210 protein-coding genes, 5 tRNA genes, 1 other RNA gene and 1 pseudogene (1 of these 217 only partly in view) are annotated in these 224780 nt (G+C 69.9%); 99 read left to right on the top strand and 118 right to left on the bottom strand.

Translation table 11 applies throughout. The features are described 5' to 3' along the window. A protein-coding gene (locus WFI52_RS02285) for an alpha/beta fold hydrolase (RefSeq protein WP_336625204.1) crosses the window boundary here: on the top strand, window positions 1-165 show its end. Its footprint begins 591 nt before the window's first position; the window shows 165 of its 756 coding nt (coding positions 592-756); its start codon lies beyond the left edge, outside the window; the stop codon is at window positions 163-165. 12 nt (window positions 166-177) lie between these two features. Here the strand turns inward: WFI52_RS02285 and WFI52_RS02280 are convergent, their stop codons facing one another. Further along, entirely contained in the window at window positions 178-582 is a 405-nt protein-coding gene (locus WFI52_RS02280; protein ID WP_336625205.1) for a pilus assembly protein CpaE, read from the bottom strand. Between the two features lie 47 nt (window positions 583-629). Between WFI52_RS02280 and WFI52_RS02275 the strand changes: the two genes are divergently transcribed. Further along, window positions 630-1790 carry an acyl-CoA dehydrogenase family protein gene (locus tag WFI52_RS02275; RefSeq protein WP_336625206.1) on the top strand — a complete coding sequence of 387 codons (1161 nt, stop codon included), beginning with the start codon at window positions 630-632 and terminating at the stop codon, window positions 1788-1790. Window positions 1791-1958: 168 nt separating this feature from the next. Here the strand turns inward: WFI52_RS02275 and WFI52_RS02270 are convergent, their stop codons facing one another. Continuing rightward, window positions 1959-2231 carry a metal-sensitive transcriptional regulator gene (locus tag WFI52_RS02270; RefSeq protein WP_336625207.1) on the bottom strand — a complete coding sequence of 91 codons (273 nt, stop codon included), beginning with the start codon at window positions 2229-2231 and terminating at the stop codon, window positions 1959-1961. Window positions 2232-2301: 70 nt separating this feature from the next. On the opposite strand from WFI52_RS02270, the gene WFI52_RS02265 reads away from it, so the two are divergent. Genes WFI52_RS02265 through WFI52_RS02250 form a run of 4 tightly spaced genes read left to right on the top strand, consistent with a single transcriptional unit; the run spans window position 2302 to window position 5343 of the window. Beyond that, entirely contained in the window at window positions 2302-3573 is a 1272-nt protein-coding gene (locus WFI52_RS02265; RefSeq protein ID WP_336625208.1) for a DUF445 domain-containing protein, read from the top strand. Window positions 3574-3611: 38 nt separating this feature from the next. Further along, complete coding sequence (locus tag WFI52_RS02260; protein ID WP_336625209.1) at window positions 3612-3959, top strand: gamma-glutamylcyclotransferase family protein; 348 nt, start codon at window positions 3612-3614, stop codon at window positions 3957-3959. Beyond that, complete coding sequence (locus tag WFI52_RS02255; protein WP_336625210.1) at window positions 3959-4879, top strand: arginase family protein; 921 nt, start codon at window positions 3959-3961, stop codon at window positions 4877-4879. The genes WFI52_RS02260 and WFI52_RS02255 overlap by 1 nt, the downstream gene beginning before the upstream one ends. After that, on the top strand, window positions 4876-5343 hold the full coding sequence (locus tag WFI52_RS02250) for a SixA phosphatase family protein (protein ID WP_336625211.1): 468 nt from the start codon (window positions 4876-4878) through the stop codon (window positions 5341-5343). Before WFI52_RS02255 ends, WFI52_RS02250 begins: the two co-directional genes overlap by 4 nt. A 31-nt stretch (window positions 5344-5374) precedes the next feature. On the opposite strand, the gene hutI is transcribed toward WFI52_RS02250, so the two are convergent. Genes hutI through hutH form a run of 3 tightly spaced genes read right to left on the bottom strand, consistent with a single transcriptional unit; the run spans window position 5375 to window position 9812 of the window. Further along, complete coding sequence (hutI, locus tag WFI52_RS02245) at window positions 5375-6571, bottom strand: imidazolonepropionase (protein WP_336625212.1); 1197 nt, start codon at window positions 6569-6571, stop codon at window positions 5375-5377. Then, a complete protein-coding gene (gene hutU, locus WFI52_RS02240; RefSeq protein ID WP_336625213.1) occupies window positions 6568-8232 on the bottom strand; it encodes a urocanate hydratase in 1665 nt (554 codons plus the stop codon). The genes hutI and hutU overlap by 4 nt, the downstream gene beginning before the upstream one ends. Next, a complete protein-coding gene (hutH, locus tag WFI52_RS02235; protein WP_336625214.1) occupies window positions 8229-9812 on the bottom strand; it encodes a histidine ammonia-lyase in 1584 nt (527 codons plus the stop codon). Before hutH ends, hutU begins: the two co-directional genes overlap by 4 nt. 52 nt (window positions 9813-9864) lie before the next feature. On the opposite strand from hutH, the gene WFI52_RS02230 reads away from it, so the two are divergent. Then, window positions 9865-10638 (top strand): IclR family transcriptional regulator, encoded by a 774-nt coding sequence (locus tag WFI52_RS02230; RefSeq protein ID WP_336625215.1) that lies wholly within the window; start codon window positions 9865-9867, stop codon window positions 10636-10638. A gap of 22 nt (window positions 10639-10660) precedes the next feature. Here WFI52_RS02230 and WFI52_RS02225 read toward each other — a convergent pair whose 3' ends face one another. Next, complete coding sequence (locus WFI52_RS02225; protein ID WP_336625216.1) at window positions 10661-11140, bottom strand: YbaK/EbsC family protein; 480 nt, start codon at window positions 11138-11140, stop codon at window positions 10661-10663. Between the two features lie 78 nt (window positions 11141-11218). Here WFI52_RS02225 and WFI52_RS02220 point away from each other — a divergent pair, with 78 nt between their 5' ends. The 3 genes from WFI52_RS02220 to WFI52_RS02210 all read left to right on the top strand — a co-directional run bounded on the left by WFI52_RS02220 (window position 11219) and on the right by WFI52_RS02210 (window position 16015). Continuing rightward, the gene (locus tag WFI52_RS02220) at window positions 11219-13111 is read left to right on the top strand and encodes a heavy metal translocating P-type ATPase (protein WP_336625217.1); all 1893 of its coding nucleotides are present in this window, start codon (window positions 11219-11221) and stop codon (window positions 13109-13111) included. Window positions 13112-13178: 67 nt separating this feature from the next. Next, complete coding sequence (locus tag WFI52_RS02215) at window positions 13179-14264, top strand: Glu/Leu/Phe/Val dehydrogenase family protein (RefSeq protein WP_336625218.1); 1086 nt, start codon at window positions 13179-13181, stop codon at window positions 14262-14264. A gap of 125 nt (window positions 14265-14389) precedes the next feature. Further along, complete coding sequence (locus WFI52_RS02210; protein WP_336625219.1) at window positions 14390-16015, top strand: AMP-binding protein; 1626 nt, start codon at window positions 14390-14392, stop codon at window positions 16013-16015. 31 nt (window positions 16016-16046) lie between these two features. Here WFI52_RS02210 and WFI52_RS02205 read toward each other — a convergent pair whose 3' ends face one another. The 5 genes from WFI52_RS02205 to galU form a co-directional block, all read right to left on the bottom strand. Continuing rightward, window positions 16047-16613: an NADPH-dependent FMN reductase gene (locus WFI52_RS02205; protein WP_336625220.1), complete on the bottom strand. Its 567-nt coding sequence runs from the start codon at window positions 16611-16613 to the stop codon at window positions 16047-16049. Between the two features lie 101 nt (window positions 16614-16714). Next, window positions 16715-16790, bottom strand: a tRNA-Ala gene (locus tag WFI52_RS02200). A 49-nt stretch (window positions 16791-16839) separates the two neighbouring features. After that, entirely contained in the window at window positions 16840-17760 is a 921-nt protein-coding gene (locus WFI52_RS02195; RefSeq protein WP_336625221.1) for a large exoprotein, read from the bottom strand. Window positions 17761-17844: 84 nt separating this feature from the next. Then, complete coding sequence (locus tag WFI52_RS02190; protein ID WP_336625222.1) at window positions 17845-18474, bottom strand: GNAT family N-acetyltransferase; 630 nt, start codon at window positions 18472-18474, stop codon at window positions 17845-17847. Window positions 18475-18515: 41 nt separating this feature from the next. Further along, window positions 18516-19394: a UTP--glucose-1-phosphate uridylyltransferase GalU gene (gene galU, locus WFI52_RS02185; protein ID WP_336625223.1), complete on the bottom strand. Its 879-nt coding sequence runs from the start codon at window positions 19392-19394 to the stop codon at window positions 18516-18518. Window positions 19395-19467: 73 nt separating this feature from the next. On the opposite strand from galU, the gene WFI52_RS02180 reads away from it, so the two are divergent. Genes WFI52_RS02180 through mscL form a run of 3 tightly spaced genes read left to right on the top strand, consistent with a single transcriptional unit; the run spans window position 19468 to window position 20841 of the window. Next, entirely contained in the window at window positions 19468-20064 is a 597-nt protein-coding gene (locus tag WFI52_RS02180) for a 5-formyltetrahydrofolate cyclo-ligase (RefSeq protein ID WP_336625224.1), read from the top strand. A 26-nt stretch (window positions 20065-20090) separates the two neighbouring features. Beyond that, window positions 20091-20387 carry an FmdB family zinc ribbon protein gene (locus WFI52_RS02175; protein WP_336625225.1) on the top strand — a complete coding sequence of 99 codons (297 nt, stop codon included), beginning with the start codon at window positions 20091-20093 and terminating at the stop codon, window positions 20385-20387. A gap of 34 nt (window positions 20388-20421) precedes the next feature. Then, entirely contained in the window at window positions 20422-20841 is a 420-nt protein-coding gene (mscL, locus tag WFI52_RS02170; RefSeq protein WP_336625226.1) for a large conductance mechanosensitive channel protein MscL, read from the top strand. A 40-nt stretch (window positions 20842-20881) separates the two neighbouring features. Here mscL and WFI52_RS02165 read toward each other — a convergent pair whose 3' ends face one another. Together WFI52_RS02165 and WFI52_RS02160 are read right to left on the bottom strand one after the other, a co-directional pair. Then, window positions 20882-21097 (bottom strand): hypothetical protein, encoded by a 216-nt coding sequence (locus WFI52_RS02165; RefSeq protein WP_336625227.1) that lies wholly within the window; start codon window positions 21095-21097, stop codon window positions 20882-20884. Further along, window positions 21084-24821 carry an AAA family ATPase gene (locus WFI52_RS02160; RefSeq protein ID WP_336625228.1) on the bottom strand — a complete coding sequence of 1246 codons (3738 nt, stop codon included), beginning with the start codon at window positions 24819-24821 and terminating at the stop codon, window positions 21084-21086. The genes WFI52_RS02165 and WFI52_RS02160 overlap by 14 nt, the downstream gene beginning before the upstream one ends. Before the next feature lie 148 nt (window positions 24822-24969). Here WFI52_RS02160 and WFI52_RS02155 point away from each other — a divergent pair, with 148 nt between their 5' ends. The 4 genes from WFI52_RS02155 (at window position 24970) to WFI52_RS02140 (ending at window position 27708) form a co-directional block, all read left to right on the top strand. Next, window positions 24970-25506 carry a methylated-DNA--[protein]-cysteine S-methyltransferase gene (locus WFI52_RS02155; protein ID WP_336625229.1) on the top strand — a complete coding sequence of 179 codons (537 nt, stop codon included), beginning with the start codon at window positions 24970-24972 and terminating at the stop codon, window positions 25504-25506. Window positions 25507-25610: 104 nt separating this feature from the next. Beyond that, window positions 25611-26468 carry a LuxR C-terminal-related transcriptional regulator gene (locus WFI52_RS02150; RefSeq protein WP_336625230.1) on the top strand — a complete coding sequence of 286 codons (858 nt, stop codon included), beginning with the start codon at window positions 25611-25613 and terminating at the stop codon, window positions 26466-26468. A gap of 65 nt (window positions 26469-26533) precedes the next feature. After that, on the top strand, window positions 26534-26893 hold the full coding sequence (locus tag WFI52_RS02145) for a histone-like nucleoid-structuring protein Lsr2 (protein ID WP_336625231.1): 360 nt from the start codon (window positions 26534-26536) through the stop codon (window positions 26891-26893). 98 nt (window positions 26894-26991) lie between these two features. Next, window positions 26992-27708 carry a DsbA family protein gene (locus tag WFI52_RS02140; protein ID WP_336625232.1) on the top strand — a complete coding sequence of 239 codons (717 nt, stop codon included), beginning with the start codon at window positions 26992-26994 and terminating at the stop codon, window positions 27706-27708. Window positions 27709-27726: 18 nt separating this feature from the next. Here WFI52_RS02140 and WFI52_RS02135 read toward each other — a convergent pair whose 3' ends face one another. Next, window positions 27727-28125, bottom strand: a complete 399-nt coding sequence (locus WFI52_RS02135) for a hypothetical protein (protein WP_336625233.1) — start codon at window positions 28123-28125, stop codon at window positions 27727-27729. A gap of 53 nt (window positions 28126-28178) precedes the next feature. Next, entirely contained in the window at window positions 28179-29255 is a 1077-nt protein-coding gene (locus WFI52_RS02130; protein WP_336637394.1) for an anaerobic C4-dicarboxylate transporter family protein, read from the bottom strand. Window positions 29256-29438: 183 nt separating this feature from the next. On the opposite strand from WFI52_RS02130, the gene WFI52_RS02125 reads away from it, so the two are divergent. The 3 genes from WFI52_RS02125 to WFI52_RS02115 are packed head-to-tail and all read left to right on the top strand — an operon-like array spanning window position 29439 to window position 30992. Beyond that, window positions 29439-29723 carry a hypothetical protein gene (locus WFI52_RS02125; RefSeq protein ID WP_336625234.1) on the top strand — a complete coding sequence of 95 codons (285 nt, stop codon included), beginning with the start codon at window positions 29439-29441 and terminating at the stop codon, window positions 29721-29723. A 48-nt stretch (window positions 29724-29771) separates the two neighbouring features. Then, the gene (locus tag WFI52_RS02120; protein WP_336625235.1) at window positions 29772-30224 is read left to right on the top strand and encodes a GIY-YIG nuclease family protein; all 453 of its coding nucleotides are present in this window, start codon (window positions 29772-29774) and stop codon (window positions 30222-30224) included. 51 nt (window positions 30225-30275) lie between these two features. After that, complete coding sequence (locus WFI52_RS02115; RefSeq protein ID WP_336637393.1) at window positions 30276-30992, top strand: TIM-barrel domain-containing protein; 717 nt, start codon at window positions 30276-30278, stop codon at window positions 30990-30992. 287 nt (window positions 30993-31279) lie between these two features. Here the strand turns inward: WFI52_RS02115 and WFI52_RS02110 are convergent, their stop codons facing one another. Next, a complete protein-coding gene (locus tag WFI52_RS02110; RefSeq protein ID WP_336625236.1) occupies window positions 31280-31729 on the bottom strand; it encodes a VOC family protein in 450 nt (149 codons plus the stop codon). Between the two features lie 103 nt (window positions 31730-31832). On the opposite strand from WFI52_RS02110, the gene WFI52_RS02105 reads away from it, so the two are divergent. Next, window positions 31833-32807 carry a helix-turn-helix transcriptional regulator gene (locus WFI52_RS02105; RefSeq protein ID WP_336625237.1) on the top strand — a complete coding sequence of 325 codons (975 nt, stop codon included), beginning with the start codon at window positions 31833-31835 and terminating at the stop codon, window positions 32805-32807. 83 nt (window positions 32808-32890) lie between these two features. Here the strand turns inward: WFI52_RS02105 and WFI52_RS02100 are convergent, their stop codons facing one another. Both WFI52_RS02100 and WFI52_RS02095 read right to left on the bottom strand, forming a co-directional pair. Next, the gene (locus tag WFI52_RS02100; RefSeq protein WP_336625238.1) at window positions 32891-34498 is read right to left on the bottom strand and encodes a sensor histidine kinase; all 1608 of its coding nucleotides are present in this window, start codon (window positions 34496-34498) and stop codon (window positions 32891-32893) included. Next, the gene (locus WFI52_RS02095; RefSeq protein ID WP_199692344.1) at window positions 34495-35139 is read right to left on the bottom strand and encodes a response regulator; all 645 of its coding nucleotides are present in this window, start codon (window positions 35137-35139) and stop codon (window positions 34495-34497) included. The genes WFI52_RS02100 and WFI52_RS02095 overlap by 4 nt, the downstream gene beginning before the upstream one ends. A gap of 178 nt (window positions 35140-35317) precedes the next feature. Between WFI52_RS02095 and WFI52_RS02090 the strand changes: the two genes are divergently transcribed. Continuing rightward, window positions 35318-35716, top strand: a complete 399-nt coding sequence (locus tag WFI52_RS02090; RefSeq protein ID WP_292855886.1) for a hypothetical protein — start codon at window positions 35318-35320, stop codon at window positions 35714-35716. Window positions 35717-35821: 105 nt separating this feature from the next. Here WFI52_RS02090 and WFI52_RS02085 read toward each other — a convergent pair whose 3' ends face one another. After that, complete coding sequence (locus WFI52_RS02085) at window positions 35822-36433, bottom strand: hypothetical protein (RefSeq protein WP_336625239.1); 612 nt, start codon at window positions 36431-36433, stop codon at window positions 35822-35824. Window positions 36434-36548: 115 nt separating this feature from the next. Further along, window positions 36549-37778, bottom strand: a complete 1230-nt coding sequence (locus WFI52_RS02080; protein WP_336625240.1) for a DUF2130 domain-containing protein — start codon at window positions 37776-37778, stop codon at window positions 36549-36551. A 195-nt stretch (window positions 37779-37973) separates the two neighbouring features. Here WFI52_RS02080 and WFI52_RS02075 point away from each other — a divergent pair, with 195 nt between their 5' ends. The 8 genes from WFI52_RS02075 to WFI52_RS02040 all read left to right on the top strand — a co-directional run bounded on the left by WFI52_RS02075 (window position 37974) and on the right by WFI52_RS02040 (window position 51058). After that, window positions 37974-39950, top strand: a complete 1977-nt coding sequence (locus WFI52_RS02075) for a hypothetical protein (RefSeq protein ID WP_336625241.1) — start codon at window positions 37974-37976, stop codon at window positions 39948-39950. A gap of 9 nt (window positions 39951-39959) precedes the next feature. Further along, window positions 39960-41585, top strand: coding sequence for a class I SAM-dependent DNA methyltransferase (locus WFI52_RS02070; RefSeq protein ID WP_336625242.1), 1626 nt, complete (start codon window positions 39960-39962; stop codon window positions 41583-41585). Further along, window positions 41521-42660 carry a restriction endonuclease subunit S gene (locus WFI52_RS02065; protein WP_336637390.1) on the top strand — a complete coding sequence of 380 codons (1140 nt, stop codon included), beginning with the start codon at window positions 41521-41523 and terminating at the stop codon, window positions 42658-42660. Before WFI52_RS02070 ends, WFI52_RS02065 begins: the two co-directional genes overlap by 65 nt. Window positions 42661-42700: 40 nt before the next feature. Next, a complete protein-coding gene (locus WFI52_RS02060) occupies window positions 42701-43339 on the top strand; it encodes a hypothetical protein (RefSeq protein WP_336625243.1) in 639 nt (212 codons plus the stop codon). Beyond that, on the top strand, window positions 43336-44484 hold the full coding sequence (locus WFI52_RS02055; RefSeq protein ID WP_336625244.1) for a GTPase family protein: 1149 nt from the start codon (window positions 43336-43338) through the stop codon (window positions 44482-44484). Before WFI52_RS02060 ends, WFI52_RS02055 begins: the two co-directional genes overlap by 4 nt. A gap of 116 nt (window positions 44485-44600) precedes the next feature. Further along, window positions 44601-47783: a type I restriction endonuclease subunit R gene (locus WFI52_RS02050; protein ID WP_336625245.1), complete on the top strand. Its 3183-nt coding sequence runs from the start codon at window positions 44601-44603 to the stop codon at window positions 47781-47783. Between the two features lie 123 nt (window positions 47784-47906). Then, window positions 47907-49697, top strand: a complete 1791-nt coding sequence (locus WFI52_RS02045; RefSeq protein WP_336625246.1) for a GmrSD restriction endonuclease domain-containing protein — start codon at window positions 47907-47909, stop codon at window positions 49695-49697. A gap of 173 nt (window positions 49698-49870) precedes the next feature. Further along, window positions 49871-51058, top strand: coding sequence for an IS481 family transposase (locus WFI52_RS02040; RefSeq protein WP_336625247.1), 1188 nt, complete (start codon window positions 49871-49873; stop codon window positions 51056-51058). A gap of 170 nt (window positions 51059-51228) precedes the next feature. Here the strand turns inward: WFI52_RS02040 and WFI52_RS02035 are convergent, their stop codons facing one another. The 3 genes from WFI52_RS02035 to poxB all read right to left on the bottom strand — a co-directional run bounded on the left by WFI52_RS02035 (window position 51229) and on the right by poxB (window position 56369). After that, complete coding sequence (locus WFI52_RS02035; RefSeq protein ID WP_336625248.1) at window positions 51229-52038, bottom strand: phosphatase PAP2 family protein; 810 nt, start codon at window positions 52036-52038, stop codon at window positions 51229-51231. Between the two features lie 81 nt (window positions 52039-52119). Further along, window positions 52120-54537 carry an acyltransferase family protein gene (locus tag WFI52_RS02030; RefSeq protein ID WP_336625249.1) on the bottom strand — a complete coding sequence of 806 codons (2418 nt, stop codon included), beginning with the start codon at window positions 54535-54537 and terminating at the stop codon, window positions 52120-52122. Between the two features lie 101 nt (window positions 54538-54638). Beyond that, window positions 54639-56369 carry a ubiquinone-dependent pyruvate dehydrogenase gene (poxB, locus tag WFI52_RS02025; RefSeq protein WP_336625250.1) on the bottom strand — a complete coding sequence of 577 codons (1731 nt, stop codon included), beginning with the start codon at window positions 56367-56369 and terminating at the stop codon, window positions 54639-54641. A 167-nt stretch (window positions 56370-56536) separates the two neighbouring features. Between poxB and WFI52_RS02020 the strand changes: the two genes are divergently transcribed. Further along, window positions 56537-56818, top strand: coding sequence for a HesB/IscA family protein (locus tag WFI52_RS02020; protein WP_336625251.1), 282 nt, complete (start codon window positions 56537-56539; stop codon window positions 56816-56818). A gap of 38 nt (window positions 56819-56856) precedes the next feature. Here the strand turns inward: WFI52_RS02020 and WFI52_RS02015 are convergent, their stop codons facing one another. From WFI52_RS02015 to WFI52_RS01985, 7 genes are all read right to left on the bottom strand, one after another. Further along, a complete protein-coding gene (locus WFI52_RS02015; RefSeq protein WP_336625252.1) occupies window positions 56857-60276 on the bottom strand; it encodes an error-prone DNA polymerase in 3420 nt (1139 codons plus the stop codon). Further along, on the bottom strand, window positions 60276-61940 hold the full coding sequence (locus WFI52_RS02010) for a DNA polymerase Y family protein (protein ID WP_336625253.1): 1665 nt from the start codon (window positions 61938-61940) through the stop codon (window positions 60276-60278). The genes WFI52_RS02015 and WFI52_RS02010 overlap by 1 nt, the downstream gene beginning before the upstream one ends. After that, window positions 61940-62647, bottom strand: a complete 708-nt coding sequence (locus WFI52_RS02005) for a hypothetical protein (RefSeq protein ID WP_336625254.1) — start codon at window positions 62645-62647, stop codon at window positions 61940-61942. The genes WFI52_RS02010 and WFI52_RS02005 overlap by 1 nt, the downstream gene beginning before the upstream one ends. Window positions 62648-62758: 111 nt before the next feature. Next, the gene (locus WFI52_RS02000; protein ID WP_336625255.1) at window positions 62759-63256 is read right to left on the bottom strand and encodes an HNH endonuclease; all 498 of its coding nucleotides are present in this window, start codon (window positions 63254-63256) and stop codon (window positions 62759-62761) included. 99 nt (window positions 63257-63355) lie between these two features. After that, on the bottom strand, window positions 63356-63487 hold the full coding sequence (locus WFI52_RS01995; RefSeq protein WP_336625256.1) for a hypothetical protein: 132 nt from the start codon (window positions 63485-63487) through the stop codon (window positions 63356-63358). A gap of 47 nt (window positions 63488-63534) precedes the next feature. Continuing rightward, the gene (locus WFI52_RS01990; protein ID WP_336625257.1) at window positions 63535-64449 is read right to left on the bottom strand and encodes a peptidoglycan DD-metalloendopeptidase family protein; all 915 of its coding nucleotides are present in this window, start codon (window positions 64447-64449) and stop codon (window positions 63535-63537) included. A 282-nt stretch (window positions 64450-64731) separates the two neighbouring features. Next, entirely contained in the window at window positions 64732-65439 is a 708-nt protein-coding gene (locus tag WFI52_RS01985) for a metal-dependent transcriptional regulator (RefSeq protein ID WP_336625258.1), read from the bottom strand. A 67-nt stretch (window positions 65440-65506) separates the two neighbouring features. On the opposite strand from WFI52_RS01985, the gene serC reads away from it, so the two are divergent. Continuing rightward, a complete protein-coding gene (serC, locus tag WFI52_RS01980; RefSeq protein ID WP_336625259.1) occupies window positions 65507-66625 on the top strand; it encodes a phosphoserine transaminase in 1119 nt (372 codons plus the stop codon). Window positions 66626-66664: 39 nt separating this feature from the next. On the opposite strand, the gene WFI52_RS01975 is transcribed toward serC, so the two are convergent. Next, window positions 66665-67273, bottom strand: a complete 609-nt coding sequence (locus WFI52_RS01975) for a DUF3027 domain-containing protein (RefSeq protein ID WP_336625260.1) — start codon at window positions 67271-67273, stop codon at window positions 66665-66667. Continuing rightward, window positions 67257-67637 (bottom strand): cold-shock protein, encoded by a 381-nt coding sequence (locus tag WFI52_RS01970; RefSeq protein ID WP_336625261.1) that lies wholly within the window; start codon window positions 67635-67637, stop codon window positions 67257-67259. Before WFI52_RS01970 ends, WFI52_RS01975 begins: the two co-directional genes overlap by 17 nt. Window positions 67638-67756: 119 nt before the next feature. On the opposite strand from WFI52_RS01970, the gene WFI52_RS01965 reads away from it, so the two are divergent. Genes WFI52_RS01965 through WFI52_RS01955 form a run of 3 tightly spaced genes read left to right on the top strand, consistent with a single transcriptional unit; the run spans window position 67757 to window position 71445 of the window. Further along, entirely contained in the window at window positions 67757-68038 is a 282-nt protein-coding gene (locus WFI52_RS01965) for a multidrug ABC transporter ATPase (protein ID WP_336625262.1), read from the top strand. Between the two features lie 2 nt (window positions 68039-68040). Continuing rightward, window positions 68041-69765, top strand: coding sequence for a helicase-associated domain-containing protein (locus tag WFI52_RS01960; protein WP_336625263.1), 1725 nt, complete (start codon window positions 68041-68043; stop codon window positions 69763-69765). Window positions 69766-69801: 36 nt separating this feature from the next. Then, the gene (locus WFI52_RS01955) at window positions 69802-71445 is read left to right on the top strand and encodes a DNA repair helicase XPB (RefSeq protein ID WP_336625264.1); all 1644 of its coding nucleotides are present in this window, start codon (window positions 69802-69804) and stop codon (window positions 71443-71445) included. Here the strand turns inward: WFI52_RS01955 and WFI52_RS01950 are convergent. Beyond that, complete coding sequence (locus tag WFI52_RS01950; protein WP_336625265.1) at window positions 71406-72428, bottom strand: CPBP family intramembrane glutamic endopeptidase; 1023 nt, start codon at window positions 72426-72428, stop codon at window positions 71406-71408. The genes WFI52_RS01955 and WFI52_RS01950 overlap by 40 nt on opposite strands. A gap of 79 nt (window positions 72429-72507) precedes the next feature. On the opposite strand from WFI52_RS01950, the gene WFI52_RS01945 reads away from it, so the two are divergent. The 3 genes from WFI52_RS01945 to WFI52_RS01935 all read left to right on the top strand — a co-directional run bounded on the left by WFI52_RS01945 (window position 72508) and on the right by WFI52_RS01935 (window position 75372). Then, window positions 72508-73200, top strand: coding sequence for a response regulator transcription factor (locus WFI52_RS01945; protein ID WP_336625266.1), 693 nt, complete (start codon window positions 72508-72510; stop codon window positions 73198-73200). A 19-nt stretch (window positions 73201-73219) separates the two neighbouring features. After that, window positions 73220-74962 (top strand): sensor histidine kinase, encoded by a 1743-nt coding sequence (locus tag WFI52_RS01940; protein WP_336625267.1) that lies wholly within the window; start codon window positions 73220-73222, stop codon window positions 74960-74962. Between the two features lie 122 nt (window positions 74963-75084). Further along, window positions 75085-75372, top strand: a complete 288-nt coding sequence (locus WFI52_RS01935; RefSeq protein WP_336625268.1) for a WXG100 family type VII secretion target — start codon at window positions 75085-75087, stop codon at window positions 75370-75372. Between the two features lie 65 nt (window positions 75373-75437). Here the strand turns inward: WFI52_RS01935 and groL are convergent, their stop codons facing one another. The 4 genes from groL to WFI52_RS01915 all read right to left on the bottom strand — a co-directional run bounded on the left by groL (window position 75438) and on the right by WFI52_RS01915 (window position 78444). Next, window positions 75438-77057 (bottom strand): chaperonin GroEL, encoded by a 1620-nt coding sequence (gene groL, locus WFI52_RS01930; RefSeq protein ID WP_336625269.1) that lies wholly within the window; start codon window positions 77055-77057, stop codon window positions 75438-75440. A 171-nt stretch (window positions 77058-77228) separates the two neighbouring features. Beyond that, window positions 77229-77441 carry a cold-shock protein gene (locus WFI52_RS01925; RefSeq protein ID WP_336625270.1) on the bottom strand — a complete coding sequence of 71 codons (213 nt, stop codon included), beginning with the start codon at window positions 77439-77441 and terminating at the stop codon, window positions 77229-77231. Between the two features lie 151 nt (window positions 77442-77592). Continuing rightward, complete coding sequence (locus WFI52_RS01920) at window positions 77593-78171, bottom strand: LytR C-terminal domain-containing protein (protein WP_336625271.1); 579 nt, start codon at window positions 78169-78171, stop codon at window positions 77593-77595. A gap of 9 nt (window positions 78172-78180) precedes the next feature. After that, on the bottom strand, window positions 78181-78444 hold the full coding sequence (locus WFI52_RS01915; protein WP_336625272.1) for a DUF3263 domain-containing protein: 264 nt from the start codon (window positions 78442-78444) through the stop codon (window positions 78181-78183). 128 nt (window positions 78445-78572) lie between these two features. Between WFI52_RS01915 and msrB the strand changes: the two genes are divergently transcribed. Then, window positions 78573-78974: a peptide-methionine (R)-S-oxide reductase MsrB gene (msrB, locus tag WFI52_RS01910; protein WP_336625273.1), complete on the top strand. Its 402-nt coding sequence runs from the start codon at window positions 78573-78575 to the stop codon at window positions 78972-78974. A 32-nt stretch (window positions 78975-79006) separates the two neighbouring features. After that, a pseudogene (locus WFI52_RS01905) lies at window positions 79007-79519 on the top strand (nitroreductase family protein); the annotation flags it as partial. Window positions 79520-79792: 273 nt separating this feature from the next. On the opposite strand, the gene WFI52_RS01900 reads toward WFI52_RS01905, so the two are convergent. The 3 genes from WFI52_RS01900 to WFI52_RS01890 form a co-directional block, all read right to left on the bottom strand. Continuing rightward, window positions 79793-80758 (bottom strand): DMT family transporter, encoded by a 966-nt coding sequence (locus WFI52_RS01900; protein ID WP_336625274.1) that lies wholly within the window; start codon window positions 80756-80758, stop codon window positions 79793-79795. Window positions 80759-80978: 220 nt separating this feature from the next. After that, window positions 80979-81051, bottom strand: a tRNA-Thr gene (locus WFI52_RS01895). A 60-nt stretch (window positions 81052-81111) separates the two neighbouring features. Continuing rightward, a complete protein-coding gene (locus WFI52_RS01890; protein WP_336625275.1) occupies window positions 81112-82098 on the bottom strand; it encodes a thioredoxin domain-containing protein in 987 nt (328 codons plus the stop codon). A 287-nt stretch (window positions 82099-82385) separates the two neighbouring features. Here WFI52_RS01890 and WFI52_RS01885 point away from each other — a divergent pair, with 287 nt between their 5' ends. Together WFI52_RS01885 and WFI52_RS01880 are read left to right on the top strand one after the other, a co-directional pair. Beyond that, on the top strand, window positions 82386-83486 hold the full coding sequence (locus tag WFI52_RS01885; protein WP_336625276.1) for an ABC transporter ATP-binding protein: 1101 nt from the start codon (window positions 82386-82388) through the stop codon (window positions 83484-83486). 127 nt (window positions 83487-83613) lie between these two features. Further along, on the top strand, window positions 83614-84915 hold the full coding sequence (locus WFI52_RS01880; RefSeq protein ID WP_336625642.1) for a DUF4032 domain-containing protein: 1302 nt from the start codon (window positions 83614-83616) through the stop codon (window positions 84913-84915). Between the two features lie 30 nt (window positions 84916-84945). Here the strand turns inward: WFI52_RS01880 and WFI52_RS01875 are convergent, their stop codons facing one another. Genes WFI52_RS01875 through cysS form a run of 3 tightly spaced genes read right to left on the bottom strand, consistent with a single transcriptional unit; the run spans window position 84946 to window position 87989 of the window. After that, complete coding sequence (locus tag WFI52_RS01875; protein WP_336625277.1) at window positions 84946-85584, bottom strand: NAD(P)-dependent oxidoreductase; 639 nt, start codon at window positions 85582-85584, stop codon at window positions 84946-84948. A gap of 22 nt (window positions 85585-85606) precedes the next feature. Next, on the bottom strand, window positions 85607-86596 hold the full coding sequence (gene rlmB / locus WFI52_RS01870) for a 23S rRNA (guanosine(2251)-2'-O)-methyltransferase RlmB (RefSeq protein WP_336625278.1): 990 nt from the start codon (window positions 86594-86596) through the stop codon (window positions 85607-85609). Then, window positions 86586-87989: a cysteine--tRNA ligase gene (cysS, locus tag WFI52_RS01865; RefSeq protein WP_336625279.1), complete on the bottom strand. Its 1404-nt coding sequence runs from the start codon at window positions 87987-87989 to the stop codon at window positions 86586-86588. Before cysS ends, rlmB begins: the two co-directional genes overlap by 11 nt. 47 nt (window positions 87990-88036) lie before the next feature. On the opposite strand from cysS, the gene WFI52_RS01860 reads away from it, so the two are divergent. Together WFI52_RS01860 and WFI52_RS01855 are read left to right on the top strand one after the other, a co-directional pair. After that, the gene (locus tag WFI52_RS01860; RefSeq protein ID WP_336625280.1) at window positions 88037-88969 is read left to right on the top strand and encodes a DMT family transporter; all 933 of its coding nucleotides are present in this window, start codon (window positions 88037-88039) and stop codon (window positions 88967-88969) included. A gap of 212 nt (window positions 88970-89181) precedes the next feature. Continuing rightward, complete coding sequence (locus WFI52_RS01855) at window positions 89182-89643, top strand: GNAT family N-acetyltransferase (protein ID WP_336625281.1); 462 nt, start codon at window positions 89182-89184, stop codon at window positions 89641-89643. Between the two features lie 160 nt (window positions 89644-89803). Here WFI52_RS01855 and ispD read toward each other — a convergent pair whose 3' ends face one another. Beyond that, window positions 89804-91027, bottom strand: coding sequence for a 2-C-methyl-D-erythritol 4-phosphate cytidylyltransferase (gene ispD, locus WFI52_RS01850; protein WP_336625282.1), 1224 nt, complete (start codon window positions 91025-91027; stop codon window positions 89804-89806). A 43-nt stretch (window positions 91028-91070) separates the two neighbouring features. Continuing rightward, window positions 91071-91553, bottom strand: a complete 483-nt coding sequence (locus tag WFI52_RS01845; RefSeq protein WP_336625283.1) for a CarD family transcriptional regulator — start codon at window positions 91551-91553, stop codon at window positions 91071-91073. Between the two features lie 166 nt (window positions 91554-91719). On the opposite strand from WFI52_RS01845, the gene WFI52_RS01840 reads away from it, so the two are divergent. Beyond that, the gene (locus WFI52_RS01840) at window positions 91720-92187 is read left to right on the top strand and encodes a DNA modification methylase (RefSeq protein WP_336625284.1); all 468 of its coding nucleotides are present in this window, start codon (window positions 91720-91722) and stop codon (window positions 92185-92187) included. 6 nt (window positions 92188-92193) lie between these two features. Here WFI52_RS01840 and WFI52_RS01835 read toward each other — a convergent pair whose 3' ends face one another. Beyond that, complete coding sequence (locus WFI52_RS01835; protein ID WP_336625285.1) at window positions 92194-92877, bottom strand: response regulator transcription factor; 684 nt, start codon at window positions 92875-92877, stop codon at window positions 92194-92196. Further along, entirely contained in the window at window positions 92874-94148 is a 1275-nt protein-coding gene (locus tag WFI52_RS01830; protein WP_336625286.1) for a sensor histidine kinase, read from the bottom strand. Before WFI52_RS01830 ends, WFI52_RS01835 begins: the two co-directional genes overlap by 4 nt. A 194-nt stretch (window positions 94149-94342) precedes the next feature. On the opposite strand from WFI52_RS01830, the gene phoU reads away from it, so the two are divergent. Then, on the top strand, window positions 94343-95041 hold the full coding sequence (gene phoU, locus WFI52_RS01825; protein WP_336625287.1) for a phosphate signaling complex protein PhoU: 699 nt from the start codon (window positions 94343-94345) through the stop codon (window positions 95039-95041). A 69-nt stretch (window positions 95042-95110) separates the two neighbouring features. On the opposite strand, the gene WFI52_RS01820 is transcribed toward phoU, so the two are convergent. Beyond that, window positions 95111-95860, bottom strand: a complete 750-nt coding sequence (locus tag WFI52_RS01820) for a phosphoglyceromutase (RefSeq protein WP_336625288.1) — start codon at window positions 95858-95860, stop codon at window positions 95111-95113. Between the two features lie 40 nt (window positions 95861-95900). Between WFI52_RS01820 and WFI52_RS01815 the strand changes: the two genes are divergently transcribed. Further along, on the top strand, window positions 95901-96779 hold the full coding sequence (locus WFI52_RS01815; RefSeq protein WP_336625289.1) for a class I SAM-dependent methyltransferase: 879 nt from the start codon (window positions 95901-95903) through the stop codon (window positions 96777-96779). Between the two features lie 16 nt (window positions 96780-96795). On the opposite strand, the gene WFI52_RS01810 is transcribed toward WFI52_RS01815, so the two are convergent. The 4 genes from WFI52_RS01810 to WFI52_RS01795 all read right to left on the bottom strand — a co-directional run bounded on the left by WFI52_RS01810 (window position 96796) and on the right by WFI52_RS01795 (window position 100053). Further along, the gene (locus WFI52_RS01810; RefSeq protein WP_336625290.1) at window positions 96796-97917 is read right to left on the bottom strand and encodes an FUSC family protein; all 1122 of its coding nucleotides are present in this window, start codon (window positions 97915-97917) and stop codon (window positions 96796-96798) included. A gap of 10 nt (window positions 97918-97927) precedes the next feature. Further along, complete coding sequence (ygfZ, locus tag WFI52_RS01805; RefSeq protein WP_336625291.1) at window positions 97928-99013, bottom strand: CAF17-like 4Fe-4S cluster assembly/insertion protein YgfZ; 1086 nt, start codon at window positions 99011-99013, stop codon at window positions 97928-97930. Between the two features lie 10 nt (window positions 99014-99023). Continuing rightward, window positions 99024-99635 (bottom strand): FABP family protein, encoded by a 612-nt coding sequence (locus WFI52_RS01800; protein ID WP_336625292.1) that lies wholly within the window; start codon window positions 99633-99635, stop codon window positions 99024-99026. Window positions 99636-99762: 127 nt separating this feature from the next. Further along, window positions 99763-100053 (bottom strand): hypothetical protein, encoded by a 291-nt coding sequence (locus WFI52_RS01795; protein ID WP_336625293.1) that lies wholly within the window; start codon window positions 100051-100053, stop codon window positions 99763-99765. Window positions 100054-100189: 136 nt separating this feature from the next. Between WFI52_RS01795 and WFI52_RS01790 the strand changes: the two genes are divergently transcribed. The 8 genes from WFI52_RS01790 to WFI52_RS01755 all read left to right on the top strand — a co-directional run bounded on the left by WFI52_RS01790 (window position 100190) and on the right by WFI52_RS01755 (window position 109355). Further along, entirely contained in the window at window positions 100190-100876 is a 687-nt protein-coding gene (locus WFI52_RS01790; RefSeq protein ID WP_336625294.1) for a response regulator transcription factor, read from the top strand. A 34-nt stretch (window positions 100877-100910) separates the two neighbouring features. Then, window positions 100911-103094: an RNA degradosome polyphosphate kinase gene (locus tag WFI52_RS01785; protein ID WP_336625295.1), complete on the top strand. Its 2184-nt coding sequence runs from the start codon at window positions 100911-100913 to the stop codon at window positions 103092-103094. Then, complete coding sequence (locus tag WFI52_RS01780) at window positions 103091-104029, top strand: NUDIX hydrolase (protein WP_336625296.1); 939 nt, start codon at window positions 103091-103093, stop codon at window positions 104027-104029. The genes WFI52_RS01785 and WFI52_RS01780 overlap by 4 nt, the downstream gene beginning before the upstream one ends. Window positions 104030-104184: 155 nt before the next feature. Next, window positions 104185-105291 (top strand): phosphate ABC transporter substrate-binding protein PstS, encoded by a 1107-nt coding sequence (pstS, locus tag WFI52_RS01775; RefSeq protein ID WP_336625297.1) that lies wholly within the window; start codon window positions 104185-104187, stop codon window positions 105289-105291. Between the two features lie 100 nt (window positions 105292-105391). Continuing rightward, entirely contained in the window at window positions 105392-106393 is a 1002-nt protein-coding gene (pstC, locus tag WFI52_RS01770) for a phosphate ABC transporter permease subunit PstC (RefSeq protein ID WP_336625298.1), read from the top strand. Window position 106394: 1 nt separating this feature from the next. After that, window positions 106395-107501 carry a phosphate ABC transporter permease PstA gene (pstA, locus tag WFI52_RS01765; protein ID WP_336625299.1) on the top strand — a complete coding sequence of 369 codons (1107 nt, stop codon included), beginning with the start codon at window positions 106395-106397 and terminating at the stop codon, window positions 107499-107501. A gap of 24 nt (window positions 107502-107525) precedes the next feature. Beyond that, on the top strand, window positions 107526-108305 hold the full coding sequence (pstB, locus tag WFI52_RS01760; RefSeq protein ID WP_336625300.1) for a phosphate ABC transporter ATP-binding protein PstB: 780 nt from the start codon (window positions 107526-107528) through the stop codon (window positions 108303-108305). A gap of 228 nt (window positions 108306-108533) precedes the next feature. Beyond that, window positions 108534-109355 (top strand): type IV toxin-antitoxin system AbiEi family antitoxin domain-containing protein, encoded by an 822-nt coding sequence (locus WFI52_RS01755; protein ID WP_336625301.1) that lies wholly within the window; start codon window positions 108534-108536, stop codon window positions 109353-109355. Between the two features lie 171 nt (window positions 109356-109526). On the opposite strand, the gene WFI52_RS01750 is transcribed toward WFI52_RS01755, so the two are convergent. The 4 genes from WFI52_RS01750 to sigK form a co-directional block, all read right to left on the bottom strand. Next, on the bottom strand, window positions 109527-110411 hold the full coding sequence (locus WFI52_RS01750) for an aminodeoxychorismate lyase (RefSeq protein WP_336625302.1): 885 nt from the start codon (window positions 110409-110411) through the stop codon (window positions 109527-109529). A 176-nt stretch (window positions 110412-110587) separates the two neighbouring features. Next, window positions 110588-111229 carry a DNA-directed RNA polymerase subunit beta gene (locus WFI52_RS01745; RefSeq protein WP_336625303.1) on the bottom strand — a complete coding sequence of 214 codons (642 nt, stop codon included), beginning with the start codon at window positions 111227-111229 and terminating at the stop codon, window positions 110588-110590. 47 nt (window positions 111230-111276) lie between these two features. After that, a complete protein-coding gene (locus tag WFI52_RS01740) occupies window positions 111277-112116 on the bottom strand; it encodes an anti-sigma factor (protein WP_336625304.1) in 840 nt (279 codons plus the stop codon). Beyond that, window positions 112106-112708: an ECF RNA polymerase sigma factor SigK gene (gene sigK, locus WFI52_RS01735; RefSeq protein ID WP_336625305.1), complete on the bottom strand. Its 603-nt coding sequence runs from the start codon at window positions 112706-112708 to the stop codon at window positions 112106-112108. Before sigK ends, WFI52_RS01740 begins: the two co-directional genes overlap by 11 nt. Window positions 112709-112940: 232 nt before the next feature. Between sigK and WFI52_RS01730 the strand changes: the two genes are divergently transcribed. After that, window positions 112941-113603, top strand: coding sequence for a fasciclin domain-containing protein (locus WFI52_RS01730; protein ID WP_336625306.1), 663 nt, complete (start codon window positions 112941-112943; stop codon window positions 113601-113603). 178 nt (window positions 113604-113781) lie between these two features. Here WFI52_RS01730 and WFI52_RS01725 read toward each other — a convergent pair whose 3' ends face one another. After that, complete coding sequence (locus WFI52_RS01725) at window positions 113782-114267, bottom strand: hypothetical protein (RefSeq protein WP_336625307.1); 486 nt, start codon at window positions 114265-114267, stop codon at window positions 113782-113784. A gap of 565 nt (window positions 114268-114832) precedes the next feature. Between WFI52_RS01725 and WFI52_RS01720 the strand changes: the two genes are divergently transcribed. Then, complete coding sequence (locus WFI52_RS01720; RefSeq protein ID WP_336625308.1) at window positions 114833-115123, top strand: DUF6412 domain-containing protein; 291 nt, start codon at window positions 114833-114835, stop codon at window positions 115121-115123. 198 nt (window positions 115124-115321) lie between these two features. Next, window positions 115322-115948, top strand: coding sequence for a YidC/Oxa1 family membrane protein insertase (locus tag WFI52_RS01715; protein ID WP_336625309.1), 627 nt, complete (start codon window positions 115322-115324; stop codon window positions 115946-115948). A gap of 15 nt (window positions 115949-115963) precedes the next feature. On the opposite strand, the gene WFI52_RS01710 is transcribed toward WFI52_RS01715, so the two are convergent. From WFI52_RS01710 to WFI52_RS01690, 5 genes are read right to left on the bottom strand one after another with little or no spacing between them, the layout of a single operon-like run. Then, window positions 115964-116185, bottom strand: coding sequence for a hypothetical protein (locus WFI52_RS01710; RefSeq protein WP_336625310.1), 222 nt, complete (start codon window positions 116183-116185; stop codon window positions 115964-115966). A 50-nt stretch (window positions 116186-116235) separates the two neighbouring features. Beyond that, entirely contained in the window at window positions 116236-116856 is a 621-nt protein-coding gene (locus tag WFI52_RS01705) for a DUF2510 domain-containing protein (RefSeq protein WP_336625311.1), read from the bottom strand. Next, on the bottom strand, window positions 116853-117434 hold the full coding sequence (locus tag WFI52_RS01700) for an isochorismatase family protein (RefSeq protein WP_336625312.1): 582 nt from the start codon (window positions 117432-117434) through the stop codon (window positions 116853-116855). Before WFI52_RS01700 ends, WFI52_RS01705 begins: the two co-directional genes overlap by 4 nt. Then, a complete protein-coding gene (locus tag WFI52_RS01695) occupies window positions 117431-119695 on the bottom strand; it encodes an MMPL family transporter (RefSeq protein ID WP_336625313.1) in 2265 nt (754 codons plus the stop codon). The genes WFI52_RS01700 and WFI52_RS01695 overlap by 4 nt, the downstream gene beginning before the upstream one ends. Before the next feature lie 38 nt (window positions 119696-119733). Next, entirely contained in the window at window positions 119734-120153 is a 420-nt protein-coding gene (locus WFI52_RS01690) for a hypothetical protein (protein WP_336625314.1), read from the bottom strand. A gap of 100 nt (window positions 120154-120253) precedes the next feature. Between WFI52_RS01690 and WFI52_RS01685 the strand changes: the two genes are divergently transcribed. Beyond that, window positions 120254-121375 (top strand): zinc-binding dehydrogenase, encoded by a 1122-nt coding sequence (locus tag WFI52_RS01685; protein ID WP_336625315.1) that lies wholly within the window; start codon window positions 120254-120256, stop codon window positions 121373-121375. Window positions 121376-121456: 81 nt separating this feature from the next. Here WFI52_RS01685 and WFI52_RS01680 read toward each other — a convergent pair. Further along, window positions 121457-121532: transfer RNA gene (locus tag WFI52_RS01680), tRNA-Thr, on the bottom strand. A 255-nt stretch (window positions 121533-121787) separates the two neighbouring features. On the opposite strand from WFI52_RS01680, the gene WFI52_RS01675 reads away from it, so the two are divergent. From WFI52_RS01675 to WFI52_RS01665, 3 genes are all read left to right on the top strand, one after another. Beyond that, window positions 121788-122696 (top strand): MetQ/NlpA family ABC transporter substrate-binding protein, encoded by a 909-nt coding sequence (locus WFI52_RS01675; RefSeq protein WP_336625316.1) that lies wholly within the window; start codon window positions 121788-121790, stop codon window positions 122694-122696. A gap of 67 nt (window positions 122697-122763) precedes the next feature. Then, window positions 122764-123816 (top strand): methionine ABC transporter ATP-binding protein, encoded by a 1053-nt coding sequence (locus tag WFI52_RS01670; RefSeq protein WP_336625317.1) that lies wholly within the window; start codon window positions 122764-122766, stop codon window positions 123814-123816. Then, the gene (locus WFI52_RS01665) at window positions 123809-124468 is read left to right on the top strand and encodes a methionine ABC transporter permease (RefSeq protein ID WP_336625318.1); all 660 of its coding nucleotides are present in this window, start codon (window positions 123809-123811) and stop codon (window positions 124466-124468) included. Before WFI52_RS01670 ends, WFI52_RS01665 begins: the two co-directional genes overlap by 8 nt. Here the strand turns inward: WFI52_RS01665 and WFI52_RS01660 are convergent, their stop codons facing one another. The 9 genes from WFI52_RS01660 to WFI52_RS01620 form a co-directional block, all read right to left on the bottom strand. Next, window positions 124469-126031 carry an alpha/beta hydrolase gene (locus tag WFI52_RS01660; RefSeq protein ID WP_336625319.1) on the bottom strand — a complete coding sequence of 521 codons (1563 nt, stop codon included), beginning with the start codon at window positions 126029-126031 and terminating at the stop codon, window positions 124469-124471. After that, window positions 126028-127182 (bottom strand): DNA polymerase III subunit delta', encoded by a 1155-nt coding sequence (locus WFI52_RS01655; protein ID WP_336625320.1) that lies wholly within the window; start codon window positions 127180-127182, stop codon window positions 126028-126030. The genes WFI52_RS01660 and WFI52_RS01655 overlap by 4 nt, the downstream gene beginning before the upstream one ends. A gap of 72 nt (window positions 127183-127254) precedes the next feature. Then, window positions 127255-127881 (bottom strand): dTMP kinase, encoded by a 627-nt coding sequence (gene tmk / locus WFI52_RS01650; protein WP_336625321.1) that lies wholly within the window; start codon window positions 127879-127881, stop codon window positions 127255-127257. After that, a complete protein-coding gene (gene topA, locus WFI52_RS01645) occupies window positions 127881-130529 on the bottom strand; it encodes a type I DNA topoisomerase (protein WP_442927676.1) in 2649 nt (882 codons plus the stop codon). The genes tmk and topA overlap by 1 nt, the downstream gene beginning before the upstream one ends. 177 nt (window positions 130530-130706) lie before the next feature. After that, entirely contained in the window at window positions 130707-131060 is a 354-nt protein-coding gene (locus WFI52_RS01640; protein WP_336625322.1) for a helicase, read from the bottom strand. Then, window positions 131060-131428, bottom strand: coding sequence for a TadE family type IV pilus minor pilin (locus WFI52_RS01635; RefSeq protein WP_336625323.1), 369 nt, complete (start codon window positions 131426-131428; stop codon window positions 131060-131062). Before WFI52_RS01635 ends, WFI52_RS01640 begins: the two co-directional genes overlap by 1 nt. Next, complete coding sequence (locus tag WFI52_RS01630; RefSeq protein WP_336625644.1) at window positions 131425-131622, bottom strand: DUF4244 domain-containing protein; 198 nt, start codon at window positions 131620-131622, stop codon at window positions 131425-131427. The genes WFI52_RS01635 and WFI52_RS01630 overlap by 4 nt, the downstream gene beginning before the upstream one ends. Window positions 131623-131727: 105 nt before the next feature. After that, entirely contained in the window at window positions 131728-132606 is an 879-nt protein-coding gene (locus WFI52_RS01625) for a type II secretion system F family protein (RefSeq protein ID WP_336625324.1), read from the bottom strand. After that, the gene (locus WFI52_RS01620; protein ID WP_336625325.1) at window positions 132603-133703 is read right to left on the bottom strand and encodes a TadA family conjugal transfer-associated ATPase; all 1101 of its coding nucleotides are present in this window, start codon (window positions 133701-133703) and stop codon (window positions 132603-132605) included. The genes WFI52_RS01625 and WFI52_RS01620 overlap by 4 nt, the downstream gene beginning before the upstream one ends. Window positions 133704-134165: 462 nt before the next feature. Between WFI52_RS01620 and acs the strand changes: the two genes are divergently transcribed. Then, on the top strand, window positions 134166-136130 hold the full coding sequence (acs, locus tag WFI52_RS01615; protein ID WP_336625326.1) for an acetate--CoA ligase: 1965 nt from the start codon (window positions 134166-134168) through the stop codon (window positions 136128-136130). Window positions 136131-136163: 33 nt separating this feature from the next. Here acs and WFI52_RS01610 read toward each other — a convergent pair whose 3' ends face one another. Both WFI52_RS01610 and WFI52_RS01605 read right to left on the bottom strand, forming a co-directional pair. Further along, window positions 136164-136628, bottom strand: a complete 465-nt coding sequence (locus WFI52_RS01610; RefSeq protein WP_336625327.1) for a RidA family protein — start codon at window positions 136626-136628, stop codon at window positions 136164-136166. Beyond that, complete coding sequence (locus WFI52_RS01605; protein WP_336625328.1) at window positions 136625-136849, bottom strand: hypothetical protein; 225 nt, start codon at window positions 136847-136849, stop codon at window positions 136625-136627. Before WFI52_RS01605 ends, WFI52_RS01610 begins: the two co-directional genes overlap by 4 nt. Window positions 136850-136956: 107 nt before the next feature. Here WFI52_RS01605 and WFI52_RS01600 point away from each other — a divergent pair, with 107 nt between their 5' ends. The 4 genes from WFI52_RS01600 (at window position 136957) to WFI52_RS01585 (ending at window position 141492) form a co-directional block, all read left to right on the top strand. Then, window positions 136957-139533, top strand: coding sequence for a transglycosylase domain-containing protein (locus WFI52_RS01600; protein ID WP_336625329.1), 2577 nt, complete (start codon window positions 136957-136959; stop codon window positions 139531-139533). Continuing rightward, window positions 139533-140501 carry a metallophosphoesterase gene (locus WFI52_RS01595; protein ID WP_336625330.1) on the top strand — a complete coding sequence of 323 codons (969 nt, stop codon included), beginning with the start codon at window positions 139533-139535 and terminating at the stop codon, window positions 140499-140501. Before WFI52_RS01600 ends, WFI52_RS01595 begins: the two co-directional genes overlap by 1 nt. A 48-nt stretch (window positions 140502-140549) precedes the next feature. Next, a tRNA-Pro gene (locus WFI52_RS01590) sits at window positions 140550-140623 on the top strand. 104 nt (window positions 140624-140727) lie between these two features. After that, entirely contained in the window at window positions 140728-141492 is a 765-nt protein-coding gene (locus WFI52_RS01585) for an HAD-IIB family hydrolase (protein WP_336625331.1), read from the top strand. Window positions 141493-141499: 7 nt separating this feature from the next. Here WFI52_RS01585 and WFI52_RS01580 read toward each other — a convergent pair whose 3' ends face one another. Further along, complete coding sequence (locus WFI52_RS01580) at window positions 141500-142756, bottom strand: alpha-hydroxy acid oxidase (RefSeq protein ID WP_336625332.1); 1257 nt, start codon at window positions 142754-142756, stop codon at window positions 141500-141502. Between the two features lie 11 nt (window positions 142757-142767). Then, window positions 142768-143520, bottom strand: coding sequence for a FadR/GntR family transcriptional regulator (locus tag WFI52_RS01575; RefSeq protein ID WP_336625333.1), 753 nt, complete (start codon window positions 143518-143520; stop codon window positions 142768-142770). 122 nt (window positions 143521-143642) lie between these two features. Between WFI52_RS01575 and WFI52_RS01570 the strand changes: the two genes are divergently transcribed. Further along, the gene (locus WFI52_RS01570) at window positions 143643-144479 is read left to right on the top strand and encodes a DUF1295 domain-containing protein (protein ID WP_336625334.1); all 837 of its coding nucleotides are present in this window, start codon (window positions 143643-143645) and stop codon (window positions 144477-144479) included. Here the strand turns inward: WFI52_RS01570 and WFI52_RS01565 are convergent. From WFI52_RS01565 to sigJ, 4 genes are all read right to left on the bottom strand, one after another. Beyond that, window positions 144472-145086, bottom strand: coding sequence for a thymidine kinase (locus WFI52_RS01565; RefSeq protein ID WP_336625335.1), 615 nt, complete (start codon window positions 145084-145086; stop codon window positions 144472-144474). The two genes, WFI52_RS01570 and WFI52_RS01565, sit on opposite strands and share 8 nt — an antisense overlap. Before the next feature lie 16 nt (window positions 145087-145102). After that, entirely contained in the window at window positions 145103-146551 is a 1449-nt protein-coding gene (gene mqo / locus WFI52_RS01560; protein ID WP_336625336.1) for a malate dehydrogenase (quinone), read from the bottom strand. 118 nt (window positions 146552-146669) lie between these two features. Further along, on the bottom strand, window positions 146670-147743 hold the full coding sequence (locus tag WFI52_RS01555; protein ID WP_336625337.1) for an aspartate-semialdehyde dehydrogenase: 1074 nt from the start codon (window positions 147741-147743) through the stop codon (window positions 146670-146672). A 121-nt stretch (window positions 147744-147864) separates the two neighbouring features. Next, window positions 147865-148758: an RNA polymerase sigma factor SigJ gene (gene sigJ, locus WFI52_RS01550; protein WP_336625338.1), complete on the bottom strand. Its 894-nt coding sequence runs from the start codon at window positions 148756-148758 to the stop codon at window positions 147865-147867. A gap of 88 nt (window positions 148759-148846) precedes the next feature. Here sigJ and WFI52_RS01545 point away from each other — a divergent pair, with 88 nt between their 5' ends. After that, on the top strand, window positions 148847-149587 hold the full coding sequence (locus WFI52_RS01545) for an SDR family oxidoreductase (RefSeq protein WP_336625339.1): 741 nt from the start codon (window positions 148847-148849) through the stop codon (window positions 149585-149587). A gap of 16 nt (window positions 149588-149603) precedes the next feature. Here the strand turns inward: WFI52_RS01545 and WFI52_RS01540 are convergent, their stop codons facing one another. Then, complete coding sequence (locus tag WFI52_RS01540) at window positions 149604-150905, bottom strand: aspartate kinase (RefSeq protein ID WP_336625340.1); 1302 nt, start codon at window positions 150903-150905, stop codon at window positions 149604-149606. Between the two features lie 151 nt (window positions 150906-151056). Between WFI52_RS01540 and WFI52_RS01535 the strand changes: the two genes are divergently transcribed. Both WFI52_RS01535 and WFI52_RS01530 read left to right on the top strand, forming a co-directional pair. Next, window positions 151057-151545, top strand: a complete 489-nt coding sequence (locus tag WFI52_RS01535; protein WP_336625341.1) for a hypothetical protein — start codon at window positions 151057-151059, stop codon at window positions 151543-151545. 80 nt (window positions 151546-151625) lie between these two features. Continuing rightward, complete coding sequence (locus WFI52_RS01530) at window positions 151626-152972, top strand: threonine/serine ThrE exporter family protein (RefSeq protein ID WP_336625342.1); 1347 nt, start codon at window positions 151626-151628, stop codon at window positions 152970-152972. Here WFI52_RS01530 and WFI52_RS01525 read toward each other — a convergent pair. From WFI52_RS01525 to WFI52_RS01515, 3 genes are all read right to left on the bottom strand, one after another. After that, window positions 152941-153897, bottom strand: coding sequence for a DMT family transporter (locus WFI52_RS01525; RefSeq protein ID WP_336625343.1), 957 nt, complete (start codon window positions 153895-153897; stop codon window positions 152941-152943). The two genes, WFI52_RS01530 and WFI52_RS01525, sit on opposite strands and share 32 nt — an antisense overlap. Next, complete coding sequence (gene recR, locus WFI52_RS01520; protein ID WP_336625344.1) at window positions 153897-154490, bottom strand: recombination mediator RecR; 594 nt, start codon at window positions 154488-154490, stop codon at window positions 153897-153899. Before recR ends, WFI52_RS01525 begins: the two co-directional genes overlap by 1 nt. Window positions 154491-154571: 81 nt before the next feature. Next, complete coding sequence (locus WFI52_RS01515) at window positions 154572-156734, bottom strand: DNA polymerase III subunit gamma and tau (protein ID WP_336625345.1); 2163 nt, start codon at window positions 156732-156734, stop codon at window positions 154572-154574. A 109-nt stretch (window positions 156735-156843) separates the two neighbouring features. Between WFI52_RS01515 and WFI52_RS01510 the strand changes: the two genes are divergently transcribed. Continuing rightward, the gene (locus tag WFI52_RS01510) at window positions 156844-158016 is read left to right on the top strand and encodes an NAD(P)-binding domain-containing protein (RefSeq protein ID WP_336625346.1); all 1173 of its coding nucleotides are present in this window, start codon (window positions 156844-156846) and stop codon (window positions 158014-158016) included. Here the strand turns inward: WFI52_RS01510 and WFI52_RS01505 are convergent. From WFI52_RS01505 to ffs, 6 genes are all read right to left on the bottom strand, one after another. Beyond that, entirely contained in the window at window positions 157959-158477 is a 519-nt protein-coding gene (locus WFI52_RS01505; protein WP_336625347.1) for a hypothetical protein, read from the bottom strand. The two genes, WFI52_RS01510 and WFI52_RS01505, sit on opposite strands and share 58 nt — an antisense overlap. Before the next feature lie 81 nt (window positions 158478-158558). Then, entirely contained in the window at window positions 158559-161108 is a 2550-nt protein-coding gene (locus WFI52_RS01500) for a glycoside hydrolase family 65 protein (protein ID WP_336625645.1), read from the bottom strand. A 44-nt stretch (window positions 161109-161152) separates the two neighbouring features. Next, window positions 161153-161881: an HAD family hydrolase gene (locus WFI52_RS01495; RefSeq protein WP_336625348.1), complete on the bottom strand. Its 729-nt coding sequence runs from the start codon at window positions 161879-161881 to the stop codon at window positions 161153-161155. Between the two features lie 56 nt (window positions 161882-161937). After that, complete coding sequence (locus WFI52_RS01490) at window positions 161938-163131, bottom strand: acetate/propionate family kinase (RefSeq protein WP_336625349.1); 1194 nt, start codon at window positions 163129-163131, stop codon at window positions 161938-161940. Next, a complete protein-coding gene (pta, locus tag WFI52_RS01485; RefSeq protein WP_336625350.1) occupies window positions 163128-165284 on the bottom strand; it encodes a phosphate acetyltransferase in 2157 nt (718 codons plus the stop codon). Before pta ends, WFI52_RS01490 begins: the two co-directional genes overlap by 4 nt. Before the next feature lie 79 nt (window positions 165285-165363). Further along, an RNA gene (gene ffs / locus WFI52_RS01480) (signal recognition particle sRNA small type) lies at window positions 165364-165460 on the bottom strand. Between the two features lie 105 nt (window positions 165461-165565). Between ffs and WFI52_RS01475 the strand changes: the two genes are divergently transcribed. From WFI52_RS01475 to WFI52_RS01465, 3 genes are read left to right on the top strand one after another with little or no spacing between them, the layout of a single operon-like run. After that, complete coding sequence (locus tag WFI52_RS01475; RefSeq protein WP_336625351.1) at window positions 165566-166546, top strand: AAA family ATPase; 981 nt, start codon at window positions 165566-165568, stop codon at window positions 166544-166546. A 9-nt stretch (window positions 166547-166555) separates the two neighbouring features. Continuing rightward, window positions 166556-167821: a DUF58 domain-containing protein gene (locus WFI52_RS01470; RefSeq protein WP_336625352.1), complete on the top strand. Its 1266-nt coding sequence runs from the start codon at window positions 166556-166558 to the stop codon at window positions 167819-167821. After that, window positions 167808-170087 carry a transglutaminase family protein gene (locus WFI52_RS01465; RefSeq protein WP_336625353.1) on the top strand — a complete coding sequence of 760 codons (2280 nt, stop codon included), beginning with the start codon at window positions 167808-167810 and terminating at the stop codon, window positions 170085-170087. Before WFI52_RS01470 ends, WFI52_RS01465 begins: the two co-directional genes overlap by 14 nt. A 36-nt stretch (window positions 170088-170123) precedes the next feature. On the opposite strand, the gene WFI52_RS01460 is transcribed toward WFI52_RS01465, so the two are convergent. The 3 genes from WFI52_RS01460 to WFI52_RS01450 form a co-directional block, all read right to left on the bottom strand. Then, window positions 170124-171584, bottom strand: a complete 1461-nt coding sequence (locus WFI52_RS01460; RefSeq protein WP_336625354.1) for a dicarboxylate/amino acid:cation symporter — start codon at window positions 171582-171584, stop codon at window positions 170124-170126. Window positions 171585-171777: 193 nt separating this feature from the next. Then, a tRNA-Ser gene (locus tag WFI52_RS01455) sits at window positions 171778-171869 on the bottom strand. A gap of 53 nt (window positions 171870-171922) precedes the next feature. Beyond that, a complete protein-coding gene (locus tag WFI52_RS01450) occupies window positions 171923-172597 on the bottom strand; it encodes an NUDIX hydrolase (protein WP_442927658.1) in 675 nt (224 codons plus the stop codon). 86 nt (window positions 172598-172683) lie between these two features. On the opposite strand from WFI52_RS01450, the gene WFI52_RS01445 reads away from it, so the two are divergent. Together WFI52_RS01445 and WFI52_RS01440 are read left to right on the top strand one after the other, a co-directional pair. Then, window positions 172684-173586 carry an ATP-grasp domain-containing protein gene (locus tag WFI52_RS01445; protein ID WP_336625355.1) on the top strand — a complete coding sequence of 301 codons (903 nt, stop codon included), beginning with the start codon at window positions 172684-172686 and terminating at the stop codon, window positions 173584-173586. A 38-nt stretch (window positions 173587-173624) separates the two neighbouring features. After that, window positions 173625-173999, top strand: coding sequence for a nuclear transport factor 2 family protein (locus tag WFI52_RS01440; protein ID WP_336625356.1), 375 nt, complete (start codon window positions 173625-173627; stop codon window positions 173997-173999). Between the two features lie 19 nt (window positions 174000-174018). Here WFI52_RS01440 and WFI52_RS01435 read toward each other — a convergent pair whose 3' ends face one another. The 4 genes from WFI52_RS01435 to WFI52_RS01420 are packed head-to-tail and all read right to left on the bottom strand — an operon-like array spanning window position 174019 to window position 176966. After that, window positions 174019-174849 (bottom strand): SDR family NAD(P)-dependent oxidoreductase, encoded by an 831-nt coding sequence (locus WFI52_RS01435; RefSeq protein WP_336625357.1) that lies wholly within the window; start codon window positions 174847-174849, stop codon window positions 174019-174021. A 41-nt stretch (window positions 174850-174890) separates the two neighbouring features. Further along, the gene (locus tag WFI52_RS01430; protein WP_336625358.1) at window positions 174891-175748 is read right to left on the bottom strand and encodes a hypothetical protein; all 858 of its coding nucleotides are present in this window, start codon (window positions 175746-175748) and stop codon (window positions 174891-174893) included. A gap of 5 nt (window positions 175749-175753) precedes the next feature. Further along, window positions 175754-176311 (bottom strand): NYN domain-containing protein, encoded by a 558-nt coding sequence (locus tag WFI52_RS01425; RefSeq protein WP_336625359.1) that lies wholly within the window; start codon window positions 176309-176311, stop codon window positions 175754-175756. Between the two features lies 1 nt (window position 176312). Beyond that, a complete protein-coding gene (locus WFI52_RS01420) occupies window positions 176313-176966 on the bottom strand; it encodes an SDR family oxidoreductase (protein WP_336625360.1) in 654 nt (217 codons plus the stop codon). 68 nt (window positions 176967-177034) lie between these two features. On the opposite strand from WFI52_RS01420, the gene WFI52_RS01415 reads away from it, so the two are divergent. Then, the gene (locus tag WFI52_RS01415; RefSeq protein WP_336625361.1) at window positions 177035-178084 is read left to right on the top strand and encodes a lactonase family protein; all 1050 of its coding nucleotides are present in this window, start codon (window positions 177035-177037) and stop codon (window positions 178082-178084) included. A 51-nt stretch (window positions 178085-178135) separates the two neighbouring features. On the opposite strand, the gene WFI52_RS01410 is transcribed toward WFI52_RS01415, so the two are convergent. Further along, entirely contained in the window at window positions 178136-179386 is a 1251-nt protein-coding gene (locus WFI52_RS01410) for an MFS transporter (protein ID WP_336625362.1), read from the bottom strand. Between the two features lie 151 nt (window positions 179387-179537). Between WFI52_RS01410 and msrA the strand changes: the two genes are divergently transcribed. Then, window positions 179538-180074: a peptide-methionine (S)-S-oxide reductase MsrA gene (gene msrA / locus WFI52_RS01405; RefSeq protein WP_336625363.1), complete on the top strand. Its 537-nt coding sequence runs from the start codon at window positions 179538-179540 to the stop codon at window positions 180072-180074. Between the two features lie 12 nt (window positions 180075-180086). On the opposite strand, the gene WFI52_RS01400 is transcribed toward msrA, so the two are convergent. Next, window positions 180087-181367 carry a M18 family aminopeptidase gene (locus WFI52_RS01400; RefSeq protein ID WP_336625364.1) on the bottom strand — a complete coding sequence of 427 codons (1281 nt, stop codon included), beginning with the start codon at window positions 181365-181367 and terminating at the stop codon, window positions 180087-180089. A 28-nt stretch (window positions 181368-181395) separates the two neighbouring features. Next, a complete protein-coding gene (locus WFI52_RS01395) occupies window positions 181396-181758 on the bottom strand; it encodes a winged helix-turn-helix transcriptional regulator (protein WP_336625365.1) in 363 nt (120 codons plus the stop codon). 105 nt (window positions 181759-181863) lie between these two features. Here WFI52_RS01395 and WFI52_RS01390 point away from each other — a divergent pair, with 105 nt between their 5' ends. Further along, the gene (locus tag WFI52_RS01390) at window positions 181864-182721 is read left to right on the top strand and encodes an SDR family oxidoreductase (RefSeq protein WP_336625366.1); all 858 of its coding nucleotides are present in this window, start codon (window positions 181864-181866) and stop codon (window positions 182719-182721) included. Window positions 182722-182753: 32 nt separating this feature from the next. Here the strand turns inward: WFI52_RS01390 and WFI52_RS01385 are convergent, their stop codons facing one another. The 3 genes from WFI52_RS01385 to WFI52_RS01375 form a co-directional block, all read right to left on the bottom strand. Then, window positions 182754-184469, bottom strand: coding sequence for an ABC1 kinase family protein (locus WFI52_RS01385; RefSeq protein ID WP_336625367.1), 1716 nt, complete (start codon window positions 184467-184469; stop codon window positions 182754-182756). A 5-nt stretch (window positions 184470-184474) separates the two neighbouring features. Then, the gene (locus WFI52_RS01380) at window positions 184475-185128 is read right to left on the bottom strand and encodes a PadR family transcriptional regulator (RefSeq protein ID WP_442927657.1); all 654 of its coding nucleotides are present in this window, start codon (window positions 185126-185128) and stop codon (window positions 184475-184477) included. 103 nt (window positions 185129-185231) lie between these two features. After that, complete coding sequence (locus WFI52_RS01375) at window positions 185232-186656, bottom strand: dihydrolipoyl dehydrogenase family protein (RefSeq protein ID WP_336625368.1); 1425 nt, start codon at window positions 186654-186656, stop codon at window positions 185232-185234. Window positions 186657-186751: 95 nt separating this feature from the next. Between WFI52_RS01375 and WFI52_RS01370 the strand changes: the two genes are divergently transcribed. From WFI52_RS01370 to WFI52_RS01355, 4 genes are read left to right on the top strand one after another with little or no spacing between them, the layout of a single operon-like run. Then, window positions 186752-187618 (top strand): ABC transporter ATP-binding protein, encoded by an 867-nt coding sequence (locus WFI52_RS01370; RefSeq protein ID WP_336625369.1) that lies wholly within the window; start codon window positions 186752-186754, stop codon window positions 187616-187618. Further along, window positions 187615-188307, top strand: a complete 693-nt coding sequence (locus WFI52_RS01365; protein ID WP_336625370.1) for an ABC transporter permease — start codon at window positions 187615-187617, stop codon at window positions 188305-188307. Before WFI52_RS01370 ends, WFI52_RS01365 begins: the two co-directional genes overlap by 4 nt. Continuing rightward, window positions 188304-189032 (top strand): ABC transporter permease, encoded by a 729-nt coding sequence (locus tag WFI52_RS01360; protein ID WP_336625371.1) that lies wholly within the window; start codon window positions 188304-188306, stop codon window positions 189030-189032. The genes WFI52_RS01365 and WFI52_RS01360 overlap by 4 nt, the downstream gene beginning before the upstream one ends. Window positions 189033-189067: 35 nt before the next feature. Beyond that, window positions 189068-189985, top strand: coding sequence for an ABC transporter substrate-binding protein (locus WFI52_RS01355; protein ID WP_336625372.1), 918 nt, complete (start codon window positions 189068-189070; stop codon window positions 189983-189985). 66 nt (window positions 189986-190051) lie between these two features. Here the strand turns inward: WFI52_RS01355 and WFI52_RS01350 are convergent, their stop codons facing one another. After that, window positions 190052-191380 (bottom strand): LLM class flavin-dependent oxidoreductase, encoded by a 1329-nt coding sequence (locus WFI52_RS01350; protein WP_336625373.1) that lies wholly within the window; start codon window positions 191378-191380, stop codon window positions 190052-190054. Continuing rightward, window positions 191377-192690 (bottom strand): O-acetylhomoserine aminocarboxypropyltransferase/cysteine synthase family protein, encoded by a 1314-nt coding sequence (locus tag WFI52_RS01345; RefSeq protein ID WP_336625374.1) that lies wholly within the window; start codon window positions 192688-192690, stop codon window positions 191377-191379. Before WFI52_RS01345 ends, WFI52_RS01350 begins: the two co-directional genes overlap by 4 nt. Before the next feature lie 131 nt (window positions 192691-192821). On the opposite strand from WFI52_RS01345, the gene WFI52_RS01340 reads away from it, so the two are divergent. Continuing rightward, window positions 192822-193910 (top strand): zinc-binding metallopeptidase family protein, encoded by a 1089-nt coding sequence (locus WFI52_RS01340; protein WP_336625375.1) that lies wholly within the window; start codon window positions 192822-192824, stop codon window positions 193908-193910. On the opposite strand, the gene WFI52_RS01335 is transcribed toward WFI52_RS01340, so the two are convergent. Further along, the gene (locus WFI52_RS01335) at window positions 193907-195031 is read right to left on the bottom strand and encodes a DNA glycosylase AlkZ-like family protein (RefSeq protein ID WP_336625376.1); all 1125 of its coding nucleotides are present in this window, start codon (window positions 195029-195031) and stop codon (window positions 193907-193909) included. The two genes, WFI52_RS01340 and WFI52_RS01335, sit on opposite strands and share 4 nt — an antisense overlap. A 39-nt stretch (window positions 195032-195070) precedes the next feature. After that, window positions 195071-196084 carry an SDR family NAD(P)-dependent oxidoreductase gene (locus WFI52_RS01330; RefSeq protein WP_336625377.1) on the bottom strand — a complete coding sequence of 338 codons (1014 nt, stop codon included), beginning with the start codon at window positions 196082-196084 and terminating at the stop codon, window positions 195071-195073. A gap of 107 nt (window positions 196085-196191) precedes the next feature. Between WFI52_RS01330 and WFI52_RS01325 the strand changes: the two genes are divergently transcribed. Beyond that, complete coding sequence (locus WFI52_RS01325; RefSeq protein ID WP_336625378.1) at window positions 196192-196854, top strand: hypothetical protein; 663 nt, start codon at window positions 196192-196194, stop codon at window positions 196852-196854. A gap of 205 nt (window positions 196855-197059) precedes the next feature. Here the strand turns inward: WFI52_RS01325 and WFI52_RS01320 are convergent, their stop codons facing one another. Together WFI52_RS01320 and WFI52_RS01315 are read right to left on the bottom strand one after the other, a co-directional pair. Then, on the bottom strand, window positions 197060-197860 hold the full coding sequence (locus WFI52_RS01320) for a methyltransferase domain-containing protein (RefSeq protein WP_336625379.1): 801 nt from the start codon (window positions 197858-197860) through the stop codon (window positions 197060-197062). 36 nt (window positions 197861-197896) lie between these two features. Beyond that, complete coding sequence (locus WFI52_RS01315) at window positions 197897-198847, bottom strand: aldo/keto reductase (protein WP_336625380.1); 951 nt, start codon at window positions 198845-198847, stop codon at window positions 197897-197899. Window positions 198848-199100: 253 nt separating this feature from the next. Here WFI52_RS01315 and WFI52_RS01310 point away from each other — a divergent pair, with 253 nt between their 5' ends. The 3 genes from WFI52_RS01310 to WFI52_RS01300 all read left to right on the top strand — a co-directional run bounded on the left by WFI52_RS01310 (window position 199101) and on the right by WFI52_RS01300 (window position 201266). Further along, a complete protein-coding gene (locus WFI52_RS01310; protein WP_336625381.1) occupies window positions 199101-199592 on the top strand; it encodes an FBP domain-containing protein in 492 nt (163 codons plus the stop codon). Window positions 199593-199808: 216 nt separating this feature from the next. Then, the gene (locus tag WFI52_RS01305) at window positions 199809-200837 is read left to right on the top strand and encodes an LLM class flavin-dependent oxidoreductase (RefSeq protein WP_336625382.1); all 1029 of its coding nucleotides are present in this window, start codon (window positions 199809-199811) and stop codon (window positions 200835-200837) included. 120 nt (window positions 200838-200957) lie between these two features. Then, on the top strand, window positions 200958-201266 hold the full coding sequence (locus WFI52_RS01300) for a hypothetical protein (protein WP_239279929.1): 309 nt from the start codon (window positions 200958-200960) through the stop codon (window positions 201264-201266). On the opposite strand, the gene WFI52_RS01295 is transcribed toward WFI52_RS01300, so the two are convergent. Beyond that, the gene (locus tag WFI52_RS01295) at window positions 201220-202515 is read right to left on the bottom strand and encodes an alpha/beta hydrolase (RefSeq protein ID WP_336625383.1); all 1296 of its coding nucleotides are present in this window, start codon (window positions 202513-202515) and stop codon (window positions 201220-201222) included. The two genes, WFI52_RS01300 and WFI52_RS01295, sit on opposite strands and share 47 nt — an antisense overlap. Window positions 202516-202642: 127 nt before the next feature. Between WFI52_RS01295 and WFI52_RS01290 the strand changes: the two genes are divergently transcribed. The 8 genes from WFI52_RS01290 (at window position 202643) to WFI52_RS01255 (ending at window position 211696) form a co-directional block, all read left to right on the top strand. After that, window positions 202643-203266 (top strand): winged helix-turn-helix domain-containing protein, encoded by a 624-nt coding sequence (locus WFI52_RS01290; RefSeq protein ID WP_336625384.1) that lies wholly within the window; start codon window positions 202643-202645, stop codon window positions 203264-203266. A 112-nt stretch (window positions 203267-203378) separates the two neighbouring features. Beyond that, window positions 203379-204824 carry a cytochrome ubiquinol oxidase subunit I gene (locus WFI52_RS01285; protein WP_336625385.1) on the top strand — a complete coding sequence of 482 codons (1446 nt, stop codon included), beginning with the start codon at window positions 203379-203381 and terminating at the stop codon, window positions 204822-204824. Between the two features lie 8 nt (window positions 204825-204832). Beyond that, window positions 204833-205864 carry a cytochrome d ubiquinol oxidase subunit II gene (gene cydB, locus WFI52_RS01280; protein ID WP_336625386.1) on the top strand — a complete coding sequence of 344 codons (1032 nt, stop codon included), beginning with the start codon at window positions 204833-204835 and terminating at the stop codon, window positions 205862-205864. A gap of 83 nt (window positions 205865-205947) precedes the next feature. After that, window positions 205948-207627: a thiol reductant ABC exporter subunit CydD gene (gene cydD / locus WFI52_RS01275; RefSeq protein ID WP_336625387.1), complete on the top strand. Its 1680-nt coding sequence runs from the start codon at window positions 205948-205950 to the stop codon at window positions 207625-207627. Beyond that, a complete protein-coding gene (gene cydC, locus WFI52_RS01270) occupies window positions 207624-209324 on the top strand; it encodes a thiol reductant ABC exporter subunit CydC (RefSeq protein WP_336637389.1) in 1701 nt (566 codons plus the stop codon). Before cydD ends, cydC begins: the two co-directional genes overlap by 4 nt. A 73-nt stretch (window positions 209325-209397) precedes the next feature. Continuing rightward, window positions 209398-210669 carry a molybdopterin molybdotransferase MoeA gene (locus WFI52_RS01265; protein ID WP_336625388.1) on the top strand — a complete coding sequence of 424 codons (1272 nt, stop codon included), beginning with the start codon at window positions 209398-209400 and terminating at the stop codon, window positions 210667-210669. Window positions 210670-210686: 17 nt separating this feature from the next. Next, window positions 210687-211427 carry a molybdenum cofactor guanylyltransferase gene (gene mobA / locus WFI52_RS01260; protein WP_336625389.1) on the top strand — a complete coding sequence of 247 codons (741 nt, stop codon included), beginning with the start codon at window positions 210687-210689 and terminating at the stop codon, window positions 211425-211427. After that, window positions 211424-211696 carry a DUF6457 domain-containing protein gene (locus WFI52_RS01255; RefSeq protein ID WP_336625390.1) on the top strand — a complete coding sequence of 91 codons (273 nt, stop codon included), beginning with the start codon at window positions 211424-211426 and terminating at the stop codon, window positions 211694-211696. The genes mobA and WFI52_RS01255 overlap by 4 nt, the downstream gene beginning before the upstream one ends. Window positions 211697-211714: 18 nt before the next feature. Here WFI52_RS01255 and WFI52_RS01250 read toward each other — a convergent pair whose 3' ends face one another. The 5 genes from WFI52_RS01250 to WFI52_RS01230 form a co-directional block, all read right to left on the bottom strand. Continuing rightward, entirely contained in the window at window positions 211715-212320 is a 606-nt protein-coding gene (locus WFI52_RS01250; RefSeq protein ID WP_336625391.1) for a GNAT family N-acetyltransferase, read from the bottom strand. Window positions 212321-212329: 9 nt separating this feature from the next. Then, the gene (locus WFI52_RS01245; protein ID WP_336625392.1) at window positions 212330-213910 is read right to left on the bottom strand and encodes an SDR family oxidoreductase; all 1581 of its coding nucleotides are present in this window, start codon (window positions 213908-213910) and stop codon (window positions 212330-212332) included. A 75-nt stretch (window positions 213911-213985) separates the two neighbouring features. Beyond that, entirely contained in the window at window positions 213986-215863 is a 1878-nt protein-coding gene (locus tag WFI52_RS01240; RefSeq protein ID WP_336625393.1) for a helicase HerA-like domain-containing protein, read from the bottom strand. Window positions 215864-215872: 9 nt separating this feature from the next. Continuing rightward, window positions 215873-216511 carry a phosphatase PAP2 family protein gene (locus WFI52_RS01235; protein WP_336625394.1) on the bottom strand — a complete coding sequence of 213 codons (639 nt, stop codon included), beginning with the start codon at window positions 216509-216511 and terminating at the stop codon, window positions 215873-215875. 62 nt (window positions 216512-216573) lie between these two features. Further along, complete coding sequence (locus tag WFI52_RS01230; protein WP_336625395.1) at window positions 216574-217848, bottom strand: multidrug effflux MFS transporter; 1275 nt, start codon at window positions 217846-217848, stop codon at window positions 216574-216576. Between the two features lie 184 nt (window positions 217849-218032). Here WFI52_RS01230 and WFI52_RS01225 point away from each other — a divergent pair, with 184 nt between their 5' ends. Together WFI52_RS01225 and WFI52_RS01220 are read left to right on the top strand one after the other, a co-directional pair. Beyond that, window positions 218033-218755, top strand: coding sequence for a DUF3105 domain-containing protein (locus WFI52_RS01225; protein WP_336625396.1), 723 nt, complete (start codon window positions 218033-218035; stop codon window positions 218753-218755). Further along, complete coding sequence (locus WFI52_RS01220; RefSeq protein WP_336625397.1) at window positions 218752-219429, top strand: DUF305 domain-containing protein; 678 nt, start codon at window positions 218752-218754, stop codon at window positions 219427-219429. Before WFI52_RS01225 ends, WFI52_RS01220 begins: the two co-directional genes overlap by 4 nt. A gap of 38 nt (window positions 219430-219467) precedes the next feature. Here WFI52_RS01220 and WFI52_RS01215 read toward each other — a convergent pair whose 3' ends face one another. Genes WFI52_RS01215 through WFI52_RS01205 form a run of 3 tightly spaced genes read right to left on the bottom strand, consistent with a single transcriptional unit; the run spans window position 219468 to window position 224676 of the window. After that, on the bottom strand, window positions 219468-222317 hold the full coding sequence (locus WFI52_RS01215; protein ID WP_336625398.1) for an HAD-IC family P-type ATPase: 2850 nt from the start codon (window positions 222315-222317) through the stop codon (window positions 219468-219470). Window positions 222318-222349: 32 nt separating this feature from the next. Then, entirely contained in the window at window positions 222350-223327 is a 978-nt protein-coding gene (locus WFI52_RS01210; protein WP_336625399.1) for a carbohydrate ABC transporter permease, read from the bottom strand. Beyond that, window positions 223324-224676: a carbohydrate ABC transporter permease gene (locus WFI52_RS01205; protein WP_336625400.1), complete on the bottom strand. Its 1353-nt coding sequence runs from the start codon at window positions 224674-224676 to the stop codon at window positions 223324-223326. Before WFI52_RS01205 ends, WFI52_RS01210 begins: the two co-directional genes overlap by 4 nt. Window positions 224677-224780 lie beyond the last annotated feature (104 nt).

Here is a 224780-nt window from a genome sequence, read left to right as displayed (position 1 = left end):
ATCGCGAGCGACCCGAAGGTCTACTCGATCTTCCAGGGGGCCCTCGCCGACGAGGTGCTGCAGAACCCGGTCGTCTCGATGTCGGTCGTCACCGGTGCCGGGCACTCCCCGCACCGCGACAAGCCCGAGGACACCCTCGCCCACCTCGCCGCAGCGCTCGCCTGACGTCGACGGGGCTCAGGCGCTGCGACGGACGAGCGCGAGCAGCGCCAGCGCGTAGGCGTCGGCCGGTTCCGGGTGCTCGAACGACAGCGGCTCACCCTGGATCACGGCATCCACCCGGTACGCGTCCTCGAGTCGGGTGAGGGAGCGGAAGGTCGCACGCAAGAGCTCCCGCAGCTGGTCCTCGCGCGGGAGCCACAGCGCATCCTCGAGGGCAACCGAATCGAGCGCCCACTCCGTCGTGCCGTTGAAGGCGAGGATCACGCCGGTCGGGTAGTTCCGCGGCTCGATCGTCATCTCGCTCACCGTGTACACGTCGGCCTCGAACTCCGGCTCGTCGAGCTGGAATCGATCGCCGGAGGCGGGATGCCACACGAGCCCTGCGTCACGGAGGGCGAGCGCGAGATCGGTGGAGATCATGCCTCCATCCTGCCCGTCGTCACGTCGGGTAGGGCCAGGATGGAAGGGTGAGTGCTTTCGATCCCGCCGCGTACCTGTCCGATGAGCTGCTGGAGCGCATCCGCTCGCGGGCGGCGACCGTCGACGCCGAGAACCGCTTCCCCGAGGAGGACCTCGCCGACCTGAAGGATGCCGGGTACCTCTCGATCCTCGTCCCCCGTGAGCGAGGCGGCGCGGGGCTCGGTCTCGCCGAGGCGTCCGTCCTCCAGCAGCGGCTGGCGACGGCGGCGCCCGCGACGGCCCTTGCGATCAACATGCACCTCGTGTGGACGGGGGTCGCGAAGGTGTTCTCGGACCGCGGCATCCCCGGCCTCGAGTTCGTGCAGGACGGGGCTGCAGCGGGCGAGGTGTTCGCGTTCGGGATCAGCGAGGCGGGCAACGATCTCGTTCTGTTCGGCAGCGACACCGGGGCCGAACCGCGGCCGGACGGGTCGTACGCCTTCACAGGCACGAAGATCTTCACATCGCTCGCCCCCGCGTGGACCCAGCTCGGCCTGCACGGCCTCGACACCACCTCGCCGGACGGTCCGCAGATGGTCTACGCGTTCGTTCCGCGGACGGATGCCGTGACGACGCGCGACGACTGGGACACGGTCGGCATGCGCGGCACCCAATCTCGCACGACGGAGCTGCACGAAGCGGTGGCGCCCGCGAACCGCGTCGTGCGACGGGTCGCCCCGGGGCCGAACCCCGACCCGATCGTTTTCGGCATCTTCAGCGTGTTCGAGATCCTTCTCGCATCCGTCTACACCGGCGTCGCGCGGCGCGCACTCGACCTCGCCGTCGAGGTTGCGAAGGGTCGCCGCTCGAAGAAGACCGGGCTCGCCTACAGCGACGACCCGGACATCCGCTGGCGTATCGCCGAGATGGCGCTCGCCTACGACGCGCTCCTCCCCCAGATCGCCGCGCTGGCCGCCGACGTCGATGCGCGGGCGGACCATGGTGCGCTGTGGTTCGCGAAGCTGGCGGGTCTCAAGCACCGCGCCGTCGTCGCGGCGAAGCAGGTCGTCGACGAGGCCATGCTGGTCGCGGGCGGGTCGTCGTACTTCACGCGGTCGGAACTGTCGCGCCTCTACCGCGACGTGCTCGCCGGCATGTTCCACCCCTCCGACCCCGAGTCGGCGCACTCGACCGTGGCCGCCGCGTGGCTCGGGCCCGTCGCCGGCTGACGGAAGACAGGGCGCCCGAGTGACGCGGTGCCCAACCGAGCCGCAACTGCAAGGGATCGTGACGGACACGCCGCACCGAACGGCATCCGCTCGGCGTGTCGCCTACGATCCCTTGCAGTTGCGCACGACCCACGGCACCCGCACGGCGCATCCCCCCCGCGCGCGACGTCAGCGGGTGTCGAAGTCGTAGGCCTTCAGGAGCTCCGCGACCGCCTGGTCGCGTTCGGCGCCGCCTTCGGCGAACATGTGCGCGACGTGGGTGCGCAGATGGTTCTCGACGAGGAGCTTGTCGAGGGATGCCAGTGCCTTCTGGATCGCACGGGACTGGGCGATGATGTCCATGCAGTAGTCCTCGTTCTCGATCATCTTCGCGAGCCCCCGCACCTGACCCTCGATGATGGCCGTGCGGTGGCGGGCGCGCTTCTTGATGTCGTCGATCACGCCGCCAGAATACGCCTCGCGCAGCGGACGGATCCCGGCCCGGGCGAAGGGTGCGTGTCAGACTTGCCCCATGCCCCGCACCCCCACAGCGCTCCTCAGCCCCGCCGATCAGGAGCGGCGGCGGTCGCTCCGGGTCATGAAGGGTGTCGCGCTCGGGGCGCTCGTGTTCATGGCGGTGCTGTTCGTCGTCGCATTCGTCACGCAGGAGCGCATCCCCGCGATGGCCTACGTGCGCGCCGCGGCGGAGGGCGGCATGGTGGGTGCCCTCGCCGACTGGTTCGCTGTGACGGCGCTGTTCCGCCACCCCCTCGGCATCCCGATCCCCCACACGGCGATCATCCCGAAGCGCAAGGACGAGATCGGACGAAGCCTCGGCGAGTTCATCGAGACCAACTTCCTCGAGGGCTCCGTCGTGCGCGCGAAGCTCGAATCCACGAAGATCGCCGCGACCGCCGGCGAGTGGCTGCGCGATCCCGAGCACGCCGAGCTGCTCTCCCGCGAGGCGTCGGCGATGGCCACCGGCATCCTGAACGCACTCAGCGACGACGAGGTCCAAGACCTCATCAGCGACCTCGCGCGCGAGCACTTGCTGAGCCCGGAGTGGGCCCCGACGATCGGCGGCTGGATGGAGCGCGTCGTGGAGGCAGGGGCGCATCACGGCGCCGTCGACCTCGGCGTGGACAGTCTCGCGACCTGGCTGCACGCGAACCGTGAGTCGTTCTCGGGACTCGTGTCGCGTCGTCTGCCCTCGTGGGTGCCGTCCGTGGCGATGCGCCTCGTCGACGACACGGTCTATCACGAGGCAGTCAAGTTCGTCGACGCGGTGCAGCGCGACCCGGAGCACCCCGCCCGGCACGCCGTCGACAAGTACCTCACGCGCCTCGCGGGCAACCTGCAGCACGATCCGGCAACGATCGGACGCCTCGAAGACGCCAAGAGCGCGGTCTTCGACAGCCCGCGCGTGCGTGAGCTCGCCGCCGAGGCCTGGAACACGGCGAAGTCCGGGCTCCTGAAGAGCCTCGCCGACCCCGAGAGCGCGTTGCGTCGGCGCGTCACCGCCGCTCTCGTGGAGGTGGGCGACCGGCTCGTCGTCGACCCCGCGCTCCAGGCGCGGGTCGACGCCCGCGTCGCGGATGCCGCCGTATTCCTCGTCGACCGTTACCGCCACGACATCGCGTCGATCATCACCGACACGGTCGAGAAGTGGGACCCCGCCGAGACGACCGAGAAGATCGAGCTCATGGTCGGCCGCGACCTGCAGTACATCCGCCTCAACGGCACGATCGTGGGAGCCCTCGCGGGGCTCGTGATCTTCGCGATCGCGCACGCCGTGCTGGTGTGACCCTCGCTCGCACGCGGGCACCGCGGTAGCGTGGAGACGTGAGCGTGGAACCCTCAGATCAGCTGCTGTTCACATACGGCACGCTGCAGCACGCCGAGGTGCAGCTCGACACGTTCGGCCGCCTCGTCGCGGGCGAACCGGACGCGCTGCCGGGCTACACGATCGACTACGTCGAGATCGAGGATCAGCGCGTCGTCGACGTCTCGGGCCTGTCCGTGCACCCTGTTCTGCGCGCGACGGGCAATCCACTCGACAAGGTGACCGGCGTCGTGCTGCACGTGAGCGCCGCCGAACTCGACGCCGCCGACGCCTACGAGGTCTCGCTCTATCGCCGCATCTCCGTCGCGCTCACGAGCGGCCGCGAGGCCTGGGTGTACGTCGGCTGATGGCCCTCTCCCACGATCCTCTCTGGCCGCGCGCCGGCGACTGGCCCGCGCCCGCCGAAGGTGAGCCCTGGGATGCCGTCGTCCTCGGCGCCCCTGCCTGGCGGACGTCGCTCTCACCGACGGGTGCGCACGCCACCCCCGCCGCGGTCCGCGACGCTCTGCGCCGGTACAGCCCGACGCTCATGGGACCCCCGCCGATCGATCTCGCACATGCGTTGCGGATCGCCGACGCCGGCGACGTCTCCGAGCCGGATGGGCCGAGCGGCGAAAGCGAGCTGCGCGCCCGCGTCGGCACGCTGTCCGCGGCATCCGACCTCGTCGTCGCCCTCGGCGGCGACAACTCGATCACCTACGCGGTAGCGCAGGGGGCGGATGCCGCAGGGCTCATCACCCTCGACGCGCACTTCGACCTGCGTGACGGAGTCTCGAACGGCTCGCCCGTGCGCCGCCTCGTCGAAGACGGACTCGATCCCGCGCGCATCGTGCAGATCGGCATCGCCGATTTCGCCAACTCGGCCGCGTACGCGCGGCGCGCCGCCGACCTCGGCATCCGCGCCATCACGCTCGACGACCTCCGGCGCCGAGGTATCGACGACGTGGTCACTGAAGCTCTGGAGGTGGCGGGAGGCGGCGGAGCGGCCTCCCCCGACGCCCGTCGCGGCATCCATCTCGACGTCGACGTCGACGTCTGCGACCGCGCCGTGGCGCCCGGGTGTCCGGCTTCGGTGCCCGGTGGACTGGCCGCGTGGGAACTGCGCGCGCTCGTGCGCGCTCTCGCGACGGACGCGCGCGTGCGGTCGGCGGACATCGTCGAGGTCGACGCGACCGCGGATGCCGCCGACGGGCGCACCGTGCGCCTCGCCGCGCTGTGCGTGCTCGACCTGCTCGCCGGCGTGCACGCCCGGAAGGAGCACGCATGACCACGCTCGTCCTCGTCCGACACGCGAAGAGCGATTGGGGCAGCCCCGCGCTCGACGATCACGATCGGCCGCTCAATGCGCGCGGCCTGCGCGATGCTCCCGCCCTCGCTCGGCGGCTCGCCGTGTCGGCGGTGCGCCCGCAGGCGCTCCTCTCCTCGACGGCCCTGCGCGCGCGGACCACCGCCGCGTTCTTCGGCGAGGCGCTGGGCCTCGAGCCCGAGCTCGACCCGGAGCTCTACGGCGCCCCGGCGTCGAGGATCTTCGGCGCAGCCGTTGCGCGCGGCGTCGACCGCGTCGCCGTCGTCGCTCACGACCCGGGCATGACGGTGCTCGCGGAGCGGCTCTCCGGCGGCGGCATCGGTCACATGACCACGTGCGCCGTGGCGACCTTCGTGTGGACCAGCGACGACTGGGATGTCGCGGAGGCGATCGACCCCGACAGTTGGACCTTCGACAGTCCCTGACGACCGCCTCCGACGGCCCGCCCCGCTCCGCTCAGCGCACCGGCATCTCGCCGCGGTACACCGCGTGCACGAGCGGCACGCCGGGCCGGTACGCCAGGTGCGTGCGGGAGGGCGCGTCGAGCACGACGAGGTCGGCGCGGGCGCCGACGCCGAGGTGTCCGACGTCGCCCCGACGCAGGGCGCGCGCACCGCCCGCCGTCGCGGCCCAGACGGCCTCGGCGACCGTCATGCCCATTTCGCGGACAGCCAAGGCGACCATGAGCGGCATCGAGCTCGTGAAGCTCGAACCGGGGTTGCAGTCGCTCGCGAGCGCGACGGTCACGCCTGCGTCGATCAAGCGGCGCGCATCGGGATAGGGGTGTCGCGTGGAGAACTCAACGCCGGGCAGCAGCGTCGCGACGACGTCGCCCGCGGCGAGAGCCGCGACGTCCGCGTCGCTGAGGTAGGTGCAGTGGTCGATGGATGCCGCGCCCGCGACGGCGGCGACCCGCGCGCCTGCGCCATAGCCGAGCTGGTTGCCGTGCACGCGCACGCCGAGCCCCGCGTCGCGCCCCGCCCGCAGAATCCGCTCGCTCTCGGCGGGCGTGAACGCGCCGGTCTCGCAGAAGACGTCGACCCACCGGGCGTACGGACGGACCGCGTCGAGCATGGGTCCGCAGACGAGGTCGACGTAGGCGGCGCGATCGCCCTCGTACTCGGCGGGCACGACGTGCGCACCGAGGAAGGTGACCTCGTCGGTGACCTCCGCGGCGAGGCGAGCGAGGCGCGCCTCCCCCGCCACAGTCAGGTCGTACCCCGTCTTCACCTCGAACGTCGTCGTGCCCTGGGCGTGGAGCTCGGCCTCGAACCCGGCCAGCCGCGCGCGCAGGTCGTCGTCGGTCGCCGCCCGAGTCGCGGTGACTGTGCGCCGGATGCCGCCCGCGGCATACGGCACTCCGGCCATGCGCGCCTCGAACTCGTCCGCGCGGTCGCCGCCGAAGACGAGGTGCGTGTGGCTGTCGACGAACCCGGGCACGACGGCCCGCCCTCCGGCATCCACGACCCGCTCGACGCCGCAAGCGTCGGGGGCGGCCTCCGCATCGTTCGCGCGCCCGACCCACGCGACGATGCCGTCCTCGATCCGGATCGCGGCGTCGCGGATGAGGCCGGTCGCGTCGGCGGGGTCGTCGCCGGCGCCGACGACGTTCGTCGTCAGCTCGCCGATCCCCGCGACCAGCAGGGATGTCACGGCGTGTCCAGCATCGGGATCGTCAGACCGCGCTCCCGGGCGACCTCGCGGGCGCGCGGATAGCCGGCATCCACATGCCGCATGACGCCCGTCCCGGGATCGTTCGTGAGAACGCGCTCGATCTTCTCAGCGGCGAGAGCGGTGCCGTCGGCGACGGTGACCTGTCCGGCATGGATCGAGCGGCCGATGCCGACGCCGCCGCCGTGGTGGATCGACACCCACGACGCGCCCGACGCCGTGTTGAGAAGCGCGTTGAGCAGCGGCCAGTCGGCGATCGCGTCGGAACCGTCCGCCATCGCCTCGGTCTCGCGGTACGGCGAGGCGACCGAGCCGGAGTCGAGATGGTCGCGACCGATGACGATCGGACCCGCGAGCTCCCCGGACGCGACCATCTCGTTGAAGCGCAGCCCCGCGAGGTGGCGCTCCTTGTAGCCGAGCCAGCAGATCCGCGCGGGAAGTCCCTCGAAGTGCACGGTCTCGCCCGCGCGCGTGAGCCAGCGATGCAGGCCGGCGTCGTGGGGAAAGAGCTCCATCACGGCACGATCGGTCTTCGCGATGTCCTCCGGCTCGCCTGACAGCGCGACCCAACGGAACGGCCCGCGCCCCTCCTCGAACTGCGGCCTGATGTAGGCCGGAACGAAACCCGGGAACGCGAATGCCCGATCGAAGCCGCCGAGCTCGGCCTCGCGCCGGATCGAGTTGCCGTAGTCGAACACGGCCGCGCCCGCGTCCTGGAAACCGACCATCGCGGCGACGTGCGCCGCCATGGAGGCGCGCGCCCGGTCGGTGAAAGTGGTCGGGTCGGATGCCGCGGCATCCTTCCATTCCGCGACTGGAATGCCGATCGGAAGGTACGCGAGCGGGTCGTGCGCGCTCGTCTGGTCGGTGACGACGTCGATCGCGATCTCACCGAGGCCGTGCCGGCGCAGGAGTTCCGGGAAGACCTCGGCGGCGTTGCCGACGACGCCGACGCTGAGCGCATCGCCGGCGGCTTTCGCGGCGACGACGCGCGCGACGGCGGCATCCAGATCGGTCGTGTACTCGTCGAGGTAGCCGTGCTCGACGCGGCGCCGCAGTCGCGACTCGTCGACGTCGACGATCAGAACGACGCCGTCGTTGAGGGTCACCGCGAGCGGCTGCGCACCGCCCATGCCTCCCGCGCCGGCCGTAAGCGTGAGCGTCCCCGCGAGGCTGTCGCGCCCGAGCGAGCGTGCGACCGCAGCGAACGTCTCGTACGTGCCCTGCAGAATTCCCTGCGTGCCGATGTAGATCCACGATCCGGCCGTCATCTGGCCGTACATCGTGAGGCCGAGGTCTTCGAGCCTGCGGAACTCGGGCCACGTCGCCCAGTCGCCGACGAGGTTCGAGTTCGCGATGAGCACGCGCGGCGCCCACTCATGAGTGCGGAAGACGCCGACGGGTTTTCCGGACTGGACCAGAAGTGTCTCGTCGGGTTCGAGTTCGTCGAGCGTGCGGATGATCGCGTCGTAGGCCTCCCACGAGCGCGCCGCGCGGCCCGTGCCGCCGTAGACGACGAGGTCTTCGGGATGCTCGGCGACCTCGGGGTCGAGATTGTTCATGAGCATGCGCTTCGCGGCTTCGGCGCCCCAGCTCTTCGCGGTGCGCTCCGCACCGCGCGGTGCGCGGATCGGCTCTCTCATAACCGTCCTCCTTCGGTGTCGTCGGTGAGGGATGCTGCGGCGCGTGCGATCTCGCCGGTGAGCACGAGTTCGGTGACGGCTTCGAGATCGGGACTGACGTAGCGATCCGGACCCGGTCCGGCGACGCCCGCGCGTCGTACCGCGTCGCGGACCGCGGCTGTGGCGGGTGCGGGTTCTAGTGGCGCGCGCAGGTCCAGCGCCCGGCACCCCGTGACGATCTCGATCGCGAGGACGCGTGCGAGGCCGTCGATCGCGCGGCGAAGCTTGCGCGCACCCGCCCATCCCATCGAGACGTGGTCCTCCTGCATCGCCGACGAGGGGATCGAGTCGACCGACGCCGGCACCGCGAGACGCTTGAGCTCGGACACGATGCCCGCCGCCGCGTACTGCGCGATCATGAGACCCGAATCCACGCCGACCTCGTCGGCGAGGAACGGCGGCAGGCCGTTGCTGCGCGTGCGGTCGAGGGCGCGGTCGGTGCGGCGCTCGGAGATGGATGCCACGTCGGCGACCGCGATCGCGAGGAAGTCGAGGACGTACGCGACCGGCGCACCGTGGAAGTTGCCGTTGGATTCCACCCGACCGTCCGAGGTCACGACGGGGTTGTCGACGGCCGATGCGAGTTCGCGCGACGCGACGAGCGCGGCGTGGTCCACCGTGTCGCGAGCGGCACCGTGCACCTGCGGAGAGCAGCGCAGCGAATAGGCATCCTGCACACGCGTGCAGAGGGCCGGATCGCGATGGCTCGCCATGATCTCCGATCCCGCGAGAAGCGCGCGCAGGCGCGCCGCCGACGCCGCCTGACCGAGCTGCGGCCGCAGCGCCATGAGGTCGGCCGCGAAGACGGCATCCGTCCCGAGCTGGCTTTCGACCGAGAGCGCCGCCGCGATGTCGGCGGTGTCGACAAGGGTGCCGAGGTCGTCGAGGGCGAGGAGCAGCATGCCGAGCATGCCATCGGTGCCGTTGATGAGGGCGAGCCCCTCCTTCTCCTCGAGCACGAGCGGCGCGATGCCGGCGGCGGCGAGCGCGTCGGCGGCATCCCTTTCCTCGCCTGCGGCGTCGCGCACCTGCCCCTCACCGAGCGCGGCGAGCGCAACGTGCGACAGCGGGGCGAGGTCCCCCGAGCAGCCGAGCGAGCCGTACTCGCGCACGATCGGCGTGATGCCGGCGTCGAGCATCGCCGCGTACGTCTCGACGACCACGGGGCGGACACCGGTGTGGCCGGTGGCGAGGGTCTGCAGACGCAAGAGCATGAGAGCGCGGACGACCTCGCGCTCGACCTCGAGGCCGGTGCCGGCTGCGTGCGAGCGGATGAGCGACGCCTGCAGCTGCCGGCGGCGTTCGGGCGCGATGAAGGTCGTCGCCAGCGCCCCGAATCCGGTCGAGATGCCGTAGTGCGGTTCGGGGTCGTCGGCGAGACGCTCGATGAGGGCGCGGGATGCCGCGACCCGCGCCATCGCGTCGGGCGCGATCTCGACGCGTGCGCCGGATCGAGCGACGGCGACGACCTCGGCGGGGGCGAGCGGGCGGGAGCCGACGACGACGGGGATCGCGGTCGCGGATGCGGGGGCGGGAGACATGCGTCGATTCCATCGCGCTCGACACGCGTTCGACAGAGGATCCTGGCATTCTGTGTCTGTGATCCCAGACAACGTGGTGCCCGCGCCGCAAGTGCCCGCCGCCGACCAGACGCTGCGCATCCTCTCGTTCCTCTCGCGCCAGCGCGGCCCGGTCGCGGCACGCACGATCGCCGAGAATCTCGGCATCCCGCGCTCGAGCGTGTACCACCTGCTCGGCGTCATGGTGCTGCACGGCTTCGTCGTGCACGTCGCCGCCGAAGGGCGGTGGGGCCTCGGCACCGCCGCGTTCGAGCTCGCCGGCGGGTACGCGCGCCAGCAGCCGCTCGCCCGACTCGGCCGCCCGCTCGTGGCGGGGCTGGCCGACCGCACCGGCGAGAGCGCTCACCTCGCCGTGATGACGGGCCGCGATGTGGTCTACATCGTCGAGGAGCGCGCGCCGCGCCGGCCGGCCCTCGTCACCGACGTCGGCGTGCGTCTGCCCGCGCACCTCACGGCCACCGGGCGCGCGATGCTCGCCGCGCTCCCCCGGGAGCAGGTGCGGGCGCTCTACCCGGATGCGACCGCCTTCGCCGATCGGACGGGCCGCGGTCCGGGGCGCCCGGCGGAGCTGCGCGAGGTGCTCCGGGCGGTCCGGGCGGACGGATACGCGACCGAGGACGGGGAGGTGACTCCCGGGCTCCGCTCTGTGGGCGTGGCCGTCCGCGACCACGCCGGGTGGCCGGTCGCCGCCTTCGCCGTCACCTGGGCGGACGACGAACGTGATGCGGCCGCGATCGTGGCGGCGGTGACAACGAGTGCCGCGGAGCTCGCCCGACGGCTGCTGTGACGAAAGAAGAGCGCGTCCCCGTTCAGTCGACCTTCGTAACCGTGCCGCCGGTGAGTCGGACGAGTTCGTCGTAGGTCAGCGGGAAGACGGTGTGGGGCGTGCCACCCGCGGCCCAGATCTCGGGGAAGGCGGCGAGCGCCTCGTCCACGACGGTGGGAAGCGGCGCGGGATGCCCCGTCGGTGCGACGCCCCCGATCGCCTGGCCCGTCGCCTCGCGCACCTGTTCGACCGTCGCCCGGACGATGCTCGTGCGGCCGAGACGCTCGGCGAGCGCCGCGGTGTCGACGCGGTGCGCTCCGCTCGTCATGACGAGCAGGGGTGCACCGTCCGACCAGAACACGAGCGAGTTGGCGATGGCGCCGACCTCGACGCCCAGCGCGGCGGCCGCGAGCGCCGCCGTCGACGCGGCATCCGGCAGCACGACGATCTCGCCCCTGATGCCGGCCGCCCGCAGGGCGTCCTGAACGAGGCGGCTGCGCGGATGGAGGGAGTCGTCGCTCATGCGCTCAGCCTAAGGCTCTCGGGTTACACACGCCGACGGAGCGTGGCGCCGACGCGCTGACGACGGCAGGCTGGAGCCATGACCCGGTTCCTGCGCCTGCTCCGTCGCTATCCCGTCATCGCAGCGACCGTGCTCGCCGGTGCCGTCGTGCTCATCCTCGACATGACCGGTCAGGCCACTGTCGCCCGCGTGCTCGCGACGGCCTACGTGTCCGCCGTGATCGTGTGGACGCTCATCGGAATGATCCGCGACGTTCTGCGCGGCCACGTCGGCCTTGACGTGCTCGCGGTCGTCGCCATGGTGGCCACCCTCGCCGTCGGCGAGTACGTGGCCGCGCTCATCATCGTGCTCATGCTGAGCGGCGGTGAAGCGCTCGAGGACTACGCCGGGCGGCGTGCGAAGCGGGAGCTCACGGCACTTCTGGATCGCGCCCCTCAGACGGCGCACGTCGTCCGCCGCATCGGCGGCGACGAACAGATCCGCGACGTCCCGGCCGACGACGTCGCCGTCGGCGACGAACTGCTCATCCGACCGGCCGAGGTCGTCCCCGTGGACGGCGAACTCCTCAGCGACGAGGGGAGCTTCGACGAATCGTCCATCACGGGCGAGAGCCTTCCGGTGACGAGGACGACGGGCGACGAGGTGCTGTCCGGCGCGGTGAACGGGTCGCGTGCCGTGCGGGTCCGGGCGACCAAGCGCAGCGCCGACAGCCAGTTCCAGCAGATCGTCAACCTGGTGCGCGACGCGCAGGAGTCCCGCGCGCCGGTCGTGCGCCTCGCCGATCGCTTCGCGATCCCCTTCACGGCGGTGTCCCTCGTCATCGCCGGCGCCGCGTGGGGCCTGTCCGGCGACTCGACCCGATTCGCCGAGGTCCTCGTGCTCGCGACCCCGTGCCCTCTGCTCATCGCGGCTCCGGTCGCCTTTCTCGGCGGGCTCTCGCGCGCCGCGAAGGCGGGGATCATCGTCAAGGGCGGCTCGGTCATCGAGCAGCTCGCGCGCGTCGCATCGGCCGCGTTCGACAAGACGGGAACGCTCACGCAGGGTCATCCCGTCCTGGTCGACGTGGTGGTTGCGAACGGTTTCACCGGCGACGACGTGCTCGCCCTCGCCGCGTCGGCCGAGCAGTACTCGTCGCACGTGCTCGCGGACGGCATTCGCCGCGCGGCGCGCGATCGCGGCCTCGACCTCCGCCCGGCGAGCGAGGCACGCGAGGCGGCGACCAACGGTGTCACGGCGCAGATCGACGGACGCACCGTCGTCGTCGGGAAGCCCGCGTACATCGCCGCGCTCGCGCCCGACACCGCGCGCGCGGAGCTGCGCCCCGGGCAGGCCGCCGCCTACGTCGCCATCGACGGACGCTTCGCGGGCGTCCTCGTGCTCGCCGACGATGCGCGCCCCGAGTCTCCCGCGGTCGTCGCCTGGCTCCGCGCGCACGGCGTGGAACGGATCGCGATGCTCACAGGCGACGCGGCGCCCACCGCAGAGGCGATCGCCGCGGAGGTCGGCATCGCCGAGGTTCACGCGGAACTCCTTCCCGCCGAGAAGGTCCATCTCGCCTCGCTCATGCGCCCGCGCCCGCTGCTCATGGTGGGCGACGGCGTCAACGACGCCCCGGTGCTGGCGGCCGCCGACATCGGAGTGGCGCTGGGGGCGAAGGGGTCGACGGCTGCCGGCGATGCCGCCGACGCGGTCATCCTCAAGGACTCGCTGGAGGGTGTCGCTGAGGCCGTCCACATCGGACGGCACACGCTCCGGGTCGCCTTCACCGCGATCTGGATCGGCATCGCGCTCAGCATCGGGCTCATGCTCGTCGCGACGACGGGATTGATCCCCGCCGTGGTCGGCGCCCTCGTCCAGGAACTCGTCGACCTCGCGACGATCCTCTACGCGCTGCGCGCCCTCGGCGGTGAGAGATTCGTCCTGCCCGACGCAGCCTCGGCGCCCGTGGGGGCCGCGCGCACGGCACAATAGGTGTGGATGCCGCAAAGCCGCGGCATCCGCTGAGCACCGCCCACAAGGCACGCCGAAAGAGGACGCGATGACGCACACCCTGCCCCTGCCCGACTTCACCCACGAACGCGTGGAGGTGAGCACGGGTCCGCGCAGCGGCCTCGTCATCACCGTCGCGCTGCATTCGTCCGCGCTCGGCTCCGCCCTCGGCGGCGCCCGTCTGTGGACCTACCCGCACTTCACCGACGCGACATTCGACGCGCTGCGCCTCTCCGCCGCGATGACCCTCAAGAACGCCGCCGCAGGCCTCGACGCGGGCGGCGGCAAGTCCGTCATCTGTCTGCCGCCCGGCACGACGCTCGACGGCGATCGCCGCCGCGCCGCCTTCCTCGACCTCGGCGACGCCGTCGAACGCATGGACGGCCAGTACCGCACCGCCGAGGACGTCGGATCGACGACCGACGACATGCTCACCGTGAGCGAGCGCACGAGCCACGTCGTGGGCCTCCCCGACTCCGCAGGCGGTTCCGGCGAGCCCGCCGGCCCGACGAGCCTCGGCGTCTACGAGGCCATGCGCGCGACGCTCGAGCGCCTGGACGGCATGAGCGCGGCGGATGCCGCTGTCGCGGGCCGGCGCATCACGATCTCCGGCCTCGGCCAGGTCGGCAGCCGCCTCGCCGTGCGCCTCGCCGCAGAGGGCGCCCTCCTCACCGTGACCGACGTCAACCCCGCCCGTCGCGACCTCGCCGCCGAGCTCGGCGCGCACTGGGTCGACCCCGGCACCGAGCACCTCGTGGCGGCGGACGTCTTCGTTCCGGCGGGCATCGGCGGCGTGCTCGACGACGCGGTCATCGACGCGCTGGCGGCTCGCGCCGTGTGCGGCCCCGCGAACAATCCGCTGGCCGAGCGTGCGGGCGCGGACCGCCTCTCCGCCCGCGGCATCCTGTACGCACCCGATTTCGTCGTCAACGCCGGCGGTGTCATCTATCTCGATCTCGAAGCGAAGCACCTCGGCAGTCGCGCCGAGATCATGGACCGCGTCGCCGGAATCGGCGACGTCGTCCGTGCGATCTTCGACGATGCCGAGGAGCACGGGATCACGCCGCTGGATGCCGCGGAGCAGCGCGCCGCCGCGCGTCTGCGCGCCGCCGCGGCGACATCCGCGCTCGTCTGAGGCGAACCCGCATACGAAAGGGCGGACCCGGTGCCACAAAAGGTGGAACCGGGTCCGCCATGGTGCGAGGATGGTGCCACCCGGCACCGCCGCCGGGTGATCCGCGCCGTCGAAGGAGACCGCCCGTGTTCACCAGCCCGTTCCCCGATGTCGAGATCCCGCAGGCGAGCATCTACGACGACCTGTTCGGCGATCTGAGCGCCGACGACGCCGCCCGGATCGCTCTCATCGACCCCGCGACAGGCGCCGAGACGACGTACGGCGCTCTGAAGGCCCAGATCGACGCCTTCGCCGGCGCGCTCGCGGCACGCGGCGTCGGCGTCGACACGGTCGTGGCGCTCCTCTGCCCCAACGTCCCCGCGTTCGCAACGGTCTTCCACGGCGCGCTGCGCGCCGGAGCTACCGTCACGACGCTCAACTCGCTCTACACGCCCGGCGAGATCCAGAAGCAGCTGACGGATGCCGAGGCCACCTGGTTCGTCACCGTGAGCCCGCTCCTCCCCCAGGCCCTCGCCGCTGCGGAGGCCGTCGGCATCCCCGACGACCACCTCATCGTCCTCGACGGCACCGCCGAGACGACACCCGCCCACCCGAACCTGCGCGCGCTGCTCACCGAGGGGCGCACGCCGCCGGAGGTCGCGTTCGATCCGGCCACGCACGTCGCCGTCCTGCCCTACTCGTCGGGGACCACCGGGATCCCCAAGGGCGTCATGCTGAGCCACCGCAATCTCGTGGCGAATGTGGCACAGTGCCGCATCAACATCGACCTGAAGAACTCCGACCGCGTGCTCGCCGTCCTGCCGTTCTTCCACATCTACGGAATGACGGTGCTCCTGAACCTCGCGCTCAAGCAGCGCGCGACCCTCGTGACGATGCCGAAGTTCGACCTCGTCCAGTTCCTCGACAACATCCAGACCTACAAGTGCACGTACCTCTACATCGCGCCGCCGATCGCCGTCGCTCTCGCGAAGCACCCGATCGTCGACCAGTACGACATCTCGACGGTGCACACGATCTTCTCGGGCGCTGCTCCCCTCGACGGCGATACGGCGGAGGCCGCCGGCCGGCGCCTGGGCGCCCGCATGATGCAGGGCTACGGGATGAGCGAACTGAGCCCCGTCTCTCACGCAATGCCCTATACGCGCCACGACATCCCGGTGAGTTCGGTCGGCACGATCCTCCCGAACATCGTCTGCAAGCTCGTCGACACCGAGACGGGCGCGGAGATCACCGAGATCGGTGAGGACGGGCAGACGCGCCCCGGCGAGCTGTGGGTCAAGGGGCCGAACGTCATGCTCGGGTACCTGGGCAAGCCCGACGCGACGGCGGAGACGCTGGATGCCGACGGCTTCCTCCACACCGGCGACGTCGCCGTCTACCACGAGGGTGGCTATTTCTCGATCGTCGAGCGGGTGAAGGAGCTCATCAAGTACCACGGCTACCAGATCGCCCCGGCCGAGCTCGAGGCTCTGCTGCTGAGCCACCCGCAGGTGCTGGATGCCGCCGTCATCGGAGTGCAGGGCGACGACCACGAAGAGATCCCGAAGGCGTTCGTGGTCGCCGCGCCCGACTCCGGGCTCACCGAGGAGGACGTGAAGGCGTTCGTCGCCGAGAACGTCGCTCCATACAAGAAGGTGCGCCGCGTCGAGTTCATCGATCAGATCCCGAAGTCGACCTCCGGCAAGATCCTGCGCAAGGACCTTCGAGCCCGGGAAACGGCGCGGGAGGCCGAGCGCGCCGCCGCGCAGTAGAGCAGCGGCGCGCCGCATCCTCCGCGCGGGGTCAGACCTCCGTGCTCAGGCTCTTCGCGATGTGCGTGTGCACGGCCTTCAGCCACGACAGGAGGAACTCTTCTGTCGAGGCGTCGGTGACGTCGCCGTCGTCGGCGATGAGGCCGTCGCGCATCTGCAGGTAGCCCTCGGGCTGCGCCAGTTCCGGCGAGGCGAGGAACGAGAGGATCGAGCGCAGGTGCTGCTGGGCGACGGCCGTGCCGATCGCGCCCACCGAGGCGCCGATGACGGCCGAGGGCTTTCCGGCGAAGCTGTTCGTGCCCCACGGGCGGCTGGCGGTGTCGAGGGCATTCTTGAGGACGCCGGGCACCGAACGGTTGTACTCCGGGGTGACGATGACGATGCCGTCGGCTGCTTCGATCGCCGCCTTGAACTCCGCCGCTTCGGCCGGGATCGACCCGTCGTTGTCGTACGAGTAGAACGGCAGCGGCGCGATGGGGATCTCGGTGAGGTTCAGGTCGGCCTGAGGGGCGAGCTTCACGAGCGCCGACGCGAGCCGGCGGTTGATGGATGCCGACGCGATGCTGCCGATGATCAGACCCACGTTGTAGACGGTCATGAGAAGTCCTCTCGAGATTTGAATGCGTGTGAATACACTCTACGCGAGCAGTCAGGTGGCCGCGAACGCCAGAAAACCCCCGCCGAGGCGGGGGTTTCTTGTGGTGGACCTAAGGAGATTCGAACTCCTGACCTCCTCGATGCGAACGAGGCGCGCTACCAACTGCGCCATAGGCCCGTGAACCGTCATCTACATTAGCACGCGTCCGATAGGCTCCCGCACACCCCTACTGACCGCTCGCGCGCCGTGCCAGCAGCTGCCGCACGTGCGCTTCGATCGCGTCATCGCCGGCGCCGGGACCGCCCGCGAACTCGTCGTCGCGCCGCGTCCGCGCGACGGCGATCGACGGCGGCCGCTGCGCCTCGGCCCGCGCCCGCACCGCCTCTTCGAGGGCAGCGCGGCGAAGCGCGTCGCGCGCCGCCGCCTCGTCCAGCACCGTCGCCGCGCGCGAGCCCGCTGAGGCCGTGAGCGGCCGCGGCAGCTCGCGCGGCGTCCAACCGACACGATCGGACCCGAGCGCAACGTCCTGCAGGTCGGGGGCGACGCGCACGACGTCAGGGGCCGCGATGCGGACGACGGTCCGGCGCTGCACGACGGACATCCGGCGCAGGGCCACCATCGCCGTGACGCCGAGGGCGCCGCCGATCCACAGCAAGAGGGCCGAGGCGCCCATCGCGAGCTGCACCCCACCCAACGCGGCGAGCACAACGGCGACGACGGCGACCGTCGTCGCGGCGAGCCGCGCGCGGCGCCGTGCGCGCGCACGGCGCAGCTCGGGGCGGGCAGCCGCCGCGCGGGCGGTCGCCGCGGCGCGCTCACGCGCGGCGGCGGCCTCGGCTTTCGCGAGGAGGGTCGTCGCAGCCAGCTCCGCGCGGGCGCGGGCGAGCTCCGCCTCCTCGCGCTCGGTCTGGGCCTGCTTGGCGAGGCGCTGGTGGGCGAGGGCGGTCCGGGCGTTGAGCTCGAGACGCACCTCTTGCGGCGTCTCGCTCGTCTCGGCGAGCACGCGGAGGGCTTGGTTCAGCCGCACGGCGTTGCGCTCGGCGGCGTTGAACTGGTGGCGGCCGTGCCACGACGGAAGGAGGTAGACGAGCCACAGCACGACGGCGACGAGGATGATCACTCCCCCGCCCAGAACTTGACCACCCATGCGCTCAAAGGTAGAGCCGACGAGGCGCGGGGGTCGTGAGCGCGCCCGCGTGTCTGAGGTTCGAGTCGAACCTGAAGCTCGGCGTCAGCCCGGCAGGCGATCCGAGAGCGGCACCGTCGCGGCATCCATCGGCGCCCGCCCCGACACCCAGCGCTCGAGGACGCCGCCGGGGACCTCCTCGCGCACGAGTGCGAACGCGTAGTGATCGCGCCAGTCGCCGGCGATGTGGATGAACCGACGACGGAGCCCCTCGTATCGGAAGCCGAGCTTCTCGACGACGCGCAGACTCGCCTTGTTCTCCGGGCGGATGCAGATCTCCATCCGGTGCAGCCCCAGCTCGCGGAAGCACACGTCGGTCGCGAGAGCGACGCACGTCGGTGTGATGTGCCGCCCCGCGAACCGCTCGCCCACCCAGTACCCGATCGTCGCCGACGACAGCGACCCGCGCGCGATTCCCCACACGTTCAGCTGCCCCGCGATCTCGCCGTCGTACTCCATGACGAAGGGCACGCCCCCGCCGTCACGATACTGCTGGAGCAGGCGTCGGATGCCGAGGCGCATGTCGAACGAGACGGGTCCGTCGGGGCTCGTCGCCTCCCACGGGCGCAGCCACGCCCGATTGTTCAGCAGCTCCGCCTGAAGAGCGCGCGCGTCACGCTGTTTGACGAGCCGGAGCGAGATGCGGCCGTGCTGACGAGGTGCGATCACGTCCATCGGCCCTCCTCACACTGTCGGTCGCACTCTCCGACGTGGCGTCAGAGCTGGGCCGCGAACTCCTGGAGCCACGGGCGCAGCTCCGGCCCGAGGTCATCTCGATCCGCAGCCAGCTGCACGATGGCCTTGATGTAGTCCACCTTATCGCCGGTGTCGTAGCGGCGTCCGCGGAACACGACACCCAGCACACCGTCGGTGACGGCCAGCTCCTGCAGCGCGTCGGTGAGCTGGATCTCGCCGCCCTTGCCGGGCTCGGTGCGCGCGAGGATGTCGAACACCTGCGGCGTGAGCACGTATCGGCCGATGACGGCGTAGTTGGACGGCGCGTCTTCGCGCTTGGGCTTCTCGACGAGGCCCTTCACGCGTACGACGTCGGGGGTATCGGTGGGCTCGACCTCGGCGACGCCGTACAGGTGGATGTGCTCCGGATCGACCTCCATGAGGGCGATGACCGTCAAGCCGGTGCGCTCGTTCTCGGCGATCATCGTCGTGAGCAGCGGGTCGCGCGCGTCGATCAGGTCGTCGCCGAGGAGCACCGCGAACGTCGCGTCGCCGACGTGGTGCTTGGCGCGCAGCACGGCGTGGCCGAGGCCCTTCGGCTCACCCTGGCGCACGAAGTGGATGTCGGCGAGTTCTGTCGACGCCTGCACACGCGCGAGCTTCTCGTGATCGCCCTTGCCCCGCAGCGTGCTCTCGAGCTCGGGGACCGAGTCGAAGTGGTTCGAGATGTTGTTCTTGTTGCGCCCCAGGATGATGAGGATGTCATCGACGCCCGCGCTCACCGCCTCTTCGACGACGTACTGGATCGCGGGCTTGTCGACGACGGGGAGCATCTCCTTCGGCATCGCCTTGGTCGCGGGAAGGAAGCGCGTGCCGAGGCCGGCGGCGGGGATGACGGCTTTGATCCGGGGGGAGGTCATGCGGCTACCCTACCGGGCGCGTGTTTCGCGGCGAGGAACGTCCCGTAACGGACAGCGCGAATACAATCGGACCATGCCCGATGCCATCGCCGACGCGAAGCGGGCGCTCCGCGCCGACCTGCGCGAACGGCGCCAGCAACGCTCCGACGCCGACCGCGCCGCTGACGCCGTGGGCGTCGCAGCTCAACTCGACGCCCTCGTCGAGCGCCTGGGTGCGCACAGCGTGTCGTGCTTCCTGTCGACGCCCACCGAGCCCGGCACGCAGGACTTCATCCGGGGTGCCGTGGCCCGCGGCATCCGCGTTCTCCTGCCCATCACGCGCGAGGACGGCCTCATGGACTGGGCGGTCGCCGACCCCGACGGCGAGATCTCCGAGGGCCTGTACGGCGTGCCGGAACCCGTCGGCGACGTGCTGAGCCCGCTCGCGGTGAACGACGTCGACCTCCTGATCGTGCCCGCCGCCGCCGTCGACCGCACCGGCATGCGCATGGGCTGGGGGCGCGGCTACTTCGACAAGACCATCGGCTCCATGGAGCAGTGCCCGCCGGTCTACGCCGTCGTCTTCGACTCCGAGATCTTGGATGCCGTGCCGCACGACGTGCACGACCAGCCGGTCACCGGCGTCGTCACCCCCACTCAGACCATCGCCCTCGCGCCCGCCCGGCACTGAGGACACCACGCCCCGTCGAGGATCACATGCCCACCTACGCCTACGCCTGCACGCAGTGCGGCCACCGTTTCGATGCCGTCCAGTCCTTCAGCGATGCCGCTCTCACCGAGTGCCCCGAGTGCGGCGGCGTGCTGCGCAAGCAGTACGGCTCAGTCGGAGTGACCTTCAACGGCTCGGGCTTCTACCGCACCGATTCGCGTGCGTCGACGGCCGGTGGCGGCTCGACGAGCAAGAGCTCCGGCGAGAGCAGTGGCGCGAGCACGTCTTCTTCGCCATCATCGAAGTCTGAGGCGAAGGCCTCGCCCGCACCGTCGGGATCGTGAGCCGGCCGGGGCCGGAGACCGTGAGGAGACTCGGATGATCAAAGGCTTCAAAGACTTCATCATGCGCGGCAACGTCATCGACCTCGCGGTCGCTGTCGTCATCGGCGCCGCGTTCACCGCGATTGTCAACACGTTCGTCGAGGGCCTCATCAACCCACTGATCGGTGTGATCTTCCAGGTCGGCGATCTGAGCGCGTGGACGCTCGAGGTTCCGACCCTGTCCGGCGGCACCTCGACGTTCCTCATCGGTTCGATCGTCGGCGCGCTGATCAACTTCGTCGCCGTCGCGGCAATCGTCTACTTCGTGTTCGTGCTGCCGATGAACCACTTCAAGGAGCGCCAGGCCGCCAAGGCGGGCGTCAACGAGGCTCCCGAGGAGAAGCTCCCGACCGAGCAGGAGATCCTCATCCAGATTCGCGACCTGCTCGAGAAGAACGGCACCACGACGCGCTGAGCGCGCCCGATCCAGGGGCCCGGGCTCACTAATCCCGGGTTCAGTAGTGCGGAGGGACGTCCCGCCGCATCCGCTCGTCGTTCGGTCCGCTCGGCTCCCCCGCGGTCGGTGCGGGTGCGTCGCGCGCCACGCTCACCTCGGGGTCGGGGTCCGTCCCGGCAACGGGCGTCAGCTGGGCTCGACGCGCGCCGCGGACGCGCACGACACGCTGGCGCGGGGCGCCCGACTCCGCGGCATCCGGATCAGTCGAGGACATCGATCGGCTGCGTCACCGTGTCGACCGCCCCGCCTTCCGGGGCCACCCCGAGGATCGCGGCGATGCGCTCGGCGACGCCGGCCGGGTCGCTATACAGGTCGAACGCGTGCACGCGGATGTAGTGCCAGCCGAGCCGCCGCAGCACCTGCGGACGCAGGCGCAGCGTCTCGCGGAGGGTGTCGTGCGCCGTGTCGGCGTCACTCTCGGCGACGATCGCCTTGCCCTTGTACTGCGCGACGATCGGAAGCTGGCCGCGGTAGTCCACGTCCACCGCGACGCCGCGGGCACGCAGGTGCCGGGCGAGGCTGAGGGTCAGCGGGTCGGCGAGGTCTTCGAGACGGGCCTCGCGCGCGCGGGCGGCGATTCCTCCGAGGATCGTCATGAGGCGGGACGCGCCCGAGGCGAGCCGCCCCTCGTCGAATGCCGACGGACGGATCGACGAGACGATGACCATCGATCGACGCGCGCGGGTCATGCCGACGCGCAGGAGCCGCTCGCCGTCATCGCCGGACAGGTCGCCGAAGTCGCTGAGGACACGGCCGTGCTTGGTGAGGCCGAACCCGAGCGAGAAGACGACGCGATCGCGGCTCTCGGCGACCGACTCTTCGAGGCCGAGCACGGCGAACGGCTCGGCGGTGTCGCGGCCGACGAAGTCGGCGACGTCGGCCCGCCCGGAGAACGCGGCCGCGACGGCAGCGCGGACGCGTTCGGCGTGCCGCGTCGAGGCGGTGACGACCATGAGCGACTCGGTCGGACGGTTGACGGCGTGCTCGACGACGAGAGTCACGACGCGGGCGACCTCGGCGTCCGGGCTCTCGACCGCGCCGGTCACCGGGTCGGGCGTACCGTGCCCGCCCTCGACGTAATCGACGCTGAGGCTGCCGCGACCGAGATACGAGCCTGCCCAGGGCAGCGAGACCAGACGCCCGTCGTAGAAGGCCGAGTTCACGAGCTCGGCGAGATCCTCTCCTCCCGCGCGGTAGCTGCGCGTGAGGATCTCCTCGGGCACGATCTCGGCGAGCCGTTCGAAGACGCTCACGTCGTCGAACGGGACGTCGTCGTCGGGCTCGTCGGCGAACTGCGGTGCCCCGGCTCCGACCCGGAACGGCGTCGGCTTCTGCGTCACCGGGTCACCGAAGGCGACGACCTGCGCGGCGCGGCGGAGGGCCGGCGCCGCCTCGGCGAGACAGAGCGCCGCGGCATCCGCGATCACGACGACGTCGAACGGCGCCGTCACGGGGATCGTCGGCACCTCGTACGGCGAGGCGAGCCAGACGGGCGCGAGCGTGCGCACGAGCGCGGGCGCGGCACCGACGAGCTCGGCGGGGGTCGTCGCGCCCGATCGCAGCGCGTGCTTGAGGGCGTTCGCCTCGTGCGCTTCGTCGACGACCGCGATCTTCCACTTCGTGGCCAGCTCGGCCGCCAGGAGCGGACCGGCCGACCCTGCGTGAGCCTCGTCGACGAGCCGGAAATCGCGTTCGAGCCGGTCGACGACGGCGGTGTTCGCGCCGAGCAGGGCGCGATCGCTGCGCAGCAGCACCTCGAGCGCCGACTGCCACCAGGCGAAGTCGAATTCGGCGGCGACCTGGTCTTCGGGCACGTGCCGCCGCGAGAGCTCCGTCAGCAATCCATCGAGGCCGAGCTCGGCCAGGCGTCCGCGCAGCGTCGCACGCTCGACGACGTTGTCGAACACGGCCGACTCCGCCGCGAGGCCGGCGAGTGTACGCACGAGCAGCGGGATGGGGAGGGATGCCAGGGGCTGCGATCGCCCGAGCGCCCGATCGAGCGCGGCGAGGTCGGCATCGACGCGCTGCCACGACGCGGCGACGTCGTCGAGCCCGATCGGCACTTCGGGGAGGACTCCGGGTTCGACGAGCTGCTGCCACTGCGCCCGCTGCTGCTGCACGCGCACGAGGGACTCGTGCATGTCGGCGACGTGCATGCCCGGGCGCACGTATTCGCGCGACAGGTTCTTGAGGCGGCGGCGCTGAGCGCCCGACATCTCCGGGGCGTCGCGGCGCGGTGCGTGCGCGTCGATGAGCTCGCCGAGCGGGCGCTCGAAGACCGTCATGCTGAGCCGGTCGAGCGACCCGCGGATGCCCTGCAGCAGCTGGATGTACGCCCCCAGCTCGGACACCGTCGTGAACGGGCGCATGCGCGTCTGCGCGATGAGCTCGTAGCCGCGCTCCAGGATCGCGGGGACGTCGGTGCGGTGCAGGCGCGCCGCGAGCGCGTGCGCATCGGTCGCCTGCTGCGTCGTCTCGAACGCGACGGCGTACCAGGGCGAGTCGTCGGGCCCGAAGCGGAACTCGCCCAGACGGGCTGCGGTCTGCAGCGCGTGGGCTGCCTCGGCGCGGCGCGTCGACAGGTTCTGCAGGGTGCGCAGGTCGAAGCGCGTCTCGGCGGAGGGCTGGGGCTGCTGCTGCGTGATCGTCGTGAGCGTACGCAGAGCCTCGAGCGGCGAGATGCCGAGCTGCGGGTGACGACCGGTCAGCGCCTCGCGGTAGTCGCGCAGCACCGTGCGCAGCCGCACGAGCGCATCGTCGACGTCGGCGACCTTGGGCTGCTCGGCCTTCTCGTTGCGCCCGATCGCGCGGATGAGGTCGCGATGCAGCTGCGTCGGCGAGACGGCGAGCGCGGGCAGCCCGATGCCGGACAGGCGATGACGGATGCCGTCGAGCGTCGATCGCCGCGCACTCACCACGAGCACGCGCTTGCCCGCGCGCACGAGCTCGCCCACCGCGTTGATGACGGTCTGCGTGCCGCCGGTGCCCGGAAGCGTCTGCACCGTGAGCGACTGTCCGGCGAGGATCCGGGCGAGCACGGCCTCCTGCTCGCCGTCGGCGTCGAGGAGGAGGCGATCGGATGCCGGGGGCCGGTCGTCCGCGCCGACGAGAGTCGGGATGCGGCGGAGAGTCGCGAGATCCTCGCGGTCGCCGACGTGACCGCCGAGTGCGTTCAGGATGGGGTGGTCGAGGTCCTCGGCGTCCCGCGCCATGTGCGAGGAGACGTCGGCGAACGTCGAGACGACGAGGCGCGGCAGCACCGTGAACGTGTCGATGTGGGCGGTCAGGGCCCGCAGATGGTCGATGACGGGCTGCGGCTTGAACACGCCGTCGTCGTACGCGAGCGCGGCGAGCGCGCGACCGTCGATCGCGATGCCGAAGTGGGTGCGGGCGACTTCGACGAGCTCGGGGTTGATCGTGAACGACCCGTGCAGACGCAGGTCGAAGTCGAGGTGGTGCCGGCGGATCGCCAGCGGGCGCAGCAGCACGGGCGCCGCGTATGAGACGGCGCCGATGCGCCAGGCGGCGATCGCGACGGCGAGATGGACGGTGTCGAGGCCGCGGGATGTGCGCAGTTCGACGTCTTTCGCGGCGATGCGCTCGGCAGCGCGCTTGGCCGTGAGCAGGGCCACTTCGTCGCGGAAGAGATTGGACAGGAGCGTCGGGCGGCCGGTGATGAATTGCGGGAGGCTGCCCGGGTGGGCCTTCGTGATGTCGATGCCGGCGTCACCGGCATCCGAGTAGTGCAGCAGCGTCGACGTGCCGCCGAGCTGTCCGCTCTCCTCGCGGAGGCGGTCGCGCTCCGCCTGAGCGGCGTGCGTCACCCTGACCCCCGGCTCCGACAGATCGAGGTCGGCCGGGGTCACTGCGCCCACGTGCTCGGCGTCGTTCACGCCTCGCACGGCGCCACCGTCTGCTCGCCACACACTCGACACCATAGGCGCGCGCGGGTGCGGAAACCGGTCAGAACCGCGGGTTTCGTGGGATTGGACCCATCGTCTTCTCCCCAGCGACCGTTTTCGCCGATCCGTCCACAGATCCGTCCCTCGCCCGCGCCCCCGACCGCGCCCACGCCATGATGTGTCCATGAGCACTCCCGCCGCCTTCTCGGTGCATCCGACACCGATCGGCGAGGCCCTGGTCGTCGTCACCGACCAGGGTCTCGCCTTCCTCGATGTCCTCGACGTCGCACTCGGGGCACGCGAGGGGGCGCTCGTCGGGATCACCCGCGCACTGCACGCGGCACCCGAGCCGGATGCCGGGGCGACGGCCGCGGTGACGACGCAACTCGACGAGTACTTCGCGGGCGATCGACGAGGCTTCGACCTCGCCCTCGATCTGCGGACGGTGCACGGCTTCGTCCGCACCGCGCTCGAGCGGATCTGCGAGATCCCGTACGGCGACGTGTGGTCCTACGCCGAGGTCGCGATCGCCGCGGGCTCCCCCGGCGCGAACCGAGCCGTCGGCACGGCCTGCGCGCGCACCCCGATCTCGATCATCGTTCCCGCGCATCGCGTCGTGCGCAGCGACGGTTCGATCGGCGAGTACGGCGGGCACCCCGAGCGCAAGCGCTATCTGATCGATCTGGAGGCGCGCGTGAGCGGAGTCCGCGCGGCCGTGTAGGCCGGCCGCGGGGACTCCGGGCCCCCTCAGGGGGCCCGATGGTATCGTCGAGGGTACGCAATCAGGCAGCAGCGACGTCGCCGCCGGAAGTAGGTAGCCGCGAGATGACACCGGTCGGACTCGCCTCAGACGCCGACCTGCTCGCTCGCGCGGTCGGCGACCTGGCGACGCGCACCGGGCTGCCGGTCGCCTTCGGCGGTTTCGAGCAGGCCGGCGCGATCGACGTGACGACGGTCGTCGGAAACCGCACGAGTCACCTCGCCGGGCTCGTCGTGCACCCGACGCGCGGCCTCGGCGGTCGCGCGTTCGTCGAACGCCGCCCCCGCCTCGCCCTCGACTACGGCACGTCGCGCAACATCACGCACGACTACGACCGCGCGATCCTCGGCGAAGGCATCTCGACGCTCTTCGCGGTGCCGGTGCTCGTCGGCGGCAAGAGCCGCGGGGTGCTCTACTGCGGCTCGTGGACGCAGGCTCCTTTCGGCGAGAACACGGCACGCGCGGCGCTGCAGGTCGCCTCCGACCTCGCCACCGAGCTGCGCGTGCGCGACGAAGTCGCCCGCCAGGTGGCACTCATCCCCGCCGCGGCCGGCGGGGTGGCGGGCATCGACGTCGCCGCGCGCGAGGAGCTGCGCGAGGCCTACGCCGAGCTCCGCCGGATCGGCGCAGAGGTCGCCGACCCCGGCATCCGCCGTCGGCTCGGCGCCGTCGAGGAGCGCCTCGCGAACCTCACGCGCGACCGGAACGCACCGCACGAGCCGATCGACGTGCGCCTCTCGCCGCGCGAGACCGACGTGCTCGCCTGCGCCGCGCTCGGTCAGACCAACGCAGAGATCGCCGCTGAACTGAACCTGCGCGAGGGCACCGTCAAGTCGTACTTGCAGGCGGCGATGGCGAAGCTGGATGCCTCGACACGCCACGCCGCCGTCACGAAGGCGCGCCGCGCGGGCCTCCTCCCCTGACACGGGATGTCACGGCGCGCGCGCCGCTATACCGCGCGGGGCCGTGCGCTCACTAGGCTCGGCCCATGGCCCGCAAAATCGTGCATCAGCTCGTCGACGATCTGGACGGCACCGTCCTCGAGCCCGGAGAGGGCGAAACGGTCCTCTTCTCGCTCGACGGCGCCGCCTACGAGATCGACCTCACCGACGACAATGCGGCTGCTCTGCGCGCCGCGTTCGCTCCCTACCTCTCCGCCGCCCGGTCGGTGTCTTCTCGCTCCGGGCGCGACGGCTCGTCGCGCGGCGGTGCGGGCCGCGTGCAGAAGCGCAGCGGACAGCGCGATTACGCGCCGGTCCGCGAGTGGGCGGCGAAGAACGGCTACACCGTGTCGGACCGCGGGCGCGTGCCGGCTGCCGTCCTCGAGGCCTACGACGCCGCGCACTGATCGATCGGCCTCTCGGCCGAACCGCGGTCCTTCGCGTACACTTGAGTGGTCATACCACACAGCTCCGCCATCGGGAGCTCGCCGCGAAGGAGCCCGCCATGCGCCGCCGTCCCCATCGACTCGTCCTCGCCGCCGCAGCCGTTGCGCTGCTGACGACGGGTTGTGCGGCACAGGCGCCGTCGCCGTCCGATGAGGCCGGAGCCTCGGCATCCACGCCCGCCGTCGTCGCTCCCGCGGGCGCAGACGGCTACGGCCTTCCCGCGGGCACCGGCGCAGTCGAGATTCAGCTCTTCACCGATCTGTCCTGCCCGTATTGCCGCATGCTCGAAGAGGCGACGGGCGATGTGCTCTCCGAGGCCGTCACCGCGGGCACCGCGACCCTGACGATCCACCCGCTCAACTTCGTGAGCGCGAAGCACGGCGATGACACCGCGTGGTCGACGCGCGCCGCGAACGCCCTCGCCGCCGCACTGGATGCCGGGCAGGGCGACCGCATCCCCGCGTTCTACGCGCTTCTCCAAGAGAATCAGACGACCGCCGACGGCACGACGCACCCGAGCGACGCCGACATCCTCGCACTCGCGCAGCAGGCCGGCATCACGGCCGACCTCTCCGACGCCGTCGCGTCGCAGCGGTTCGGCGCATGGGTTCAAGCGTCCAACGACCACTGGCTGGGGTCGACGATCGCCGGTACCGAGAAGGTCGTGTCGGGCGTGCCGGTGCTCGTGATCGGCGGCAAGGTCATCGCGCTCGACGGCGAGGCGACCGACGTCGCACAGCGCGTGGAGGCCGCGATCGCCGACGCGCAAGGCTGAGGCCGTCCGCGCGCTCGGTCAGCCCTGCGTCCCCAGCCGCCTGAGCAGCAGTACCTGAGCGGCGATCATCCGCTCGATCTCGCCCGGGTCGACCGACTCATCGGACGCGTGGATGCGCGCGTGCTCGGTGTCCTGGGCACCCCAGAGCACGACGGATGCCGCGGGCGACGCCTTCAGCAGCGAGGCGACGAGCGGGATCGACCCGCCGGAGCCGATCTGCTCGACCCCGTCGGCACCGACGCCGTAGATCTCGGCGAGCGCCTCTTCGGCGGCGTGGATCGCGGGCGCGGCCGTGTCGGCGCGGAAGTTGCTGCCCGCCTTCACCCGCGCGACCTCGACCCGGCAGTTCCAGGGCGTCTGCGCGCGGAGGTGGGTCATGAGCGCGTCGAGCTGCGCCTCCGGGTCGGAGCCGGGCACGATCCGCAGCGACAGGCGCGCCTTGACGTCATGGGGGGGTCCTTTCAGAGATGTCAGCGGACGACGAGCGACATGAGCAGGCCCACGGCGACCACCGAGACCCACGCGACGAGCATCGGGATGGTGAACGAATGCCAGATCGGCAGTGAGCTCAGCCGGGTCGTGCCGGTGCGGTCGGTCTCGACGGCGGCGATCTGCGAACCGTTCGCGGGAAAGAGCCAGACCCCGACGAGTGAGGGCCACATCGCGGTGACGACGGCGATCGGCATGCCGGCGCTGAGGGCGATCGGCACGATCGTGTTGGTCGTCGCGGACTGACTCGTCGTGAGGCCTGCCATGACGAAGAGGGCGACCGCGAGGAGGATCGGAAAGGCCGTAACGAGGCCGCCGAGCGGGTCGACGATCGTCGTCTTGTTGGCCGAGATGAAGGTGTCGGCCATCCACGCGATGCCGAAGAGCGCGATCGCCGCGACGATGCCCGACGACAGCAGGGGCTGCTTCATGATGTCGGCGGGCGGGACTTTGCGGACGAGGATGATGACGAGCGCCGCCGTGAACATGAACATCTCGATGACGGGCGACATGCCGATCGGCACCAGCTCGCCGTCGGCGTTCGGGAAGGCGGGGCGCAGGCCCGAGAAGAGGCCCATCAGCACGACGGCCACGATCGCGACGACGAAGATCCAGGCCGAGATCGCTCCACCCGGCGGCACCTCGTGGAGGATCTTCTGCGCGTCGGAGGGCACCGCCGCCGAGGCCTTCTTGGCCTGGCGTGCCGCCTTGCCGCGCGAGGCCCCGCCGGCGACGGCCTGCGCGCGCGCCTCCTGCTGGGCGATGAGGACGGCGGGCATCTCGACTTTGCCCTCTTCGACGCGCTTGAGGAACGCCGGGTCGTCGAGCAGCTCCTTGCCGATGCGCTGCTGCACGAACGACGTCGCGAGGCACGCGACGATCGCCGCGGGGATCGTGATCGCGAGGATCTGCACGAGCGAGAACGGTGACGCCAGCACGAGGTACGCCGCCATCGCGGCCGACACCGGGGATGCCGTGATGCCGAGCGCGCTCGTCACTGTCGACGCGGCGAGGGAGCGCTCCGGGCGCTGGCCGTTGCGGTACGCGGTCTCGTAGATGACGGGGATTGAGGGCGACGACCGCGGCCTGCAGGATCACCAGCACGACGTCCATCGCGACTCCCTCGTCGGCTCGCCACCGACCCGGCGCTGTTGCGTGCGAACCTGCCTCGACGCTATTGGGCGCCGGGTGTGCGCGGCAAGGGAGGGACTTCGCGGCCGGGCGACCGATAGCGTGGTGGCATGGGACGCAGAGTCAGCGGAGTAGCCATCGCGACGATTGCCTCGGTCGGGATCGCGCTCGTCGGCGCGATCGTGATGCTGACGGCGGCACCCGCCGCCACGGCGACGTTCGGGTGGTTCGCCTATCAGCCGCTCGCGGACGCCACCTTCGCGCCGGGCGCGTCGGTGGTCATCACGACGGCGGCGCTCGTCGGAGCACTCCTTCTCGCGGCCGGGCTGATCGGCGTGAGCGGCGTGATCGGGTTCGTCTGGGGTCGACGCGTGCAGGTGACGCGCACGCACTGACGCCGACGACGCCGCCGGTGTCGGGGCTCTGCGGTAACGTCCGCGCTCATGGGAACGACGGCCACGGGAGCGAGCGACGCTCGGTCCCGGCGCGATCCGTGCGTGCTGTGCGGAAGCGACGCCCTGCCGGAACACGGCGACCGCGCCTGCCCGATCTGCGGGTGGCGGCTCGGCGAGAGTCCGGATGCCGATCTGCCGCGCCCGCGCGTCGAGGTCGTCTACTACCTGCGCTGGGAGGGCCGCGTGAAGATCGGCACGTCGGCGAACCCGCGGCAACGCCTAGCGGCGATCTGGCATCAGGAGCTGCTGGCGTTCGAGCGGGGTGGCCGCACGCTGGAGCGCTTTCGCCATGAGCAGTTCGCGCACCTGCGCGAGGGCGGCGAGTGGTTCCGTGCGGAGCCGGAGCTGATGGAGCATGCTGCCCGCCTCTGTGCGGGGACGCCGCCCTGGGACAGCTACGCGCGGTGGATGGCCGACGCGCTGCGGTGGAACGTCATCTGAGGTTCGCGTGACCGCAGCTCACGCGACCTCGACGGGCGGCGCGGTGACGATCTGCTGCGCTCGGCCGGCAAGGCGCCGGTGACGTTCAGCCGCGCGGGATTCACCGGGTCGCAGGCGCACGGCGCGTTCTGGGCGGGTGATGAGAACTCGACGTGGGAGGCGTTCCGCTGGTCGATGAACGCGGGGCTCACCGCCGCGGCATCCGGGATCGTGTACTGGGGCTGGGACATCGCTGGGTTCTCGGGCGAGATCCCTTCGGCGGAGCTGTACATCCGCGCGATGCAGGCGTCGGCGTTCGTGCCGATCATGCAGTACCACTCGGAGTTCAACCATCACCGCACGCCGTCGCGCGATCGCACGCCGTGGAACATCGCCGAGCGCACGGGAGACGAGAGGGTGCTGCCGATCTCGCGGCGGTTCACACACCTGCGCGAAGCGCTCCTCCCCTACCTGGAGCGCGCTGCCCGGACCGCGATCGAGACGGATCGCCCCCTCATGCGGCCGCTGTTCTTCGAGTTCCCGAACGACGAGCGCGTGTGGACAGCGCCGCCCGAGTGGATGCTCGGCGACGACATCCTTGTCGCCCCGGTCCTCGAGCCGGGGGTCACGCGGATGCCGGTGTATTTGCCCGAGGGCGAATGGACCGACGTCTGGGACGGCACTCGCCACCCGGGCGACGCCGTCGTGGAGATCGACACGCCGATCGATCGGATCCCCGTCGTCACGCGGGATGCCGCGCTGCGGGAGCTGTTCGCGTCGGAGGGGTGACGCGGAGGGGTGTCGCGTGCGTCGTCTGTTCGCACGTCAGTGTGTTCGCGTGTGGCCGACGTGAGAGTGGTGGTCGTGAAGCGATCCCTTTGCGGGCGCTGCGCGTAAGCGGGACGACGCGGCCCAAGATCGTGCTTCTTCGGGCGCCGCCCGGACCGCGCCTGTGCGCGCGCGTTTGCATGGGCGAGTGATGGGAGGCCGGATGAGACGGTGCCATGGTGTCTCTGGAGCGCTGTGGAGTCGGGCGGTCACCGCGGCACGGCGAGAGCGTGCCGCGGTGGTTACGCCTACGAGACCGAGATGCTCCAGGTGACACCGAAGCGGTCGGTGAGCATGCCGAAGCCGGCGCTCCAGGCGGACGCGGCGAGCGGTTCGACGATCACGGCGTCGACGACGAGGTCGTTCCAGTAGCCCTGAAGTTCCTCGAGGCTGTCCGAGCTGATCGAGATGAACAGTGCCTGCTCGGTCACGGTGGTGTGGTTCTCACGCCGGGTGGTGCCTCCGCCGACGAGGCCTCCTCCTGCGGAGCCGGGAACGTCGTATCCCATGATGCGGAAGCCGTTCTCGGCAGCGACGAGCCCGAATACGATCTTGTCGGCTCCGGGTAGCTCGGCCGGCATGCCGAACGCGGCGTACGTGTTGGCGCTGAGGTGTCCACCGAAGACCGACTGGTAGAACTCGAGCGCCGCTCGGGCGTCGCCGCGGAAGTTCAGGTGGGTGGTCGCCTGGATGGTCATGCTTGCTCCTATTCGTCGAGGTGCGCCCTTCTGGCGCCCACAACATCGACGATTCACCATGTGTAGGTCTGTTTCGGTCCTAGACCTTGGTTAGTGTTCGATCATGTCCACGACCACCCGATTGCTGAATCTGCTGTCGCTGTTGCAGACCCGGCGCGACTGGCCGGGCTCGTTGCTTGCGGAGCGGCTCGAGATCAGCGACCGCACGGTGCGGCGCGACATCGAACGCCTCCGTGAGATGGGATATCGGATCGAGGCCACCATGGGCCCCGATGGCGGGTACCGGCTCGCCGCGGGCGCCGAACTGCCCCCGCTCCTGTTCGATGACGCTCAGGTCGTCGCTGTTGCCATCGCACTGCAGACCGCCACCGTTGTCGGCGCCGACCTCGACGAACCGGCGGCTCGGGCACTGACGACCATCCGGCAGGTCATGCCGTCGCGACTGCGGCACCGGCTCGATGCGCTCGAGATCGTCGCCGTCGTAGGACGGCCAGGCGGACCCGAGCCGACCGCAGTTCCCCTCGAGTTGCTCGTCGCGCTCGCCACCGCGATCCGCGACCGCGTCCTGCTGCGCTTCGACTATGCGCCGCGTCAGCAGACCGCCGATGTGCCCGCTCTCCTACGTCGCGTCGAGCCGCATCACCTCGTCAACGCTCAGGGACGCTGGTACCTCCTCGCCTGGGACATCGAGCGAGATGACTGGCGACTGTTCAGCGTCGAGCGCATCACCCCGCGCACGCATACCGGATCGCACTTCCCACGCCGAGACGTCCCCGGCGGCGACATCGAAGAGTTCGTGTCGGCACGATTCAAAGGCTCTGACGTCAACGAATGGACCTGTCACGGGTCGGTGATCCTCGATCTGCCCATCGATTCCGTCCTCCCGTTCATCGGCGATGGGACCGCCCGGGAAGCGGGGCCAAGCCGGACCATCCTGGAATCCGGATCCTGGTCCTGGGGCTCCCTCGCCGCCTCCTTCGGCCGATTCGAAACACCGATGGAAGTCATCGGCCCGCCCGAGCTACGCGATGCCTTCGCGACCCTCGCAGACCGCTACAAGACGACCGCCACTGCGTGACATCGGATCCCTTTGCGTGCGCACCGAGCGCGGTTCGAAGCATGATGCTGACGTTGGTGGGTGGCGCGGAAGGTGCTGGTGAGTCAGGTCTGATTTGACCTTGCGCCCTTCATCCCGCCTCGGTCGCGCGAGGAGGGCGACGGCTCGGTGTCGATGATCGATGGTGGCAAGTGGACGGATACTCGCCAGAGCCCTTGCCCGTCGGGGCCGATCGTGGCTGAGCCGCCGAGTTCCTCGGCGCGGGCGTGGATCGATGCCGCGCCGATCCCCGGTCGGGCCGGCGCCGATCGGCCGTCATCTGGCGCGCTGGCCTTGTCGCCGCCGTGGGTGTCCTCGGTGATCGGGTTCTGGACGACGATGTGGAGGGCGCCGTCGGGGGTGAGGGTGGCGCAGGCCTGGACGGGCGAGCCGGGTCCGTGGTGGTCGGCGTTGGTCAGGGCCTCACTCACAATGCGATAGACCGCGACTTGTCCGGCAGCGGTGAGAACAGGGGGCGGGTCGGGCACGTCGAGGTCGGCTCCGACGCGGTCGGCGCGGCGTGCCAATGCGCCCCAGAGGCCGCGCTCCTGAAGTTCGATCGGCCGCAGCCCGTCGACCACCCGCCGAACTTCCTCGAGCGCGGTCCGCAGGTCAGCCTGCACGACCTCGAGTTGGGCATCGACCTCGTCGGGGTGCGAGCGCAGCAGGTTACGCGCGGCATCCGCACGGAATGCCGCTCCGGTCAGCAGAGGCCCGAGTCCGTCGTGGAGATCGCGGTGGAGGGCCACGCGCCCCCGCTCGCGTGATTCCACAGTGGCGGCGCGGGCGTCACGGAGCTGCTCCGAAAGGTCGGCCTGACGCGACAGCAACGCGAGCGGTAGCGCGACGAGCTCGAGCGCAGCACGATCATCGGCGTGCAGCGCCTTCTCGCCGGGGCGGAGCGCCACGCGCAGGGCGAGCGACCCGTCGGGGGTGACGGGCACCTCAACCTCCCGGCCGCCGGCCTGTCCGCGCCGCACGGTGGCGACCGACTTGTTGTCGACGATCAGCGTCAGCCCGGGGAGGCGCAGCAGTGCAGCGGTCTCGGCGACGGCTGCGGCAACGCCTGCTTCGGATCCGTCGTGCCGTTGCCGGACGCGGCGTGCGGTGCCGGCCGGATCGTCACGCCCTCCGTACAGGGTGCGACCGACGGTGCGGCGAAGCAGTCCGACGACCGGTTGAAAGAGCAGTGCGATCCCGATCGCCGCGACAGTCTGCACGGTCCGTTCCACGCTCGGCGGCACCAGCAGGGAGACGACGGCAACGGCCCCCGCGTAGATGGCGACGACGATGATGATCGCTGCCGAGTAGACGAGAACGGTCGACTGGTCGACGAGGATGAGCGCGAATGCCGTCACGTTCAGCAGCGACCCGAGAGCAGCGAAGACGACGGCGCCGGCGGGGACGACCTCGGCGGGGGCGAAGAACGCGGGGATGGCGGTCAGGATGCCGACCAGCTGGAGCACGGCGATCGTCAGGCACGCGCGTGAACCTCCGCGCCAAGCCGGGATGAGGAGAACGAGCGTTGTTACGGCGATCCCGATCGACAGAATCGCCGCCGCGATCGGTAGAACGATCGAGCCTGAGGAGTCCGGTGCGATGTCGAGGGCAGGTGCGGTGCCCAGCACGCTCAGGATCGTGGCGAGCACAAGGCCCACGCGGCGGGCGATCATCGGCCGAGCCCACCCTCTCGGGCCATCACGATCGCTTCAGCCCGTGTCGCGATGCCGAGCTTGAGGAAGATCGCAGAAATGTGATTGCCGACGGTCTTCGCCGCGATCCCGAGCCGCTCGCCGATCGCATGATTGGGTGCACCACGTGCGATGAGGTCGAGCACCTCCCGTTCCCGTGCCGTGAGCTGAGGGAACGGATCGGCCGCGGACCGGCGGAGCGACCCGCCCAGCACGCGCGCGGCGACCTCGGGTGAAAGCACGGCGCCGCCTGCAGCCACGGTGCGCACGGCACGATCGATCTCGTCGGGTTGAGCGCCTTTCAGCAAGTACCCCCGCGCTCCGGCCGCGAGAGCATCCGCGATCTCCTCGTCCTCGTCGAACATCGTGAGGATGATCACGGCAACGCCAGGGAGATCAGCCGTCAGGCGTCGCGTGGTCTCCACCCCATCCAGCACCGGCATCCGCAGGTCCACGATCGCGACATCCGGGCGCGTCACCAGCGCCTCCCGGCACGCGGCAGCGCCATCGCCAGCCTCCGCCACCACCTCGACACCCTCGAGCGTGCTCAGCAGCGCAGTCAGCCCACCACGGACGACGGGATGGTCGTCCGCGACCAGGACACGAATCGCGGCGTCTGACATGGACACATTCTGCCGCTGACCGCGCCCCGCATCTGGGGTTCAGCCCCCAGACGTGCCGGGCACGATTTCCCGGACCTTGCCCGCGTCCCGGGGGACGGACCCCGCGCCCAAGGCGACGCGGGGACGAGATCGTGAGTCATAGCCGGACACGCCGGCACCCCATCGAGAGGAGTTCGTCATGACCGCAATCACCGCATCCCCTCCGCTGCGCCGAGCCGTGCCGCTTCGCATCGGCCTCGTGCTCGCCACACTGCTCGCCGTAGCCGGAGCCGTTCCCGCACTGATGATCGGACTCGACGGAAGCGCCTGGGACCCGATCGTCATCATCATCGCCGTGCTCTCAGGTGGCGTCGCCCTCGGAACCCTCGCGCTCGTCGCGTTCGCCTGGAACGGCCGGCGCGGGCCCTGTATCGCGATCATCGCCCTGCAAATCGTGTCCATTCTGCCCGCGCTTCCCGCGTTCCTGCTCCCCGCCGAGGAGACCGGCCCTGGCGCGGTCATCGGTGCGGTGATCGGCATCGCCCTCGCCCTCGCTGCGTGCGCACTCATCATCGTGGGGATGCGCCGCGCCGAATAGCCGACCGGTGGCCGGGTCGCGCGCATAGTTGACCCGGCCACCGCGCGCTCGCGGCGATGCCCCCTACCGCCCCTCATCTGATCGTCCGCCGGATGATGCCGCGCATCAGTAAGCCCACTCCCATCCGACGGGGCTTCCGCCCATGGCCAGCACCACTGCCCCCGTCGGCGAGGCGACGTCCAAGACGATCCAGCCAGAGACGCTCTGCCCAGGTCCGATCTGCGCGGGGAGCTGCTGCGACGAGTCGAGGCACGTCCACGCGTTGCCGACAGGGTCGTTCAGCCGCTTGCCGTCGGCGTCGTACGCCTGCCAGTCGTACTGCGTGAATGACACCCACGGGAACTCCTCTTCGGCGAGCTCAGGGGTCGACTCGACGTTGAGGTGGATGCCGAGGTAGTGGCCGTTCGCAGGGGTCTCGGGGAACCCGCTGTCACAGGTGGGGTCGAGGACCAGATCCGTGACGGCGAAACGCGAAGTGACCACGTCCGAGGTCAGCGACGATGTACCCGCCAACTGTCCGATCGTCTTGACGAGATTGCCGCGGGAATTCTTGACCGCTTCGCCGAACTCCGAGGCAGCTTCGCTCGGAGTAGGCGTCGCGGTCGCTGCAGGCTTGGTGTCGGGCGTCTTGCCCGTGTCCGCAGGCGCCGCCGCCGAACAGGCGGCGAGCGAGAACGCGAGGGCGGCGATCGTCGAGAGAGAGGTGATGGTGCGCATGGTGATTTCCTTTGTCGAGAGGGAGGTGACGAGAGACGGTCTCCCCCGTCAGCGGTTGTGAGCTGCAGGTGTGTTGAGAGTGAGGTTGAGCGATCGGATTCGGGGGCGCCGGCACTCAGGCCGCGTCCGCCTCGTCATCGGCGACGTCCAGTTCAGCGAACTTGGCCGCCATGGTGGGGTTCCCCCGGGTCAGCTTCTTGACCGTGAGTGCCGTCGCCTTGTCGTTCGCGAGGCGGAGGTTGTTCTCGGATCCGAGCAGGTTGTCCTTAACCTTCTGGAGTCGGTCGATCGCGTTGTCGATTTCCTTGATCGCGGTGTCGAACTTGCCCTTGGCGAGCTGGTAGTTGCGGCCGAACGCGGACTTGAAGCCCTCGAGCTCCGACTCGAAGTCGGTGATGTCGATGTTCTGCTTCTTGATCTGTTCGAGTTCGGCCTTGACCACGATGGTGTCCTGCGCGGCGTTGCGCAGCAGGGCGATGATCGCGAGGAAGAACTGGGGACGGACGACGAACATCTTCGGGTACTCATGCGACACGTCCGTGATGCCGGCGTAGAGCTCAGAGTCCTCTTCGAGCATCGAGACGAGCACCGCGTACTCGCAGCCCTTGTCGTTGCGGTCCTTATCGAGCTTGGCGAAGAAGTCGCTGTTCTTCTTCTTCGTGGTGGTTACGTCGGACTCGTTCTTCATCTCGAACATGATCGAGACGTACTCCACGTCCTCGTCGTTGAAGTCCCGGAAGACGTAGTCACCCTTCGTGCCGGCGGATGCGTCGTTGTCCTTCCCGAACGCTGCGTTGGGGAACGCGAGAGAGCGCATGCGGTTGAACTCGATCTCGCAATGCTGCTCGAGGGTCTCTCCGAGGAGCTTGACCGAGAGCTTCGCCTTCATGTCCTTGTACCGGGCGATGAGCTCATCCTTGAGAGCGAGCTCCTTGCTGTGCGACTCCTTGAGCGCGGCGTCCCTGACCTTCTGCTCCGCCGTCTGGAGGTCCAGCTGGCTCTTCGCCTCGTTGAGGTTCTTCTCCGCCGCCGACACTGCCTTCGCGACGGCGAGCTCCTGGTCGGTCGCCGCCGACTTGAGCGCGGACGTGAGCTGCTGGATCTCGGCGTCCTTCGCAGCGCTCACCTTCTGTGCCTGCTGCGCCGCGTTCGCCACGGCGAGAGCGATCTCGATCTCCTTGGCCTTCTCGGCTGCGGCGAGGCGTGCGTGAAGCTCGAGCTCGAACTCGGTCGTACGCACCTGCTGCACGATGTCGGCGTACTGCGCCTCGTCGATGGTGAAGAGGGTGCCGCAGTGCGGGCACTTGATCTCGTTCGCAGCGGTGGTCGGTGTGCCGTGGGTCATGAGTGTCTCCAATAGGGGGCGGGGAGTGGATCCCACAGGCGGGGCGTCCCCCAGTAACGCCCCGCCTGTGACAGCGACGTGATGCCGCCGAACAGATCGTGGACCAGGAATCGACGCGGCTGGCTCAAGATCGCTGATAAGGCTGCTTATCAGTCATCGGGGGCGTGCCGCAGAGTTTGGGAGTACGTTGGCCTCATGTCCGTAGAGCACCCGCTTCTCCTCGACCTGACCGGCGTCGCCCGGTTGGCCGGCGTGCAGCGACCGGTGGCTTCGATGTGGCGTTCGCGATTCGTGTCGACGCCGGATCCCTTTCCGACACCGGTCCCCGATGGGAGTGGCCGGTTGCGCTTCGAAGCGGAGGAGGTCGCCGACTGGCTGGTGCGCACCGGGCATGGGAACAATCCGGAGGCACGCGAGGACGCCGCAGCGGCTGCATCTCCCTCGGACTTCTCCTTCTCCGACGCGAATGCGGTCGCCGAGCTGCAGGCGCTCATCGCCCTGTACTCGCGGACCGCCGACCTCGACGAACTCACGCACTCTGAGATCGAGGAGGCCGCGGCGAACATCGATCCTCTCGACGTCCTGCTCCGACGCGAGGTCGCTGCACACGTGAACCGCGGTGCACCCTGGCTTACCTACGCCGCGCGCCTCGTCGACGCGGCCTACTCGCCGTCGGCCGCGCTGGCGCTCGTCACGCGCCGCCATGTCGCATCGAACAGAGCTGCGGTATCCGCTGGACCGCTTGTCACCGACGCAATGGCCCTGGTCGTCGATGCCACGCTCGCCCTCACCGGAGGCAACACCACCGTGGCGCTGGATGCCTGCGACCCCATGCTCTCCTCGACGCTTGCGGCGAAACTCGGTGACGATGTGACGATCGTCCTGCCGAACGGCGCGGACGCCCGCCAGGTCCGACGACAGCTGCTCGTCGACGAGCATTGGCTCGCCGACGAAGTGGACCCAGCGACTCGCTCGGTCGTGGTTGCTCGCGTCCCGTCTGATCGCAGCGAGGATGTGACCGCGATCTTGCGTGCGGTGGATGACGTCTCCCTGTCGCTGCGGAGCGTGGACGCGGCGGTTGTGATCGGTCCCGCGAGGGCGCTCGTGGACCCGTTGGCACCTGCCGACGAGCAGGCGCGCGCAGACATCCTTCGCTCCGGCCGTGTGCGGGGCATCGCGCGCCTGTCGACCGGTCTCGTCGACAGCGCGGTCCGCGAATCCCTCGCGCTCTGGATTCTCGGAGAACCAACCGCCGAGGTCGCTCCCGCGCAGCGCATCACCGCCGTCGCAGATCTGACTGGAGTACCGCTCACGGCCGCGACGCGCGCCGACTTGATCTCGGACCTGATGGCGGGCATGGGCACTGGCCGGGACCTGCGTGCCCACCATTTCCGGTTCGCGGCATTCGTGCGCACGACCTCACTGCAGGCACGGAGCGGCTCACTGGTGGCAACGGTGACGCGGAGACCTGCGCCCTCGACCGTACAACCGGCGGCACTTCCCGCGCTTCTCGACAACGCAGCCGAGATCGTTCGCTCCGACATCACGCCGATCGAGATCACGCCCGATCCGCACGACGTTCCGCGAGCCACGTCCGTTGCGGAGCTCATCGATGCCGGACACTTGAGGAGGGTTCAGGGCACCCGCCTTGACCCAGAACTACTGGGATCGGAAGGACTCATCGTCGTGACGTCATCAGATCTCGACAACCCTTCGGAAATCGGCAGTACCCGCGTCGACCAACTCGCGTTCGCGACCCGGCACCCATCCGCCCAGCTGACCCGTCCCGGCGACGTGATCTTCCGCACCAGCCCCACCGCCTCTGCGTGGGTCGATACCGACGGCTCGAAAGTCGTTGCCTACCCAGCCCGCGTGCTGCGCATCACCACCGGTGATCCTGGCGGTCTCGTATCCGAGATCGTCGCCGCAGATATCACGGGAGCGCACGCCGGCCCGGGAGCGTGGAAGCGATGGATGTTGCGTCGCGTCGCGCCGCGCACGATCGAGCCGGTACGACAGGCCCTCGCCGACATCGCGACCGCCCGCCGAGATCTCGAAGCCCGCGCCGCGCGCCTCACCGACTATGCCGCCCTGATCGTCGCCGGTGCGACGTCAGGATCGGTGACCATGATCGACATGGACCACGCCGCGGACGCGGCACACACGCAGTAAGGAACATCTATGCCCCGCACGCCGAAAGCCGCCACACAGGCGCCGTCGACCATGAAGGAGCTGAAAGACACGCTCTGGAAGGCCGCGGACAAGCTACGCGGCTCGATGGATGCCTCGCAGTACAAAGACGTCATCCTCGGTCTCGTCTTCCTCAAGTACGTCTCGGACGCGTTCGACGAGCGCCGCGCGGGCATCCGCACCGAGCTCGACGCGGACGGCTACGACGAAGGGCAGATCGCCGAACTCATCGACGACGCCGATGAGTACACCGGGCGCGGCGTCTTCTGGATCCCCGCGCATGCACGGTGGGGCTTTCTCGCCGAGAACGCGAAGGGCGCGTCGGTCGACGGTGTCGAGAAGTCGATCGGTCTGCTGATCGACGAGGCGATGGATGCCGTCATGCAGGCGAACCCGCAGCTGTCGGGCACCCTGCCCCGCATCTTCAACCGCGACAACGTTGACCAGCGGCGGCTCGGCGAACTCATCGACCTGTTCAACTCGGCACGGTTCGCCACGCAGGGGCAGGGCGGTTCGGACGGTCGGCGCGCCCGCGACCTGCTCGGCGAGGTGTACGAGTATTTCCTCGAGAAGTTCGCCGCCGCCGAGGGCAAGCGGGGCGGCGAGTTCTATACGCCCGCGGGCGTCGTACGGGTGCTCGTCGAGCTGCTGCAGCCGACGCATGGGCGCGTGTACGACCCGTGCTGCGGGTCGGGGGGCATGTTCGTACAGGCCGAGAAGTTCATCGACGCCCATCACGGCGAGGGCAGTGACATCTCCGTGTACGGGCAGGAGCTCAACGAGCGCACATGGCGCATGGCGAAGATGAACCTTGCGATCCATGGGCTGTCAGGCAATCTCGGCCCGCGCTGGGGAGACACGTTCGCGCGCGATCTGCACCCCGGGCTCAGCGGCGACCATGGCGCCGATTTCGTGATGGCGAACCCGCCGTTCAACATCAAAGACTGGGCGCGCAGCGAGGACGACCCCCGCTGGCGGTTCGGCGTGCCGCCCGCGGGAAACGCAAACTACGCCTGGATTCAGCACATCCTGTCGAAACTCGCCCCCGGCGGGCAGGCGGGTGTGGTGATGGCGAACGGATCGATGTCGTCGAATTCGGGCGGTGAGGGTCAGATCCGCGCCGAGATCGTCGAGGCCGACCTCGTGTCGTGCATGGTCGCGCTGCCGACGCAGCTATTCCGCTCGACCGCGATTCCCGTGTGCGTCTGGTTCTTCGCGAAGGACAAAGGCAAGCGTGCCGGCGAGGTGCTCTTCATCGACGCACGCGGGTTGGGTCACATGGTCGACCGCGCCGAGCGCGCGCTCTCGGATGACGACATCACTCGGATCGCGGGCACCTTCCATGCCTGGCGTGGAGTCGAATCGGATGCTGCGCCCGATGAGTACGCGGACATTCCGGGATTCTGCTACTCGGCGACGCTCGCCGAGATCAAGGCGGCGGACTACGCACTGACGCCGGGGCGGTACGCCGGAGCTGCTGAGGCGGAGGATGACGGCGAGCCGATCGAGGAGAAGCTCGCGCGGCTGCGGGCGGAGCTCGAGGCGCGGTTCAATGAGTCCGCGCGCCTGGCTGAGGCTGTACGCAAGCAGCTGGATCGCGTCGATGTCATCGACTGAACGGATAAGGTCCCGTCTCGGCGACCTCACGGTAAGTCAGGACTCGCGGCGTCGTCCTGTCAAGAGCACCGAACGGAATCCTGGGCCGTACCCGTACTACGGGGCTTCCGGGATCGTTGACTACGTCGATTCGTTCATCTTCGAGGGACTTCACCTCCTGATCGCCGAGGACGGGGAGAACCTTCGCTCGAGGAACACACCGGTAGCGTTCCTGGCGGATGGACAGTTCTGGGTGAATAACCACGCGCACGTTCTCCAGGGCAACTCGCTTAGCGACACTCGGTACTTGGCATACGCAGTTGAGCAGTTGGACCTGTCGGGGTACCTGACGGGCTCGACCCAACCAAAGCTCACCAAGGGCGCCCTTGATTCCGTGATGCTCGACGTGCCGCCCCTCGCCGAACAGCAGGCGATCGCCGAGGTGCTAGGCGCCCTCGACGACAAGATCGCCGCCAACACCGCCCTCACCTCGACAACGTGGGACCTGATGGAAACCGAGTTCCGCTTAGTCCAAAGCGGCCCGGACCACGCACGAACGACGCTCGGTGCGATCGCCTCGTTCGAGTACGGCAAAGCTCTCCCGGCCTCTGCACGCGAGAGCGGCGACGTGTCCGTCATCGGCAGTGGCGGCCCCAGCGGTTTCCATTCCGCCGCACTCGTGGACCACCCGGGTGTCGTCGTCGGGCGAAAGGGGTCGGCCGGGAGCGTGCACTGGGTCAGCGGCCCCCACTTCCCGATCGACACGACGTTCTACGTGCGCGGCAATCGCGAGGGGATATCGCAGCCGTATCTCTACTTCCTTCTCCGGACTCTCCGCCTCAATGAGATGAACAACGACTCCGCGGTTCCCGGTCTCAATCGTTCCGAGGCGCTTGCGCTCCCCGTCATGCTCCCTGCCGCGGAGCGAATCAACAACTTCACGGGCAAGGCCGAGACGCAGATTGCACTTGTCGAAGTGGTGGCCCGTGAGAACCGCACCCTCGCCGCGACACGCGACTTGCTCCTGCCGCAGCTGATGTCCGGCAAGCTCCGCGTCCGCGAAGCTGAAACCATCGCGTCCGCGGCGGGCGCATGAACACCCGACAGTCCCACCACCAACCGAGACGAGCGAGCACATGAAGTTCCTCAAGAAGCCCGTACCGCTGTGGTCCCACTTCGCAGTTTTCGGCGTGGTCGCCCTCGTCCTGGGGGCACTTGTCGCAGGAGTCGCCGCTGGGGTCTTGACCCCTGCGTGGCTGGTTTCGGCACTTGGCTCTCACAGCGTCCTCAAGAACGAGCAAGTCGTGACGTCGATGGAGAAGAAGGAGCAGACTGTTCTGCTCCAACTCGGCGTCAAGGGTGTCTCTGAGGCGGAAGGAATTCCGCCTGCCATCCTCAAGGACTTTCCCCTGCTCCAGAAGGCCCGTTACATGATCTACGGCGGCAAGGTGAAGCTCGGCGTTGACCATGTCATCGTGAAAGCAACAGGCGATCACGAGTTCACTGTTGAGGTCCCCGAGTTCATCTGGATTGGCGACGACGTTGACGTCGAACAGATCATTAGCTCAGATGGCATTCTGAGCGCATTCACCGCCCAGAAGAGTGAGGCGGAACAGTTCAACAATCTCATCAGCAACGAGGACAAGGCTGACTACGTCGAGCAGAACCTGTCGGCGTTGCGTGATCAGGCGGAGTTCGTCTTCACGAAGTACGCCACGAGCATCGACCCGAACGCGACCCTGACATTCGTTTTCGCGAATGGAGTATCCGAATGACTGACGACATGGATCCCGTGCCCGGCACCGACGCGACGCCGTTCCTCGAGGCGACGGCGCAGGCGAAGTCCCGCTATGGCCGCTTCAACCTCGCCGTGATCGGCAGCTCGGGCGTGGGCAAGTCCTCGCTCGTGAACGCCGTCTTCGGCCGCGACTGGGCGAAGGTCGGCAAGGGGCTGCCCGTCACCCGCGGCGTGCAGTACTACCACGACGACTCGCTCGGTATCTGGGATGTCGAGGGGTTCGAGATCGGGTCTCCTGTGGCGCCGGGTGATCAGCTGAGGGCGCATCTGAACACGATCGCCGCACGCCCCACCGACGAGCAGATCTCGGTGGTCTGGTACTGCGTGAAGGCGAACGATGATCGCCTCACACCTGCTGATATCGCGATGATCCGCGAGCTCGACGCGGCGGGCCTTCCGGTCATCCTGGTGCTCACCAAGGTCGACTGGATCAAGAACCCCATCACCGGCAAGCGCACCGTGGCATCCGACGTCGAGAAGTTCGTCGCCTGGCTGCTCGAACCCGATGACAACGGTGTGCCCATCACCATCCCCTACCAGCGGGTGATCCTGACATCCACGCGAGACAGGCACGGAAAGGGCAAGGGGCATGGCCTCGGTGAGCTCGTGGCGGAGACGCTCGCCCTCTCGCCGGAAGACGAGAAGGATGCCTTTCGCATCGCCCAGCGACTCAACCTCCCCTGGAAGCGCGAGATGGCCCGACCGGTCATCACCGCAGCAGCAACCGCCGCAGCCGGAGCGGCCGCGGTTCCCCTTCCCGTCACAGATGCGGTCACGCTGGCGCCGATCCAGCTCGGAATGATGGGCCGCATCGCTGCCATCTACGACCTCGAGCTGAAGACGATGATGTCGGCGGGAGCCCTGGCCCAGCTCGGCGTGCAGTTCGCGGGGCAGGCGCTCGCCCGCAGCTTCCTCAAGCTGATCCCGGGCGCGGGCAGCATCATCAACGCCGGTGTGGCAGCGGCGCTGACAGCCGCGACCGGCGAGGCGTGGATGCGACTGTGCGAGCAGGTGCACACCGGCAAGATCGATGTCAACGCCGTATCGGACGCGTGGCGCGACTTCGCGCCCTCGTTCCTCGACGTCGTCCGCAAGATGACGGAGCAGCGCCTGACGAAGTAGCCACTGGAGTGGACCGAGTCGCGCGAACACACCGTGACTGATGCCGCCGGCCGTGTGGCCCGTTCGCCCGACTACCCGCCCGCTCACGAGATAGACGAAGAAAAGCAGGCAGACTAATGACAACCCTTCCCGAGTCAGCATGGGAACAGGACGCCCTCGACACCCTCGCCGAGCCCCTCGGCTGGCGCCCGTCCCACGGCGAGCAGATCGGGCCGGGCAGCGGCGAACGCGATACCTGGGACGACCTGCTCATTCGCCCCCGCTTGCTCGAGGCGCTGCGTCGCCTCAATCCGGGAGTGCCCGCCGAGTACCTGCAGCAGGCGGTCGCAGAGATCGCGGCACCGAAATCGCAGGATGCGATCACCGAGAACCACCGCATCCACCAATATCTCGTCGGCGGCTACCCCCTGAGCTACATCGATTCGGACGGCGTCGAACAGAACCCCCGGCTGCGGTTGCTCGGCTCAGACCCCTCAGAGGGTGACTGGCTCGCTGTCAATCAGGTCACGCTGCGTCAGGGCGATCTGCATCGCCGCTTCGATCTTGTGCTCTTCGTCAACGGAATGCCGCTGAGCATCGTGGAACTGAAGCGCGCAGGCTCGGCATCCACCGGTGTCGGCCCTGCGCATGCGCAGCTGCAGACGTATCTGCGCGAGTTCCCGATGGCGTTCCGCTTCTGTGTGTTCACGCTCGCCAGTGACGGCATCGAGGCCAAATACGGCACGCCGTTCACCCCGCTCAACCACTTCGCACCGTGGAACGTCGACGACGACGGGGAACCGCTCGCGCAGCCACGGATCGAAGACGGTGTCTCCGTCGAACCGATCGACGACGCCCTCCACGGACTGTTCAACCAGGAGCGCTTTCTGCAGCTGGTGCGGAACTTCACGGCATTCGACGAGAACGCCGACGGACTGACCAAACGGATCGCCAAGCCACACCAGTACTTCGCCGTGACGAAGGCCGTCGGTTCCACGGTGCAGGCGGTGCAGACCAACGGCAAGGCCGGCGTCGTCTGGCACACCCAGGGGTCGGGCAAGTCGATGGAGATGGAGCTGTATGCGAATCTCGTGTCGCGGCATCCAGCTCTCAAAAATCCCACCGTCGTGGTCGTCACCGACCGCACCGAACTGGACGGCCAGCTGTTCCAGACTTTCAACCAAAGCCTGCTGCTCGCCGAGAAGCCGGTGCAGGTGCGCGAGCGTGCGCAGTTGCGCGACGAGCTGAGCAATCGCGTCACGGGCGGCATCTACTTCACGACGCTGCAGAAGTTCGGGCTGACGGATGCCGAGAAGCAGTCGGGCACGCAGCATCCGCTCCTCACCGACCGCCGCAACGTCATCGTCGTGGTCGACGAGGCCCACCGCAGTCACTACGACGATCTCGACGGCTACGCGCGGCACCTGCGCGACGCGCTGCCGAACGCCACCCTCATCGCCTTCACCGGGACCCCGATCTCGTTCGCCGAGCGCGACACCCGTGCGGTGTTCGGCGACTACATCGACATCTACGACCTCACCCGCGCCGTCGACGATGGCGCAACGGTTCCCGTGTACTTCGAGCCGCGGCTGATCAAGGTCTCATTCGCCGATGGCGCGAGCGAGGAGGACATCGACCGCGCGGCCGACGAGTACACCCTCGGACTCGACGACACGGAGCGGGCCAGGCTCGAGGCATCCGTTGCCGTCGTCAACGCGGTGTACGGCGCTCCGGAGCGCATCGAGACTCTCGCCGCCGACCTCGTGAAGCACTGGGAAGAGCGACGCGAGCGGATGAAGCCGTTCCTCGAATCGCCGGGAAAAGCGCTCATCGTCGGGGGGACACGCGAGATCTGTGCGCGACTCTATGCAGCGATCATCGCGCTGCGCCCGGACTGGCACTCGGATGCCCTGGATTCCGGCCGCATCAAGGTCGTCTACTCGGGATCTGCGTCGGATCAGCCGCCAGTGAGCGATCATGTGCGGCGCGATTCCGAGAACAAGGCGATCAAGGCGCGGTTGAAGGATGCGGACGACGAACTCGAACTCGTGATCGTCAAAGACATGATGCTCACCGGGTTCGATGCGCCGCCGCTGCACACGCTCTACCTCGACCGGCCGCTGAAGGGCGCTCTGCTCATGCAGACCCTCGCGCGCGTGAACCGCACCTACAAGGGCAAGCAGGACGGGCTACTCGTCGCCTACGCGCCGCTTGCCGACAACCTCGCGAAGGCATTGTCCGAGTACACCGTTTCGGATCAGCAGAACAGACCGATCGGGCGCGACGTGGACGAGGCGGTCGCGATCGCCACCGAGTTGGTCGCCCAGATCCGCGAGATGCTCGCGGGCTGCGACTGGCGCGCTGTGGCGCAGAAAGGCGGCTCGCGGGCCTGGCGCACCGCCGCCGCCACCGCGACGAATTACCTCCGTGACGCGATGAATCCGCTCAACGCCGCGGAACTCGGCACCGAGAGGCTCGCGTCGCGCTACCGCACGGCGACAGGGCAACTGGCTCGTGCGTGGGCTCTCGCGTCGGGCCGGGACGGTCTCGCCGAGCTGCACGACGAGATCGCGTTCTACGAAGAGGTCCGCGTCTGGATGGCCAAGTTCGACGCCGCCGAGCGGCAGTCGCGCGACGAGCCGATTCCCGAGGAGATCTCGCGCTTGCTGGGGACGCTCGTCGCCGACTCGATCGCGCCCGGGGACGTTCTCGACATCTACGACGCAGCCGGTCTCGCCCCCCTTACGCTGGATGACCTCGGCCCCGAGTTCCTCGCGAGGGCGCAGACGGCACCGAACGCGCACCTCGCGATCGAGGCGCTGCGCGCGTCTCTGACGGATGCCGGTACGACAGCCACTCGCGGCAACCTCGTGCGTCAGCGTGCGTTCTCGGAGCGGATCGCCGAGATCATGAACCGCTACACCAACCAGCAACTCACGTCGGCCGAGGTCATCGCCGAACTGGTGGAGCTGGCGAAGGATGTCGCTGCCGAGGCATCCCGCGGGGCGACGTTCTCGCCGCCGCTCTCAAGCGACGAACTGGCCTTCTACGACGCGGTCGCGACGAACGACTCGGCGGTCAACATGCAAGGAGAGGACGTCCTCGCGCAGATCGCTCGAGAACTCGTCGCCGTCATGCGGCGCGACGTGCGGACGGACTGGACGGTGCGCGACGACGTGCGCGCGAAGCTGCGATCGTCGATCAAACGGCTGCTCGTGAAATACAAGTACCCGCCGGACAAGCAGCCCGAGGCGATCAAGTTCGTGATGGATCAGATGGAGTCGATGGCGCCGCGTTACTCGGACGAGCGCCGCCCGTGAATCAGCGGTCCGGCTGATCTGCGGCAAGATGATCATTGGCGCACGGTCACTGGGGCGGCTGTGAGGACAGCGCCTTCTCGTACGCGCTGCACCGCGTTGAAAGTGAAGCTCGAAGGAAGCATCTTGTCGAAGTACACCGTCCAGCAACATTCCGTCGAGACCCTGCTGACCTGGGTGAAATCCGGGCAGGTCGCGATACCGGAGATGCAGCGCCCCTTCGTGTGGGACTCCACGAAGGTCCGGGATCTGCTCGACTCTTTGTACAACGGCTTCCCCATCGGATACCTGATCACCTGGCAGAGCGCGGATGTCGGCTTGAAGGACGGGACAAAGTCGTCGTTCAGGCAGATCCTCATCGACGGCCAGCAACGAATCACCGCTATGACTGCTGCACTCGTCGGGCAGCCCGTCGTGGACAAAAGCTACAAGAAAAAGCGCATCAAGATCGCCTTCAACCCCACCACCGAGCAGTTCGCGACGTTGACGCCGTTCATCGAGAAGGACAGCGGCTGGGTCTCCGATGTCGCTGAGTTCGTCAACGCGCCCTCGACGTACTCCGCCACCAAGGCGTACATGGAAGCCAATCCCGAAGTCGACGCCCAGCATGTCGAGCAGTCCCTCCAGCGCCTGTCGGCGATCAAACAGGCACAGGTCGGCATCATCAACCTCGCCGAAGATCTCGATATCGAGACGGTGACGGAGATCTTCATCCGGATCAACTCGAAAGGTGTCCCGCTCAGCAGCGCCGACTTCGCGATGAGCAAGATCTCCAGCCATGGGGAACTCGGTAGCAATCTCCGCAAGCTCATCGACTATTTCTGTCACCTCGCCGTCGCGCCCCACGTCTTCGCAGACATCGCCGCAAACGACATCGGTTTCGCAGAGTCCGGCTACCTTCAGTCGATCTCGTGGTTGAGGAATGACACGTCAGACCTCTACGACCCCACGTACACGGACGTGATCCGCGTCGCGGGAATCAAGGAGTTCTCCCGAGGCAAGGTTGCCGCACTCGTCAGCGTCCTCTCCGGCCGGGACTTCGAGACCCGCACGTTCAGCGAAGAGCTCGCGGTCGAGTCGTTCGACCGCCTCGAGCGGGTGCTGCTCGAGATCGTCAACCAGCACAACTTCCAGCAGTTCACGCTGACCATCAAGTCCGCAGGATTCATCGCTCCGCGTCTGATCAGTTCCAAGAACGCGATGAACTTCGCGTACGCGCTGTACTTGAAGCTGCGCACCGAGAAGAAGCTCAACGAGGGCGAGATCAAGTTCGTCACTCGGCGCTGGTTCGTGATGTCCGTCCTCACTGGGCGATACACCGGCAGCTTCGAGACCGCGTTCGAGGCCGACATCCGCCGGATCAACGACGTCGGTGCGCTTCAAGCGCTCCGCGACATCGAGGCATCTCAACTCGCTGACAATTTCTGGAACGTCGCCCTTCCGATGGAGATGCAGTCGTCGAGCGTGCGCAGCCCTTATTTCCTCGCCTTCCTCGCGGCGCAGGTGCACGCCGGCACCCGCGGGTTCCTCTCGAAGAACGTCACCGTGGCCAGCATGATCGAAGAGGTCGGCGACATTCACCATGTCGTACCGAAGAATTACCTCATCAAGCAGGGCATCAATGACCGCAGCGTCTACAACCAGATCGCGAACTTCGCTCTGACGGAGACGCCGATCAACATCGCCATCAAGGACAAGGAACCGACGGACTACATGTCGGTGGTCGACTCCCAGCTCGCCGACGGTGTTCTGCGACTCGGCGAGATCACGAGCGAGCAGGAGCTGGAGGCCAATCTGCGCGCCAACGCCATACCTTCGAGCTTACGAACAACGACAGCAGACTCGTACCAGGCGTTCCTCAGGGAGCGGCGGTCCTTGATGGCACAGATCATCAGGGAGTACTACCTCGCGCTGTGAGCGCAGCCCTTCACGTCGCACCCTGCATTGAGGTCCGCGTCCGGGTAGCCCAACCGCCGAAGAACTATCTGATCAGAAGCGAAAAAAACGGTGGACCTGAGGGTGTCTGGATTCGCGACATAGGCGACAGGTGATCGGCGACACGTGAGTCGGGTCATAGGCGACACTCGGGCATGTCGTCGAAGCATCGGGTCGTGGTGTTGAAGGTCGTTGCCGGGGAGCTGTCGGTCACCGCGGCCGCCGCCGAGTACGGGGTGTCGCGGCAGTATCTGCACAGGCTCCTCGCCCGATACCGGGACGAGGGCTTGGACGGGTTGGACGCCCGGTCGCGGGCACCGTTGAGCAGCCCGCAAGCCGTCACCGGACGTGTCCGGGACCGGGTGGTCCAGCTGCGCCGTGCACTGACGGCGGCGGGGACGGATGCCGGCCCGGTCACGATCGCCTGGCATCTGCGACAGGAAGGACTTACCTCCCCCTCGACGTCCACGATCCGCCGCATCCTGCACACCGCCGGACTGATCACCCCCGAACCCCGCAAACGCCCGAAGTCCTCGTGCGTTCGGTTCGAAGCCGCGCAGCCGAACGAGACCTGGCAATCCGACTTCACCCACTGGCGCCTCGCCGACGGCACCGACATCGAGATCCTGAACTGGCTCGACGACCACTCCCGCCTCCTGCTCAGCTGCACCGCCCACCGGCCCGTCACCGGCCGCACCGTGGTCGACACCTTCCTCACCACCGTCGACACCTACGGGCCGCCCGCGTCGACCCTCACCGACAACGGCCGCGTCTACACCGCCCGCCACGGCGGCGGACGCAACGAATTCGAATACCTCCTCGCCGCCCTCGGCATCCGGCAGAAGAACGGCGCCCCCAACCACCCGCAAACCCAAGGGAAGATCGAGAGGTTCCACCAGACCCTGAAGCGATGGCTGGCCGCCCGCCCTCGCGCCGCCACAGTCCTCGAGCTGCAAGCTCAGCTCGACACGTTCCGGGAGCACTACAACACCGCCCGCCCGCACCGCGCCCGCGACGGACAGACGCCGGCCACCGCCTACACCACATCACCGAAAACCGCCCCAGCCGGCAGCCGGCCTGATGCCGCCCACTACCGGATCCGATACGACCACGTCGGCAGCAACGGGAAGATCAGCTTCAGAAGAGCCGCCCGCATGCACCACCTCGGCATCGGTGTCGAACACCGCGGGAAACGCTGCATCCTCATCGCCGACGAACACACCGTCACCGTCATCCACCTCGACACCGGCGAAATCGTTGCGACCAACACCATCGACCCCACCAGAACCTACTGGCGAAACAACGAAAAAGAGCCCGGCCGATGGCCGGGCTCCCTCTCATGAATGTCACCTATGACGCGACTCAGATGTCTCCTATGTCGCGACTCATCACACGGTGCCCCTGGAGGGATTCGAACCCCCGACCATTCGCTTAGGACGCGCCTGCTCTTCCACTGAGCTACAGAGGCGGGCCCGTCGAGTCTACCGGCCGGGCCGCGGCTCACAGTCCGTGGTCAGCCGACGCGTCGGAACAGACGGGATGCCAAGACGGCGGTGCCGCCCGTCGCCGCGGCGATCGCCACGAACCCGGCCGCCGTCGCCGCCGCAGAGCCTTCGGTCGAGGCATCCGCCGTCAGATACGCCAGCGTGAGCGCCGCCGTGGCGGCAACCGCAGCGAGCACCAGCAGGGCGACCGTGCCGGCGACACCCGTGCGCGGTCCGGACGGCGCCGCCGGGCGCACCCGCGCGAGCACCGCGCCGCCGAGAAAGACGTAGATCGCGACGACGAGCACCCCGGCGACGATGTCGCTCGGCCGGTGCCACTGGCTCCCGACGAGAAGTGCCCCGACGGCGACGATCGCAAGCGCCCCCACAGCCGCGATCAGCGGACGCAGCCGCGGCGCGCTGACGAGGAACAGCGCGAACACGGCCGACACGATCACGGTGGTATGCCCTGAGGGGAATGAGTTGTGCCACTCCCCCGTCGCCCCGTTGTCGGGACGGGTGAGGAGCTCGTGCTTCAGCAGCTGGGTCGTCAGATTCGCCGCCGCGACAACAACGAGCGCGACGACCGTCGCCGCTCCCTGCCGCCGGATCGCACCGATCACGACGGCGATCAGTACGAGCCCTGCGCTCAGCAACGGCACGGCATCCAGCAGATTCGACGCCTGTGCGACGACGGCGAACTGCGCACCCGTGCGCGCCTGCTCGTCGATCAGCTGCCCCATGTAGCCCTGCACGAAGAACAGGTACGACCCGGCGAGCAGCACGGCGAGCGCGACGGCGGTCGCCACGAAGTGCCAGGCGCGGGGTGCTGCTCTCATGGTGAGATCGTCGCACGCGCGGTTGAGTGCCAGCGCAGAACGCGCCCAGAGCCGCCCGGACAACTCACGCGCGATGACGTCTCAGGGTGCCAGCACACCGTTGGAGGTCAGCCACCACCACAGGTACGGGGCGATGTGCTCGGAGTACTCGACCGTGAGGTGCGTCTGGTCGTAGCGGATCGGCAGCGTCCCCGCGAACGCGGGACAGATCTCATCCCAGCAGGTGAACGGGCGGGAGTCGATGACCCGCTCGCCCTGAGCAATCGCGATCTGCTCGGTCGCCGACTGGATGTCTTTCCACGTCTGGGGGATGCTCGTGGCACACGCGTACGGAGACCCGATCCGCGTGTAGCAGTTGCCCAGCGGAGCACCCTCGGGCGGCGCAGCCACGAAGGTCACTCTGCCGGCCATGCCGTACGTGGCGGCCTCCGCCGCCTCGGCGGCGACGAGGTCGCTCGCCGAAAGGTCTCGCCCGTCGGCACTGCGCGCGAGGGTGTACGCGTTGGACACGAGGACTGCCTCCGGCTGATCGGCAGCGATCATCGCCGCGACGTCCGCCTTTCGCCCGGGGCACGCCTGCATCACCGCGGGGTCGTCGTTCTGCACGAGCACATCCGTGAAGCGGCATCCATACAGGCCTACCGTCGTCACGCGGAGCGCTCCGCCGCTGCTCTCGGCCATCGCGCGCAACGCAGGCGCGTACGCCATCGCGGTCGAATCCCCGACCAGATACACGTGGTGCGGCGCGTCCGATGCGCCCCACGAGCACGCCGCGGCACTCGGCGCGGGGGCGGGCACGAAGCAGTCGTGCGCAGGGTTGGCGCCGGACGACTGCGCCATCACATCGTCGAGCGTCGGATGCAGCTCCGGCCAGCTCGTCGCCCCTGCGGCGGCCGCGAGGTCTGCCTGCAGCGCCCCCGTCGGATCGCCGGGCGCCTCGATCGTCGGCTGCCCTCCAGTCTGAAGAGCAGACGCGTCGACGGGGGCGAGGCTCTGCACGATGAGCACACCGACGAGCCCCGCGACGACCAGCCCCGTCGCGCTCAGTGCCATCTGAGCGCCGAACCGCTGCCGCCACGTCTCGACGGGCGACGCGCTTGCCTCGGGCGCCTCTGGTGGCACCGGGCGCGACGTGATCACCGGCGGCGACGCGACCGAGAGCGCCATTGCCGACGGCGGCGCGGGCGCGCCCGCGACAGGTGCCACCGGCGATGCCACCGAAGGCGCCGCCGCGGATGCCGCGGGCCGCGCCGCGCCGGGGTAGTAGCGCGATCCCGGTTGCCACCCCGCCGGACGCCGCGTCGGGATCGATAGCGCTGGACTCGCCGGCGGCGCGGAGTCCGACGCATCGACGGACGGCGCGACAGCGGCGTCCGGCGAGCCCTCCGCTGAGGTGGGTTCCTCTCGGGGCGCCGAAAGCGGCCGCGCGCCGAGGAAGGGCGCGTAGCGCAGGGGCTGCTCGACGAGCAGGTACGAGACCGATCCCAGCACCGCCACGGCGAGGAGAATCACCGCGAGCGACCAGCCCGACGCCGGGAGGAACGCCGCCGCGAAGACCACGACCGGGAAGTGCCAGAGGTAGAGCGAATACGACGCGTCGCCGATGGCGCCGCTCAGCCGGTTGGTCAGAGGGAACAGCACAACCGGCGGAGTGACCGCACCGCCCAGAATCACGAGCGCGGTCGCTCCCACCGGAACCGCCGCCCACGGGCCCGGAAATCCCGGTGCGGACGGCTCGAGCACGAAGAACGACGCGATGATCCCGATCGTCCCGGCGAGGGCGAGGAGCGCGCCCAGCGCCCCGGGGAGACGTCGCGTCAACGGCGCCGCGGCGGCCAAGAGGGCACCGAGGGCGAACTCCCACGCACGGGTCGCCGTCGAGAAGTACGCCAGGGACGGCTGATGGGCGCTCTGTGCGACCGCGACGCCTAACGACGACGCACACACGGCAGCAGCTGCCACCGCGGTGAGCACCGCCAGGCCCCGCCCCGCTCGCGCCGCACGCGGCAGAAAGAGGATCAGCACGACGAGCAGGCCGGGCCAGACGAGATAGAACTGTTCCTCCACGGACAGCGACCAGAAGTGCTGGAGCGGTGAGACCGAGGTCGTCGCGGCGAAATAGTCCATGCCCTGCGCGGCGAACCACCAGTTCGACGCGAAGAGCATCGAAGCGACGCCGTCGGCGAAGACCTCCTCGGCGCGGATCCGAGGGTACAGCGCGAATCCCACCCCGACGACCGCTGCGATGGTGACGATCGCCGCCGGCATCAACCGACGCGCGCGCCGAGCGTAGAAGCGCGCGAGCGAGATCCGCGCCGCCTCCCGCTGCTCGCGCAGCAGGGAGCCGGTGATCACGAATCCCGAGATGACGAAGAACACATCCACCCCGGCGAAGCCGCCGCGCGGCCACCCGGCGGCGTGCGCGCCGATCACCGCGAGCACAGCGAGAGCGCGCAGCCCTTGGATGTCTCGACGGCGGGTGGGTGAAGGAGTGGTCATCGCGCAGAGGGGGGAACGGCATCCACTCTACGGGAGCGCTCCCAGACCTGGCGCCAGAGGAGCGATCACAGGATCGCCGTCGTCGCTCCCCCGCCTGCTCGTCAGTGGAAGATCCGACGCCACACGTTCGTGTCGGCGAGATCCAGCAGCTCGTCGCCCCGACCCGACAGCACGGTCTTCAGCGCCCACACGGTGAAGCCCTTCATCTGCGCGGCCGTGATCGACGGCGGCATCGACAGTTCCTCACGCGCCGTCACGACGTCGACGAGCACCGGCCCCTCGGTCGCGAGCGCACGCGTCAGCGCATCGCGCAGCTCCGACGCCTTCTCCACCCGGATGCCGGTGACGCCCACCGACTCGGCGACGGCGGCGAACGACGGGTTCTCGAGGCCCGTGCCGAAGTTGACGATGCCGGCCGCCTTCATCTCCAACTCGACGAAGTTCAGCGACGCGTTGTTGAAGACGACGATCTTGACGGGCAGCTCGTTCTGCCGGATCGACAGCAGATCGCCCATCAGCATCGCGAGCCCGCCGTCGCCGGCGAGCGCGATCACCTGACGACCCCGGTCGGATGCCTGGGCGCCGAGCGCCTGCGGCATCGCGTTCGCCATCGACCCGTGCAGGAACGACCCCAGCAGCCGCCGCCGGCCGTTCATCGTCAGGTAGCGCGCCGCCCAGATGACGGGGCTTCCGACGTCGGCCGTGAACACAGCATCCTCACTGGCCAGCTCATCGAGCAGCCGTGCGACGTACTGCGGGTGCACCGGCGCCTTGCCGTCGTCGACGGCAAGCTCGTCGAGCCCCTTCCGGGTCTTGCGGTAGTGCTCGACCGACTCCTTCGCGAAGGCGTCGCTGCGGCCGTCGTCGATGAGCGGCAGCAACGCCTCCACCGTCTCGCGCACGCCCCCGACGAGGCCGACGTCGATCGGTGTGCGCCGGCCCAGCTGCTCCCCGCGAATGTCGACCTGCACGATCTTCGCCTTCTCGGGGAAGAACTGGCGGTACGGGAAGTCGGTGCCGAGCATGAGCAGCACATCGCACTTCTCCATCGCGCGATACCCCGACGCATACCCGAGCAGCCCCGTCATCCCGACGTCGTACGGGTTCTGCCACTCGATGTGCTCCTTGCCCCGCAGCGCGTGCACGACCGGCGCCTGCAGCTTCGCGGCGAGCGCGACGACCTCGTCGTGCGCCCCTGCGACACCGGCGCCCGCGAGGATCGTCACCTTCTTCGCCCCGTTCATCAGCTCGGCGACGGCGTGCATGTCCGCGGCATCCGGCAGCACGCTCGACCGGGTCGGCCGAATCGGCGCGGTCGGCCGGCGGCTCGGAGCATCGGCGAAGAACACATCGCCGGGCACCACGACGACCGCGACACCGCGCTTCTCCACCGCGGTGCGCATCGCGATCTCGAGCACCCACGGCAGCTGCGCGGGGTCGGAGACCAGCTCGGTGTACACGCTGCATTCACGGAACAGCTCCTGCGGATGCGTCTCCTGGAAGTACGTGCTGCCGATCTCGGCCGACGGGATGTGCGATGCGATCGCGAGCACCGGCACCCGGTTGCGGTTCGCGTCGAACAGTCCATTGATGAAGTGCAGATTGCCCGGCCCGCACGATCCCGCGACGACGGCGAGATCACCCGTCAACTCGGCATCCGCCCCGGCCGCGAAGGCCGCAGCCTCTTCGTGACGCATATGCAGCCACCGGATGCCGCCGTCGCGCCTGAGCGCGTCGGTGAAGGCGTTCAGAGAGTCGCCGGGCAGTCCCCACACCCGATCGACGCCGGCCCGCTTGAGAGTCTCGATGAAGAAGTCCGCAACGTTCGCCATGCTCCGACGCTACGCCCGGCGGCGGCTGTGCGGCGAGGGTTGACAGCGGCGAACCTCCGTATCCCGTGTGAGTGCGGACCCAAGGTGTGTCACAGGTTGCGTTCGGCGCGCATTCTCGGAATCGTGGCCGACTCATCCACGGAAGCAATCCACGGAAGGAGAGCACCATGCTCACACTCACCGAGAACGCCACCACCGCCGTCAAGCACCTCGTCCAGAAGCTGCCGACGGACACCGCGGGTCTGCGCATCGCGCAGGCCACGGCCCCGAACGAGGGCTACGCCGTCACTCTGGCCGACGCCCCCGAGCAAGGCGACACCGTTGTCGAGGACGGCGGGGCACGGGTCTTCGTCGACGCCGTCTCGACCGTGCAGCTCGGAGATCGCGTGCTGGATGCGCAGATCGACGACAACGGCGGTGTCGGGTTCGCGCTCGCGCAGAAGCGCTGAGCCCGCCGGCCGCCACGCGCGATTCGGGGCAGCACCGGTCACCGGAAGTCGCGGGACCGGTGCTGCACCCCGATCCGCAGATCCTCGAAGGCATCGGCCACGAGGTTCGTCACCCCCTCCGGCGAGCGCTCCAGCATGCCCCGGGCGATGAGCGCCGGGGCATCCCGCAGCACCCGCCGATACCTGTCCCACACCCCCTTCGAGCAGATCACGTTCATGAGGCCGTGCTCGTCCTCCAGGTTCAGGAACGTGATGCCCGACGCCGTCGCCGGCCGTTGACGGTGCGTCACGAGCCCGGCGACCTCCACACGGCGCCCGACCTCGTGCGTGCGCAGCCCGCGCGCTGTGAGCACACCCCGCGCATCGAGCTGCGACCGGTAGTGCACGAGCGGATGATCGTCGGTCGACAAGCCCGTCGCCCAGAGATCGGCGGCGAGGATGTCGTAGCTCGACTGGTCGGGAAACAGCGGCGGCTGCACCGATACGAGCGTGCCCTCGAGGAACTCGGTGCGATCCTTCGCGGCATCCCCCGCCAGCCACAGCCCCTCGCGCCGTGAGATGCCCATGCCCTCGAACGCCCCCGCGGTGGCGAGCGCCTCGACCTGCGCCTCGGTCGCGTTCGTGCGACGGACGAGGTCGCGCAGGTCGCGGAACGGCCCGTGCGCCTCGCGCGCCGCGACGATCCGCTGCGCGAGGGGCTGACCGATCCCCGTCACCGCGGCGAGGCCGAGCCGCACCGCGAACGCCCCGTCGCGGCGATGCGCGGCGGATTCGTCGGGGGCGGTCGCGTCGAACAGCGGGACGGGCGGTTGACGGCGATCGGTGCAGGCATCCCTGCCGGTCGCCGGCGCACCCCCCTCCCCGAGCGGCTCAAGCGGCTCGAGGGGCTCGAGCGTCGCATCGGCGCCGGAGAGGTGGAGGTCCGGGCGCAGCACCCGCACCCCGTGCCGGCGCGCGTCGGCGGTGAGGGATGCCGGCGAGTAGAACCCCATCGGCTGCGCCCGCAGGAGAGCGGCGAGAAACGCCCCCGGGTAGTGCAGTTTGAGCCACGACGACGCGTAGACCAGCAGCGCGAACGACAGGGAGTGGCTCTCGGCGAACCCGAAGTTCGCGAACGCCTGGATCTTCGCGTAGATGTCGTCGGCGACATCGCCTACCAAGCCGTTGCGCTTCATGCCGGCGTACAGCTTCTCCTTCACCGACTCGATCCGCTCGATGCCGCGCTTGGACCCCATCGCGCGGCGGAGCACATCGGCATCCTCCCCCGTCAGGTCGCCGACGGCCATGCCCATCTGCATGAGCTGCTCCTGGAAGATCGGGATGCCGAGGGTGCGCTCGAGCACCGGCTTCAGTTTCGGATGGGCGTACGTGACGGTCTCGCCCTGCACCTTGCGCCGCACGTACGGGTGCACCGCCCCGCCCTGGATCGGCCCCGGTCGGATGAGCGCGATCTCGATCACGAGATCGTAGAACCGCCGCGGCTGGAGGCGCGGCAGTAGCCCCATCTGCGCACGCGACTCCACCTGGAAGACCCCGATCGAATCCGCCCGGCACAGCATGTCGTAGACCGCGGCCTCCTCCTTCGGGATCGCATCGAGCGACCACTCCTCCCCCGTCGCTGCGCGGATGAGATCGAAGCAGTACTGCAGAGCGGCGAGCATGCCGAGCCCCAGCAGATCGAACTTCACGAGCCCCATCCACGCCGCGTCGTCCTTGTCCCACTGGATGACAGTGCGCTTTTCCATGCGCGCGTGCTCGATCGGCACGACCTCGCCGACGGGGCGCTCGGTGAGCACCATGCCGCCGGAGTGGATGCCGAGGTGGCGCGGCGCCTTCATGAGCGCGCCGGCGTACTCCAGCACCCGGTCGGGGATGTCGTGAGCACCCGGGACGGGGCCCTCCCACCGCTCGACCTGCTTCGACCAGGCATCCTGCTGGCCCGGCGAGTGACCGAGGGCCTTCGCCATGTCGCGGACGGCGTTCTTCGGCCGGTACTGGATGACGTTCGCGACCTGCGCGGCCCGCTCGCGGCCGTACGTGTCGAACACCCACTGGATGATCTCCTCGCGTCGGTCCGAGTCGAAATCGACGTCGATATCGGGCTCCTCCTCGCGCATCGCGGAGAGGAACCGCTCGAACGGCAGGTTGTAGAAGATCGAGTCGACGGCCGTGATGTCGAGCAGGTAGCAGACGGCGCTGTTGGCCGCCGACCCGCGCCCCTGGCACAGGATGCCGCGGCGGCGAGCCTCGGCGACGATCCCGTGCACGATGAGGAAGTACCCCGGAAAGTCCTTCTGCTCGATGACGCCGAGCTCCTTCTCGATGCGGGCGCGGTCGGCGTCCGTGGCATGGGGGTACTTGCGCGGCACGGCATCCCACACGAGCTGTCGCAGCCACGACATCGGCGTGTGCCCCTCCGGAACCGCCGTCTTGGGCAGCGCGGGCTTCGCGCGCCGCAGCGGAAAGGCGAGCTCGTCGGCGAGGCTCACGGTGCGCGAGATCGCGCCGGGGTACCGACGGAAGCGGCGCGCCATCTCGGCGCCCGACCGCAAGTGCGCACTCGCGTGCGACGGGAGCCAGCCGTCGAGGTCGTCGAGGCCCCGGTTCGCCCGCACCGCGGCGACCGCAGCCGCCAGGTGCACCCGTTCGGGCACGGCGTAGTGCACGTTGTTCGTCGCGAGGATCGGCAGCCCGCGCTCCGCGGCGAGCGCGGCGAGCAGATCGTTGTCGCGGGTGTCGGCGGGGCCGCCGTGGTCGATGAGTTCGACGTTCACCGCGTCGCGCCCGAAGCGCTGGACGAGCCGATCGAGCGCATCGGCAGCCGCGGCGGCGCCCCCGGATGCCAGCGCCTGCCGCACGGCGCCCTTGCGGCATCCGGTCAGCACAGCCCAGTGCGCATCCCCGTGCCCGCCGGCCCGCTCAGCGAGATCGTCGAGGTCGTAACGCGGGCGCCCCTTCTCACCCCCGGCGAGCTGAGCGTGCGTGATCGCGGCGGCGAGGCGGTGGTAACCCTCCTCGCCGCGGGCGAGGACGAGCAGGTGCGACCCGCCCGGATCAGCCGGTCCGCCCCGCGCGGGCGCGGCCGAGAACGGATCGTCCGCGAGCGACAGCTCGGCTCCGAACACTGTCTGCACGTGCAGCTGCTCGGCCGCCTCGGCGAAACGCACGATCCCGTAGAACCCGTCGTGATCGGTCACGGCGAGCGCGTGCAGACCCAACCGCTCGGCCTCTTCGGCGAGCTCGGCAGGTGAAGACGCGCCATCGAGGAACGAGTACGACGAGTGCGCGTGCAGCTCGGCATAGGGAACGGGATCGTCGGGGCGCTCGATCGGCGGCGCCTCGTACTTTCCGCGCTTGCGCGAAAACGCCGGACCGTCGCCGCCGTCGGGCTCCTTCGCGCGTCCGCTGAGCAGCCGCTCCATCTCCGACCACGTCACGGAGGGGTTGTTGAATCCCATCAGTCGTACACCCCCTCCGCCTGCCAGGTGCCCTCTTCGCACACGAGCAGCCACGCCGCCTGCGCGCTGTCGATCACCTGGAAACGGTGCGCGGCCCGCGCCCGCACAGGATCCCACCCGCGCTCCGTGACCGGCCACGGACCCGCCCAGTGCCGGATGCCACGCCGCACCCCGTCACCCGCGCTGATCCAGGTGGGGTCGGCGGTGAGGTCACCCCGGGCGTCCACAGCCACCATGTCGCCGTCCTGATCGAGCACGGCGACCGGCAGCGGCGGAGTGAACACCGACGTCGGCAACGGCCCCGGCAGGCTCCCCGGCCACGGCGCCCCCTGCTCCGCCTGCCCTGCCGACTCCCGACGCCCCTCCGCCCGCACATCCCCCCACGGCACGAGATGCTGCCGTTCGGCGAGCCACCGACCGCCGCCGATCTCCGGCGTGAGGACGCCCTGGTGTCCGAGCATCGCCTGCACGCGCGAGAGCGCGTGATGCACGCGCTCCTCGGGGCCCGAACCGAACAGGCGCGCCGTGTGGTGGGCCGCGGCATCCACGCCCTCCGGTTCGATGCGCACGCTCGTCACCGCACTGCGCAGTCCCCCGATGCGCAGTCCCCCGATGCGCGCAGCCGCCGCCGTCGTGGCAGCCGCGCCGGCCGCGCCGTGCCCGATGCGCGCGGCCTGCTCGGCGAGCTGCCAGCGCACCCGGTCGACGATCGCCGCCGCGTCGAACGCCCCCGGGTGCAGCCACACTCGCTCGCTGCGATCGCCGTGCTCGCCCGTGAGCACGACCCGCAGCTCGGTGCAGACGAGCCCCTGTTCCCCCAGGCGCAGAGTGAACTCCTCCGCAGGCATGCGGAGGGCGAACGCGATCTGATCGGCGAGCGCCACGGGCGGCTCGAACGCGATCTCGCGGTGCAGCTCGGGCGGCGGGGTCCGTGCCTGCACGGGCCGAGGATCCCGACCGGATGCCAAGGCATACAGCCGCGCGCCGCGCGCGCCGAAGCGTTCGCTCAGCCGCTCCGGCCCGAGCGCTGCGACGGCCCCGAGCGTCTGCACGCCGAGCCGGCCGAACAGGCTCACGGTGTCATCGTCGAGCACGGCCACGGGCAACGGTGCGAGAAAAGCAGAGGCATCACCCTGCGGCACGATCCGCAACGGATCGGATGCCCGCGTCCCCACCCGCGCGGCCTGTTCCGCCGTGAAAGCGCCGTCGGCCACGGCGACACGCACATCGTCGACCCCCTGCGCGGCGACCGTGCCGGCGAGCACGGTCGCCGCGGCCGCCTCGCCGCCGTAGAAGCGCGCCGGCCCCCTCGCCCGCAGGGCGAGGAGCCCGGGCTGGATCACCTGGACGTCGGGAGCGGCCTCCTCGACGGCGGCCACGACGGGCGCGAATGCCCGATGATCGCGCACCGGATCGTCCAGCACGACCTCGAGCTGCGGGCACCGCGCCTGCGCGTCGCGCCGGCGCTGTCCCCGCCGCACCCCCTCGGCGCGCGCCGCCGCCGAGCAGGCCACCACCGCGCCCTTCGCGAAGATCGCGATGGGCGCGCCCTGCGGGGGCGGGTCGTCGCCGTCACGGGAGAGGGCCACGATCGGCCAGTCCGGCACCCACACGACGAGCGTGCGCGGAGCCACATCTCCCGCGGCATCCGTCGAGGTCGCCATCAGCCCGCCGCCCGCGCCAGGCCCCAGCGCGGCTCCGCGCTGCGCTTCTCGGAGACGGGTGCGCCCGTGATGCCCGAGACCGCACCCTCGGCATCCGGCAGCAGCACCCGGCCCGTCCGCGGCGACGGGAAGCGACGGCTGGTCACCGTGACAGTCAGCTCCCGCCCGTCGAGCAGCCCGTAGCCCTCGCCGAGGCCCGACCAGGACGGGTCGCCGACATCGATCATCGCCTCGGTCTGCGGCCACGGCCCCTGCACGAGAAGCACCGTCTCCCGCTCGCGCATGCGGGCCGCCAAGCGCGCGATGTCGGCATCTTTCGCGCGCGCGGGCGGGCGCACCGCCACGATCGGCAGCACGTCGGCGATCGCCGCCGTCACCGCGAGCCAGCGCTGTCCGGGATCGGGCACCAAGACGAACCGCGACAGATCGACCCCCGCCGCCCGCGCCGCCTCCGCGCCCAGGTGCGGCATGCCGACCGCGGCACACCATGCGCCGCTCTGCGACGGGCGGGCGAGCAGAGCGAACAGCAGTGACGTCGATCGCCCGAGCGCGTACGACGACCCCGGTCGTAGTCCCCCGCCGGGGAGGAGGTCGGCGAGCGCCGGCGGCACCGGCAGCACGGGCACGTCGAGGCGACGCCCCTGCAGGCGCTCCACCTGCGCGCGCAGCGCCTGGATCGCTCCCGCGTCCGCCACGATCGTCCTCATCCCACCAGGTTAGAACTTTTGTTCTAGACATTCAATCCGGTGAGATCGAAGATAATCTCGACCTCCGACATGGTCCCCGCGGAGGCGGACCGGGCGGGCGAAAGGCCCCGATCAGGCCGCGAGCGAGAGGTACGGCTCCCAGGCGGGGTCCGAGCGCTCCGTGCCCCGCACGGTCCACTGCGCCCCGCGGGGCGGCTGCGGCATCCACCGCAGCTCCCACTTCATCTCCTGCGGCGTGCGATCGCCCTTCACGTTGTTGCAGCGCAGACAGCAGGCGACGAGGTTCTCCCACGAATCCGCACCGCCGCGCGAGCGCGGCAGCACATGGTCGATCGTCGTGGCGCCGGCGCCGCAATAGGCGCAGCGATGCGCGTCGCGCCGCAGCACACCGCGTCTCGTGACGGGCACGCGACGCGCCCCCGGAACCCGGACGTATCGGGTGAGCACGATGACGGCGGGTCGGTCCAGCGGACCTCTCAGCCCCCACACGGGGTTTCCGTCGATGTGCTCGATCACGGTGGCCTTCTCGTTCATGACGAGCACGAGGGCCCGTTTGAACGACACGATGGCGAGCGGTTCGTATCCTGCGTTCAGTACCAGTGTGCGCATGCGGCGTCCTCTCGAACGGCCCCTGACGGCTTCAGCGGGCCTCTCGGTCGACGCGCACAGGCCCCGAGGAGGAGCGTGCGGGCACGAAAAAAGGCGCTGTCATCGAGACAGCGCCTTCGTCGCGCGGCGGATGCCGCGGCTCTCGTGCACACGATGCCGCAGGACGTAGCGACCGGAGACACTCCGGCAGAGGGCATCCATGGTGCGGATGCCTGCTCCTGCTTGGTCCATCAGCTTCCCCCTCGGCCTCTGCGAGCGTCGGGATCAGGGTAACGCACTCAGTGGACGTTGGCCTGCAGGAAGTCCTCGGCGTAGATCCACGAGCCGTTGACGTAGATCTCGAGGTGCAGGTGCGTGCCGTACGCGAGCCCGGTGTCGCTCACCTGGCCGATGATCTGACCGGCGCGGACGGTGTCGCCGACGGCGACCCGGCGCGAGCCGTAGAGCATGTGCGCGTACAGCGATGTGACGCTCTGACCGCCGATGTTGTGGGCGATCTTGATGTAGACACCCCAGCCCGGACCGTTCTCGTCGGAGGCGACGACGACGCCGTCGGCGATCGCGTAGATCGGCGTACCGCGGTCGACCATGTAGTCGGTGCCCTTGTGGCCCGCGTACGGCTCGCCGAAGTTGTTGAAGTACGGCAGGGGTCGCACGACCGAGCCGGCCGGCGCGATCGACTCGACGAGGGAGCCCGTGTAGTCGCTCGACGCGGTGGTGGCTGCCGCGGCGATGCGCGCGGCAGCGGCGGCCTTGGCGGCCTCCTCGTCCTTCTTCGCCTGGATCTCCTCGGGCGTGGTGGCGCTGTAGCTGCCGCGCTCGAGAGCCGCGGGCGTCGCCTCCGAAGCGACGACGAGCGACTGGGCGTTGTCGGCGGCGACCTGCTGCAGCGTCGTCACAGCCGCCTCGGCCGGCGTGCTGCCGGTCGCACTCAGCGCTGCCGGCACGGCCACCGTGGCGACGAGCCCGGCAACGGCGGCGACGGTCAGGAAGCTGCGCATCGGATGGGGCTTGCCGGCCGCGCGACGGGCGGCCCGGGTCTGCGGGACGGATGCCGCGCGACGGGGCACGGGCGTCGTCGCGCGCGCGGTCGCGAGAGCACGGACGCGGCCCAGGGCCGTGCGCCGCGTGGGAGCGGGGGTCGTCGCGTCGGATTCGGGGGTCTCTTGCGACGAGTCGAACTGTTCAGCCAATGGTCCTCCGGCGCCTCTGCATGCCCTCCGACATCCGGAGGATTGCTGGTTCGTCGGCACTCGGTGTCGGGCACAGATGTACGGGTGTCACCGTGCGGACGACGAACCCATGAGGCAATCCGAGCGGCGGTCCGTGGCGGGCTTCTCGCCAGGTGGACTTTTCGAGGCTACCCGAAGGTAACGAATATGTCACGCAGGGTTCGCGGTGTGCAGGACTCTCCCACCCGACGTCCAGACTCGCACACGGGCCTGCACGGATCGGTGCGGGCCGGCGCGGCCGGTTCAGACCTGGGGCGCGGCATCCACCAGGAAGATGTGCGACGCGACCTCGACGGGCAGCTCCAGACCGTCGGCCTGCCCGTCCATCTGCACGAGCACGTAGCCCTCGTTGAAGCGGTAGTCGCCGGTCGCGCCGGGGACGACGCCCGCCTCGCGCAGCTGCGTGAGCAGCTCGGGATCGACCTGGACCGGCTCGGCGAGCCGGCGAACGGTGCCCGCGACGGGCCCGTCGGTCTCGTTGAGCAGACGCACGAGCCCGACGACGCCCTCGTCGAACGTGCGCGCGGGAACGTCGCCCAGCTGGTCGAGGCCGGGGATCGGGTTGCCGTACGGCGATTCGGTCGGGTGCCCGAGCAACTCGATGAGACGACGCTCCACCTGCTCGCTCATGACGTGCTCCCAGCGGCACGCCTCTTCGTGGACGAACGCCCAGTCGAGTCCGATGACATCCGAGAGCAGGCGCTCGGCGAGGCGGTGCTTGCGCATCACGTCGACGGCCTTGTGGCGGCCCGACTCGGTGAGCGCGAGCGAGCGGTCGTCGGTCACGACGACGAGGCCGTCACGCTCCATGCGCCCCACCGTCTGCGACACCGTGGGACCCGAGTGCCCGAGGCGCTCGGAGATGCGCGCGCGGAGGGGAACGATCCCCTCCTCCTCGAGCTCGAGGATCGTGCGCAGGTACATCTCGGTGGTATCGATCAGATCGGTCATGGCAGGCCTCGGTGCGCGATGTCGGGGGTGAAGTTCCAGCCTATCCGCTCGCCCTAGAATCGGGGTCATGGCCCACGTGACGCTGCCCCGCGAGATCCTGCCCACCGACGGACGCTTCGGCTGCGGACCGTCGAAGATCCGACCCGAGCAGCTCGCGGCACTCGCGGGCCCCGGCGCCGTCCTCATGGGCACCTCGCACCGCCAGGCGCCCATCAAGAACCTCGTCGGCCAGGTGCGTATGGGCCTGTCCGACATGCTGCGCCTCCCCGAGGGCTACGAGATCATCGTCGGCAACGGCGGGTCGACGGCCTTCTGGGATGCCGCATCGTTCGGTCTCATCGAGAAGCGCGCGCAGAACCTCGTCTTCGGCGAGTTCGGCGGCAAGTTCGCCGCCGCCGCGGGCGCCCCCTGGCTCGAGGCTCCGGACGTGCGCAAGGCCGAACCCGGCACACGTGCCGTCGCCGAAGCCGTCGAGGGCGTCGACGTCTACGCCTGGCCGCACAACGAGACCTCCACCGGCGTCTCGGCGCCCGTCTCCCGCGTCGTCGGTGACGAGGGCGCACTCACCGTGATCGACGCGACAAGCGCCGCGGGCGGCATCAACCTGCGCATCTCCGAGACGGACGTCTACTACTTCGCGCCGCAGAAGAACCTCGGCTCCGACGGCGGCCTGTGGTTCGCCGCGGTCTCGCCTGCGGCGATCGAGCGGATCGAGCGCGTCGCGGCATCCGGGCGCTACATCCCCGAATTTCTGAGCCTCAAGAACGCGCTCGACAACTCGCGGCTGAACCAGACCCTCAACACCCCCGCCGTCGCGACGCTGTTCCTTCTCGACAAGCAGCTCGAGTGGATCAACGGCAACGGCGGCCTCGGCTGGGCGTCGGCCCGCACCGCCGAGTCGTCGCAGGTGCTCTACGACTGGGCCGAGTCGGTCTCGTACGCGACTCCGTTCGTCGCCGACCCCGCCGACCGGTCGCAGGTCGTCGTCACGATCGACTTCGACGACAGCGTGGATGCCGCGGCGGTGGCGTCGAGCCTCCGCTCCAACGACATCGTCGACACCGAGCCTTACCGCAAGCTCGGCCGCAACCAGCTGCGCATCGCGACGTTCGTCTCGATCGAGCCCGACGACGTGCGCCAGCTCGTCAAGTGCATCGAGTACACCGTCGAGCACCAGCGCGACTGACGAGCGACGACGCGGTCGCCCCGTCAGCGGGCGGCCGTGTCAGGACTCGACGTCGGGAGTGTCGCCGTCCGCGCCGTCCTCGTCGTCATCGGACTCGTCGTCTTCGTCGGCCTCCGGAGCGGAGTCGTCGAGCTCGTCGATGTCGACGCCGTCGACGTCGCCCGCGTGGAGGATCGGCGAGCCGTCGTCGTCGAAGTCGGCGGCATCCAGATCGTCCAGGTCGTCGACGTCGTGCTCGTCGTCGCCCTCGAGGTCCTCGGCATCGTCGGCGTCGTCCTCCTCGCCGGCTGCGTCCGCCGCTGCGGCCGCGGCCGCCTGGTACTCGGCGAGACGCACAGCCCAGGGGATCCACTCCGGGGCCAGCAGCGCGCCGTCTCCGGGCAGCAGCTCGGCCTCGAGCACGGTGGGCTCGGCGTCATCCACGACGGCGACGCTCACCGTCCAGAACCAGCCCGGGTAGCCCTCCATCGTGTTCGCGAACCGCAGCGATACGACGCCGCCGTCCTCGAGCGTGTAGCCCGCGGGCTCGCCGATCGTCGCCGCCGGGGTGATCTCCCGCAGAGCCGCGAGTGCGAGATCGTGCGCGCCGAGCAGCCGCTCGTCCGCGAAAGCGGCCACCGAAGCGGCAGGCTCAGGCGTCGAGGTCATCGGCCACCTTGCGCAGGATCGCCGCGACCTTCGTGCCCTGGGCCCCGCTCGGGTAGTGTCCGCGGCGGAGGTCCCCGCCGACCTTGTCGAGCAGCTTCACGACGTCTTCGATGATGATCGCCATATCGTCGGGCTTCGGACGGTTGCGCTTGGCCAGACTCACCGGCGCGTCGAGCACTCGCACCGCGAGGGCCTGCAGGCCGCGCTTGCCGTCGGCGACACCGAACTCGAGTCGCGAGCCGGTCTTCACGACCGATCCCGCAGGAAGGGCCGTGGCGTGCAGGAAGACGTCCTGGCCGTCATCGGTGGTGATGAAGCCGAAACCCTTCTCGTCGTCGTAGAACCTGACCTTGCCGGTGGGCATGTGAACCTCGCTGATGTGCTCGCCGCGTGCGGGCGCTGTGAAAGAGGGGACGGATACCCCTCTCCCAGCCTACGGCACGGCCTGCGCATCGAGCGGCGCGACGCAGTAGGCTGAAGCCGATGTCCTCCTCCGCACCGCGCACTCCGAAGCCGACCGACGATCTGCCCGTCCGCCGGATCGATCGCATCCTCGCGTTCATGTCCCTCGGGCTCGTCGTGCTGTCGATCGTGTGCTTCGCCGCGATCATCATCGGGTCGCGTTCGGGCGCAGACATGGGCACCGGCGTCTGGCCTGCGCTCGGCACGACGGTGTACATCGCCCCGATCGTGGCGTTCCTGCTCCTGTTGACGGTGCTCATCATGACCTTCATCCGGAAGGCGCGGGTCGGCAAGGGTCGCTGATCGTGACCGGGCCCTCCGCGCGCACCCTCGCGCACGAGCTCGCGGCGCGGGATGACCGTTCTCTCGCCGCACTGCTCCTCGCCCGGCACGTCTCCCCCACCGCGCACTGGAACGACGCGTTCGATGCCGCCGAGCACCTGCTCGACCCGGTGTCGATCTCGCGCGCCCTCGTCGACTTGACCGCCGCAGAGGCCGACGCGTTGGACGCGGCCGTGGCCACCGGCGCCCCTCCCGGCGCCGCACGCGACGCCCTCGTCGCCCGCGCCCTACTCGACGCCGACGGGCGCGTCTGGGAGAGCGTCGCCGACACCGTTCGCGCAACGAGCCGCGTCGACGCGGCCACGTGGGAGGCGACGCCGGAGGCTCGCGCTGACGGTCCGGCCGCCGACGCGGCATCGGCCGAACGCGCCTTCACTGCCACGGCTTCACTCGCCGACGTGCTGCACGCGGCGCTCGTCGCACCCCTCGGCCGCATCGGGGCAGGGACCCTGGGCGCCGCCGATCGCCGCCGCCTCGTCGAGACCGGCGCGGTGGAGGATGCCGCAGCCGCCGACGAGCTCGTCGCGATCGGGCAGAGCGCGGGCCTGCTCGTTCCCGAGGGGCGCACGCTCCTCGTCACGCCCGCGGGCATGGAGTGGCTCGGCGGGAGCACCGCCGCCCGCTGGTCCGCCGTCGCGGCACGTCTGATCGCCGACCTGCCGGCGGCTCTGCGCACCGCGCCGGGCGGCTGGCTCCCGCTGCCCGCGTGGCCGAACGCGTACCCGTACGATCCCTCGTGGTCCGCACGCGCCGAGGAGCTCGCGAGCCTCCTGCAGCGCTGGGCGATCGTCGACGGCGCCGGCGAGCCGACCGTGTGGATGGGCCGGGCGGCGGACGGCGCCGCGCCGGACGAGGCTGCTCTCGGCGCCCTCCTGCCCCCCGAGGTCGACCGTGTCTACCTGCAGAACGACCTCACCGCGATCGCACCCGGGTCGCTCGCGCCGCACCTGGACCTGCGACTGCGCGCGATGGCGCGGCGCGAGTCGCGCGCCCAGGCATCCAGCTACCGCTTCACCGCCGAGACGCTCGCCGATGCCCTTACGGCGGGCGAGACCGCCGAGTCCCTGCGGGAGTTCCTGCTCGAGCTCTCGCTCACGGGACTGCCGCAGCCGCTCGCGTACGAGATCGAACGCTCCGCCGCCCGGCACGGCACCCTGCGCGTCGGCCCCGACACGAGCGGCCGCACCCGCGTCGCGAGCGACGACGCCGCGATGCTGCAGACGATCGCGGTCGACCAGGCGCTGCGCCCCCTCGGCCTCGTTCCCGACGGGGACGATCTCGTGACGCGATCGAGTGCCGACACCGCGTTCTGGATGATCGCGGACGCCCGCTACCCGATCATCGCGGTGGATGCCGAGGGCCAGCGCCGCCCGCTCGACCGCCACCGTCTCGCCACGCCGCCGGATCCCGCTCCGGCCCCGGAAGCGGTGTACGCGGATCTTCTCTCGCGACTGCGGGCGGCCCAGTCCGAAGATGCGGACGCCGCGTGGCTCGGACGCAAGCTCGAACAGGCGGTGCGCGCCCGCGCGACGATCACGGTCACGGTGCGCCTTCCCGACGATGCCGAGCGCACCTTCACGATCGAGGCGACGGGCCTCGGCGGCGGGCGCCTGCGCGGCCTCGATCGCACGGTCGACGTCGAGCGCACGCTGCCGGTGTCGAGCATCGTGCGGGTCGGCCCCGCCTGAACCCGGGGCGACCGCGCGCCGGTAGAATTGTCCGTTATGGCTGACGGACCCCTGATCGTGCAAAGCGACCGCACCGTGCTGCTCGAAGTCGCCCACCCCGACGCCGAGAGCGCCCGTCACGAGCTCGCGACGTTCGCCGAGCTCGAGCGCGCACCCGAGCACATCCACACCTACCGCATCACACGGCTGGGCCTGTGGAACGCTCGCGCGGCGGGACATTCCGCCGAAGACATGCTCTCGACGCTCGACCGGTGGTCGCGCTTTCCCGTCCCGGCATCCGTCTCGATCGACATCCGCGAGACCGTGAACCGCTACGGACGGCTCGTCATCGAACGCGACGAGGAAGGCACGCTCATCCTCCGCGCGACGGACACCGCGGTGCTGGCCGAGGTCGCCAAGAACAAGCGCATCCAGCCCCTGCTGACGGGGCATCCCGCGCCGGGTGTCTTCACCGTGGATGCCTGGGCGCGCGGCCACATCAAGCAGGAGCTCCTCAAGGTGGGCTGGCCCGCCGAGGACCACGCCGGGTACACGCCCGGCACCCCGCACGACATCGACCTCGCCGAGGACGGCTGGACGCTGCGCCCGTACCAGCGCAAGGCCGTCGACATCTTCAGCGAGGGCGGCTCGGGCGTCGTCGTGCTCCCCTGCGGCGCCGGCAAAACCCTCGTCGGCGCCGCCGCGATGGCCGACACGAAGACGACCACGCTCATCCTCGTCACCAACACCGTGAGTGCGCGGCAGTGGCGCGACGAACTGCTCAAGCGCACGTCGCTCACCCCCGAGGAGATCGGCGAGTACTCCGGCCAGGTCAAGGAGGTTAAGCCCGTCACGATCGCGACCTACCAGATCCTCACCGCGAAGCGGAAAGGCGAGTACGCGCACCTCGCGCTCCTGGATGCCCTGGACTGGGGCCTCATCGTCTATGACGAGGTCCACCTGCTGCCCGCGCCGGTGTTCAAGCTCACCGCCGACCTGCAGGCCCGGCGACGCCTGGGACTCACCGCGACGCTCGTCCGCGAAGACGGGCGCGAAGGCGACGTGTTCAGCCTCATCGGCCCCAAGCGGTTCGACGCGCCGTGGAAGGAGATCGAGGCTCAGGGTTTCATCTCCCCTGCCGTCTGCTACGAGGTCCGCGTGGACCTCCCGCCGGGCGACCGCATGGAGTACGCGGCCGCGGCCGACGACGAACGCTACCGTCTTGCGGCGACGGCGCACGCCAAGATCGACGTCGTGAAAGACCTCGTCGCGCGGCACGCTGGAGAGCAGATCCTCGTGATCGGCCAGTACCTCGACCAGATCGACATCCTCTCCGAGGCGCTGGGCGCGCCGCAGATCACGGGCGCGACACCCGTCGACGAGCGCGAGGAGCTGTACGGCGCTTTCCGCGAAGGGCGCATCCCTGTGCTGGTGGTCTCGAAAGTCGCGAACTTCTCGATCGATCTGCCCGAAGCATCCGTCGCCATCCAGGTGTCGGGATCATTCGGGTCGCGGCAGGAGGAGGCGCAGCGGCTGGGCCGGCTCCTCCGCCCCAAGCAGAGCGGGCACACGGCGAGCTTCTACACCCTCATCGCCCGCGACACCGTCGACCAGGACTTCGCCCAGAACCGACAGCGGTTCCTCGCCGAGCAGGGTTACAGCTACACGATCCTCGACGCTGACGGGCTCGCCGCTGCGTAGACGGGCAGCGGCGGCGTGAGCACGAGCCGGCGCGGAAGCGGCCTGCCCCGAGCCGCGCGGCGGCGCAGCAGCCACTCGACGATCGCCACGTATCCGGCGATCAGCACGAGCGACGAGACGAAGCTCACCCACCCGGTCTCACTCGCGGTTGGATCGGCGCCGGAGGGGAGCGACAGTAGGAACCCCGATAGGTTGTTCACGACGTGCAGCGCGATCGCCGCCTCGAGTCCGCCCGTGCGCCAGACGAGCCAGCCCGCCGCGACAGCGAAGAGCCCGACGCTGAGCTGACCGAGCACGTCGTACAGGTGTCCGAGGACGAAGAGCGGCACCGGCAGCAGGATCGCGAATGCCGGATGCCGCAGCCACCGTCCGATCGCCTGCGCGAGAAAGCCGCGGAAGACGTACTCCTCCGCCGCCGACTGCAGCGGGACGAGCAGCAGGATGAGCACCAGCGACACTGCCCAGAGCGGCTGCGGGGCGGCGTCGCCCTGGCCGTCGGACGGCAGCAGGAGCGACACGAGAGCCACCACCGCGTACAGGACGACGGCGACGAGGCCGCACTGCAGCATCCATCGCCATCGCAATCGGCCCGCCGCCGAAGAGATGAGACCGAGCCGCGCACCGTTGACGATGAGCGACGCGAGCTGGTAGCACGGCAGCATCAGAATGATCGTGCCGAGGAGGACCACCAGCATGACGGGGTCGCTCGCCCCTACCGTCGGGTTCTGCGAGAGCTCGATCATCCTGTCGAAGAGGGTGTCGTCGCGCGACGCGACGGCGAACATCACCAGCGTCACGCCGACCATCAGCACGATGTAGAACGCAAGGCCCAGCGCGCCGACGGCGAGCGGTGTCCACCAGCCCCGGCGGCGGCGCGCGAACACGAGCCGGTGGTAGGCCAGCCCGGTCGATGTCGCATCGGCGGGCAGGGCAGAGAGCGCGGGCAGAAGGACGGGTGCAGGCACGGGGACGGGGGCAGGCATCACCACTTCATGATGACCGATCGGGGCCACGGTTGCGGATATCCAGCAACCGCATGGATTCCGGTGCCAGTATGGGGTCATGACCGCACCGCGCATCCTCGTCGTGGACGACGAACCGAACATCCGCGATCTGCTCGTCACGAGCCTCCGGTTCGCCGGGTACCAGGTCCGCGCCGTCAGCAATGGCGCGCAGACGATCTCCGCCGTCCTGGAAGAGGAGCCGGACCTCATCATCCTCGACGTCATGCTCCCCGACATGAACGGCTTCAGCGTCACCAAGCGCCTGCGCGGAGCGGGGTACACCGCGCCGATCCTGTTCCTCACGGCCAAAGACGAGACCGAGGACAAGATCGAGGGCCTCAACGCGGGCGGCGACGACTACGTCACGAAGCCCTTCTCGCTCGACGAGATCGTGGCGCGACTGCAGGCGATCCTCCGCCGGACGATGCAGGCCGACGAGGAGTCCACCATCAAGGCAGGGGAACTCACGATGGACCAGGACACGCACGACGTCACCGTCGGCGACGTGTCGATCGATCTCTCCCCTACCGAGTTCAAGCTCCTGCGCTATCTCATGCTCAATCCCAACCGGGTGCTGAGCAAGGCGCAGATCCTCGACCACGTCTGGGAGTACGACTTCAACGGCGACGCCGGCATCGTCGAAAGCTACATCTCCTACCTGCGCCGCAAGATCGATCCGTACTCGTCCGAGCCGCTCATCCAGACCAAACGCGGTTTCGGCTACATGCTGAAGGCCGGCAAGTCGGCCTGAGGCCGCTCCCGCGAGAACCGTGGCTCCTCCGCTCGCCGCGCACGCCCGCCGAGGCGATCGGATCACCGAATGGTGGCGCGGCGTCAGCCTGCGCGCGAAGGTCACCGGCGTCACCGTCGCCGTGCTCGCGATCGGGCTCGTCGCGGTCGGCATCGGCACCGCCGTGTTCCTGCGGAACGCGCAGATCGACGAGCGCGACAAATCCATCACCCAGACGGTCACCCTCGATCAGGCATCCAGCCTGCTGAGCGTCGAGGTCATCGACGGCGTCGCCCAGTTCGGCCCGCCCGCGACGGCACCGCTCACCTCCTTCTACATCGCGGTCTACGGTCCCGACGGCACCCTGCTCCAGACCGGTGGGGCCGTCGGCGGCCCAGCCGGGAGCCAACCGCACTACCCCGAGCCGTTCGGCCTCGACAAGGCGCTGATGAAGGGCACAGCTCCCTTCGACATCCTCTCGGTCGACGGCAAAACGACCTTCCACGCGGCCGTCGACGTACTGCAGCTGCCGGGGTCACAGCAGTCGTACGTGCAGCTGCTCGCACTCCCGTTGACGCCCGTGAATCAGACGGTCGCGAACTTCCTCGGGATCTACACGGCCCTCGCTCTCGTCACGATCCTCGCGGGTGCCATCGCGACGCGCCTGCTCGTGACCCTCGCCTTCCGCGGTCTCGGGCAGGTGGAGTCGACCGCCATGTCGATCGCGGCGGGTGATTTCAGCCAGCGCATGGGCGACATCACGCCGGGCACCGAGGTGGGGCGCCTCAAGATCGCGATCAACACGATGCTCGACCGGATCGACCACGCCCTCGGCCAGCGCGATGCCACAGTGCAGCAGATGCGGCGCTTCATCGGCGACGCGAGCCACGAGCTGCGCACCCCCCTCGTCACCGTGCGCGGCTATGCCGAGCTGTACCGAATGGGCGCGATCGCGGGCGACGAGCAGACCGCGCAGTCCATGGAGCGGATCGAGAAGGAGGCGATCCGCATGGGCGGACTCGTCGAAGACCTGCTCGCCCTCGCCCGCCTCGACGAGCGGCGGGACATCATCGTCGCCGACGTGGACCTGCGTCCGATCGCCCGCGACGCCGCCCTCGACGCGCGCGCCGCATCGCCCGACCGCGAGGTCACCCTCATCGACGATCGTCCGCCGCCGTCACCCCGCACACCCCTGCCGCCCGTGACGTCGACGGTGGATGCCACGGGATCACGCCGCAGCATTGCGGGCGCAACGCGCTCCCTCCTCCGCCGGCGCCCCCGCCAGGGCAGTGCGTCCGCCGACGAAGCCGCGTCCGCGGCGCGTCCGCTCGCCGCCGTGCCGAACCCTGCCGCTCCGATCGTCCTCGGCGACGAGAACCGCATCCGCCAGGTCGTCGCGAACCTGCTCGGGAACGCTCGCCGCTACACACCGGCCGGGTCACCGATCGAACTGTCCACCGGCGTCGACGAGCGGGCCGGCATGGGCTGGATCGCGGTGAGCGATCATGGCGAGGGCATCCCCGAGCAGATCCGCGACAAGATCTTCCAGCGTTTCTGGCGCGCCGACACCTCGCGTGCCCGCGAGACGGGCGGATCGGGGCTGGGCCTGTCGATCGTGGCCTCCGTCGTCGAAGCGCTGCACGGTTCGATCGATGTCTCAGAGACCGCTGGTGGGGGCGCGACGTTCCGGGTCTCGTTCCCCCTCGCGAAGCAACGCGACGCCGCCGAGCACCTCCTCATCGAGACCCAGCCCCTGCCGCGGCTGCGACCCGAGGATCTCTGACTCGCATCGACTCTTCCACAGGCAGTCGTTCCGGCGCGTTGTCCACCGATAGTGCGCTTCGACGTCGGTCCGAGCTGCCCGCGGCCTAGCGTGGCGGCATCCACACAGAAAGGGGTCCGCACATGGCGACCTTCTCCGTCGATTCCGATGCCGTCCTCACCGCCACCGGCGCGATCCGCGCGACCGCGGATCGTCTGCAGGGCGAGACCGCCGCCATGCTCGGCCAGCTGACGCAGCTGCAGGGCTCGTGGACCGGCGCCGCGGCGATCGCGTTCCAGGGAGTGATCGACCGGTGGCGGCTGACGCAGCGCGAACTCGAGGCCGCACTCGGCGACATCGGAACCGCCCTGAGCCACGCGGGCAGCCAGTACGCGCAGACCGAGGCCGCCGCGTCGGGCCTGTTCCGCTGACCGGCTCCGCCGGAACACGAAAGAAGGGCCCCTCCGAGGAGGGGCCCTTCTTTCGTGTCAGCGGATCAGAAGTCCATGCCGCCGGTCGGGTCGCCGGCCGGAGCCGCGACCTTCTCGGGCTTGTCCGCGACGACCGCCTCGGTCGTCAGGAACAGGCCGGCGATGGATGCCGCGTTCTGCAGTGCCGAGCGGGTGACCTTGGCCGGGTCGATGATTCCCGCCGCGAACATGTCCACGTACTCGCCGGTGGCCGCGTTGAGGCCCTGGCCGACGGGAAGCTCCGACACCTTGTTCGCGACGACACCGGGCTCGAGGCCCGCGTTCAGCGCGATCTGCTTGAGCGGAGCCTCGATGGCGACCTTGACGATGTTCGCACCGGTCGCCTCGTCGCCCGAGAGCTCGAGCTTCTCGAACGCGTTCTTGCCGGCCTGGATGAGCGCGACGCCACCACCGGGGACGATGCCCTCCTCGACAGCCGCCTTCGCGTTGCGAACGGCGTCCTCGATGCGGTGCTTGCGCTCCTTGAGCTCGACCTCCGTGGCCGCACCCGCCTTGATGACGGCGACGCCGCCGGCGAGCTTGGCGAGGCGCTCCTGGAGCTTCTCGCGGTCGTAGTCGCTGTCGGTGTTCTCGATCTCGCGCTTGATCTGGGTCACGCGACCCTCGATCTGCGACGACTCGCCCGCGCCCTCGACGATCGTGGTCTCGTCCTTCGTGACGATGACCTTGCGAGCCTTGCCGAGCAGGTCCGTCGTGGCGTTCTCGAGCTTGAGGCCGACCTCTTCGGTGATGACCTGGCCGCCGGTGAGGATCGCGATGTCCTGGAGCTGAGCCTTGCGACGGTCTCCGAAGCCGGGGGCCTTGACGGCGACCGACTTGAAGATGCCGCGGATCTTGTTCAGCACGAGGGTCGCGAGGGCCTCGCCCTCGACGTCCTCCGCGATGATGACGAGCTCCTTACCCTCCTGGATCACCTTGTCGACGATCGGCAGCAGGTCCTTGATGTTGGAGATCTTCTGGTTCGCGATGAGGATGTACGGGTCCTCGAAGACAGCCTCCTGGCGCTCCGGGTCCGTGACGAAGTAGGGGTTGATGTAGCCCTTGTCGAAGCGCATGCCCTCGGTGAGCTCGAGCTCGGTGCCGAAGGTGTTCGACTCCTCGACGGTGACGACACCCTCCTTGCCGACCTTGTCGATCGCCTCGGCGATGAGCTCGCCGATCTCGGGGTCGGCGGCGGAGATGGATGCCGTGGCCGCGATCTCGTCCTTGGTCTCGACCTCCTTGGCGGAGGCGAGCAGCTCGTCGGAGAGAGCCTTGACGGCCTTCTCGATGCCCTTCTTGAGCGAGATGGGGTCAGCGCCGGCCGCGACGTTGCGCAGACCCTCGCGCACGAGCGCCTGGGCGAGGACCGTAGCGGTCGTCGTACCGTCACCGGCGACGTCGTCCGTCTTCTTGGCGACCTCCTTGACGAGCTCCGCGCCGATCTTCTCGTACGGGTCGTCGAGCTCGATCTCCTTGGCGATGGAGACACCGTCGTTCGTGATCGTGGGGGCGCCCCACTTCTTCTCGAGCACGACGTTGCGGCCGCGCGGGCCGAGCGTCACCTTGACGGCGTCAGCCAGGATGTTCAGGCCGCGCTCGAGGCCACGGCGGGCCTCCTCGTCGAAAGCGATGATCTTTGCCATAAGTGTGTCGTCCCTCCCGGACGTGAGGATGAGTCTTTAGCACTCAGCATGACGGAGTGCTAACTCATTCTGGCACTCGGGCATGACGAGTGCAAGCCGATCCGCGGCCCTGTTTACGCAGGACATGTCGCTGGCAGGGCAGCGTGGACGCGGCGGGGAGGAAGGAGACGCTCAGGCGACGACGCGGACCGACTCCGCCTGGGGGCCCTTCGCGCCGGCGCCGACGACGAACTCGACGGCCTGACCCTCTTCGAGCACACGGAAACCGGACATGTCGATGTTCGAGTAGTGCACGAAGACGTCCTGGCCGCCCTCGACGGTGATGAAACCGAAGCCCTTCTCGGCGTTGAACCACTTGACGGTTCCGTGGGTGCTGGCGCTCATGCGAATCTCCTGATGGTGCGGCGGGACTCGGCCATGCTAACCACGCGGGATGCCGCGAAAGCCCGGATCCGGGCACTGTTGACACGGCTGCACCGAAGTGTTCACACGCGCGAAACACGACCCGCGCAGGCGCCGCAGCGCGCGCCGGGACTCAGCCCTCCGAGTCCGGCGCGGGGGTAGCCCCATCGGTGCGGTCGAGCCCGATGACCAGCACGAGCTGCGGGTCGTCGGTGCCCCACATCCCCGCGTAGGCGTCGCTCAGCGCGACGTCGGCTCCCCCGATCGCGGCGGCGAGGCCGCGAGCCGCGGCTTCGTCGGCCGGAGTCGTGTAGAACACCGTCGTCGTGGCGAAGTCCTCCGACCCGGCATCCCCCGCATTGACGTCGTCGGCACTCCAGCCTGCCGCGACGAGGGTGTCGCTCATCGCGCTCGCGAGGCCGCGCTGTGGCGTCGCGTTGAGGATCGTCACCTTGTAGGAGGTGTCCAGACGCGCCTCGGTGCTCGGTGCGACCGACGCCGTGGGGGTCGACGCGGGAGTCAGGGAGATACGACCGGTGGCGAGCATCGTGCCGAAGATCCCGACAGCGACGAGGACGACCGTCGCGATGACGGACCAGAGCAGGACCATCCCACCGCGCAGACGGGGGTTCTCGGCACGGTGGGCACCGATCCGCCCCCGGTCGGCGGGGAGGTCGTCGAAGCGATCCTTCGGCGGCGGAGTCTTGGGCACCAGAGAATGCTACCGGGCCGTTCCTGTGCGCATCGCGGAGGAGCCGTCGACGGCGACGGTCGTGCGGCGCTCGCGCAGACGGCGCAGGCGGTGGACGAGCATGGCGTCGTGCTCCGCGGCATCCGGTACGTCGATGACGCGCTCGAGCAGCTGGTAATAGCGGGCGGGCGTCATCGCGAGGTCGCGGGCGATAGCCTCCTCCTTCGCCGCGCTGTGTCCGTTCCAGCGGGACTCGAAGTCCAGCAGGTCGCGGTCGCGCGGGGAGAGGGGCACGCCCTCGAGGCTAAGCCCACCGAGCCTCCTCGGCCGTGAGCCACCCCGGGGCATCCTGAGAACCCGCGGGACGCGGAACAGACGGGGATTCATTCCGGTTGAATAGGACGGACGAAAGGTGACCACCCATGTCGTACAACGTGCAGAAGACCGATGAGCAGTGGCGCGCGGAGCTGAGCCCCGATCAGTACGCTGTCCTGCGCCAGGCCGGGACGGAGCGGGCGTGGACCGGCGAGCTCCTCGACGAGCACCGAGCCGGCCTGTACACGTGCGCCGCGTGCGGCGCCGAGCTCTTCCAGAGCGGGACGAAGTTCGACTCGCACTGCGGGTGGCCGAGCTTCTACGAGTCCGTGCGTCCCGAGGCCGTCGAGCTCATCGAGGACCGCAGCCACGGAATGGTGCGCACCGAAGTGCGCTGCGCGAACTGCGGGTCGCACCTCGGCCACGTCTTCCCCGACGGGTTCGGCACGCCGACCGGCGACCGATACTGCATGAATTCGCTGTCGCTCTCGTTCTCACCCGAGTCGTGAGCGACGCCGCCTCGCGCCCCGCCTTCGACGCGATGCGTCAGCGTCGGTCCTGGTCGAAGGTGACGGATGCCGCGCCGACGCGTGCCGAACTCGTCACCCTGGTGTCGGCCGCCGGTCGTGTCGCCGATCATTCATCACTGCGCCCGTGGCGCATCATCGAGCTGCGCGGCGATGACCGCCTCGCCCTGGGCGCTGCGATCGCGGCCGCCCAGGGCGACTCGTCCCCGTCGACCAAACCTTTGCGCGCCCCGCTGCTCGTCGGGATCGTCGCGAGCTATCGCAAGAGCGACAAAGTGCCGCGGTGGGAGCAGGAGGCCGTCGCCTCGGGTGTCGCGCACACGCTGAGCCTGCTGCTGGACGAGGCCGGATGGGGCGTCATCTGGCGCACCGGCCACTACACGCGATCCGCCCCCGTCGCGACCGCCCACGGACTGACGAAGGACGAGGAGCTGCTCGGGTGGCTGTACGTGGGCGGCAAGCCCGAGCGATCACGGCCCGAACGCCGCAAAGCCGTCGACGCGCGCGCGCACGTCACACGGATGCCGGGCGTGACGACGACACCGGATGAGTTCGCGCACTGGCGGGCGGAGATGAAACCCGCGAAGAAGGCATCGACGTCCGAGAAGCACAAGGACAAGAAGCCGACCGACTGGGCAGCAAAGGCTCAGAAAGCCGACAAGAAGGCGCGCAAGGCCGCACGTAGAGCCGAGAAGGCTGCCCGCCGGGCCGAGAAGGCACGCGCGAAGGCCGAGGCGCACGCTCCGACCTCCACCGCCGCGCACACTGGGACGGCCGTCGAGATCACGCCGGTCTGACCGTCAGTCTCGCCTGCGTCGGCGGCGCCACGACGATGGCGTGGCCGCGACGACGACGCCGGTACCGGCCACGATGACCATGGCGAGCTCGGCCAGCCAGCCGGGCCCGGCGTCGGCCGGCCACGCGGCATCCAGCAGAAACGCCGTCACGAGCTGTCCGGCGACCGCTCCGAGGCCGAGGAGCAGCACGCCGGTGTGCACCACGAGCGCGGCCGACAGGAAGATGTACGTCACGCCGATGACACCGCCCAGGTAGAGCCAGGGATCGGTCGGCCACACCGCGGGCGCGCCGACGACGGCGACGTGCGCGAGCGCGGCGACGGCCAGGATGGCGGTGCCGCCGATGAAGTTGACGAGCGTGGCCGTCAGCGGGGTGCCGACGCGCTGACGCAGTCGCCCGTTGGTCGCCTGCTGCCACGCGATGCCGATGCCGGCGAGGAACGGAAGCACGAGCATCCACCACGGCACGCGCTCGAGCACTCCGCCCTGCAACGAGATCGCGACCGCGACGAGTGCGAGCGCGCCCCCCACGACGCGCGGGATCGTCACCGCGACGACGCCGGCCGGACCGTAGCCGACACGATCGAGGAGGAGCCCGGAAAGGGTCTGCCCCGCCACGACGCCGACGGTGAACAGCGAGACGCCGATGACGGCGACGGCGAGGCCCTGAGTGGCGACCGTGAGCGCCCCCGCGGCCCCTCCCGCGAGCATCCACCACGGGATCGTCCGATGACGGATGCCGCTGGCGAGGGCGCGCGCGCCACGACGCCCGCTCGGCACCGCCGCCGAGAGGGCGACGAGAGCCACGAGCCCCGAGCCGAATGAGACGACGGCGGCGACGAATCCGTCACCGAGGTGCAGTCCCAGCTGCCCGTTGATGCGCGCCTGCAGAGCTGTCAGCATCCCGACCGCGACCGCGCCGGCGATCGCCACCGCTGCGGGAAGTCGGGCGGGGGCGGCGGCGGTCACGGATGTTCAGCCTAACGGCCGGAGACTCGGATGCCGTCGAGCAGCACCCTGCGCCGATCGCGCCGATCGCGCCGATCGCGGTCAGTCGTACCCGAGAATGCAGATCGCCTCGGTGATCGGCTCGGGTTCGGTCCCAGGGTGCGCGTCGTCCACACCTCGAATCTAGAGCGGTGGTCCGGTCGGCGCGTGGCGCAGCGCCGGGGAAATCCTTCGCACACGGTGCCGGCTACAGGACTCGAACCTGCAACCCCCTGTTTACAAGACAGGTGCGCTACCAATTGCGCCAAGCCGGCGGGGCGGCATCCAGTCTACGGGCGCCGCGCGGCGCGCGTGACCGGGATCGACGCGAACGCTCAGGGCGTGACAGACGGCGACGCGGTGGGCGTGGGCGTCGGCGTCGGCGTCTGGCTCTTCGCCGACTTGCCGCTCGCTGTCGTCAGCACGAACTGCGAGAACTCGGCCGGGTCGGTCATCTCGCCGACGTACTCCTCGCCGTTCACCGTGATCATCGACGTGCCCTTGAGCGCCACACCGTCGCTCGCACCTGTGACCGCGCGCTCGGTGGCGGCCTTGACCCACGACGCGAACGCCTCGGTCTCGATGCACTGGCGCAGCTGCTTCGGATCGTCGCTGCCGTTGGCGAGAGCGACATCGGCGAGTTCCTTGTCGGACAGTCCGTCGGAGTCGACGGCGGGCTGGCGCGCCAGCAGGTCGTCCGTGAAGGCGAAGAGGGATGCCGGTGAGTACGTCGCGACGCAGGCGGCCGCGCTCGCGGCGCGGAGCGAGTACTTCGTCCCGTTCGACTTGGCGGTCAGCATCGACACCGGGTGATACGTCAGCGTCGCAGCGCCGTCCGCGACCCACGACTTCAGCTGGGCGGAATTCGCCAGCTGCCACTCGCGCGCAGAAGGGGCGAGATAGTCCACGTAGACGTGGATGTCGACGGGCGCCGTCGTCGTCCGCGACGGGCTCGGCGAGGGCTGCGCGGCATCCGTCGTCGCCGTCGGGGTCGCGTCGTCGGGCGAGGTCACGGCCGTCCCGGCGGCGATGGCGGAGACGAGGAAGCCGTCCTGATGATCCGCGTCGGGAGAGAGCTGGGGCTTGCTCGCGGACCCACCGACGGCCCAGGCGACGACGACGCCGACAACCGCGACGACGGCCACCGCTCCGGTGATGAGGGCCGTCCGTCGAGCGATCCGCGCGCGCGACTGCTGCACGTGCACCTGCTGCGCCTTCTCGCGCACCGCCTCGCGTCGCCCCTGGACCACCGGGGTGCTCGCCGTCTCGGCGACCTCCGACGAGGCGGCCGGGTCGGGACGGGTGGAGTCGTCGGTGGACATGGGACCTCTCGGTGAAAGCTGTGCGTTCGTCTGCGGCTCCGGTGCATCAGGACAACGCGTGACGACGGGCCGCGACGGGTGTGCCGGCGGGGTGCGGGGACACTCACGATGCTAGATCGCGACCCTGTGAAATGCCCAGACACCGCCTCGGCCTTCGGTGACAGCCGTGTCACCGCCGCACGTGCGATAATAGCCCCGCGCCCGACGACGGGCGTGCGGGGTGGCCCCCGCTCATTCCATCACTACGGATCGTCCGGCACGTACCTGCCGGTGAAGGAGAAGAGAAAATGGCATCTGTCACGTTCGACAACGCCACCCGTCTGTACCCCGGCGGCACCCGCCCCGCGGTCGACAAGCTCAACCTCGAAGTGGGCGATGGCGAGTTCCTCGTCCTCGTCGGCCCGTCCGGTTGCGGCAAGTCGACATCGCTGCGCATGCTCGCCGGCCTCGAAGAGGTCAACTCGGGCCGCATCCTGATCGGCGACCGCGACGTCACCGACATCCCGCCGAAGGACCGCGACATCGCGATGGTCTTCCAGAACTACGCGCTGTACCCGCACATGACAGTCGCCGAGAACATGGGCTTCGCCCTGAAGATCGCCGGTGTCGGCAAGGAAGAGCGCGCTCAGCGCGTGCTGGAGGCGGCCAAGCTCCTCGATCTCGAGCAGTACCTGACCCGCAAGCCGAAGGCGCTTTCGGGCGGTCAGCGTCAGCGTGTCGCGATGGGCCGCGCCATCGTCCGTCAGCCCCAGGTCTTCCTCATGGACGAGCCGCTGTCGAACCTCGACGCGAAGCTGCGTGTGCAGACCCGCACGCAGATCGCCTCGCTGCAGCGCCGCCTCGGCGTCACGACGGTGTACGTCACGCACGACCAGACCGAGGCCCTCACGATGGGTGACCGCATCGCCGTCCTGAAGGACGGTCTGCTGCAGCAGGTCGGCACCCCGCGCGACCTGTACGAGAAGCCCAACAACGTCTTCGTCGCCGGCTTCATCGGCTCGCCCGCGATGAACCTGTTCCCCGTCGACCTCGCGAGCGCCGGAGGCATCCAGTTCGGCACCGCGATCGTCGACGCCGACATCGACCGTCCGACCAGCGGCACGCAGGTCACGGCCGGCGTGCGCCCCGAGGACATCGTCGTCAACCCCGCCGACGGACAGGGGCTCTCGGTGACGGTCGACCTGGTCGAGGAGCTCGGCGCGGACGGCTACCTGTACGGCCACACCGACATCGCCGGCAAGCGCACCGACATCGTGGCGCGCGTCGACGGCCGCAACCACCCGAACGCCGGCGAGACGGTCGTTCTCGCGCCCGTGCCGCACCACGTGCACGCGTTCGACATCGAGTCGGGCGAGCGCCTCACCAAGAAGGCGATCGCGTCGGCCTGATCGATCCTGACCCGGCGCGGGTGGTTCCTCGGTCCTCACCGATGAGCCCCCGCGCCTCGTCATATCCCTGACCGCACGACGATCCTCACCCCTACGATCCGGAGCGCCCGTGGCCGACGCCCGACCCATGACCTCGCTGAGCATCACCGCGAGCAGCATCGACGCGGGACTTCTCGCCCTGCCGTGGTCGACGCCACTGGATGCCTGGAAGAGCGACCACATCGTCTCGCTCCCCAAGGGCCTCTCCCGCCACCTCGTCCGCTTCGCGAACCTCTCCGGCCGCGTCGTCGCGGTCAAGGAGACGACGGGCGAGATGGCCCGCCGCGAGTACGAGATGCTCGGCATGCTCGCACGCCTGGACGTGCCCTGCGTCGAGCGCGTCGCCGTCATCGACGGCCGCCGCACCGCGAAGGGCGAGCCGCTGCCGGCCGCGCTCGTCACCGCGCACCTGAAATTCTCGCTGCCCTACCGTGCGCTGTTCACGCAGACGCTCCGCCCCGACACCGCCGGACGCCTCGTCGACGCCCTGGCGGCTCTCCTCGTGCGCCTGCACACGGTGGGCTTCTTCTGGGGCGACGTGTCGCTGTCGAACACCCTGTTCCGGCGAGATGCCGGGGCCTTCGCCGCCTATCTCGTCGACGCCGAGACGGGCGAGCTCCACGAAGGCGGGCTCACTCGCGGCCAGCGGGAACATGACCTCGACGTGGCGCGCACGAACATCGCCGGCGAGATCATGGACCTCGAAGCCGGGGGTCGCCTCGAGGGCGGCATGGATGCCGTGGCCATCGCCGACGGCATCATGTCGTCGTACCGCTCCCTGTGGGCGACGCTGACCGACCAGGAGACGTTCGCCGCGGGCGAGGCGTGGCACATCACCGAGCGCGTTCAGCGGCTCAACGACCTCGGTTTCGACATCGGAGAGATGTCGATCGAGGCGACCCCTGACGGCACGAAAGTGCGCATCCAGCCGAAGGTCGTCGACGCCGGCCACCACCAGCGGCGCCTCCTGCGCCTCACCGGACTCGACGTCGAGGAGAATCAGGCGCGACGTCTGCTGAACGACATGGACGAGTTCAAAGCCCGTGTCTCGCGCCTCGGCTCGGACGAGGACATGGTCGCGCACGAATGGCTCACGCGCGTTTTCGAGCCCGTCGTCAAGGCGATTCCCTGGGACCTGCGCGCCAAGCTCGAACCCGCCGAGGTCTTCCACCAGGTGCTCGAGCACCGCTGGTACATGTCGCAGGCGCGGGGACAGTCCGTGCCGATCGCGGAGGTGCTCTCCTCTTATGTCGATACCGTGCTGCGGCACCGTCGCGACGAGGCGACGCTCATGGGTCCGCCGACCGAGACGGTGTCGATCCCGATCATCACGGGCGCCGTCGACACACGGGACGAGGACGACGACGTCGACTGGCGCGACCTGGTCTGAGGCCCCGTCGGAACGGCGCGACGGTCGCCGTCAGTATCCGACGGTGAACCGGCCCCGCGAGTGCTTCGGCGATTCGATCTCATCGATGACGGCGACCGCGAAGTCCTCGCCGGAGATGAACGACTCCCCGTTCTCGTCGACGACCAGCACGTCACCGCCGTCGCGGTAGGTTCCGCGACGCTCGCCCGGGTTGAAGCCGCCGAATCCACCGGCGGGGTGGATGAAGAACCAGTCCCGGCCCGTCTGCTCAGCCTGGAGGTCTTCCAGCACGCCGACCATCTCGAGGGCTTCGGCTTTGAACGCCTCGGGGAAGTCGCCGTCGACCAGGCGCGGTCCGTCCGGGGCGACGAGGCTGCCGCCGGCGCCGCCGACGACACCGAGGCGGACACTGTCCGGCAGCGTCGAAGCGAGCGCCTCGATGTTCGGACGTACGAGACCCTCCATCTCGCCGCGAGGCGCCACGGCCACGACGACCGCATCCACGCCCTGCAGTTCCGCCAGGAGGCTCGGCACGTCGAGGAGCGTGCCCTCGATGTAGGTCACGCCCGGGATGCGTTCAGCTGCGACCTTCCGTGCCACGGAGAGGACGTTGTGGCCCCGGTCGGCGGCCTCGGCGACGATGTGGCGGCCGGCGTACCCGGTGCCTCCGATGACGGCGATGTTCGACATGACAGCCCTTCCGTTCAGTGGATCACTCGCTCGCAGCGCGGATCGTCGCGACCTGGTACAGGGCGACGGATGCCGCGATGCCGGCGTTGAGCGATTCGGTGGCCGACGAGATCGGGATCGAGACGATCTGGTCGCACGTCTCCGTGACGAGCCGCGACAGCCCCTTGCCCTCCGACCCGACGACGATGACGACGGGGCGATCGGCGAGCTCGAGCGCAGGCAGTGAGACGTCTCCCCCACCGTCGAGACCGAGCACGAACACGCCCTGCTTCTTGAACTCCTTGAGCGTCGTCGTGAGGTTCGGCGCCATCGCCACGGGGATGCGCGCAGCGGCGCCGGCGCTCGTCTTCCACGCGGCCGAGTTCACCCCCGCCGAGCGGCGCTGCGGGATGATGAGTCCCTGTCCGCCGAACGCGGCTGTGGAGCGGATGATCGCACCGAGGTTCCGGGGGTCGGTCACGCCGTCGAGGGCCACGAGCAGCGGTGTGGTGCCCTTCGCGATGATCTCCTCGAGGAGGTCCTGCGGGTGCGCGTACTCGTACGGCGGCACCTTGAGGGCGACGCCCTGGTGCACACCGTCGAAGCCCGCCATGCGGTCGAGCTCGGGGCGCGTCACTTCGAGGACGGGGATGCCGCGCTGCGTCGCGATCGACAGCATCTCTTTGACCCGGTCGTCCATCTCGACGCGCTGCGCGATGTAGAACGCCGTCGCCGGGATGCGCGCGCGAAGCGCCTCGAGCACCGAGTTGCGACCGGTCACGTTCTCCGTGTCGTCGCCGGCCTTCGCCTTGGGTGCGCGGTTCACGTGCGCCTGCTTCGGCTTGGGCTTTCCGCCCGCGGCGGCATAGCGCTCGGCTGCGGCCTTGCGCTTGCCCGCCGGGTGCCACGCCCGGTCTTCGGCCTTCGGGGTCGGTCCGCGCCCCTCGAGGGAACGCTTGTTCTTCCCGCCGGATCCCTTCGTGGGACCCTTTCCGCCCTTCGCGGCGCCGGGGCGCCCTGGCTTACCGGCCATCGAGACTCCAATGTGTTCCGTGTACTGAATCTTCCAGGACGATGCCCGCCGCAGCGACCGCGTCGCGGATGCGGTCGGCGGCCGCCCAGTCTTTGTCGGCGCGCGCCTGCGCACGCTGCCCGATGAGCTCCTGTACGAGCGCGTCGAGCGCGCGCGTCTGATCGTCATCGGCGATGGAGCGCCACTGCGGATCCTCTGGATTGAGACCGAGAAGTCCCGTCATGCGCCCGACCTCGACGAGAGCGCGCGCCGCGGCGTCCGTGTCGCCGGCATCCAGCGCCGCGTTGCCCGCGCGCACCGTCTCGTGGACGACCGCAAGCGCCCGGGGAACGCCCAGGTCGTCGTCGAGCGCCGCGGCGAACGACTCGGGCAGGTCGGCAGCCACGAGCGGAGTCGCCGTGCCGAGCACACGCGCCGCGCGCTCCTGGAACGTGCGGATGCGTCCGAGGGCCGTCTCCGCTTCGGCGAACGTCGTCGGCGAGATCTCGAGCGACGAGCGGTAGTGCGCAGCGGCGAGCGCGTACCGCACGACGAGTGGATCGTGGCGAGAGAGCACGTCGTGCGCGAGCAGGAAGTTGCCGAGCGACTTCGACATCTTCTGATCGCCGACCGTCACGAGGCCGTTGTGCATCCAGTACCGGGCGAACGCGTCGCCCGCCGCGGTCGACTGCGCGAGCTCGTTCTCGTGGTGCGGAAAGCGCAGGTCGAGACCGCCTCCGTGGATGTCGAACTCGGCGCCGAGATAACGCCGGCTCATGGCCGAGCACTCGATGTGCCACCCCGGTCGGCCGGGGCCCCACGGCGACGCCCAGACGGCATCCGCGGGCTCGCCGGGCTTCGCCGCCTTCCACAGGGCGAAGTCGTGCGGATCGCGCTTGCCCCGCTCGTCGGCGACGGCGGCCGGCTCCATGGCGTCGATGCTCTGGTGCGTCAGCGCGCCGTAGGAGGGCCACGAGCGCACATCGAAATAGACGTCGCCGTCCGCGGCGTACGCGTGGCCGCGGTCGATGAGGCCCGCGATCAGCTCCTGCATCTGCGGGATCGACGCGGTGGCCCGCGGCTCATACGTCGGCGGCAGGATGCCGATGGCGGCATACGCCGCGGAGAACTCTCGTTCCATCCGGTAGGCGAGTGCCCACCAGGGCTCGGTCGACGTCGCGTTCTGGAGCACCTTGTCATCGATGTCGGTGACATTGCGCACGAACGTCACACGGCCGTAGCGCCGCACCAGCCAGCGGCGCCAGAGGTCGAACGCGAGCGCGGCGCGCAGATGATGGATGCCGGGGCCCGACTGCACCGTCGGACCGCAGACGTACATCGTGACGTTCGCCTCGTCGCGCGGGGCGAAGTCGCGAAGCGCCTGCGCCTGAGTGTCGTAAAGCCGGACCGTCACCGCACCAGCCTACCGGCGGCTCCTCGCGGTTGCGGTAGAACGGTGATGTGCTGCACGTGATCGCCGTCCTTCTCGCATCCGTGCTGTTCGGCACGACGGGCACGTCTCAAGCCCTGGGGCCCGACGGCACGACACCTCTCTCGGTCGGAGTCATGCGGATGGTCATCGGCGGTGCCGGCCTCGCCGCACTCGCCTTCGCGCTCGCACGCCGCGAGCGCCGCCGCGCGCCGATGCGCGAACGGCCGCGCCCCGGCATCCGACCGTTCGCCCTCATGACGTTGACGGGAGTGTGTCTCGCGGTCTACCAGCCGCTCTTCTTCCTCGGCACGGCGCGCAACGGCGTCGCCGTGAGCACCGTCATCGCGCTCGGGTCCGCGCCCGTGCTGGCGGGGTTGCTCGAATGGGCGCTCACGCGTCGCCTCCCGAGCGCGACCTGGATCGGCGCGACGGCGCTCGCGACGCTCGGCGTGCTGCTGCTCGGTCTCGGCGGCGCATCGGGATCGGGGGGCACCGACCCGGTCGGCGTCCTGGGCGCGGTCGGCGCGGGAGCGTCCTTCGCCGTCATCGCGAACGTGCAGCGGCGCCTGCTGGATGCCGGGTGGGACGCCTTCACCGTCGTCGGCGGCATGGGGCTGTCCTCTGCCGTGGTCAGCGCCCTCGCGCTGCCGTTCGTCGACGTGTCGTGGCTCGCCGCTCCCCGCGGACTCGCGATGGCGTTGTGGCTCGGGCTCGCGACGATCTCGATCGCCTACGTGCTGTTCACCTGGGGCCTGCAGGGGCTCTCCGCCGCTACGGCGGCGACGCTCACTCTCGGCGAGCCGCTCACGGCCGCGGTCCTCGGGCTCACCGTCCTCGGCGAGCAGCTCTCCGCGCTCGCCGTCGTCGGCCTCGTCGTGCTCGCCGCGGGACTCGCGCTGCTCGCCGGGGGTTCCCGCGCGGCGCGTCATCGCGACCCCGTTCCGTTCGCCGTCGAGGGCTGAGCGCGCCCCGGCATCCATTCTCTTGTCGCCGACCGAACTGCAAGGGATCGCGCGCGACACGCCGAGCACCGCCTCACCCTCGCGGCGTGTCGCCCCGAAAGGCTTGCCGCTGTGCACGCGCAGCGGGCGATGGATGCCGCGTGCCGACCCCCCATCCGGCCCCACGGGCCGGGTGAAACCTCCGGGAAACGACGATCGGCGATGCTGGGAGGGTGAGCCTGCGGATCATCGTCGACGACCTGACCGGTGCTGCCACGCGCGCCCTCATCGCCGCGCACCTCGCGGGCATGCATGAGAACTCGCCACCCGAGAGCGTCCACGCCCTCGATCTCCGCGCACTCACCGCCCCCGGCATCACGGTGTGGTCGGCGTGGCGCGACGACGACCTCGTCGGGATCGGCGCGCTCGCCCAGCTCGACGCCGCACGCGGCGAGCTCAAATCGATGCGCGTCGACGACCGCTTCCGCGGCACGGGAGCCGGGCGCGCGCTGCTGCGACACATCATCGCCGAGGCGCGGGCCCGCGGCATCCAGAGCCTCTGGCTCGAAACGGGATCGGAGGACGCCTTCATCCCCGCCCGCGCGCTCTATGCGAGCGAGGGGTTCACCGTCTGCGGCCCCTTCGAGGGGTACGCCCTCGACCCGCTCTCCACCTTCATGACGCGCGAGCTCTGATCACCCGCCCTATCCCGTCCAGGGGCGCGCCCCGATTGCAAGGGATCGTGCGCGACACGCCGGCCCACGGCCCGCCCGCACGGCGTGTCCAGCCGGGCGCCTTGCCGTTGCGCACCGACGGCGGGCGATGGATGCCGCGACCCTCCGAAACGCGCCTTGATCAGCGCGCTGCGGCCGCCGGCACGACGAGTGCGACCGCGTACGCCGCCACGCCCTCCCCTGCCCCGGTGAAGCCGAGCCCGTCGGTCGTCGTCGCCGAGACGGTAACCGGTGCTCCGAGGGCCTCGGACAGCACCGCCTCGGCCTCGGTTCGGCGCCCTGCGAACCGAGGGCGGTTGGCCTGAACCTGCACGGACACGTTCCCGATCGTGAACCCGGCATCCTCGACGAGCACACGCGTCCTGGCGAGGAAGGTGCGCGCGTGCGCCCCCGCGTACTCGGGCTGGGCGGTACCGAAGTGCGTGCCGATATCGCCGAGACCGGCCGCCGCAAGCACGGCGTCGACGATCGCGTGCGCGACGGCGTCGCCGTCGGAGTGCCCCTGCAGGCCCCGCTCCCCCGGCCATTCGAGCCCGGCGAGCCACAACGTCCCGTCACCTCCGAAGGCGTGCACGTCCGTGCCCATCCCCACTCGCGGCATGATCGCCGCACCAGTGCGGTGCGGGAGAGGGGCCACGGATGCGCCGAGGGCGAGGCGTGCCCGATCGAGGTCCGCGGGGGTCGTGATCTTGAACGCCAGTTCAGACCCCGGCACCGTCGCGACGGTGATGCCCGCCGCCTGGACGAGCGCGGCGTCGTCGGTGTGGTCGGTGGCGGCGTCGGCGTACGCGGCATCCAGCACCGACCGGCGGAAGCCCTGCGGAGTCTGCGCCGCGGCGAGAGTCTCGCGATCGACGGCTTCGACGACGAACGCGCCGTCGACGCGCTTGATGGTGTCGATCACGGGGAGGACCGGCAGAACCGCCGCCGCGCCTCCTTCGAGTGCGTCGAGCACTCGTGTGAACACCGCGGGCGGAGTGAGCGCTCGCGCGGCGTCATGGACGAGGACGTACTCCACGTCGGGCCAGACGGCAGACAAACCCGCGGCGACGGACGCCTGACGCGTCGCACCCCCCGCGACGACCTGGACCATGTCGACGCGCCCACCGGCGGCGGCCCGCGCCTCGGTGAGCGCGTCACCCGCGCGCTCGGCGGGCGCGACGACGATCACCTGCGCGAGCGGACCCGCGAAGACCTGATCGAGTGCGTGCCGCAGGATCGTGTGCGCGTCGAGACCGACGAACGCCTTCGGCGCGCCGGCGCCCAAGCGCTGGCCGGAACCGGCGGCGACCACGATCACGGCCGCCTGTGGCGTCGGCAGAAGGGGGGCGGGCGGTGTCGTCATGGATCCGACACTACCGACCGCGACGTGCCACGCCGCGACGACGTCAGCTGGCGAGGACCTCGTCGAGGACGCCCGAGGCGTGCTCCTCGTCGGCCTTCAGCGCGAGGGCGATCTCGGAGACCAGGATCTGCCGCGCCTTGGCGAGCATGCGCTTCTCACCCGCGGAGAGGCCGCGGTCCTGATCGCGGCGCCACAGGTCGCGGACGACCTCGGAGACCTTGATCACGTCACCGGAGGCGAGCTTCTCGAGGTTCGCCTTGTAGCGACGCGACCAGTTGGTGGGCTCCTCCGTGAACGCGGCGCGCAGAACGTCGAAGACGCGCTCCAGACCGTCCTTGCCGATCACGTCGCGAACGCCGACCAGATCGACGTTGTCAGCCGGGACCTCGATGATGAGGTCTCCCTGCGTGACGTTCAGCTTCAGGTACTTCTTGGTCTCGCCCTTGATAATCCGGTCTTTGACCTCGATGATCGTCGCGGCGCCGTGGTGCGGATAGACGACCGTCTCGCCAACCTCAAAAAGCATGCAGTTATGTCCTTTCGGCAACCTCAAGGATACCACAGGCGACATACGCTAAGGTTCGCCGGTTGATCCCTCAGGCGCGCTGATGGCGGCTGCTGCCACACCCTAGAATGGCAGTGCACCCGCTCGCACGGGCGGATGCCACTTCGTCCCGCCACCTGGAGGATCCGTGAACACGCGCCGTCTCGCGACCGCCGCCCTCGCCGTCGCCCTTCTTGTGGGCATGACGGGATGCAGCATGGTCTCGCCCCAGGCGACGACCATCGGATACTCGGCCGCCGACGGAGTGAACATCCCCGACTCGGGCCCGCTGAAGGTGCGCAATGCGCTGTTCGTCGCCGACGAGTCAGGAAAGAACGCGAACTTCCTCGCGGCGATCGTCAACGACACCGACAGCGCCGCGACGCTCGGCGTGACGGCCGGGGGCACGGAGAAGACGGTCCGCGTGCCCGCACGCAGCACGGTCAGCCTCGGCTTCGACGGCGCAGAACCCTTGCTCTTTGAGGGTCTCGACGCAGCGCCGGGCGTCGACCTCGACGTGACGTTCCGCTCCGGCGACGGCGACACCATCGTCTACTCGGTGCCCGTCCTCGACGGAGCGCTCCGCTACCTCGAGGAATTCGTCCCGGAGAGCTGAGCGGGGCTACGCCTCGAAGCGGTAGCCGAGGCCTCGCACCGTCAGAAGCATGACCGGCTCGGACGGGTTCTTCTCGATGCGTGAGCGGATGCGCTTGATGTGGACATCCAGCGTCTTCGTGTCACCGAAGTAGTCGCTCCCCCACACCCGGTCGATGAGCTGCCCCCGCGTCAGCACGCGGCCCGCGTTGCGCATCAGGACCTCGAGCAGCTCGAACTCCTTGAGGGGCATCGGGATCACCTCGCCGTCCACCGCAACGGTGTGGCGATCGATGTCGATCACGACGCGGCCCCCCTCGACGATCCGCTCGTCGAGCTCGACGTCGGCGGCCGCCGAGCGGCGCAGCACCGCGCGCATGCGCGCGAGCAGCTCACGCGATGAGTAGGGCTTCGTCACGTAGTCGTCGGCACCGAGCTCGAGGCCCACGACGATGTCGACCTCGGAGTCCTTCGCCGTCAGCATGATGATCGGGGTCTTCGACGTCGTCCGGATGATGCGGCAGACCTCGGTGCCCGGCATCCCCGGCAGCATGAGGTCGAGCAGCACGATATCGGCGCCGCGCGCGGCGAACGCCTCGACCGCCGCCGGGCCGTCCTCGGCGATCTCGACGTCGAAGCCTTCCCGGCGCAGCAGGTACGCGAGCGGGTCGGCGAGGTCGGGCTCGTCCTCGACGATCAGAACGCGGGTCATGGCTGCTCTCCCTTCGCCCGGGCGGGAGCCTGGGCATTCTTCTTCTTCGTGTCGGCCTTCTTCGCGTCACCCGTGGCCATGGCACCTCCGGGCGTCTTCGTCTTCCTCGGCTTGGATGCCTTCTTGCCGCGCTTCTTCGAAGACTTCTCCTCCGGCGGCGCCTCGACGGCGGGCAGGCGCACCGTGAACGTCGACCCGCGGCCCGGACGCGACCACAGCTCCACCTCGCCGCCGTGCCGCTGCACGGCATGCTTGACGATCGAGAGGCCGAGTCCCGTACCGCCGGTGCGGCGTGAACGCGCCTGGTCGGCGCGGTAGAACCGTTCGAACACGCGCTGCTGCTCACCCTCGGGAATCCCGATGCCCCGATCGGTGACGGCGATCTCGACGATCGAATCATCGGCGCGCACGCCCACGCCGACCTGTCCTCCGCTGGACGAGTAGGCGACAGCGTTCGCGACGAGGTTGCCGATCGCCTCGGTCAGCACCTGCACGTCGCCGCGGACGTAGGCGCGCCGTGCGCCGCCCCGCACGATCGTGATACCCGCGGCATCCGCGGCGATGGATTGCGATTCGATCGCCGCCGCGACGACTTCGTCGACGGACACGTCGCGGAGCTCGGTCAGATCGTCGGCGGACTGCAGGCGCGAGAGGTTCATGATGCGCGACGTCAGCTGACCGAGGCGGGATGCCTCGGCGCTGAGACGGCGCGCGAAAATGCGCACCTGATCGGGATCCTCCGCGGCCGATTCGACCGCTTCGGCAAGAAGCGTGATCGCCCCGACGGGCGTCTTCAGCTCGTGGCTCGTATTGGAGACGAAGTCGCGCCGCATCTCCTCGACGCGCTCGTGCTCGGTGATGTCGCGCACGACGATGAGGGTGAGTCGCGGAGTGATGACGCTCGCCCGCGCCGTCACGAGGCGCAGCTCGACCCCGCGACGCAACCGCAGCGTGGCCGTCTCGGCGCCATCTGTGCGCCGGGCCGAGCGGACGAGGCCCCGCAGGTCGTCGCCCGGCAGCGAGTACCCCTCGAGCATGCCGAACAGTTCGGCGGGCGAAGAGGCTGCGACGATCTGCAGCGACGCGTCGACCACGACCGCCACCTCGTCCATGCCCTGCAGCACGGCGCGCGTCCCGTCGGGCAGCTCGAGCGACGCCTCGACTCGCGCGCGGTCGCGCGCCCGCAGCGCGACGAGGACGAGGGCAGCCAGGCCGCCGCCGATGAGAGCCCCAACGGCGAGCGCCATGAGCGCCACCTGCGTCGAGTCCATGCACCCAGCGTAGGGTGGGCTCGGGCGGTCGGCCGACCGCGAAGGCACCCACCGGCGACCCGCGCAGCACTGTTCATCGCGAGGGCACCATTCGTTAACCTTCGCGCGGCAGGATCGCACCGGTTCTGCGCCGCACGTCCGAGAGGATGCCGCGGCATCCTGTCCCCCGCCGAATCCCTCCGAGAGGTTTCCTGATGCGCGAAGTGTTCCACCAGTCGCTCGAAGACGTGCAGGCGCGTCTCGTCGAGATCTCCGAACTCGTCACCGTCGCGATCGACAAGGCGACCCGCGCGTTCGGCTCGAGCGACGTGGCGCTCGCCGAAGAGGTCATCGAGGCCGACGCGATCATCGACGAGAAGGCCGTCGAGCTCGACGAGTTGGCGATCCAGATCCTCGCTCGCCAGCAGCCCGTCGCCCGCGACCTGCGCATCGTCGTCGCAGCGCTGCGCGTCAGCGCGTCGCTCGAGCGGATGGGCGACATCGCCGAGCACATCGCGCAGCTGACGCGCATGCGCTTCCCCGAGCGGGCGATCCCGAAGGGGTTGAAGAACACCTTCACGAAGATGGGCGAGCTCGACGTCGAGGTCGCGCGTACCCTCACCGAGCTCCTGCGCACGGAGGACCTCTCCCTCGTCGAGAACCTCCGAAGCCTCGACGATCAGCTCGACGACGGCCACCTCTCCGTCTTCGAGAAGGTCCTGAGCGAAGCGTGGAAGGGCGAAGCCGCCGCGACGGTCGACGCGACCCTCGCGAGCCGCTATCTCGAGCGCTTCGCCGACCACGCCGTATCGGTCGCGAAGAAGGTCGCCTATCTCGCGACGGGCGACTGGCGCCCCGACACCGAGACGATCGCCGTCATCGTCGCGGCGGGCGGCGATGCTCCGGAAGCCTGAGCCTCACCCCGCGAGAACGAGGGAGGGGGATGCCGCGCGGCATCCCCCTCCCTCGTTCTTTCGCTCAGGTCACTTCTTGCCCTGATTCGCGACGGCGGCCGCACCTGCGGCGGCGGCCTCGGGGTCGAGGTACTCGCCGGGGCCGATCGGCTCGAAGTTCTCGTCGAGGCGATAGACCAGCGGGATGCCGGTGGGAATGTTCAGCTCCGCGATGTCGGCGTCGGAGATCTTGTCGAGGTGCTTCACGAGTCCGCGCAGCGAGTTGCCGTGCGCCGTGACGAGTACCGTCTTGCCGGCGGCGAGATCGGGCTTGATGTCCGACTCCCAGTACGGCAGCATCCGGTCGATGACGATCGCGAGCGACTCGGTGCGGGGCACTTCGCCGTCGATGCCGACGTAGCGCGGGTCGCCCACCTGGCTGTACTCGTCGTCGTCCGCGAGCGGCGGCGGCGGAACGTCGAACGAGCGACGCCACAGCATGAACTGCTCGTTGCCGAACTCCTCGAGGGTCTGCGCCTTGTCCTTGCCCTGGAGGGCGCCGTAGTGGCGCTCGTTGAGGCGCCACGTGCGCTTCACGGGGATCCACAGCCGGTCCGCGGTGTCGAGGGCGATGTTCGCCGTCTGGATCGCACGGCTGAGAACGGAGGTGTGCAGGACGTCGGGCAGGATGCCGGATTCCTTGAGCAGTTCGCCGCCCCGGGCGGCCTCGGCGCGACCCTGCTCGGTGAGCCGGACGTCGACCCAGCCCGTGAACTGGTTGGTCTTGTTCCACTCGCTCTGCCCGTGGCGGAGGAGGATCAGCGTATAGGGAGCGGTCATGCTCGTCATCCTACCGATCGCCCGCTGGCATCATGGGGGGATGACGCCGGAGAAACACCCCGCCGTGCGCGGGGCTCTCGGCCGCGGCCACGTCGGGCGGATCACCCGCGGCACCACCAACACGAACCGACTGCGCCGCGTCGACCGCTGGATCGCGCGGCACCCGGTGCTGCGACGCACGCCGGACCCGCTCGTCGTCGACCTCGGCTACGGCGCGAGCGGCGTGACAGCGCTCGAGCTCGAGGCGCGGCTGCGCGGTGCGCGACCGGACGGCGAGGTCGGTGTCGAGGTCGTGGGGCTCGAGATCGACCCCGCGCGCGTTGCGCGCGCGAATGCGCAACTCGACGAGGTGCGTGCGGGACGCACGCCCTTCGCACCAGACGCGCGGGTGTCCTTCGGGCGCGGCGGGTTCGAGGTGCCTCTTCCGGGCGATTTCGGCGCACGGCGTCCGGCGGTGATCCGTGCGTTCAACGTCCTGCGGCAGTACGGCGAGGGCGACGTCGCGGGAGCATGGGCGCTCATGTGCGCCCGGCTGCAGCCGGACGGCATCCTCGTCGAGGGCACGTGCGACGAACTGGGCCGCGTCTGCACGTGGATCGAAGTGGGCGCGGATGCCGCGCCGCGCTCGCTCACGCTGTCGCTCCGGCTCGCGGGGCTCGACTCTCCCGCGATCGCCGCCGAGCGTCTGCCGAAAGCGCTCATCCACCGGAACGTACCCGGCGAGCCGGTGCACGCGTTCCTGCAGGCTCTGGATGCCGAGTGGGTGCGCGCCGTGGCATCCGCCCCCTTCGGCGCCGTGCACCGATGGCGCACCGCGCTCGACGCGCTCGCCGCGGCCGGCTGGCCCGTGCAGGGACGCTCCCGCTGGCGCCTGGGCGAAGTGACCGTTCCGTGGACGGCCGTCGCCCCGCTCGGCTGACGACGCGCGCAGCCGGTCAGGTGCGCGGCAGGGCGGCGCGCGCGTCGGCGGCGGGCATACCCGCCGCCGACATCAGGTCCACGGCCAAGGGGCGCAGCGCGCCGATGAGGTTCTGGTCGAGACTCGACGATCCGGCGGCGAGCGCCGCCGGATCGAGCCGGGAGGCGATGGCACGCACCGCCTCGCGCGCAGCCGGTTCGTAGGAGATGTCCTCGATCGACTCCGCGACGAGCCGGGCGCCCGCGCTGAGCTCCGCCAGGAGGTCGGCGGCGACGGGGCGCGGCACACCGTCGTCGCACAGGTAGACGATCCGGCGGCCGATCACCCGCAGATTGCGGCTCGCGAGGTCGAGCTGGGTGCGGATGCGCTCCTGCCGATCGAACTCGGTGCGTTGACGGCGCAGAAACGGCGAGAGGCGCGCGACGGCGGCCCCCGACTCGATCGCGACGCGCCACTGGTCGATCGGGTCCTGCAGCGCGCGCGCCTTCTCCAACCCGCGTTCCGCCCGTGCACGGTCGCCACGACGAAGCCCCTGCACGAGCGTCGCGACCGCGCGGTCGAAGTCGGCGAAGACTTCGGCGCCCTCGGCTGCGACCGCGCGCAGCGGGCTCCGCGGCACGAGCGCTGTCACGAGCAGCGCGGCCACGCCTCCGACGACGCCGTCGGCGAGGCGCAGGAACGGGACGCTTGCGGGAATCACCATGACGATCGCCGCTTGGATCGCCGCCGCGACGGCGAAGGCGGGCTGGGCCGAGAGGAAGCGCGCGACCAGCAGGCTCGCCGCGAGCGTCAGCCCGAGCTGCCACCACCCGATCCCCGCGACGAGCACGATGAGTTCCGCGATGAGGATGCCGAGGACCATGCCGACGACCGTTTCCGCCACCCGACGCGGACGCGCATCGCGCACGAGTCCGAGGCTCGAGATCGTGACGGTCGCCGCCAGCAGCGGTGCGGGATGGCCCAGCACGTAGTGCGCGAACGCAAAGGCGCCGGTCGCGGCCAGGACGATCTGCGCGATCGCGCCGAGGGAGCCCCGCACACGGTCGAGACCGCGGCGCGGCGAGATCCGCCCGCGCAATCCGGTCGGCACGGCACGCGTGTCCGCGGGAAGCTCCGACGGACGCTCGGGCACGTTCACGGCGTCCCGCTCAGCGCCGGCGCGAGAGCCGCGGGAGGCGCGGCACAGCGGCGGTGCGGCCGGCGTCCGGCGGCACGATCGGCTCCTGCGCGGCGGCGATCTCGCCGTCGCGCGCCCGCACGACGAGATCGGCCTCGACCGGCGTCGTCCGCTTCACATAGGCGAGGGCGATGGGACCCTCCTCGTGGTGGCGAGCGACCGAGGTCACGACCCCGACCGGCTCGTCATCGAGAAGCACCTCAGCGCCCGGCTCGGGCAGCACGGCATCGCTGCCGTCGAGGTGCAGAAAGACGAGGCGTCGCGGCGGATGCCCCAGATTGTGCACCTTCGCGACGGTCTCCTGACCGCGGTAGCAGCCCTTGTCGAGGTGCACCGAGGTGCGCAGCCAGTCGGCCTCGTGCGGGAGGGCGCGCCCGTCGGCTTCGCGCGACGCGCGCGGCCTCCAGGCCGCGACGCGGAGCGCTTCCGCAGCGAGCTCCCCCGCCACCGCCGGCGCAGTCGACGCCTCATCGCCACCCGCGGCGATCCGGGCGTATTCGGCGACACCCACGATCGCCTCCGCCCAATCGCGGTCGACGCCGGGGTGGGGGTCCGTGGCGGCGTATCCCCACCCGCCGACGGTCACGCCGGGCCAGGGGTCGTGCCACACGGCGACGGACGGCAGCGCCGAGACGGCGCTGCCGGTTCCGCCGATGACGCGGTAGGTGTCCGCAGCATCCTCGACCTCGACGCGCAGCCGGAACCGCATGCGGGTGAGCCACGCGGCGAGGTCGCCCGCGCGCGTCCGGTCGACGATCAGCCACGTGCGCTCGCCGTCGTCGACGACGGCGGCCGCGTGTTCGACGTGCCCCTGGGGGTCGAGTACGAGCAACTCGGTGCTCTCTCCCGCGGTGAGCGACGTGAGCGCCTGCGATGTGATCGAGTCGAGCCAGCTGAGCCGATCGGGGCCGGTGACGGTGATGACCGCGCGAGATGCGAGCGGCGCGATCGCCCGCCCGGCGGCGAGTTCGCGCTGCTCGCGCGCCGGCGAACCCAGGTGGCTGAGCACGGCACCGTCGAACACGGCGCCGGGCAGCGCGGCGAACGGATCCGTCATCGCTGCGCGCTCACTCGGCCCGCGCCAGCCGCGCCGACGCGTGCGACGACAACGCGCCGCCGAGAGCAGCGATGTCCCACGCCCAGAGGAGGTGTCCGTCGACGTACCCGTACATTCGGGTCGCCGACGCGTACGGCTTCGCGCTCGCGGGGCGCACGATCGCGTCGGTCTGCAGGTCGATGCGCGGCCCGCGCACCTGACCGAGATACAGCTCGCTGATCCCGTCGGAGTGCACGATCGCGACCTCGAGGTCGAAGCCGTCGTCGGCGTTCCGCAACGCCTCCACGTCGTCTGCTGTGCGGGCGCTCTCGCGCACAGCCGAGGCCGGCAGCAGCGCGGGGCCCGGGTCGGTGTCGTCCGCCGGTCGCGCGAGGCGCCAGTAGCCAGACTCGGCCACGAGGGGGGTGCGGGGGGCGTCTTCGCCGTCGCCGAGCAGCCACGCGCTGGCGGCGTAGTTGACGTAGTCGCCCCCGTCGTGGCTGAAGCTCACGCGATGGGCGAACTCACCGGAGAAATGCGTGCCGGATGCCTCGTGGTCGATGACCCCGGTGCCCTCCCAGACGCCGAGCAGCCAAGAGAGCGGAACGATGTCCGCCGGAAGATCGGTCGGAAGATCGAACACGTGCTCAGCGCTGGCCGCGATAGAGGTTCTTGATCACGACGCCCGACACGAAGACGATCGCGAGCGAGGCGAGCGCGAGGAGCCCCACGAAGAAGAGTTCGAGTGCGACGAGGTCCATGCGAACACTCTACCCGGCGAACAGGCTCGCGAGCCCCAGTCCGACGCCGATGAGCCCCATCACGACGAACGCCCCGATCACGCTCGCCGCGACGCGACGGACGAACCCCTCCGCGTGCCCGACGACGAGCTGGACGACGAACGCGAGCACGAGGCATCCGGCGAGGCCGACCGCCATCCACGCGGCGCGCCACTCGCTGGGGGTCGCGAGCCCGATCACGATCGAAACCACCGCGGCCGCCGCCCACACGGCGACGATGCCGCCGAAGCCGCCACGCGGCGCGAGTCCGGGAACCGTCATGCTCCCATCATGGCGGACGACGTCCCCTCTGCGTGTCACCCCGCCAAACGTCGCGCTCCGCACATCGCGCCCGAGCACCCGTGCGACGCGTCCTAAGATGAAGGCACTGGTGGCGAGACCACCGGGAAGGGACTTCATGGCTCAGCTCCTCGTCTTGAGCTCCGCCCTCGGCGGTGCCCCCGCCCTGCCCGCCCTCGAGCTGCTCAGCCATCGCGTGCGGCAGATCCCGGCCGAGCCGGCGCAGCTCGTCAACGCGCCGAACGCCGACGTCATCTTCGTCGACGCGCGCACCGACCTCGTCGGCGCGAAGTCCCTGTGCAAGATCCTCAACACGACGGGTCTGGACGCGCCGCTCGTCCTCATCGTCACGGAAGGCGGACTGACGGCCGTCTCGACCGACTGGGGCGTCGACGACGTCATCCTGTACACCGCGGGCCCCGCCGAGGTCGACGCGCGCGTCCGGCTCGCGGTCGGACGGCAGAGCGCCGAGCAGACGACGAGCCGCATCCAGACGTCGGGCATCACCATCGACGAGTCGTCCTATTCGGCCAAGGTGCACGGCAAGCCGCTCGATCTCACCTACAAGGAGTTCCAGCTCCTGCACTTCTTCGCCACCCACCCCTCGCGTGTCTTCACGCGGGAGCAGCTGCTCAGCGAAGTGTGGGGTTACGACTACTTCGGTGGCACGCGCACCGTCGATGTGCACGTTCGGCGCCTGCGCGCCAAGCTGGGCGACCTCGAACAGCTGATCGGCACGGTGCGCAACGTCGGGTATCGCTTCAACGTCTACGAGGACGAGCAGGCTTCCACCTCCGCGCGTTAACGCGCCCGTCACCGGTCCCTGCAATGATGAGGGAATGATCGACACCGAGGTTCTGGACTACGGTCTGGGCGAGGCCGACGACGACGACTTCGACGAGACCGTCGAGGTCGACGACGCCCAGCTCCCCGACCACCGCTACATGGACCGCGAGCTCAGCTGGCTCGCGTTCAACCAGCGGGTGCTGGAGCTCGCCGAAGATCCGTCCCTGCCGGTGCTCGAGCGCGCGAACTTCCTCGCGATCTTCGCCTCCAACCTCGACGAGTTCTTCATGGTTCGCGTCGCCGGTCTCAAGCGCCGCATCGTGACGGGCCTCGCGGTGCCGACGAACGTCGGCCGTGCACCGCAGGACGTCCTCGCCGACATCTCCGAGGGCGCGCACACCCTGCAGCTTCGTCACGCGCAGGCCTGGGCCGATCTCGTGCAGCCGGCGCTGGCGGATGCCGGGATCGAGGTCACCCGCTGGGACGAGCTGGGCGAAGATGACCGCAAGAACCTGTACGACTACTTCCAGGCACAGGTGTTCCCCGTCCTCATGCCGCTCGCGGTGGACCCGGCGCACCCCTTCCCCTACATCTCGGGGCTCTCACTCAACCTCGCGATCCGCATCCGCAACGCCAAGACCGGTCGGCAGGAGTTCGCCCGCCTCAAGGTGCCGCCGATGCTGCCGCGGTTCGTCGAGGTCCCGCGGTCGGACGCGTCCGCGGCATCGGGCCGCGCCCGGTACCTGCCCCTCGAGCAGCTCATCGCCAACCATCTCGGCGATCTGTTCCCCGGCATGGAGATCCTCGAGCATCACACGTTCCGCCTGACCCGCAACGAGGATGTCGTCATCGAGGAGGACGAGACCGAGAACCTCATCCAGGCGCTCGAAGCAGAGCTGCTGCGGCGCCGGTTCGGGCCGCCGATCCGCCTCGAAGTGACCGAGGAGATGGACGACGTCACCCTCGACCTCCTCATCAACGAGCTCGAGGTCACGGAGCAGGAGGTCTACCGTCTCCCCGGACCGCTCGATCTGCGGGGCCTGTTCGACCTGTCACGCATCGATCGGCCGGAGTTGCACTACCCCGCCCACGTGCCGGTGACCGCGGCAGCATTCCAGCCCGCCGAGCAGAACGGCCGCGCCGATCTGTTCGCCGCGATCCGCAAGGCCGACGTGCTCGTGCACCACCCTTACGAGTCGTTCACGACGAGTGTCGTCGCCTTCCTCGAGCAGGCGGCGCGCGACCCGCACGTGCTCGCGATCAAGCAGACGCTCTACCGCACGTCGGGCGACAGCCCGATCGTGCAGGCGCTCATCGACGCTGCAGAGCGTGGCAAGCAGGTGCTCGCGCTGGTCGAGGTCAAGGCCCGCTTCGACGAGGCGGCGAACATCGTCTGGGCGCGCAAGCTCGAGAAGGCGGGAGTGCACGTCGTCTACGGCCTGGTGGGCCTCAAGACCCACTGCAAGCTCCTGCACGTCATCCGTGAAGAAGACGGGATGCTGCGCAGCTACAGCCACATCGGCACCGGCAACTACAACCCGAAGACGAGCCGCCTGTACGAGGACTTCGGGCTGTTCACCGCCGATGAGCAGGTCGGCCGCGACCTCACCCGTCTGTTCAACGAGCTGAGCGGCTACGCGATCGAGAAGAAGTTCAAGCGCTTGCTGGTGGCGCCGCTGCACCTGCGCAAGGGGCTGCTGCGGCTCATCGACAAGGAACGCCGCAACGCGCAGGACGGCAAGCCGGCGCACATCCGCATCAAGGTCAACTCGATGGTCGACGAGCAGATCATCGACGCGCTCTACCGCGCGAGCGCCGCGGGCGTGCGCGTCGACGTCTGGGTGCGCGGCATCTGCTCGCTCAAGGTCGGCCTCGACGGCGTCGGCGACAACATCACGGTGCGCTCGATCCTCGGGCGCTACCTCGAGCATTCCCGCATCTTCGCGTTCGCGAACGACGGTGACCCGCAGGTGTACATCGGCAGCGCCGACATGATGCACCGGAACCTCGATCGCCGCGTCGAGGCGCTCGTGCGCGTCGTCGCCCCTGCGCACGTCAAGGAGCTCGTCGACCTCTTCGACGTCGCCATGAGCGACGAGACGAGTTCGTGGCATCTGGAGCCCGCGGGCGATTGGGTGCGCCACCACGTCTCCGAGTCGGGCACGCCGCTCGTCGACCTGCAGGAGCGCACGATGACGCAGATCCAGCGCCGCCGGCGGGCGCGGGCGGTGCGATGACCGAGACGGCCGTCTTCGCCGCAGGCGGGGTCGTGTGGCGCGTCGTCGACGGAAAGCTTCGGATCCTGGTGATCCATCGCACCGCCTACGCCGACGTCACCCTCCCCAAGGGCAAGGTCGACCCCGGAGAGACGCTCGCCGAGACGGCGGTGCGCGAGATCTTCGAAGAGACCGGCATCGCGGTGCACCTCGGCATCCCCGTCGGCGTCTCGCGCTATCGCATGGCCAAGGGACGCCAGAAGATCGTGCACTACTGGGCGGCGGAGGCGACGGACAAGGCCATCCGGGCGTCGGCGTTCGTCCCGAACAAGGAGATCGCCGCGATCGAGTGGGTTTCGCCGCGCAAGGCCCGGGGCTACCTGTCGTATCCCGTCGACGTCGAGATCCTCGACCAGTTCCTGCGGTACGTCGACGACGGCATCCTTTCGACCTTCCCGATCATCGTGCTCCGCCACGCCAAGGCGCTGCCGCGCGAGGAGTGGGACGGTGCGGATGCCGCACGCCCGCTCACCGGGCGCGGCACGCGCCAAGCGCACGCCCTCGTCGGCCCGCTGCGCGCGTTCGGCGTGCGGCGCGTCGTGTCGAGCGATGCCGTGCGCTGCGTCACGACGGTGACCCCCCTCGCCGCGGCGCTCGGACGCACAATCGAGCGGACGCCCCTCATCAGTCAGGATGCCTGGGAGGACGGCAGCTCGGACCTTCGCGCTGTCATCGGCAAGCGCGTGCGTTCGCGGAAGAGCGCCGTGCTGTGCAGTCACGGTCCGGTGCTGCCCGGCATCCTCGCTGAGCTCGCGCTCGCGACGGGCACGCTCCGCGGGTCGTATCTCGGTAGCGCCTCCGCGCTCGAGCCCGGCTCGTTCTCTGTCGTGCACCTCTCGCGGGAACACCCCGGCTCGGGCATCGCCTGCATCGAGACGCACGAGCCGAAGCTCTGATCCCACGCCCCCGTCTTCCGCACCGGGGCGCCGCACCGTTCACCTGTCGTTCACCCGGACAGCGCACTCTCGTAAGAGTCGATGTCTACCGTCTCGGACGTGCCCCGCACCAGGGCAGATCACCCGATCATCTCCGACACAGTGAAGGATTCACAGTGAAGCTCTCCCGCATCGCCCAGCTGGGCGCTGTCGCCGCCGTCGCGGCCCTCACCCTCACCGCCTGCGCGGCCAACGAGGGCGCCACCACCGCCCCGTCCGACACGGCGTCCGCGGGTCCCGCGCTCACCGGCACGCTGGTCGGCCAGGGCGCCTCGTCGCAGCAGGTCGCGATCCAGGCCTGGACCGCGGCGTTCAACCAGACGAACCCCGACGTCGTCCTCAACTACGACCCGGCCGGCTCCGGCACGGGCCGCGAGTCGTTCCTCGCCGGTGCGATCAACTTCGCCGGCTCCGACCGCGCGTTCAAGGTCGACGAGATCGCCGCCGGCGGTTTCGGCGCGTGCGCGGCCGACTCGGGCATCGTCGAGATCCCCGCCTACATCTCGCCCATCGCGATCATCTTCAACGTCCCCGGCGTCGATTCGCTGAACCTCGACGCGAAGACCGTCGCGGGGATCTTCGCGGGCACCATCACGAAGTGGAACGACCCGGCGATCGCCGCGGACAACTCCGGCGCGACCCTCCCCGACCTCGCGATCAACCCCGTGCACCGCTCCGACAAGTCGGGCACGACGGGCAACTTCACCGACTACCTGTCGGCGAACGCGAAGGATGTCTGGACCTGGGGTTCGGTCGAGGAGTGGCCGGCCGGCGTCGTCGGCGAGGCCGCGGAGAAGACCTCCGGCGTCGTCGAGGCCGTCAAGGCGGGCGAGGGCTCGATCGGCTACGCCGACTCGTCGCAGGCCACCGGCATCTCGTCGGTCGCCGTCAAGGTCGGCTCGGAGTTCGTCGAGCACTCCGCCGAAGGCGCGTCGAAGACGCTGGATGCCTCCGCGATCGAGTCCGGCCGCACCGCGGGCGACCTCGCCTTCAAGATCGACCGCACCACGACCGCCGCGGGCGCCTACCCCGTGCTCCTCGTCAGCTACCTGATCGGCTGCGAGCAGTACGAGGACGAGAACGTCGCGGCTCTCACGAAGGCGTTCTTCCAGACCGCCGTCAGCGAGGCCGGTCAGAAGTCGGCCGCCGAGAACGCCGGCAGCGCCCCCATCTCGGACGACCTGCGCACGAAGTCGCTCGCCGCGATCGACCTGATCAAGTGAGCCCCACCGGACGGCCTCCGGCGCATCCGCGCCCGGAGGCCGTCCGGCCGCCCGACCCGACAGAACCCGAAACCTCCTGGCCCCGAACAGAGAGAGTGCGATGACCACCGCAGCACCCGCCGCCTCCGGCTCGCCCGGCCCCGAGGCATCCGGCCCCGCACCGTCCGCGCCCGCCGCAGGGCGGATCGCGGCCAAGCAGCGCCCCGGCGACCTGTGGTTCTCCGGCACGGCCGTGTTCGCCGGGTCGATGATCGTCGTCACCCTCGCCGCCGTCGCGATCTTCCTCATCGTCCAGTCGCTGCCCGCGTTCGGCGCGACGAGCGAGACCGCGTCGCTCCTGTCGTCGAACTTCTGGGACTATGTCGCGCCGCTCCTGTTCGGAACGATCTGGGCCGCCTTCCTCGCCCTCCTCGTCGCGGTGCCGCTCTCCCTCGGCATCGCGCTGTTCATCACGCACTACGCCCCGCGCCGCCTCGCGCAGAGCCTCGGCTACGTGGTCGATCTCCTCGCCGCGGTCCCCTCCGTGGTCTACGGCCTCTGGGGCATCCTCGTCTTCGCACCGTCCGTGGTTCCGACCTACAAGTGGCTCAACGAGAACCTCGGATGGATCCCGCTCTTCTCCGGCCAGGTGCTCAACTCGGGGCGCACGATCCTCACCGCCGCCCTCGTCCTCGCCGTCATGGTCGTTCCGATCATCACGGCCATCTGCCGTGAGATCTTCCTGCAGACCCCGCGGCTGCACGAAGAAGCCGCGCTCGCGCTCGGCGCGACCCGGTGGGAGATGATCCGGATGGCGGTGCTCCCGTTCGGGCGCTCCGGCATCGTCTCGGCATCCATGCTGGGTCTCGGACGCGCGCTCGGCGAGACGATGGCGGTCGCGATGGTGCTCTCGGCGACGAACGTCGTGACGCTGAACCTTCTCACCTCGCAGAACCCGTCGACGATCGCCGCGAACATCGCACTGACCTTCCCCGAGGCGTACGCCCTCAACATCAACGTCCTCATCGCGACGGGCCTGATCCTGTTCGTCGTCACCTTCGCCGTCAACGCCGTGGCCCGCTGGATCGTCAGCCGCCGCAAGGAATTCTCGGGAGCGAACTGACATGACCACCGCTCAGGCCCCCGCGCCCGCTCCGGTCCGTCCCGCGGCATCCGCCCACCTCACGCTCACCTCGGGACACCTGCCCCGCTGGGCGCCCTGGGGGCTCCTTGCGGGCTCCCTCGCCGTCTTCGGCGCGGTGTTCGCCGTCGTCGCCGCAGCGTCGGGGGCCGAGTTCTCGCTCGCCGGCTGGATCGTTCTTTCGGTCGTCACCTATCTGGTGCTCATCTACGTCGTCTCGCGGATCGTCGAAGGCGCGCGACGCGCCTTCGACCGGTTCGTCACGGGCGTCGTCTCGTGCGCGTTCGCGATCGCGATGGTCCCGCTCGTCTCGGTGGCGTTCACCGTCATCTCGAACGGCATCGCCCGCTTCGACGCCACGTTCTTCTCGAGCTCGATGCGCGGCATCCTCGGCGAGGGCGGCGGAGCGGTACACGCCATCTGGGGCACCATCCTCATCACGGGCGCGGCCGCCGTCATCTCGATCCCGATCGGCCTCATGACGGCGATCTACCTCATCGAGTACGGACAGGCCTCGCGCCTCGGCAAGGCCATCACCTTCCTGGTCGACGTCATGACCGGCATCCCGTCGATCGTCGCCGGCCTCTTCGCTTACGCCCTCTTCGCGCTCATCTTCGGGCCCGGCGTGCGGATGGGCTTCGCCGGCGCGATCGCCCTGTCGGTCCTGATGATCCCGGTCGTCGTCCGCTCGAGCGAGGAGATGCTGCGACTCGTGCCGAACGAGCTGCGCGAGGCCTCGTACGCCCTCGGCGTGCCGAAGTGGCTGACGATCGTCAAGGTCGTCCTCCCCACCTCGATCGCGGGCATCACGACGGGCGTCATGCTCGCGATCGCGCGCGTCATCGGCGAGACGGCTCCCCTCCTCATCACGGCGGGCTTCACCGACGCGCTCAACATGAATCTCGCCGACGGGCGCATGCAGACCCTGCCGGTGTACATCTACTCGCAGTACGCCTACAAGGGCATCCCGCCCGAGGCCTACGTCGATCGCGCGTGGGCCGCAGCCCTCACCCTCATCCTCATCGTCATGGCCCTCAACCTCATCGCGCGTCTCGTCGCGAAGGTGTTCGCGCCCAAGACCGGCCGCTGACCCGGCAATCGCAGAAGGAAAATCGTGTCCAAGAGCATCGAAGTCAACGACCTCAACGTCTACTACGGCGATTTCCTCGCCGTCGAGGGTGTTTCCCTCGAAATCCAGCCGCGCAGCGTCACCGCCTTCATCGGTCCGTCGGGCTGCGGCAAGTCGACCTTCCTGCGGACCCTCAACCGCATGCACGAGGTCATCCCGGGCGCCCGTGTGGAGGGCGAAGTACTGCTCGACGGCGACGACCTGTACGGCCAGGGCGTCGACCCCGTACTCGTGCGCCGCCAGGTCGGCATGGTCTTCCAGCGCCCGAACCCCTTCCCCACGATGTCCATCAAGGAGAACGTGCTCGCGGGTGTCAAGCTCAACAACAAGCGCATCTCGAAGGGTGACGCCGACGCCCTCGTCGAACAGTCGCTGCAGGGTGCGAACCTCTGGAACGAGGTGAAGGACCGCCTCGACAAGCCGGGGTCGGGCCTCTCCGGCGGTCAGCAGCAGCGCCTGTGCATCGCGCGCGCGATCGCCGTCTCCCCGGACGTCCTGCTCATGGACGAGCCGTGCTCGGCGCTCGACCCGATCTCGACGTTCGCGATCGAGGAGCTCATCCAGGAGCTCAAGAACGAGTACACCGTCGTGATCGTCACCCACAACATGCAGCAGGCCTCGCGCGTCTCGGACAAGACGGCCTTCTTCAACATCGCCGGTACCGGCAAGCCCGGCAAGCTCATCGAGTACGACGACACCAACACGATCTTCACGACCCCGTCCGTCCAGGCCACCGAGGACTACGTTTCGGGTCGCTTCGGCTGATCGGGCGCCGCGCCGCGCGCGCGTGCGTGCGTGCGGCCAGCCAGCCCGCACTGCAAGGGATCTCGCGCGACACGCCGTGACCTCGGTCGGGCGCCCGGCGTGTCGCTTGCGCAGCCTTGCAGTTGCGTTCGCCCATCGGGTTGTCCACAGGCGACGGAATTGCCGAATCCGTCCACAAATCCGGAGCTGGGCCCCCACGACCGCGGCGTGGCGGTCAACGTGGTGGACATGTGCTCGACCGTCCCCGGGATCTTCACCCCGGCGTCGCTCCGACGCGCCGGCGTCAGTCGCCCGCAGCTGCGACGGCAGCTGGATGCCGGGGCGCTCGTCCGCGCGCGACGGGGCGTGTACACGGCATCCGGCGTCTGCTCGGCAGTCCATCGGGTCGCTGCCCACGGTGGCCGCGTGGCGTGCATCACGGCGGCCCGCCACCTCGGGCTGTGGGTGCTGACCGACGACGAGCGCCCACACGCCTGGCTGTGCGACGGGCAGCGCTCGTACCACCCGTCGCGGTGCGGCTGCGTGGAACATTGGGACGCCGGGCCTCTCGGCCCTCCCGATGCGACGCCGACGCTGCCGCGCATCCTCCTCCAGATCTTCCGGTGTCACGGGGTCGAGGAGTTCTTCGTCGTGCTCGAGTCGGGCCTGCGGCAGAAGCTGATCGACGCGCGCGGCATCCGTTGGCTACGCGCTCGCGCGAACGGCGCCATGCGCGAGGCCCTGGATCTCGCCCGCGACGACGCCGACAGCGGCCTTGAGTCGCTGTTGCGCTGGCGGCTGCGGGGACTCGGTATGACGGTGCGCACACAGCGATCGATCGCCGCCGTCGGACGCGTCGACGCACTGATCGGAGACCGACTGATCGTCGAGGCGGACGGTGTCGTCAATCACGATGGCGCCGCGCTGCGACACAAGGACCTCGTCCGCGACGCCAACGCGGCCGCGTGGGGGTACATGGCGCTGCGCTTCGACTACGCGCTCATCGTCCACGACTGGGACCTCGTCGAGGCGGCTGTCCTCGGTGCGCTCGCGACGCTCGCCCACCGCTGAGCATCGTCGCGCTCTCGCCGCCGGCCATTGCGACACCGCCCAGCCGCTGCCGCCGCCGCGAACCCAACTGCAAGGCCGCGCGGGCGACACGCCGGGCAGGCGGACCGCACGGCGGCGTGTCGCGCGCGAACCCTTGCAGTCCGGACGGGCGGCGAGCGCGCAGTCCCGCCGTCAGTCGCGCGGGCTCAGAAGGTAGGCGTTCAGGGATGCCGTGAACTCCGCATCCACCGGCAGCGCCGCCCCGTCGATCGCGGTGATCGGAGCGGCGAGGCGCACGCTCGAGACGAGCCACGCGGCATCCACGGCCGCCAGCTCAGCGGCCGGGATCGTCTCATACGCGACGGCGAATCCCCGCGCCTCGAGGTGCTCGAACAGGCTCAGCTGCGTCGTGCCGTGGAGGATCCCCGCCGTGGGTGCGGGGGTGGTGAACGTGTCGCCGCGGCGGAGGATGAGCGAAGCCGTCGGCGCCTCGAGCACGTACCCGTCGGTCGTCGTGAAGATCGCGTCGTCGGCGCCGCGGCGGCGAGCCTCGCGCAGGGCCGCCATGTTGACGGCGTAGGAGAGCGTCTTGGCCCCGAGCAGCAACCACGGCGCCCGCGCCGGCACGTCGAGCGGGTAGCCGCGGTCGAGCGTCACGACCGCGATGCCCTCGCGACGTGCCCGCGAGAAGTCGGATGCCTCGGCGGCCGTCACCCACGCGGTCGGAGCCGGTCCGTGTTCGACGCCGCGGCTGAGGATGAGCTTGATGACCGACTCCCCCGCACCGCAGCGCTCGGCCGCGAGCTCGACGGCAGCACGCCACTGCGCCGCGTTCGGCACGGGCAGTTCGCACAGCCGGGCGGAGTGCGCGAGACGCTCGAGGTGCGGGCCGACCTCCTGCGCATGCCCGTCGACGACTCCGATCGACTCGAAGATGCCGTCGCCGCGCTGCGTGCTGAGCTCACCGACGGTGAGCGCCGGCGCGGCGGGGTCGACCGGCGTGAACGTGTCGGCGAAGTCGGCGCGGTTCTCGTCCGCCGCGATGGGGTCGATCATGAGTGCGAAGCGCCAAGCCATGGTGCGAGCCTAGCCGTGGGAATGATCCCGCCCGCCCGCGTTGTTAGACTCTTACAGCCGGGCCGCAGTAACCCCGGGCTCCATCTTTCGCCGCTATGAGCGGCCTCGCGCCGAGAGGCGTTCTGCGGCCCGGCACTTGTCTGCCCGCTGATCACCGTGCGCGCGGGGCGCGCCGCTCAGGTGAGGTTGCCCCGTCGCCACAGGCCGGCACAGGCCGTCAGGTCGGCGGCGAAGGTGTCGAGCCGCAGCGCGCGCGTCGTGAACGCGGCGGCGCGATCGGGCTCAGCGGCATCGTGATCATCCGCGAGGTCGACGGATCCCGCGGCTTCGACGCGGCAGAAGGATGCCGCGCGCTCGAGTGCGACCGCGAAGTCACCCGTGAACACTCCGCGCAGGATCTCGTCGACGAGTGCCATCAGCTCCTCGGGCCCGGCCGGGGTCGGTGCGCCCGCCACGACATCGTCGACCGTACCGAGCGCGGCGCGCCCTCGTTCGTACAGGAGCGCCGCCGTTCGCGCGTCGTCGCGCACCATGAGCTGCAGAAGATACAGCCGCCATAGCGCACCGGGCAGCGAGAGCGCCGGCGAATGCGACCACAACTCGGCGAGTGTGTCGATGCCGTGCGTGTCCGTGAAGGTGACGAGTCGATCGACGACGTCGCCCTCCGGCTCGTCGCGCACCCGCGTGAGCAGGGCGGATGCCGTGGCGTGTGCCGCACGTGACACCTCCGCCGGATCGGTGGAACCGAAGCGCCGGTCGAAGGTGGCCGTGGGCCGGTGGACGGGGCGATGATACTCGCGTCGCGCGTCGTCTGTCACCGCTCCAGGCTACCCGCGCCAGAGGACGGGGGCGCCGGCAGCGGGGTTCAGGCGGTCGGAACTGCCAGGACCGGCGTCGTCGTCGGCGTGCCGTCGGGCGACCCCCCGGCCTGCTCGACCGTTACCGCGATGACATCGCCGGGTTGCATCTGCCCGCTGAGCTCCGCAGTGCTTGCGCCGCCGTCCGCAGAGAACGTCCCCGCGGCGATCGGAGTGTCGCCCCGGACGTACCAGAGTTCGAACGTCCGATCGGCAGGGATTTCGGGCAGACCCTCGGCGACGAGGACGACTTTGCCCAGGCTCGCCGACCAGTGCGCGGTCGCCGTGCCGCCGTCGAAGTCCGCCTGAGCGGACTGGGCGTCGGGCGCGTTCTGGATCTCGTTCAGCGCCGTCACCGACGCGGGTGTGCGCCATGTATTCGACACGGCGCCGACGCCCCAGCCGATCCCGACGAGAAGGACGAAGGATGCCACGAGGGCGAAGAGCCCCCGCGTCCAGTTCCGGCGCTGCACGGTCTGGACGATCTCGGTCGACGGCGCCGGGGGCGTCGACGAGGCATCAGTACTCTCGGGCGCCTCCGCGGCCCCGACCTCTTCGGCGACCGACGTCGCCTCCGACGGCGCGGCGGACTCCGGCGGCTCGACGTCCGCCGGGGGCACAGCGATCGCTGCGAGCAACCGGGAACGCACGTCGACAGGCGGCGCGACCGGCGCCACCCCCTCGGCGAGAACCGCTGCGGTGAGCTCGTCCTGAGCGACGATCTCCTCCCATTCAGGGTGGGCGCTGCGCGCGGCACTGAACCGAACGGCATCCTCCGCAGAGAGCGCGCCCAGGGCGTGACCGGCGGAGAGGTCGGCGAATTCGCCCACCGTCATCTCATCGCGCATCGGTCACCCCCATCTCCTGGCGTAGGCGCGAAAGCCCATCTCGCATTCTCGTCTTGATCGTCCCCAGTGCCGTCCCGGTCATCGCCGAGATCTCGCTCTGACTGTAGCCCCCGAAGTAGGCGAGGGTCAGCGCTTCGCGCTGGGGTTCGGGCAGGGTTTCGAGCGCTCGTGACACCCGACGGCTTTCGATGCGCAGCTCCACCTGCTCGTCGACACCCGCCGGCTCGGAACGCAGTTCACGCAGACCCGCCCGCTCGTCTCGGTCGGCGCTCGACTGCGCGGACCGCACGCGGTCAACGGCCCTGCGATGCGCGATCGTCATGACCCACGCCCTCCCCTGACCCTTGTTCGGAGCGAACTGCGCAGCGGATTGCCAGATCTCGAGAAAGATCTCTTGCAGCACCTCCTCGGCGTGGGAGCGATTGACGATCACGCGCAGGACGAGCCCGAAGACCCGCGACGAGAGGAGGTCGTACAGCTGAGCGAAGGCCGCCTGGTCGCGCAGCGCGACGCGCTCCAGAAGCTCGGCGGCGTGGTCTCGGGGACGGCCGGCATCCTCGCCCGCCGTCACGTCCATTCCATCGATGACCATCCCTCACAGCATGCCGCATTGCGCACCCCCTGTCGCACTCTTGCGCAGTCCGCGTGTCACCGAGTAGGCCTCGGCTCGCGTCCTTCACAGAATGGTTCGCGCCGGCACCGGTTTCGGATTGCACGGAAAGAACACGAAAAGAAAACTCAATCCGATTCCCATCCGATTTCGCGGCGACTCCGAAACACCCTCGAGTCCGCACCACCGCGGCTCCCTGAACACCGGAGGCATCATGCTCAGCACCAAGAAGAAGATCACCGCGGCTCTCACCTTGACGATCGCGGGCGCTTTCGCCCTGTCGGCGTGTTCGATGGGCTCCTCGACCCCCGAGGCGACGACTCCCGCCGCGATGGAGCAGTCGACGCCGTCCGCGACCTCGGGCGGGATGTCGAACGACCCGGCTGCGAACCTCGTGGGCACGGGCTGCGCCGACTACGCGGCGGCCGTGCCGTCGGGCGCGGGCTCGGTCGAGGGAATGTCGAAGGACCCGGTGGCGGTCGCGGCATCCAACAACCCGCTGCTGACGACGCTCACCGCCGCGGTCAGCGGCCAGCTGAACCCCGACGTGAACCTCGTCGACACCCTCAACGGCAGCGAGTTCACGGTGTTCGCACCGGTCGATGACGCGTTCGGCAAGATCGACGCCGCGACGATCGACTCGCTCAAGACCGACAGCGCGGCGCTCACGAAGATCCTCACGTACCACGTGGTCCCCGGCCAGCTGACCCCGTCGGAGGTCACGGGCATGCACAAGACCGTCGAGGGCGGCGACGTCGACGTCACCGGTTCGGGCGACAACCTGATGGTCAACGGCGCCAAGGTCATCTGCGGTGGCGTCCAGACCGCCAACGCAACCGTGTACCTGATCGACTCGGTGCTCATGCCCACCAACTGATCAGGACTCCCCCTCGGGGGACGCCTCCCCTCGGGACAAGGGGATCAAGAGACGGTGCGGCCGTCGGCGCGGGGGTGCCGGCGGCCGCACCGCGTCGTTGGCGCGGCTCGGATAGCGGGCGCGCAAGGCGATCTCGACGATTCCCGTGTCCGGTCAGAGGTCTGGCTTCAGATCGAGGTCAGCCCGGGTCATGAAGCGCGTACATCGCTTGCGAACGCCAATTGTCTGGGCGACGCTCCAGCGTGACGATGGCGTGACAATTTCGGCATCGCACATCACATCTGGCGATCTCCTCGATGATCGCAGCGATCCCGAAGCCCTCCTTCACCATTTGCATGACGTCTTTGCGTTTGAGCGAGTCCGGTCGGTGATCGAAATCAAGAACGCGGAGATCTCGAAGTCCGCAGTCGACGCACGGATGATCATTGAGATAGACGGCGAGAAATGTCTTCGCTTCGCGTCGGCGCTTCGCAGTTCGTGCCACGATCGTCTGGATGTGTCGCTCACGGTTCTCTGCGTAGTAGCGACGCGATGCCGCCCGATTGCAGTCTCGGCAGGTTTCTTGGAGTCCGTCACGACGTGAGCGCTTGCGGTTGAACTCGGTGCACGCCTTGGTCAAACCGCAAGTCGCGCAGCGCTTGCCTGCTTCCGCGGTCCACTCCATAGGGAAAGTCCTATCGGCAACATCGGACATTCCTGCAGCGGTGCCCCCACAGGGGCTCGAACCCTGGACCCACGGATTAACCTGCTGCACTGGGCTTTCCCCAGCCACCGGACGGATGACCCGGCTTGCAGTCTGGACTATATCTTCACCTTCGGCCGGGCCGGTCAGGTGCGCCGCGTGTAGTCTCTGAGGTTCCCTTGCGGTTACCTGCTGATTACCCAATCCCTCGGATTGTCACTGCCACAACCGGTGCGGTCGTGACGAGTACCTCGGGCTCTCAGGGCGTCCCAGCATATAGCGGCGGTCATCCGGCGTATTTCGACGCCGGCGCTCCATTGTGATGTTGAAGTCCGTTGCTCTAACCAACTGAGCTATAGGGGCGGTTTCAGCCTAGCAAGCTACGCAGGCACCGGGTGACGCGATTCCTCCTGCGGGCGGGTGGCGATCAGCCGCGATCGACGAGCTCGTCGACGAGAGATGCACGCGCACCTACGTCGTCCCGACGCGGCCCGGGTACGCTGATCTCCAGAAGAGCACGACGCCGCGTCGCAGAACGGGAGGCAGCATGATCGACATCATCGCCGGCATCCTGCGCGCGCTGCTCGCCGCGACCGGCCTTCTCGCGCTGGCCGATCCCACGGCGAGCGGCTCCTTGACTGTCGTGGCCGTCGTCGCTCTCGCTCTGGCGGCGCTCCTCGTCGCGGTCGTCGCCGACGCCGCGCCCGCCCACCCGCGTGGCGCCGCCGCGCACCCGACGCGCCGCTCCGAGCTGCGCGCCCCGCTCGCGCAGAGCGATCCCGATGCGGCGGGGCATATCCGTCGCCGCGGTCCCGGTCGGGCGCTCGCGGCCGCGTAGCGTCGATCCGCCGGGCAGAGCCTCGGCATCCCTCGCGGCCGATCAGCCGACCTGATCGCTCCGACGAATGGATGCCCCGTGGACCTCTCGACCCTGCCCGTCTTCTCGACCCTTCTCGACCTCACCTCCACCGGCCTGATGGCCCTGATCTGACTCCTCACCCCCGCAACCGGCGCCCTCGCCAGCGCACTCGCCGTCGTGCTCGTCACGCTTCTCGTGCGCGCGGCCCTCATTCCGGCGGGTGTCGCACAGGCGAAGGCCGAGCAGACGCGCGCGCGGCTCGCCCCGCGCCTGCGCGAGCTGCAGAAGCGGCACCGTGGCGACCGCGAACGCCTTCAGCGCGCGACGATGGAGCTCTATCGCGCCGAAGGTGCGTCACCCTTGGCGGGGTGCCTGCCGCTGCTCCTCCAAGCCCCGATCGTCGGGCTGCTGTACTCGGTGTTCCTGCACCCGGTGATCGGCGACCACGCGAACGAGCTGCTCGCGCAGAACCTCTTCGGTGTACCGCTCGGCGCGAGCCTCGTCGGCGCCCTGCGCGCAGGCACGGCGGATCACGCGACCTGGATCGTGATCGGATGCCTCGTGCTCGCGATCGCCCTCGTCGGCGAACTCACGCTGCGCCTGTTCCGGCCCTCGCCGCCGGAGGCGTCGAATGCCTCCGGCATCCCGGCCGTTCCGGCGGGTCTGCTGGGTGTCCTGCAGTTCGCGACCGCCGTCATCGCGCTCTTCGTGCCGCTCGCCGCCGGGCTCTACCTGCTCACGACGGTCGCCTGGACGCTCGTCCAGCGCCTCATCCTCCGGCGGCTGTACCCCGCGCCCTCGTGAGCCCGAGCGTCCGGTTCAGCCTGCGGCGAGCCAGACGATCACGGCGACCGCCAACACCACGGGCGAAATCCAGACGAACCATCTCGTCGTGCGCCCCGGCTCGGCCCACACACGCAGCACGCTCACGATCAGCAGGACGACGGCCATGATGAACGCCGCGAGGTGGACGCGCATCACGGTTGCAGCGGTGACGAGGACGACGCCCCACACCTGTATGGCGAACAGCCCCCACTGCACGACGGGTGGCGGTGCGAAGCGCCGCCGAGGCGGGCGAGCGCCTCGCCGATTCAGGCGGCCATCCCGCCGACGACGGTGAAGAGCTTCGAGAGGAAGCCAATCATCCAGACGATCATGATGACGAAGCCCAGCGCGGTCGTACCGATCCAGACCCACAACGGCGGCCAGCCGCCCGACACCGTCCGGCGCTTCAGCACGACGGCGCGCCCGATCATGTACACGGCGAGACCCCCGTTGACGAGGGCGAAGAACGACCACGCCCAGTGGAAAGGGGCGGCGACGCCACGGCGCCGCAGCTCGCGCCAGTCGAGCCACGAGAACAGGATGAACGCGGCCATCGCGATCCAGCTGAGCGCCGACACGGCGAAGACGTGCGCCTCCCACTGCAGAAGGTCCGCCGTGGGGTTGAAACCGCTCGTCACCTGCGACAGCGCGACGAGATACCCGTCCCAGTCGATCAGGAACAGCACACCGATCGGCAGCACGGACATCACGATTGCGAGCCACACCCAGACGGTGTTCGTGTCCACCGCGACCGGTGCCGCACCCGATGCCGCGACCTGAGGCGCGGGCGCCACCGGAGCAGCGGGAGCCGCCCAGCGGGCGCCGTCCCACCAGCGCTGACGCGTCGGGTCGGAGGGATCGGGGTACCAGCCAGCCGGGGCGCTCATGCGGCATCCACCAGTTCGGCGCCGGCGTGCGCGAGCTCGGCGAGTGCCGCCTCGGACGACTCCGGCGCGACGCCGGCGACGAGACCGGTGAGCACCCGCACGTGGATGCCGTGCTCGATGGCATCCAGCGCCGACGCTCTGACGCAGTGGTCGGTGGCGATCCCCGTGACGTCGACCTCGGTGACCCCGTGGGCGGACAGCAGCGCGGCGACCGGCTCACCGGCATCCGTCGTGCCCTCGTACAGCGAATAGGCGGGCTTCCCCTGCCCTTTGATCACGTGGACGGTCACCGCGGAGGTGTCCAGACCGGGGTCGTACTCGGCGCCCTCGGTGCCCGCGACGCAGTGCACGGGCCACGTGTCGACGAAGTCGGGCTCGCCCTCGAGAGCGATGTGCCCGCCGTTGTCGGAGTCCGGGTCGTGCCAGTCGCGCGAGGCGACGATGACGGCATAGTCCCCCGCGTGCGCGGCGAGATGCGCCGTGATGCCCGTGGCGACCGCGTCTCCCCCGGCGACGCCGAGCGCACCTCCCTCGGTGAAGTCGTTCTGCACGTCGACGATGAAGAGTGCCCTGGTCATTCTTCGAGGCTAGCCCGGTACTCGGCCCGCGTCATCGTCTCGACGGGAATCGCGGCGGCATCGGACCTCGAGAGCTTCGACGGCCACCAGATCACCCGACCCCGGTCGTACGCCGCGGCGGGAACGAGGAGCGACCGCACGACGAACGTGTCGAGCAGCACGCCGAAGGCGACGATGAAAGCCAGTTGCGCAAGGAACAGGATCGGGATGACCCCGAGCGCCGCGAATGTCGCCGCGAGCACGAGGCCGGCCGACGTGATGACACCGCCCGTCGCGACGAGGCCGCGCAGGATGCCGGGACGCGTCCCATGGCGCAGCGACTCCTCACGCACGCGCGACATCAAGAAGATGTTGTAGTCGACGCCGAGCGCCACGAGGAAGACGAACCCGTACAGCGGCACCGCCGGATCGGCGCCGGGGAAGTCGAAGACGTGGTTGAAGATGAGCGCGCTCACCCCCAAGGCCGAGCCGAACGAGAGGATCACGCTCGCGATGAGCAGCAGCGGCGCGACGACGGCCCGCAGCAGCAGCATGAGGATGACGAGGATCACGACGAGGATCACCGGGATGATCACCGTGCGGTCGCGGATCGACGTATCGTTCGTGTCGAGGTCGATCGCGGTGGGGCCGCCCACGAACGTGGTCCCGGCGCCGAGCTCGTCGGCGAGCGCCGTGCGCAGGCTCCGCACGGCATCCTCAGCGGCGAGAGAGTCCGCCTCGTCGGTGAGGGTCGCAACGAGCAGCACGTCGCCGCCCGCCACCGTGGGCGTGGGCGCCGGAGCTCCAGACGCCTGCGGCGGGCCCGCCACCGTGTAGACGACGTCGCCGCCGTCGAGCGCGACGCCGATCTGGCCGGATGCCGCGTCCTGAGACACCGCCGCGATGCTGTCGATGCCCTCGGCATCCGTCAGCACCTGCACGGCGTCGGCGACGCGGTCCTCCGGCACGATGACGTACGCGGGGCTGCCGGAACCGGCCGCGAAGTGCTGCGCGAGAACGTCCTGACCGTCGCGCGCCTCGGACGCGCCCAGCACGAGGTCGGACTGCGGCACACCGTCGGCCTTCAGCTGCAGCACGCCGGCCGCGGCCGCGATCAGCACGACCGTCGTCACGATCCAGACCGGGCGCGCGTGGCGCGCGATGAGGCGCGCCTGGCGCGACCAGAAGCCCTTCACCGGCGCGTGCGGGTCGGTGACGAGCGCTTCCGCGGCATCGCCGGGGTCGGTGCGCGCACCGGGCTTCGGAATGAACGGCCAGAAGGCCGCCCGCCCGGTGAGAGCCAGAAGCGCGGGCAGGAAGGTCAGCGCCGACAGCACCGCGAAGACGATGCCGATCGAGGCGATCGGCCCGAGCGCGCGATTGGTCGCCAGGTCGCTGAGCAGGAGGCACAGCAGGCCTGCGATGACGGTTCCGCCCGATGCGAGGATGGGTTCGAACGCGCCGCGCCAGGCGGATGTCGTCGCCTTCCAGCGTGCCTCACCGCGACCGATCGCCTCGCGGAAGCGGGCGACGTAGAGAAGCGCGTAGTCGGTCGCCGCACCGATGACGAGGATGAAGAGGATGCCCTGGACCTGGCCGTTCAGGACGAACACGCCGGCCTTCGCGAGCCACCAGACGGTCAGCAACGCGACGCACAGCGCGAATGTCGAGGTGAGGAGCACGAGGATCGGCAGCAGCGGCGAGCGGTAGACGATCACGAGGATGATGAAGACGGCGCCGAGCGCGACGCCGAGCAGGAGCCCGTCGATGCCGAGGAACCCTGCGACGAGGTCGGCCGTGAAACCCGCGGGGCCCGTGACCCAGGCATCCAGTCCCGCCGGCAGATCATCGGCGATGACTTCACGCACGGCGGCGACGGTCTCGCCGACGTCTCCGGACGAGTCGATGGGCACGAACAGCTGCACGGCCTCGCCGTCGTCTGAGGGCAGCGCGGGCGAGATCTCCCCTACGCCCGCCACCGCGCCGATCGACGTCGCGAGCTCGTCGATGTCCGACAGCTGGGCCTCGGTGAGTGCACCATCTCCCGTGACGACGACGGCAGCGGGGATCGTGTCGCCGCCGGTGAAGTCGGCCAGGCGCTCCTGCACCTGCGTCGCCTCGGCGGATGACGGCAGGAAGCTCGACTGATCGTTCGTCGCGACCTCGTCGACCTTGCCGAAGTAGGGTCCGCCGATCGATCCGCCGACGAGCCAGATCAGGACGAGCAGCACCGGGATTCCGATGCGGAGCCAGCGGGTGGGCACATCCCTGGGTGCGGTCATATCGCTAGCTTAGCTAGCAATCAGCTCCGCGAGAAACATCAGCCGCGCAAGAAATACAGGACGATGCTCGCCGCGACCGAGAGGATGCCGAGAGCGAGCATGCCGCCGGCGCTCCAGATCACCCGACGGAGTCCCGGCGGGCGCCTCGTCAGCCGCATACGGCCCCTCCATCCGTGGCGGTACCAGATGGATGCCACGTCCCGCCCCGTCAGCTCCGCCGCTTCGTCCGGGCTCGCCACAGCGCGATTGGCGTCGCCGTCGGCGTCGTACCAGCGCACGACCGTCATCGGCTCCCCCGCGGTGGTGTCGTCCTCCCGATCGACGATGGCCTCGGCGGAGAGCCAGGTGCCATCGACCGCCCACATCACGACAGCGGCGATCGCGAGCGCGACGGCGCCGCCGAATCCCACCCAGGCGAAGATCTCGAGCAGGATGTCGACGACATCGGGGGTGCTCACGCCGGGCCTCCAGGTCTGCGGACTGACCTCGAAGTATTCCACAGTCGATACGATCGTTCAGGCGCCACCGATGATGCCGAAGATGATGGGCGGAAGACACATGACCACATCCATCCGCGGAGCCGTCCTCACCGAGATCGGCGCCACCCGTCCCTACCGCGACTCCGCTCCGCTGGAGATCCGGGAGCTCGATCTCGACGACCCGCGCACAGACGAGATCCTCGTGCGCATCGAGGCGGCCGGCATCTGCCACTCCGATCTCTCGGTCGTCGACGGCAACCGCCTGCGGCCGATTCCGATGCTCCTCGGGCACGAGGCGGCCGGGATCGTCGAGCAGGTCGGCGCACGTGCCGCGCAGGACGGCTTCTCCGTCGGCGACCGCGTCGTCATGGCGTTCCTGCCTCGGTGCGGTGAGTGCGACGGATGCCGCACGGGAGGCGTCATGCCGTGCGTGCCCGGAACGGCCGCGAACGGCGCCGGGGAGCTCATGTCGGGCGGGTCGAGACTGCGCTCCGCCGGCGACGGCACCGCGGTCTTCCATCACCTCGGCGTCTCCGGATTCGCGACTCACGCCGTCGTCGACCGCCGCTCCGCCGTCGTGGTCGGCGCAGACGTTCCGCCGGAGGTCGCCGCCGTACTCGGCTGCGCCGTTCTCACGGGCGGTGGCGCCGTGGTCAATGCGGGAGCGGCGAAGGACGGCGATGACATCGCGATCGTCGGTCTCGGCGGCGTCGGCATGGCAGCACTCCTGACTGCGGCGTCTCTCGGCTACGGGCGCGTGATCGGCATCGACGGGGTCCGCTCGAAGCTCGACCGCGCGCGCGAGCTCGGCGCCGACGAGGTCTACACGCCGGAGGAAGCGGCGGATGCCGGCATCCGGGTTCCTCTCGTCGTCGAGGCCGCGGGGCACCCGCGCGCGTTCGAGACCGCGTTCGCGCTGACTGCCCCCGGCGGGCGCACGGTGACGGTGGGTCTTCCTGCCCCGGGGGCGCGCTCCGAGATCTCGCCGCTCACGATGACGGCCGAGGCGCGGACGATCGTCGGCTCGTACCTCGGATCGGCGGTGCCCGCGCGCGACATCCCCGGCTACGCCCAGCTCTGGCGCGAGGGGCGTCTGCCCGTCGAGCGGCTCATCTCGGCGCGCATCGGCCTCGAGGACGTCAACGCGGCGATGGATGCCCTGGCCGACGGCACCGCGCTGCGGCAGGTCATCATGTTCTGAGATCAGTCGCGGACGCAGAGACGACGAAGGCCCCGGAGGGATCCGGGGCCTTCGTGGTCCCACGTGGACCGTGGAGCCGAGTGGAGCCGCCCAAGGGAATCGAACCCTTGACCTTTTCATTACGAGTGAAATGCTCTGCCGACTGAGCTAGGGCGGCGGGTGTGTTCTTCACGACGCTGACGCCGTGCACGATGATCGATCTTACAGGGTTCTCAGGCGTGCCGCGAACCACGGTCGGAGGTGCCGGGGTGTCATGCTGCGCGGCATCCGGTGTCACTGTGTTACGCCCCGATTTCGGCAGCCGGGTGCGCGCCGCGTAGCGTCGATGTGGCACCGCGATGAGGCGAGCGCGGACAGCCGGGTCACGAGCCCACCGCGCCAGCGCGGTGCACCGACCCCAAGGAGCACCATCTTGTCCACCAAGTCCCGCACCGTGAAGACGCTCACCGCAGCGCTCGCCCTCCCGCTCGCGCTCATCCTCGGCGCGTGCTCGTCGTCCGCCGCACCCGCCGCGAGCGGCGACGCCGCATCGACCGGCACCGTGAAGATCGGCGTCGTCGGCGCCGGCGACCCGTACTGGGAGACGTTCACCGAGGCGGCGAAGGAGGAGGGCATCGACGTCGAGATCGTCGACTTCGACTCCTACGACCAGCCGAACCCGGCGCTGTCCGCGGGCGAGCTCGACCTCAACCAGTTCCAGCACATCATCTACCTCGCGACCTACAACGTCGCTTCGGGCGACGATCTCGTCCCGATCGGGGCGACCGCGATCTACCCGCTGGGCCTGTACTCGACGAAGTACACGGACGTCGCCGACATCCCGGCAGGCGAGACGATCGCCGTCCCGAACGATGAATCCAACCAGGCGCGCGCCCTCCTCGTTCTGCAGTCCGCGAAGCTCATCGAGCTGAAGGACGGCGGCTCGGTCTTCTCCACGACGGCCGACATCGAGCCCGGCTCGAAGGTCAAGGTCGAGGCCGTCGCCGCCGACTTCACCGCGTCGTCGCTGCCGGACTTCGCGGGAGCGGTCGTGAACAACGACTTCGTCGCGAAGTCGGGCCTCACCTCCGACCAGCTGCTCGCCCAGGACGACCCGTCCGACCCGGCCGCATTCCCGTACATCAACATCTTCGCCGCCCGCGCCGCGGACGCCGAGAACCCGACCTACCTGAAGCTCGTGAAGATCTACCAGGAGACGCAGGCCGTGCAGGACGGCGTGCTGAAGGCCTCCGGCGACACCGCAGTGCTCCTGAAGACGCCGGTCAGTGACCTCGTGGCCTCGCTCAAGAAGACCGAGGACGAGATCCGCGCGAACCAGTGATCCGATGCGTGTGCGGCCCGCTCCCAGGAGCGGGCCGCACACGCATGTTCTGTGCCAGGAGGCATCCATGACACTCATCCGCTTGGGCGGCGTGACGAAGTCTTTCGCCGCCGCCGCCCGCGACGCGGCGCCTGTCACCGCGGTCGACGACGTCACGCTCGAGATCGCCGCGGGCGAGATCTGCGGCATCATCGGCTATTCGGGCGCGGGCAAGTCGACCGTGCTGCGCCTGGTGAACGCGCTCGAAACGCCGACGACCGGCGTCGTCGAGATCGACGGCATCGACATCACACGCCTCGGCGAACGCGACCTCCGGCGTCTTCGCGGCGACATCGGCATGATCTTCCAGCAGTTCAATCTCTTCGATTCGCGCACGGTCGCCGGCAACGTCGCCTACCCGCTCGAGATCGCGGGCCGCCCCAAAGCGGAGATCCGCGCGCGCGTCGCCGAACTCCTCGACTTCGTCGGTCTCGCCGACAAGGCACGGAACTATCCGGAGCAACTCTCCGGGGGACAGAAGCAACGCGTCGGCATCGCCCGCGCACTCGCCACGAGCCCGCGCATCCTCCTCGCCGACGAAGCCACGAGCGCCCTCGACCCCGACACGACGGCAGAGGTCCTCGGTCTCCTGAAGCGCGTCAACGAAGAACTCGGCGTGACGATCCTCGTGATCACCCACGAGATGGACGTCATCCGCACCCTCGCCGACCGCGTCGTCGTCATGGAGCACGGACGCATCATCGAGCAGGGCCCCGTCTTCGACGTCCTCTCCGCCCCGCGCCACGCCGCCACGGCGCGGTTCGTCGCGAGCATCATCGAAGACGTCCCGACCGGCGATGACCTCGCGACCCTGCGCGCACGCCACCCCGGGCGCATCGTCACCCTCGACGTCCGCGAGGGCGCCGCGGCACAGGCCGACGTCTTCGCCGCCCTCGCCGCGCACGGCGTGCGGTTCGAAGTCGTTCACGGCGGCATCAACGACATCGGCGGGCGCGTCTTCGGGCACCTCACGCTGGCGGTGACGGGCGAGACGGATGCCGTGGATCGCGCTCTTGCGGCGGCCGGGGCCTTCGCCGCGCTGACCGAGAACAGCCCCGCCGAGGAGGACTCCCGTGGATAGGCTCATCGACCTCCTGCCCGAACTGTGGGAGGCCACGCTCGAGACCCTCTACGTCTCGACGGCCGGGCTCATCCTCGGCGGGTTCGCCGGCCTCGTGCTGGGCATGGCGCTCTACGCGACGCGTGCGGGAAGTCTGTTCCCGAACCGCGTCGTGTTCGGCATCCTGAACGTCGTCGTGAACACCTTCCGGCCGATCCCGTTCATCATCCTGCTCGCGGCCGTACAGCCCCTCGCGCGCGGTCTCGGCCTGCCGGGGATCGGCGTGCCGTTCGCGATCTTCGCGATCACGATCGCCTCGCTGTTCGCCATCAGCCGGATCGTCGAGCAGAACCTGCTGACAGTGCGTCCCGGCGTCATCGAAGCGGCGCGAGCGGCGGGAGCGAGCCGGTCGCGGATCCTGTTCCGCCTGGTCCCCCGCGAGTCGCTGGGGCCGCTCGTGCTCGGCTACACGTTCGTCGTGGTGGCGCTCGTGGACATGACCGCGATGGCCGGAGCGGTCGCCGCCGGTGGCCTCGGGCAGTTCGCGATCAACTACGGGTTCAAGCAGTTCAACCCGTGGGTGACCTGGGCGGCCGTCCTCGTGATCGTCGTCATCGTGCAGATCGTGCAGCTCGTCGGGAACACGCTCGCGCGACGGATCCTGAGGCGCTGATCAGGACGAGCAGGTGAGGCCGTCCTGCGGCACGGTTCCGTCGAGGAAGTACGCCTCGACGGCGTCGTCGACGCACGCGTTGCCCTTGTTGTAGCCCGTGTGACCCTCACCCTCGCGAGTGATGAGGACGCCGGAGGAGAGCTGCTCTGCGAGCGACTGCGACCACGCGTACGGGGTCGCAGGGTCGTTCGTCGTGCCGACGACGACGATCGGCGCCGCACCGTCGGCGGTGATGCGCTCGCGCACGCCCGTCGGCGGGTACGGCCAGCTTTCGCAGACATCCACGCCGTCCCAGTAGGGCGCGATCGTCGGCGCCTTCTGCTGGATGAGCGCGTCGGCGGCATCCTTGTCCGCCTGCGTCGTGTCGAGCGGGTAGTCCATGCAGTTGTACGCACGGAACGCCTCGGTCGAATTGTCCTGGTAGCTGCCGACTCCGATGCGGCCGTTGTAGAAGTCGGCCAGCATGAAGGCCATGTCGGCGTCACCGGAGAGCGCATTCGACAGCGCCGTCGTGAGATAGTTCCAGCTGTCCTCCGAGTACAGAGCCGCGATGATCGCCGTCATGAGCGAGTCGGCGCCGAGCATCCGCCCGTCGGAAGCCTTCAACGGGGACGCGTCGACGCTCGCGAGGAGAGTGGCGAGGTCGGCCATGCCGTCGTCGACCGAGCCGGTGAAGGGACAGCCGTTCGTCGTCAGACAGTCGGCCATGTAGGCACGCAGCGCCGATTCGAACCCGACCGCCTGCGTCGTGCCGACATCGAGCCCCGACACGGACGGGTCGATCGCACCATCGAGGACGAGGCGCCCGACGCGCTCCGGGAAGAGCTTGGCGTACGTCGCACCGAGGAATGTGCCGTACGAGTAGCCGAGGTAGTTGAGCTTCGCATCGCCCAACACGGCGCGGAGAAGATCCATGTCGCGCGCGGCGTTGTCGGTCGTGACATAGGGCAGGATGCCGCCGGAGTTCGCCTCGCACGCCGACACGAATTCCTCGTTGCGCGCGGTCAGCTCGGCGCGCCATCCGTCACTCCCCCGCGGGTCGGCGGGGATGTCGTACAGATAGGCGTCCATCGCATCGCCGTCGAGACAGGTCACGGCCGTCGAACGGCCGACGCCGCGCGGATCGAACCCGATGACGTCGTACGCGTCGAGGAGCGCCGTCCCGACGGCGAACGACGCCGAGTCGGCGATGAGGTCGTACCCGCTCGCCCCGGGTCCGCCGGGATTGGTCAGCAGCGACCCGATCGCCTCACCGTCCGTCGCCGCGCGGCGGATGACCGCGAGGTCGACCGTGCCGGCGTCGGGGTCGCTCCAGTCGAGAGGCGCCGTGACGGTCGTGCAATCGTAAGAGCCGGCATCCGACCCCGTGCACGCCGTCCAGTCGAGACGCTGCGCGTAGAAGTCCTCGAACCCGGCGGGGGCACCGTCGGTCACCGGCTCGCGACTCGGCGCCGGGCTCGAGACCGTCTCGGGCGGGATGGCGGCGTAGAGGCATCCGGAGAGCACCGTCGCAGCGACGGCGAGGCCGGCGACGACGGTGAGGGCACGACGGAGACGGTTCACGGGGTCCTTCCGCTGGCGACCGTGATGAGCATGCTCTCGAGGGCGAGCGCCGGGGCGGCATTGCCTTCGAGATTCGTGCGGGTCGCCGAGATCTGATCGAGAACGGTGAGAGTGCGCTCGGGGGTCCACGCGGCGGCGAGCGCCGCGATGTCGTCCGCGAGCTCGCGGTTGATGAGGTCGGAGGACTGCCCGAACTGCAGCATGAGGGTGTCGCGGAACATCGACTCGAGGTCGGTGAGGACGCGGTCGATGCCGTCGCGCAGACTTCGCGTCGCGCGACGCTTCTGGTCGTCCTCGAGGGCGTTCAGCTGGCCGCGCACGGCCGGCGGCACCGCAGCGCCGGGCGCGATGCCGAGCGTGCGCAACAGAGCGTCGCGCTCCGATTCGTCGCGCTCCGCGGTCAGGGCCTTCGCGTCGTCGGTCGCGAGCTGCACGATGCGCGCAGCGGTCTCGACGGCGGTGCCGACGCCCCGCACCGCGAGAACGGCGCGGAGCGTCTCGTCGCGACGGGCGCGCGCCTCGGCATCCGTCGCGAGGCGGACCGCCATGCCGATGTGACGCTGCGCGAGACGCGCCGACTGCTCTGCGAGTGCGCCGTCCACGCCCGTGCGCGCCGAGATGAGCCTCGCGACGTCGGCGACGTCGGGCTCACGCAGCCGCAGCGTGCGCACGCGCGAGCGGATCGTCGGCAGCAGGTCGGCTTCGCTCGGCGCGCACAGGATCCACACGGTGCGCTCGGGAGGCTCCTCGAGCGCTTTGAGCAGTACGTTCGACGTGCGCTCGACCATGCGATCGGCATCCTCCATCACCATGACGCGGTAGCGCCCGAGCGACGGCGAGAAATAGGAGCGCTCAACGAGGGCACGGGCGTCTTTGATCGAGATGATGACGCCCTCGGTGCGCAGTGCCGTGAGATCGGGGTGGGTGCCGGCGAGCACCTGCCGCATCGCGGTGTCATCGCCTGGCTCCGCGATGAGCGCCGCGGCGAACGCGGCCGCGAGCGTCGACCGCCCAGATCCTGCCGGACCCGTGATGAGCCAGGCGTGCGCGAGCTGCGCCGGGTCGGATGCCGCCGCCTGCAGCTGCGCGAGCGCCTCGTCCTGGCCCCAGACATCTCCCCACGGAAGGGCGGTCGGCGCGGCGCTGGTCATGCGCACCAGCCTACGTCGTCCCTCCGACGCCGCCGCGCCGGGTGAGAGGGGTTCTCCCCGCGGATGCCGAGGTCAGCTCAGCAGAGCGGCAACGCGGGCGCGCACGGCGGCGGCGAGGTCGTCCGCGGGGAGCGTCGCGTCGAGCACGAGGAAACGCTCCGGCTCGGCGGCGGCGAGTTCCAGGAACGCCTTCCGTACGCGTGCGTGGAAGTCGGCCTGCTCGGACTCGAGGCGGTCGAACGGCTTGTCGTCGGCATCGAGGCGGGCGCGGGCGGATGCCGGGTCGAGGTCCAGCAGCACCGTGAGATCGGGGAGCGCGTCCTCCGTAGCCCACAGCGACAGGTCGCGGATCTGCGCGGCATCCAGCACACGCCCCGCCCCTTGGTAGGCGACGGAGGAGTCGAGGTAGCGGTCCTGGATGACGATCTCGCCGCGCGCGAGCGCGGGGCGGACGAGCGTCGCGACGTGATGCGCGCGGTCAGCGGCGTAGAGCAGGGCCTCCGCACGCGGCGCGACATCCCCCCGGTGGTGCAGGACGATGTCGCGGATGAGGACCCCGACCTCGGTGCCGCCCGGTTCGCGCGTGCGCACGACCGTGCGCCCTTCGTCGCGCAGCCACCGCTCGAGGAGCGACGCCTGCGTCGTCTTTCCCGCGCCGTCGCCGCCCTCGAACGTGATCCAGAGCCCGCCTGCGGCCATCACTTCTTCTTGGCGGCGGGCTTGCGCGTCGTCGCCGTGCGACGCGTCGTGCGCTTCGGCGCCGGACCCTTCGCGCGCTTGTCGGCGAGCATCTGCACCGCCACCTCGAACGTGATGTCGTCGGGCGTCTGCCCCTTGGGGATCGTGACGTTCGTGGTGCCGTCGGTGACGTACGCGCCGAAGCGGCCGTCCTTGATGCGAATGGGCTTGCCGCTCACGGGATCGGCCTCGAACTCCTTGAGCGAAGTCGCCGCGCGGTTCGCGTACTTCGGCTGCGCGTAGATCTCGAGCGCCTGTTCGAGCGTGATGTCGAAGATCTGTTCCTCGCTCTGCAGCGACCGCGAGTCGGTGCCCTTCTTCAAGTACGGCCCGTAGGGCCCGTTCTGCGCGGTGATCGGGGCTTCCGTCTCGGGGTCGACGCCCACTGTACGCGGCAGCGAGAACAGCTTGACAGCCGTATCGAGGTCGATGGTCTCGGGCGACATGCTCTTGAACAGGGACGCCCGGCGCGGCTTCGGCGCCTCGACCTTCTTCTTCGCCGTCCGCTTCTTCGGGGTGCCCTCGGATGCCTCGGGTGCGGCTTCGGGCTCCGGCTCGGCAGGGATCACCTCTTCGAGGTACGGCCCGAATCGACCGTCCTTCACGACGATGTCGCGCCCCGTCTCCGGGTTCTGGCCGAGCACGCGGTCGCCCGCGATCGGCGCGTCGATGAGCTCACGCGCCTTCTCGGGCGTCAGCTCGTCGGGAGCGAGGTCCTCCGGGATGTTGACGATCCGCGACGTCCCCTCGCCCGTCGGCACGTCGAGGTACGGGCCGTACCTTCCGAAGCGCAGTGTCGCGACCTCGCCGATGCGCGTCGCGTTGATCTCGCGCGCATCGATCTCGCCGAGGTTGTCGAGGATGTTTCGCAGGCCCACATGGGCATCGGATCCGAAGTAGAACTCCTTCAGCCACTCGACCCGCTGCTGCTCGCCGCGGGCGATCGCATCGAGGTCGTCTTCGAGAGCGGCGGTGAAGTCGTAATCGACGAGCTCGGTGAAGTGCTGCTCGAGCAGACGCACCACGCTGAACGCGAGCCAGCTCGGCACGAGAGCCTGGCCGCGCTTGGTCACGTAGCCGCGATTCAGGATCACGTCGATGATCGACGCGAACGTGGACGGGCGGCCGATGCCCTTCTCCTCGAGCGCCTTGACGAGACTCGCCTCGGTGTAGCGGGGCTTCGGGCTCGTCGCGTGACCCTTCGGTTCGATGTCGCGGAGGTCGAGCACGTCGCCGACGGCGAGCTGCGGGAGAGACTGGTCGTCGGCGCGGTCGGCGTCACCGCGCTTCTCGTCCCTCCCCTCTTCGTACGCTTCGAGGAATCCCTTGAAGGTGTAGACGGTGCCCGACGCGGTGAACGACGCGGTACGGCCCGCGGCATCGGCCTCGAGGGTGACGGTCGTGGTCTCGTACTTGGCATCCGACATCTGCGACGCGACGGTGCGCTTCCAGATGAGGTCGTACAGGCGGCTTTCGTCTCGGTCGAGCGCGGATGCCACGGACGCGGGCGTGCGGAAGTGATCACCCGACGGACGGATCGCCTCGTGCGCCTCCTGCGCGTTCTTGCTCTTGTTCGCGTAGCTGCGCGGGTTCGCGGGCACGGCGCGGTCGCCGTAGAGCGACACCGCCTGCGCGCGAGCCGCGGCGATCGCCTGCGTCGACAGCGATGTCGAGTCGGTGCGCATATACGTGATGTAGCCCTTCTCGTACAGGCGCTGGGCGACACCCATGGTGTGCTTCGCACTCATCGAGAGCTTGCGGCCGGCTTCCTGCTGAAGGGTCGAGGTCGTGAACGGCGCCTTGGGGCTGCGCGTGCCCGGCTTCGCCTCGATCGCGGTGACCGCGACCTCGCCGACCTTCTCAAGGGCGACGGCGAGCTCGCGAGCCTGCGACTCGGTGAGGACGACGACGGCCTTCTTCAGCTGACCAGCGTCGTCGAAGTCGGTGCCGCGGGCCAGTGGCGCGCCGTCGAGGCGGGCGAGGCGGGTGGCGAAGCCGGCGGATGCGTCTGTGGTGGGCGCGGCGAGCGCCTCGACATCCCAGTACTCCGCCGAGACGAAGGCGATGCGCTCACGCTCGCGGTCGACGACGAGGCGGGTGGCGGCGGACTGTACGCGTCCGGCGGACGTCCCCTGGCCGACCTTGCGGCGCGTGACGTCGGAGACGTCCCACCCGTACAGACGGTCGAGGATCCGGCGCGTCTCCTGCGCGTCGACGAGAGCGAGATCGAGCTCGCGCGTGTTGTCGACGGCGGCGCGGATGGCGTCCTTCGTGATCTCGTGGAAGACCATGCGGCGCACCGGGACCTTCGGCTTCAGCGCCTCCAGCAGGTGCCATGCGATGGCTTCCCCTTCGCGGTCCTCATCGGTTGCGAGGAGGAGCTCGTCGGCACCCTTCAGAGCCCGCTTGAGTTCGGCCACCGTCTTCTTGCCGCGGTCGCTCTCCACATAAAGAGGGGTGAAGCCGTTCTCGATGTCGATCGAGTACTTGCCGACCGAGGTCTTCTTGAGCTCTGCGGGGATGTCCTTCTTCTCGGCGAGGTCACGGATGTGCCCGACCGAGCTCAGCACCTCGTAGCCGTCGCCCAAGTATCCCTGGATCGACTTCATCTTCGTCGGCGACTCGACGATCACGAGCTTCTTGCCCGCGGGGGCCGCCGCCTTCGCGCGGGGCGCTTTGGTGCCGGTTGCCGTCGTGTCGGGTGCCTTACTGCTCTGGGCCACGGGGCGTCCTTTCTTCGATGCACACCATACACATGTGCCGGACATGAGGACGCTGAGAGGAGCTCACGGCCGCCCTGCGGCCGCGCCCGCGCCCTCCGGCCAGGACGGCGGGCCCGCGCGCGCTCGCGCGTGCGCAGCGAACGCGCCGGACCCCACCTCCACTCGCACCGACGCGACCAACCCGTCGAGGTCGCACGCGATGAGCCTTGCCCCGGCAGCGTCGGCGACCTGCGCGGCGGCGTCGCACGGGATTCCGATCAGAGCACCGCTCGCCGTGTCCGCCGCCGCGAGCGCGGCGGCGTCCGCTGCCCCCGCCGCGTGCGCGGAACGCACGGTCGCCGCCGATGCGGCGGCGACCCCCACCGCGAGCGTCGCCGAGACGGCGAGCACCCCGACCGCGGCGGCGAGCCCGGCCATCAGCCGGCCTCGCCGAGCGCGCATGCGCGGGCGCGGAGGTCCGGCAGCGGTAAGGGCACGCCCGCGGGCGCGGACGCGACGACGCACACGAGTGCGCCGTCGCGCGACACCGAATCGACGGACCCTCCAGCGATGGTGGCGACGATCGCGCCCACGCGCGCGTCCGACTCGCCGCGCGCGGCGAGTCGGACAGCCTGTGCCGCACCGTGCTCGAGCCGGACCTGACGACCGGCGGCGGCGAGGCCGCCGATCGTCAGGGCGATCACGAGGACCACCGCGGGAAGAACGACGGCGAACTCCGCCGTCGCCGATCCCTGCTCGTCCCTCGGCACCGGCGCGCGCGGGCGCCGGTGGGCGCGCAGACTCATGCGACGGTGAGCGCCCGACGCACGAGGTCGGTCAGCATGCCGCGCACTTCGTCCGAACGCATGATGACGACCAGCAGTCCGGCGAACGCGACGGCGGCCATCGTGGCCACGACGTACTCTGCCGTCGCCGCTCCCGTCTCGTCACCGTAGAGGGCGGCGGCGCGGCGCTGCGTCAGGCGCGGAAGCGGCGGCAGCGTCGCGAGAGGGAGTCTGCCGTCGTGCCGGCTGCGGACGGGAAAGGGGATGAGGGACATGTGTTGCTCCTTCGTTGTGGAGGTGGCGGGCACGGGATACGCCGCTCATCGTGCGGCGAGGATCGGGGTGGAGCCGGCGAGTACCGACAGAAGCATCGGGGCGACGCCGAGAAGGAGGAAGGCGGGGAGGGTGCACAGCCCCATCGGCAGCAGGAGCCGCGAGCCGAGTCGCGCGGCTTTCAACCGCCCGTCGGTGCGTCGCCGCCGTCGCGCGTCGGCCGCGCTCGCGCGGAGCAGTTCGACCGCGGGGGCTCCGGCCCGCTGGGCGAGAGTGAGGACAGACGTCGTCTCGCTGGACGGGTCGCCGCCGCCCGCAGCGGTGACGACCGCGAGCGCGCGCTCGACCGAGACTCCCGCCGAGAGCGCAACCGCGACGGCGTCGGCCTGCAGCCCCGGAAGGTCCGGCGGCGGCTGCGCCGCCCGGACCAGGCGTGCGGTCCAGCGCCGCGCGACGAGCATCAGGGCGACACCGACGACAAGACTCGCCACACCGACCGGCTGCGTCAGCGTCGAGAGCATATCGAACCCCAGGACAAGTCCGAGTGCGATCGCGACGAGCGGCATCCACCCGACCAGCCGTGCCGTCGCGGTGGGTTCCGCGAGCGCGACCCCGACATCGTCGCGGGTCTCCTGAGCGTCGGTCAGAGCGCCGGCGAAGCGGCGCAGACTGGAGGCGAGCGGCGCGCCGACCGTCTCGGCGACGGACCACACGATGGCGATCTGCCGCCACGTCTCCCCGTGCGCATCGAGTACCTCGCTGATCCGCGTCCCGGGCGGCGCCGACGCGACGTCGGCTGCGACGGGGTCACCCGCTTCGGCGAGCAGCTGCCACGCTCGCACCGGTGCGATCCCCGCTTCGAGCAGCACCGCCAATTGCTGCACCGACTCCGCGCCGGACGGGGTATCCGTCACGTGCGTTCTCATGTCATCGCCTCCACCCCGAGTCGACCATCGATCAGCACGGGCCGAGCGAAGCCGACGATCCGGCGCACACCGTCGCTCCCCCGCTCGACGTGGACGATGACGCCGATGGCGCTCACGACCTGCCGGGCGAGACCGTGATCGTCGAGACCCGCGAGCGCACCCAGCGCTTCGAGCCGAGCGGGCACTTCCCGGATGCCGCCGGCGTGCACCGTTCCGGCTCCGCCGGCGTGCCCGGTGTTCAGCGCCATGAGCAGCTCGCGCACTTCGTCTCCGCGGCACTCGCCGACGACGAGCCGGTCGGGCCTCATCCGCAGAGCCTCGCGGACGAGCCGCGCGAGAGTCACGGCCCCCGCGCCCTCGAGGTTCGGCTGCCGCGCCTCCAGCCGCACGTGATGCGGGTGCGCGACACGCAACTCCGCGACATCCTCGATCGTGACGATCCGCTCACCGGCGGGCACGCGCCCGAGGAGGGCGGCGAGGAGCGTCGTCTTTCCCGCACCCGTCGCACCCGTCACGAGGAGATTCGCCCGCTCCGCGACGAGGGCCTCCAAACGCGCGCCGGTCACCCGGTCGAACATCCCGCGTCGGCCGAGCTCGTCGAGGTCGGGCACATCCGCCGAGGGCAGTCGGATCGAGATCGCCGCGCCCGAGCAGGCGATCGGCGGCAGTACGGCGTGGACGCGTGTGCCGTGCTCCCAGCGCACGTCGACGAGAGGCGCGCCGTCGTCGAGGTGGCGCCCCCCGATCCCGATCAGCGCGACGGCGAGCTGACGCAACTCGTCCGCACCGGCACGCCACTGCGGCACATGCTCGACGCCCGCTCCGCGATCGACGAACAGCCCGTCCTCGCCGTTGACGAAGACATCGGTGATGTCGGGATCGCTCAAGACGTCCCGCAACGGCGCGAGCGCTGGATGGTCGGGGAGGCGACGACGGGTCGGACGCGCGCGCGACACGGTGGACGCCGCGGCCCCGGCATCCACCGTGCCCTCCGACGACGGAAGGCCGACCCTCTCACCGCCGGCGCGGACGACGGTCGCGTCGCGGCGACGCACGGCCTCGGGAACGCGACGGCGAACGATGAAGGGATCGGACATGCCCCGACGGTAGGGGCCGCGAGGGAGTCCGAGCGCGCGGTTCACGGGATCGGTGGACAGATTGGGGAACGGGGCGCCTGGGGAGAACTCGATGACGCCTCGGCCCAGGGGAGCCCGCGGAGAAAGGGAGACGGCATCCCATCGGGGGAAATGGGATGCCGTCTCAGCGACCGCCGCAGTGGGGGACGCGGCGTCGCGATGCCAGAATCAAGAGTTCGGCCGCGAACGAGCATACGATGCGATGAGCACCCCCTACGCCCGAAACGGGCGCGCGCACCGATATATCTGTTCGCGCGCGTCTGTCCGTCTGGGTGCGCGGGGACGGTGCGCGGACAGGTCGCTCTCGCACGCCCTCCCTACTATCGGAGGTAGTGACGGCCGCGGCCGATGGCTAGATTTCCTGCATCCTTCGGGAAAGCCTCCCGTGCCCGTCTCAGGATTCCGCCGCAAAGGAGCGCGCCCATGAGCAGTCAGATCGACCATCTTCTGACCGAGAACCGCCGGTTCTCGCCCTCGCCCGACTTCGCCGCGAACGCGATCGCCACAGCCGAGCTCTACGCCGAAGCCGATGCGGACCGCGAGGGCTTCTGGGCCGCTCAGGCGAAGGCCCTCCACTGGCACACGCCGTTCACGCAGGTGCTCGACTGGACGAACCCGCCGTTCGCGCAGTGGTTCGCGGATGGCGAGCTCAACGTGGCCTACAACTGCCTCGACCGGCACGTCGAGGCAGGCAACGGCGACCGCGTCGCACTCCTCTGGGAGGGTGAGCCGGGCGACGAGCGCCGCGTGACCTACGCCGAGCTGACCGACGAGGTCAAACGCGTCGCGAACGTGCTCGCGGGCCTCGGTGTCGTGGCGGGCGATCGGGTCGCGATCTACCTGCCGATGATCCCCGAGGCGATCGCCGCGATGCTCGCCGTCGCGCGCCTGGGCGCCATCCACTCGGTGATCTTCGGCGGCTTCTCGGCAGACAGCCTGCGCACACGCATCGACGACGCCGGCGCGAAGATCGTGATCACCGCCGACGGCGGCTATCGCAAGGGTCGCGTCTCGCCGCTGAAGCCGGCCGTAGATCAGGCCCTCGCCGACCGCGGAGCAGGTCCGCAGGCATCCGTCGAGCATGTGCTCGTCGTGCGGCGCACACAGAACGAAGTGGGCTGGACCGCGGGCCGCGACATCTGGTGGCACGACGCCGTCCCGGCCGCTCCCGCCGAGCACGAGGCGCAGCCGTTCCCCGCCGAGAACCCGCTGTTCATCCTGTACACCTCCGGAACGACCGGCAAGCCCAAGGGCATCCTGCACACCTCCGGCGGCTACCTGACCCAGGCGGCCTTCACGAACAAGGTCGTGCACGACCTCCACCCCGAGTCCGACGTGTTCTGGTGCACCGCCGACATCGGGTGGATCACCGGACACTCCTACGTCGCGTACGGTCCCCTCGCCAACGGTGCGACCCAGGTGCTTTACGAAGGCACGCCGGATGCCCCGCACCCCGGCCGCTGGTGGGAGATCGTGCAGAAGTACGGCGTCACGGTCCTCTACACCGCGCCGACCGCGATCCGCTCCTTCATGAAGCTCGGTCGACAGATCCCGCAGCAGTTCGACCTGTCGTCGATCCGTCTGCTCGGCTCGGTCGGCGAGCCCATCAACCCCGAAGCGTGGATGTGGTACCGCGAGGTCATCGGAGCGGATACCGCCCCGATCGTCGACACGTGGTGGCAGACCGAGACCGGGGCGATCATGATCTCGGCGCTGCCGGGCGTCACCGAGACGAAGCCGGGCAGCGCGCAGGTGCCGCTGCCGGGCGTCGGTGTGGACGTCGTCGATGACGACGGCAACCACGTCGGCAACGGCAACGGCGGCCTTCTCGTGCTCACCAAACCCTGGCCGTCGATGCTGCGCGGGATCTGGGGCGACCCGGAGCGGTTCGTCGAAACCTACTGGGAGAAGTTCCAGGACAAGGGCTACTACTTCGCCGGCGACGGCGCACGCCTCGACGAGGACGGCGATGTCTGGTTCCTCGGTCGTGTCGACGACGTCATGAACGTGTCCGGCCACCGCCTGTCGACGACCGAGATCGAATCCGCTCTGGTCGGCAACGAGGCGGTCGCCGAGGCGGCGGTCGTGGGCGCGTCCGACGAGACCACCGGCCAGGCGGTCGTCGCGTTCGTCATCATCAAGCAGAGCTACCTCGACGCGCACTCCCCCGAGGGCCTCGCCGACACGCTGCGCCGCTGGGTCGGCGACCAGATCGGCCCGATCGCGCGACCCCGCGACGTCTACATCGTGGGTGAGCTGCCGAAGACCCGCTCGGGGAAGATCATGCGGCGCCTCCTGCGCGACGTCGCCGAGGGCCGCGAGGTCGGCGACACGACCACCCTCGCCGACACCGCCGTCATGAGTGTCATCTCGGCCCAGGTGAAGTGACCCGGACGACGTGACCCGATGAGGCCGGGGTCGTCACTCCCAGGTGAAGACGACCTCGACCTCGACGGGTGCGTCGAGCGGCAGCACGGGAACGCCCACGGCCGAGCGGGCGTGCCGACCGGCGTCACCGAAGATCTCGCCGAGGACCTCGCTCGCGCCGTTGATGACACCCGGCTGACCCGTGAACTCCGGGGTGGATGCCACGAACCCGGTCACCTTCAGAACACCCGTGAGACGGTCCACACCCCCGACAGCGGCGGCGGCCGCGGCGATCGCGTTGAGCGCGCACTGGCGCGCGTAGGACTGGGCGGCGGCGGCATCCACCTCCGCACCGACCTTGCCGACCGCCGGCAATGCACCGGCGATCATCGGGAGCTGACCCGCCGTGTACACGAGGTCGCCGTGCGCCTTCGCGGGCACGTAGGCCGCCACCGGGGGCACGACTGACGGAAGCTGGATGCCGAGGGCAGCGAGCCGCGTCGACGCCGAACCGCTCACGCCTGACCCTCGCCCTCGAATTGCTGGGCCGCCGCAGCGGCCGCGCCCAGGCCCGCGTTCGCGGAGCCGACGCCGGCGGGGCGCTTGAAGTACGCCACCAGCCCACCTTCGGGGCCGGTCACGACCTGGACGAGCTCCCACCCCTGCTTGCCCCAGTTGTTGAGGATCGCGGCGGTGTTGTGGATCAGCAGCGGCGTCGTGAGGTATTCCCACGTGGTCATGGACTCTCCTGTCGCGGATTCTGTCGGTGCCCTGCGGGCGGGGCAGATCGCGGGCGCGCCCCTGCCCACCAAGGCTTCCCCCAGGGTTCTCCCTTACGATCAAGCCTATGCCTCAACCCAAACGCACGGCCACCGGCGTGCTCGGCGGTATCGCCGGCCTCGTCGGCCTGAGCGCCATCGCCGGTGTCCTCGTCGCGGCGACTGTCACCCCGGCGATCGCCGTCTCCGGTTATGCGGCCTCGAGCGCACTCGACACGTTCGAGAACATGCCGAGCTTCCTCGAGATCGACCCGCTGATGCTGCCGACCGAGATCTATCGCAAGGACAGCGCGGGCAACGACATGCTCATGGCGCAGTTCTACGACCAGAACCGCATCCCGGTCACGTTCGACCAGGTGAACCCGGTGATGTTCGATGCGATCACCTCCAGCGAGGACAAGAATTTCTACACGCACGGCGGCGTCGACCTCGTCGGCACCGTGAGCGCGCTCCTGGGCAACGCCTCCAACGGCTCGAACCGAGGCGGTTCGTCGATCACTCAGCAGTACGTGAAGAACGTGCTGCAGCAGAACTGCGAATCGAAGGCGAAGAGCGACGACGAGGTCGAGGCCTGCTTCACGTCGACGACCGTGAACAGCGGCTCCGAGGGCTACCAGCGCAAGCTGCAGGAGATGCGGTACGCGATCCAGCTCGAGAAGGCGTACTCGAAGGAGACGATCCTCCTCGGGTACCTGAACATCACGAACTTCGGTGGCACGGTGTACGGCATCGGCGCCGCCGCCAAGCACTATTTCTCGACGGATGCCGCGAACCTCACGATCGCGCAGGCCGCGACGATCGCGGGCATGGTGCAAGCGCCGAACACCTATCGCATCGACCGCCCGGACGGGTCGACCGAGGATGACGCCGGCAACCCCGAGAACAGCGCGGCCGACGGCTACAAACTGACGCTCGACCGACGCAACTACGTGCTCGGCCGCATGCTCGATCTCGGCAAGATCTCGCAGGCCGAGTACGACGAGGCCTACAACTCCCCGATCGAACCGGTGATCTCCGAACAGACTCAGGGCTGTCAGACCGCCACGGGCGCGGAGTTCTTCTGCGAGTACGTGCGCTCCGTGCTCCTGACTGACCCCGCCTTCGGCGAGGACGACGACGCGCGCGCCGCGAACCTGCGCCGCGGTGGCATGAAGATCTACACGACCCTCGACCCCGACCTGCAGCAGGCCGGGCTCAACGCGATCTCGATCGTGCCGGCCCGCGTGGACTACATGAACCTCGGCGCCTCCGGCATCCAGGTCGAGGTCGGCACCGGTCGCATCCTCTCCATGGTGCAGAACCGCCCGTACTCGATCGAGAACTCCGAGGACCAGAACGCCCCCACAACTCAGGTCAACTACAACGTGCGCCTGCAGAACGGCGGTGGTGGCCATTCCGCGGGGTCGACGTACAAGGTCTTCAGCCTTGTCAACTGGCTGGAGCAGGGCCACTCCGTCAACGAGACTCTCAACGGCCGTGTCGGCACGAAGAAGGTCATCAACTGCGACGGCCAGACGCAGGATGTCGTCTCGAGCAACAACGGCAACGGCATCGGCAACTTCGAGGCGAACCCCGGCTACAGCGGAACGGTCTACAACTTCACCCGCGACTCGCTCAACTCGGGCTTCCTCGCGATGGCGGAGAAGATCTCGGTCTGCTCGACGAATCAGGTCGCGATGAAGATGGGCGTCATGACGGGCGACGGCACGCCGCTCGACACGACGAACTTCGGCTACAACGTGCTCGGCGACCAGGCCGTCGCCCCGATCGACATGGCCGGCGCCTACGCCTCGATCGCCGCGAACGGCATGCTCTGCCCCGCGAAGGCGATCGACAAGGCCCTGAACGCCAAGGGCGAGGACATCACACCGCAGACCACCTGCAGCCGGGTGATGAGCGAGGCCGTCGCCTCGACCGCCGCGTACACGCTCGAGGGCGTCATGTCGGGCACGGGTTCGGGTGCACGGGTCGGCGACGGAGTGCCGGTGTTCGGCAAGACGGGTATCCACGAGTACCTGCACACCTGGATGGACGGCTCCTCGACGAAGGTCGCGACCGTCGTCTGGGTCGGCAATGTGATCGGCGATGCACTGCTCAGCGACTACTACGAGAACGGATACGTCCTCTCCCGCATCCGCAACTCGATCTGGCCCGAGATGCAGGGTGCCGCGAACGCGAAGTACGGCGGAGACGACTTCCCGTCGCCCGATGCGAACCTCACGAAGCGCCAGCTGACCGACCTGCCGTCCGTCATCGGCATGACGATCGACCAGGCGACGCAGACGCTTGAGACCGCGGGCTTCTCGGTGACGGTCGGCGACGCCGTCGACGGCGTCGAGGCGTCCGGCACCATCGTTCAGCAGGACCCGGGCGCAGGCCGCGTCGCGGGTGGCACGACCGTCACGATCCGCCCCAGCAACGGTCAGGGCGTCACGGTTCCCGCCGTCACCTCAGCAAAGCCGGATGCCGCCGTCGCAGCACTGCGCGCCGCGGGCTTCGGCCAGGTGACGACGTCGTGCACGGCGAAGGACGATGCATCGGCAGACGGCACCGTGACCGGCACCGACCCCGCAGCGGGCACAGTCGTCAGCCGCACGGCCACCATCACGGTGCAGTACCAGGCGAAGACCTGCGGCGGGCGTTAGTGGGCTCCGCCGGTCGCACCGCCCTCGCCGCCGTCTCGGCGGCGGGGGCGGTGGGTCTCTCCGCCGCCGTCTGGGGAACGTGTATCGAGCGGTTCCTGTTCACGGTGCGGCGGCACGAGCTGGCGCTCCTGCCGCCGGGCTCGCCCTCGCTCACCGTCCTTCACCTGTCCGACGCGCACATGGCGCCGTGGCAGCACCGCAAGCAGCGCTGGATCGCCGACCTCGCCGACCGCGTCCAGCCTGACCTCGTGATCAACACGGGCGACAACCTCGGGCACGAGGAGGGCCTGCGCGGCATCTGCTCCGCGTTCGCTCCTCTGCGCGGAGTGCCGGGCGCCTTCGTACACGGCTCCAACGATGTCACAGGTCCCTCCGCGCGCAATCCGCTGCGCTACTTCCAAGGACCCTCGCCGCGATCGCATCGCGGCGTCGACCTCGATACGGCGGCGATGGACGCCTACTTCCGTGAGGATCTCGGCTGGGTCGATCTGAACAACGCGGCATCCGTCATCGAAACGGCGGGCATCCGCCTCGATGCCTTCGGCGTGAGCGACGCGCACCGCGGCTGGGACGATCTCGGGGCACTCCCCGACGCCGTCGCCGCGCTGCGCCGACGTCCTCTGTTCCGACGTTCGGACGACGCCGCCCTCACGATCGGCGTGACGCACGCGCCGTACCGGCGGGTGCTCGACGCATTCACCGACCTGGAGGCCGACATCATCTTCGCCGGGCACACGCACGGCGGGCAGGTGCGCATCCCCTTCTCGCGTTCCGCGCTCGTCGCGAACTGCGACATCCCCCGCGATCAGGCGCGCGGGCTCAGCACCTGGACGCACGGCCCGACCGAGGACGACGCGCGCTCCGTTCCGCTCAACGTCTCGGCCGGCCTCGGGCACTCGATCTACGCGCCGGTGCGGTTCGCCTGCCGGCCCGAGGCCTCCGTCCTCACGATCCGGGCGATGCCATGAGCCGATTCGGCAGGAGCGCCGGAACCCTGTAGACTCGGAGGGTTGCCACGGGGTGTGGCGCAGCTTGGTAGCGCGCTTCGTTCGGGACGAAGAGGCCGCAGGTTCAAATCCTGTCACCCCGACAGCAGAAGGGCTCCGCCGGAGGATCACTCCGGCGGAGCCCTTCGCGGTTCCACCTCTAGAATTGCCCGCAGAACCCCCGTCACGAGAGCGAGCCGATCTCCCCATGAGCACCGTGCGCCTGGTCGCCTTCGACCTCGACGACACCCTCGCCCCCTCCAAGAGCGCCATCGATGCCCGCATCGGCGATCTGCTCGTCGCGCTCGCCGAGCGCGTCGAGGTCGCGATCATCTCGGGCGGCCAACTCGCGCAATTCACGACGCAGGTCGTCGACCGCCTCCCGGCATCGGCCGGATCGATCCTCCCCTACGTGCACCTGCTGCCCACCTGCGGGACGCAGTACTACCGCCTCGGCACCGAAGGCGTCGAGACGGTCTACGCCCGCACGCTCAGCGACGACCAGAAGCAGCGCGCGCTGACCGCCGTCGAGGAGGAAGCGCGTCGCCTGGGTCTCTGGGAGGCGCAGACGTGGGGCGACATCCTCGAGGACCGCGGGTCCCAGATCACGTTCTCCGCTCTCGGTCAGACGGCTCCCGTCGAGGCCAAGTCGGCGTGGGACCCCACGGGCGCCAAGAAGGCCGCCCTCCGCGACGCCGTCGCCGCACGCGTGCCCGACCTCGAAGTCCGCTCGGGCGGGTCCACCTCCGTCGACATCACCGAGCGCGGCATCGACAAGGCCTACGGGATGCGCGAGCTCGCGGCGCACACCGGCATCCCGCTGGAGGACATGCTCTTCGTCGGCGACCGCCTCGACGAGCACGGCAACGACTACCCCGTGCTCGCCATGGGCGTGGCATGCCAGGCGGTCGAGGGATGGCAGGACACGGCGGAGTTCCTCGAGCGGCTCCTGCCGACCCTTCCGACGCGCTGAGGCGGCTTCAGACGCGCGCCGCCGCGCCGAAGCCGGGCACAGGGACGAGCCGCTGCAGCTGCGTGACGTGGCGCGGCTCGAGCTCGTCGATGGACGCGACGCCGAGCAGCTTCATCGTGCGCTCGATCTCACTCCGCAAGATCTCGATGGCGCGGTCGACGCCGCGACGCCCACCCGCCATGAGCCCGTACAGGTAGGCGCGGCCGATGAGGGTGAACTTCGCGCCGAGCGCCATCGACGCGACGATGTCGGCGCCGTTCATGATGCCCGTGTCGACCATGATGGTCGCGTCCGCTCCGACCTCGCGGACGACCTGCGGCAGCAGCCGGAACGGGATCGGCGCGCGGTCGAGCTGACGCCCGCCGTGATTCGAGAGGACGATGCCGTCGACTCCGAGATCGACGAGTCGCGTCGAGTCGGCGACGTTCTGCACTCCCTTGATGACGATCTTGCCCGGCCAGAGCGAGCGGATGATTTCGAGATCCTCGTAGCTGATCGTGGGGTCCATCGCGGCATCCAGAAGCTCTCCCACCGTGCCGCCCGTCGTCGTCAGCGACGCGAACTCGAGCTTCGGCGTCGTGAGGAAGTCGATCCACCACCAGGGCCTGGGGATCGCGTTCACGATCGTGCCGATGGTGAGCTGCGGCGGGATCGAGAAACCGTTGCGCTTGTCGCGCAGCCGCGCGCCCGCGACGGGCGTGTCGACCGTGAACATGAGCGTGTCGAATCCGGCCTTCGCCGCCCGCTCCACGAGGCCGTAGGAGATCTCCCGGTCCCGCATCACGTAGAGCTGGAACCAGTTGCGTCCGTGTGGGTTCGCGGCGCGCACGTTCTCGATGGAGGTCGTGCCGAGGGTCGAGAGCGTGAACGGGATGCCGGCGGCTCCCGCGGCGCTGGCGCCCGCGATCTCACCTTCGGTCTGCATGAGGCGCGTGAAGCCCGTGGGCGCGATGCCGAAGGGCAGCGCGGAGCGCCCGCCGAGGATGTCGACCGACGAGTCGACGTTCGCTGCGGGGCGGAGGATGTCGGGGTGGAATTCGACGTCTTCGAATGCGCGGCGCGCGCGTGCGAGCGAGAGCTCGCCTTCGGCGGCGCCGTCCGTGTAATCGAAGGCCGCCTTCGGGGTGCGGCGCTTCGCGATGGTGCGCAGGTCGGCGATCGTCAGGGCACCCTCGAGTCGGCGTTTCGTGCCGTCGAGCTCGGGCTTCTTGAACTGCATGAGCTCGAGCAGCTCGGGAATCTTGGGGAGTTGGCGCTGAACCATGCGCAGGCCTTTCAGTGGTCGGTGGAGTCGTGCGCGCCAGTCGGGGCCGGGAGCCCCGCGTCGGCGTAATAGTCGGTGATGTGCGCACGGACGCGCCGGCGGGCATCGGCGGCGTCGCCGCGCTCGATGGCCGCGAGGATCTCGCCATGCTCGTGTCGCAGCCGCGTCGCCGTGGCATTCCAGTCGGGCACGCGCGCCGCGCCGGCGCGGATATAGCTCTCGATCGTCTCGCGCAGCCCCGCCATCGTGGCCGAGACGACGACGTTGCCGGCCGCCTCGGCGAGGCGCACGTGGAACTGCGAGTCCAGTGCGAGGAAGTCCTCGAGCGTCAGATCCGCCTCCTCCATCGCCGCGAGCGTCGCGCGGGCGTCGTCGAGCGGAGCGTCGGCGCGGTCGGCGAGGTGAGCCACGGCCCACTCCTCGAGCAACAGACGGGTCTCGTAGACGTCGGGGATGGGAAAGCCCTGCGCGGCGACCTGGAGACGCAGCAGCTGGGCGAGGCCGCCCTGCGGAGTCGCGGTCACGATCGCCCCTGACGTGGGCCCGGAGCCCGTCGCGGTGCGGATGAGTCCCATGACCTCGAGGACGCGAAGAGCCTCGCGCACGCTCGACCGTCCGACGCCGAGCGTCGCGGCGAGCTCGCGTTCGGGCTGCAGCCGGTCGCCGGGGCCGAGCCTGCCCTCGAGCAGGTCGCCCTCGATCTTGTCGAGCACGACGCGCCACGCGCGTGCGGGCGCAGTCCGCTCCGGAGCTGAATCGGTCATCGTCGCCCTTTCCATGGTCCGACCACACTACAGCAGTGTGGTCCGACCGCCAAGTACGAAGTGAAACGATACAACAGTCAGAACGCCGCGTGCGCCGACGCAAACGGCTCTACGCTGAGCCCATGGATCCGCTCCCGATCGTCGTCGCTGCGGCGGCGGCATCCGCCCTGTTCTGCTGGATCGCCTCGCTCGTCACGAAAGACACCTCATGGGTCGATCGTCTCTGGTCGATCGTGCCTGTCGTCTACGTGTGGATCTTCGCCGTCGCAGCCCTCACGCACGGCGACGATGCGACGCGACTGATCCTCATGGCCGTGCTCGTGACAGCATGGGGGGCGCGTCTGACGTTCAACTTCGCCCGCAAGGGCGGGTACTCCGGTGTCGAGGACTATCGCTGGGCGATCCTGCGCGGACGGATGAAGCCGTGGCAGTTCCAGCTCTTCAACCTCCTCTTCATCGTGCTCTACCAGATGACGCTCCTCGTGCTCATCACCCTGCCCGCCTTCGTCGCATGGCAGCACCCTGCGCCGATCACCGGCTGGGATGCCGCCATCGCGTTCCTGTTCGCTCTGCTGCTGCTCGGCGAGACGATCGCCGATCAGCAGCAATGGGAGTTCCACCAGCGCAAGAAGCGCGGTGAGGCCGAGGGCTTCCTCACGACCGGGCTGTTCGCGTTCTCCCGGCATCCGAACTTCTTCTTCGAGCAGGCCCAGTGGTGGGCTTTCTACGCGCTCGGCGCGAGCGCCGCGGTCTCCGCAGGGGCCGGGTTCTGGGGTGGCGCGGTCAATCCCACGATCGTCGGCCCGGTGCTCCTGACAGTGCTCTTCATCGGGTCGACCGTCTTCACCGAGTCGATCTCGGCGTCGAAGTACCCCGCGTACGCGAGGTACCGCAGGGAGACGTCGATGCTCATCCCGCTCCCCCGCCGCGCCCGCGGCGGCGAGCGAGCACTCAGCTGAGGCGTCCGCCGAGACGTCCTCCCGAGGCGAGCAGATAGTCCTGCGCGCACAGCGACTCATAGGTGACCTGGGCGTGATCGAGGTCGTCGATCGCGACCTGATCCCCGTCGAAGACGAAGCGACCGCCGACGAGTCGCGCGTTGAAAAGCGCCTTGCGACCGCACCGACAGATCGTCTTCAGTTCTTCGAGGCTGTGCGCCACCTCCAGCAGGCGCGCCGACCCTGGAAAGGCGTGCGTGCGGAAGTCGGTGCGGATGCCGTAGGCGAGCACGGGGGTGCCGTCCTCCACGGTGAGCCGGAGCAGGTCATCCACTTGTGCCGGCGTGAGGAACTGGGCCTCGTCGATCAGAAGGCAGGCGACGGCGCCGATGTAGCGGGAGCCGTGGTCCGCGACGAGCGTGCGGACGTCTGCATCAGGTCCGATGAGAAAGTCCACCTGACGCTCGACGCCGAGCCGGCTGGAGATCTGGTCGGCGCCCTTCGTGTCGATCTCGGGCTTCGCCAGGAGAACGTGCTGACCGCGCTCCTCGTAGTTGAATGCAGCCTGCAGCAGTGCCGTCGACTTGCCGGAATTCATCGCTCCGTAGCGGAAGTAGAGCTTGGCCATGCGGCGTCCCTGCGCGTCAGCGGGTGATCTCGAGAGCCCCGGCGGTGTCAGCGAGCGTCGCGTCGGCGAGCGCGCGGTCGTCGTTGAGGTGGATGCCGTAGCTCGGCATGAGGCGCGCGAGCTCCGGCTCCCACTGCGCCATTCGCTCCGGGAAGCACGTCTTCAGCAGGTTCAGCATGATCGGCGCGCCCGTCGAGGCGCCCGGCGATGCACCGAGAAGACCGGCGATCGTGCCGTCCGCCGCGGCGACGACCTCGGTGCCGAGCTTGAGCTGGCCGCCGACCATGACCTGCGCACGCTGACCGGCATTCAGAAGCTCCCAGTCCGCGGCATCGGCCGTGGGCATGAACTCGCGCAGGCTCTCGACCTTGCCCTTGTGGGTCTTCAGCAGCTCGCCGATGAGGTACTTCAAGAGGTCGAGGTTCGTGACCGCGACCTTCAGCATGCTGAAGACGTTCGAGAAGCGCACTTGCGTGATGAGGTCCCACCAGTGCCCCTGCTTGAGGAACTTCGGGCTGAACGTCGCGAACGGCCCGAACAACAGCGAGGTCTCGCCGTCGACGACACGCGTGTCCAGGTGCGGGACGGACATGGGCGGCGCGCCCACGGCGGCCTGCGAGTACACCTTCGCCTGGTGGCGGGCGACGACGGCGGGATTCGAGGTCTTCAGCCACTGGCCGCCGATCGGGAACACTCCATAGCCCTTGATCTCGTCGATCCCGGAGCTCTGCAGGAGCTTGATCGCCCATCCACCCGCGCCGACGAAGACGAAGCGGGCGTCGAGCGTGCCCGGCGTCTTGCCGAGAGAGTGGCGGTAGGAGACGCGCCAGGTGCCGTCCTTCCGCTTGCGCAGCTTCCTCGCCTCGATGTTCGTGAGGACCTCGACACCGTCCTTCTCGAGGTGCGCGAAGAGCTGGCGCGACAGGGCGCCGAAGTCGACGTCGGTGCCGGCCGTCACGCGCGTCGCGGCGAAGGGCTCGTCAGCCTTGCGGCGACCAGCCATGAGCAGCGGCGCCCACTGGTTGATGACGCGGCTGTCCTCGGAGTACGCCATCGTCGAGAACAGCGGCTGCTGCCGGAGGGTTTCGTAGCGGGCCTTGAGGTACGCCACATCCTTCTCGCCCCGCACGAACGTCATGTGCGGCGTCGGGTTGATGAATGTCTTCGGCTCGTCGAGCACGCCCTCGCGAACGAGCGACGACCACAGTTCGCGGCTCGTCTGGAACTGCTCGTTGATGCTGATCGCCTTCGCCGGGTCGGCGGCATCGGGCATGTAATTGAGCTCACAGAGCGCGGAGTGTCCCGTGCCCGCGTTGTTCCACGCATTCGACGACTCTTCGGCGACCTCGCTGAGGCGCTCGAGCACCACGATCTTCCAGTCCGGCTGGAGCCGGTGCAGGAGGGTTCCGAGGGTGGCACTCATGATGCCACCGCCGATCAGGACGACGTCGACGGGTTCACTCACGATGTCCCAGTCTAGGCCGCGTTTCCGGCGTGGGCGGACGCTTCAGGCATCCTGCGCCGTCAAGGAACCGCGTTCTTGCCGATCCGTGAAGACGGGCCCGCACGAAGCCTTCTGCGACTCAGGCAGCGGGGGTGCCCAGGCGGGCCCCGACGAGCTCTGCGATCTGCACCGCGTTGAGGGCAGCACCCTTGCGCAGGTTGTCGTTGCTGACGAAGAGGACGAGGCCCTTGCCGGCCGGCGCCGACTGGTCGGCGCGGATGCGTCCCACGTAGCTCGGGTCGTTGCCGGCCGCCTGGAGCGGCGTGGGGACCTCTTCGAGGACGACGCCGGGGGCGGATGCCAGGATCTCGCGCGCACGCTCGGGAGTGATGTCCTGTGCGAACTCTGCGTGGATCGACAACGAGTGTCCCGTGAAGACCGGCACGCGCACACAGGTGCCCGCGACCAGGAGGTCCGGCAGCTCGAGGATCTTGCGGCTCTCATTGCGGAGCTTCTTCTCCTCGTCGGTCTCGTTGTCGCCGTCGTCGACGAGGTTGCCCGCGAAGGGGATCACATCGAACGCGATGGGCGCGACGTACTTCTCCGGCTGCGGGAAATCGACGGCCGAGCCGTCGTGGACGAGATCGAGCGTGTGATTCTGCGCGAGAACTCCCTCGATCTGCCCGAGCAGCTCCTGCGCCCCGGCGAGGCCCGAGCCCGACACGGCCTGGTACGTCGACACGATGAGGCGCTCGAGCCCCGCGGCCTCGTGCAGAGGCTTCAGCACCGGCATCGCGGCCATGGTCGTGCAGTTGGGGTTCGCGATGATGCCCTTCGGCGGATTCACGGCCGCGTGCGGGTTGACCTCGCTGACGACGAGGGGCACGTCGGGGTCCATGCGCCACGCACTGGAGTTGTCGATGACGACGGCGCCGGCCTCCGCGAAACGCGGGGCGTGGGCGCGCGAGCCGGTCGCCCCCGCGGAGAACAGGGCGATGTCGATTCCCGCCGGGTCGGCCGTCGCGACATCCTCGATGATGACGGTCGCTCCGCCGAACTCCACTGCCTGGCCTGCCGAGCGGGCCGTCGCGAAGAGACGGAGCTCACGGATCGGGAACGCGCGCTCCGCGAGAATCTCGCGCATGACCGTGCCGACCTGGCCGGTGGCGCCGACGACGGCGACGGAGAGTCCTGAATCAGAGATGCGGGTCATGGCGGGTCCTTGCGTGGAGAGGGTTTCGGCGATTCTACCGGGGCCGAGCGCAGGCGATCTGCCGGAGGACGGCGGATGCCTGCCGATTCAGCCTGCATCGGTCGGTTCGCCCGCACGGGAGTCACCAGAGGCGCAGCTTCTCGGGGTTGCGGACCACCCAGATCTCCGTGACGCGCTCGCCGTCGGTCGCGAACGACACGACCGAGTCGACCTCACCCGCGACACGCACCAGAATGCCCTCGCCGTCGCCGTGTACGACGGGTTCATACGCTGCGGTCGGGTGCTTGGCGGCGATGCCGAGAAGGAACCGCGCGACCCGATCGGCGCCGCGCACGCTGCGCCGCGCCGCAGAGACGACGCCGCCACCGTCGGAGCGGAGGACGACGTCGGGGTCGAGTGCGCGCACGAGCGCCTCGAGCCGGCCGGTCGCCGCCGCCGCGGAGAACGCCGCGACGACAGCGCGATGGCGCTCGGCTGGGACGGGGACGGCGCGGCGGGACCCCACCTGCGCTCGCGCCGAGGCGCCGAGCTGACGGCATGCCGCCGGTGTGCGATCGACGACCGTCGCGATCTCGGCGTACGGCATCGCGAAGGCGTCGTGGAGGACCAGAACGACCCGCTCGGCGGGGGTCAGGGTCTCCAGCATCAGCAGCAGCGCCGTCGACACGCTTTCCGCGCGTGCACTGACGTCGACGGGATCGGACTGCGCCCCGACCGGCCAGTGATCAGCGGGCACCGGTTCCGGCAGCCAGTCGCCGACGTAGCGCTCTCTCCGGGCTCGCGCGGAACCGAGCATGTCGAGGCAGATCCGCGCCGTCGTGCGCATCAACCACGCGGCGGGTGAGCGAATATCGTCACGCTCCGCCGGATCGAGTCGGAGCAGACGCACGTACGCTTCCTGCACGGCATCCTCCGCATCGGCCATCGTGCCGAGCATCCGGTACGCAGCAGACAACAGCGCGCGGCGATCCGCCGGGTCGATCTCCGCGACGCGCGCACTCTGTGACACCGGCATCCCTTTCGCTGGTCGGTGCTCACATTCTGTCGCGCTGCGTCGTCGGAAAGATGAACGCACGCATCGCAGGACGAGAAGGGACGCACGCATGAGGATCGCCATCGCGGGAGGAACGGGCACTGTGGGACGACTCGTCACGAGGGAGGTCGAACGACGAGGGCACGATGCCGTCGTCCTCGCGCGCTCCGTCGGCGTCGATCTCGCCACGGGGAGCGGACTGGTCGGCATGCTCGACGGCGCCGATGCGGTGATCGACGCGGCGAGCGTCGCGACGATGAGCGCGAAGGATGCCACGGCGTTCTTCCGCGCGGCATCCGGCACACTCCTCGCCGCCGCGGAGCGCGCCGGTATTCGGCACGCCGTTCTGCTGTCGATCGTCGGCATCGACCGGATCCCACACGGCTACTACGCCGGCAAGCTCGCCCAGGAGGAGGAATACTCCCGCGCATCGGTCCCCGTGTCGGTCGTCCGCGCGACGCAGTTCCACGAGTTCGCCGGTCAGGTGGCCGCACAGGCCAGGGTCGGTCCGCTCCAGCTCGCACCGCGCGCGCGTGTGCAACCGATCGCGGCCGATGCGGTGGCCTCGCACCTCGTCTCCCTCGCGGAGGGCGATCCGCAGGGGCGAAGCACCGACATCGCCGGACCCCAGGAGGAACAGCTCTCGAGGATGGTGCGGGAGTGGGAGCGCCACGCCGGCCACCGCCGACCGGTGCTCCCCGTCGACATCCCGTCGGCGCAGATGCGGGGCATGCGACGCGGGCTTGCGCTCCCCGGCCCGGACGCGCTCATTCTCGGCCCTCGCTTCGCCGACTGGCTCAGTCGGCGGTAACGAAGCAGAAGCGCTATCAGCGACCGGTGCCGGCGTGTACGACGGCCTCGACCTCGGCATCCAGACCGAACGCCGTGTGCACGACGCGCGCCGCCTGGGCGAGATCGTCGCCGCGGAGGACCACGGAGATCCGGATCTCGGACGTCGAGATCATCTCGATGTTCACGCCCGCCGTCGACAGCGCCTCGAAGAGGGTCGCCGAGACGCCGGAGTGGGTGCGCATGCCGGCACCCACGACCGACAGCTTGCCGATCTGGTCGTCGTGTACGAGGCTCTCGAAGCCGATGCCGCCCTGCTCGGAGGCGAGGGCTCGCAGAGCCGTCGCGGCATCCGACTTGGGCAGAGTGAAGGAGATGTCGGTGCGCCCGGTCGCCGCCGCGGACACGTTCTGGACGATCATGTCGACGTTGGCGCCCGACTTGGCGACAACCGTGAAGATCTCGGCCGCTTTGCCCGGGACATCGGGCACGCCGATCACGGTGATCTTCGCCTGACCGAGGTCGGTGGCGACACCTGCGACGATGGGCTCTTCCATGGAGGACTCCTCTGTGCTGTCGGGAGCGAGGCTTTCGGGAACCGTCATGCCGGGGCCCAGCACGAACGTGCCGCGGCCGGAGCTGAACGTGGAGCGGGCGTTGATCATCACTCCGTGGCGGCGCGCGTACTCGACCGCGCGGATGTACAGCACCTTGGCCCCGTTGGCGGCGAGCTCGAGCATCTCTTCCGCCGAGACGACATCGAGCTTGCGGGCCTTCGGCACGACGCGCGGGTCGGCGGTGAAGATCCCGTCGACGTCGCTGTAGATCTCGCAGACGTCGGCCTGGAGCGCAGCGGCGAGGGCGACAGCGGTCGTGTCCGAGCCACCGCGACCGAGCGTCGTGATGTCGCGGGTATCGCGGTTGAACCCTTGGAATCCTGCGACGATGACGATCGCGCCTTCGTCGAGCGCTTCGCGCAGCCGCACGGGAGTGACGTCCACGATGCGTGCCGACCCGTGGTCGGCGGTCGTGATCATCCCGGCCTGGCTGCCGGTGAAGGAGCGTGCCTCGAAGCCCATCGAGTGGATCGCCATCGCGAGGAGCGCCATGGAGATGCGCTCGCCCGAGCTCAGCAGAATGTCCAGTTCGCGCGGCGCGGGGATCGGCGCCACCTGCGCGGCGAGGTCGATGAGCTCGTCGGTGGTGTCACCCATCGCCGAGACCGCGACGACGACGTCGTGCCCGGCGCGCCGGGCGTCGACGATGCGCTTGGCGACGCGCTTGATGCTCTCCGCATCGGCGACGGAGGACCCGCCGTACTTCTGGACGATCAGCGCCACGTGTGGAACTCCGCGTAGGTCGGTGGTGGTGTGAAGCGGGAGGGGGATGCCACGCCGCTCAGCCGGGCGCATCGGCGCCCTCGCCCATTGTAGAGAGCGGCGGATGCCCGTCCGGCCATGTGACGCCAGCCCACCGCGCTACGATGCGGCCATGGATGCCCTCGACACCTGGCACGAGTTCAACGTCGCGATGCTCGGCGCGACAGCGGCCCTCGCAGGTCTCGTCATCGTCGCGGCGAGCGTCAACATCACGGTGATCATCGCCGCGCCCGCCCTCACCTCGCGTCTCGCATCCGCGATCGCGGGGCTCGTCCTCGCGATCGTGGTGTGCGCGGTGGGGCTCATCCCCGCTCTGACCGCCCCGGCGTTCGGGATCGCGGTCGTCGTATCGAGCCTCGTCGCGGCGGTGTTCGCGGTGGACGCGACCGTCCGCATCTTCCAGAACCGGCACCCGGAGAATCGCCTGCGCGCGGGGAAGTCCGCTGTCGCATTCCTCGCCCCGGCGCTCTACCTCGTCGGCGGCATCCTGCTTCTCGCCGCCGATCCCGCAGGGCTCGTCTGGACCGCCGTCGGCGCGATCGCAGCGATCGTGGCGGCACTGTTCGTCTCGTGGGTCGTGCTCGTGGAGGTGCTGCGCTGACTTCGCCCGACCCGCACCTCCCGCCGACGCCGGCCCCACCGACCCGGCGGCGGCTGTCGCGTGCGTTTCGGAGCATCCTCGTGCGCGAGGATGCCCTCGACACGCACACGTCCGTCCTCCCGGTACTCGACCAGGCGCACGCGACACAGGTCATCGAACTCGCGGTGCGTATGGGCGAGACCATGCTCGTGGCGGGGGCGCCCGCGAGCGAAGTGACGCGCACGATCGTGCGCGTTGCCGATGCCTACGGCATGCGCCCACTGCACGTCGACGTCACCTACAACTCGATCACGACGGCCGGCCGCGCGGGCGACGGCGCTCCCGTCACGACCCTGCGCGTCGTGCACGGAGCCGCCCCCGACCACGCCAAGCTGCAGCGCCTGCAGGCTCTGCAGGCCGAGATCGCGACGGGGATCCCGCTCGGTGAAGCCGAGCTGCGCTGCCGCGACATCCGTCGCACGCCGTTCCGCTACCGCCCCACCGTGATCATCGCCGCGCAGGCACTGCTCGCCGTCGGTGTCGCGATCATGTTCGGTGTCAACCTGCTGAACATGTCGCTGGCATTTCTGGCGGCTGCCCTCGCCGCGCTCACGCAGTACCTGCTGGCACGAGCCCGCGTGCCCTACTTCTTCAGCCAGATCGCCGGCGGTCTCGTCCTCACGATCGTCGCGGCCCTCACTCCGCTCCTCGCGCGGACGGGGTGGGAGCAGGCGGCCACCATACGCCCATCGGTCATCGTCGCGTCGGGGATCGTTCTCATGCTCGCCGGGCTCACGGTCGTCGGCGCGGCGCAGGACGCGATCGACGGCTTCGCGCTGACCGCACTCGGGCGTCTGCTCGAGCTCGTCACGCAGACGGTCGGCGTCGTCCTCGGCATCCTGCTCGGTCTCGAACTGGCACGCGTGCTGGGGTTCGCGATGGAGCCGCCGAGCCAGGCGCTCCCCCTCGGCCCACTGCCGTTGCAGTTCGTCGGGGCGGCGATCATCGCCGTGGCCGTGGCGATCTTCAACGGGGCGGGAGTGCGCATCGTCGTCATCAGCGTGGTCCTGAGCTTCGTCGCATGGGCGGGGTTCACCGCAACCGGGGCGATCGGGTTCGACGTCGCGGCGGCGAGCGGCGCGGGTGCGTTCGCGGGGAGTCTTCTGGGCACACTCATCGCCTTCCGGCTGCATGTGCCGTCCGTCGCCGTCACGATCGCCGCGATCCTGCCGATGGTGCCCGGCGCCGCAGTCTTCCGGGGTCTCCTTACGATCGTGGAGTCGGGCGAGGATGCGACGCTCCTGCTGTCCGGCGCGGTGACACTCGCGGGCGCGGCCACCGTCGGCGTCGCGCTCGCGGTCGGCGCCTCGCTCGGCATCTACCTCGGCCAGCCGCTCCGGGCGACGCTGAACGGGGTCACTCGAGCGCGGACGCGTCTGCGCGCCTGAGCGGCCGCGGGCGCACACGACCGCCGGTCGCCGCGAGCCAGCAGCCGACGAGCACGACGGGAAATCCGATGATGAGCCCGCTCGAGAGGTCCTCACCGAGCACGACGACGCCCAGCACGATCGCGACGACGGGATTGATGTACGTGAACAGCGGCGCACGGGCGGGACCCACCTCGCCGATGAGGGCGAAGAAGGCGAGGAACGCGACGGCGGTGCAGAGGATGCCGAGCGCCGCGAGAGATACCGTACTGCGCACGGTGGGAACCTCGTGCTGGGTGAGCACAGCGACCGGCAGGTAGGCGATCCCGACGCAGAACAGCGACAGGGTGATCGTGCCCAGCGAGGGCACGCGCGCGAGCTTGGTCGCGACGATGAACGGTGCGACGGCGTAGAGGAAGGCGACAAGGAGGACTTCGCCGATGGCACCGAGCGCGCGGGCGGGATCGGCGACGGCGAGCCCCGGGCCGGCGACGATGACTCCGACGCCGATGAATCCGATCCCGAGCCCCGCACCCCGTACCGGCGACAGCATCGTTCGATCGCCGCGCGCGAGCGCGATGCCTGCGGCGAACAGCGGCACCGTCGCCACGAGCAGCCCCGTGAGGCCGGACGGCAGCGTCAGCTCGGCATGGCCGAGGAGGAAGAACGGCCCGGCCATCTCGATAGCGCCGAACGCGAGAACCCACGGCCAGAGCTTCAGTGCCGGCCGCAGCGCGCCCCGGCGGATCGCGAGGGGCAGCAGGATGAGTGCGCCCAGCAGCGTCCGCCCTGCCACGATCGCCGCCGGCGAGAACGAGTCGACCGCCTCTTTGATGAGCAGGTACGGGATGCCCCAGAGGATCGCCATCGCCGCATAGAGCAGCCAGGCGCGCGCAGAAACCGTGTGGTGCGGGACTGCGCCCTGCGGAACGGCCAGCCGCGCCATCACACGCTCCGACGACCCTCGAACGCGCGCCCGAGCGTCACCTCGTCGGCGTACTCGAGGTCGCCTCCGACGGGGAGCCCCGATGCGAGGCGCGTCACCCGGATCTCGAGCGTGTGCAGCAGCCGGCTGAGGTAGGTCGCCGTCGCTTCGCCTTCGAGGTTCGGGTTCGTCGCGAGGATGACCTCCTGCACCGTGCCGTCGGCGAGACGCTGCATGAGCTGCGCGATGCGGAGGTCGTCGGGGCCGATGCCCGCGATCGGGCTGATCGCCCCACCCAGCACGTGGTAGAGACCGCGGAACTCGCGCGTGCGCTCGATCGCGGACACGTCCTTCGCGTCTTCGACGACGCAGATGAGAGTCTGGTCGCGGCGCGGATCGCGGCAGATCGCGCACCGATCCTGCTCGCTGACGTTGCCGCAGATCTCGCAGAAGCGCACCCGCTCGCGCAGTTCACCCAGGAGGTGGGACAGCCGCGACACGTCAAAGGTCGGCGTCTGCAGGATGTGGAACGCGATGCGCTGAGCGGACTTCGGGCCGATGCCCGGCAGTCGCCCGAACTCGTCGATGAGGTCTTGGACGATGCCGTCGTACATGGACTCTCCGGGCCTCTTGTTCGGGGTGGTCAGTGCGGTGGGGTGGTCAGGGCGGTGGAGGGATCAGGGCCGTCGGGGCGCTCAGTGGAAGCGCGTGGGCTGCGCGTATGGTTCCTCGCGCACGAACGTCGCACCGAGGATCTGGCGGACGACGGCCTCGCCGACGCGTTCGATGCCGTTCATTCGCGGCGCCCGGGGACCTGCAACGGGTGCCGCACGCTCCGCGGTCGGCCGCTCGACGGCGACGGGCGCTCGCGGCGGCACGGGAGCCTCGTCATCCGGCGGCGGTGGGGTGTCGTTCTCGTCGTCGGGCGGGATCTCCGACAGCGGCACCACGTCACCATCGTGAAAACGCTCGTGCACGCTCTCGCGCTGCAGGGTGAGCGTACGCGTGGTGGCAGCAGCGGCATCCTCGGGCTCGTGGTCCACCGCGAGGGAGGGCACGGGAGTGGCGTCGTCCGGGCCGCTCGCCGGAATCGCAGCCACGACCCAGTCGGTGACCGGTGCGGATGCCGCGGGTGCAGCCCGTCCCGCAGACGCGGGCGGCACTGAAGCTCCCCCCGCCGGTGGGGTCGGCGCTGCGGCCGCCGCGGGGGCCGCCGCGGACGGCACCGCCGCGCCGCCGGCGGGGCCCGCGGGAGAGCCGGCGCCGGGTCGCGGCTGTCCGCCCGAGCCGGGGTCGGTCGGGTTCTCGTCGTGGCGCGCGACGTACTTCACCCGCACGCCGAGCACCCCGAGAATCGCTCCCCGCAGGTCTTCGCTGGGGCCCTTGCCCCCGGCCAGCTTCTTGAACGCGGCGACGTCACCCGCGCTGCGGAAACTCAGCGTCAGCACCTCATCCGCGTAGCCGAGCGGGGTCGCAGCGGTCGCGAGCATCCACGACGTGCGACTCACCTGCTCGAGGCTTCGCATGATCTCGGGCCAAGCGTCGCGCAGCGTGTCGAACGTCACAGGCCCTGCAGGCGGGGCGGGTTCCGCGGGTGCGGGAGTCGCCGCGGGTGCCTCCGCGGTCGCGTCGACGTGCTGCTCTCGCGCGGTGGGCGGCACAGCGGCGGGAGCGGGAGCAGAGGCGGGAGCGGCGGGAGCGGGAGCGGGAGCAGGAGCGGCGGTCGGCGCGGCGGCCGCCGATGCCGCAACGCCCGCCGATGTCGCAGCGAGGACACGCGCCACTAGAAGCTCGAGCTGCAGGCGCGGCGACGTCGCGCCGGACATATCGTCGAGCGTGCCGACGACGAGGTCGGCAATGCGTGAGAGCCGCTCGGCGCCGAACGCGGCTGCCTGCTGCGACATGCGCTCGAGCTCGTCGGCGGGGATGCCGCGCAGCACAGCCGATGCCCCCTCGCCGGTCGCGGCGATGATGATGAGGTCGCGCAGGCGCTCGAGCAGGTCGTCGACGAAGCGGCGCGGGTCCTGACCGGTCTGCACGACGCGATCGACGGCGGCGAAGGCTGCTCCGGCGTCATGCGCTCCGAAGGCGCCGACGACCTCGTCGAGAAGTTCCGCGTGCGTGTACCCCAGCAGCGCGACCGCACGCGCGTAGGTCACCGCACCCGCCTCGGAGCCGGCGATCAGCTGGTCGAGCAGCGACAGCGTGTCGCGGGGCGATCCGCCACCCGCCCGCACGACGAGCGGCAGCACGCCGGGTTCGACCTGGACGCCCTCCTGCGTACACAGTTCCTCGACGTAGGCGAGCATCGCGGCGGGGGCGACGAGCCGGAACGGGTAATGATGCGTGCGCGAGCGGATCGTGCCGATGACTTTCTCGGGCTCGGTCGTCGCGAAGATGAACTTGACGTGGTCGGGCGGCTCTTCGACGAGCTTCAGCAGGGCGTTGAACCCCTGCGGCGTGACCATGTGCGCCTCGTCGAGGATGAAGATCTTGAAGCGGTCGCGCGCCGGCGCGAAGATCGCGCGTTCGCGCAGATCGCGCGCGTCGTCGACGCCGTTGTGCGATGCCGCGTCGATCTCGACGACGTCGAGCGACCCACCCCCGCCACGCCCGAGTTCGACGCAGCTGTCGCAGACGCCGCAGGGCGTGTCGGTCGGGCCCTGCGCGCAGTTGAGGCACCGCGCGAGGATGCGTGCAGATGTCGTCTTGCCGCAACCGCGCGGACCGCTGAAGAGGTAGGCATGACCGACGCGGTCGCTGCGCAGCGCTGTCATGAGCGGGTCGGTGACCTGCGACTGCCCGATCATCTCGCCGAACGACTCGGGCCGGTAGCGGCGATAGAGGGCTGTGGTCACCCGACCAGCCTACGGCGTGCCGCCGACATCGCGCCGGTCGGGCTCCGGACCGCATGAGGTCGGCCGGGAGGCGGGGAACATCGGCGCCCGGGCGGCGGTTGCATCGTGCGTGGAGCCCGAACCCGTGGACGTCGTCGTGATCGGCGCCGGTCAGGCGGGACTTTCGGCCGCGTATCACCTCCGCCGCCGCGGCTACTCCCCCGTCCCAGCGAGCCCCGGCGTTCCAGCGAGCCCCGGCGTTCCAGCGAGCCCCGGCCCGACGTTCGTCGTCATCGACCACGACGAAGCCCCCGGCGGCGCCTGGCAGCACCGCTGGGCTTCGCTCAGGATGGCGACGGTCAACGGCATCCACGAACTGCCGGGCTTCCCCGTACCGCCGGCGGACCCCGCCGCATCGGCGCGCGACGTCCTGCCTGCGTATTTCGCGGAGTACGAGGAGCGCTTCGACCTCCGTGTGCGCCGCCCGATCACGGTCCGCGCGGTGCGTCGCGAGGACGACGATCCACGCGGGCGCCTCCTCGTCGAGACGGATGCCGAGGTCTGGGCCGCCCGCGACGTCATCAACGCCACCGGGACGTGGCGGCGCCCCTTCTGGCCGCACGCGCCCGGCGCCGAGACCTTCCGCGGCCGGCAACTGCACGTGCACGACTACGTCGGCGCCGAAGAGTTCGCCGGCCGACGCGTGGTGATCGTGGGGGCGGGCATCTCGGCCGTGCAGCTGTTGGACGAGATCTCGCACGTCGCCGAGACGTTCTGGGTGACCCGCCGCGAGGTGACGTGGGATGCCGCGGAGTTCGACACCGCCGCCCGTATCGCCGCCATCGCGGGCGTCGAGGAGCGCGTGCGCCGGGGCGAACCGCCCGGCAGCGTCATCTCGGTGACCGGCCAGCACCGCACCGCCTGGTCGGAGTCGGCGCGAGCGCGCGGCGTGCTCGTGCGGCATCCGATGTTCACCCGCATCGAACCGGACGGCGTCCGGATGCCCGACGGCACGCTCGAACGTGCCGACGTCATCCTGTGGGCGACGGGGTTCCGTGCCGACATCGCCCACCTCGCTCCGCTGGGGCTGCGCATCGCGGCGGGAGGGATCCGCGTCGCGAACGGACGCGCGATCGACGAGCCGCGGCTGTTCCTCATCGGCTACGGCCCTTCGCAATCGACAGTCGGCGCGAACCGCGCGGGAAGGGATGCCGTGCGCGCGATCGTCGCCGACCGGGCCGCGCGTCAGCCCGCGGAGGAGAGCGACATCAGCCCGACGGACCCGGCCATCGCAACGTACTGAACGCGCGCCAGCCCCCCGTGCGTCCTCGCCGCGAGGACGACGGATGCCACGAGGTACGCCGAGGCGACGACGAGGGCGGCGACGGCGAGGGTGGGCGCGGCGGTGTGGTGATGCGCCGAGGCTGCGGGTGCAGGTGCGCCGCCGGTCATCGCGAGCATGAGCGTCGCCATGACGACCATTCCCGCTGCGGAGTGCACAGCCATCGCGGCGCCGCCTGTCATGTCGCCGACCGCGACGCGCACGCGCGCGCGTCCGCGCGCGGCCGCGAGCGCCATGGCCCCGCCGAGGAGGGCGACGACCCAGAACACCGCCGGGACGATGGCGGTGATCGCGGCGTCCGCCATCGCGAGCATCATGAGCACCCCGGCGCCGAGCTCGATCGCACGCGCCCGCCGACGGTCGGCTGCGAGACAGCACAGACCGATCGCGGCGGGCGCGAGCGCGAGGAGGTGGAAGGTCACAGAATCAACCGTGGCGGCCGTGGCCGCCGCGGTCATGTCCGTGCGCGCGGGTGGGATGACCGCCCGCGCAGAACCGGAGCATCAGGAGTCGATGCCGAGGTTCCCGTGCTCCTCACGGTGCGCCGTGTCGACCGTCGGAACAGCCCCCGTGATGACGGGGACCGTCGTTGTCGCGGTCGTGATCGGCACCGACGCCGACAGCAGCGTGCCGTCCTCGCGCAGCGTCTCACCGAGGTCGCTGAGGGTCGGCCGGCCGGACAGGACGGGTCCCTGACCGTCGAGCGGCACCGTGACGGATCCGCCGCCGGCCACCTCGTGGCCGACCCCGCGCACGAGGAAGGTCACCGCGTCGCCCTCGCCCGCCGTGACGGTGAGCGCGTCCTTCGTGATCTCGACGTGCAGCGGTGTGCCGTGCCACTGCAGCGGGAACGACAGCGACGGCCAGTCAGCAGGAAGCCGGGGATCGAACGAGAGCTCTCCCCAATGGTCGCGCATGCCGCCGAAGCCCGCGACGAGCGCCGTCCACACCCCGCCCGCCGACGCGACGTGGACACCGTCGGCGGCGTTGTGGTGCAGATCGCCGAGGTCGACGAAGATCGACTGCGAGAAGTACTCCAGCGCGAGGTCCTGATACCCGACCTCCGCCGCGAGGATCGCCTGGACGACCGCCGACAGGGTCGAGTCCCCCGTCGTCAGGGGGTCGTAGTACTCGAAGTCGGCGAGCTTCTCCTCGTCGGTGAAGTGGTTCCCCTGCAGGTAGAGCGCGAGCACGACGTCGGCCTGCTTGAGCACCTGGTAGCGGTAGATGACGAGCGGGTGGAAGTGCAGCAGCAGCGGGCGCTGCTCAGGCGGCGTGGACTCGAGATCCCACACCTCCCGCTCGAGGAAGACGGCGTCCTGGGGGTGGATGCCGAGGCCCTCGCTGTACGGGATGTGCATGGCCTCGGCCGCGGCATCCCACCCCTCCGCCTCTTCGGCCCCGAGGCCGAGGCGCTCCGCCATCAGGGCGTACTCCTCGGGCGCGCGCTCGGCCATCTCGGTGACGACCCGCGCCGCGAAGCGCAGGTTGTACCGGGCCATGACGTTCGTGAAGAGGTTGTCGTTCACGACGGTCGTGTACTCGTCGGGCCCGGTGACACCGTGGATGTGGAAGACCTCCGGCGCCCCGTCCTCGTTGAAGCGCCAGAAGCCGAGCGTCGACCACAGGCGCGCCGTCTCGACCGCGATGTCGACGCCCTCGCGATAGAGGAACTCGTCGTCCCCCGTCGCCCGCACGTACTTGCCGAGCGCGAAGCTGACGTCGGCGTTGATGTGGTACTGCGCCGTTCCGGCGGCGTAGTAGGCGGATGCCTCTTCACCGTTGATCGTGCGCCACGGGAAGAGCGCACCGGCCTCGTTGAGCTGCCCGGCGCGCTTCCGGGCGGCGGGCAGCATGAGGTAGCGCATGCGGAGGGCGTTGCGCGCCCACAGCGGCGTCGAATAGATGAGGAACGGGAGCACGTAGATCTCCGTGTCCCAGAAGTAATGCCCGCTGTACCCCGAGCCGGAGACGCCCTTCGCCGGTACGCCCTGGCCGTCCGCACGGGCGGCCGCCTGAGCCAGTTGGAACAAGCACCACCGTGTTGCCTGCTGCAGGTCGGGGTGCCCGCCGATGACGACATCGGAGCGTTCCCAGAATGCGGCCATCCACGCCGCCTGACGGTCGTACTGCGCCTGCACGCCCTCCGCCTCGACCCGGTCGAGGGTGCGCCGGCCGCGGTCGACGAGCTCGCGCGCGGGGACACCGCGCGACGTGTGGTAGCTCACGAGCTTCGTGACCGTGACGGGGACGCCCGCCTTCGCCTGCACGCGGAAGACGTTCTTCGCGATATCGGGCTCGATCGACGTGCGCGCGGAATACTCGTTGTCGGTCTCGATCAGATGATCGGCGACGAGCGCGAGCGTCATGCCCGACGCGCTCACGCGGTACGACAGCGCCGAGCGCCCGCCGTCCTGCCAGTACTCCTGCGGCTGCAGGACGCGCTCGGAGATCTTCTCCGCCTTGCGCGGATCGAAGCCCGCCTTCGCGCCGCCGGGCGCCGTGCCGCCGTAGACGTCTTCGCCGTCCTGCCGGTTGATGAGCTGGCAGCTGATCGTGACGGGGGCATCTGCGTTCAACACCGTGACCGTCACCCGCATGATCGCCAGGTGCTTCTCCTCGAACGAGACCATCCGGTCGAACTCGATCACGACGTCCTTGCCGCTCGGCGTCATCCACCGCACGCGACGGGTCAGGATGCCGGTGCGCATGTCGAGCACGCGCTCGTACTCGCGGACGTCCGCGACGTCGAACGAGAGCGGCTCGTCGTCGACGTAGACGCGCATGACCTTGGCATCCGGCGCGTTGATGATCGTCTGACCGACCTCGGCGAACCCGTACGCCTGCTCGGCATGGCGGATCGGGAAGATCTCGTGGAAGCCGTTGATGAAGGTGCCGTGCTCGTGCGCGTGACGCCCCTCGGGGTGGTTGCCCCGCAGACCCAGATAGCCGTTGCCGAGGGCGAACATCGTCTCCGTGACGCCGACGTCATCGAGCGAGAACCTCTTCTCGACGAGTCGCCACTCGTCGACGGGGAAGCGGTCGCGGTCCATCTTGTCCATCCCTGCCTTCGTGTCTTCCGCGGAGGTGCTGCGCATCATCGGACGAATGCCGCGAGGTCGTCGACGACGAGCGTCGCACCGAGATCGAGCAGCGCCTGTGCACCCGCCCCCCGGTCGACGCCGACGACGAGCGTGAAGCCGGCGGCCGCCGCGGAGGCGACGCCCGAGTGCGCGTCCTCGACGGCGGCGCTGCGGGCGGGGTCGACACCCAGCATGCGCGCACCCGCAGCGAACATGTCGGGCGCGGGCTTGGACCGCAGCTGCTCGCGCTCGGCGACGACGCCGTCCATGACGACCGGGAAGAAGTCGCGGATGCCGGCGGCGCGCAGCACCTCTTCGGCGTTCTTGGAGCTCGAGACGACGCCGATCGGCGTGCCGGCAGCGCGCAGTCGTTCGATCAGGGCGAGCGACCCGGGGTAGGGCGCGATCCCCTCGCTGCGCAGGATCCGGGCGAACACCTCGTTCTTGCGGTTGCCGATGCCGCACACCGTATCGGCCGTCGGGGGGTCGGACGGCTCACCCCAGGGGATCTCGACGTCGCGCGAGCGCAGGAGGCTCGCGACACCGTCGTAACGCTGCTTGCCGTCGAGCCAGCGGAAGTAATCGTCTTCGGTGTATTCCGGCTCGATCCCCCACGCCGCGAACAGCTCGGTGAACATCGTCTGCCACGCGTGCATGTGCACCTCGGCGGTCGGCGTGAGGACGCCGTCGAGGTCGAAGAGGACGCCGTCGAAGGTCGCGAGATCGGGGAGCTCGTTCGTCACTGTGCCAGCGTAGTGGCGGGGTGTGTCCAGCGTGTATCGGGACGCCGTCGGAAAGCTCAGACGGCCTGCGCGACCTCGAGAGTCTGCCGTGCGATCTCGAGTTCTTCGTTGGTCGGAACGACGAGGACCGTGACCGGCGCGTCGTCAGGAGAGATGACGCGCGTCTGCTTCGACCGCACGGCGTTGCGCTCGTCGTCCAGGCGTACACCGGCGAAGCCGAGCGTCTCGAGCGCCGCGGCGCGGACGGTGGCCGAGTTCTCCCCCACTCCCGCCGTGAACGAGATGACATCGACACCACCGAGCTGGGCGAGGTACGCCCCGATGTAAGCGCGCAGCCGATGGATGTACACGTCGAACGCCACCTGCGCCACGGCATCGCCCGCCGCACAGCGCTCTTCGATGTCGCGCATGTCACCCGCTCCGGTGAGGCCCAGCATGCCGGAGCGCTTGTTGAGGAAGGTGTCGATCTGCGCAGGCGTCCAGCCCTCGCGCTGCGCGAGGACGAGCGGGAGCGACGGATCGATGTCGCCCGAGCGCGTGCCCATCACGAGTCCCTGCAGGGGTGTGAGTCCCATCGAGGTATCGACCGAGCGACCGCCGTCGATCGCCGTGGCCGACGCGCCGTTTCCGAGGTGCAGCACGATCTGGCGCAGATCGCCGAGCGGGCGCCCGAGGAAGCGGGCCGCCTCCTCGCTCACGTACTTGTGACTCGTGCCGTGGAAGCCGTAGCGACGAATGCGGTGCCGCTCGGCGACGTTCTTGTCGATCGCGTAGGTGTATGCCGCAGGGGGCATGGTCTGGTGGAACGCGGTATCGAAGACGGCGACGTGCGGGACGCCGTCGAATGCCGTGCGCGCGGCCTTGATGCCCTGCAGTGCGCCGGGGTTGTGGAGAGGCGCGAGGAAGGAGAGCTCGTCGATGTTGATCTCGACGAGCGGTGTGATGAGGGTCGGCTCGAAGAAGCGCGCCCCGCCCTGCACGACGCGGTGACCGACCGCGATGGGGGCGTGAGTCTCGAGCGACGGTCCATACGCGGCGAACGCCTCGAGCATGACGGCGAACCCTGCCGTGTGGTCGGGGATCGGCAGCTCGATCGTGGACGTGACGTCTCCCACCTCATGCTTCGCCTTGCCGAGCGGCTCGCCGATGCGTTCGACGAGGCCGGATGCCAGCGCCTCCTGCGACTCGACATCGATGAGCTGGTACTTGAAGGACGACGAGCCGCTGTTGATGACGAGGACGACGCTCATGCCGTGGCATCCGTTCCCGCAGGCTGCGCCTGCGCCTGGATCGCGGTGATCGCGATCGTGTTGACGATGTCATCGACCAGCGCACCGCGCGAGAGGTCGTTGATCGGCTTGTTGAGCCCCTGCAGGACCGGTCCCATCGCGATCGCGCCCGCCGAGCGCTGGACCGCCTTATAGGTGTTGTTGCCGGTGTTGAGGTCGGGGAAGACGAAGACGGTCGCGCGGCCGGCGACCTGCGAACCCGGCATCTTCGCCTGTGCGACCGCGGCGTCGGCGGCGGCGTCGTACTGGATCGGGCCCTCGACGAGAAGATCCGGCGTCCGCTCGCGTACGAGCGCGGTCGCCGAGCGTACCTTCTCGACGTCGGCGCCGAAGCCCGACTCCCCCGTCGAGTACGAGAGCATCGCGACGCGCGGGAAGATGCCGAACTCGCGCGCCGTCGCCGCGGACGAGATCGCGATGTCGGCGAGCTGCTCGGCGGTCGGGTCGGGGATCACGGCGCAGTCGCCGTAGACGAGAACGCGGTCGGCGAGCGCCATGAGGAACACGCTCGATACGACGGACACCCCTGGGCGGGTCTTGATGATTTCGAAGGCGGGACGGATGGTGTGCGCCGTCGTGTGCGCCGCGCCCGAGACCATCCCGTCGGCGAGCCCCAGGTGCACCATCATCGTGCCGAAGTACGAGACATCCGTGACGATGTCGGCGGCCTTCTCGTAGGTGACGCCCTTGTGCGCGCGCAGGCGCGCGTACTCGGTCGCGAAGAGATCCACCGTCTCCGGGTCGAACGGGCTCAGCACCCGCGCCCCCGACAGGTCGAGGCCGAGTTCGACGGCGCGGCCGCGGACCTCGGCATCCTCCCCCAGGATCGTGAGGTCGGCGATGCCGCGCGCGAGGACCGTCGCCGCGGCCTTCAGCACGCGATCGTCGCCGCCCTCGGGGAGCACGATGCGCTTGCGCGCGGTGCGCGCGGTCTCCAGCAATTGATACTCGAACATGAGCGGCGTCACGACCGCGGAGTGAGCCAGGCCGAGGGCCCGAGTGAGTTCCTCGGTGTCGACATGCTGCTCGAAGAGCGCGAGCGCCGTGTCGAAGCGGCGCTGGGAGCCCGCAGCGAGGCGCCCCCGGCTGCTCATGACGCGCACCGCGGTGTCATAGGTGTCGAGGTCGGTCTGCACGATCGGCAGCGGCGAGTCGAGGCCGATCATGAGGTCCTGGATGACGGGCGGCAGAGGGAAGGGACCATTGAGGATGATGCCCGAGATCGAGGGGAACGTGCCGGAGGAGTTCGCGAGGAGGAGCCCGAGGAGAACTTCGGTACGGTCGGCCGGGACGATGACGATGGCGCCCTCGGTGAGACGCGGCAGGATGTTGTTGAGCGACATGCCCGCCACGACGACGTCGAGCACCTCGCGGGTGAGCAGGTCGTCATCGCCGCGCAGGAGGCGTCCGTCGAGCTTCGGCATGAGGTCGCGCACCGCGGGCGCAACCAGATAGACATCCTCGGGGATCGCCCACACGCCCACGGGTGCCTCGCGCGAGCCGTCCGCGGCGGGCGCATCGGCCACGACCTCGCGGATCGCCGCGTTGATCTCGTCGAGGCGGTCGGGGTCGGCCCGGTTCGTGATCACCGCGAACAGCTCCGCACGGTGCTGAGCGAGGTCTCCGAGAGCGGGCACGATGAGGCGGACGAGCTCTTCGGGGGTGCGGGCGACGCTGAGGCCGAGGCGATCCCCTTCGCTCGCGCGGCCGTTGAGCACGGCGAGCACGGGCGCTCCGAGGTTCGCGGCGATCCGCGCGTTGTAGCCGAGCTCACTCGTCGAGCCGACGTCGGTGAAGTCGGACCCGACGATGACGACAGCGTCGCACTTGGCCTCCACGGCCTTGAACCGCTCGACGATCTTCGAGAGCGCGGCATCCGGGTCGTGGCGCACTTCGTCGTAGGTGACGCCGACCGACTCCTCGTACTCGAGCTCGACGCCGATGTGGTCCAGCAGCATTTCGAGCACGTAGTCGCGCTCGACGGCGGATCGCGCGATCGCGCGGAAGACCCCGACACGCGGGGTCGTGCGGCTGAGGGCGTCCAGGACGCCGAGGACGACGGTGGACTTGCCCGAGAGACCCTCGGTCGACGTGATGTAGATGCTCTGGGCCACGCTGTCAGCCTACGGCGGCCGATCGAAGGGTGGCCAGGGAGTCGCCCCGGAGAAAAGCCCGGAGGACAGCCTCGGAGAAAAGAAAGACTCTCCGCGAACCCGGCAGAGCCTGGTTACCCTTGCTACGTTTCCGTCCTGGGGGAGTTGGCCTGGATGCCGCCTCGCGGAGAGCTTCTTGGAGTTTACCCGACGTCCGGCCCGCCGAGAGCCACACCGGGTTAGCATCGATTCACGCGCGTCGCTGGCGACGCATCGCCCCGACACCGGGAGGCTGGCCACTCATGACCCCCGCCCCGACCACCGCGGACGCGTTCGCGCGCCAGACCGATGCCGTCCTCGCCTCGGTGTCGCGCGTCATCGACGGCAAGCCCGGCGCCGTTCGCGCCGCCCTCGTGTGCCTGATAGCGGAAGGGCACCTGCTCATCGAAGACGTCCCGGGCGTCGGTAAGACGATGCTCGCACGCGCGCTCGCGGCATCCGTCGACGCGACCGTGCGGCGCATCCAGTTCACGCCCGATCTGCTGCCCGGCGACGTCACCGGCGTCAGTGTCTTCAACCCCGTCGAGCGCGAGTTCGAGTTCAAACCGGGCGCGATCTTCGCGCAGATCGTCATCGCCGACGAGATCAACCGCTCCTCCCCCAAGACGCAATCGGCGCTGCTCGAGGCGATGGAGGAGCGCCAGGTCACCGTCGACGGCCACTCGCATGCTCTGGACGAGCCGTTCCTCGTCGTCGCGACGCAGAACCCGCTCGAGATGGAAGGCACCTACGCCCTGCCGGAGGCGCAGCGCGACCGCTTCATGATGCGGATCTCGATGGGCTACCCGGATGCCACGAACGAAGCGCTCATGCTCCGCCAGCGCGACGCGGTGAACCCGCTCGACGCGGTCGCTCCGGTCATCGACGCCGCCGGCGTGCGCGGTCTCATCGCCTGGGCGCGGAGCGTGCATGTCTCTCCCGCCGTCGAGGAGTACACCGTCGCGCTCGCCCGCGCGACCCGCGAGCACCCGGATCTGCGGCTCGGCGCGAGCCCCCGCGCGACGCTCCAGCTCATTCGCGCGGCGAAGGTGTGGGCCGCCCTCGACGGCCGCGAGTTCGTCATCCCGGACGATGTTGCGAGCCTCGTCGAACCCGTCTTCGCCCACCGCCTCATCGCGGTGCGCGGATCCGCAACCGCGCGCGGGCGCTCGGGCGCGGACACCGTCGCGGCGACGCTGCGCGGCATCGTCGGTTCGGTGCGCGTGCCGCTGGCGGCCCGCTGAGGCACGCGGATGTCACGCTGGCCGCTCACCGCCCGGGGAACCGGCGCCGCCCTGCTGGCGTTCGCCGCGTTCATCGGTGCGCACGCGTTCCAGGTGACCGAGCTCCTCTACGTGAGCGCCCTCCTCACGGTCGCTCTCGTGGGGAGCGTCGCGACGCTCTACCTCGTCCGTCGCACCGAACGCGTGGAGCGGTTCTTCGAGCCCGATGTCGGTGCGGTCGGCAGCGACCTCGACGTCCATCTCCGGGTCGAGATCCGGTCCCCGCTCCCGACGGCACAGGGGCGCTGGCACGACCGGCTCCCCGACGGCATCACGGGAGACGCCGACGGTGTCTTCCCGCAGACCGGGTCGGGCATGCGAGCGGGCTCGCGCGCGGTCGACCTGCAATACCCGGTGACGCTGCACCGTCGCGGCATCCGGAGCATCGGACCGATCTCGGTCGCCTCGACGGATCCGTTCGGGTTCGCACGGCGACGGCACGCGATCGGACGCGCCCTGCCGCTCACGATCACGCCCGCCGTCGTCGCACTCGGCCCCCTGAGCGACCTGCCCGGCGACGTCGGCGGCACGAGGCACGCGGCCACCGACCAGCTGGGCCAGGGCTCCGACAATCTCGTCCCACGGCACTACATGCCCGGCGACTCGATGCGCCGGATCCACTGGCGAGCGAGTGCGCACCGCGACGAGCTCATGGTGCGTCAGGAGGAGCAGGAGACCACGCCCGCCGCGGTCATCGCGCTCGATCGCGCCTCTGCGCGCTGGCAGGTCGAAGCGACCCGCGCCCCCGGCGCCGACCCGGCGTTCGAGCTCGCCGTCTGCGCGTGCGCCTCGATCGCGGCACGCCTCGTTCACGAGGGGTACCTCGTGAGCGTGATCGATTTCGACGGCACACCGCTGTCCGATCCCGTCGACGGCGGTGACGTGGCGGGGATCGAACAGCTCGCGATCGATCTCGCGCAGGTCACGGCCCGACGCGACGGCTCGACGGAAGACCTCGCGGCGCTCCTCGGCTCGCCGATCACCGACGGCGCCACCGGGACGATCGGCCCGCTCATCGTCATCGGCGGGAGGCTGTCGTCGTCGGATGCCACGGCGCTCGCACCACTCGCCCATCGCAGCGCGATGCCGGTGCTGCTCACCACGATGCCGGCGCCGGACGCCCTCGCGGACGCAGCCGCATCGGGATGGCGGGTCGCGGCGATCGCTACCGAAGACGACCTCGTCGACGCGTGGACCGAGGTCGTGGAGCGAGGTGCGCGTCGTGTCGCCCGGTGACCTCGCCGCGTCGCGCGACAGCGAGCGGCAGCGGCGCCCGCGGGGTGAACTGCGCCTCACCCTCACCCTGTGGCTCGCGCTGCTCGCGACCCTGCCGCCGCTCGCTCGCGTCATCCACACCGGCCCATGGATGCCGGGTGGAGCAGTCCTCGCGGCGGTGCTGCTCGCGGTGGGGTTCGGGCTGCGTCGCCGTCGTGTGCCGGCGATCGGGGTGTCCGCGGCGGAGGTCGTGGTGTGGGCGCTCAGCGTCACCGGCGGTTTCTTCTCGAGCGTCGCGCTGTGGGGCTTCATCCCCACCGGCGCGGTCATCGCGGCGATGCCGGAGGTGGTCCGCACGGCCTCCGACGAGATCGCCTCCGGGGTCGCGCCCATCGCCGCGACACCGGCGATGTCGTTCGTGATCGTCGCCTCGATCGGCCTCCTCACGATCGCGCTCGACCACATCGTCATGACGGCGCGGATGCCCCTGCTCGCGGCGATCGCTCTCGTCATCGTGTGGCTGATCCCGTCGATCGTCGTGCCCGCGCCGGTCGATGTCGCCGCGTTCGTCCTCCTCGCGATCGCCGTGCTCGCACTGATCCGCGCCGAGAACCGCACGCGCGAGGCACCGATCATGGCGACCCGGGCGCGCGGCGTCGCCGCCGTCGCCGTATCGATCGGCGCGGTCGCGATCGTCGGGGCGCTCGTCATCGGTCCCGCGCTGCCGCCGCCGGCGATCGGCACGGCGGGTTCGGGCGCCGCCGCACGGATCGACCCCTCACTCGATCTCGGGAGCGACCTGCGCCGGCCCGGCGACACGCCCGTGCTGACGCTCCGCAGCAACGCCCCGCAACTGCCGAATCTGCGCGTGACGACGCTGTCGATCTTCGACGGGGCGGTGTGGATGCCGGATCGGCTCCGCTCCGTCGCGCTCGCCGACGCGCCCCTCGAACCCGTCGACGTCGCCGCCGGCATCGAGACGACCGAATACCGCACGCACGTCGAGGTGACGCAGCTGTCGTCGGCCTACCTGCCGATCCCCTACCCGGCCGTCGAGATCGACGGCCTCGAGGGCGCGTGGCGATCCGTGCCGTACAGTCGCACGATCCTCAGTGCACAGAACAGCGCCCAGGGGCAGAGCTACGACGTCGTCGCCGACGTGCCCCGCCCGACGCTCGAGCAGATCCGCGCGAGCCAGGCGCGCATCGCCGAGAACCGCGTCGACGTGTACGCGGTGCCGGAGGGGACACCCGCCGTGATCGGCGACCTCGCCCGGCAGGTGACGGCCGGCGCAACGACCGACTACGACCGTCTCGCGGCGCTGCAGACGTGGTTCCGCGGCCCGGAGTTCACCTACTCGCTCACGGCCCCCGTCGCCGAGGGATTCGACGACACCGGCGTGACCGCCGTCGCCGCGTTCCTCGACAAGAAGACGGGCTACTGCATCCACTATGCGGGCGCATTCGCGCTCATGGCCCGCGAGCTCGGCATGCCGTCGCGGATCGTCGTCGGCTTCCTCCCCGGCGGGTACACGGGCGACACCGTCGACGGGCAGCGCGTCGCCGCCGTGACCACGGGGCAGCTCCACGCCTGGCCGGAGGTGTACTTCGACGGGATCGGCTGGGTGCCGTTCGAGCCGACCAAGAGCCTCGGCATCGCCACGCGGTACGTGAGCGCCGCCGCCACGACGGGCGGGACGGATGCCGAGGAGTCCGGCCCGACCCCGACACCCACCTCGAGCGCGTCTGCCGGTGCCCGTCCCGACGAGGTGCGTGACGAATCCGCGGGGGGCTCGTCCGGTGCGACGACCTCCGGATGGGACCCGCGCCCCGCGCTTCTGATCGTGCTCGCAGCGCTCCTGATCGCGGCGGCGCCCGCCGCGGCGGGCGGCGCCCGCCGCGCCCTGCTGCGGCGCCGCGGCGGCGTCGCCGCCGCGTGGACGCTCGTGCAGGACAGCGCGATCGACCTCGGCATCCCCGTGCCCGCCGCGCAGTCGCCCCGTGCGTTCGGCTCCCGTCTCGTTGCGGAGGGCGCGCCGGAGACCGCGGTGGCGCGGCTCGTCGCCGCCGTCGAGCGGGAGAACTATGCCCCGCAAGGCGACACCGCGGACTGTGCGGGCCGAGTCGGCGGCGCGGGCGCGCGCGACGCGATCGCGCAGGCCGACGCGATCCGCGACGGCCTGCGCGCGGCCCACAGCTCCCTCGACCGGGCACGGGCCACCGCCTTGCCGCGATCGCTCGTCGTCCGTCCGGGGTCGGCGTTCGCCGACAGAGACGCCCTGGTCTGAGCGAGGCTCAGACCAGGGCGTGGGGTCGGGCTCTGCTCAGACGCGCGCGGCCGTCTCCGTGCGGATGCCGTCGTCGACGGCATCCGTCGGTGCATCGCCGACCGCGTCGTCATCTCCGGAGTCGTCCGAGAAGGGCTCGCCGTCGCGCGGTGCGTCGTAGAGCGCCACGTCGAGGATGCCCTCGCGCTTCGCGACGATCGTGGGGACGAGCGCCTGGCCCGCGACGTTGACCGCGGTGCGCCCCATGTCGAGGATCGGGTCGATCGCGAGGAGGAGGCCCACGCCCTCGAGTGGCAGACCGAGCGTCGAGAGGGTCAGGGTCAGCATGACGGTCGCACCGGTCGTGCCGGCCGTCGCGGCCGAGCCCACGACCGAGACGAGCGCGATCAGCAGGTACGAGACGATGTTGAGCTCGACGCCGAAGAACTGCGCCACGAAGATCGCGGCGATGGCCGGGTAGATGGCGGCGCAGCCGTCCATCTTGGTCGTCGCTCCCAGCGGCACCGCGAACGACGCGTACTCGCGGGGCACGCCGAGGTTCCGCTCGGTGACGCGCTGCGTGAGCGGCAGCGTGCCGATCGACGAGCGCGACACGAAGCCGAGCTGCACGGCCGGCCAGACGCCCGAGAAGTACTGCTTGATCGACAGCCCGTGGCTCTTGACGAGGATCGGGTAGACCACGAACAGCACGAGCACGAGGCCGGCGTAGACGGCGACGACGAACCAGACGAGGGTCAGCAGCTTGTCGGTGCCGTACTGGACGACCGCCGATGCGATGAGGCCGAGTGTGCCGATCGGCGCGATGCGGATGATCCACCACAGCACCCGCTGGACGATCTTCAGCGTCGACTGCGTGAAGGCGACGAACGGCTCGGCGCGTTTGCCGAGCTTGAGAGCCGCGACGCCGACCGCGATCGAGATGACGATGACCTGGAGCACGTTGAAGCCGACCGTCGAGGTGACCGCCCCGGTCGTGGCATCCGCCGAGCTCGAGACGGTGAGACCGAGGAAGTTCTGCGGAATGATCCCCTTGAGGAAGTTCCACCACGTGCCGACCGCGTACGGCGCGGCTGTCGTCAGCTGGTCGTGGGCGACCCGGTTACCGGGCTGGATCGTGATGCCGAGGACGATCCCGATCGTCACCGCGATGAGGGCGGTGATTCCGAACCAGAGCAGGGTCTGGCCCGCGAGACGCGCGGCGTTCGTGACGTTCCGCAGCTGCGTGATGCTCGCAACGATCGCGAGGAAGATGAGCGGGACGACGGCGACCTTCAGCAGGGTGACGTACGCGTTGCCGATCGTGGACAGCGTCGCGGCGAGGCCGTTGGGGTTGCCTTCGCCGTCGGGGCCGAGATTCAGCGCGAGGATGCCGAGCAGGATGCCGGCGATGAGCGCGATCGTGATCTGGAATCCGAACGAGCGGTAGAACGGCTTCTTGGGCTTGGGGTTGCGCCCGGCCTGGTTCGGCGTGGGCGCGGTGGTGCGGGTGGAACTCATGGGGGGTGTATCTCCTGGAGCGGCGGACGCCGGTTGGTGCAGTGGCCCGCAGAGAGCGGACCGTTGTCGACGTTACGACGACGTTCGGACGACGCGGGCGGATGTGACGAGTGATGACAACCGCCGGTGCCGAGACGGCATTCCCGTCACGCGGAAACGAGAGAACCCCCGCCATCTCTGACGGGGGTTCCTGTGGCGGAAGTGACAGGATTTGAACCTGCGAGGCGAGTTACCCCGCCTACATGGATTCCAGCCATGCTCCTTAGGCCGCTCGGACACACTTCCGTCGTCGATCCTATCAGCCCCCGCGCACGCCGCCCGCGGCGGGTGCCGCCGAGTCAGCCGGGGAGGGCGATCACCCGGTCGGGATCCCACGGCTCCGTCCAGCCGAGGCGGTCGAAGAGCACGTCGAGCAGGATCGCCGTGAAGCCCCACACGAGGTGGTCGTCCAGCTCGAAGGCCGGCCCGCGCCACTCCTGACCGTCCCTCCGGATCATCGTGATGCCGCGGCGCCGCGGGTCGAGCAGGTCCGCGACGGGCGCTCGGAAGACCGCCGCGGACTCGGCGACGTCGACGACGCGGACGGGCGACGGGTGCCGCCACCACCCCAGCACCGGTGTCACCAGGTGGCCGGAGTACTCGAGCGGCACCTCCGGGAGAGTGCCGAGCACCTCGACGCCGGCGGGGTCGAGACCCGTCTCCTCGCGCGCTTCCCGCAGCGCCGCAGCGACGGGTCCATCGTCGCCCGGATCGATCCGACCGCCGGGGAACGCCACCTGCCCCGGGTGCGCGCGGAGCGTCGTCGCGCGCGCGAGCAGAAGGACGTCGAGATCCCGCGAGACGGCGGCATCCTGCGCCTCGCGTCCGGCCGGCAGCGCATCGAGCGCGCCGAACAGGATGAGCACGGCGGCGGCGCGCGAATGGGCGGCCGCCGGCAGGTCGCGCAGGCGCGACAGCCAGCCCGATCTCGAACCCGCGACCGCCGCGAGCTCCGCGCGCGCGGCCCCCGTCACGTGTGCGACATCCGCTCTCCTGTCTTTCCCGCCACTCCACCTTCACCACCGTGACGCGAGCGTGTCAAGCCGCCTGACTACGCTGGATGCCCGTGACCTCCCCCCGCGCACCGCGCATCGGCATCGTCGTGACCGACGTCTATGCGGCGGAAGACCCCGACTACGACACCCCGCTGCTGCTTCCGGCCCTCGCCGCCCGCGGCGCCGATCCCACGGCGGTCGTGTGGCACGATGCGGCGGTCGACCCGGCGTCCTTCGATCTGCTGGTGATCCGGTCGCCGTGGGACTATCCCGAGCGTCCCGCGGAGTTCGCGGCCTGGCTCGACCGAGCCGAGCGCGCGACACGCGTCGTCAACTCCCCTGCGACGGTGCGCTGGAACCTCGACAAGACGTACTTGCGCGACCTCGAGAGCGCCGGCATCCGTGTCGTTCCCACGACCTACGCGACGGCGGCGGACGCCGCGGGCGCCGCCATCGATGCGCACGAGCGGGTGGTCGTGAAGCCGGCGGTCTCCGCCGGCGCCCGCGACACCGGACTGTTCGATGCATCGGATGCCGCGGCGTTCGCCCTCGCGACGCGGATCGTCGCGCGCGGTGACGTCGCGATGATCCAGCCCGAGATCGAGGAGCTCTCGGAAGGCCGCGAGAAGGCGCTCTACGTCATCGGCGGCGACCTCACGCACGCGATCTCCAAGGGCGCGATCCTCGCTCCCGGCGGGGGCTTCCGCGGCGGCGTCTACCGTGAGAATCCGGTGCCCGTCGAGGCGACTCCCGCCGAGCGCGCATTCGCCGCTGACGTGCTCCGCGCCGTGCGGCGCGCGACGGGCGGCGAGGCGCCGCTGTACGCCCGCGTCGACACTGTCGATTCGGCCCGATACGGCTTGTGCCTGTTGGAGGTCGAGCTCGTCGAACCGGCACTCAACCTTCACGTCGCGCCGCATGTGACCGGCATCCTCGCCGACGCGATCGTCAGCGCTCTCGGCTCCTGACCACTCGCGGTGTCGGCGCCTGCTGCTAGACCGGGACCATGACGATGACGAGCGACTGGCTGGACGGCTACCTGCGGGCATGGCGGACGAAGGACGCCGCCGACGTCCGTGCGATCTTCACCGACGATGCCGAGTACTGGTTCCACCCGTACGATCGCGAGCCGGTCCACGGGATCGACGCGATCGTCGAGGCGTGGATGAGCCCCGAACCGACGCAGGCGGTGTGGGATCTCGCCGTGCTCGTGGAGGGCGAGGGCATCGGCATCATCCGCGGCACCGTCGACTATCCGGGCCACGCCTCGTACGTGAACCTGTGGGAAGTCCATCTCGCAGCGGACGGGCGAGCCTCGAAATTCGTCGAGTGGTACCTCAAGGTCCCGGCGGACGCCGATCCCGGCGCTGCGGACTCGTGACCCCGTCGCGTGACCGCGGTCATGGGAGAGGCAACCCCACCATCGCGGCGCTCTGCTCCCACAGCCGCCGCGCGAGAATCGGGTCGTCGGCGAGACGCGTCGTGCGGGACGGGCGGTTCTTCGCGTAGTACCCGCCCGATCTCCAGTCGACGCCGGGAGTGCCGAGCGCGAGCCAGCCCAGCCGCGCCCCACCGACCTCGGTGGAGGTCAGGAGGCGGCTCGCCAGAGGGTTCGTGTACATCCAATGCCAGAGTCCCCGCGAGCTGCCGGCGAAGCCGCTCGCGATCGCTCCCGGGTGGAACGCGACGGCCGAGAGACCGCGCTCACCGAAACGGCGCGCGAGCTCCTTCGTGAAGAGGATGTTCTCGAGCTTCGCGTTCCCGTAGGCCGTGCTCGGGCTGTAGCGCCGCTCGCCCTCCAGGTCGTCGATGTCGAATCGCGAGAACCGCTGCGCGGCAAGGCTCGATGTCTGAATGACAGCGGCGTGGCTCTCGACCAGCCGATCGAGGAGCAGGTTCGTCAGCAGGAACCCCGCGAGGTGGTTCACCTGAAACGTCAGCTCGAACCCGTCGCGGGTGAGCGTGCGCTCTCCGAAGATCCCACCCGCATTGTTCGCGAGCACGTCGATGCGGGGGTAGCTTTCCGTGAGCACGGCCGCGAGCTCCCGCACCTGATCGAGGTCGGCGTAGTCGGCGAGGTGCCACGGGGCGCCGATGCTCTCGGCGACCGCCCGCGTCTTGTCGGGATGGCGCCCGACCACCACGACGTGCTCCCCCGCCGCATGCAGCTGCCGGGCCGCAGCCGCGCCGATGCCGTCGCTCGCCCCGGTGATGACGATCGTCCGACTCATGGTGTACTCCTCGTTGGTGGATTGCGGATGGGCCGCGTCGGTCAGCCGCCGCGCGCCGCGAGGATCGCGGGGTCGTCGGAACGCCAGTGCTGCAGTGACTGCAGGATCCAGAACGTCGCGAACAGCGCGAGCGCGAGCACTTCGCCGATGAACACACCGTAGACGGGTCCCGCGTGGAGGGGGCCGTACAGCGGCATCCCGGCGACGATCACGACGATCGCGACCGCGATCGCGACATACGCGCGACGAAGCCACGGCGGTGCACCGGGTGCGCTCGGGGCGGCCGCCGCGAGCACCGCGACGACGGCGATGAGGAGAAAGAACACGGAGGCCGCCGCGACGTGCGCCCACTGCAGGAAGGCAGCGCGAGAGAAGCCCCAGACGAGACCCACGATGACGAGGACGGGCACGGCGATAGAGATCGACACCGCGGCGGCCCTCCGATCCACCTCGCCGATGAGCGCGAGCCCGACCGCGAGCACGACGACCGCGGCGCCCACGACGAGATAGGTGAGCACGCCGCTGTCGACAGCCGCCCCGAAGCCCGCCGGTACGCAGGAGCGCTCCTCGCCCGGGCACCCGGCGTCCGCTCCGGCGACCGATCCCGGCGACACCGTCGTCGGCACGATCGCCACGAGCGGAGCGATCGTCGCCGCGGCGTCCAGCAGGGCGCGCTCGGCGCCGCGGCCGGAGAGGGCGAACAACGACACCGAGACGGCGATGAGCGCCCCGACGAAGAGCGTGTGCGCGGGCGTGTAGTAGTAGTGGCTGATCGACGGCAACAGGCCGACACTCGGCAGCGTCGTCGCGATCGCAGTGAAGACGACCACGACCGCACCCACGATCGCGATCCGCAGGTAGCGGTAGGTCCGCTGCAGCGACGTCGAGCCGGGGAGCATGGCGCTCAGCGCAGGAAGCGGTCGGGGTCGAACTCGTCGATCGGGATGACCCGCACCCGCGGCAGCTGCGCGTCGAAGGCGTCGACGTCGTACTCGAGGTCGAAGAATGCGACGCCCGGGAGGTCGGCGAAAGCGGCGTTGCGGAACTCGGCGAACCCCATCACCCCGACGCGACGGCCGTCCAGGAGCGCGCCGACGTCGTCGACGAAGTCGCCATCGTGACTCACGAGGACGACATCGCCTTCGCGACCGCGCAACGCACGCAACGTGCGCTGGATCGCGATGTCGACGACCTTCTCGTCGACGTCACCGGAGAGCGGCACGGGCTGGTAGCCGAGGGCGAGGAGCGCCTGGATGAACGGCATCGGCAGGTTCGTCGACGCGTTCAGGAAGAAGAGACCGCGTGACTGCTGGTGCCACGTGCGCGCGAGGAAGGAGAGGACGCGATCCCAGCGCGGCCGTTCATCGGGCTGAGGACGCCGGCCGAGGATCGAGCCGCCGAGAGTCGCGTCGATGTTCTCGCCGTCCACGAGCACCCACGTGGTGCGATCGGTGCTCGTCACGTCAGCGCCCCTCCGCCTGCAGCGCCTCGGCGATGGGCGTGTCGCCGGAGTTGAAACGGATCGTGCGCCCGATGGACGCGGGCTCGGCGACGGCCGCCGCGATGACGGCAGCGACGTCGCCACGCGGCACCGAGTCGGATGCCGTGGCGGTCGCGTCGATCCGTCCCGTGGGCTCGTCGAGAGTCAAAGCGGACGGCGCAAGGATGGTCCAGTCGAGCCCGCTCGCGCGCAGGTGCGCATCGGCGGCGGTCTTCGCCTCGGCATACGCGTAGAAGGAATCGGACGGGTCGACCCCGTGATCGGGCCCGGCTCCGAAGTAGGAGACCATCAGGTATCGCGACGCTCCCACGGCTGCGGCCGCATCGATCGAGCGGATCGCGGCATCCCGGTCGACGGCGTACGTGCGCGTCGGGTCGCCCCCGCCGGCGCCGGCAGACCAGATGACGATGTCGTTGCCGGCGACGAGATTCGTGGTCTGATCCAGATCGAGCTGCTCGATGTCGATGACGAGCGGCGTCGCGCCGGCAGAGGCGACATCCGGCGCCTGGGCGGCTTCGCGGATGACGGCGGTGACGTGGTGCCCGGCCGTCTGGAGAAGCGGCTCGAGCAGCAGCGCGACCTTGCCGTGTCCACCGATGAGCAGGATGCGGGCCATGGGGGCTCCTTCCGTCGCCCTCGAGCCTACGGGTCCGCAGCGGCGACGCCCGCGCCTACGCTGGACGGGTGACCGACATCGCTTCCCTCGTCCTCGTGGCCAACGCCGGAGACGGCTCGATCTCCACCTTCCGCTTCGCACTCGGCGAGGACGCCGACGGTTCATCGGCCGGCCTCGAGCGGCTCGCGGTGACGGACGGCCTCACCGGCTGCTCGACGTTCGCCGTCGACGCGGCACGCGATCTCGTGTACGCGGGCGTCAAGGGCGATCCTGCCGGGATCGTCACACTCGCCCTGGACCGCGCCACCGGCATCCTCACCCCGGTCTCACGGCTCGATCTCCCCGACGGGGGCATGAACTATCTCGCACTCACCCGCGACGGCGGAGGCCTGCTCGGCGCCAGCTACGGCGGCGGCTACGGCATCAGCTGCCGCGTCACGGACGGGGTGATCGGCGCGCCTGTGTCGCGCATCGCGTATCCGAATCTTCACTCGGTACTGCCCTCCCCCGACGGCCGCTTCGCCTACTTCGTGTCGCTCGGGGCCGACCTCATCGCACAGTACGTCGTCGAGGACGACCTGTCGCTCGTGCCGCTCGATCCCCCGACCGTCGCCGCGCCCTCCGGCAGCGGACCCCGCCACCTCGTCGTCGACGACGCGCACGACGCCGTCTACGTCGTGACCGAGTTCTCCGGCGAGGTTCTCCACTACCGCCGCGACGCGGCGGAGGGCGGGCTGACCTACGTCGGCGCCGCCGCCGCGATCGACGCGTCCGCGGGTCTCGGCCACAGCGTCTTCGGCGCCGACCCCCTCGCGCACCGCTACATCTGGGGCGCTGATCTGCACCTCGCCGGCGAGCGCCTGTGGGCGTCGGAGCGCACCGAGTCGATGCTCGGCTCGCTCGCGCTCGCATCCGACGGCACTCCGACGGATGCCGAGGCCTTCACCGTCACCGAGACGCAGCCGCGCGGGTTCGCAGTGAGCCCCGATGGCCGCTTCCTCGTCGCGGCGGGAGAGAAATCGACGACAGTCTCCCTCTACGCGGTCGCGGGCGACCACCTCGAACTCCTGCAACGCGCCGAGACGGGCCGCGGCGCGAACTGGGTGCGCTTCATCTGACCCTCACGGAGGGTGAGTCCGGTCGGACGTCGGAGAATCGCGCCGCCGCGTTCACGCTGCCGAGACGCGCCGCACGGCCGCGTGCCGACGTTCACCGGCGGCGTTGACGACGCCGAGCGCGAGCACGACCACCGCGGCGACCGCGGGCAACGCCATCGCGACGCCGACGCCGAGCTCGTCTGCAATCCAGCCCGTGACGGCGGATGCCAGCGCCTGCGCGAGGGTCAACGCCGAGCCGAGCAGTGTCATCGTCGTCGCCGCACGCCCCGCCGGAGCCCGCATGCCCGCAAGGGAGAAGAGTGTCACGAGTGTCGGCCCGACCCCGAGCCCCATGAGCAGCAGCCAGACGACGATCGAACCCGCATCGGCGAGCGTCGCGTAGCCGAGCGCCGACGCGCTCAGCACCCCGGCGAAGGCGAGCCAGCGCCAGCGCAGCGCGAAGCGCGCGGGCAGCAGCGCGACGCCGAGCGCGAGCGCGGCCGACCCGATGCCCATGAGCCCGTACAACAGGCCCGCCTGCGCCTCGTCGCCACGGCTCTGCGCGAACGCGGTGAGAGACGTGAGTGTCGTCCCGAAGAACATGCCGATGCCGAACGTCGCCGCGACGAGCACGAGGACCGGCCGCGAGAAGACGGCGCTCACGGGCGCGCGCTTCGTCGCGGCATCCCCACCCGCCTGGACGCGGGCCGTGGGGTGGAGCGCGAACGCCGTGACGAAACCGAAGCTGAGCACCGCGGCGATCGCGATCGGAGCCCACGGCGCGATGAGAGCCGCGAGGACGCCGACCAGGAACGGCCCGATGACGAAAGCCGTTTCGTCAGCCGCCGACTCGTACGACATGACACGGTTCGTCGTCTGCACGCGGCGAGCGGGAGCCAGGCGCGCGGCGATGATCGTGAGCAGGCGGCTGCGGCTCATCGCGGCGGCCTGGGGCGCGCTCAGACCGATCGCGAGGGCAGCGACCATGAGCATCTCCGCCGGCGCTTTGCTCATGACGATCACGGGGAAGAACGCCAGGAGGGCGCCGTTCACGAGCCCCACCGGGACGAGAACGCGCCGCTGTCCGAACCGGTCGACGAGGTCGCCGAAGATCGGACCGGCGATGACGACACCGACGCCGACGGCAGCCGATGTGAGGCCGCCGAGACCGACCGAGCCCGTCTCGGCCACGACGAGCATGAGGACGCCCACGGTCATCATCGCGAACGGCAGCCGCGCGATGAACGCGATCGGCCAGTACGCCCAGCCGGTGTGCTGGGACAGCGTGCGGTGATCGGCGGTCGATGTGATGGTGCGTTCCACGCGCTCCTCCGAGAATCGGCTCGTTTTCACGTGCCGCCGTTTCTCGGTCGTCGAGCTGGTAGATGCACCTCGCAGCGCCGGTGGGCGCAGCGGAGGCATCCATTCTACCGCGCCCGCCCCCGCGGGCTCTGGAGAGAGCAGAATGGAGGGCATGACCGATGACGGCAGCATCACCCGCACCCCTGACACCGAGACGGCGGTCCTCGCCGGTGGCTGTTTCTGGGGCATGGAAGACCTCATCCGCCGCCAGCCCGGCGTGCTCGACACGCGCGTCGGCTACACGGGCGGGCAGAACGAGCACGCGACATACCGCAACCACCCGGGGCACGCCGAGGCCGTCGAGATTGTCTACGACCCGACGAAGACGACGTACCGGGACGTCCTGGCCTTCTTCTTCCAGATTCACGACCCGTCCACCCTGAACCGCCAGGGCAACGACATCGGCACGAGCTACCGGTCGGCGATCTTCCCCCTCGATGCCGAGCAGGAGCGCGTCGCGCGCGAGACGATCGCCGACGTGGATGCCTCGGGCCTCTGGCCCGCCAAGGCCGTCACCACGATTGAGGCGGCGGGTCCGTTCTGGGAGGCCGAGCCCGAGCACCAGGACTACCTGCTGCGCATCCCGAACGGATACACGTGCCACTTCCCGCGTGCCGGGTGGGTCCTCCCGAAGCGCGCCGACGCCTGAGCGCGTTCCGCGTCAGCCGGCGAAGAACGCTGCCGCCACGCGCGACAGCGCGTGCAGGTCGGAGGTGCCGGCGAGCTCGCGTGCGGAGTGCATCGACAGGATCGGGATGCCGACGTCGACCGTCCGGATCCCGATCCGGGTCGCCGTGATCGGGCCGATCGTGGACCCGCAGGGCACCGCATTGTTCGACACGAACTCCTGACTCACGACGCCGGCGGCGTCGCACCAACCGTGCCATGCCGCGGCGCCTGCGGCATCCGTCGCATAGCGCTGGTTGGCATTGATCTTGAGGATCGGACCCGACCCGAGGAGCGGCTGGACGACGGGATCGTGCTTCTCGACGTAGTTCGGGTGCACCGAGTGTCCGACGTCGCTCGAGACGCACCACGATGCTGCGAGAGCGCGCAGCTGCTGCTCGCGATCCGCACCGAGTCCGAGCTGGATCCGCTCGATGACGTCCGCGAGGAACGGCCCTGCCGCACCCGAGCGCGTCGCCGACCCCACCTCCTCATGGTCGAACACCGCGAGGACGCTGATGTGTGCGGCATCCGTGCCCGCCTCCGCCAGGGCGACGACCCCGGCGTGCACCGACGCGAGGTCGTCGAGTCGCCCCGACGCGAAGAAGACGTCGTCCTTTCCGAACACGGCGCCGCGCGCGGCGTCGGCCGTCACGAGGTCGTACCCGCGTACCCGCGCGGCATCGACGCCGGCTGCTGCCGCGACCTCGCCCAGCAGATCGGCGGACGCCGCCGAGCCGAGGCCCCAGACGGGCTGCGTCTGGGTCTGCTTGTTCAGCGCGAGGTGGTCGTTCGCCTCACGATCCAGGTGGATCGCGAGCTGCGGCAAACGCAGGAGCGCGCCCGTGGCGGCGAGCACGGCGGAGCCGTCGTCGAGGACGAGCCGACCGGCGAGACGCAGCTCGCGGTCCAGCCAGGAGTTCAGCAAAGGACCGCCGTAGATCTCGACGCCCCCCTGCAGCCAGCCTGCGCGCCCCGTGGTCGACCGCGGCTTGAGCTTGAGCGCGGGTGAGTCGCTGTGCGCACCGAAGATGTGGAAGGGCGTGTCGGCGGCCGCGCCGACCGGGACGATCCACGCGAGTACGGCGCCGTCGCGGACGACGACATGACGCGCCCCCGGCTCGATGCCCCACGGCTCGGTCTCGTCGAGGGGGGTGAATCCGGCGGCGATCAGGCGCGCGGCGACGGCGGACGCGGCGTGGAAGCTCGACGGCGAATCGGCGACGAACCCGGCGAGGTCGTCGGCATGGGCGAGGACGGCGGCGGTCTGCGGCATCCCCTCAGCGTAGTTCGGGCGCTGTGCGTCAGCGCGCGACGATCTCGGAGGCGTTGTGCGCGATCCATTCCATCAGGGGCATCATGCGCGCCATGAGCTCGTCCCCGCGCGCGGTGAGCGCGTACTCGACGCGCGGGGGCACTTCGGGGTAGGCGGTGCGCTCGACGAGGCCGTCCGCTTCGAGCGTCCGCAACGTCGAGGCGAGCATCTTCTCGCTGATGCCGTCGACCGTGCGGCGCAGCTGTCCCCATCGCGCCGTGCCGTCGGTCAACGCCATGAGCACGAGCACACCCCACTTGCTCATGACGTGGTCGAGGACGATCCGCGTCGGACAGTTCTCCGTGAACACCCCGTCACGCTCCGCCCGGATCTCCGCAAAACTCACCGCCATGTGGGTACCTTACCGAAAAGTTGGTACCTGCGATCTGGAATGGATGCCACGGTCGCGCGTTGCCCCTCGTGGAACCGATCACGGAACCGACCGAAAGGACTCCTCATGACCATTCTCGTCACTGGTGCCGGTGGGCACCTCGGCCACCTCGTCGTCGACGCCCTGCTCGCTCGCGGCGTCGCCGGGTCCGACATCGTCGCGGGTGCGCGCACCCCCGCGAAGGTCGCCGACCTCGCGGCGCGGGGGGTCCGCACGGCGCACCTCGACTATGACGACCCCGCGACGATCACCGCGGCACTCGACGGCGTGGATCGCGTACTCCTGATCTCCGGATCCGAGCCCGGCAAGCGCTTCGCAGGGCACAAGAACGTCATCGACGCCGCGGTTGCGGCGGGGGTCTCCCAGTTCGTGTACACGAGCGTCTCGAAGGCGACGAGCTTCGACTGGCCGCTCGGCGCCGAGCACAAGCAGACCGAGGAGGCCCTCGCCGCGAGCGGGCTGCCGACCGTGATCCTGCGCAACGACTGGTACACCGAGAATTACATCGGCGACGTGCAGCGTGCCGCGGAGTCAGGCGTCATCGCTGCCTCCGTCGGCGACGGCCGCGTCGCACCCGCCAGCCGCCAGGACTATGCAGAGGCCGCGGCCGCCGTGCTGACCGAAGACGGTCACATCGGGCAGGTCTACGAGCTCGCGGGAGATGCGAGCATCACCTACGACGACCTCGCGGCCGCCGCCGCCGAGGTGCTCGGGCGCGACGTCGCGTACGTACGGCTGACGCACGAGGAGTACGTCGCGGGCCTGCAGTCGGCGGGACTGGATGCCGGGACGGCGGAGTTCGTCGCGAGCATAGACGACGGCATCCGGGGCGGTGTCCTCGCAGACACCGACGGCACGCTCGCGCGCCTCATCGGCCGCCCGACCACGCCCGTCGTCGACGGACTGCGCGCCGCGCTCGCCTGAGCGTCTGCACCCGCTTGATCGCGCGCAGAGCCTCAGCGACGCGATCCTCTCCGCGCCCGCCGCCTCGGCACGAGCACGAACACGAGCGGAACGACGCTCGCGATCATGAGGATCACGGCGACGGCGGATGCCGCGGGCAGCAGCAGTGCCCCGCCGACGAGCATCGCGGCGAACACGACCGCCGCGATCGTGCGACCGACGAGTGCCTCCAGCTGGTCGAAGCGCCGGTCGATCTCCGGAGTTGCAACCGACAGCGCGCCACCGTCGATCTTGTCGGCGACGACGTCGAGCTTCGGCGGGAGACCCATGAGCGTGGACGCATAGCCGAGGGCGCTCTTCGCGGCATCCGTCACGACATTGCGACTTTCTTCGCGCAGCAGCTGCTGAGCATAGGGATCGATCGCCTCCCACACGTTGAACGAAGGGTCGAGGGCGCTGCACACTCCGGAGGTGAGCGAAACGGCTCGCGTGATCAGCAGGAAGTTCTCCGGCAGCTGTACGGGCAGCGACCGCATGACCTCGCCGAAGTCGTCCGCGAAGGTGCGGAACTCGCGCGGATCGACGTTCTGCAGTTCTCCGAACGCCATCCCGCCGAACCGGGCGAAGAGGGCCGTGAGCGCCCGCTCGAGCTCGCTCGTGTCGGCGCCGGGGAGTAAGACCCCGATGCGCTGGATGCCGTCGACGAGGCCCTTCCCGTCGCGCGCGGCGACCGCGATGACGATCTTGCGAAGACCATCGCGCAATCCCGCCGGGACCTGCCCCATCATTCCGAAATCGATGAAGGTCAGGGTCCACGCCGGGCCCTCGGCGCCCGGCGTGTGCGGCGTGACGAAGACGTTCCCGGGGTGCGGGTCGGCGTGGAAGAAGCCGGCGCCGAAGAGCTGATCGAACATCGCCCCCGCGAACGCCTGGGCGACCTCGCGCGGGTCGATGCCCGCCGCGCGCAGCGCCGCGACGTCGTTGAGCTTGATCGCCGTGACGTCCGAGAGCGTCAGCACGCGGCGCGTGGTCCGTTCCCAGACGACGACGGGCGCGGCCACGCGGGCGCCGTCGGCGAACGTCTCGGCGAACCGCTCCGCGTTGACCCCTTCGTGCAGATAGTCGATCTCCTCGCGGCTGGTCGCGGCGAACTCCTCGACGAGCGCGGGGGCGTCCACGCGATCAGCGACGAAGCCGATGCGAGAGAGGCGTGCGCCGATCGTGCGGAGGGCGGCGAGGTCGGTCTCCACGATCCGGTCGATCCCCGGCCGCTGCACCTTGACGACGACCTCCGCGAACCCGGAGATCTGCTCGTCGCTCTCCGCGAGGCGCGCGCGGTGAGCCTGGCCGAGGGATGCCGCGGCCACCGGAACCTCGTCGAACCACGCATACGCGCGATCCAGCGGAACCCCGAGCTCCGCTTCGGCGAGCGCACGGATCTGGGAGAACGCGACGGCGGGCACTTCGTCCTGCAGCTGCTCGAGCTCGCTCGTGACTTCGGGGGGGAGCACATCGAGGCGCGCCGAGAGGAACTGCCCGACTTTGATCATGAGACCGCCGAGGTCGACGGCGAGCACGCGGAAGCGCGCGGCGATCCGCTGAAGCCGCCGCGCACGCGAACGCTCCGCGACGCGGCGGAGTCCGATCCGCGGCAGGGCGATCTCGAACCACCACGCCTGGAACATGACCGCGGTCGCGAACCGGATGATGCGGTTGTACCGGGCGCGCGAAGGTACGGCGGGGGACGTTGCGGCGTCTCCCGGCGGCATCCCGCTCAACCCTCGGCGAGGATCGCGTACAGACGCCGACGCGCGTCGTCGAGGATCTCGATCGCCTGCTGGACCTGTGCAGGAGTCCCGGTGCGGCCGACCTGCATCGCCGCCTGGGCGAGGTTGGCACCGGACTTCGACAGGGCACCGAATCCGGGTCCGTCGGTGCGCGCAGACGTTCCGCCCGTGCTGCGGGCGTCGTCCTCCTCGCCGGCACGCCAGGGCGCGGGCTTATCGGCCGCCTCCGCGCGCCCTGCCTCGGTGAGCGAATACGTCTTGCGTCCGCCCTCCTCTTCGACATCGACGACGCCTTCGTCGGTGAGCAGCTGCAGGGTCGGGTAGACGGAGCCGGGGCTCGGCTTCCACGCCCCACCCGAGCGCTCCTCGATCTGCTGGATGATCTGGTAGCCGTGCATCGGCTGTTCCGCGAGGATCGCGATGATCGCCACGCGCACATCGCCGCGGCCCATACGCGATCCCGCCTTCATGTCGAAGCGCGGCAGATCGAAACGCTGCTCGAGCTTCTGACCGAACTGCCCGAGGGCTTCGAAGATGTCATTCATTCCCTGGCCGCCGAACATGCTCTTGCCGTCGGCGCCACCACCGAAGCCCATGCCGCCGAAACCCTGACTGCCGTATCCGCCGTATCCGTTGTTCATGACGAACCTCCTCGAGTGAACGATACTCAACGATATATCGTTGGGCGCTCGACGATACCGTGAGTTCGCCGTGAACGCGCGTGGAGGCGTCGAAGCGGATGCCTCACTCCGGTCGTCCGAACGCCTCCAGCCACCGCAGCCACAGCTCACTCGCCGTCGGGTAGGCGGGCACGGCGTGCCACAGGCGCTCGAGTGGCACCTCGCCCACGACGGCGATCGTGAGCGCCTGCAGCATCTCCGCGACGTCCGGCCCCACGAGAGTGCCCCCGATGATGACGCCGCGGTCGACATCGACGAGCGCGCGCGCGGTGCCCGCGTAGCCCTGCGCGTACGTCGCGGCGCCGGCGATCTGGGCGAGGTTGACGTCGAGCGCGCGGACACGCAGCCCGGCATCCTCGGCGCGCGCGAGCGTGGGGCCGACGGAGGCCACCTGCGGGCTCGTGAACACGACCTGCGGCACCGCGCTGCGGTCCGCCGTGGCGACGTGCGTCCCCCACGGCTGATCGTTGACCGCGCGACCCAGCGCGCGCGCCGCGATGACATCGCCGGCGGCCCGCGCCTGGTACTTGCCCTGGTGCGTGAGGAGTGCGCGGTGGTTCACATCGCCGACGGCGTAAAGCCAGTCACTGCCGCGCACGCGCATCGTGTCGTCGACGTCGAGCCACTGCCCGGCGGGCAGGCCGACAGCATCGAGGCCGACGTCGTCGGTGCGCGGAACGCGGCCCGTCGCGACGAGCAGTTCCGCCGCGCGCACCTCGTCGTCGTCCCCGTCGAGGGTCAGGACGACCTCGCCCTTCTCGCGGCGCACCGCGGTCGCCTCGGCGCGCAGCCGCACGTCGACGCCCGCGTCACGCAACGCCGCGGTCACGGCGTCGCTCGCGAACGCTTCGACCCCACCGAGCAGCGACGAGCGCGCGATCATCGTCACCCGCGTGCCGAACGAGGCGAACACGGTCGCCAGCTCGCACGCGACGACGCCGCCGCCGAGGATGGCGAGCGAATCCGGCACCTCTTGCACCGCCGTCGCCTCGCGACTCGTCCACGGCGCCGCACCAGCGAGACCCGGAATGTCAGGCAGGAGCGCGGCGGAGCCCGTGCACACCGCCACGGCATACCGCGCGCGCAGAACACGCTCCGATCCGTCCGGTGCGCTCACGCGCACGGTCCGCTCGCCGTCGAGGCGCCCATGGCCCCGCACCAGATCGATGTCCGCGCCCTCCAGCCACGCCACCTGTCCGTCGTCGCTCCACTCATGGACGATCTGATCGCGCCAGCCCAGCGTCGCCGCGACGTCCACTCCGCCCTCCACGGCACCGGCCGCGCCCGGGACGGCGCGCGCGGCCTCGAGCGCGGCGCCGGGTCGCAACAGGGTCTTGGACGGCATGCACGCCCAGTAGGAGCATTCGCCGCCGACGAGCTCGCTCTCGACGATCACGGCCGATAGGCCGCCCTGTACGGCACGGTCGGCGACGTTCTCACCGACGGGCCCCGCTCCGATCACGATCAGGTCGTACTCGTCCTTCTGCATGTGCCACCTCTACCCGAGTGTGACGCTGTATGCCACCCCCCTTCGGCATGTCGGAGGGGTGTGGTTGGGTGGAGGACACCCGACCCGGAGGACGCATGGCGATCGAGTTCCGTTCCGTCACGAAGCGCTTCGCCGATGGCACGACCGCCGTCGACGACTTCAGCCTCGTGCTGCCGGCGCACAAGACGACCGTCTTCGTGGGCTCGTCCGGCTGCGGCAAGACGACGCTCCTGCGCATGATCAACCGGCTCATCGAACCGACGAGCGGCGAGATCCTCATCGACGACGAGCCCATCCAGCAGCGCGATCCGGTGCGTCTGCGTCGGGGCATCGGCTACGTGCTGCAGAACGCAGGACTGCTCCCCCACTTCACGGTCGTCGACAACGTCGCGACCGTTCCCCGCCTGAACGGCACTCCGAAGAAGCAGGCCCGCGAGCGCGCTCTCGAACTGCTCGACATCGTGGGCCTCGACCGCGCCCTCGCGGAGCGCTACCCGCGTCAGCTCTCCGGCGGCCAGCAGCAGCGCGTGGGCGTCGCCCGAGGGCTCGCCGCCGATCCCAACATCCTCCTGATGGACGAGCCGTTCGGCGCCGTCGACCCGATCGTTCGCAGCGAGCTGCAGACCGAGACGCGGCGCCTGCAGCGCGACCTCGAGAAGACCGTCGTCTTCGTGACGCACGACATCGACGAGGCGTTCCTGCTGGGCGATCAGGTCGTGATCCTCGAGAAGGGTGCGAAGATCGCGCAGGTCGGAGCGCCCGACGAGATCGTCGAGAACCCCGCGAGCGACTTCGTCGCGGAGTTCGTCGGGGTCGATCGGGGCGCCCGCGCCCTGCACACGAAGCGCACACCGCGCGGAACGGTGCTCGTCGATGCCGCGGGCCGTACCCAGGGTGTCCTCGTCGAGGAGCCCGCCGTCGCCGACCCGCCCGGCGCCGACCGATCGGCGCCCGCGCCGTGAACTGGGTCCTCGACAACCTCGGGCTCATCGGGTCTCTCACCCTCGATCACCTGCGGCAGAGCACGATCGCGATCGTCGCGGCGTTCGTCATCGCGGTGCCGCTCGGATGGCTCGCGTGGCACTACACGCGACTGCGCGGTTCCGTGCTCACAACCATCGGGCTCCTCTACACGATTCCCTCGCTCGGGCTGTTCGCCCTCTTGTGGGCCGTGTTCGGCATCCCGTACCTCTCCGAGACGAACCTCATCATCGCGCTGACGATCTACGGTGTCGCGATCATGACCCGTTCGGTGACCGACGGGCTCGACGCGGTGGATGCCACGACGCGTGAAGCGGCGATCGCGGTGGGGTACGGGCCCTGGCGGAGGTTCTGGACGGTGGACCTGCCGCTCTCCGGTCCCGTGCTCCTCGCGGGGCTCCGCGTGACGGCGACGTCGACGATCGCGCTCGCGACCGTCGGCATCCTGATCGGCGTGCAGAATCTCGGATACCTGTTCACGAACGGCCTGCAGCGTCGCATCATCCCCGAAGTGCTCACGGGTGTCGTGCTGGTCGTGATCATCTCGCTCGTCATCGACCTGCTCCTCGTGTGGGCCGGCCGCGCTCTCATGCCCTGGGTGGCCGTCCCCGGGGGCAGTCGCGCCGAACGGCGGGCACTCCGCCGACTGTCGGTGGAGGCGGCCGCGTGAACCTCTTCCTCGATGCATTCGCGTGGATCTTCTCGCCCGACCGTCTCACCGGCTCGCTCCCCCTTCCGGTCGCGATCGGGCAGCACCTCGCCTTCACGTTCGGCTCCGTGATCGTGGCGGCGCTCATCGCGATCCCCGCGGGTTGGGCGATCGGGCACACGGGCCGCGGGCGCGAGTTCGCCGTCGCCCTGTCGGGCGCTGCCCGTGCTGTCCCGACGCTCGGCCTCGTGGTCCTCCTCTACCTCCTCGTCGGCGTCGCCTATAAGAGTCAGGCCGCCGTCGTCGCCTTCGTGATCCTCGCGATCCCCTCGATCCTCGCGGGTGCGTATGCCGGGTTCGAGGCGATCGACCGTGCCGTCGTCTCCGCGGCGCGCGCCGTCGGGATGACGCCGTGGCAGGTGCTCTGGAAGGTCGAGGTGCCCCTCGGGCTTCCCCTGCTCATCGGCGGCATCCGCTCCGCCACTCTGCAGGTCGTCGCGACGGTCACGATCGCGACGTACGTCGGCCTCGGCGGCCTCGGCTTCTACATCATCCAGGGCATCCAGCTGCGCGACACCGCGCAGATCCTCGGCGCCTCGATCCTGGTCGTCGCGCTCGCTCTACTCCTCGACGGCCTCTTCGCACTCGTCCAGCGCGTCCTCGTGCCGCGCGGCGTCCGCGCCCGCACGGCCACGCCCGCACGCCGCTCCGGCGGCGCAGCCCGGGCCGTCCCTCTGCCCTCTTGACCCCGCACCACACAGCATCCAGAAAGGCACCCACCATGTCTCGCATCACCTCGCGCCTCGCCCTCGCGGCGAGCGCCCTCACGATCACGGCCCTCGCGCTCACCGCGTGCGGATCCAGCGGCTCGCTGACCGCGCCGGAAGAGACGAGCTCCGGCTCGGCCGGGGCCTCCGACACCATCACGATCGGGTCGCAGGCCTACTACTCCAACGAGATCATCGCCGAGATCTACGCGCAGGCCCTCGAGGGCGCCGGCTTCACGGTCGAGCGCACCTTCAACATCGGTCAGCGCGACGCGATCATCCCGTCGCTTCAGGACGGCACCATCCAGCTGACCCCCGAGTACACCGGCAACCTCCTCCAGTACTTCGACAAGGCGACGACCGCGACGACGACCGACGACGTGTACGCGGCGCTCGAGAAGGCGCTGCCCGAAGGCCTCGCGGTGCTCGACCAGTCCCCCGCGACCGACCAGGACTCGTACAACGTGACGGCGGCGTTCGCGGCGCAGCACAACCTGAAGAGCATCGGCGACCTCGCAGGGATCTCGCCGCTCGTCCTCGGTGGCGCGCCCGAGCTCGAGCAGCGTCCGTACGGTCCGAGCGGCCTCAAGGAGAAGTACGGCGTCGACGTCACCTTCTCCGCGACGGCCGACACGACGGTCGACGAGCTCGTCGCCGGCAACATCCAGGTGGCGAACGTCTACAGCGCCGACCCCAACATCAAGACGAAGGACCTCGTCACCCTGGAAGACCCGAAGGGTCTCTTCCTCGCGTCGCACGTCGTCCCGCTCGTGAGCTCGTCGTTCCCGTCGGATGCCGCCGACGTCATCAACAAGGTCAGCGCCGCACTGACCCCGGAGGGGCTCGTGGCGCTCAACGTGCAGTCCACGCAGGACCAGAAGTCGCCCGCGGACATCGCGAAGGCCTGGCTGAGCGAGAACGGCCTCAGCTGACGCACGTCGAAGGCCCCGGCATCCCGCTCATACGGAGTGCCGGGGCCTTCGTGCTGGATCGGCCGGTCAGAAGGCGCGGAGATCGGCGCGCAGACCTTCGCCCGTAAAGCTGCGGCGCAGGATGCCGCGACGGCGCAGGATCGGCACGAGATCGTCCAGCACACGGTGCACCGTGACGGGATGGAGGTCGCCCCACAGCAGCACGCCGTCGTTGCCCCACGTGCCGAGCTCCTCAACGAGGTCCGCGAACTCCTCCGCCGTGCCGACGAAGCCGGACCGGTCGGAGATCCGGCCGAGCTTCGCGAGGGCGGTCAAGTGCGCGCGCAGCGGCGTCGTGCGGGCATCGCGGTCTCCCGTGAGGCGACGCAGCGAGCCCTGCGAGACGTGCTCGGCGAAGAAGGCTTCGGGGAGGGGCTCACCGAGCGCGAGTGTCGTCAGATCCGTCTCCAGGTCGCTCGACTGGCGCTGGGCGATCTGCCGGAGCACCTCGTCGGAGGGGTGCGCCGACGCCGCGACGAGCCGGTCGGCCTCTTCGGAGGAAGAGACGATGACGGGCTGGATCGCGAACATGATGCGGATGTCGTCGGGGCGCCGCCCTCGCTCGACGGCCGCGGCGTGGATGCGCGCGCGGTACTCGCGCACGCTCTGCTCGTTGAGAGGCGCCAGCGCGAGCTGAATGTCGGAATTCGCTCCCGCGAAGGCGAGGCCGCGGCCCGAGCCGCCCGGCGACGCGATCACAGGCTCACCGAGCCCGACCTCGTCGAACGGGATCGCGTTGAGCGGTCCGTCGAACGCGAAGTGCGCGCCGCGGTGCACCGTGGCATCCAACCGCGTGCCATCGGCGTAGACGCCCGACGACGCGTCGCGCACGAGTGCGCCCTCACCCCACGACGCCCACAGGGCACGGATGCCGGCGAGCCACTCCTCCGCGCGGTCGTACGCGGCGTCGTGGCCGAGCGCGGGCGCATCGCCGAAGTGGCGCGCACTGCCGGTGTCGGTGACGACGTTGAGACCCAATCGCCCGGCGCTCAAGTGCTGCAGCGTCGCGAACTGGCGCGCGGCCGTGTATGGCAGGTACGCGGCGGGGTTGACCGTCGGGATGACGCCGAGGTGCCGTGTCGCCTGGAACAGGTACGGAGCGAGCAGCAGCGGGTCGTGCTTGGGGCCGCCGAACGCGTGCCGCACCCGCAGGTCGATCGTCGCGGGCGAGCCGAGCGAAGGGGCGTCCTCGATCAGGAGGAAGTCGAACCCCGCCTGCTCGAGCTCTCGCGCCGACTGCTGGTAGAGGTCGGGGCGCGTCCAGTCGTAGTCCCAATCGAGGTACGGGTGCCCCCACCCGTGCGGACCGAACCCGCGGGCGAGGAACCAGCCGAAATGCTGCGGTCTGGCGCTCACGCGACCACCGCGACGGGCACATCGACGGCGACCTCGAGCGCGGCGCCCAGGTCGCCGACGAGGTCGGCGACGTCTTCGATGCCGATCGAGACGCGAAGGGTGCCCGGCTCGACGCCCACGGCACGGCGCTCGGCCTCGGTGAGGAACGCGTGCGAGGTGGAGGCGGGGTGCAGGACGAGCGAGCGCACGTCGCCGAGGTGCGTCATGTGGGTGAACACGTCGAGCGCCTCGACGAACCGCTGCGCCGTGTCAGCGTCGCCGCGCAACGTGAAGGTGAACACGGAGCCGAAGCCCGCCTCGAGATCGCGCACCGCGAGGGCGTGGTCGCGGTGGCTGGGCAGCCCCGCGTACTCCACCGAGGCGACCTCGGGCCGCGCGGCGAGCCACTGGGCGACAGCGAACGCGTTGGCGCTCTGCCGGTCGACGCGCAGACTCAGCGTCTCGATCCCCTGTCCGATGAGGAAGGCATTCAGCGGCGAAGGGGTGGGACCGAACCGCGGTGCGACGCTCTCGCGGGCGTACGCGATGCGGGCGTCTCCCCCGGTGCGCTCCGCGATGCTCGGCGCGGGTGCCCCTCCGGGGCCGCGCCCGGGCGCGACGAGGTGGGGATAGAGCGCACCGGAGCGCTCGGCGTCGAAGCGGCCGCTGTCGACGATAGCGCCGCCGAGAACACTCCCGTGCCCGGCGAGGAACTTGCTCGCCGAGTGGACGACGACGTCGGCGCCGAGCTCGATCGGCCGCAGAAGGTAGGGCGTCGCGAACGTGTTGTCGATGACGAGCGGGATGCCGTGGCGCTGGGCGACCGCAGCGACGGCGGGGATGTCCAGGATCCGGTTGGTGGCGTTGGAGATCGACTCGGCGAACAGGGCGCGGGTCTCCGGACGGATCGCCGCCTCCCAGGCATCCACATCGTCGATGTCGGCGACGAACGTCGTGTCGATGCCGAGCCGCGCGATGTTGTCGCGCAGAAGGCCCCGGGTGCCCTCGTAGATGTGCGTCGACGAGACGATATGACCGCCCGCCTCGACGAGGGCGAGGAGCGCCACGGTCGTCGCCGCCTGACCGCTCGCGAGGAGCAGAGCCTGCGATCCGCCCTCGAGCGCGGCGAGCGTGTGCTCGACGGCGTCGATCGTCGGGTTGCCGATGCGGGTGTACGCGTAGCCTTCGCCCGCGCCGAAGTGCGCGCCCGCCGCCGCATACTCGTCGAACTCGAAGCCCGCGGTCAGATAGATCGGCGTGGCGCGCGACGTCGGCGAGGCTCCCGGGGCGCGCTCGTGGACCTGCCGTGTCGAAAACCCTCGTCGGCTCATCGCCGCACCTCCTGAGAACCTCTGCGAGCGCTGGCGCTCTCCGCGATGACGCGGATTCTCATCGTCGCCCGCGGGCGCGCGCGGGCGCGAATCGCGTGTCGTCGTGTGACGTCAGCCGGTACGGTGATCCGGTGAGCTCCACCCCGCGCTGCCCGTCCTGCCGCCGCTTCGTCTACCTCGACACGCTCGTCTGCCCCGAGTGCGGCACGGAGATGGGGATGCAGGTCATCGATCGCGTGTTCGTCGCGCTCCGCGATGGGCGCACGACGGGTGAGGACGGCACCTGGTTCGCGTGCTCGGAGCGCGAGTGGGGCTGCAACTGGCTCGTCCGCGACGACGCACCGGCCGGCCGCTGCATCTCGTGCCGCCTCACCCGCACCCGACCCGAGCAGGACGACACGATCGCGCTCGAGAAGCTTGCGAAGGTCGAAGAGGCCAAGCGGCGCCTCCTCCTGCAGATCGGCGACCTGGGACTGCCGATCGTGCCGTGGTACACGACACCGGGCGGCCTGGGCTTCGACCTGCTCTCGAGCCGTTCGGACGGGCGCAAGGTCATCATCGGGCACGCGAACGGGATCATCACGATCGACCTGGCGGAGAGCCTCGACGACGTCCGCGAGGCGGTGCGCGTCAAGCTCGGCGAGCCGTACCGGACGATTCTCGGGCACCTTCGCCATGAGATCGGGCACTACTACCAGAACGTCCTCATCCAGGATGACGAGACCTGGGCGCGCTGCCGCGACCTGTTCGGCGACGAGCGCGCGAGCTACCAGGAGGCGTTGACGCGCCACTACGCCATGGGCGCCCCCGAATCGTGGCAGGACTCGTTCATCTCGGAGTACGCCACGATGCACCCGTGGGAGGACTTCGCCGAGACGTTCGCGCACTACCTCCACATCGTCGGAACCCTGCAGACCGCCGCCGCGATCGGCATCCGGTTGGATGCCGGGGCATCGACTCTGCGCGACACCGACGTCGTTCCGCGCGATGACTACCGGGACGAGCCGATCGGGCGTGTGCTCGCCGACTGGGCGGCGCTCTCGCAGGGCTTCAACCGCGTCAACCGCTCGATGGGCCTCGGCGATCTCTACCCGTTCACGATCACGCAGCCCGTGCAACACAAGCTCGCGTTCCTGCACGAGATCATCACACGAGCACCGCTCACGACCGAGCAGCAGGTGGCGCTCGCCCTCGCTCCGGGCGACGAGGAGCGCGCCTAAGGCTTCGCCGCGAACACCACGGGCACGCCGAGCCATTCCGCGAGATCGCGGATCTCGGCATCCACCATCTCGCGTTCCTCAGGATCGAGCCCGCCGCCGAGCCCGCCGCCGAGGTCGTCGACCTCGTGCACGGCGGTGACGACGAGGTTCTCCTTCTTCTTGTCGAGCTGGGCATCGAGCAGCGCCGCGAACCGATCGCCGACGAGGATCGGATGGGCGAAGTACCCGTACACGCGCTGCGCCTTCGGCTTGAACTGCTCGAGGATGAACTGGAAGCCGAACAACTCCTTCAATCGCGGGCGGTCGAAGAGCGCTCCGTCGTAGGGGTTCAGGATCGCGACGCGCCCGCCGGGATCCTCGTCGAGCCCCCCGAGCGCCTCCGGGTCGACCCGCCACTTCCACGCCGAGCCCTCGACGACGGCGGGCTCCCCCGCCAGGCCGACGGGCGTCCACGGCGAGGTCTGTCGCGCGATCCCGGCCGCCTGCAGACGCCGCCCTTCGAGCACACGGGCGGCGTCCTCGGCATCCAGCTCGGGAACACCCGCGTAGACGCGCTCGCCGATGTCCCACACGCGCTGACGCCCCTCGCGCCCGACGATCCCGACCTCGCCGAGGTACGCGAGCAGGTCGAGCATGCGCGGCACCTGATTGGGCCCGTACCAGCCGGCCTCGTCGCGATGGGCGACCTGGCTCGTGTCGGGGATCTGCGCCGCGAGCATCGGCCCCTCGGCGCGGAGCCGTGCGAGCACGTCGCGGCGGAACCGCTCGTTCGCCGCCATCCACGTCGCCGCGCGCTCGCGGAAGACGCGGGCCCGCATGCGGGCGAGATGCGCCGGCAGAAGGGATGCCGCGTGGAAGTGCCCGTCGAACTCGAAGAGCAGCCGGTCCTGTTCGACGGCCTTGCGCAGCTGGCCGGGCTCGTACGCCCACCCGATGCGACTCCACAGGACGGCGTGCTCGGCGGTCGTGATCGCGGCCGTGGGGTCGATCTTGATCGCACCGAGCTGCTCGGAGACCTCGACGACGTCGCCGGGCCGCGCGGCATCCAGCAGCTGAGCGCGCACCGCGATGCGTCGGGCCTCCTCGCGCGTGAGGCGGTGGGCGGACGTGTCGGCGGTCATGCGCAGAACGCTACGTGCGACCGCCGACACGCGCACCCCTTACTGCACCGACCAGCCGCCGTCGCTCGGCAGCACGACACCGTTGAGGTTCACGCCGTCGTCGGAGAGGAGGAAGGTGATGGATGCCGCGAGCTGCTCCGCCGTCGCGAGCGTGGGGATCGACGCCTGGAACGGCTGCAGCCGCGCCTGACCCGCCTCGGACACGTGCGGCGGGAACGGGATGCCGGTGGCCACCCCGCCCGGCGCGACGGCGTTCACGCGGATGCCCGCCGGCCCGTACATGAAGGCCGCGGAGCGGGTCATGCCGATGACGGCATGCTTGCTCGTCGTGTAGGCGTTGCCCGACGCCGAGCCACGCAGTCCCGCCTCGGAGGCGATGTTGACGACCGACCCAGCGCCCGCGGCGATCATCGCGGGCAGGACGGCGCGGGTGAGCTTGAAGGCGCCGGTGACGTTGACGCCCATGACGCGGTCCCACATCGCGTCGGTCGTCTCGTGCAGCGGTGAGAAGTCGTCGTTGATCCCGGCGATGTTGGCGAGGGCGTCGATGCGCTCCCCCGCGGCGGCCACGATCGCATCGATCGACTCCTGCGTCGTGATGTCGCCCGCCACCGTCACGACCTCGGCGTCCGGGAGGGATGCCGCGAACGCGCCGAGCTTCTGCTCCGAGATGTCCACGGCGACGACGCGACCGCCCTCGCGGGCGACGCGTGCGGCGGTGGCGCGACCGATGCCGCTCGCGGCTCCCGTGACGATCACGGTCTTGCCGGCGAACCGCCCGGGGGTGATCTGCTCGATCCAGCCCGAGGGCTCGGCATCCGTCGGCATGACGCCGTCGTTCGCCTTCAGAACGAGGTCGTCGACGACGGACTGGGGCATCTGCCCCTGGCTGAGCGCGACGAGCTGCTGAAGGGGCAGCCCGCGCAGCGGCGCTAGGGTCTCCTCCGTCGCGCCGGAGGCGGCGAGCAGTCCGCGCACGAGCGGTCCGCCGACCTCGCTGTCGAGCCAGGCTCCGATCGTGCTGGCGGCGGTGAGGGGTGTCTTCTCTGACATGGTGAGCTCCTTTGCGAGCCTCGGGCGGGCTCAGCAGATTCAATTCCCGATCGGGAACTTTTATTCCCGTGCGGGAAATGGTAGTGGATCGCATTAGAGTCGTCACCATGTCCGATCCCCGTCCCGCGCAGCGACGCCGTCGTGGCGCCCGCGCGGGCCTCGATCTCGCGGTGATCCTCGACGCCGCGCGCGGACTCGACCCGGACGACGTCACGATGCAGGGTGTCGCGACGGCGCTCGGCGTCGACCGCAAGGCGCTCAACCATCACGTGACCGACCGGGAGAGCCTGCTCGAGCTGCTCGCGATCGACGCCTTTCGCCGCCGCTTCGCGCAGAGCGACGTCGATCTCGGCGAGACGTGGCAGAGCGCGTGCCGCGCCTACGCCGAGAACATGTGGCACAGCCTCGTCGACGTCGGGCAGTGGCTTCCCGCGTTCCGCTTCACGAGCCCCCGGGACCTCGCGATCGCGGGCCCCGCCGATGTCATCGCGGCGCGCATGCTCACCGCCGGATTCGAGCCGGTGACCGTCAGCCGCGCCATGCACCTGCTCGTGACGATCTGCCGCGGATTCGCGCAGGACGCCGTGATCGGCAGCCGCGCCGGTGGGCATCCGCAGGTCGAGGACCTGCGGGCCGCGCTCGCCGCGGAACGGGAGGGGTACGCAGCGCTCCGTGAGCTCCTCGACGCGCGCGTCGACAACTACGGCGCCGAGCAGTTCGCCTTCGACCTCGACGCCTTCATCGCCGCCATCGAGCGTCTCGCGCCCTGACCTCGCCGCCGACCCCGCCCCGCGCCGGCACCGCCTCTCCCGCGCCGCCCGGGCAGTTTCTCAGGAGCGGCGCACGTCGGCGGGCCGCGTCACCGCGGAAATCCGGGCAGAGCGCGTCGGTTCACCCGCGATCCTCCTGAGAAAGTGCACACGGTCGGCGCCGACCCCCGTCTGCCGTCTGCCGTCAGCCGTCAGCCGTCAGCCGTCAGCCGCGCGCGAGGATCTCCCCGTGCGGCAGCAGGATCCAGCCGTCGTCGGAGGCCGCCCACTCCCGCCACGCAGCGCTGATCCGCTCGAGCGCGGCGAGGTCAGCGATCCCCTCGCTCAGCGCCACCTCGGAGAAGGCGGACTGCAGGACGCGATCGGCCCACATGCCACCCCACCACGCCCGCTCTTCCGGCGACTCGTACAGCCACACCGACGCGCTCGCGCGCACGTCGGTGAATCCGGCCTCCTGCGCCCACGCCTTCAACTGCCGACCCGCCGCGGGCTCGCCGCTCGTCGCGCGGTGCGCGGCGAGGTGGACCTCGAGCCACTCGTCGAGCCCCGGGAGCCGCGGCCACCAGATGACGCCCTCGTAGTCGACGTCCCGCGCCGCGACGACGCCCTCCGCCGCCACGACACGACGGAACTCCCTGAGCGCGTCGACCGGGCGCGCAAGATGCTGCAGCACCTGGTGGGCGTGCACGACGTCCCACCGGTCATCTGCGGAGTCGAGCGCATACGCGTCGTCGACCGCGTACGTCACGGTGGTGATCCCGGATGCCGCACGGTCGGCCTCCGCCTGGGCGACGACGTCGGGCGAGGCATCCACTCCGCGCACCGCGCCGGGCGCGACCCGCTCTGCGAGGTCGAGGGTGATGGTCCCCGGCCCCGCGCCCACTTCGAGGATGCAAGTTCCGGGCTGAAGGAACGGCAGGAGGTACGCGGCGGAGTTCTCGGCGGTGCGCCAGCGATGCGAGCGCAGCACGCTCTCGTGATGGCCGTGGGTGTAGGCGTCGGGCATGGGTTCATCCTGCCCGACGCCGACCCGCGGCGGCGCTCACATGTCGACGGGGGTCCACTCCGAGACCTCGTCCAGGTCGGCGACCTCGGCCGGTGTGAGGTCCGTCGTCGCGCCCGCGAGGAGGTCCGGCACCTGCGCGAGCTTCGACGCCGAGGCGATCGGCGCGACGACCGTCGGCTTCGCGCGGAGCCAAGCAAGTGCCGTCGCCGCGATCGAGACGCCGTGCGCGTCGCCGATCCGCTCCAGCACCTCGAGGATCTGGAGGCCCTGCGGCGTCGCATACTTCGCGGCTTGGCCAGCGCGCGGCGAGTCCTGGCCGTCCGTGTCGGTCGACCGGTACTTGCCGGTGAGGAACCCCTTCGCGAGCGAGAAGTACGGCACGAGCGAGAGCCCGAACTCGTCCGCGACCGGGACGATGTCGTTCTCGGTCTCGCGGTGGACGAGGTTGTAATGCGGCTGGATCGCGACGGGCTCGGCGACGCCGAGGTCACGTGCGATGCGCACCCACGCGCGGATCCGCTCCGCGGAGTAGTTCGACACCGCCGTGTAGCGCACGAGCCCGTCCGAGACGAGCTGGCCGAAGGCCGCGACGGTCTCCTCCAGCGGCGTCTCGGCATCGTCGAAGTGGGCGTAGTACAGGTCGATCGACTCGACGCCGAGGCGCTCGAGGGATGCCTCGGCCGCCGCCCGCACGTTCGCTGCGGCGAGGCCCTTGTACTGCGGATGCTGGCTGACCTTCGTCGCGACGGTCACGCCTGTGTGCCGGCGGCTCGCGAGCCACTCACCGAGGATGCGCTCGCTCTCACCGCCCTCGTGTCCCGGCACCCACGCACTGTAGGAGTCTGCAGTGTCGATGAAGTTGCCGCCGCCCGCGTGGAACGCGTCGAGGATGGCGAAGGAGGCGTCGCGGTCGGCCGTCCAGCCGAACACGTTGCCGCCGAGGGCGAGAGGAAACACGTCGAGGTCGCTCGTGCCGATGCGGGTCATGCTCCGATCCAAGCACAGCGCTTCCCCCGGCATTCCCCCGCGTCGTCATCGCGGCGTAACCTGAAGCCATGGACACCGTGAACGGCCGGTTCGGCCGAGGGGAGGTCGGTGGCGGGCAGACCGCCACGCGGAGATGACGCCGCCCCGGCGCCGCGCGCCCCGCGTACCCGCGGATGAGCGCCGGCGCCGACATCGTCGACCCCTCCCCGGATGCGCAGGCTCACCCGGCATCCCTGTCACGAAAGACACGTCCATGCACGCTCTCACCGAGGCGCAGATCCGCGCCAGCCTCATCAACGTCACACAATCCGAGCGCAAAAACCTGACCCTTCCCGCCGAGTTCAGCGACACCCCGTGGGACTCTTTCGACTTCTACGGCGCGCGCGACCGCAAGCTCGCCCTCGTCGGGTACGTCGTCGCCGAGCTCGACGGCGAGCCGACGGGCCTCCTGCTGCGCCAAGCCGAGTCCAAGCCGCGCACGCGCGCACAGTGCGCGTGGTGCGCCGATGTGCACCTCCCGAACGACGTCCTGCTGTTCACGGCGAAGCGGGTCGGGGATGCCGGGCGCCGCGGCGACACCGTCGGCACCCTCGCGTGCGACCGCTTCCAGTGCAACGCCAACGTGCGGAAGCTGCCGCCCCTCGCCTACACCGGGTTCGACCGCGAGGCCGCTCGCGCCGCACGCATCACGGCGATGCGGGCGAACGTCGAGGCCTTTGTGCGCGCCGTCCGCGACGGGGTGTGACCCGCGCCGGCGCGTGCACACGAGCATCCGAACGAGGTGGCGCGAACGGGGTGCTCGCGGGTCGGCATCCCCGCAATCACGCCACCTCGTCTGCGGGCACCTCCAAAAGGCGGCGCGAATGCTGCCCTGCACACGTGCGAGGGCAGCATTCGCGTCACCTTACCCGCGGCATCCATTCACGGGAATGGAACGCACCCGCGTACGGTTGGGGTCATCATGCAACGCTTCGGAACACTCTCGTTCGGACACTACGGGCCGCTCGGCGGCGGGCGCGAGCTCACGGCCGGCGACTCGCTGCACCAGGCGATCGACCTCGCGCAAGGGATGGACGAGCTCGGCGCGAACGGCATCTACTTCCGCGTGCACCACTTCGCTCGCCAGCAGGCCTCGCCCATGCCGCTGCTCGCCGCGATCGCCGCGAAGACGGAGCGCATCGAGATGGGCACGGGCGTCGTCGACATGCGCTACGAGAACCCGCTGTACCTCGCCGAGGAGGCCGCCGCTGTCGACCTCATCTCCGACGGTCGGCTCGCCCTCGGCGTGAGCCGCGGTTCACCCGAGACGGTCGTCCGCGGCTACGAGAAGTTCGGTTACACGGGAGAGGATCCGCGCGGGGCCGACCTCGCCCGCGAGCACTTCGATCTGTTCTGGCGTGCGATCGGCGGCGAGGGCATCGCCGAGCGAGACGCGAACTCGCCCTTCGGAGGCGGGAGCGGGCTGCAGCGCATCGAGCCGCACTCCCCCGGCCTGCGTGACCGCATCTGGTGGGGCGCAGGAAGCCGCGAGACCGCGGAGTGGGCGGGGCGGATGGGGCTCAACCTGATGTCGTCGACTCTCGTCACCGAGGCCGACGGCCGTCCGTTCGACATCCTGCAGGCCGAACAGATCGATCGCTTCCGCGCGGCGTGGCAGGAGGCCGGACACCCCGGCACACCGCGCGTGTCGGTAAGCCGCTCGGTGTTCCCCATCACGACGGCCGAAGACGAGCTGTATTTCGGACACAGTCAGGAGGGCGACGGCATCGGCTACATCGACGGCTTCCGCTCGACGTTCGGAAAGACCTACGCGGCATCCCCCGACGTCCTCGTCGAGCAGCTGCAGCAGGATGCCGCGGTCATGAGCGCCGACACCCTCATGCTCACGATCCCGTCGCAGTTGGGTGTTGCGTTCAACCTCCACATCGTCGAGGAGTTCGCAACGCACGTCGCGCCGGCCCTCGGCTGGAAGCCGAACACCGAGAAGTAGACTCCCGGTCGTGCTCGGCGCGCGAGACCCCCTTCCCACACGCCCGCGGCGGATTCTCGTCGCGGGCGTGTCGGGCGCGGGCAAGACGACGTTCTGCTGGCGTCCCGCGCCGATCTGCTGGTGTGGCTCGATCTGCCCTTCGCGCGGGTGACGCTGCCGCAGGTCGTGCGGCGCACGGTGCGCCGCCGGTGGCGACGCGAGGAACTGTGGAACGGCAACGTCGAGGGGCCCCTCGCGACGTTCTTCACCGACCCCGAGCACATCGTCCGGTGGGCGTGGTCGACGCGTCACACGTACCGCGAGCGCGTGCCACAGGTCGAGGCCGACCACGAGAACCTCGTCGTGGTGCGCCTCCGCTCACACCGTGAGGTCGAAACCTGGCTCAGCCTGCAGGAGCCGCCAACCCGAGCACGGGGAAGAGCACGGTGAACCCCTCGGCGAGCCCGTCCTTCAGCGCATCTCCCGTGTGGCCGGCTCCCGGAACGTCGTAGCGCGTGACGGTCATGCCGGCCGCCCGCGCCGCCGCGGCGACCGAATCTGCCGCGGCCACATACGACGGATCGGCTGATCCCGCTGTGAACACCGCGGTCATGCCGCTGTAGGTCCCGGGCGCAGCGGCCGCCAGGATGTTGACGGGCTTGGATGCCTCGAACGCCGCCGCGTCACCGCCGTAGACCACCTTCGTGATGGTCGCGGCCTGCTCCGAACCGGGGAAAGGCTCACCGGACACATCGAGGATGTTCTTCCACAGCTGCGGCTCCTGCGCGCCGAAGGCGATGGCGCAGCCACCCCCGTTCGAGTAGCCGGCGATCGTCCAGTAGGCGGGATCGTCGATGATGTGGAGATTCTTCTTCGCCCAGTTCACGACGTCGACCGTGACGTAGGTACGGGCGTTGCCGTAGGTCGTCGAGTCCGCGCAGGCGGTGTCGTTCACCTCGGCGCCCAGCTGATCGGCGATGACGACGATCGGCGCAAGCCCGCCGTGCTTCGCGGCGAAGGTGTCGAGCACGTCGCTGATGACCGTCCCGTCGGGGCTGCCCGGGTGGCCCATCATCATCACGACGAGGGGCAACGCGGGCGCGTCCTTGACGAGCGCTGCCGGCGGCAGATAGATCCCCGCTGGGCGCGCATCGAAACCGGAGACTGTCGCCGGAATGGTTTGCGCGCCGCGGCTGCCGATCGCCGGCATCCCGGCCGGAGCGGTCCACGACTGGTAGAGCGGGACCGACGGGGCGCCGGTGGGGTCGTTGCCGGAGTCGGGCAGAACGATCGTCGAGGTGATGCCGAAAAGGCTCCCGAGGGTCGGGTTGAGTCCGAAGCGCATATTGATGCCGAGGATGCCCGCGAGGAGGAACACCACGACGGCGAAGACAGAGACCACCTTGCGCCATGCTCGTGCGCCGACGAGGCCGCCGAGGGCGAAGCCGGAGGCCCCGAAGGCCGCCGCGGTCCAGTGCCACACGAACGTCGGAGCCGCGTCGCCGAAGACGTCGGTGATGTTCACGACCTTGTAGGCCGCGTAGCCGAGCACGGCGCCGCACAGAGCGGCCGCGCCCGCCCACAGGAGCGCCCGGCGCGTCCAGCGCCGCACGGCGAGCACGAGGAACAGGACAGCGGCGAGCGCGAAGACGGTCACGGGCACAGCGCCGTCCGCGATCGGCAGCCGCGTCAGATCCATGCGCCGACTCTACGGCCCGACCGCCCAGATTCCGCTGAGTCACACAGCGCGATGCATTCCTCGGCCATCACCGCGAAACGTGATCAGACCACTAGCGCGAAATGCCGAAGCCGTGAATAATAGTGGTATGACCACAGGTCGCCCGGCGGGCTACAGCGCCATTTCCAGCTATTCACGCGTCGAGATCCTGCACCTCGTGCAGGATCAGCCGCAGCGGACCGTCTCCGAGCTCGTCTCGGCTACGAAGCTCCACCCCAACACGGTGCGCGAGCACCTTCAGCGCCTCATCGACGACGGGTACGTCGTCTCCGAGACCGAACACCGCACGACGCGCGGACGCCCGCGGGTGCTCTACTCGGCAAGCGACGGCGTCACAGCGTGCAGCCCCGTTCAACGGCGCAAAGCACGGGCCGCCGCCGAGCGGGGCGATCTCATGCGCCGCGTCCTCCCGGGGTCGATCCCCGAGCTCGACACGGCCGCGCTCCACCAGATCGATGCGCTCGTCGAGGACCTCGAGGGGGCGGGTTTCGATCCGCTCATCGACGAGAGCGAGCTGACCGTCGAGCTCACGCCGTGCGCGCACGCATCGTCGCAGGCATCCCATCGCGCCACGCTCTGCAGCGTGCATCTGAGCATCATGCAGAGCGTGCTGAGCTCGGCCGACGGCCCGCTTTCGGTCGACGGCATGCGCTCCTCGTGCGATCCGCGCGAGTGCATCGTGCAGCTCCTGCACGCCTCGCAGAAGGCCTGATCGACAGCGTCGAGAGGCGCCCCGGGTTATTCACGGCGCACCCGCTCCTGCGCTGGGAAGGACCTGTGTACCTTCAGTCACAAGGAAGACCCACCTCCGGGGAAGGACCGCGATGGACTTCTTGGACCCGCTCCTGCTCGCACGCTGGCAGTTCGGCCTCACCACCCTGTATCACTTCATCTTCGTGCCGCTCACGCTCGGGATGTCGTTGTTCGTCGCGATCTTCCAGACGATCTGGCACCGCTCGGGCGACGTGAAGTGGCTGCACCTGACCCGGTTCTTCGGCAAGATCTTCCTCATCAACTTCGCGATGGGAATCGTCACCGGCATCGTGCAGGAGTTCCAGTTCGGCATGAACTGGTCGAGCTACAGCCGCTTCGTCGGCGACGTGTTCGGCGCTCCACTCGCGTTCGAGGGCCTCATGGCGTTCTTCTTCGAGGCGACGTTCATCGGCCTGTGGATCTTCGGCTGGAACAAGCTGCCGCGCCGCGTCCACCTCGCGACCATCTGGATCACTGTCGTGGGAACGTGGCTGTCGGCCTACTTCATCCTCGCCGCGAACGCGTTCATGCAGAACCCCAAGGGTTACCAGATGTCGACCGAGGGCCACCGCGCCGAGATGGCCGACTTCTGGAAGGTGCTGACGAATCCTGTCGCCCTCACCCAGTTCCCGCACACGATCTCCGCCGCGCTCATGTTCTCCGCGGGCGTCATGATCGCCGCGGCCGCCTGGCACCTCTCCCGAAAGCAGCACGACGAGACGATGCGACCGGCGCTGAAGTTCGGCCTGTGGGGCATGATCATCGGCTTCGTCTGCGTTTTCCTCTCCGGCGACCAGCTCGGCCTCGTCATGGTGCAGACCCAGCCCATGAAGATGGCCGCCGCCGAAGCGATGTTCAACTCCGCTTGCGGGGCGGATGCCTCCTTCTCGATCTTCTCGATCGGCACCCCGGACGGCACGGGTGAGATCTGGTCGCTGCGTGTGCCCTACGTGCTGGCCTTCCTCTCGACTCATGACTTCAACGGCTGCGTCGAGGGCATCAACGACCTCAACGCGCTCTACACCAACGAGATGTTCCCGCAGTTCGCCGACCAGGTCGGCGGCAACTTCGCGCCGATCCTGTGGGTCACTTACTGGTCGTTCCGGTGGATGATGGGCTTCGGCCTGCTCGCCACGGCGGTCGCGGTGGTGGGCCTCTGGGTCACCCGCAAGGGCGCCAAGCGTCCCGTCGCCGGATGGATGTGGAAGATCGCGATCTGGCAAGCGCCGCTCGCTCTCCTCGGCATCCTCGTCGGCTGGATCTTCACCGAGATGGGCCGCCAGCCGTGGATCGTCTTCGGGCTGATGCTCACCGAAGACGGCGTCTCCCCCAACGTGCCGGGGTGGACGGTGCTCATCTCGCTCATCGCCTTCACCCTCATCTACCTCGCGCTCGCGATCGTGGAGTTCGGTCTCATCTTCAAGACGGTGCGCGAAGGCCCCGCGCCGCTGCCCGGTCCCGATGACCCCGATCCCTCCGACCTCGCGGTCGAAGAGACGCCCTCGACGGTCTACTAGGAGCTGACATGGATCTCGCAACTCTCTGGTTCTTCATCGTCGGTGTGCTCTTCGTCGGGTATTTCGTCCTCGACGGGTTCGACTTCGGCGTCGGGATGTCGCTTCCCTTCCTCGGCAAGGATGAGGTCTCGCGCCGCCAGGTGATCAACACGATCGGCCCGGTGTGGGACCTCAACGAGACCTGGGTCATCGTCGCGGGCGCGTGCCTGTTCGCGGCCTTCCCGGAGTGGTACGCGACTCTCTTCAGCGGTTTCTATCTGCCGCTGCTGCTGATCCTCCTCGCCCTCATCGTCCGCGGCGTCTCCTTCGAGTACCGCCACCAGCGCGACGACATCCGCTGGAAGCGCCGCTTCGACTGGATGATCACGATCGGTTCCGCCGTTCCCGCTCTTCTCTGGGGCGTCGCGGTCGGCAACATCGTGCAGGGCGTCCCCATCGATGCCGACAAGAACTTCACCGGTTCGCTGCTCACACTTCTGAACCCCTACGGGCTCTGGGTCGGCGTCACGACGCTCCTCCTCTTCTTCCTGCACGGCGTCTACTTCGTGGGGCTCAAGACCGACGGCCAGGTGCACCACGACGCGCAGGCGCTCGGCAAGAAGCTCGCGATCCCGACGGTGATCTTCGCGGCCGGCTGCGTCGTGTGGACGATCGCCATCGCGGCGGGCCGCGACGCGCCCCTGCTGTGGGCCGTGATCGCGTGCGGCGTCATCGCCGCGGTCGCACTCCTGGCATCCGTCGCCTTCAACTGGGTCGACCGTGACGGCCGCGCCTTCGCCGCGGGCGCGGTGACCATCGTCTTCGCCGTGCTGACGCTGTGGCTGGCGCTCTTCCCGTACGTCATGCCGGCGTCGAACGACCCCGCGAACAGCCTCACGATCGCCAACGCGTCGTCGACCCAGATGACTCTCGAGATCATGAGCTGGGCGGCGCTCGTCTTCCTCCCGCTCGTGCTGGCCTACCAGGCCTGGACGTACTGGGTGTTCCGCAAGCGCGTCACCCGCACCATGATCGAGAAGGCAGAGGCCTCCGCGCACTGACCGGCCTCCGCGGCAGCGGGTCGCGCGACGGCGGATGCCGCGATGCGCGGCCCGCGCCGAGCGGGATCTGGGAGGATCGAAGCATGGCACCCGACCCGGCTCCGGCGCGCGTGCGCCCGGTCGATCCGCGGCTCGTGCGGTACGCCGCGGCTTCGCGCGGGTTCTTCCTCGCAATCGCCGTGATCGGCGTCGCGCAGACCGCCGTCGTCGTCGCGTTCGCGTGGCTGCTGACCAGTGCGATCACGCGGGTCATCGCGGGCACGTCGTGGGCGGAGCTCACCGCCATCCTGAGCGCGCTCGGCGCCGTGGCAGCGCTCCGCGCGATGCTGCTGTGGGCGCGCGAGTCCCTGTCGGCTCGGGCGTCCGCGCGCGTGCAGGTGCAGCTGCGCGAGCGGCTCGTCGCCGCCGTCGGCGCGCTCGGTCCGGGCTGGCTCGCGGGCCGCAACACGGCGCAGCTCGCCGTCACCGCCGGACGCGGCCTCGAAGCCCTCGATGCCTACTTCGGCCGGTATCTGCCGCAGCTCGTGCTGACCGTCATCGCAACGCCGGTTCTCGTCGCCGTCATGTGGTCGCAGGACTGGGTGTCTGGGTTCACGGTGCTCATCACCCTCCCCCTCATCCCGCTGTTCATGGTGCTGATCGGCCTCGCGACGCGCACCGTGCAGCAGAAGCAGTGGCGCACCCTCGGACAACTCGCCGCCCGATTCGCCGACACGGTGCAGGGACTCGCGACCCTCAAGGTCTTCGGGCGCCAGCACCGCGCGGCATCCTCGATCGAGAAGGTCACGAACGCCTATCGCGGCGAGACGATGCGGGTGCTGCGGGTGTCGTTCCTCTCCGGGTTCGCGCTCGAGCTCCTGGCATCCATCTCGGTCGCGATCGTCGCCGTGTCGATCGGCTTCCGCCTGCTCGACGGGTCGTTGACGCTCACGGTGGGCCTGTTCGTCCTGCTGCTCGCACCCGAGGCCTACCTCCCGCTGCGACAGGTCGGGGTGCAGTTCCACGCCGCCGCCGAAGGCGTCGCTGCGACCGACGACGTCTTCGCCGTGCTCGACGACGCAGCCGGCGCCGGAGTCGTTTCCGGTGCCCCTCAGCCACAGCAGATCCCCGTGAATGGCCGCGTCGAGCTGCAAGGGGTGCGCGTCCGCCGAGGCGACGTGCTCCTGCCCGCAGTCACCTTCACCGCGACGCCCGGCACCGTCACTCTTCTCGAGGGACCGAGCGGGTCGGGCAAATCGAGTCTGCTCGCCGCACTCCGCGGCGCGGCGAGCTTCGAGGGTGGCGTGACGGTGGGCGGGATATCGCTCGCCGAACTGCGCGCGGCGGAGTGGCTCGCGTGGGCGGGCCAGCAGCCCGGACTCATCGCCGACACGATCAGCCACAACGTCGCGCTGGGCGACCCGGGCGGCGCGGACGCGCAGCCCGAGCTCGTCGCCCGCGCACTGCACCTCGCGCAGGCCGGAGAACTCGACCCCGCACGCGCACTCGGCGTGCAGGGTGCGGGCCTGTCCGGCGGGCAGGCGCAGCGCGTCGCGGTCGCGCGCGCCTTCTACCGACGCCTCCGCGGGCGTGCCACGGTCGTCGCCCTCGACGAGCCGAGCTCCGCGCTGGATGCCGAGACCGAGGCGGCACTCTGGCACGCCGTGCGCGGCATGGCCGACGATGGCGCCACGGTCCTCCTCGTGTCCCACCGCCGCTCAGCACGGGAGATCGCCGACCAGGTCGTCACCCTCGCGCCCCGCGCAACGGAGGTGGCGGCATGACGTCCGCTGCCACGACCCCCGTTGAGATCCTGCGCCGCGCGATGCCTCCGCTGCGCCGGTTCTGGGCGGGCGCGGCCTCGGGGTTCCTCTCCGAGGCCTCCGCCGTTGCCCTGCTCGCCTGCAGTGCGTGGCTCATCGTGCGCGCGAGCGAGCAACCCGCCGTGATGTACCTCTCCGCCGCTGTCGTGGGCGTCCGCGCATTCGCGTTGAGCCGGGCGGCGTTCCGCTACACCGAGCGCCTCGCGAGCCACGACGCGGCGCTGCGGCAGCTCGCCGTCACCCGCACCGACCTCGTCCGCCGGCTCATCCCGCTCGCGCCGGACGGCCTCGCCCGCACGCGCCGCGGCTCTGTTCTCGGTGCGCTCGTCGACGACGTCGACGAGCTGCAGAACCTGCCGCTGCGGGTCGTCCTGCCGCTCGTGTCGTCGGCGGCGGTCGCCCTCGGGGCGGTTCTGCTCGTGGCGTTCGTGTGGTGGCCGGCGGCGCTGACACTGCTCGGATGCCTCGCGCTCGCCGCCCTCGTCGCGACCGGATGGGGCTGGGCCGCGGGCTCGCGCGCGGAGCGGCGCATCGCGCCGCTCCGCGCGCGTCTCGCCGACGCCGTGCTCGACCACCTCGGCAGCCTCGACGTGCTCGTCGCCTACGGCGCCGAGCACGCCAGCGCCCGCCGCATCGCGAACGCGGACGCCGATCTCCGGCGCGCCGTGACACGGCGCGCCGGAGCGCAGGCCGGGACGACGGCGCTGGTCTCGCTCGCGGCGGGCGCGGCTTCGCTGGGCGCGGTCCTCGTGGCGGCTCCGGCCGTCGGCGACGGCACACTGACCGGTCCCGCCTTCGCCGTCGCGGTGCTCGTACCGATGGCGGTGTTCGAGGTGTTCTCCGCCGTCCCCGCGGCCGCGGCCGCGTGGCGGCAGGTGCGTGCCGCGGCGGAGCGGATCGCGGCATCCGTCCCCGCCGACGTTCCTGCCGGCATCCCGTCAGAGAGCGTTCCCGCTCCGACGGGCATCGCTCCCCCGCTCGGCGAGGGACTCGTGCTGAGCGGGGTCTCGGCGCGCTGGCCGTTCGCAGCGAACGGCAGCGATGACGCCCTGCCGCACGCTCTCCACGGCGTCGATCTCGCCGTCGCACCCGGCGAGCGCGTGCTCGTCGTGGGCTCGAGCGGGGCCGGCAAGACGACGCTCGCGCATGTGCTGCTGCGCTTCCTGGATCCGTCCGCAGGCCGATACGTCCTCGGGGGCAGGGATGTCGCGGACCTCAATCCCGATGACGTGCGTCTCACCGTGGGCCTGTGCGAACAGCAGCCCATGCTCTTCGACGAGGACATCCGGCAGAACCTGCTCTTCGCCCGCGAGACCGCGACCGACGCCGACCTCGAGGCAGTACTCGAGCGCGTCGGCCTCGGGCCGTGGCTGCGCGAGCGTGGTGGGCTGTCGGCGCGCGTGGGCGAACGGGGTGCGCTCGTCTCCGGCGGTCAGGCGCAGCGCATCGCCCTCGCTCGAGCGCTCCTGCGGGGCTTCCCCGTCCTCGTCCTCGACGAGCCGACTGCGGGCGTCGATGCCAACGCCTCCGAGGCCCTCCTGACGGATCTGCTCGGCGCCGCCTCGCGCGATCAGACGGTCGTGCTCATCTCGCACGTCGCCGTTCCCGAAGGCCTCGTCGACCGGACGATAAGGCTGTCTGCGGGCGCGATCGTCTGAGCCCGGCGTCCGCCCCGGCCGTGCCGATCCCGTGACGCCCGCAGCGATCGTGCCGCCCGCTAGCCTGGTGCCCATGTCCTCGCTCCCGGCGCCCGCGCACCCCGACCTCCGCGCGGCCGCGATCTCGGTCGAGGAGCACCGCGCGACGATCCTGGACGCCGTGCGTCCGCTCCCCGCAGTCTCCGTCGCTCTCGCGGAGGCCGCGGGCAGGACCCTCGCCCGCGACGCCCGTGCCGCCGTCGACGCGCCGCCCTTCGACAGCTCCGCGATGGACGGCTTCGCCGTGCGCAGCGCCGATGTCGACGCCGCGACGTCGACATCGCCCGCGCGTCTGCGCGTCGTCGCGGACCTCCCCGCGGGCGCGACGGCCGATCCCGCTCTCGGGCCGGGCGAGGCGGCCCGCATCATGACGGGGGCGCCCGTACCCACGGCGGCCGACGCCATCGTCCCCTTCGAGGACACGGCGGGCGGCCTTGCGGATTCGCTCTCGGAGATCTCGGTGCTCGCCCCGCCGCGCGCGGTCGGGGCCCACATCCGCCGACGCGGCGAGGAGGGGCGACTCGGCGACGTCATCGTGCCTGCGGGCACCTGCCTCGGGCCGATGCAGCTCGCCGCTCTCGCCTCCGCCGGCGTCGACCGCATCGCCGTCGCCGCACGTCCCCGAATCGTCGTGGTGTCGACCGGCAGCGAACTCGTCCCCGCGGGATCCCCGCTGCGCCGGGGGCAGATCGCCGAGTCGAACGCGGCGATGATCGGGGGCTTCGCGACGCAGGCAGGTGCCGTCGTCGTCCGCGCGGCTCATGTCGACGACGACGGGGCGGCGCTCGCGGCCCTGCTCCACGACATCTCCACGAACACCGATCGCATCGACGCGGTCGTCTTCACCGGGGGCGTGAGCGCGGGAGCGTACGAGGTCGTGCGCACAACCGTGCGCCCGATGAGCTTCGGCCCCGTGGCGATGCAGCCGGGCAGACCGCAGGGGTTCGGTGTCGCGACGCTCGCCGACGGGCGCTCGACGCTGCTGTTCGGGCTGCCCGGGAGCCCTGCGGGCGCCGCCGTCTCTTTCGAGGTCTTCGTCCGCCCCGCCCTCCTCGCACTTCAGGGACGCGCACCGCACGACCGTGCGGTGCTGCGCATGCGCGCTGCCGAGGGGTGGCGCGCAGCCCGCGGCCGCCGGCAATACCGCGCCGTGACGGTCGATCGCACCGATCCCGCGAAGTGGTCAGCGGCGCCTGTCGCACCAGGAGCGGTGCGGCTCGGCGCCGTGGACGGGTACGCCATCGTCCCGCCGGAAGTGGATGTCGTCGCACCCGACGACCTCGTCGATGTCGTCCTGATCGGGTGAGCCGGGGAGAGCACACGATGATCGATGCGAGCGACGCGAGCGGTTCGACCGACGAAGAGTCGAACGGGGCGGCGGCGCCATCGATGGGCGCGATCCTGCTCGCCGGCGGGCGCGGAACTCGTCTGGACGGTGTCGACAAGCCCCTCCTGATGATCGACGGCGACTCCCTTCTGAACCGCACGATCGATGCGGCCGCAGCGATGGAGGGCGTCCGCCCGATCACGATCGTCGGGCCGGACCGCCCGGCTGCGTTCGCTCCCGAGGACTCCCCCGCCCCTTCGCAGCGTGTGCGCGAGGATCCGCCCTACGGCGGTCCCGCGGCCGCGGTGATCGCCGCGCTGGAGGCCTGGCGGGAGAACTGCTCCGAACTGCCGCATTGGACGATCGTGCTCGCCTGTGACCTCGTGGACCCGGCATCCGCCGTGGCGCGCCTGCACGAGGCGCTGGCGACACTGATCGTGTCGCGCACCCGTGCGGATGGCCTCCATCTCACCGACCGCGACGGTCGCGCACAGTGGCTGATGGCCTGCTATCGCACGTCAGCGCTCGTTCGCGCCGCCCGCGCCACCCCCGCGCGAGGCGCGGGCACGTCGATGCGCGCCCTCATCGGCCCGCTGGATCTGATCGCGCTGCCCCCCGCCCCGGAGGAGTCGGGACCGCTCGACATCGACACGTGGGACGATCTGCGCCGCGCCGGGGCACACGCGCCCGTTACCGCACCAGCCACCTCCACCGCACCCTCGAAGGAGACCCCATGAGCGACCGCACCCTTCCCCCCGAAGCACTGGATGCCTGGGCCAGCGCGCTCCGCACACGGTTCGGCCTCGATGGCGAGGACCTCCCGGTCGGGCTCATCCTGGACCTCGCCCGCGACGTCGCGAACGGGGTCGCCCGGCCGGCGGCACCCTTCAGCGCCTTCGCCGCCGGGCTCGTCGCCGGCCGCGCGGGCGGTTCCCCGGACGATGTGCGCGACGCCGTCGCCGCGATCTCCGAACTCGCCCGTACGTGGGGCGAAGCCCCGCGCTGACACGCCCGGCTCGACCCGTCAGAGCGAGCGGCCGAACGCGACGACGTCCGCGTGCGAGGGAATGCGCGTGAAGCCGACACGCGGGTAGAAGGCGATCGCGCCGGCGTTGCGGCTGTCGGCCGCGAGGTGGAGTCCCGTCACGCCCCGAGCCCGGAGTGCGTCGATGAGCGTATCGATGAGGCGACGCCCGAAGCCCTGCCCCTGCAGCTCGGGCAACAGATCGATGTGGAGGTGCGCCGGGTACGTGTCGCCGAAGGGCTCGGCACCGCCCCGGCGGCGATACGCGTACTCCACCGTCCCCTCTTGACGCGTCCGCTCCTCGGCGGGCGCGGACGGGCGCGGCCAGCGCTGAGCGAACTGCGGCCACCAGGACTGCGCGAACCAGTCTTCGAACGCGCGCGTGTCATCGGTGCCGACGACGTACCCGACAACGCGGCCGTCGTCCGCCTCGACGACGAACGCCAGATCAGGATGCCGCGTCACATACGGCAGCACGAACACCTCTCCCCACAGATCGTCATCGGAGAAGACTCCGGTGGCGTCGGCCCCGGCATCCGCGGTGCGCACGCAGATGTCCGAGAGCGCCAGCTCGTCGCCGGCGCGGAAGGGACGGATGAACGGCACCCGTTCAGTCTACGAGCGGTCGGTCGCGACCACCGGCTGCCGAGTCGCCCCGGCGGCCTCCGCTTCGGCCTCCGCCGCAGCCGTGATGCGCTCCGCCATCCCGCGGAAGATGAACCCGTGGAAAGGCAGCACGGCGAGCCAATACAGCCGGCCGGCAAGCCCGGCCGGAAAGAACACTGCCCGCTGCCGATACACCGAGCCGCCGCCGGAGTCCGGCTCGCAGGCGAGATCGAGCCATGCGAGACCGGGGACCTTCATCTCGGCCCGCAGCCTCAGCAGCTTGTCAGGCTCGGCCTTTTCGACGCGCCAGAAGTCGATGACGTCGCCCACCGCGACGCGGGACCGACTGCGCCGGCCGCGGGAGAGGCCGACCCCGCCGACGAGGCGATCCATCCACCCGCGGATCGCCCACAACACGGGGGCGGAGTACCACCCGTTGACCCCGCCGATCCCCGCGATGACCGCCCAGAGGTCGTCGACCGGCGCCGGGGTGCGCACGACCCGAATGTCGGTGAACACCGTACGCCCCGCCCACTCCGGGTCGGACGGCAGTGGATCGGACGGGATGCCGGTGACCTCGGCATCCTGCCAGCTCGTCTCCACCGTGTCGGCCTCGACCCGGCCGAGCGCGAGCGCGACGGCGCGCCGGTACGGCGTCAGGCCGCCTGCGGGCCGCGGAATGAGCGCGTCGACGTCGTGGTCGTCCATGACGCAGTCGTGTTGCAGCGACGCGATGAGGGGGCGCGCGATCGCGCGCGGGACCGGTGTGACGACGTTCACCCAGTGCGACGCGAGCCCCGGAGTGAGAACGGGGAGCGCCGCGATGGGCCGCTGCCGAAGTCCCGCCTCCACGGCGTAGCCGTTCATCATCTGCCCGTAGCGCAGCACGTCGGGTCCGCCGATGTCGACCGCCCGGTTGACGTCGGGCGCGACCCGCGCGGCTCCCAGCAGGTAGTGGAGCACGTCACGGACCGCGATCGGCTGGATGAAGTTGCGCACCCACTTCGGCGCCGGCATGTAGGGCAGCACCTCGGTGAGGTGCCGGATCATCTCGAACGACGCCGACCCCGACCCGATGACGACCCCCGCCTGCAGCTCGAGCGTGGGCATCCCGCTCCGGAGGAACACCTCGCCCACGTCGACACGCGAACGCAGGTGCGGACTCAGGGGCACCCCCTCGGGATGCAAGCCGCCGAGGTAGACGACGCGTCCGACGGATGCCGCGGATGCCGCCGCCGCGACGGCGCGCGCCGCCGCGAGATCCGCCCGTTCGAACCCCGCGCCCTCCCCCATCGAGTGGATGAGGTAGTACAGCACGTCGACGTCCGCACACGCGGTCTCGAGAGCCGCCGTGTCCGTCGCCGTGCCCGCGACGACATCGACCGCGTCGGCCCAGTCGAACGCGGCGAGCCGAGCGGGATCGCGCACGAGCACCCGCACGCGGTACCCCGCGGCCACGAGGCGCGGCACGAGCCGACCGCCGATGTAGCCGGTGGCGCCGAGAACGAGTGCGCGCGGAGCGGTGCCGTCCGCGCGGGGGACGGCGCGCAGCTCCTCCTCGCGTCCGGTCGGGGTAGACAGTTCAGCCATGCGGCGAGCGTACGACGACCCATGCACCGTCGCGACGGGCTTGCGCCCCGGCATCCGCCGGGCTAGGTCTTCCGGTCAGCGCCTTCCCGTGCCGAACATCCCACGGATGACCGAGCCCAGGATCGTCTGCGTCGTCTTGGAGTTCAGCACCTGCTCGAGGGGTGACGCGTCGGCCTTGCGCGTGGTGCGGGTACGCGACGTGCCGCCGGAGGCCTTCATGAGCCTGTCGTACTCCTTCTGCCGCTCCTTCTCGGCGGCGGCCTCGGCCTTCTGCGCCGCGGCCTGCTGTTTCGCGAGCTCGTTGTCGGTCTCGGCCTGCGCCTTCGCCGCAGCGGCAGCCGCCTCCGCCTCGGCCACGGCGTTCATCTTGGCCGTGAGGATCTCACGCGCCGACTCGCGGTCGATCGGCGTGCCGTAGCGCGGCAGCAGGACGGATGCCGCGACCGCGGCATCGATCTGGGCATCCGGCGTCGGCGACATGAGCCCCTGCGGCGCGCGCAGGCGCGTCCACGCGACCGGCGTCGGCGCGCCCTTCTCGCTCATGACGGTGACGATCGCCTCTCCCGTGCCGAGCTCCTGCAGCGTGCGCTCGAGGTCGTACCCGCTCTTGGGGTACGTGCCCACGGTCGCACGCAGCGCCTTGGCGTCGTCGGGCGTGAACGCCCGCAGGGCGTGCTGCACCCGCGATCCGAGCTGTCCGAGGACGTCGGCGGGGACGTCCTTGGGCGTCTGCGTCACGAAGAAGACGCCGACGCCCTTCGAGCGGATGAGCCGCACCGTCTGGACGATCTGCGCGAGGAAGTCCTTCGAGGCATCCCGGAAGAGCAGATGCGCCTCGTCGAAGAAGAAGACGAGCTTGGGTGTGTCGGGGTCGCCGACCTCGGGCAGGATCTCGAACAGCTCGGCGAGCAGGTACATGAGGAACGTCGAGAAGAGCGCCGGCTTGTCGGCGACGCCGGGCACCTCGAGCAGTGAGATGATCCCCCGGCCGTCTGGCGCCGTCCGCAGGAAGTCGTTCACGTCGAACTCGGGTTCGCCGAAGAACACATCGGCGCCGCCGTCGGCGAACGTGATGAGTTCACGGAGGATCACGCCCGCCGTCGCCGCCGACAACCCGCCGAGGTTCTTCAGTTCAGCCTTGCCGTCGTCGCTCGTGAGGTACGTGAGCACGGCTCGGAGGTCCGACAGATCGACGAGGGCGAGCCCGTTCGCGTCGGCGTAGTGGAAGACGAGGCCGAGGCTCGACTCCTGCGTCTCGTTGAGGCCGAGCACTTTGCTGAGCAGGAGCGGGCCGAAGCCCGAGACCGTCGCACGCACCGGCACGCCCTTGCCGACGCCGCCGAGAGCGAAGAACTCCACGACGGATGCCTCGGGCTTCCAGTCCTGACCGAGCGCGCGCGTCCGCGCGAGCAGCTTGTCGCTCGGCTCCCCCGCCGTCGCCATGCCGGAGAGGTCGCCCTTCATATCGGCGGCGAAAACCGGAACGCCCTTGTCCGCGAGTTGCTCGGCGAGGCCCTGCAGCGTGCGCGTCTTGCCGGTGCCGGTAGCGCCCGCGACGAGTCCGTGACGGTTCAGCATGCCGAGCGGAATGCGAATCTGCGCGCTCGGAAGGGGCTCTCCGTTCATGAGCGCGCCGAGATCGAGGGTCGTCCCCTCGAAGGTGTACCCCTTCGTGATCGCCGCGATGTCCGCCGGACCGAGCGGGCCCTCGCTCTCGGGCTCCGTCGGCGCAGACTCGGTCGGCGCAGACTCGGTCGGCGCAGACTCGGTCGGCGCTGATTCGGTCGGCGCAGGGGCCGGAGGACGAGATGTCGCATCGCCGGTGGAGGACCGGGCGGCCTCGGCCTGTGCTGCGGCGAGCGCGGCCTTGGCCTGGGCCAGCTTCAGCGCCGCCTCGGCGGCCTCGGCCTCGGCCTGCAGGCGTGCGAGCTCGGCATCATCGGGAGCAGTCATGCCTGAAGCCTAGCGAGCGCGTCGCTCGCTCTCACGGGTCAGTCTCGGCGTGAACGCCGCCGCGACGAGAAGCGCGAATCCCGCTCCCACGAGCGCGCCCCCGACGGTGTCGCTCAGCCAGTGCGCGTGCACCTGCGTGCGACTGAACGCCATCGCGAAAACCCACGCCGCGCCGACGAGAGCGACCCACACGCGCGGCGCGAGCACGACCGCGATGACCGCGAGGGTCGCGGCGTTCGCGGTATGTCCGGACGGGAAAGAGCCGTGATCGGAGACCACGATCATGTCCTCGGGACGGGCGCGTCCGAACGTGGCCTTGAGCACCTGCACCCCGGCGGCGCTGGAGGCCGACGCCGCGAGCACGAACACCGCACCCCACGGGCGGCGGAGGGCCACCAGCACGGCGGCCGCACCGAGCGGCACGACGAACGTGGCGAACCAGCCCCCGCCGAGGAAATTCATCGCGAGCGACGCCGGCTGCAGGAACACGAAGCACGAGACGACCCCGTTCCACCACTCGTCGAGGTCGATGTCGGCTTCGACCGTGACGAGGATGCCGACGGCGAACGCGCAGACGACGAGAACGACCCCGATCACCGCACGCTGCAGGGCTACCGTCGTGGCGTGTTCGTCGGGCGGCGTCGTCATCGCCCCATTGTGCCCGACCACGATCCCTCTTCCCGGGAGGCGGGCCGGCCCGCCGACGCGCGTCAGGGCGCGAGGCGGGCGACCGTCCTCGGCCGGACGACGAGCCACAGCGACAGGCACCCGGCGACGGCGCAGCCGATCATGACGGCGGCCATCGTGCTCGCCGTGATCCCGGCATCCTGCGCGATCCATCCGACGAGAGGCGAGATGACCGCGGCGACGCCGAAGTTGCTCGCTCCGATGAGGGATGCCGCGGTGCCCGCCGCCTTGCCGTGCCGATCGAGCGCGAGCACCTGAACGCACGGCATGGTGAATCCGCACGCGGTCATGAAGACGAACAACGGCACCACCGTGCCCCACAGTCCCGCGTCCAGTTGATCGAGCACGACGATCGCCGTGGAAGCGATGACAAGCACGGCTGTCGACCAGGCGAGGACCCACTGCGGTCCGAACCGTGCCGCCAGGCGCGATGCCACCTGCACACCGAGCACGACGCCCAGGGAATTGGCGGCGAAGAGCACGCCGTACTGCTGCGGATCGAAGCCGTAGCCCTCCTGGAACAGGAACGGGGACGCCGAGAGGTACGAGAACAACCCGCTGAACGTCATTCCGCCGATGATGAGCACACCGATGAACACACGGTCGCGCAGCACGCTGCGGTATCGCTGCAGCACCGTCGCCCCGCCCTTCTCCTGCCGGCGAGCGACAGGGAGCGTCTCGGGAACGATGACCATCGCCGAGACGAGCATGACGAGGCCGTACACGGCGAGCACGACGAAGATGCCCCGCCACGGCATGACGGCGAGGAGAGCCGACCCGATGAGGGGTGCAGCGACGGGAGCGACACCCGAGACGAGGGCGAGACGGCTCAGCATGACGACGAGTCGACGCCCGCCGAAGAGGTCGCGGACGATCGCCATCGCCACGACGCCGCCCGCCGCCGCACCCATGCCCATGAGCACCCGCGCGAGGCTCAAGAGCTCGAGTGAAGGGGCAAGGGCCGCGCCGGCGCTCGCGACGACGTGCATCGCGGTGACCACGAGGAGCGGGATGCGCCGGCCGACCTTGTCGCTGAGCGGGCCGACGATCAGCTGCCCGAGTGCGAACCCGATCATGGTGCCGGTGAGCGTCAGCTGGATCGCCGCCGCGGTCGTGTGGAAATCGGCCTGAAGAACCGGGAAGGCCGGCAGGTAGAGGTCGACCGTGAACGGACCCAGCGCCGTCAAGGCGCCCAGCAGGATGATGTAGACGATACGGCGAGGCGTTGAGATCGCGTCGCCCGGGTGCAGCACGATCGGCGCGGTGGAGGGCGAAGCGGAGCGGTCGATGTCGCGCACGGATGTCCCGTCGGTGGCGGAAGGGGGAGAGTGAGAGGGCAACGCACGGATCTCGAAACGATTCGGCGAGCTTTCTATGATATTGCCGACAGTGGCCCCCGAGCCGACCCACGCACGTATTCGACTGCATAGGATCGGATCACCGGCGATGTCCGCGCCGGCTTCCCGAGCCGAGATCACGCACATGACCCCGACTTCCCCGCAGCAGCCCCCGTCGAAGCGCACGAGCGGAAACCCCGCGACGCAGGCGCGGATCGACCTCACGGTCAAGCAGCAGCGCGAACAGCAGAAGCAGGAGAAGCTGGCCGAGTACCAGCGCCAGCTCGCGAAGCGCCGCCGCAGCCGGCTGACCTGGTGGGTCGTCGGTTCCGTCGCCGCGCTCGCCGTCGTGGGCGTCGTCGCGGCATCCATCATCTTCGCCCCCGCCCCGGCGCCCACCTACGAGGCCGGGGGCACCGGCGCGACGATCGACGGTGTCGAGACGTTCACGAACGAGACCCGCCACGTCGAGGGCACGGTCGACTACCCGCAGAACCCGCCCGCGGGCGGCCCGCACAACCAGTACTGGCTGAACTGCGGCGTCTACGACCAGCCGCAGCAGAACGAGTACGCCGTGCACTCGCTCGAGCACGGCGCGATCTGGGTGACGTACGACGCCGCGCGGGTCTCCGGCGACGAGCTCGCGACGCTGAAGTCGCACCTGCCGTCGACCTATACGATCCTCTCCCCGTATGAGGGGCTGCCCGCCCCGATTGTTCTGAGCGGCTGGAACACGCAGCTGCAGCTGCAGGATGCGTCCGACCCGCGCATCCCCGCGTTCTTCGAGGAGTACTGGCGCAGCCAGAACGTCCCCGAGCCGGCAGCGGCGTGCACGGGCGCGATCGACGGGCCCGGCAAGCTGTCGTGAGCCGGTCTTCCGACCCGACGCCCGCGCGTGCCCTGCCGCCGTGGTGGGCAGTGCTCTTCGTGGCCGTCGCCGTCGCCGCACTCGCGTTCGCGATCGGGCGCTTCTCGACGTTCGGCGCGGGCGCGGCGGGGGCGCTGCCCGGCACCGACTCGCCCGAGGCGGGTTTCGCTCGTGACATGCAGGTGCACCACGCCCAGGCCGTCGAGATGGCGATGGACATCTACCGCACGACCGACGACGAGAGCGTGCGCGTGCTCGCCTACGACATCGCGACGACCCAGTCTGCTCAGAAGGGCGAGTTCTACGACTGGCTCGTGAAGTGGAACCTGCCGCAGTCGGGCGGCCCGCTCATGGCCTGGATGGCTGCGGCGCCGTCCGGTCACGAGCACGCCGCGTCGCCCTCTGCCACGGAAGCGGAGCTCCGGGCCGAAATGGGCATGGCGACGACCGACGAGATCGACGGCATGCGGGCGGCGACGGGCACGGATGCCGACTGCCGCTTCCTCTCGCTCATGATCCGCCATCACGAGGGCGCGCTCCCGATGGCGCAGGCCCTCGTCGACCTCGGGAACGAGCCGCGGGCGATCCAGGTCGCGCAGGGTGTGATCGCGACGCAGTCCGCCGAGATCGACCTCATGACATCGCTGCAGAAGAACCTCGCCTGCGCTCCCTGACGCACGGTGGGCTCGCTCCGCCGGGCTGACCTCCCGAATCAGCCCGCATGGAGCACCGGGCGGAAGAACCGCCCGCTCGGCGGGAGCCACAGCGCCGCGATGACGGCGGCGTGGAGCACGATCTGCGCGATCGACCACCCGCTGAAGTCGTGCGTCTCGATGAGACTCCACACCTGCAGCGCCATGAGGATCGCCGCGAGCGCAGTGACGAAGACGCGGGACAGCCCGCTGCCGCGCCCGAGACCGGATGCCGCGGCCACCGAGAGCAACCCGAACAGCATGATCCCCGATCCGATCAGGGAGACGGCCACGACTTCACCCTCCGCAACGTCGTAGCGACTGAGCAGGAAGAGGAGCCCGAAGAGCGCGCTCGCGAGGCCGCCGAGGTAGACGAGCACGACGGCGATGGCAACGCCCACCGGGCGGGGCGCGCGCTCCAAAGGATGTGCAGCGAGAGCGCGGGTACCGCCCGCGGCTTCGCTGCGCGCCACGTAGCGACGCTGAATCGCACGGATAACCTCGACGAGGACGATCGCGATGATGCCGTATAGGGCGATCACGAACGCCGTGTCCTGCCCCGGGTCGACGAGCACGAAGAAGCTCCGTGCGAGGGGCACGCTGAAGATCACGACGAGAGCGATGAACATCGCCCCGACGACCGCACCCTTATAGCGGTTGAGAGGGCGGGCGAGCACCCCGAGGATCCAGATGCCGACGACGGCGAGGATGATCGTCGCGCCGGTGCGCAGCTGGTCCGCGTCCACGGTGCCGCGGACGGTGAGCGTGTAGAACGTGAGCGTGAGGGCGACGACGATGCCCGCGGGGATCGCGAAGCTCAGTGATCGCCGGAGGAAACCGGGGATGTACCGTTGCGCATTCGGCATGAGCGCGAGAAAGAATGCGGGGATGCCGATCGTCAGGCCGTCGGTGATCGAGAGCTGTCGCGGCAGGAACGGGAACTCCAGCACGAGCACGCCGAACATGATCGCGAGAAGCGTCGCGTAGACGGTCTTCGTGAGGAAGAGCATCGAAACCCGCTCGATGTTCGCGATGACCTGACGCCCTTCGGCGACGACGTCGGGCAGGTGGGAGAACTTGCCGTCGAGGAGCACGAGGCGCGCGACGGCCTTCGTCGCGGGGGATCCCGAGTTCATCGCGATGCCCATGTCGGCCGTCTTGATCGCGAGCGCGTCGTTGACACCGTCGCCGGTCATCGCGACGGTGTGACCGCGCGACTGGAGGGCTTCGACCATCCGCTTCTTCTGGTCCGGCGTCACGCGCCCGAACACGATGTTCTGCTCGAGCACATCGGCGAGCGCGGCTTCGTCCTCCGGAAGGGTGCGGGCGTCATAGCCCTCGGCTGCATCCAGACCGACCTCACGGGCGATCGCGGCGACGGTGCGCGGGTTGTCCCCCGAGATCACCCGGATATCGACGTTCTGCTCCTGAAAGTAGGCGAGCGTCTGCGCGGCGTCCTCGCGCACCTTCTCGCGGAAGGTCAGCACCGCCGCGGGCAGAAGCCCCTCCGGCAGGCGCTCGGCCTCCGCATCTGCTGCGGTGAGGGATGCCGGGGCGAACCCCAGAACGAGCGTCCGGCGCCCCGACGCGGCGCGCGCGGTGACGATCGCTCCGAGCGGGTCGTCGGCATCCGTCGCCGCCGCACCGAAGATCATCTCGGGGGCACCGAGCACCCACGTCCCCTCGGCATCCGAGAACGACACGGCGCTCCACTTGCGTGCCGACGAGAACCCGATCGTCTCGGAGGCGACCCGCACCGGCTCGGCGCCGAACGGCTCCAGCAGAGTCCGTGCGGTCGCGTTGGCCTCGGGTGCCCGCCCGTACCAGCCGAGTGTCTCCCGCCAGCCGGTCGTCTCGGTGAGCACGGTGGCATCGCCGTAGGTGATCTCCCCCTCGGTGAGCGTGCCGGTCTTGTCGAGACAGATGACGTCGACGCGCGCGAGGCCTTCGACCGCGGGGAGCTCGTTGACGAGCACTTGGCGGTTTGCGAGGCGAGCCGCCCCCACGGCGAACGTGATCGAGGTCATGAGCACAAGACCGAGGGGGATCATCGCGGTGAGCGACGCGATGGTGTTGACGACCGCCTGCACCCAGGTCCCCGTGTCCCACGCGTGCGACCAGCCTCCCGCGGCCTGCATCTGCGCGTTGAGGACAAGGAGGCCCACGGGGCCGATCGCCCAGCCGACCCACGTGAGGACGCGGTTGATCGAGTCGCGCAGCTCAGATCCGACCAGAGAAAAGCGCTTCGCCTCGTCGGCGAACGTGTTCGCGTACGAGTCGGCACCCACGCGCACGACCTGGGCCTCCCCGTCACCGCCGACGACGATCGATCCGGAGAGCGCGTCGTCGCCCTCGTGCTTGTCGATCGCGTCGGCCTCACCCGTGAGCATGGACTCGTCGATCTGAAGACCGCGCGTCGACACGACGCGCGCGTCCGCGGGGAGCTGATCGCCCGCGCGCAGCACGAGGATGTCGCCCAGGACGACTTCTCCCGGCGGGATCTCGCTCTCTTCGCCGTCACGCCGCACGCGGGCGCTCGCGGCGTTGAGGAGCGCAAGTCGGTCGAGCGCCGCCTTCGCGCGGAACTCCTGCACCGAACCGATGACGGCGTTCGCGATCGCAGAGAACCCGAAGAGGGCGTCCTGCCAGCGGCCGAGGACGAAGAGCACCCCGAAGCACGCGAAGACGATCCCGTTGAAGAGTGTGAAGACGTTGGCCCGGATGATGCTGGCCGCGCTCCGGCTGGTCTCGGCGGTATACGCGTTCGCCTGGCCCGCCGCAGTGCGCCGCGCCGCCTCCGCAGCGGTGAGGCCGCGGGCAGGGTCCACGGCGTCGCCGGCGTCGGAGGATGTCGTGAGCGGGGAGGCCATGGGCTGAGCCTAGAGCCTCCCCGCTCTCCGATTCAGCCCTTCGTCGCCCCCGCGAGCAGACCCCGCACGAAGAAGCGCTGCAGGCCGAAGAACACGAGCAGCGGCACGATGATCGAGATGAACGTGCCCGCCGCCTGAAGGAACCACTTGTTGCCCCACGTGCCCGACAGCGAGTTCAACGATTGCGTCAACGGCAGCGACGACGATGGCGCGAAAATGGTGGCCACGAGCAGGTCGTTCCACACCCAGATGAACTCGAGCACCGCGAAGGATGCCAGGGCGGGAGCGGCGAGCGGAAGGATCATCCGGAAGAAGATCTGCCCGTGCCCCGCGCCGTCCACGCGCGCGGCCTCGATGACCTCGCTCGGAATCTCCGCGATGAAGTTGTGCAGCAGGAACACCGCCAGCGGCAGGGCGAAGATCGTGTGCGCGATCCACACCGTCGCGAAGCTGTGCTCCATGTCGCGCAGCGCGAAACCGGGGAACACGGTGACTTCCCCGATCGTGAGGCCGCGCGAGAACAGGCTCAACAGCGGCACGAGGGCCATCTGCAACGGCACGATCTGCAGCGCGAACACCGCGATGAAGGCGAAGTTGCGCCCCTTGAAGTCGATCCAGGCGAACGCGTACGCGAGGAGCGACGCCACCGCGAGCGCGAAGAACACGACCGGGATCGTGATCGCGAGCGAGTTCAGGAACGACTGGCCGAGCGTGAGCGCGGTGCCGCCCGAGTTCAGCGCCTCCGAGTAGTTCGACAGGGTGAACGACGGATCGACGAACACCGTCCACCACCCGGTGGACTGCACGTCGGCGCCGGGGCGGAACGAGGTGACGAACAACCCGAACGTCGGAATCGTCCAGAAGAAGGCGATGATGATCGCCGCGATCGTCGCGCCCTTGGAGGTCAGGCGCTTGCGCGCCATCGCCTCGTTCTTGCGCGTGTCTCGTGCGACCTGCCGGGCGGTGCGCGTGTCCGCGATCGGCTCGATGATGTCGACCCCGGTGCTCATCGGATCTCCCTCTGCTTCCGGATCTGGATGACGTTGAACACGATCAGCGGCGTGACGAAGAGGAACAGCACGACGGCGAGCGCCGCAGAGTGACCGTAGCTCTGGAAGCGCTGCTGCTGGTTGACCATCTCGAAGGCGAGCACGCTCGTGTTCGAGCGGCCGCCGGTCATGACGGCGACGATGTCGTAGATCTTCAGCGCCCCGATCGCCACGGTGGTGACGACGACGACGATCGACGAGCGGATGCCGGGGACGGTGACGTTGCGGAACCTCTCCCACGCGTTCGCGCCGTCGAGCTCGGCGGCTTCGTTCTGCTCGGCCGGGACCGCCTTGATGGCCGCGGAGAGGATCACCATGGCGAGGCCCGTCTGCGACCACACGAACACGACCATGAGCAGGAGGCTGTTGACGAGCGGCGTGACACTCAGCCACGACACCGGCTCACCGCCGAACGCGGTGACGATCGCGTTCAGGATGCCGAGCTGGTCACCCTGGCGGTAGTCGTAGACGAACTTCCAGATGATGCCCGCCCCGACGAACGAGATCGCGAACGGCATGAAGATGAGGACCTTGAGGAACTTCTCTCCGCGCGCTCGGTCGATGAACACGGCGTACGCCAGTCCGATGATCGTCGCGACGGCGGGAGCGATCAGCACCCAGATCACCGTGTTGATGACCGACCAGAAGCCTTCCGGGTTGGTGAAGACCCAGACGTAGTTCTCCATGCCGACGAATTCCTTGCCGGTCTTGTCGAAGAACGACTGGACGAAGGTCGCGATCGCCGGGTAGATGAGGCCGACCAGCAGCAGGATGACGGCGGGGGCGGCGAACAGCACGAGCTGGAACAAGTAGCCGGCGCCCTCGCGGGAGCGGTAGTCGAGGAGGAAGAGCACCGCACCCAGGACCACCGCGATGCCGAGGACGTAGAGCACGGCGTTCTGGTACGGCCGCAGCAGCATGAACGCGATCACCGGGATCGCGAAGCACGACACCAGGCGCAGCCAGAAATAGAAGCGGCCGGGGCGCGGAGCGAACTCGATCAGCAGCAGCAGGAGTCCGATCACCGCGCCGAAGACGACGAGGACGATCGGGATCTGCACAAGCTGATGCTGGTTTCCGAGCCACTGGAAGAAGCTGTTCAGCGAGAAGCCGATCGTCGTCGGCTTCGTCTCGCGCGGGGTCTGGATGATCAGGAAGACGAAAAGCGCGACGACCAGGATGGCACCGACCAGCAGGATCAACCGCGATCCGCGGGCGGTGCGTTCGCCGTCGCGGCGAGGGGGATTCTTCCCCGGTGGTTCTGCGGGAGCCGACGTCGTCGTGGGCTTCGCGGTCGTGGTGTCGGACATGCGGCAGGGCCTCCGTGTGCTTCGGCGGACGCGGAACGGGTGCCGTACGGACGGGCTCCGTACGGGTGCGAGAGTGGTGGGATGCCGGTCAGACCGGCATCCCA

The sequence above is a fragment of the Microbacterium sp. MMO-20 genome, from assembly GCF_037147735.1.
Taxonomy (GTDB): Bacteria; Actinomycetota; Actinomycetes; order Actinomycetales; family Microbacteriaceae; genus Microbacterium.
The sequence above is the reverse complement of the archived record's forward strand: the minus strand, read 5'-3'. Positions and strand labels throughout refer to the sequence as shown.

What these genes read in the sequence shown, in the direction of transcription:
- WFI52_RS02280 (WP_336625205.1), bottom strand. Translation starts at nt 582, where the DNA reads ATGATCTCCACCGATCTCGCGCTCGCCCTCCGTGACGCAGGGCTCGTG.
- WFI52_RS02265 (WP_336625208.1), top strand. Translation starts at nt 2,302, where the DNA reads ATGCCCCGCACCCCCACAGCGCTCCTCAGCCCCGCCGATCAGGAGCGG.
- WFI52_RS02255 (WP_336625210.1), top strand. Translation starts at nt 3,959, where the DNA reads ATGGCCCTCTCCCACGATCCTCTCTGGCCGCGCGCCGGCGACTGGCCC.
- WFI52_RS02250 (WP_336625211.1), top strand. Translation starts at nt 4,876, where the DNA reads ATGACCACGCTCGTCCTCGTCCGACACGCGAAGAGCGATTGGGGCAGC.
- hutU (WP_336625213.1), bottom strand. Translation starts at nt 8,232, where the DNA reads ATGAGAGAGCCGATCCGCGCACCGCGCGGTGCGGAGCGCACCGCGAAG.
- hutH (WP_336625214.1), bottom strand. Translation starts at nt 9,812, where the DNA reads ATGTCTCCCGCCCCCGCATCCGCGACCGCGATCCCCGTCGTCGTCGGC.
- WFI52_RS02225 (WP_336625216.1), bottom strand. Translation starts at nt 11,140, where the DNA reads ATGAGCGACGACTCCCTCCATCCGCGCAGCCGCCTCGTTCAGGACGCC.
- WFI52_RS02220 (WP_336625217.1), top strand. Translation starts at nt 11,219, where the DNA reads ATGACCCGGTTCCTGCGCCTGCTCCGTCGCTATCCCGTCATCGCAGCG.
- WFI52_RS02215 (WP_336625218.1), top strand. Translation starts at nt 13,179, where the DNA reads ATGACGCACACCCTGCCCCTGCCCGACTTCACCCACGAACGCGTGGAG.
- WFI52_RS02205 (WP_336625220.1), bottom strand. Translation starts at nt 16,613, where the DNA reads ATGACCGTCTACAACGTGGGTCTGATCATCGGCAGCATCGCGTCGGCA.
- WFI52_RS02195 (WP_336625221.1), bottom strand. Translation starts at nt 17,760, where the DNA reads ATGGGTGGTCAAGTTCTGGGCGGGGGAGTGATCATCCTCGTCGCCGTC.
- WFI52_RS02190 (WP_336625222.1), bottom strand. Translation starts at nt 18,474, where the DNA reads ATGGACGTGATCGCACCTCGTCAGCACGGCCGCATCTCGCTCCGGCTC.
- galU (WP_336625223.1), bottom strand. Translation starts at nt 19,394, where the DNA reads ATGACCTCCCCCCGGATCAAAGCCGTCATCCCCGCCGCCGGCCTCGGC.
- WFI52_RS02180 (WP_336625224.1), top strand. Translation starts at nt 19,468, where the DNA reads ATGCCCGATGCCATCGCCGACGCGAAGCGGGCGCTCCGCGCCGACCTG.
- WFI52_RS02175 (WP_336625225.1), top strand. Translation starts at nt 20,091, where the DNA reads ATGCCCACCTACGCCTACGCCTGCACGCAGTGCGGCCACCGTTTCGAT.
- mscL (WP_336625226.1), top strand. Translation starts at nt 20,422, where the DNA reads ATGATCAAAGGCTTCAAAGACTTCATCATGCGCGGCAACGTCATCGAC.
- WFI52_RS02165 (WP_336625227.1), bottom strand. Translation starts at nt 21,097, where the DNA reads ATGTCCTCGACTGATCCGGATGCCGCGGAGTCGGGCGCCCCGCGCCAG.
- WFI52_RS02160 (WP_336625228.1), bottom strand. Translation starts at nt 24,821, where the DNA reads ATGGTGTCGAGTGTGTGGCGAGCAGACGGTGGCGCCGTGCGAGGCGTG.
- WFI52_RS02155 (WP_336625229.1), top strand. Translation starts at nt 24,970, where the DNA reads ATGAGCACTCCCGCCGCCTTCTCGGTGCATCCGACACCGATCGGCGAG.
- WFI52_RS02150 (WP_336625230.1), top strand. Translation starts at nt 25,611, where the DNA reads ATGACACCGGTCGGACTCGCCTCAGACGCCGACCTGCTCGCTCGCGCG.
- WFI52_RS02145 (WP_336625231.1), top strand. Translation starts at nt 26,534, where the DNA reads ATGGCCCGCAAAATCGTGCATCAGCTCGTCGACGATCTGGACGGCACC.
- WFI52_RS02140 (WP_336625232.1), top strand. Translation starts at nt 26,992, where the DNA reads ATGCGCCGCCGTCCCCATCGACTCGTCCTCGCCGCCGCAGCCGTTGCG.
- WFI52_RS02125 (WP_336625234.1), top strand. Translation starts at nt 29,439, where the DNA reads ATGGGACGCAGAGTCAGCGGAGTAGCCATCGCGACGATTGCCTCGGTC.
- WFI52_RS02120 (WP_336625235.1), top strand. Translation starts at nt 29,772, where the DNA reads ATGGGAACGACGGCCACGGGAGCGAGCGACGCTCGGTCCCGGCGCGAT.
- WFI52_RS02110 (WP_336625236.1), bottom strand. Translation starts at nt 31,729, where the DNA reads ATGACCATCCAGGCGACCACCCACCTGAACTTCCGCGGCGACGCCCGA.
- WFI52_RS02105 (WP_336625237.1), top strand. Translation starts at nt 31,833, where the DNA reads ATGTCCACGACCACCCGATTGCTGAATCTGCTGTCGCTGTTGCAGACC.
- WFI52_RS02100 (WP_336625238.1), bottom strand. Translation starts at nt 34,498, where the DNA reads ATGATCGCCCGCCGCGTGGGCCTTGTGCTCGCCACGATCCTGAGCGTG.
- WFI52_RS02095 (WP_199692344.1), bottom strand. Translation starts at nt 35,139, where the DNA reads ATGTCAGACGCCGCGATTCGTGTCCTGGTCGCGGACGACCATCCCGTC.
- WFI52_RS02090 (WP_292855886.1), top strand. Translation starts at nt 35,318, where the DNA reads ATGACCGCAATCACCGCATCCCCTCCGCTGCGCCGAGCCGTGCCGCTT.
- WFI52_RS02085 (WP_336625239.1), bottom strand. Translation starts at nt 36,433, where the DNA reads ATGCGCACCATCACCTCTCTCTCGACGATCGCCGCCCTCGCGTTCTCG.
- WFI52_RS02080 (WP_336625240.1), bottom strand. Translation starts at nt 37,778, where the DNA reads ATGACCCACGGCACACCGACCACCGCTGCGAACGAGATCAAGTGCCCG.
- WFI52_RS02075 (WP_336625241.1), top strand. Translation starts at nt 37,974, where the DNA reads ATGTCCGTAGAGCACCCGCTTCTCCTCGACCTGACCGGCGTCGCCCGG.
- WFI52_RS02070 (WP_336625242.1), top strand. Translation starts at nt 39,960, where the DNA reads ATGCCCCGCACGCCGAAAGCCGCCACACAGGCGCCGTCGACCATGAAG.
- WFI52_RS02065 (WP_336637390.1), top strand. Translation starts at nt 41,521, where the DNA reads ATGAGTCCGCGCGCCTGGCTGAGGCTGTACGCAAGCAGCTGGATCGCG.
- WFI52_RS02060 (WP_336625243.1), top strand. Translation starts at nt 42,701, where the DNA reads ATGAAGTTCCTCAAGAAGCCCGTACCGCTGTGGTCCCACTTCGCAGTT.
- WFI52_RS02055 (WP_336625244.1), top strand. Translation starts at nt 43,336, where the DNA reads ATGACTGACGACATGGATCCCGTGCCCGGCACCGACGCGACGCCGTTC.
- WFI52_RS02050 (WP_336625245.1), top strand. Translation starts at nt 44,601, where the DNA reads ATGACAACCCTTCCCGAGTCAGCATGGGAACAGGACGCCCTCGACACC.
- WFI52_RS02040 (WP_336625247.1), top strand. Translation starts at nt 49,871, where the DNA reads ATGTCGTCGAAGCATCGGGTCGTGGTGTTGAAGGTCGTTGCCGGGGAG.
- WFI52_RS02035 (WP_336625248.1), bottom strand. Translation starts at nt 52,038, where the DNA reads ATGAGAGCAGCACCCCGCGCCTGGCACTTCGTGGCGACCGCCGTCGCG.
- WFI52_RS02030 (WP_336625249.1), bottom strand. Translation starts at nt 54,537, where the DNA reads ATGACCACTCCTTCACCCACCCGCCGTCGAGACATCCAAGGGCTGCGC.
- poxB (WP_336625250.1), bottom strand. Translation starts at nt 56,369, where the DNA reads ATGGCGAACGTTGCGGACTTCTTCATCGAGACTCTCAAGCGGGCCGGC.
- WFI52_RS02020 (WP_336625251.1), top strand. Translation starts at nt 56,537, where the DNA reads ATGCTCACACTCACCGAGAACGCCACCACCGCCGTCAAGCACCTCGTC.
- WFI52_RS02015 (WP_336625252.1), bottom strand. Translation starts at nt 60,276, where the DNA reads ATGGGATTCAACAACCCCTCCGTGACGTGGTCGGAGATGGAGCGGCTG.
- WFI52_RS02010 (WP_336625253.1), bottom strand. Translation starts at nt 61,940, where the DNA reads ATGGCGACCTCGACGGATGCCGCGGGAGATGTGGCTCCGCGCACGCTC.
- WFI52_RS02005 (WP_336625254.1), bottom strand. Translation starts at nt 62,647, where the DNA reads ATGAGGACGATCGTGGCGGACGCGGGAGCGATCCAGGCGCTGCGCGCG.
- WFI52_RS02000 (WP_336625255.1), bottom strand. Translation starts at nt 63,256, where the DNA reads ATGCGCACACTGGTACTGAACGCAGGATACGAACCGCTCGCCATCGTG.
- WFI52_RS01995 (WP_336625256.1), bottom strand. Translation starts at nt 63,487, where the DNA reads ATGGACCAAGCAGGAGCAGGCATCCGCACCATGGATGCCCTCTGCCGG.
- WFI52_RS01985 (WP_336625258.1), bottom strand. Translation starts at nt 65,439, where the DNA reads ATGACCGATCTGATCGATACCACCGAGATGTACCTGCGCACGATCCTC.
- serC (WP_336625259.1), top strand. Translation starts at nt 65,507, where the DNA reads ATGGCCCACGTGACGCTGCCCCGCGAGATCCTGCCCACCGACGGACGC.
- WFI52_RS01975 (WP_336625260.1), bottom strand. Translation starts at nt 67,273, where the DNA reads ATGACCTCGACGCCTGAGCCTGCCGCTTCGGTGGCCGCTTTCGCGGAC.
- WFI52_RS01970 (WP_336625261.1), bottom strand. Translation starts at nt 67,637, where the DNA reads ATGCCCACCGGCAAGGTCAGGTTCTACGACGACGAGAAGGGTTTCGGC.
- WFI52_RS01965 (WP_336625262.1), top strand. Translation starts at nt 67,757, where the DNA reads ATGTCCTCCTCCGCACCGCGCACTCCGAAGCCGACCGACGATCTGCCC.
- WFI52_RS01955 (WP_336625264.1), top strand. Translation starts at nt 69,802, where the DNA reads ATGGCTGACGGACCCCTGATCGTGCAAAGCGACCGCACCGTGCTGCTC.
- WFI52_RS01950 (WP_336625265.1), bottom strand. Translation starts at nt 72,428, where the DNA reads ATGCCTGCCCCCGTCCCCGTGCCTGCACCCGTCCTTCTGCCCGCGCTC.
- WFI52_RS01945 (WP_336625266.1), top strand. Translation starts at nt 72,508, where the DNA reads ATGACCGCACCGCGCATCCTCGTCGTGGACGACGAACCGAACATCCGC.
- WFI52_RS01935 (WP_336625268.1), top strand. Translation starts at nt 75,085, where the DNA reads ATGGCGACCTTCTCCGTCGATTCCGATGCCGTCCTCACCGCCACCGGC.
- groL (WP_336625269.1), bottom strand. Translation starts at nt 77,057, where the DNA reads ATGGCAAAGATCATCGCTTTCGACGAGGAGGCCCGCCGTGGCCTCGAG.
- WFI52_RS01925 (WP_336625270.1), bottom strand. Translation starts at nt 77,441, where the DNA reads ATGAGCGCCAGCACCCACGGAACCGTCAAGTGGTTCAACGCCGAGAAG.
- msrB (WP_336625273.1), top strand. Translation starts at nt 78,573, where the DNA reads ATGTCGTACAACGTGCAGAAGACCGATGAGCAGTGGCGCGCGGAGCTG.
- WFI52_RS01890 (WP_336625275.1), bottom strand. Translation starts at nt 82,098, where the DNA reads ATGTCCACCGACGACTCCACCCGTCCCGACCCGGCCGCCTCGTCGGAG.
- WFI52_RS01885 (WP_336625276.1), top strand. Translation starts at nt 82,386, where the DNA reads ATGGCATCTGTCACGTTCGACAACGCCACCCGTCTGTACCCCGGCGGC.
- WFI52_RS01880 (WP_336625642.1), top strand. Translation starts at nt 83,614, where the DNA reads ATGACCTCGCTGAGCATCACCGCGAGCAGCATCGACGCGGGACTTCTC.
- WFI52_RS01875 (WP_336625277.1), bottom strand. Translation starts at nt 85,584, where the DNA reads ATGTCGAACATCGCCGTCATCGGAGGCACCGGGTACGCCGGCCGCCAC.
- rlmB (WP_336625278.1), bottom strand. Translation starts at nt 86,596, where the DNA reads ATGGCCGGTAAGCCAGGGCGCCCCGGCGCCGCGAAGGGCGGAAAGGGT.
- ispD (WP_336625282.1), bottom strand. Translation starts at nt 91,027, where the DNA reads ATGACGACACCGCCCGCCCCCCTTCTGCCGACGCCACAGGCGGCCGTG.
- WFI52_RS01845 (WP_336625283.1), bottom strand. Translation starts at nt 91,553, where the DNA reads ATGCTTTTTGAGGTTGGCGAGACGGTCGTCTATCCGCACCACGGCGCC.
- WFI52_RS01835 (WP_336625285.1), bottom strand. Translation starts at nt 92,877, where the DNA reads ATGACCCGCGTTCTGATCGTCGAGGACGAGCCCGACCTCGCCGACCCG.
- WFI52_RS01830 (WP_336625286.1), bottom strand. Translation starts at nt 94,148, where the DNA reads ATGGACTCGACGCAGGTGGCGCTCATGGCGCTCGCCGTTGGGGCTCTC.
- phoU (WP_336625287.1), top strand. Translation starts at nt 94,343, where the DNA reads ATGCGCGAAGTGTTCCACCAGTCGCTCGAAGACGTGCAGGCGCGTCTC.
- WFI52_RS01820 (WP_336625288.1), bottom strand. Translation starts at nt 95,860, where the DNA reads ATGACCGCTCCCTATACGCTGATCCTCCTCCGCCACGGGCAGAGCGAG.
- WFI52_RS01815 (WP_336625289.1), top strand. Translation starts at nt 95,901, where the DNA reads ATGACGCCGGAGAAACACCCCGCCGTGCGCGGGGCTCTCGGCCGCGGC.
- ygfZ (WP_336625291.1), bottom strand. Translation starts at nt 99,013, where the DNA reads ATGACGGATCCGTTCGCCGCGCTGCCCGGCGCCGTGTTCGACGGTGCC.
- WFI52_RS01795 (WP_336625293.1), bottom strand. Translation starts at nt 100,053, where the DNA reads ATGACGGTTCCCGGACTCGCGCCGCGTGGCGGCTTCGGCGGCATCGTC.
- WFI52_RS01790 (WP_336625294.1), top strand. Translation starts at nt 100,190, where the DNA reads ATGGCTCAGCTCCTCGTCTTGAGCTCCGCCCTCGGCGGTGCCCCCGCC.
- WFI52_RS01785 (WP_336625295.1), top strand. Translation starts at nt 100,911, where the DNA reads ATGATCGACACCGAGGTTCTGGACTACGGTCTGGGCGAGGCCGACGAC.
- WFI52_RS01780 (WP_336625296.1), top strand. Translation starts at nt 103,091, where the DNA reads ATGACCGAGACGGCCGTCTTCGCCGCAGGCGGGGTCGTGTGGCGCGTC.
- pstC (WP_336625298.1), top strand. Translation starts at nt 105,392, where the DNA reads ATGACCACCGCAGCACCCGCCGCCTCCGGCTCGCCCGGCCCCGAGGCA.
- pstA (WP_336625299.1), top strand. Translation starts at nt 106,395, where the DNA reads ATGACCACCGCTCAGGCCCCCGCGCCCGCTCCGGTCCGTCCCGCGGCA.
- WFI52_RS01755 (WP_336625301.1), top strand. Translation starts at nt 108,534, where the DNA reads ATGTGCTCGACCGTCCCCGGGATCTTCACCCCGGCGTCGCTCCGACGC.
- WFI52_RS01750 (WP_336625302.1), bottom strand. Translation starts at nt 110,411, where the DNA reads ATGGCTTGGCGCTTCGCACTCATGATCGACCCCATCGCGGCGGACGAG.
- WFI52_RS01740 (WP_336625304.1), bottom strand. Translation starts at nt 112,116, where the DNA reads ATGCGCGATGAGATGACGGTGGGCGAATTCGCCGACCTCTCCGCCGGT.
- sigK (WP_336625305.1), bottom strand. Translation starts at nt 112,708, where the DNA reads ATGGTCATCGATGGAATGGACGTGACGGCGGGCGAGGATGCCGGCCGT.
- WFI52_RS01730 (WP_336625306.1), top strand. Translation starts at nt 112,941, where the DNA reads ATGCTCAGCACCAAGAAGAAGATCACCGCGGCTCTCACCTTGACGATC.
- WFI52_RS01725 (WP_336625307.1), bottom strand. Translation starts at nt 114,267, where the DNA reads ATGGAGTGGACCGCGGAAGCAGGCAAGCGCTGCGCGACTTGCGGTTTG.
- WFI52_RS01720 (WP_336625308.1), top strand. Translation starts at nt 114,833, where the DNA reads ATGATCGACATCATCGCCGGCATCCTGCGCGCGCTGCTCGCCGCGACC.
- WFI52_RS01705 (WP_336625311.1), bottom strand. Translation starts at nt 116,856, where the DNA reads ATGAGCGCCCCGGCTGGCTGGTACCCCGATCCCTCCGACCCGACGCGT.
- WFI52_RS01700 (WP_336625312.1), bottom strand. Translation starts at nt 117,434, where the DNA reads ATGACCAGGGCACTCTTCATCGTCGACGTGCAGAACGACTTCACCGAG.
- WFI52_RS01695 (WP_336625313.1), bottom strand. Translation starts at nt 119,695, where the DNA reads ATGACCGCACCCAGGGATGTGCCCACCCGCTGGCTCCGCATCGGAATC.
- WFI52_RS01685 (WP_336625315.1), top strand. Translation starts at nt 120,254, where the DNA reads ATGACCACATCCATCCGCGGAGCCGTCCTCACCGAGATCGGCGCCACC.
- WFI52_RS01670 (WP_336625317.1), top strand. Translation starts at nt 122,764, where the DNA reads ATGACACTCATCCGCTTGGGCGGCGTGACGAAGTCTTTCGCCGCCGCC.
- WFI52_RS01655 (WP_336625320.1), bottom strand. Translation starts at nt 127,182, where the DNA reads ATGACCAGCGCCGCGCCGACCGCCCTTCCGTGGGGAGATGTCTGGGGC.
- tmk (WP_336625321.1), bottom strand. Translation starts at nt 127,881, where the DNA reads ATGGCCGCAGGCGGGCTCTGGATCACGTTCGAGGGCGGCGACGGCGCG.
- topA (WP_442927676.1), bottom strand. Translation starts at nt 130,529, where the DNA reads ATGAAGTCGATCCAGGGATACTTGGGCGACGGCTACGAGGTGCTGAGC.
- WFI52_RS01640 (WP_336625322.1), bottom strand. Translation starts at nt 131,060, where the DNA reads ATGGCCGGGCTCGCCGCCGCGGTCGGGGTGCTCGCCGTCTCGGCGACG.
- WFI52_RS01635 (WP_336625323.1), bottom strand. Translation starts at nt 131,428, where the DNA reads ATGAGTCTGCGCGCCCACCGGCGCCCGCGCGCGCCGGTGCCGAGGGAC.
- WFI52_RS01625 (WP_336625324.1), bottom strand. Translation starts at nt 132,606, where the DNA reads ATGAGAACGCACGTGACGGATACCCCGTCCGGCGCGGAGTCGGTGCAG.
- WFI52_RS01620 (WP_336625325.1), bottom strand. Translation starts at nt 133,703, where the DNA reads ATGTCCGATCCCTTCATCGTTCGCCGTCGCGTTCCCGAGGCCGTGCGT.
- acs (WP_336625326.1), top strand. Translation starts at nt 134,166, where the DNA reads ATGAGCAGTCAGATCGACCATCTTCTGACCGAGAACCGCCGGTTCTCG.
- WFI52_RS01605 (WP_336625328.1), bottom strand. Translation starts at nt 136,849, where the DNA reads ATGACCACGTGGGAATACCTCACGACGCCGCTGCTGATCCACAACACC.
- WFI52_RS01600 (WP_336625329.1), top strand. Translation starts at nt 136,957, where the DNA reads ATGCCTCAACCCAAACGCACGGCCACCGGCGTGCTCGGCGGTATCGCC.
- WFI52_RS01585 (WP_336625331.1), top strand. Translation starts at nt 140,728, where the DNA reads ATGAGCACCGTGCGCCTGGTCGCCTTCGACCTCGACGACACCCTCGCC.
- WFI52_RS01580 (WP_336625332.1), bottom strand. Translation starts at nt 142,756, where the DNA reads ATGGTTCAGCGCCAACTCCCCAAGATTCCCGAGCTGCTCGAGCTCATG.
- WFI52_RS01575 (WP_336625333.1), bottom strand. Translation starts at nt 143,520, where the DNA reads ATGACCGATTCAGCTCCGGAGCGGACTGCGCCCGCACGCGCGTGGCGC.
- WFI52_RS01570 (WP_336625334.1), top strand. Translation starts at nt 143,643, where the DNA reads ATGGATCCGCTCCCGATCGTCGTCGCTGCGGCGGCGGCATCCGCCCTG.
- WFI52_RS01565 (WP_336625335.1), bottom strand. Translation starts at nt 145,086, where the DNA reads ATGGCCAAGCTCTACTTCCGCTACGGAGCGATGAATTCCGGCAAGTCG.
- WFI52_RS01555 (WP_336625337.1), bottom strand. Translation starts at nt 147,743, where the DNA reads ATGACCCGCATCTCTGATTCAGGACTCTCCGTCGCCGTCGTCGGCGCC.
- sigJ (WP_336625338.1), bottom strand. Translation starts at nt 148,758, where the DNA reads ATGCCGGTGTCACAGAGTGCGCGCGTCGCGGAGATCGACCCGGCGGAT.
- WFI52_RS01545 (WP_336625339.1), top strand. Translation starts at nt 148,847, where the DNA reads ATGAGGATCGCCATCGCGGGAGGAACGGGCACTGTGGGACGACTCGTC.
- WFI52_RS01535 (WP_336625341.1), top strand. Translation starts at nt 151,057, where the DNA reads ATGGATGCCCTCGACACCTGGCACGAGTTCAACGTCGCGATGCTCGGC.
- WFI52_RS01525 (WP_336625343.1), bottom strand. Translation starts at nt 153,897, where the DNA reads ATGGCGCGGCTGGCCGTTCCGCAGGGCGCAGTCCCGCACCACACGGTT.
- recR (WP_336625344.1), bottom strand. Translation starts at nt 154,490, where the DNA reads ATGTACGACGGCATCGTCCAAGACCTCATCGACGAGTTCGGGCGACTG.
- WFI52_RS01500 (WP_336625645.1), bottom strand. Translation starts at nt 161,108, where the DNA reads ATGGACCGCGACCGCTTCCCCGTCGACGAGTGGCGACTCGTCGAGAAG.
- WFI52_RS01490 (WP_336625349.1), bottom strand. Translation starts at nt 163,131, where the DNA reads ATGAGCGTCGTCCTCGTCATCAACAGCGGCTCGTCGTCCTTCAAGTAC.
- WFI52_RS01475 (WP_336625351.1), top strand. Translation starts at nt 165,566, where the DNA reads ATGACCCCCGCCCCGACCACCGCGGACGCGTTCGCGCGCCAGACCGAT.
- WFI52_RS01470 (WP_336625352.1), top strand. Translation starts at nt 166,556, where the DNA reads ATGTCACGCTGGCCGCTCACCGCCCGGGGAACCGGCGCCGCCCTGCTG.
- WFI52_RS01460 (WP_336625354.1), bottom strand. Translation starts at nt 171,584, where the DNA reads ATGAGTTCCACCCGCACCACCGCGCCCACGCCGAACCAGGCCGGGCGC.
- WFI52_RS01445 (WP_336625355.1), top strand. Translation starts at nt 172,684, where the DNA reads ATGCCCGTGACCTCCCCCCGCGCACCGCGCATCGGCATCGTCGTGACC.
- WFI52_RS01440 (WP_336625356.1), top strand. Translation starts at nt 173,625, where the DNA reads ATGACGATGACGAGCGACTGGCTGGACGGCTACCTGCGGGCATGGCGG.
- WFI52_RS01435 (WP_336625357.1), bottom strand. Translation starts at nt 174,849, where the DNA reads ATGAGTCGGACGATCGTCATCACCGGGGCGAGCGACGGCATCGGCGCG.
- WFI52_RS01430 (WP_336625358.1), bottom strand. Translation starts at nt 175,748, where the DNA reads ATGCTCCCCGGCTCGACGTCGCTGCAGCGGACCTACCGCTACCTGCGG.
- WFI52_RS01420 (WP_336625360.1), bottom strand. Translation starts at nt 176,966, where the DNA reads ATGGCCCGCATCCTGCTCATCGGTGGACACGGCAAGGTCGCGCTGCTG.
- msrA (WP_336625363.1), top strand. Translation starts at nt 179,538, where the DNA reads ATGACCGATGACGGCAGCATCACCCGCACCCCTGACACCGAGACGGCG.
- WFI52_RS01400 (WP_336625364.1), bottom strand. Translation starts at nt 181,367, where the DNA reads ATGCCGCAGACCGCCGCCGTCCTCGCCCATGCCGACGACCTCGCCGGG.
- WFI52_RS01395 (WP_336625365.1), bottom strand. Translation starts at nt 181,758, where the DNA reads ATGGCGGTGAGTTTTGCGGAGATCCGGGCGGAGCGTGACGGGGTGTTC.
- WFI52_RS01390 (WP_336625366.1), top strand. Translation starts at nt 181,864, where the DNA reads ATGACCATTCTCGTCACTGGTGCCGGTGGGCACCTCGGCCACCTCGTC.
- WFI52_RS01385 (WP_336625367.1), bottom strand. Translation starts at nt 184,469, where the DNA reads ATGCCGCCGGGAGACGCCGCAACGTCCCCCGCCGTACCTTCGCGCGCC.
- WFI52_RS01380 (WP_442927657.1), bottom strand. Translation starts at nt 185,128, where the DNA reads ATGAACAACGGATACGGCGGATACGGCAGTCAGGGTTTCGGCGGCATG.
- WFI52_RS01375 (WP_336625368.1), bottom strand. Translation starts at nt 186,656, where the DNA reads ATGCAGAAGGACGAGTACGACCTGATCGTGATCGGAGCGGGGCCCGTC.
- WFI52_RS01370 (WP_336625369.1), top strand. Translation starts at nt 186,752, where the DNA reads ATGGCGATCGAGTTCCGTTCCGTCACGAAGCGCTTCGCCGATGGCACG.
- WFI52_RS01355 (WP_336625372.1), top strand. Translation starts at nt 189,068, where the DNA reads ATGTCTCGCATCACCTCGCGCCTCGCCCTCGCGGCGAGCGCCCTCACG.
- WFI52_RS01345 (WP_336625374.1), bottom strand. Translation starts at nt 192,690, where the DNA reads ATGAGCCGACGAGGGTTTTCGACACGGCAGGTCCACGAGCGCGCCCCG.
- WFI52_RS01335 (WP_336625376.1), bottom strand. Translation starts at nt 195,031, where the DNA reads ATGACCGCCGACACGTCCGCCCACCGCCTCACGCGCGAGGAGGCCCGA.
- WFI52_RS01330 (WP_336625377.1), bottom strand. Translation starts at nt 196,084, where the DNA reads ATGTCAGAGAAGACACCCCTCACCGCCGCCAGCACGATCGGAGCCTGG.
- WFI52_RS01325 (WP_336625378.1), top strand. Translation starts at nt 196,192, where the DNA reads ATGTCCGATCCCCGTCCCGCGCAGCGACGCCGTCGTGGCGCCCGCGCG.
- WFI52_RS01320 (WP_336625379.1), bottom strand. Translation starts at nt 197,860, where the DNA reads ATGCCCGACGCCTACACCCACGGCCATCACGAGAGCGTGCTGCGCTCG.
- WFI52_RS01315 (WP_336625380.1), bottom strand. Translation starts at nt 198,847, where the DNA reads ATGACCCGCATCGGCACGAGCGACCTCGACGTGTTTCCTCTCGCCCTC.
- WFI52_RS01310 (WP_336625381.1), top strand. Translation starts at nt 199,101, where the DNA reads ATGCACGCTCTCACCGAGGCGCAGATCCGCGCCAGCCTCATCAACGTC.
- WFI52_RS01305 (WP_336625382.1), top strand. Translation starts at nt 199,809, where the DNA reads ATGCAACGCTTCGGAACACTCTCGTTCGGACACTACGGGCCGCTCGGC.
- WFI52_RS01295 (WP_336625383.1), bottom strand. Translation starts at nt 202,515, where the DNA reads ATGGATCTGACGCGGCTGCCGATCGCGGACGGCGCTGTGCCCGTGACC.
- WFI52_RS01290 (WP_336625384.1), top strand. Translation starts at nt 202,643, where the DNA reads ATGACCACAGGTCGCCCGGCGGGCTACAGCGCCATTTCCAGCTATTCA.
- WFI52_RS01285 (WP_336625385.1), top strand. Translation starts at nt 203,379, where the DNA reads ATGGACTTCTTGGACCCGCTCCTGCTCGCACGCTGGCAGTTCGGCCTC.
- cydB (WP_336625386.1), top strand. Translation starts at nt 204,833, where the DNA reads ATGGATCTCGCAACTCTCTGGTTCTTCATCGTCGGTGTGCTCTTCGTC.
- cydD (WP_336625387.1), top strand. Translation starts at nt 205,948, where the DNA reads ATGGCACCCGACCCGGCTCCGGCGCGCGTGCGCCCGGTCGATCCGCGG.
- cydC (WP_336637389.1), top strand. Translation starts at nt 207,624, where the DNA reads ATGACGTCCGCTGCCACGACCCCCGTTGAGATCCTGCGCCGCGCGATG.
- WFI52_RS01265 (WP_336625388.1), top strand. Translation starts at nt 209,398, where the DNA reads ATGTCCTCGCTCCCGGCGCCCGCGCACCCCGACCTCCGCGCGGCCGCG.
- mobA (WP_336625389.1), top strand. Translation starts at nt 210,687, where the DNA reads ATGATCGATGCGAGCGACGCGAGCGGTTCGACCGACGAAGAGTCGAAC.
- WFI52_RS01255 (WP_336625390.1), top strand. Translation starts at nt 211,424, where the DNA reads ATGAGCGACCGCACCCTTCCCCCCGAAGCACTGGATGCCTGGGCCAGC.
- WFI52_RS01245 (WP_336625392.1), bottom strand. Translation starts at nt 213,910, where the DNA reads ATGGCTGAACTGTCTACCCCGACCGGACGCGAGGAGGAGCTGCGCGCC.
- WFI52_RS01240 (WP_336625393.1), bottom strand. Translation starts at nt 215,863, where the DNA reads ATGACTGCTCCCGATGATGCCGAGCTCGCACGCCTGCAGGCCGAGGCC.
- WFI52_RS01235 (WP_336625394.1), bottom strand. Translation starts at nt 216,511, where the DNA reads ATGACGACGCCGCCCGACGAACACGCCACGACGGTAGCCCTGCAGCGT.
- WFI52_RS01225 (WP_336625396.1), top strand. Translation starts at nt 218,033, where the DNA reads ATGACCCCGACTTCCCCGCAGCAGCCCCCGTCGAAGCGCACGAGCGGA.
- WFI52_RS01215 (WP_336625398.1), bottom strand. Translation starts at nt 222,317, where the DNA reads ATGGCCTCCCCGCTCACGACATCCTCCGACGCCGGCGACGCCGTGGAC.
- WFI52_RS01210 (WP_336625399.1), bottom strand. Translation starts at nt 223,327, where the DNA reads ATGAGCACCGGGGTCGACATCATCGAGCCGATCGCGGACACGCGCACC.
- WFI52_RS01205 (WP_336625400.1), bottom strand. Translation starts at nt 224,676, where the DNA reads ATGTCCGACACCACGACCGCGAAGCCCACGACGACGTCGGCTCCCGCA.